The organism is Pseudomonas sp. MOIL14HWK12:I2 (assembly GCF_000510745.1).
Classification (GTDB): domain Bacteria; phylum Pseudomonadota; class Gammaproteobacteria; order Pseudomonadales; family Pseudomonadaceae; genus Chryseomonas; species Chryseomonas oryzihabitans.
The window spans coordinates 212466-437637 of sequence record NZ_KI783314.1; the positions used below are offsets into that span (position 1 = coordinate 212466).

General features: G+C 64.9%; 201 protein-coding genes, 5 tRNA genes, 2 pseudogenes and 2 riboswitches (2 of these 210 only partly in view). Of the genes and pseudogenes, 120 read left to right on the forward strand and 88 right to left on the reverse strand.

The annotated features are described in order from the left end of the window. A protein-coding gene (locus tag PSK12I2_RS0122095) for a MarR family winged helix-turn-helix transcriptional regulator (protein ID WP_027600119.1) crosses the window boundary here: on the reverse strand, positions 1 to 191 show its beginning. The gene continues 304 nt to the left of window position 1, outside the view; 191 of the gene's 495 nt are visible here — the first part of the coding sequence; the start codon lies at positions 189 to 191; its stop codon lies beyond the left edge, outside the window. Positions 192 to 269: 78 nt separating this feature from the next. Here PSK12I2_RS0122095 and PSK12I2_RS0122100 point away from each other — a divergent pair, with 78 nt between their 5' ends. Continuing rightward, positions 270 to 1484, forward strand: a complete 1215-nt coding sequence (locus tag PSK12I2_RS0122100; RefSeq protein WP_027600120.1) for an MFS transporter — start codon at positions 270 to 272, stop codon at positions 1482 to 1484. 10 nt (positions 1485 to 1494) lie between these two features. Here the strand turns inward: PSK12I2_RS0122100 and PSK12I2_RS0122105 are convergent, their stop codons facing one another. Then, entirely contained in the window at positions 1495 to 2856 is a 1362-nt protein-coding gene (locus PSK12I2_RS0122105; protein WP_027600121.1) for an ATP-binding protein, read from the reverse strand. Beyond that, the gene (locus PSK12I2_RS0122110; RefSeq protein ID WP_027600122.1) at positions 2853 to 3518 is read right to left on the reverse strand and encodes a response regulator; all 666 of its coding nucleotides are present in this window, start codon (positions 3516 to 3518) and stop codon (positions 2853 to 2855) included. Before PSK12I2_RS0122110 ends, PSK12I2_RS0122105 begins: the two co-directional genes overlap by 4 nt. Before the next feature lie 153 nt (positions 3519 to 3671). On the opposite strand from PSK12I2_RS0122110, the gene PSK12I2_RS0122115 reads away from it, so the two are divergent. After that, a complete protein-coding gene (locus tag PSK12I2_RS0122115; protein ID WP_027600123.1) occupies positions 3672 to 3938 on the forward strand; it encodes a PepSY domain-containing protein in 267 nt (88 codons plus the stop codon). After that, on the forward strand, positions 3938 to 4486 hold the full coding sequence (locus PSK12I2_RS0122120; RefSeq protein WP_027600124.1) for a cytochrome b/b6 domain-containing protein: 549 nt from the start codon (positions 3938 to 3940) through the stop codon (positions 4484 to 4486). Before PSK12I2_RS0122115 ends, PSK12I2_RS0122120 begins: the two co-directional genes overlap by 1 nt. On the opposite strand, the gene PSK12I2_RS0122125 is transcribed toward PSK12I2_RS0122120, so the two are convergent. Continuing rightward, entirely contained in the window at positions 4483 to 5469 is a 987-nt protein-coding gene (locus PSK12I2_RS0122125; protein WP_027600125.1) for a cation diffusion facilitator family transporter, read from the reverse strand. The two genes, PSK12I2_RS0122120 and PSK12I2_RS0122125, sit on opposite strands and share 4 nt — an antisense overlap. Positions 5470 to 5713: 244 nt before the next feature. Here PSK12I2_RS0122125 and PSK12I2_RS0122130 point away from each other — a divergent pair, with 244 nt between their 5' ends. Both PSK12I2_RS0122130 and PSK12I2_RS0122135 read left to right on the forward strand, forming a co-directional pair. Further along, positions 5714 to 7387 carry a phosphoethanolamine transferase gene (locus PSK12I2_RS0122130; RefSeq protein WP_027600126.1) on the forward strand — a complete coding sequence of 558 codons (1674 nt, stop codon included), beginning with the start codon at positions 5714 to 5716 and terminating at the stop codon, positions 7385 to 7387. 79 nt (positions 7388 to 7466) lie between these two features. Beyond that, entirely contained in the window at positions 7467 to 8009 is a 543-nt protein-coding gene (locus PSK12I2_RS0122135) for a cytochrome b (RefSeq protein WP_027600127.1), read from the forward strand. Here PSK12I2_RS0122135 and PSK12I2_RS0122140 read toward each other — a convergent pair. Together PSK12I2_RS0122140 and mntP are read right to left on the reverse strand one after the other, a co-directional pair. Continuing rightward, on the reverse strand, positions 8006 to 8842 hold the full coding sequence (locus tag PSK12I2_RS0122140) for a hypothetical protein (protein WP_027600128.1): 837 nt from the start codon (positions 8840 to 8842) through the stop codon (positions 8006 to 8008). The two genes, PSK12I2_RS0122135 and PSK12I2_RS0122140, sit on opposite strands and share 4 nt — an antisense overlap. Then, the gene (gene mntP, locus PSK12I2_RS0122145; RefSeq protein ID WP_007160734.1) at positions 8842 to 9414 is read right to left on the reverse strand and encodes a manganese efflux pump MntP; all 573 of its coding nucleotides are present in this window, start codon (positions 9412 to 9414) and stop codon (positions 8842 to 8844) included. The genes PSK12I2_RS0122140 and mntP overlap by 1 nt, the downstream gene beginning before the upstream one ends. Positions 9415 to 9419: 5 nt before the next feature. Then, positions 9420 to 9586, reverse strand: a riboswitch (yybP-ykoY riboswitch). 394 nt (positions 9587 to 9980) lie between these two features. On the opposite strand from mntP, the gene pstS reads away from it, so the two are divergent. From pstS to PSK12I2_RS0122170, 5 genes are all read left to right on the forward strand, one after another. After that, entirely contained in the window at positions 9981 to 10994 is a 1014-nt protein-coding gene (gene pstS / locus PSK12I2_RS0122150; protein ID WP_027600129.1) for a phosphate ABC transporter substrate-binding protein PstS, read from the forward strand. Between the two features lie 76 nt (positions 10995 to 11070). Continuing rightward, positions 11071 to 12045 (forward strand): phosphate ABC transporter permease subunit PstC, encoded by a 975-nt coding sequence (gene pstC, locus PSK12I2_RS0122155; protein ID WP_007160736.1) that lies wholly within the window; start codon positions 11071 to 11073, stop codon positions 12043 to 12045. Next, on the forward strand, positions 12045 to 12920 hold the full coding sequence (gene pstA, locus PSK12I2_RS0122160) for a phosphate ABC transporter permease PstA (protein WP_007160737.1): 876 nt from the start codon (positions 12045 to 12047) through the stop codon (positions 12918 to 12920). The genes pstC and pstA overlap by 1 nt, the downstream gene beginning before the upstream one ends. Before the next feature lie 5 nt (positions 12921 to 12925). Beyond that, the gene (gene pstB / locus PSK12I2_RS0122165; protein ID WP_017638707.1) at positions 12926 to 13690 is read left to right on the forward strand and encodes a phosphate ABC transporter ATP-binding protein PstB; all 765 of its coding nucleotides are present in this window, start codon (positions 12926 to 12928) and stop codon (positions 13688 to 13690) included. Positions 13691 to 14000: 310 nt separating this feature from the next. Next, on the forward strand, positions 14001 to 15287 hold the full coding sequence (locus tag PSK12I2_RS0122170) for a putative porin (RefSeq protein WP_027600130.1): 1287 nt from the start codon (positions 14001 to 14003) through the stop codon (positions 15285 to 15287). A gap of 306 nt (positions 15288 to 15593) precedes the next feature. On the opposite strand, the gene PSK12I2_RS0122175 is transcribed toward PSK12I2_RS0122170, so the two are convergent. Then, positions 15594 to 15884, reverse strand: a complete 291-nt coding sequence (locus PSK12I2_RS0122175; protein WP_051398785.1) for a DUF2845 domain-containing protein — start codon at positions 15882 to 15884, stop codon at positions 15594 to 15596. A gap of 174 nt (positions 15885 to 16058) precedes the next feature. Between PSK12I2_RS0122175 and PSK12I2_RS0122180 the strand changes: the two genes are divergently transcribed. After that, a complete protein-coding gene (locus PSK12I2_RS0122180) occupies positions 16059 to 17618 on the forward strand; it encodes a RimK family protein (protein ID WP_027600132.1) in 1560 nt (519 codons plus the stop codon). Between the two features lie 9 nt (positions 17619 to 17627). Next, complete coding sequence (locus PSK12I2_RS0122185) at positions 17628 to 18581, forward strand: magnesium transporter CorA family protein (RefSeq protein WP_027600133.1); 954 nt, start codon at positions 17628 to 17630, stop codon at positions 18579 to 18581. A gap of 142 nt (positions 18582 to 18723) precedes the next feature. On the opposite strand, the gene PSK12I2_RS0122195 is transcribed toward PSK12I2_RS0122185, so the two are convergent. The 7 genes from PSK12I2_RS0122195 to PSK12I2_RS0122225 form a co-directional block, all read right to left on the reverse strand. Continuing rightward, complete coding sequence (locus tag PSK12I2_RS0122195; RefSeq protein WP_027600134.1) at positions 18724 to 19281, reverse strand: DNA-3-methyladenine glycosylase; 558 nt, start codon at positions 19279 to 19281, stop codon at positions 18724 to 18726. Then, the gene (locus PSK12I2_RS0122200; RefSeq protein ID WP_027600135.1) at positions 19278 to 21077 is read right to left on the reverse strand and encodes a glycoside hydrolase family 15 protein; all 1800 of its coding nucleotides are present in this window, start codon (positions 21075 to 21077) and stop codon (positions 19278 to 19280) included. The genes PSK12I2_RS0122195 and PSK12I2_RS0122200 overlap by 4 nt, the downstream gene beginning before the upstream one ends. A gap of 5 nt (positions 21078 to 21082) precedes the next feature. After that, complete coding sequence (locus PSK12I2_RS0122205; RefSeq protein WP_027600136.1) at positions 21083 to 21976, reverse strand: SDR family oxidoreductase; 894 nt, start codon at positions 21974 to 21976, stop codon at positions 21083 to 21085. 381 nt (positions 21977 to 22357) lie between these two features. After that, positions 22358 to 22612, reverse strand: a complete 255-nt coding sequence (locus PSK12I2_RS0122210; protein ID WP_027600137.1) for a hypothetical protein — start codon at positions 22610 to 22612, stop codon at positions 22358 to 22360. Between the two features lie 165 nt (positions 22613 to 22777). Next, positions 22778 to 24418, reverse strand: coding sequence for a methyl-accepting chemotaxis protein (locus PSK12I2_RS0122215; protein WP_027600138.1), 1641 nt, complete (start codon positions 24416 to 24418; stop codon positions 22778 to 22780). A gap of 109 nt (positions 24419 to 24527) precedes the next feature. Next, positions 24528 to 25469 (reverse strand): Gfo/Idh/MocA family protein, encoded by a 942-nt coding sequence (locus tag PSK12I2_RS0122220; protein WP_027600139.1) that lies wholly within the window; start codon positions 25467 to 25469, stop codon positions 24528 to 24530. Between the two features lie 67 nt (positions 25470 to 25536). Then, positions 25537 to 26610: a saccharopine dehydrogenase family protein gene (locus PSK12I2_RS0122225; RefSeq protein ID WP_027600140.1), complete on the reverse strand. Its 1074-nt coding sequence runs from the start codon at positions 26608 to 26610 to the stop codon at positions 25537 to 25539. A gap of 276 nt (positions 26611 to 26886) precedes the next feature. On the opposite strand from PSK12I2_RS0122225, the gene PSK12I2_RS0122235 reads away from it, so the two are divergent. Beyond that, on the forward strand, positions 26887 to 28224 hold the full coding sequence (locus PSK12I2_RS0122235; protein ID WP_051398786.1) for a DUF4214 domain-containing protein: 1338 nt from the start codon (positions 26887 to 26889) through the stop codon (positions 28222 to 28224). A 33-nt stretch (positions 28225 to 28257) separates the two neighbouring features. Here the strand turns inward: PSK12I2_RS0122235 and PSK12I2_RS0122240 are convergent, their stop codons facing one another. Then, positions 28258 to 29418, reverse strand: coding sequence for a PQQ-dependent sugar dehydrogenase (locus PSK12I2_RS0122240; protein WP_256204022.1), 1161 nt, complete (start codon positions 29416 to 29418; stop codon positions 28258 to 28260). 27 nt (positions 29419 to 29445) lie between these two features. Here PSK12I2_RS0122240 and PSK12I2_RS0122245 point away from each other — a divergent pair, with 27 nt between their 5' ends. Then, positions 29446 to 29916 (forward strand): hypothetical protein, encoded by a 471-nt coding sequence (locus PSK12I2_RS0122245; protein ID WP_037008036.1) that lies wholly within the window; start codon positions 29446 to 29448, stop codon positions 29914 to 29916. Positions 29917 to 30085: 169 nt separating this feature from the next. On the opposite strand, the gene sugE is transcribed toward PSK12I2_RS0122245, so the two are convergent. The 4 genes from sugE to PSK12I2_RS0122265 form a co-directional block, all read right to left on the reverse strand. Next, a complete protein-coding gene (sugE, locus tag PSK12I2_RS0122250) occupies positions 30086 to 30403 on the reverse strand; it encodes a quaternary ammonium compound efflux SMR transporter SugE (RefSeq protein ID WP_007160753.1) in 318 nt (105 codons plus the stop codon). 177 nt (positions 30404 to 30580) lie between these two features. Then, positions 30581 to 30967: a hypothetical protein gene (locus tag PSK12I2_RS0122255; protein ID WP_027600144.1), complete on the reverse strand. Its 387-nt coding sequence runs from the start codon at positions 30965 to 30967 to the stop codon at positions 30581 to 30583. A gap of 103 nt (positions 30968 to 31070) precedes the next feature. Continuing rightward, entirely contained in the window at positions 31071 to 31301 is a 231-nt protein-coding gene (locus PSK12I2_RS0122260; RefSeq protein WP_037008038.1) for a hypothetical protein, read from the reverse strand. A gap of 253 nt (positions 31302 to 31554) precedes the next feature. Then, positions 31555 to 31631 (reverse strand) — tRNA-Arg (locus PSK12I2_RS0122265). A gap of 342 nt (positions 31632 to 31973) precedes the next feature. On the opposite strand from PSK12I2_RS0122265, the gene gabD reads away from it, so the two are divergent. From gabD to PSK12I2_RS0122280, 3 genes are all read left to right on the forward strand, one after another. After that, on the forward strand, positions 31974 to 33422 hold the full coding sequence (gene gabD, locus PSK12I2_RS0122270; protein ID WP_027600146.1) for an NADP-dependent succinate-semialdehyde dehydrogenase: 1449 nt from the start codon (positions 31974 to 31976) through the stop codon (positions 33420 to 33422). A gap of 228 nt (positions 33423 to 33650) precedes the next feature. Continuing rightward, on the forward strand, positions 33651 to 34931 hold the full coding sequence (gene gabT / locus PSK12I2_RS0122275; protein WP_027600147.1) for a 4-aminobutyrate--2-oxoglutarate transaminase: 1281 nt from the start codon (positions 33651 to 33653) through the stop codon (positions 34929 to 34931). A 113-nt stretch (positions 34932 to 35044) separates the two neighbouring features. Next, a complete protein-coding gene (locus PSK12I2_RS0122280) occupies positions 35045 to 36241 on the forward strand; it encodes an HDOD domain-containing protein (RefSeq protein WP_027600148.1) in 1197 nt (398 codons plus the stop codon). Here PSK12I2_RS0122280 and PSK12I2_RS0122285 read toward each other — a convergent pair. From PSK12I2_RS0122285 to oscA, 6 genes are all read right to left on the reverse strand, one after another. Next, complete coding sequence (locus tag PSK12I2_RS0122285; protein WP_027600149.1) at positions 36238 to 37788, reverse strand: methyl-accepting chemotaxis protein; 1551 nt, start codon at positions 37786 to 37788, stop codon at positions 36238 to 36240. The two genes, PSK12I2_RS0122280 and PSK12I2_RS0122285, sit on opposite strands and share 4 nt — an antisense overlap. A 142-nt stretch (positions 37789 to 37930) precedes the next feature. Then, positions 37931 to 38899, reverse strand: coding sequence for a sulfate/molybdate ABC transporter ATP-binding protein (locus PSK12I2_RS0122290; protein WP_027600150.1), 969 nt, complete (start codon positions 38897 to 38899; stop codon positions 37931 to 37933). Positions 38900 to 38905: 6 nt separating this feature from the next. Then, positions 38906 to 39772 (reverse strand): sulfate ABC transporter permease subunit CysW, encoded by an 867-nt coding sequence (gene cysW, locus PSK12I2_RS0122295; protein ID WP_027600151.1) that lies wholly within the window; start codon positions 39770 to 39772, stop codon positions 38906 to 38908. A 10-nt stretch (positions 39773 to 39782) separates the two neighbouring features. Next, positions 39783 to 40595 (reverse strand): sulfate ABC transporter permease subunit CysT, encoded by an 813-nt coding sequence (gene cysT / locus PSK12I2_RS0122300; RefSeq protein WP_027600152.1) that lies wholly within the window; start codon positions 40593 to 40595, stop codon positions 39783 to 39785. Between the two features lie 106 nt (positions 40596 to 40701). Further along, on the reverse strand, positions 40702 to 41703 hold the full coding sequence (locus tag PSK12I2_RS0122305; RefSeq protein ID WP_027600153.1) for a sulfate ABC transporter substrate-binding protein: 1002 nt from the start codon (positions 41701 to 41703) through the stop codon (positions 40702 to 40704). A gap of 77 nt (positions 41704 to 41780) precedes the next feature. Next, positions 41781 to 41966, reverse strand: coding sequence for a sulfur starvation response protein OscA (gene oscA / locus PSK12I2_RS0122310; RefSeq protein WP_027600154.1), 186 nt, complete (start codon positions 41964 to 41966; stop codon positions 41781 to 41783). 250 nt (positions 41967 to 42216) lie between these two features. Between oscA and desA the strand changes: the two genes are divergently transcribed. From desA to PSK12I2_RS0122325, 3 genes are all read left to right on the forward strand, one after another. Further along, positions 42217 to 43410 carry a delta-9 fatty acid desaturase DesA gene (desA, locus tag PSK12I2_RS0122315; RefSeq protein WP_027600155.1) on the forward strand — a complete coding sequence of 398 codons (1194 nt, stop codon included), beginning with the start codon at positions 42217 to 42219 and terminating at the stop codon, positions 43408 to 43410. Positions 43411 to 43523: 113 nt separating this feature from the next. Then, positions 43524 to 44501 carry a sensor domain-containing diguanylate cyclase gene (locus tag PSK12I2_RS0122320; protein WP_027600156.1) on the forward strand — a complete coding sequence of 326 codons (978 nt, stop codon included), beginning with the start codon at positions 43524 to 43526 and terminating at the stop codon, positions 44499 to 44501. A gap of 776 nt (positions 44502 to 45277) precedes the next feature. Continuing rightward, the gene (locus tag PSK12I2_RS0122325) at positions 45278 to 46651 is read left to right on the forward strand and encodes an OprD family porin (protein WP_027600157.1); all 1374 of its coding nucleotides are present in this window, start codon (positions 45278 to 45280) and stop codon (positions 46649 to 46651) included. A 60-nt stretch (positions 46652 to 46711) separates the two neighbouring features. Here the strand turns inward: PSK12I2_RS0122325 and aguA are convergent, their stop codons facing one another. Both aguA and PSK12I2_RS0122335 read right to left on the reverse strand, forming a co-directional pair. Continuing rightward, entirely contained in the window at positions 46712 to 47809 is a 1098-nt protein-coding gene (gene aguA / locus PSK12I2_RS0122330; protein ID WP_027600158.1) for an agmatine deiminase, read from the reverse strand. A gap of 140 nt (positions 47810 to 47949) precedes the next feature. Further along, complete coding sequence (locus PSK12I2_RS0122335; protein WP_007160769.1) at positions 47950 to 49326, reverse strand: glutamine synthetase family protein; 1377 nt, start codon at positions 49324 to 49326, stop codon at positions 47950 to 47952. A 406-nt stretch (positions 49327 to 49732) separates the two neighbouring features. On the opposite strand from PSK12I2_RS0122335, the gene PSK12I2_RS0122340 reads away from it, so the two are divergent. The 9 genes from PSK12I2_RS0122340 to PSK12I2_RS0122380 all read left to right on the forward strand — a co-directional run bounded on the left by PSK12I2_RS0122340 (position 49733) and on the right by PSK12I2_RS0122380 (position 59681). After that, the gene (locus tag PSK12I2_RS0122340; protein ID WP_027600159.1) at positions 49733 to 50482 is read left to right on the forward strand and encodes a gamma-glutamyl-gamma-aminobutyrate hydrolase family protein; all 750 of its coding nucleotides are present in this window, start codon (positions 49733 to 49735) and stop codon (positions 50480 to 50482) included. A 34-nt stretch (positions 50483 to 50516) separates the two neighbouring features. After that, on the forward strand, positions 50517 to 51875 hold the full coding sequence (locus PSK12I2_RS0122345) for a glutamine synthetase family protein (protein WP_027600160.1): 1359 nt from the start codon (positions 50517 to 50519) through the stop codon (positions 51873 to 51875). Between the two features lie 22 nt (positions 51876 to 51897). After that, positions 51898 to 53256, forward strand: coding sequence for an aspartate aminotransferase family protein (locus PSK12I2_RS0122350; protein WP_027600161.1), 1359 nt, complete (start codon positions 51898 to 51900; stop codon positions 53254 to 53256). Positions 53257 to 53361: 105 nt separating this feature from the next. Then, positions 53362 to 54459, forward strand: coding sequence for a polyamine ABC transporter substrate-binding protein (locus tag PSK12I2_RS0122355; protein ID WP_007160773.1), 1098 nt, complete (start codon positions 53362 to 53364; stop codon positions 54457 to 54459). 149 nt (positions 54460 to 54608) lie between these two features. Further along, positions 54609 to 55667, forward strand: coding sequence for a polyamine ABC transporter substrate-binding protein (locus PSK12I2_RS0122360; protein ID WP_169853377.1), 1059 nt, complete (start codon positions 54609 to 54611; stop codon positions 55665 to 55667). Positions 55668 to 55721: 54 nt separating this feature from the next. After that, positions 55722 to 56876: a polyamine ABC transporter ATP-binding protein gene (potA, locus tag PSK12I2_RS0122365; RefSeq protein WP_027600163.1), complete on the forward strand. Its 1155-nt coding sequence runs from the start codon at positions 55722 to 55724 to the stop codon at positions 56874 to 56876. After that, entirely contained in the window at positions 56873 to 57781 is a 909-nt protein-coding gene (locus PSK12I2_RS0122370) for an ABC transporter permease subunit (RefSeq protein ID WP_037006730.1), read from the forward strand. The genes potA and PSK12I2_RS0122370 overlap by 4 nt, the downstream gene beginning before the upstream one ends. Before the next feature lie 82 nt (positions 57782 to 57863). Continuing rightward, positions 57864 to 58760: an ABC transporter permease subunit gene (locus PSK12I2_RS0122375; RefSeq protein WP_027600164.1), complete on the forward strand. Its 897-nt coding sequence runs from the start codon at positions 57864 to 57866 to the stop codon at positions 58758 to 58760. Positions 58761 to 58886: 126 nt separating this feature from the next. Beyond that, entirely contained in the window at positions 58887 to 59681 is a 795-nt protein-coding gene (locus PSK12I2_RS0122380; protein WP_027600165.1) for a thymidylate synthase, read from the forward strand. A 17-nt stretch (positions 59682 to 59698) separates the two neighbouring features. Here the strand turns inward: PSK12I2_RS0122380 and PSK12I2_RS0122385 are convergent, their stop codons facing one another. The 3 genes from PSK12I2_RS0122385 to PSK12I2_RS0122395 all read right to left on the reverse strand — a co-directional run bounded on the left by PSK12I2_RS0122385 (position 59699) and on the right by PSK12I2_RS0122395 (position 61512). Beyond that, complete coding sequence (locus tag PSK12I2_RS0122385; protein ID WP_027600166.1) at positions 59699 to 60193, reverse strand: gluconokinase; 495 nt, start codon at positions 60191 to 60193, stop codon at positions 59699 to 59701. A 41-nt stretch (positions 60194 to 60234) separates the two neighbouring features. Beyond that, the gene (locus tag PSK12I2_RS0122390) at positions 60235 to 61098 is read right to left on the reverse strand and encodes an EamA family transporter (protein WP_027600167.1); all 864 of its coding nucleotides are present in this window, start codon (positions 61096 to 61098) and stop codon (positions 60235 to 60237) included. A 69-nt stretch (positions 61099 to 61167) separates the two neighbouring features. Beyond that, positions 61168 to 61512, reverse strand: coding sequence for a hypothetical protein (locus tag PSK12I2_RS0122395; RefSeq protein ID WP_027600168.1), 345 nt, complete (start codon positions 61510 to 61512; stop codon positions 61168 to 61170). 227 nt (positions 61513 to 61739) lie between these two features. On the opposite strand from PSK12I2_RS0122395, the gene PSK12I2_RS0122400 reads away from it, so the two are divergent. From PSK12I2_RS0122400 to PSK12I2_RS0122430, 7 genes are all read left to right on the forward strand, one after another. After that, a complete protein-coding gene (locus PSK12I2_RS0122400; RefSeq protein ID WP_027600169.1) occupies positions 61740 to 64184 on the forward strand; it encodes a Lon protease family protein in 2445 nt (814 codons plus the stop codon). A 161-nt stretch (positions 64185 to 64345) separates the two neighbouring features. After that, the gene (locus tag PSK12I2_RS0122405) at positions 64346 to 64687 is read left to right on the forward strand and encodes a hypothetical protein (RefSeq protein WP_007160783.1); all 342 of its coding nucleotides are present in this window, start codon (positions 64346 to 64348) and stop codon (positions 64685 to 64687) included. A gap of 79 nt (positions 64688 to 64766) precedes the next feature. After that, the gene (locus PSK12I2_RS0122410; RefSeq protein WP_017640865.1) at positions 64767 to 65255 is read left to right on the forward strand and encodes a TIGR00645 family protein; all 489 of its coding nucleotides are present in this window, start codon (positions 64767 to 64769) and stop codon (positions 65253 to 65255) included. A gap of 147 nt (positions 65256 to 65402) precedes the next feature. Next, a complete protein-coding gene (locus PSK12I2_RS0122415; protein ID WP_027600170.1) occupies positions 65403 to 65708 on the forward strand; it encodes a DUF6482 family protein in 306 nt (101 codons plus the stop codon). Then, on the forward strand, positions 65705 to 67255 hold the full coding sequence (locus PSK12I2_RS0122420) for a cryptochrome/photolyase family protein (protein ID WP_027600171.1): 1551 nt from the start codon (positions 65705 to 65707) through the stop codon (positions 67253 to 67255). The genes PSK12I2_RS0122415 and PSK12I2_RS0122420 overlap by 4 nt, the downstream gene beginning before the upstream one ends. After that, on the forward strand, positions 67252 to 67407 hold the full coding sequence (locus PSK12I2_RS24730) for a DUF2256 domain-containing protein (protein WP_081737463.1): 156 nt from the start codon (positions 67252 to 67254) through the stop codon (positions 67405 to 67407). Before PSK12I2_RS0122420 ends, PSK12I2_RS24730 begins: the two co-directional genes overlap by 4 nt. Before the next feature lie 42 nt (positions 67408 to 67449). Then, positions 67450 to 68067 carry an FKBP-type peptidyl-prolyl cis-trans isomerase gene (locus PSK12I2_RS0122430; RefSeq protein ID WP_017640861.1) on the forward strand — a complete coding sequence of 206 codons (618 nt, stop codon included), beginning with the start codon at positions 67450 to 67452 and terminating at the stop codon, positions 68065 to 68067. Positions 68068 to 68069: 2 nt separating this feature from the next. Here the strand turns inward: PSK12I2_RS0122430 and PSK12I2_RS0122435 are convergent, their stop codons facing one another. Then, complete coding sequence (locus PSK12I2_RS0122435) at positions 68070 to 68324, reverse strand: hypothetical protein (RefSeq protein WP_007160789.1); 255 nt, start codon at positions 68322 to 68324, stop codon at positions 68070 to 68072. Between the two features lie 135 nt (positions 68325 to 68459). Continuing rightward, on the reverse strand, positions 68460 to 69434 hold the full coding sequence (locus PSK12I2_RS0122440; protein ID WP_027600172.1) for a polyprenyl synthetase family protein: 975 nt from the start codon (positions 69432 to 69434) through the stop codon (positions 68460 to 68462). 400 nt (positions 69435 to 69834) lie between these two features. On the opposite strand from PSK12I2_RS0122440, the gene rplU reads away from it, so the two are divergent. The 4 genes from rplU to proB all read left to right on the forward strand — a co-directional run bounded on the left by rplU (position 69835) and on the right by proB (position 72884). Then, positions 69835 to 70149: a 50S ribosomal protein L21 gene (gene rplU, locus PSK12I2_RS0122445; protein WP_007160791.1), complete on the forward strand. Its 315-nt coding sequence runs from the start codon at positions 69835 to 69837 to the stop codon at positions 70147 to 70149. Between the two features lie 26 nt (positions 70150 to 70175). Continuing rightward, entirely contained in the window at positions 70176 to 70436 is a 261-nt protein-coding gene (rpmA, locus tag PSK12I2_RS0122450; RefSeq protein ID WP_007160792.1) for a 50S ribosomal protein L27, read from the forward strand. A gap of 102 nt (positions 70437 to 70538) precedes the next feature. Next, positions 70539 to 71750 carry an Obg family GTPase CgtA gene (gene cgtA, locus PSK12I2_RS0122455; protein WP_027600173.1) on the forward strand — a complete coding sequence of 404 codons (1212 nt, stop codon included), beginning with the start codon at positions 70539 to 70541 and terminating at the stop codon, positions 71748 to 71750. A 15-nt stretch (positions 71751 to 71765) separates the two neighbouring features. Beyond that, a complete protein-coding gene (gene proB / locus PSK12I2_RS0122460; RefSeq protein WP_027600174.1) occupies positions 71766 to 72884 on the forward strand; it encodes a glutamate 5-kinase in 1119 nt (372 codons plus the stop codon). A gap of 95 nt (positions 72885 to 72979) precedes the next feature. Here the strand turns inward: proB and rpsT are convergent, their stop codons facing one another. Then, a complete protein-coding gene (gene rpsT / locus PSK12I2_RS0122465; RefSeq protein WP_007160795.1) occupies positions 72980 to 73258 on the reverse strand; it encodes a 30S ribosomal protein S20 in 279 nt (92 codons plus the stop codon). 243 nt (positions 73259 to 73501) lie between these two features. Here rpsT and murJ point away from each other — a divergent pair, with 243 nt between their 5' ends. The 6 genes from murJ (at position 73502) to ispH (ending at position 80817) form a co-directional block, all read left to right on the forward strand. After that, entirely contained in the window at positions 73502 to 75040 is a 1539-nt protein-coding gene (murJ, locus tag PSK12I2_RS0122470; protein WP_027600175.1) for a murein biosynthesis integral membrane protein MurJ, read from the forward strand. Between the two features lie 79 nt (positions 75041 to 75119). Beyond that, positions 75120 to 76067: a bifunctional riboflavin kinase/FAD synthetase gene (gene ribF / locus PSK12I2_RS0122475; RefSeq protein ID WP_007160797.1), complete on the forward strand. Its 948-nt coding sequence runs from the start codon at positions 75120 to 75122 to the stop codon at positions 76065 to 76067. A gap of 1 nt (position 76068) precedes the next feature. Next, the gene (gene ileS, locus PSK12I2_RS0122480) at positions 76069 to 78903 is read left to right on the forward strand and encodes an isoleucine--tRNA ligase (protein WP_027600176.1); all 2835 of its coding nucleotides are present in this window, start codon (positions 76069 to 76071) and stop codon (positions 78901 to 78903) included. Beyond that, complete coding sequence (gene lspA / locus PSK12I2_RS0122485; protein WP_027600177.1) at positions 78896 to 79399, forward strand: signal peptidase II; 504 nt, start codon at positions 78896 to 78898, stop codon at positions 79397 to 79399. The genes ileS and lspA overlap by 8 nt, the downstream gene beginning before the upstream one ends. Then, complete coding sequence (gene fkpB / locus PSK12I2_RS0122490) at positions 79392 to 79838, forward strand: FKBP-type peptidyl-prolyl cis-trans isomerase (protein WP_027600178.1); 447 nt, start codon at positions 79392 to 79394, stop codon at positions 79836 to 79838. Before lspA ends, fkpB begins: the two co-directional genes overlap by 8 nt. A gap of 34 nt (positions 79839 to 79872) precedes the next feature. Continuing rightward, positions 79873 to 80817, forward strand: a complete 945-nt coding sequence (gene ispH, locus PSK12I2_RS0122495; RefSeq protein WP_027600179.1) for a 4-hydroxy-3-methylbut-2-enyl diphosphate reductase — start codon at positions 79873 to 79875, stop codon at positions 80815 to 80817. A 59-nt stretch (positions 80818 to 80876) separates the two neighbouring features. On the opposite strand, the gene PSK12I2_RS24735 is transcribed toward ispH, so the two are convergent. The 6 genes from PSK12I2_RS24735 to PSK12I2_RS24740 form a co-directional block, all read right to left on the reverse strand. Further along, positions 80877 to 86012 (reverse strand): PilC/PilY family type IV pilus protein, encoded by a 5136-nt coding sequence (locus PSK12I2_RS24735; RefSeq protein ID WP_037008039.1) that lies wholly within the window; start codon positions 86010 to 86012, stop codon positions 80877 to 80879. Positions 86013 to 86029: 17 nt separating this feature from the next. Next, positions 86030 to 86578, reverse strand: coding sequence for a PilX N-terminal domain-containing pilus assembly protein (locus tag PSK12I2_RS0122505; RefSeq protein ID WP_027600180.1), 549 nt, complete (start codon positions 86576 to 86578; stop codon positions 86030 to 86032). After that, complete coding sequence (locus tag PSK12I2_RS0122510) at positions 86575 to 87345, reverse strand: PilW family protein (RefSeq protein ID WP_027600181.1); 771 nt, start codon at positions 87343 to 87345, stop codon at positions 86575 to 86577. Before PSK12I2_RS0122510 ends, PSK12I2_RS0122505 begins: the two co-directional genes overlap by 4 nt. A gap of 2 nt (positions 87346 to 87347) precedes the next feature. Continuing rightward, positions 87348 to 87863, reverse strand: a complete 516-nt coding sequence (gene pilV / locus PSK12I2_RS0122515) for a type IV pilus modification protein PilV (RefSeq protein WP_037008040.1) — start codon at positions 87861 to 87863, stop codon at positions 87348 to 87350. Further along, positions 87860 to 88369: a GspH/FimT family pseudopilin gene (locus PSK12I2_RS0122520; protein ID WP_027600183.1), complete on the reverse strand. Its 510-nt coding sequence runs from the start codon at positions 88367 to 88369 to the stop codon at positions 87860 to 87862. The genes pilV (PSK12I2_RS0122515) and PSK12I2_RS0122520 overlap by 4 nt, the downstream gene beginning before the upstream one ends. A gap of 115 nt (positions 88370 to 88484) precedes the next feature. Further along, positions 88485 to 88991, reverse strand: coding sequence for a GspH/FimT family pseudopilin (locus PSK12I2_RS24740; protein ID WP_074583962.1), 507 nt, complete (start codon positions 88989 to 88991; stop codon positions 88485 to 88487). A 92-nt stretch (positions 88992 to 89083) separates the two neighbouring features. Here PSK12I2_RS24740 and thiO point away from each other — a divergent pair, with 92 nt between their 5' ends. Continuing rightward, positions 89084 to 90187 (forward strand): glycine oxidase ThiO, encoded by a 1104-nt coding sequence (gene thiO, locus PSK12I2_RS0122530; RefSeq protein WP_037008041.1) that lies wholly within the window; start codon positions 89084 to 89086, stop codon positions 90185 to 90187. On the opposite strand, the gene PSK12I2_RS0122535 is transcribed toward thiO, so the two are convergent. The 3 genes from PSK12I2_RS0122535 to PSK12I2_RS0122545 are packed head-to-tail and all read right to left on the reverse strand — an operon-like array spanning position 90188 to position 93337. Next, positions 90188 to 91528 (reverse strand): sigma-54 dependent transcriptional regulator, encoded by a 1341-nt coding sequence (locus PSK12I2_RS0122535; RefSeq protein WP_027600185.1) that lies wholly within the window; start codon positions 91526 to 91528, stop codon positions 90188 to 90190. A 2-nt stretch (positions 91529 to 91530) separates the two neighbouring features. Beyond that, positions 91531 to 93105 (reverse strand): PAS domain-containing sensor histidine kinase, encoded by a 1575-nt coding sequence (locus PSK12I2_RS0122540; protein ID WP_027600186.1) that lies wholly within the window; start codon positions 93103 to 93105, stop codon positions 91531 to 91533. Next, positions 93089 to 93337 carry a PP0621 family protein gene (locus PSK12I2_RS0122545; protein ID WP_027600187.1) on the reverse strand — a complete coding sequence of 83 codons (249 nt, stop codon included), beginning with the start codon at positions 93335 to 93337 and terminating at the stop codon, positions 93089 to 93091. Before PSK12I2_RS0122545 ends, PSK12I2_RS0122540 begins: the two co-directional genes overlap by 17 nt. A gap of 131 nt (positions 93338 to 93468) precedes the next feature. Between PSK12I2_RS0122545 and PSK12I2_RS0122550 the strand changes: the two genes are divergently transcribed. Next, the gene (locus PSK12I2_RS0122550) at positions 93469 to 95091 is read left to right on the forward strand and encodes an NAD+ synthase (RefSeq protein ID WP_027600188.1); all 1623 of its coding nucleotides are present in this window, start codon (positions 93469 to 93471) and stop codon (positions 95089 to 95091) included. Between the two features lie 110 nt (positions 95092 to 95201). Here PSK12I2_RS0122550 and PSK12I2_RS0122555 read toward each other — a convergent pair whose 3' ends face one another. Beyond that, a complete protein-coding gene (locus PSK12I2_RS0122555) occupies positions 95202 to 96227 on the reverse strand; it encodes an outer membrane protein assembly factor BamD (RefSeq protein WP_007160812.1) in 1026 nt (341 codons plus the stop codon). A 188-nt stretch (positions 96228 to 96415) separates the two neighbouring features. On the opposite strand from PSK12I2_RS0122555, the gene rluD reads away from it, so the two are divergent. From rluD to PSK12I2_RS24745, 11 genes are all read left to right on the forward strand, one after another. Continuing rightward, complete coding sequence (rluD, locus tag PSK12I2_RS0122560; protein WP_027600189.1) at positions 96416 to 97375, forward strand: 23S rRNA pseudouridine(1911/1915/1917) synthase RluD; 960 nt, start codon at positions 96416 to 96418, stop codon at positions 97373 to 97375. Then, entirely contained in the window at positions 97372 to 98103 is a 732-nt protein-coding gene (pgeF, locus tag PSK12I2_RS0122565; protein WP_156930174.1) for a peptidoglycan editing factor PgeF, read from the forward strand. Before rluD ends, pgeF begins: the two co-directional genes overlap by 4 nt. Positions 98104 to 98231: 128 nt before the next feature. Further along, positions 98232 to 100796, forward strand: a complete 2565-nt coding sequence (clpB, locus tag PSK12I2_RS0122570; protein WP_027600191.1) for an ATP-dependent chaperone ClpB — start codon at positions 98232 to 98234, stop codon at positions 100794 to 100796. 162 nt (positions 100797 to 100958) lie between these two features. Then, positions 100959 to 101034 (forward strand) — tRNA-Asn (locus PSK12I2_RS0122575). A 10-nt stretch (positions 101035 to 101044) separates the two neighbouring features. Further along, positions 101045 to 101121, forward strand: a tRNA-Pro gene (locus PSK12I2_RS0122580). A 5-nt stretch (positions 101122 to 101126) separates the two neighbouring features. Then, positions 101127 to 101202, forward strand: a tRNA-Lys gene (locus tag PSK12I2_RS0122585). 335 nt (positions 101203 to 101537) lie between these two features. Next, complete coding sequence (locus PSK12I2_RS0122590) at positions 101538 to 102071, forward strand: GspH/FimT family pseudopilin (protein ID WP_027600192.1); 534 nt, start codon at positions 101538 to 101540, stop codon at positions 102069 to 102071. Next, positions 102072 to 102668 carry a type IV pilus modification protein PilV gene (gene pilV / locus PSK12I2_RS0122595; protein WP_027600193.1) on the forward strand — a complete coding sequence of 199 codons (597 nt, stop codon included), beginning with the start codon at positions 102072 to 102074 and terminating at the stop codon, positions 102666 to 102668. Between the two features lie 3 nt (positions 102669 to 102671). Beyond that, entirely contained in the window at positions 102672 to 103460 is a 789-nt protein-coding gene (locus tag PSK12I2_RS0122600; protein ID WP_027600194.1) for a PilW family protein, read from the forward strand. Next, positions 103457 to 104071, forward strand: coding sequence for a PilX N-terminal domain-containing pilus assembly protein (locus tag PSK12I2_RS0122605; protein WP_027600195.1), 615 nt, complete (start codon positions 103457 to 103459; stop codon positions 104069 to 104071). The genes PSK12I2_RS0122600 and PSK12I2_RS0122605 overlap by 4 nt, the downstream gene beginning before the upstream one ends. Beyond that, positions 104068 to 107997, forward strand: coding sequence for a pilus assembly protein (locus PSK12I2_RS24745; RefSeq protein ID WP_244950633.1), 3930 nt, complete (start codon positions 104068 to 104070; stop codon positions 107995 to 107997). The genes PSK12I2_RS0122605 and PSK12I2_RS24745 overlap by 4 nt, the downstream gene beginning before the upstream one ends. A gap of 70 nt (positions 107998 to 108067) precedes the next feature. Here PSK12I2_RS24745 and cyoE read toward each other — a convergent pair whose 3' ends face one another. The 6 genes from cyoE to PSK12I2_RS0122640 form a co-directional block, all read right to left on the reverse strand. After that, positions 108068 to 108955 carry a heme o synthase gene (gene cyoE, locus PSK12I2_RS0122615; protein ID WP_244950634.1) on the reverse strand — a complete coding sequence of 296 codons (888 nt, stop codon included), beginning with the start codon at positions 108953 to 108955 and terminating at the stop codon, positions 108068 to 108070. A gap of 11 nt (positions 108956 to 108966) precedes the next feature. After that, complete coding sequence (gene cyoD, locus PSK12I2_RS0122620) at positions 108967 to 109305, reverse strand: cytochrome o ubiquinol oxidase subunit IV (RefSeq protein ID WP_007160921.1); 339 nt, start codon at positions 109303 to 109305, stop codon at positions 108967 to 108969. Then, complete coding sequence (locus PSK12I2_RS0122625; protein ID WP_027600197.1) at positions 109305 to 109919, reverse strand: cytochrome o ubiquinol oxidase subunit III; 615 nt, start codon at positions 109917 to 109919, stop codon at positions 109305 to 109307. The genes cyoD and PSK12I2_RS0122625 overlap by 1 nt, the downstream gene beginning before the upstream one ends. Positions 109920 to 109923: 4 nt before the next feature. Further along, positions 109924 to 111912: a cytochrome o ubiquinol oxidase subunit I gene (gene cyoB / locus PSK12I2_RS0122630; protein ID WP_007160923.1), complete on the reverse strand. Its 1989-nt coding sequence runs from the start codon at positions 111910 to 111912 to the stop codon at positions 109924 to 109926. A 3-nt stretch (positions 111913 to 111915) separates the two neighbouring features. After that, a complete protein-coding gene (gene cyoA / locus PSK12I2_RS0122635; protein WP_007160924.1) occupies positions 111916 to 112839 on the reverse strand; it encodes a ubiquinol oxidase subunit II in 924 nt (307 codons plus the stop codon). A gap of 406 nt (positions 112840 to 113245) precedes the next feature. Next, a tRNA-Thr gene (locus PSK12I2_RS0122640) sits at positions 113246 to 113321 on the reverse strand. A gap of 290 nt (positions 113322 to 113611) precedes the next feature. Between PSK12I2_RS0122640 and PSK12I2_RS0122645 the strand changes: the two genes are divergently transcribed. Continuing rightward, positions 113612 to 114610: an SDR family oxidoreductase gene (locus tag PSK12I2_RS0122645; RefSeq protein WP_027600198.1), complete on the forward strand. Its 999-nt coding sequence runs from the start codon at positions 113612 to 113614 to the stop codon at positions 114608 to 114610. A 61-nt stretch (positions 114611 to 114671) separates the two neighbouring features. Here PSK12I2_RS0122645 and PSK12I2_RS24750 read toward each other — a convergent pair whose 3' ends face one another. Genes PSK12I2_RS24750 through PSK12I2_RS24765 form a run of 4 tightly spaced genes read right to left on the reverse strand, consistent with a single transcriptional unit; the run spans position 114672 to position 118532 of the window. Further along, complete coding sequence (locus PSK12I2_RS24750; protein WP_084222132.1) at positions 114672 to 115601, reverse strand: glycosyltransferase; 930 nt, start codon at positions 115599 to 115601, stop codon at positions 114672 to 114674. Then, positions 115570 to 116463 (reverse strand): glycosyltransferase family 2 protein, encoded by an 894-nt coding sequence (locus PSK12I2_RS24755; RefSeq protein ID WP_084222133.1) that lies wholly within the window; start codon positions 116461 to 116463, stop codon positions 115570 to 115572. Before PSK12I2_RS24755 ends, PSK12I2_RS24750 begins: the two co-directional genes overlap by 32 nt. Position 116464: 1 nt before the next feature. Beyond that, positions 116465 to 118084 carry an O-antigen ligase gene (locus PSK12I2_RS24760; RefSeq protein WP_177324670.1) on the reverse strand — a complete coding sequence of 540 codons (1620 nt, stop codon included), beginning with the start codon at positions 118082 to 118084 and terminating at the stop codon, positions 116465 to 116467. After that, positions 118062 to 118532: a pilin gene (locus tag PSK12I2_RS24765; protein WP_027600199.1), complete on the reverse strand. Its 471-nt coding sequence runs from the start codon at positions 118530 to 118532 to the stop codon at positions 118062 to 118064. Before PSK12I2_RS24765 ends, PSK12I2_RS24760 begins: the two co-directional genes overlap by 23 nt. A 212-nt stretch (positions 118533 to 118744) precedes the next feature. Here PSK12I2_RS24765 and pilB point away from each other — a divergent pair, with 212 nt between their 5' ends. The 5 genes from pilB to yacG all read left to right on the forward strand — a co-directional run bounded on the left by pilB (position 118745) and on the right by yacG (position 123540). After that, on the forward strand, positions 118745 to 120439 hold the full coding sequence (gene pilB, locus PSK12I2_RS0122655) for a type IV-A pilus assembly ATPase PilB (protein ID WP_027600200.1): 1695 nt from the start codon (positions 118745 to 118747) through the stop codon (positions 120437 to 120439). Between the two features lie 209 nt (positions 120440 to 120648). After that, entirely contained in the window at positions 120649 to 121866 is a 1218-nt protein-coding gene (locus PSK12I2_RS0122660; protein WP_027600201.1) for a type II secretion system F family protein, read from the forward strand. Further along, on the forward strand, positions 121866 to 122738 hold the full coding sequence (locus PSK12I2_RS0122665; RefSeq protein WP_027600202.1) for an A24 family peptidase: 873 nt from the start codon (positions 121866 to 121868) through the stop codon (positions 122736 to 122738). Before PSK12I2_RS0122660 ends, PSK12I2_RS0122665 begins: the two co-directional genes overlap by 1 nt. Further along, positions 122735 to 123346 (forward strand): dephospho-CoA kinase, encoded by a 612-nt coding sequence (gene coaE / locus PSK12I2_RS0122670; protein ID WP_027600203.1) that lies wholly within the window; start codon positions 122735 to 122737, stop codon positions 123344 to 123346. Before PSK12I2_RS0122665 ends, coaE begins: the two co-directional genes overlap by 4 nt. Continuing rightward, a complete protein-coding gene (gene yacG / locus PSK12I2_RS0122675; RefSeq protein ID WP_007160931.1) occupies positions 123343 to 123540 on the forward strand; it encodes a DNA gyrase inhibitor YacG in 198 nt (65 codons plus the stop codon). The genes coaE and yacG overlap by 4 nt, the downstream gene beginning before the upstream one ends. 13 nt (positions 123541 to 123553) lie before the next feature. On the opposite strand, the gene PSK12I2_RS0122680 is transcribed toward yacG, so the two are convergent. Further along, a complete protein-coding gene (locus PSK12I2_RS0122680; protein WP_027600204.1) occupies positions 123554 to 124051 on the reverse strand; it encodes a hypothetical protein in 498 nt (165 codons plus the stop codon). Positions 124052 to 124232: 181 nt separating this feature from the next. On the opposite strand from PSK12I2_RS0122680, the gene recC reads away from it, so the two are divergent. From recC to rmuC, 4 genes are all read left to right on the forward strand, one after another. Then, positions 124233 to 127664 carry an exodeoxyribonuclease V subunit gamma gene (recC, locus tag PSK12I2_RS0122685; protein WP_027600205.1) on the forward strand — a complete coding sequence of 1144 codons (3432 nt, stop codon included), beginning with the start codon at positions 124233 to 124235 and terminating at the stop codon, positions 127662 to 127664. After that, complete coding sequence (recB, locus tag PSK12I2_RS0122690; RefSeq protein WP_027600206.1) at positions 127661 to 131323, forward strand: exodeoxyribonuclease V subunit beta; 3663 nt, start codon at positions 127661 to 127663, stop codon at positions 131321 to 131323. The genes recC and recB overlap by 4 nt, the downstream gene beginning before the upstream one ends. After that, a complete protein-coding gene (recD, locus tag PSK12I2_RS0122695) occupies positions 131316 to 133397 on the forward strand; it encodes an exodeoxyribonuclease V subunit alpha (protein WP_037008042.1) in 2082 nt (693 codons plus the stop codon). Before recB ends, recD begins: the two co-directional genes overlap by 8 nt. A 73-nt stretch (positions 133398 to 133470) precedes the next feature. Beyond that, positions 133471 to 135054, forward strand: a complete 1584-nt coding sequence (gene rmuC, locus PSK12I2_RS0122700) for a DNA recombination protein RmuC (protein WP_027600208.1) — start codon at positions 133471 to 133473, stop codon at positions 135052 to 135054. 75 nt (positions 135055 to 135129) lie between these two features. Here rmuC and PSK12I2_RS0122705 read toward each other — a convergent pair whose 3' ends face one another. From PSK12I2_RS0122705 to PSK12I2_RS24980, 4 genes are all read right to left on the reverse strand, one after another. Next, positions 135130 to 136713 (reverse strand): peptide chain release factor 3, encoded by a 1584-nt coding sequence (locus PSK12I2_RS0122705; protein ID WP_007160937.1) that lies wholly within the window; start codon positions 136711 to 136713, stop codon positions 135130 to 135132. Between the two features lie 95 nt (positions 136714 to 136808). Further along, positions 136809 to 137984 carry an acyltransferase gene (locus PSK12I2_RS0122710; RefSeq protein ID WP_027600209.1) on the reverse strand — a complete coding sequence of 392 codons (1176 nt, stop codon included), beginning with the start codon at positions 137982 to 137984 and terminating at the stop codon, positions 136809 to 136811. Between the two features lie 298 nt (positions 137985 to 138282). Next, positions 138283 to 139332, reverse strand: coding sequence for a glycoside hydrolase family 5 protein (locus tag PSK12I2_RS0122715; RefSeq protein ID WP_027600210.1), 1050 nt, complete (start codon positions 139330 to 139332; stop codon positions 138283 to 138285). Between the two features lie 318 nt (positions 139333 to 139650). After that, positions 139651 to 139842, reverse strand: a complete 192-nt coding sequence (locus tag PSK12I2_RS24980) for a hypothetical protein (protein ID WP_132832793.1) — start codon at positions 139840 to 139842, stop codon at positions 139651 to 139653. 720 nt (positions 139843 to 140562) lie between these two features. Between PSK12I2_RS24980 and PSK12I2_RS0122725 the strand changes: the two genes are divergently transcribed. From PSK12I2_RS0122725 to PSK12I2_RS0122740, 4 genes are read left to right on the forward strand one after another with little or no spacing between them, the layout of a single operon-like run. Beyond that, positions 140563 to 141273, forward strand: coding sequence for an ABC transporter permease (locus PSK12I2_RS0122725; protein ID WP_027600211.1), 711 nt, complete (start codon positions 140563 to 140565; stop codon positions 141271 to 141273). A gap of 9 nt (positions 141274 to 141282) precedes the next feature. After that, positions 141283 to 142185 carry a glycine betaine ABC transporter substrate-binding protein gene (locus tag PSK12I2_RS0122730; protein ID WP_027600212.1) on the forward strand — a complete coding sequence of 301 codons (903 nt, stop codon included), beginning with the start codon at positions 141283 to 141285 and terminating at the stop codon, positions 142183 to 142185. Positions 142186 to 142188: 3 nt separating this feature from the next. Continuing rightward, positions 142189 to 142848: an ABC transporter permease gene (locus tag PSK12I2_RS0122735; protein WP_007160943.1), complete on the forward strand. Its 660-nt coding sequence runs from the start codon at positions 142189 to 142191 to the stop codon at positions 142846 to 142848. A gap of 10 nt (positions 142849 to 142858) precedes the next feature. Further along, the gene (locus PSK12I2_RS0122740; RefSeq protein WP_027600213.1) at positions 142859 to 144013 is read left to right on the forward strand and encodes an ABC transporter ATP-binding protein; all 1155 of its coding nucleotides are present in this window, start codon (positions 142859 to 142861) and stop codon (positions 144011 to 144013) included. A gap of 58 nt (positions 144014 to 144071) precedes the next feature. Here the strand turns inward: PSK12I2_RS0122740 and PSK12I2_RS0122745 are convergent. Together PSK12I2_RS0122745 and PSK12I2_RS0122750 are read right to left on the reverse strand one after the other, a co-directional pair. Continuing rightward, positions 144072 to 144494: pseudogene (locus PSK12I2_RS0122745) on the reverse strand (murein L,D-transpeptidase family protein); the annotation flags it as partial. A gap of 280 nt (positions 144495 to 144774) precedes the next feature. Further along, entirely contained in the window at positions 144775 to 145329 is a 555-nt protein-coding gene (locus tag PSK12I2_RS0122750) for an NUDIX hydrolase (RefSeq protein ID WP_027600215.1), read from the reverse strand. A gap of 127 nt (positions 145330 to 145456) precedes the next feature. On the opposite strand from PSK12I2_RS0122750, the gene PSK12I2_RS0122755 reads away from it, so the two are divergent. The 3 genes from PSK12I2_RS0122755 (at position 145457) to purT (ending at position 147522) form a co-directional block, all read left to right on the forward strand. After that, positions 145457 to 146044, forward strand: a complete 588-nt coding sequence (locus tag PSK12I2_RS0122755; RefSeq protein WP_007160947.1) for a CoA pyrophosphatase — start codon at positions 145457 to 145459, stop codon at positions 146042 to 146044. Positions 146045 to 146121: 77 nt separating this feature from the next. Further along, on the forward strand, positions 146122 to 146319 hold the full coding sequence (locus PSK12I2_RS0122760) for a DUF1289 domain-containing protein (RefSeq protein ID WP_007160948.1): 198 nt from the start codon (positions 146122 to 146124) through the stop codon (positions 146317 to 146319). 21 nt (positions 146320 to 146340) lie between these two features. Next, positions 146341 to 147522, forward strand: a complete 1182-nt coding sequence (gene purT, locus PSK12I2_RS0122765; RefSeq protein WP_027600216.1) for a formate-dependent phosphoribosylglycinamide formyltransferase — start codon at positions 146341 to 146343, stop codon at positions 147520 to 147522. 60 nt (positions 147523 to 147582) lie between these two features. Here purT and PSK12I2_RS0122770 read toward each other — a convergent pair whose 3' ends face one another. Then, positions 147583 to 148887, reverse strand: a complete 1305-nt coding sequence (locus tag PSK12I2_RS0122770) for an MFS transporter (RefSeq protein ID WP_027600217.1) — start codon at positions 148885 to 148887, stop codon at positions 147583 to 147585. A gap of 188 nt (positions 148888 to 149075) precedes the next feature. Next, positions 149076 to 149876 carry an inner membrane protein YpjD gene (locus PSK12I2_RS0122775; RefSeq protein WP_007160952.1) on the reverse strand — a complete coding sequence of 267 codons (801 nt, stop codon included), beginning with the start codon at positions 149874 to 149876 and terminating at the stop codon, positions 149076 to 149078. On the opposite strand from PSK12I2_RS0122775, the gene PSK12I2_RS25135 reads away from it, so the two are divergent. The 14 genes from PSK12I2_RS25135 (at position 149875) to PSK12I2_RS0122845 (ending at position 162806) form a co-directional block, all read left to right on the forward strand. Further along, on the forward strand, positions 149875 to 150120 hold the full coding sequence (locus tag PSK12I2_RS25135; protein WP_169854828.1) for a hypothetical protein: 246 nt from the start codon (positions 149875 to 149877) through the stop codon (positions 150118 to 150120). The genes PSK12I2_RS0122775 and PSK12I2_RS25135 overlap by 2 nt on opposite strands. A 176-nt stretch (positions 150121 to 150296) precedes the next feature. After that, positions 150297 to 151676, forward strand: a complete 1380-nt coding sequence (ffh, locus tag PSK12I2_RS0122785) for a signal recognition particle protein (protein WP_007160953.1) — start codon at positions 150297 to 150299, stop codon at positions 151674 to 151676. A gap of 250 nt (positions 151677 to 151926) precedes the next feature. Continuing rightward, positions 151927 to 152175, forward strand: coding sequence for a 30S ribosomal protein S16 (gene rpsP / locus PSK12I2_RS0122790; protein ID WP_007160954.1), 249 nt, complete (start codon positions 151927 to 151929; stop codon positions 152173 to 152175). Positions 152176 to 152180: 5 nt separating this feature from the next. After that, positions 152181 to 152717 carry a ribosome maturation factor RimM gene (gene rimM, locus PSK12I2_RS0122795; protein WP_027600218.1) on the forward strand — a complete coding sequence of 179 codons (537 nt, stop codon included), beginning with the start codon at positions 152181 to 152183 and terminating at the stop codon, positions 152715 to 152717. A gap of 3 nt (positions 152718 to 152720) precedes the next feature. Continuing rightward, entirely contained in the window at positions 152721 to 153458 is a 738-nt protein-coding gene (trmD, locus tag PSK12I2_RS0122800) for a tRNA (guanosine(37)-N1)-methyltransferase TrmD (protein WP_007160956.1), read from the forward strand. Between the two features lie 42 nt (positions 153459 to 153500). Continuing rightward, the gene (gene rplS / locus PSK12I2_RS0122805) at positions 153501 to 153851 is read left to right on the forward strand and encodes a 50S ribosomal protein L19 (protein WP_007160957.1); all 351 of its coding nucleotides are present in this window, start codon (positions 153501 to 153503) and stop codon (positions 153849 to 153851) included. Between the two features lie 240 nt (positions 153852 to 154091). Beyond that, the gene (locus tag PSK12I2_RS0122810) at positions 154092 to 154505 is read left to right on the forward strand and encodes an acyl-CoA thioesterase (RefSeq protein ID WP_007160958.1); all 414 of its coding nucleotides are present in this window, start codon (positions 154092 to 154094) and stop codon (positions 154503 to 154505) included. Then, on the forward strand, positions 154502 to 155392 hold the full coding sequence (gene xerD, locus PSK12I2_RS0122815) for a site-specific tyrosine recombinase XerD (RefSeq protein WP_027600219.1): 891 nt from the start codon (positions 154502 to 154504) through the stop codon (positions 155390 to 155392). Before PSK12I2_RS0122810 ends, xerD begins: the two co-directional genes overlap by 4 nt. A 226-nt stretch (positions 155393 to 155618) precedes the next feature. Further along, the gene (locus PSK12I2_RS0122820; protein WP_007160960.1) at positions 155619 to 156344 is read left to right on the forward strand and encodes a thioredoxin fold domain-containing protein; all 726 of its coding nucleotides are present in this window, start codon (positions 155619 to 155621) and stop codon (positions 156342 to 156344) included. Positions 156345 to 156407: 63 nt separating this feature from the next. Further along, positions 156408 to 157712: a homoserine dehydrogenase gene (locus PSK12I2_RS0122825; protein WP_027600220.1), complete on the forward strand. Its 1305-nt coding sequence runs from the start codon at positions 156408 to 156410 to the stop codon at positions 157710 to 157712. Positions 157713 to 157758: 46 nt separating this feature from the next. Beyond that, positions 157759 to 159168 (forward strand): threonine synthase, encoded by a 1410-nt coding sequence (gene thrC, locus PSK12I2_RS0122830; RefSeq protein ID WP_027600221.1) that lies wholly within the window; start codon positions 157759 to 157761, stop codon positions 159166 to 159168. 205 nt (positions 159169 to 159373) lie between these two features. Beyond that, complete coding sequence (locus PSK12I2_RS0122835; protein ID WP_007160963.1) at positions 159374 to 159913, forward strand: YaeQ family protein; 540 nt, start codon at positions 159374 to 159376, stop codon at positions 159911 to 159913. Continuing rightward, positions 159913 to 161634, forward strand: a complete 1722-nt coding sequence (recJ, locus tag PSK12I2_RS0122840; protein WP_027600222.1) for a single-stranded-DNA-specific exonuclease RecJ — start codon at positions 159913 to 159915, stop codon at positions 161632 to 161634. The genes PSK12I2_RS0122835 and recJ overlap by 1 nt, the downstream gene beginning before the upstream one ends. A gap of 68 nt (positions 161635 to 161702) precedes the next feature. Next, the gene (locus tag PSK12I2_RS0122845; RefSeq protein ID WP_027600223.1) at positions 161703 to 162806 is read left to right on the forward strand and encodes an NADH:flavin oxidoreductase/NADH oxidase; all 1104 of its coding nucleotides are present in this window, start codon (positions 161703 to 161705) and stop codon (positions 162804 to 162806) included. Positions 162807 to 162843: 37 nt separating this feature from the next. On the opposite strand, the gene PSK12I2_RS0122850 is transcribed toward PSK12I2_RS0122845, so the two are convergent. Next, positions 162844 to 163314 (reverse strand): nuclear transport factor 2 family protein, encoded by a 471-nt coding sequence (locus PSK12I2_RS0122850; RefSeq protein WP_007160966.1) that lies wholly within the window; start codon positions 163312 to 163314, stop codon positions 162844 to 162846. A gap of 191 nt (positions 163315 to 163505) precedes the next feature. Between PSK12I2_RS0122850 and PSK12I2_RS0122855 the strand changes: the two genes are divergently transcribed. Beyond that, entirely contained in the window at positions 163506 to 164201 is a 696-nt protein-coding gene (locus PSK12I2_RS0122855; protein WP_007160967.1) for a tellurite resistance TerB family protein, read from the forward strand. Between the two features lie 3 nt (positions 164202 to 164204). On the opposite strand, the gene PSK12I2_RS0122860 is transcribed toward PSK12I2_RS0122855, so the two are convergent. After that, on the reverse strand, positions 164205 to 165107 hold the full coding sequence (locus PSK12I2_RS0122860; RefSeq protein WP_007160968.1) for a LysR family transcriptional regulator: 903 nt from the start codon (positions 165105 to 165107) through the stop codon (positions 164205 to 164207). A gap of 147 nt (positions 165108 to 165254) precedes the next feature. Here PSK12I2_RS0122860 and PSK12I2_RS0122865 point away from each other — a divergent pair, with 147 nt between their 5' ends. From PSK12I2_RS0122865 to PSK12I2_RS0122905, 8 genes are all read left to right on the forward strand, one after another. Beyond that, the gene (locus PSK12I2_RS0122865; RefSeq protein ID WP_027600224.1) at positions 165255 to 166928 is read left to right on the forward strand and encodes a GMC family oxidoreductase; all 1674 of its coding nucleotides are present in this window, start codon (positions 165255 to 165257) and stop codon (positions 166926 to 166928) included. Between the two features lie 109 nt (positions 166929 to 167037). Further along, complete coding sequence (locus tag PSK12I2_RS0122870; protein WP_007160970.1) at positions 167038 to 168660, forward strand: MFS transporter; 1623 nt, start codon at positions 167038 to 167040, stop codon at positions 168658 to 168660. A 100-nt stretch (positions 168661 to 168760) separates the two neighbouring features. Beyond that, positions 168761 to 169856, forward strand: a protein-coding gene (gene prfB / locus PSK12I2_RS24990) for a peptide chain release factor 2 (RefSeq protein WP_156930175.1) whose coding sequence is annotated in 2 segments (ribosomal slippage) — positions 168761 to 168832 and positions 168834 to 169856 — 1095 coding nt in all. Because the reading frame shifts where the segments join, the coding sequence is not laid out codon by codon here. Between the two features lie 121 nt (positions 169857 to 169977). Continuing rightward, complete coding sequence (gene lysS, locus PSK12I2_RS0122885; protein ID WP_027600226.1) at positions 169978 to 171480, forward strand: lysine--tRNA ligase; 1503 nt, start codon at positions 169978 to 169980, stop codon at positions 171478 to 171480. Between the two features lie 116 nt (positions 171481 to 171596). Further along, the gene (locus PSK12I2_RS0122890; RefSeq protein ID WP_027600227.1) at positions 171597 to 172604 is read left to right on the forward strand and encodes a transporter; all 1008 of its coding nucleotides are present in this window, start codon (positions 171597 to 171599) and stop codon (positions 172602 to 172604) included. A 64-nt stretch (positions 172605 to 172668) separates the two neighbouring features. Continuing rightward, positions 172669 to 173613 carry a curved DNA-binding protein gene (cbpA, locus tag PSK12I2_RS0122895; protein WP_027600228.1) on the forward strand — a complete coding sequence of 315 codons (945 nt, stop codon included), beginning with the start codon at positions 172669 to 172671 and terminating at the stop codon, positions 173611 to 173613. Further along, on the forward strand, positions 173613 to 173933 hold the full coding sequence (locus tag PSK12I2_RS24315; protein WP_037008048.1) for a chaperone modulator CbpM: 321 nt from the start codon (positions 173613 to 173615) through the stop codon (positions 173931 to 173933). The genes cbpA and PSK12I2_RS24315 overlap by 1 nt, the downstream gene beginning before the upstream one ends. A gap of 618 nt (positions 173934 to 174551) precedes the next feature. Further along, positions 174552 to 175295 (forward strand): TIGR00266 family protein, encoded by a 744-nt coding sequence (locus PSK12I2_RS0122905; RefSeq protein WP_027600229.1) that lies wholly within the window; start codon positions 174552 to 174554, stop codon positions 175293 to 175295. Between the two features lie 13 nt (positions 175296 to 175308). Here PSK12I2_RS0122905 and PSK12I2_RS0122910 read toward each other — a convergent pair whose 3' ends face one another. The 4 genes from PSK12I2_RS0122910 to PSK12I2_RS0122925 form a co-directional block, all read right to left on the reverse strand. Then, positions 175309 to 176205: a hypothetical protein gene (locus PSK12I2_RS0122910; RefSeq protein ID WP_027600230.1), complete on the reverse strand. Its 897-nt coding sequence runs from the start codon at positions 176203 to 176205 to the stop codon at positions 175309 to 175311. A 100-nt stretch (positions 176206 to 176305) separates the two neighbouring features. Then, on the reverse strand, positions 176306 to 177121 hold the full coding sequence (locus PSK12I2_RS0122915) for an aldo/keto reductase (protein WP_027600231.1): 816 nt from the start codon (positions 177119 to 177121) through the stop codon (positions 176306 to 176308). Then, positions 177118 to 178293, reverse strand: a complete 1176-nt coding sequence (locus PSK12I2_RS0122920; protein WP_027600232.1) for an FAD-binding oxidoreductase — start codon at positions 178291 to 178293, stop codon at positions 177118 to 177120. Before PSK12I2_RS0122920 ends, PSK12I2_RS0122915 begins: the two co-directional genes overlap by 4 nt. 62 nt (positions 178294 to 178355) lie before the next feature. Then, positions 178356 to 178688 (reverse strand): multidrug efflux SMR transporter, encoded by a 333-nt coding sequence (locus PSK12I2_RS0122925; protein ID WP_027600233.1) that lies wholly within the window; start codon positions 178686 to 178688, stop codon positions 178356 to 178358. Positions 178689 to 178771: 83 nt separating this feature from the next. On the opposite strand from PSK12I2_RS0122925, the gene PSK12I2_RS0122930 reads away from it, so the two are divergent. Next, positions 178772 to 179656, forward strand: a complete 885-nt coding sequence (locus PSK12I2_RS0122930) for a LysR family transcriptional regulator (protein WP_027600234.1) — start codon at positions 178772 to 178774, stop codon at positions 179654 to 179656. Between the two features lie 145 nt (positions 179657 to 179801). Further along, entirely contained in the window at positions 179802 to 181088 is a 1287-nt protein-coding gene (locus PSK12I2_RS0122935; RefSeq protein WP_027600235.1) for an MFS transporter, read from the forward strand. Between the two features lie 5 nt (positions 181089 to 181093). Here the strand turns inward: PSK12I2_RS0122935 and PSK12I2_RS0122940 are convergent, their stop codons facing one another. Together PSK12I2_RS0122940 and PSK12I2_RS0122945 are read right to left on the reverse strand one after the other, a co-directional pair. Further along, positions 181094 to 182458 (reverse strand): MFS transporter, encoded by a 1365-nt coding sequence (locus PSK12I2_RS0122940; protein WP_027600236.1) that lies wholly within the window; start codon positions 182456 to 182458, stop codon positions 181094 to 181096. Between the two features lie 166 nt (positions 182459 to 182624). Next, a complete protein-coding gene (locus tag PSK12I2_RS0122945; protein ID WP_027600237.1) occupies positions 182625 to 183572 on the reverse strand; it encodes a LysR family transcriptional regulator in 948 nt (315 codons plus the stop codon). Between the two features lie 108 nt (positions 183573 to 183680). Here PSK12I2_RS0122945 and PSK12I2_RS0122950 point away from each other — a divergent pair, with 108 nt between their 5' ends. The 3 genes from PSK12I2_RS0122950 to waaA all read left to right on the forward strand — a co-directional run bounded on the left by PSK12I2_RS0122950 (position 183681) and on the right by waaA (position 188137). Beyond that, positions 183681 to 184862: a fumarylacetoacetate hydrolase family protein gene (locus tag PSK12I2_RS0122950; RefSeq protein WP_027600238.1), complete on the forward strand. Its 1182-nt coding sequence runs from the start codon at positions 183681 to 183683 to the stop codon at positions 184860 to 184862. A 33-nt stretch (positions 184863 to 184895) separates the two neighbouring features. Then, the gene (locus PSK12I2_RS0122955) at positions 184896 to 186680 is read left to right on the forward strand and encodes an IlvD/Edd family dehydratase (RefSeq protein WP_027600239.1); all 1785 of its coding nucleotides are present in this window, start codon (positions 184896 to 184898) and stop codon (positions 186678 to 186680) included. A 191-nt stretch (positions 186681 to 186871) separates the two neighbouring features. Beyond that, positions 186872 to 188137, forward strand: a complete 1266-nt coding sequence (gene waaA, locus PSK12I2_RS0122960; protein WP_027600240.1) for a lipid IV(A) 3-deoxy-D-manno-octulosonic acid transferase — start codon at positions 186872 to 186874, stop codon at positions 188135 to 188137. Here the strand turns inward: waaA and PSK12I2_RS0122965 are convergent. Next, positions 188083 to 189579, reverse strand: coding sequence for a TolC family outer membrane protein (locus PSK12I2_RS0122965; protein ID WP_027600241.1), 1497 nt, complete (start codon positions 189577 to 189579; stop codon positions 188083 to 188085). The genes waaA and PSK12I2_RS0122965 overlap by 55 nt on opposite strands. Positions 189580 to 189688: 109 nt before the next feature. Further along, positions 189689 to 189815: riboswitch (TPP riboswitch) on the forward strand. A gap of 102 nt (positions 189816 to 189917) precedes the next feature. Here PSK12I2_RS0122965 and thiC point away from each other — a divergent pair. Continuing rightward, positions 189918 to 191795: a phosphomethylpyrimidine synthase ThiC gene (thiC, locus tag PSK12I2_RS0122970; protein ID WP_027600242.1), complete on the forward strand. Its 1878-nt coding sequence runs from the start codon at positions 189918 to 189920 to the stop codon at positions 191793 to 191795. Positions 191796 to 192011: 216 nt separating this feature from the next. Continuing rightward, a complete protein-coding gene (gene cytX / locus PSK12I2_RS0122975; RefSeq protein WP_027600243.1) occupies positions 192012 to 193274 on the forward strand; it encodes a putative hydroxymethylpyrimidine transporter CytX in 1263 nt (420 codons plus the stop codon). A 329-nt stretch (positions 193275 to 193603) separates the two neighbouring features. On the opposite strand, the gene PSK12I2_RS0122980 is transcribed toward cytX, so the two are convergent. Continuing rightward, a complete protein-coding gene (locus tag PSK12I2_RS0122980) occupies positions 193604 to 194353 on the reverse strand; it encodes an RsiV family protein (RefSeq protein WP_027600244.1) in 750 nt (249 codons plus the stop codon). 186 nt (positions 194354 to 194539) lie between these two features. Between PSK12I2_RS0122980 and PSK12I2_RS0122985 the strand changes: the two genes are divergently transcribed. The 8 genes from PSK12I2_RS0122985 to PSK12I2_RS0123020 all read left to right on the forward strand — a co-directional run bounded on the left by PSK12I2_RS0122985 (position 194540) and on the right by PSK12I2_RS0123020 (position 203039). Next, complete coding sequence (locus PSK12I2_RS0122985; protein WP_007162102.1) at positions 194540 to 195160, forward strand: NUDIX domain-containing protein; 621 nt, start codon at positions 194540 to 194542, stop codon at positions 195158 to 195160. Beyond that, complete coding sequence (locus tag PSK12I2_RS0122990; protein ID WP_007162101.1) at positions 195151 to 195606, forward strand: DUF1249 domain-containing protein; 456 nt, start codon at positions 195151 to 195153, stop codon at positions 195604 to 195606. Before PSK12I2_RS0122985 ends, PSK12I2_RS0122990 begins: the two co-directional genes overlap by 10 nt. A 139-nt stretch (positions 195607 to 195745) precedes the next feature. Beyond that, entirely contained in the window at positions 195746 to 196552 is an 807-nt protein-coding gene (gene cpdA, locus PSK12I2_RS0122995) for a 3',5'-cyclic-AMP phosphodiesterase (protein WP_037008052.1), read from the forward strand. A gap of 93 nt (positions 196553 to 196645) precedes the next feature. Beyond that, complete coding sequence (locus PSK12I2_RS0123000) at positions 196646 to 197254, forward strand: YqiA/YcfP family alpha/beta fold hydrolase (RefSeq protein WP_027600246.1); 609 nt, start codon at positions 196646 to 196648, stop codon at positions 197252 to 197254. A 7-nt stretch (positions 197255 to 197261) separates the two neighbouring features. Further along, positions 197262 to 199160, forward strand: a complete 1899-nt coding sequence (gene parE / locus PSK12I2_RS0123005) for a DNA topoisomerase IV subunit B (protein ID WP_027600247.1) — start codon at positions 197262 to 197264, stop codon at positions 199158 to 199160. Between the two features lie 154 nt (positions 199161 to 199314). Beyond that, positions 199315 to 201567, forward strand: a complete 2253-nt coding sequence (parC, locus tag PSK12I2_RS0123010; RefSeq protein ID WP_027600248.1) for a DNA topoisomerase IV subunit A — start codon at positions 199315 to 199317, stop codon at positions 201565 to 201567. Positions 201568 to 201652: 85 nt separating this feature from the next. Further along, positions 201653 to 202360 (forward strand): membrane integrity-associated transporter subunit PqiC, encoded by a 708-nt coding sequence (locus PSK12I2_RS0123015; RefSeq protein WP_027600249.1) that lies wholly within the window; start codon positions 201653 to 201655, stop codon positions 202358 to 202360. Between the two features lie 88 nt (positions 202361 to 202448). Then, on the forward strand, positions 202449 to 203039 hold the full coding sequence (locus PSK12I2_RS0123020; protein WP_007162095.1) for an LON peptidase substrate-binding domain-containing protein: 591 nt from the start codon (positions 202449 to 202451) through the stop codon (positions 203037 to 203039). Positions 203040 to 203370: 331 nt separating this feature from the next. Here the strand turns inward: PSK12I2_RS0123020 and PSK12I2_RS0123025 are convergent, their stop codons facing one another. Beyond that, positions 203371 to 203910 carry a type 1 glutamine amidotransferase domain-containing protein gene (locus tag PSK12I2_RS0123025; RefSeq protein WP_027600250.1) on the reverse strand — a complete coding sequence of 180 codons (540 nt, stop codon included), beginning with the start codon at positions 203908 to 203910 and terminating at the stop codon, positions 203371 to 203373. Between the two features lie 220 nt (positions 203911 to 204130). On the opposite strand from PSK12I2_RS0123025, the gene PSK12I2_RS0123030 reads away from it, so the two are divergent. From PSK12I2_RS0123030 to PSK12I2_RS0123040, 3 genes are read left to right on the forward strand one after another with little or no spacing between them, the layout of a single operon-like run. Further along, complete coding sequence (locus PSK12I2_RS0123030) at positions 204131 to 204955, forward strand: HDOD domain-containing protein (RefSeq protein WP_161796604.1); 825 nt, start codon at positions 204131 to 204133, stop codon at positions 204953 to 204955. 26 nt (positions 204956 to 204981) lie between these two features. Beyond that, complete coding sequence (gene mutM, locus PSK12I2_RS0123035) at positions 204982 to 205794, forward strand: bifunctional DNA-formamidopyrimidine glycosylase/DNA-(apurinic or apyrimidinic site) lyase (RefSeq protein WP_027600251.1); 813 nt, start codon at positions 204982 to 204984, stop codon at positions 205792 to 205794. Continuing rightward, the gene (locus PSK12I2_RS0123040; RefSeq protein WP_027600252.1) at positions 205791 to 206165 is read left to right on the forward strand and encodes a cytochrome c family protein; all 375 of its coding nucleotides are present in this window, start codon (positions 205791 to 205793) and stop codon (positions 206163 to 206165) included. Before mutM ends, PSK12I2_RS0123040 begins: the two co-directional genes overlap by 4 nt. Positions 206166 to 206334: 169 nt before the next feature. On the opposite strand, the gene PSK12I2_RS0123045 is transcribed toward PSK12I2_RS0123040, so the two are convergent. The 4 genes from PSK12I2_RS0123045 to PSK12I2_RS0123060 are packed head-to-tail and all read right to left on the reverse strand — an operon-like array spanning position 206335 to position 211072. Continuing rightward, the gene (locus PSK12I2_RS0123045; protein ID WP_007162090.1) at positions 206335 to 207861 is read right to left on the reverse strand and encodes a DHA2 family efflux MFS transporter permease subunit; all 1527 of its coding nucleotides are present in this window, start codon (positions 207859 to 207861) and stop codon (positions 206335 to 206337) included. 54 nt (positions 207862 to 207915) lie between these two features. Further along, complete coding sequence (locus tag PSK12I2_RS0123050) at positions 207916 to 209127, reverse strand: efflux RND transporter periplasmic adaptor subunit (RefSeq protein ID WP_007162089.1); 1212 nt, start codon at positions 209125 to 209127, stop codon at positions 207916 to 207918. Positions 209128 to 209143: 16 nt separating this feature from the next. Continuing rightward, positions 209144 to 210598, reverse strand: coding sequence for an efflux transporter outer membrane subunit (locus PSK12I2_RS0123055; protein ID WP_027600253.1), 1455 nt, complete (start codon positions 210596 to 210598; stop codon positions 209144 to 209146). A 3-nt stretch (positions 210599 to 210601) separates the two neighbouring features. Continuing rightward, positions 210602 to 211072 carry a MarR family transcriptional regulator gene (locus PSK12I2_RS0123060; RefSeq protein WP_007162087.1) on the reverse strand — a complete coding sequence of 157 codons (471 nt, stop codon included), beginning with the start codon at positions 211070 to 211072 and terminating at the stop codon, positions 210602 to 210604. A gap of 182 nt (positions 211073 to 211254) precedes the next feature. Between PSK12I2_RS0123060 and PSK12I2_RS0123065 the strand changes: the two genes are divergently transcribed. Next, positions 211255 to 212193, forward strand: coding sequence for an alpha/beta hydrolase (locus tag PSK12I2_RS0123065; protein ID WP_027600254.1), 939 nt, complete (start codon positions 211255 to 211257; stop codon positions 212191 to 212193). 6 nt (positions 212194 to 212199) lie between these two features. Here PSK12I2_RS0123065 and PSK12I2_RS0123070 read toward each other — a convergent pair whose 3' ends face one another. Next, positions 212200 to 212937: a DUF2059 domain-containing protein gene (locus PSK12I2_RS0123070; protein WP_007162085.1), complete on the reverse strand. Its 738-nt coding sequence runs from the start codon at positions 212935 to 212937 to the stop codon at positions 212200 to 212202. A gap of 179 nt (positions 212938 to 213116) precedes the next feature. On the opposite strand from PSK12I2_RS0123070, the gene PSK12I2_RS0123075 reads away from it, so the two are divergent. Together PSK12I2_RS0123075 and PSK12I2_RS0123080 are read left to right on the forward strand one after the other, a co-directional pair. Further along, the gene (locus tag PSK12I2_RS0123075) at positions 213117 to 213749 is read left to right on the forward strand and encodes a 2OG-Fe(II) oxygenase (RefSeq protein WP_027600255.1); all 633 of its coding nucleotides are present in this window, start codon (positions 213117 to 213119) and stop codon (positions 213747 to 213749) included. Between the two features lie 31 nt (positions 213750 to 213780). Next, positions 213781 to 214275, forward strand: coding sequence for a DUF523 domain-containing protein (locus PSK12I2_RS0123080; protein WP_027600256.1), 495 nt, complete (start codon positions 213781 to 213783; stop codon positions 214273 to 214275). Here PSK12I2_RS0123080 and PSK12I2_RS0123085 read toward each other — a convergent pair. The 10 genes and pseudogenes from PSK12I2_RS0123085 to PSK12I2_RS0123125 all read right to left on the reverse strand — a co-directional run. Continuing rightward, positions 214272 to 214472 (reverse strand): hypothetical protein, encoded by a 201-nt coding sequence (locus PSK12I2_RS0123085; RefSeq protein ID WP_007162082.1) that lies wholly within the window; start codon positions 214470 to 214472, stop codon positions 214272 to 214274. The two genes, PSK12I2_RS0123080 and PSK12I2_RS0123085, sit on opposite strands and share 4 nt — an antisense overlap. Positions 214473 to 214593: 121 nt before the next feature. Then, positions 214594 to 215952 carry a nucleobase:cation symporter-2 family protein gene (locus PSK12I2_RS0123090; protein ID WP_027600257.1) on the reverse strand — a complete coding sequence of 453 codons (1359 nt, stop codon included), beginning with the start codon at positions 215950 to 215952 and terminating at the stop codon, positions 214594 to 214596. Between the two features lie 114 nt (positions 215953 to 216066). Next, a complete protein-coding gene (locus PSK12I2_RS25680; protein ID WP_371100893.1) occupies positions 216067 to 216771 on the reverse strand; it encodes a methyl-accepting chemotaxis protein in 705 nt (234 codons plus the stop codon). 153 nt (positions 216772 to 216924) lie between these two features. Next, positions 216925 to 217953, reverse strand: a pseudogene (locus PSK12I2_RS25685) (cache domain-containing protein); the annotation flags it as partial. Between the two features lie 163 nt (positions 217954 to 218116). Then, on the reverse strand, positions 218117 to 218884 hold the full coding sequence (locus PSK12I2_RS0123100) for an ATP-binding cassette domain-containing protein (RefSeq protein WP_042137188.1): 768 nt from the start codon (positions 218882 to 218884) through the stop codon (positions 218117 to 218119). Continuing rightward, positions 218884 to 219966: an ABC transporter permease gene (locus PSK12I2_RS0123105; RefSeq protein WP_027600259.1), complete on the reverse strand. Its 1083-nt coding sequence runs from the start codon at positions 219964 to 219966 to the stop codon at positions 218884 to 218886. The genes PSK12I2_RS0123100 and PSK12I2_RS0123105 overlap by 1 nt, the downstream gene beginning before the upstream one ends. Positions 219967 to 220072: 106 nt before the next feature. Continuing rightward, a complete protein-coding gene (locus PSK12I2_RS0123110; protein WP_007162077.1) occupies positions 220073 to 221101 on the reverse strand; it encodes a sugar ABC transporter substrate-binding protein in 1029 nt (342 codons plus the stop codon). 63 nt (positions 221102 to 221164) lie between these two features. After that, positions 221165 to 222358 carry a carbohydrate porin gene (locus PSK12I2_RS0123115; RefSeq protein WP_037008057.1) on the reverse strand — a complete coding sequence of 398 codons (1194 nt, stop codon included), beginning with the start codon at positions 222356 to 222358 and terminating at the stop codon, positions 221165 to 221167. A gap of 464 nt (positions 222359 to 222822) precedes the next feature. Continuing rightward, complete coding sequence (gene ilvD, locus PSK12I2_RS0123120) at positions 222823 to 224658, reverse strand: dihydroxy-acid dehydratase (RefSeq protein WP_027600261.1); 1836 nt, start codon at positions 224656 to 224658, stop codon at positions 222823 to 222825. Between the two features lie 231 nt (positions 224659 to 224889). Continuing rightward, positions 224890 to 225172 carry the 3' portion of a hypothetical protein gene (locus tag PSK12I2_RS0123125; RefSeq protein ID WP_007162074.1) on the reverse strand. 239 nt of this gene lie beyond the right edge of the window, so the window shows 283 of its 522 coding nt (coding positions 240-522); its start codon lies beyond the right edge, outside the window — the gene reads right to left on this strand; it ends in the stop codon at positions 224890 to 224892.

Here is a 225172-nt window from a genome sequence, read left to right on the forward strand (position 1 = left end):
CGCCTCAGGGTGGCCAGGACGTCGAATTCGCCATAGTGCAGCCGGTGTTCGTCGAAGAAGGGCTGCAGGACATCGCGAGTGAGCACCTGGGCCATCTCGCCCAGGCGACCGACCAGGCGCATGGGCAGGGCATCCAGGTCGGGGCGCTCGCGGTGCCACTGGTCCACGGCGAATTCGGCGCGATCGGCCATTGGCTTACCTCAGGAATATATCTTGATGTTAAGATACTTCTCATCAAGAGAAATATCGCGTCACTCCGGAGATTGTCCATGCTTTCCGCGTCACCTTCATCCCCGAACACGCCGGCACCGCGCCAGGATGCCTTCCTGGCCGTCTTGCTGGTGCTGCTGGTCGGCGTCAACCTCAGACCCATCCTGGCGGCCATCGGTCCGCTGCTGGATGGCATCCAGGCGGCCACCGGCCTGGACGGCAGTGGCGCCGGGGCGCTGACCACCCTGCCCATCGCCGCCATGGGCCTCTGCGCCCTGGGCGGCGCCCGTCTGCAGGCCTGGCTCGGCGAGCGCCGTGGCATCGCCCTCGGCCTGCTGCTGCTGGCCCTGGCCAATGCCCTGCGCTGGGAAGAGCCAAGCGGCCTGGGGCTGATCCTCACCGCCGGGCTGGGCGGCGTCGGCATCGCCCTGGTCCAGGCGCTGATTCCCGCCTATATCCGCCGCTGCCATCCGCAGCGCACCAGTACCCTCATGGGCCTCTACACCACCGGCATCATGGGCGGCGCGGCCGTGGCGGCGGCCACCGCCGCGCCCCTGGCCGAGCAGTGGGGCTGGGCCCAGGGTCTGGCGCTCTGGACCCTGCCGGTGCTGCTGGCGCTCGGCACCTGGCTGGCCCTGGCCCGTCCGGATGCGCCGGCGCAGGACGCGGCACCCCGCGCGCAACCCTGGCGGCAGCGCCAGGCCTGGCTGCTGCTGGCCTTTTTCGGCATCGGGACCGCGGCCTACACCCTGGTGCTGGCCTGGCTACCGCCGTACTACACCGGCCTCGGCTGGCAACCGGCCGACAGCGGCCTGCTGCTGGGCGGGGTGAGTCTCGCCGAGGTCAGCGCCGGTCTCCTGCTGTCGGCGACCATCGCCCGCCTGCGCAATCGCCGGCCACTGGTGCTGGGGGTGCTCGGCGTGGTGCTGGTGGGGCTGCTGTGCCTGGCGCTGGCGCCGCTGCCCCTGGCGGTGCCCACCGCCATCCTGCTCGGCCTGGGCATCGGCGCGCTGTTTCCGCTGTCGCTGATCCTGGCGATGGACAAGGTGCGCGATCCCGCCGACGCCAGCGCGCTGCTCGGTTTCGTCCAGGGCGGTGGCTACCTGATCGCCAGCCTGGCGCCGCTGGCCGCCGGCATCCTGCGTGACTACCTGGACAGCCTGGCCAACGCCTGGCTGCTGATGGCGGTCGGCGTGGTGCTGCTGATGGGCCTCGGCCTGCGCCTGACCCGCCCGGAGCGCCCGGGCGTGGCGCGCGGTTACCAGCGGGCCTAGCTGTTTGAACCTAGCCGGCGCGCGGCAGGCGCAACTCCACACAGAAGCCGCCCCGGGGGCGATTGCTGAAGGTCAGGGCACCGCCCAGGCGGCGAGTGATGGTCTCGACGATGGCCAGCCCCAGCCCGGCACCCTGGGGGTTGCCGGCGCTGTAGAAGCGATCGCACAACCGCGCCAGCTCGGCCTCGTCTACCCCGGGCCCGCGATCCTCCACCCGTAGCAGGACGCCCTGGTCCTGGCTGGCCTCGATGCCGACTTCCACCGCGCTGCCGGCGGGGGCGAAGGCCAGGGCGTTGGTCACCAGATTCTGCAGGGCGATGGCGATGGCGTCCGGATCGCCGAGCACCGGCGGTCCGGCCTGGGCCGCCAGCACCAGCTCCACCTGCTGCCTGAGCGCCAGCGGCGTCAATTCCGCCAGCTCTTCGCGTACCAGGGGCTCCAGGGCCAGCGGCTGGACCAGGGTGGCACCGGGTTCCAGTCGCGCCAGGGTCAGCAACTGGCTGGCCAGGCGGGTGGCCCGGCTGACGCCCTGGCGCAGATAGCCCAGGGCTTCGTCCCGCTCGGCGGCCGTCTCGGCGCGCTGGGCGTTCTGCGCATGCAGGTCGAGGATCGCCAGGGGCGTGCGCAATTCATGGGCGGCGTCGGCGATGAAGCGCCGCTCGCGATCGAGCAGGGCGCGCAACTGGGCGAGCTGGTGATCCAGGGCGCCGCGCATGGGTTGCAACTCCGGCGGCAGCGGGCCGGTCGGCAGCGGCGCCAGGCTGTGGGGATCGCGTTCGCGCAGTCCGCGGGCGAAATCCTGTAGCGGTCGCAGGCCCCAACCCAGCAGCAGCCAGAGCACCCCGACCAGCAGCGGCAGGCCCACCAGCGTCGGCCAGAGGGTATGGCTGACGATGCGCTGGATCAGGTCCTGGCGCAGGTCCTCGCGCTCGCCGACCCAGATGCGCAGGCCGCCATCGGCGGTACGCACCAGCATCCCGCACCATTCGCGCCCGTTCTCGAACACCTCGTGCAGGCCCTCCGGCGGCACCTCGGTCAGCTGCGGCGCATTGCCGGAGCGGGCCAGCAGCCGGCCATCGGCGGTCCAGACCTGGAAGGTCAGCTGATTCTCGTAGGGGTGCGCCGGTACGCTACCGGGAACGGGTTGCATGGCCCGATCGAACACCCGGATCAGCTCCGGCCAACGATCCGCCGCCGGCGTGCCGGCCTGCAGCAGGCCTTCCAGCAGGCGCGCGCCCTGGACCAGCTGGGCGTCGTAGATGCCCTCGATCTCGCGATGGCTGTCGCGCAGCGCCAGCAGAGCCAGGGCCAGACTGCCAGCCAGCACCAGGGCCAGGGTGGGGGCGAGGATGCGGGTGCGGATGGCGATCATGGCTGACGCTCCAGCAGATAGCCCACCCCGCGCACGGTGCGGATCAGGCCGCTGTCGAGCTTCTTGCGCAGGTTGTGGATGAGCACTTCCAGGGTGTTGCCCGAGGCGGCTTCCTGCCAGCCATAGAGGGTATTGCTCAGGCGCTCGCGGGTGATGACGGCGCCCGGCCGCAACAGCAGCTGGTGCAGCAGCTGGTATTCCATGGGCGTCACCACCACCTCGGCGCCGCGGAAGCGCACTGCCTGGCTGGCCGGGTCGAGGCTGATGCCGGCGTGCTCCAGCAGTGGTTGCGCGCGGCCACAGCTGCGGCGGATCAGGGCGCGCAGGCGCGCCTTGAGTTCGTCCAGGTCGCAGGGCTTGACCAGGTAGTCGTCGGCGCCGGCATCCAGGCCCTGGATGCGATCGGCCTTGGCGTCGCGGGAGGTGAGCACCAGCACCGGCACCAGGCCGTCGGGCTGGCTGCGCAGGCGGCGCAGCAGGTCGAGGCCGTCGAGGCGCGGCAGGCTCAGGTCCAGCAGCACCAGATCGAAGCGCTCGGCGGCCAGGGCGTGCTCGGCGGCCAGGCCGTCGGCCACCCAGTCCAGGGTATAGCCCTCGCCGCGCAGGGCCATGCGGATGCCCTGGGCCAGGGCCGCGTCGTCTTCCACCAGCAGTACCCGCACGACCGCCTTCCTCTCGTTTTGATGGCTCTAGCCCGCCATCATCGCTGGCGTCCTGGCGCAGCGGCAGGGGCAACTGTTACCGGGCGTTGCATCCTAAGACTGCATTAAGCTTCGCCGTCGAGTCTGGCCACTCCCACCACGAGGAGTGTCGCCATGCGCCGCCTGTTGCTGCCGTTGCTGTTCGCAAGTCCCCTGGCCCTCGCCGCCGAACCCCAGTGCACCCAGGCGGACAAGTCCACCTGGCAGGACGCCGAGAAATTCCAGGCGCAGCTGCGTGACCAGGGCTACGAGATCAAGAAGTTCAAGATCACCAAGGGCAACTGCTACGAGATCTATGGCTTCGACAAGGACAGGCGCAAGGTCGAGATCTATCACGATCCGGTGAGCGGCAAGGCGGTCAAGAGCCAGATCGGCAGCTGATGAGCGCGGCGACCGTGCGGCTCTGGGATCCCCTGGTACGGCTGTTCCACCTGTCGGTCGCCGCCGCCTTTTTCGCCAACTACTTCTTCAACGAGAAGGGCGCCTTCTGGCACCGCTGGATCGGCTACTACGCCAGCGCCTGGCTGCTGGTGCGCCTGGTCTGGGGTTTCGTCGGCCCGTGCAGCGCGCGCTGGAGCGACTGCTGGCCGACCCGCGCGCGGCTGGGCGCCCATCTGCGCGATCTCTGGCAGGGGCGGCCCCATCATCGTCTCGGCCATTCGCCGCTGGGCGCCCTGGTGATGCTGCTGATGATGGCCGCCATCGGCGGCCTGGGCGTCACCGGCTTCCTCATGCGCGAGGTGGATGGCCTCTGGGGCGCCGACTGGCCCGAGGACCTGCACGCCTGCTTCGCCAACGGCCTGCTGGCGCTGGTCTGCCTGCATGCCGTGGCCGCCGTGGTGGAAAGTCTGAGGGTGGGCGACAACCTGCCGTTGTCGATGCTGACCGGTCGCCGTCGTCCGCTCGACGACCGGTCCACGCCCGATTAGGCGCAGTGCCCGTCGAGGGTACCGGGCGGATCCACCTGCACCGTCACGTGCTGCAGGCCGTGACGACTGCGCAGCAGCTCGCCCACCAGGGTCGGCAAGCGCAGGGGATCGCTGCCCGGCGCCGGGGTGATGTGCAGGGTGGCGATGCGGGTTTCGTCGGTCAGCGTCCAGACGTGCAGATGGCCCACCTCGGCCACCTCCGGCAGGGCGCGGACTGCCGCCGTGGCACCGGCCGTGTCGAATTCCCGCGGCGCCGCCTGCAGGAGCACCGCGCCGGCATCGCGCACCAGGGTCCAGGCCGATTTGACGATCAGCAGGGCGACCAGGATCGACAGCGCCGGATCCAGCCAGGTCCAGCCGGTCCAGAGGATGCCCAGGGCGGCGACGATGGCGCCCACCGAACCCAGCAGGTCGCCGGCCACATGGAGCAGGGCGCCGCGCAGGTTGCTGTCGTCCTTGTGCCCGCCGTTGAGCACCACGAAGCCGACGATATTGACCACCAGGCCGAGCACCGCCACCGCCAGCATGGGGCCGGACAGCACCTCGGTGGGCTCGCGCAGCCGCATGATGGCTTCCCAGCCGATCCACAGGACCAAGAGCAGCAGGGCGACGCCATTGGTCAGGGCGGCGAGGATGCGCACCCGGTGGAAGCCATAGGTGAAGCGCGCATTGGCCGCCTTGGCCGCCACCCGGTAGGCCACCAGCGCCAGGAGCAGGGCCGCGGCATCCGAGACCATGTGACCGGAGTCGGCGATCAGCGCCAGGGAGCCGGACCACCAGCCGCCCACGGCCTGGACGATGGCGTAGCCAAAGGTGAGGGCGAAGACCAGCTTGAGCTTGCGCTCGTTGTCGGCGGTCACCCGCGGGGCGTGGGAATGACCATGGCCATGGTCGTGGCCATGCTGATGATCGTGGTCGTGGTCGTGGTCGTGGTCGTGGTCGTGGTCGTGGTCATGATCGTGGTGAGAGGTGGAGCCACTCATCTACAGGTCTCCGGAGCATTGAGGAGGCAGTGGGCACGGGCCCTTCGCTGACCATCCTGAAGCCTGAAGTGACTTCAGGGTCAAGCGGATCGGGCAGTCAGCTGACCCCTTGGTCATCTGTTACCGCGCATGAGTTGCTAAGACTTCATTAAGGTTCGCCCCTCAGGGTAGCGGCTCCCTGTCGCCGGAGCCCGCTCATGATCGCCTTCCCCAGTCTCCCTTCGCGCGGGCGCCGGGCGCCCTGATGCTGCTCGCTGCCTTCTCCCGCCCCCGCGCTTCGGGCTGGCGACCCTGGCGCAATCTGCTGCTCCTGAGCAGTCTGAGTTGCCTGCTGTTGCTGGCCGACGACTTCCTGCAGCAAGGCTTCACGCCAAACAACCGCGCCGAGTTGGAAGCGGGCTATGTGGCCGCGCTCTGGGTGTTCAGCCTGGCGCTCTGGCTGAGCAATCTGCCGCGCCTAGCGGCGTTCATCCTGCTGGGGTTCGCCCTGATGCAGCTGCTGCAGCTGGGCAACCTGAGTTTCTTCGGCGAGCCGCTCAGCGCCATCGACATCCAGGCCCTGCTGGGCGACACCGCGGAGGTGCGCCAGACGCTGTGGCTCAGCCTGCCCGAACACTGGCCGGTGCTGCTGTGCGTGGGGCTGCCCTATGGACTGCTAATCGCCCTGCATCTCCAGCTGCCCGGCCGGGTGCCGCTGCCGGCCAGTCGCTGGGCGCTGATCCTGATCGCCGCGGTGCTGCTGTCCAAACCCTATCGCGCCACCTATCGCAATCTCGATGCCTTCGTGCCCAGCCCCGCGCGCAGCGGGCTGCACAACAGCCTCAACGCCTTTTCCGCCTGGGCGGTGCGCCTGGCCGGGCGTGACGACGTCGTCCTGCCGCCCACCGCCTATGCACCCTATGGACTGGCCCCGGTGCCCAGCAGCGCGCGGCACGTCTGGCTGGTGGTGGCCGATTCCCTGCGCAGCGATCGCCTGGGCGCCTTTGGCTATGCGCGCGATACCACGCCACAGCTGTCGGCCTATCTGGCGGCCAATCCCCAGACGCTGATCCGCCCCGGCGTGGCGGCGGGGGTGGCCACCGATGTGAGCCTGCCCTACCTGCTCAATCCGATCCGCGAACCGGGACAGGACGGGCGCCTGCGCAGCGGCGAGATCAACCTGTTTCGCTTCGCCCAGGCCGCCGGCTTTCGCACCCACTGGCTGTCGTCCCAGGAATCCAAGTTGCTGGCGCACCTGGGCAGTCGCTACCTGGACGTCGCCATCACCCGCGAGGACCATCCGCTGCGCTTCCTGCAACGCCAGGACCGTGCCCTGCTGGAGATCCTCGACGAACAGCGGTGGGCGCCGCGCAACTTCGTGGTGCTCAACCTGCGCACCGCGCACCTGCCCTATGCGCAGAACTATCGCCACGAGCGCACCCCGGCGCCCTGGCCGGATAGCGGGGCCGAGGGCCAGGCCAATGCCTACGATAATTCCCTGCACTATCTCGACGGCCTGCTCGCCGAGATCCTCGCCGACTTCGACCGCCTGGACGGCGAGCGCTATCTGATCATCACCGGCGACCATGGCCAGCGGCTGGGGGAGGGCGGTCACTGGGGGCACAACGACCTGGTGCCCGAGGTCAGCGACGTGCCGGTGATCGTGGTGGCGCGGGAGGCCCCGGCAGAGGCCCTGGCCGAGCTGCAGGGCGAGCGCTGGATCAGCCACTACGAGGCCGGCAGCTGGCTGGCGCAGCGGCTGGGGACCCGTATCGACAATCCCAATCGCCGCCCCGACGAGTACTTCGTCCATGGCAAGCTGCTGTTCAGCGACAATTTCGTGCAGCGTGTCTGCGAATCGCCCTCCGGCCTGGTGCACCAGCCGCCGCAGCAGCTGAGCACCTTGCTGCTGGATACCTCGTCAGCGCCCTGCGGTTAGCGCCGCGGCTGTCTTACGCTTGGCTCCGGGGCGCCGCTACACTGCCGGCGCCTCTTCATCTCAGTCGCAGGATCCCGTCATGCCTTCCGCTTCCTCTGTCTCCCGCTATGCGCGCAGCGCCCGGCTGCTGCACTGGCTCATGGCCCTGCTGGTATTGCTGGCCTATGTGCTGATCCTCAACCGCGGGCAGTTCGAGCGGGGCTCGCTGGAGCGCCAGTGGGTGACGCTCAGCCATTTCTGGGTGGGCCTGCTGGTCCTGGCGCTGGTCTTGCCGCGGCTGCTGGTGCGCCACCGCCATCCGGTACCGCCGATCACGCCGCCGCTGACGCGAAGCCTGGAGACCATCGGCCGACTGACCCACTACGCGCTCTATGCCTTTCTGCTGGCCCAGCCGCTGCTCGGGCTGTTCACCGTCTGGCTGACCATCGGCGCGGTCAAGATCCCGTCCAGCACCTGGGCGCTGCCTTCGCCCTTCCCGGTGGACCCGGCACTGGCGAAGACGCTCAAGGGCGTGCACCTCTGGCTCGGCAAGGCCTTCTACTGGGTGATCGGCCTGCACCTGCTGGCCGCGCTCTGGCATCACCTGGTGCGCAAGGACGACACCTTGAAGCGCATGCTTTAACGCGGTTCGAGGGCGATGATGCGGTCGCGACCGCCTTCGGCCAGCAGATAGCCGTCGCCCCGCGGCAGCAAGGCCTGGGGCGCGCGCAGGAAGGTCAGAATGGCGCGCGGGGCCGACTGGCGATCCCAGAGCAGCAGACGGGCGCGGTGGGTCGAGTCTTCGCTGATCCACAGGCCGCGGCGGTCGCAGAGCAGAAAGCTCGGCTCGCGCAGATCGCGCAGCGCCGGCGGATCCCGGCCATCGTCGCTCAGCTGGCGCACCAGGCCGCGGGATTTCTCGGTATAGAAGGCACTGCCGTCCGGGCAGCGGGTAAAGGACTCCGCCTCGTCCAGGTGGTCGCGCAGCACCGTCAGGCTGCCATCGGCGGCGTCGTAGCGCAGCAGGCGTCCGGCCCCCTTGCGGTCTTCCACGGCATAGAGCCGCCTGCCTTCGGCCCAGAGCCCCTGGGCGTTGATACCGGTGAAGAGATCGCGACTGCCGGCGGCGTCGAACCAGCGGATGGGATGGGTGCCGCCTTCCTGGCTGTAGGCGAAGCCGTCCTGGTAGGGCACCAGGCCGTCGGGCTTGTACAGCCCCTCGCTGAGCACGCTGCGCCGGCCCTGGGCATCGATGCGCAGCAGCCGGCCCTTGCCATCCTTGAGTTCTTCCGCGGTGAGCAGGGCATCGCCCTGCCAGGCCAGGGCGCTGGCCTTGGCGATGTCGGCATGGGCCACGTCGTAGCGCCAGCCGGGAGCGGCCTGGGCCGGCCAGAAGCGCTGCCAGGCGAGAAAGCCCAAGGCGGCCAGCAGCAGGGCGGCCAGGACGAGGAGGGCGCTACGCCAGAGGCGAGCCATCAGCTGGCAACGGCGGCCAGGTGTTCATGCAGGATGGCCGCGCCGATCACGATCAGCACCACGCCACCGAGCATTTCCGCGCGCTTGCCGACCAGATTGCCCATCACCCGGCCCAGCATCACCCCGGTGGTGACCATGATCATGGTGGCGAGGCCGATGGCCAGGGCGGCGGTGATGATGTTGACGTCGATGAAGGCCAGGCCCACGCCCACGGCGAGGGCATCGATGCTGGTGGCCACGGCGGTCAGGGCCAGCAGCATGAAGGAATGCTGGCGGGGCTTTTCTTCCTCGGCCTCGGGCGCGCCGAAGCCGGCCCAGATCATGCGCAGGCCGAGCACGGTGAGCAGGGTGAAGGCGATCCAGTGATCCCAGGGCTGGACGTACTGGGCGGCGGTAAGGCCGACGGCCCAGCCGATTACCGGGGTGATGGCTTCGATGACGCCAAAGATGGCGCCGGTGCGCAGGGCTTCGCGCAGGCAGGGCTTGTGCAGGCTGGCGCCCTTGCCGACCGCGGCGGCAAAGGCATCGGTGGACATGGCGAAGGCCAGAAACATCAGGGAAGCGGGGTTCATCGTGACAGCGCCGGCCGGGCTCGATCCACAAGACATCTCCGCACGCCCGGCGTGGCGCGGTGATGCCTCTGGTCTCGCCAACCCTGACTGGCTGTCCTGACCACGGCGGTTGCCGAGTATGTTGATCAGGACGCTTTCCACCGCGGTGGAAGCAGGCTACTCCCCAAAGAGGCCGCCACCTTACCCATCCGGATAGAGAAAGTCTATCTTGTAGATAGTTCTAATATATATAGCCTTGGCTAAATCTTCTGCCGTCGAGTCCTCCAAAAGCGCCGATGAATCCTCTGCAGGGCGCGCTGTTACTGGATTGGAGGCTCGGCACAGGATGCTGTGAGAGACGGCTAGCGGCTACCGGTGCCCTGCGCAGACGTCGCCCAGGGATGCCTGGAGGTCGCTTGCTCCCGCCGAGCAGGGCGGGAAGCGTGCCCTCACTGGTCGCGAGGCCGAGCGCCAGCCCATCGCCCATGATGGCGCTCTGCCGTCCCCGTTTCGTCATGCCGCTGACACTTAATTGTCACATTTCGGCAATAGCCTAGCGCCAGCCCTCACTAGGTAATGGAGCCACCATGAAACGCACGTTCAGCCTCTCTCTGTTGTTGTCGGCCTTTTGCCTGAGCACCGCCGCTCACGCCGTGGATGTCACGGGCGCCGGCTCGAGCTTCGTCTTCCCCGTTCTGTCGAAGTGGTCGCAAGGCTTCAGCGAGAAGACTGGCAACCGTATCAACTACCAGTCCATCGGCTCCGGCGGCGGCATCGCCCAGATCAAGGCCGGCACCGTGGACTTCGGCGCCACCGACGCCCCCATGAGCACCGACGACCTGCAGAAGGGCGGTCTGGGCCAGTTCCCGACCATCATCGGCGGCATCGTGCCGGTGATCAACGTGGATGGCATCGAGCCCGGCAAGCTGAAGCTCGACGGCCCGACCATGGCCAAGATCTTCATGGGCGAGATCAAGACCTGGAACGACCCGGCCATCGCCGCGCTGAACCCCGGCATGAAGCTGCCCGAGGGCGCCATCACCGTGGTGCGTCGTTCCGACGGCTCGGGCACCTCCTACAACTTCACCAACTACCTGGCCAAGGTCAGCCCGGAGTGGAAGGAGAAGTACAACTTCGGCACCACCGTCAACTGGCCGGTCGGTGTGGGTGGCAAGGGTAACGAGGGTATCGCCGCCTACGTGAAGCAGATCAAGGGCTCCATCGGCTACGTCGAGTACGCCTATGCGCTGACCAACAAGATGACCCATGTGCAGCTGAAGAACGCCGCCGGCAACTTCGTGCAGCCCGAAGCCAAGAGCTTCCAGGCCGCCGCCGCTACCGCCGACTGGAAGAGCGCCAAGGACTTCAACCTGCTGATGACCAACGCCCCGGGCGCCGACGCCTGGCCGATCACCGCCACCACCTGGATCGTGATGTACAAGGAACCCAAGAACGAAGAGCGCAGCAAGGTCGCCTTCGACTTCTTCAAGTGGTCCCTGGAGCATGGCCAGAAGGATGCCGCGGCCCTGGATTACGTCCCGGTCCCGGACACCCTGGTCAAGCAGATCGAAGGCTACTGGGCGTCCGACTTCAAGAAGTAAGCACGCCTGTCCCGCCGCCTGGATCCCCTGGGGTCCAGGCGGTTTCGCGCGTCCTTCCAGGTAGACGGAAAGCTCCATGACCGACCAGACCCTGCCCCTCTCCGCCGCTCAGGAACAGCGCATCCGCCGGGATACCCGCGCCGATGTCTGGTTCCGCCGGCTGCTGTTTTCCGCCGCGCTCCTGGTACTGCTGGTACTGGTCGGCGCCGCCGCGTCCACCCTCTGGGGCGGTCGCCACGCCTTCATGACCTTTGGCCTGGACTTCATCACCTCGGCCGAATGGGATGTCGGGGCCGAGAAGTTCGGCGCCCTGGTGCCCATCTACGGCACCCTGATGACCTCCTTCATCGCCCTGCTGCTGGCCGTGCCCACCGCCTTCGGCATCGCCCTGTTCCTCTCCGAGATCGCCCCGACCTGGCTGCGCGGTCCGGTTGCCACGGCGGTGGAACTGCTGGCCGGTATCCCCTCGATCATCTACGGCATGTGGGGCCTGTTCGTCTTCGGTCCCTTCATGGCCGCGCACATCTCGCCCTTCATCAACGACTACCTCGGCGCCATCCCGGTGATCGGCGTGCTGTTCCAGGGGCCGCCGCTGGGCATCGGCATGCTGACCGCCGGCATCATCCTGGCGATCATGATCCTGCCCTTCATCACCTCGGTGATGTACGAGGTGTTTCGCAGCGTGCCGGCGCAGCTCAAGGAATCGGCCTATGCGCTGGGCTCCACCACCTGGGAAGTCTGCTGGGACATCGTGCTGCCCTACACCCGCTCGGCGGTGGTCGGCGGCGCCTTCCTCGGCCTGGGCCGTGCCCTGGGCGAGACCATGGCGGTGACCTTCGTGCTGGGCAACGCCCACCAGTTCTCCCTCTCGCTGATGATGCCGAGCAGCTCCATCGCCTCGGTGATCGCCAACGAATTCAACGAGGCCTACACCGATCTGCACCGCTCGTCGCTGATCGCCCTGGGCTTTTTGCTGTTCGTGGTGACCTTCTTCGTGCTGCTGGCGGCACGGCTGATGCTGACGCAACTGTCGCGCAAGGCAGGTAACTGATGCACATCGACGCCTATCTCTATCGCAAGCGGCGGATCAAGAACGGCATCGCGCTGATCTTTGGCAGCGCCGCCGCCGTGCTCGGCCTGGGTTTCCTGGCCTGGATCCTCGGTACCACCCTGATCAAGGGCGTCAGCGCCCTGAGCCCGGCTATCTTCGTCGAGATGACGCCGCCGCCCGGCGCCGCCGACGGCGGTCTGGCCAACGCCCTGTTCGGCAGCGTGCTGATCACCCTGCTGGCCACCGCCATCGGCGCGCCCATCGGCATCCTCGCCGGACTCTGGTTGGCCGAATACGCCCGCCACTCCAAGCTGGGCCTGGTGGTGCGCTTCGTCAACGACATCCTCCTGTCGGCGCCGTCCATCGTCATCGGCCTGTTCATCTACACCGCCGTGGTGGTGACCCTGAACCAGTACTCCGGCGGCAGCCTGGGCTTCTCCGGATTCGCCGGCTCCCTGGCGCTGGCCATGCTGGTGGTGCCGGTGGTAACCCGTACCACCGACGAGATGATGCAGCTGCAGCCGCCGGCCATGCGCGAAGCGGCCCTGGCCCTGGGCATCCCCCAGTGGAAGGTGACCCTGCAGATCCTCTTGCGCGCCTCCCGCGCCGGCGTGGTGACCGGGGTGCTGCTGTCCATCGCCCGCATCACCGGCGAGACCGCACCGCTGCTGTTCACCGCCTTCGGCAACCAGTACTGGAACGCCGACGTGCTCAAGCCCATGGCCACCGTGCCGGTGACCATCTTCCAGTTCGCCATGAGTCCGTTCGAGAACTGGCAGCACCTGGCCTGGGCCGGCGCCCTGCTGCTGACGCTGTTCGTGCTGCTCCTGAACCTCTCCTCTCGCTTCTTCTTTCGTAACCGGGATTCCAAGTGACTACCATGCAGACGCAGATACCGGAACTGCAGGCGCGCGACGTCGGCTTCCGTTACAAGGGCCACCAGGCGCTCAAGTCGATCAATCTGGACATCGCGGCCAAGCAGATCACCGCCATCATCGGCCCGTCCGGATGCGGCAAGTCCACGCTGCTGCGCATCTTCAACCGCATCTACTCGGAATACCCGGGGCTGGAAGCGACCGGCGAGATCCTCATGGACGGGGAGAACATCCTCGATCCCAAGTACTCGCTGAGCCGCCTGCGCAGCACCATCGGCATGGTGTTCCAGAAGCCGGTGCCCTTCCCGATGTCGATCGCCGACAACGTCGCCTACGGCATCCGCCACCACGAGCGGCTGTCCCGGGTGGAGTTGCAGGATCGCGTAGAACAGGCCCTGCGCGGCGCGGCGCTGTGGGACGAGGTCAAGGACAAGCTCAACCAGAGCGCCCTGGGTCTCTCCGGCGGTCAGCAGCAGCGCCTGTGCATCGCCCGCACCATCGCCCTGCGTCCGCGGGTGCTGCTGCTGGACGAGCCGACCTCGGCCCTGGACCCCATCTCCACCGCGCGCATCGAACAGCTGCTGGCCGAACTCAAGCAGGAGTTCACCGTGGTCATCGTCACCCACAACATGCAGCAGGCGGCGCGTTGCTCCGACGTCACCGCCTTCATGTACCTGGGCGAGCTGATCGAAGTGGACAAGACCGACAAGATCTTCACCAAGCCGGACAAGAAGCAGACCGAGGACTACATCACCGGTCGCTTCGGCTGACGCTTTCGCCGGCTCTCGGCAAGGCCACTCCCCGGAGTGGCCTTTTTCATGGGCGAGCGGAAAGGGGCGGGGCAGGGCGGTCGCCTGGTTTCTCGGCGGAGAAAATTGTCTTCACGTCCGAGAAAGACTTTTCCCACGCTCGCAACGCATGGCGTTACCGTGAAATTTTCATTTAATTTCAAAGGCTTGTATTAAAAGTTTTACTTTATTGAAGGCAAAACGACATCTCTTCTGCCGAGACTGACCCAGCTTCGTGACGGGCTGCACTGCCAGCCACCACCCCTGGATTGTCTTGAAAGGAGATCTGCCGATGTCTGTTAACCCTTATCGATTCACGGCGCTGTTCTCGGGTGTGCTCCTGGCCACCTGCTCGGCCACCGCGAGTGCCGCTGTCGATGAGAAGCTGCTCGACATGCTCAAGGCCAACGGCTCCATCACCCCCGCCCAGTACGCCGAATTGCGCGGCGACCTGCAGCAGGAGCAGCAGGCGCGTGCCGCCCAGGTCGCCCAGCAGCAGAAGACCTCCGACTTCGAGAAGAAACTGGCCTGGGCCGCCAAGACCCAGATCAAGGGCGATGTGCGGGTGCGCCATGAGAGCATCGACATCAGCGGCGAGCCGGACAACGGTCGCGACCGCGACCGCCAGCGCATCCGGGCGCGACTGGGCGCCTACAGCGAGATCAATCCGCAGGTGGACACCGGCATCCGCATCGCCACCGGCGGCGGCGACGATGCCCGCTCCACCAACCAGGACCTCAACGGCTACTTCAACAAGAAGCAGCTCTGGCTGGATCAGGCCTATATCGACTACCACCCCACGGCGCTGCCGAATCTGCACCTGGTGGGCGGCAAGATGGGCCAGCAGTGGGTCAGCACCGGCGACGTCATCTGGGACGCCGACATCAACCCCGAAGGCCTGGCCGGCACCTACAGGTACGACCTCGGCGGCGGCGCCGAGCTGTTCGGCAGCACCGGCTACTATGTGCTCAAGGACAACGTCGACGGCGAGGGCTATGAGTTCAAGCACGACCTGCGCCTCTACGCCGGCCAGCTGGGCAGTCGCTTCAACCTGGGCGATGCCGCCAAGCTGATGGTCGGCGGCAGCGTCTACGCCTACGACAAGGACCAGGACAGCACCTGCCCGACCACCGGTTCGGTCACCTCGCCCTGCGCCCTGGCGGTGAATGGCAACACCACCGACCGCTTCCAGCTCTACGAGGGCTTCGCCCAGCTGGACCTGACCAAGCTGTGGGTGCCGCTGTCCTTCTATGGCCAGTACGTGGTCAACGACAAGGCCGACGACGGCGAGGACACCGCCTGGCTGGTGGGCGCCAAGACCAAGCTGATGCAGCGGGTCGGCCTGGAATACAACTACCGCGATGTCCAGCGCAACGCCGTGGTGGGCGCCTTCACCGACTCCGACTTCGGCAACGGCTCGACCGGCGCCCGCGGCCACAAGCTCAAGCTCGGCTACGACATCGACAAGAACTTCGGCGTCGGCCTGACCTATTTCCTCGCCGAGTCCGACACCGCCAGCCGCTTCCGCACCGATGCCGACGTGAAGACCCTGCAGCTGGACCTGGAAGCCAAGTTCTAACCACGGCCCTCAGGTCGTGCTCCGCTTGAACCGCTCTCGGGCGGTTCTTTTTTACCGGCGCGATGGAGATGCTCGCCTGGCACCTGTTGGGCTTCGCTGCGCTCAACCCAACCTACGCCTAAGCTGCTGCTTTTCCCCCTCTCCCTCCGGGAGAGGGCTGGGGTGAGGGAGGCTCTTGCCTGCTCGATGGCGAGGTTCGCCTGGCAACTGTTGGGCTTCGCTGCGCTCAACCCAACCTACGCCTAAGCTGCTGCTTTTCCCCCTCTCCCTCTGGGAGAGGGTTGGGGTGAGGGAAGCTCCCGCCCACTAACGCTCCACCCTGATCTCCACCAGCTTGCCGTCGATGAACTTGAGGTGACGCGAGGCGCCGTTCTCCGGGGCATAGGTCCAGAACTGGGTCTCGGCGGCATTGAATTTGGGCACGTTGTTGTTGCGCAGTTCCCGCGGATTGATCTTGCGCTCGGCAGGAGCGCCACAGGCGGCGAGGACCTGTTCGACGCTGTCGCCTTCCTCGACGAGACTCTGGCCACAGCGCAGGCTGGCCTGGGCGAGGAGGGGACACAGCAGGACGATCGGCAGCAGCTGACGGGGCTTCATGAGGACTCCAGGGCAGGACGTTCGCCAAGCTTAGCCAACCGCCGAACGACGTGCCCGGCGCAAAGTCTCGGTCAACTCCGCCGCCGGGGCATAAAGCCTGCGTAACGGCGCGGGACAGCCGCCGGCGGAAGGCGTATTGCTGGACACCCCTTCCGCCAGAGCCCGGTCCGCATCATGGTCGCGATTCAAGCCCGCCTGCCCGTCGCCACCCCCGTTCCCCGTCCCGAACCCGTTCTGCACCTGCCGGCCAGCAGCACCCTGCTGATCATCGTCGAGCGCAAGGAAGACTGGTCGGACTACCTGCCCAGCGAAAGCATCGTCACGGCCCAGGAGTACCTGGAAGACCGCTGTCTCACCGCGGGCGGTGGCCGCATCCAGGTGCTCAACCTCTGTCGCAACTACCGCTATCTGGGCCATGGCTACTATTGCTCGCTGCTGGCGGAGGCGCGCGGTCATCGCGTCATCCCCTCGGTGCGGACCCTGAGCGAACTCAATCGCAAGGCGCTCTACGGCCTGCTGCTGGAAGACCTCGACGCCCTGGTGGACCAGGCCCTGGCCGAGCACCCACTGGGCGCCACCGAGGGCTTCACCCTCAACCTCTATTTTGGCCGCACCGAGTTCGCGCCGCTGCAAGCGCTGGCCAGGCAGCTGTTCGACGCCTTTCCCTGTCCGATCCTGCAGGTGGAGTTGCGCCACAGTCGCCACTGGCACATCGCCGGGATCAAGAGCGGCGCCCTGCACCGCCTGCAGGACGCTCAGCAATACGCCTTCGCCGATGCCCTGGATGCCTTCAACCGACGCATCTGGCGGCAACCGGCCTCGCGGCGCCAGGCGCGCTACGACCTGGCCATCCTGCATGACCCGGAGGAGTCCTTGCCGCCCTCCAATGCCGCGGCCCTGGCCGGTTTCGTCGCCGCCGGGCGTGATCTGGGGGTGGCCGTGGAGCTGATCGAGCGCAAGGACTACGGCCGGCTGGCGGAATACGACGCCCTGTTCATCCGCGCCACCACCCGGGTCGACGACCACACCTATCGCTTCGCCCGCAAGGCCGAGAGCGAAGGCCTGGTGGTGCTGGACGATCCCGCCTCCATCCTGCGCTGCACCAACAAGGTGTTTCTCAGCGACCTGCTGGCCCAGCACGGCCTGGGCATGCCGCGTACCGAGATCCTCTATCGCGAACGACCCCAGGACCTGGAAGAGGTGGGGCGGCGCCTGGGCTATCCGCTGGTGCTGAAGATTCCCGACGGCTGCTTTTCCCGCGGCGTGCTCAAGGTGGCCGACGCCGCCGAATTGCGCCAGGCCGCGGCGGAGCTGTTCGAGCGCTCGGTGCTGCTGCTGGCCCAGGAATACCTCTACACCGAATTCGACTGGCGCATCGGCGTGCTCGCCGGCGAACCGCTCTATGCCTGTCGCTACTTCATGTCCGCCGGTCACTGGCAGATCTACAACCACAAGGCGGAATCCGGCAGTACCGGAGGGCGCTGCGAAGCGGTGGCCATCGCCGCGGTGCCTCCCGCGGTGGTGGAGCTGGCGGTGCAGGCCGCCGCCCTGATCGGCGATGGCCTCTATGGCGTCGATCTCAAGCAGGATCGGGATCGGCTGGTGGTCATCGAGGTCAACGACAACCCCAATCTGGACGCCGGTATCGAAGACGGCCTGCTGGGCGAGAGCCTCTATCGACGGGTGCTGGAGGATTTTGTCCGGCGCCTCGAGCAGCGGCGCCAGGGCTGGTAGGAGCACGCCATGATCGAAGCCTTCACCCTGCGGGAGGGTGGCCTGCTGCCGGATGGCGACCGCTCGGCGCCGGTGCTGCTGTGCAGCGATCCGGATGCCCGGGAGCGCGCCTGGCTGCAACAGGCCTTTCCCCTGGACAGCCACCGCCTGGCCTCGGCGCTCGACCCGGACGAGGTCTCGCGCCTGGAAGTGCAGGGCGACGAACTCTTCCTGATCTGGAAGCGTCCGGAACGCTATGCCGGCGGGGCGCGCTTCGCCTTCGAGGTGTCTTCCTTCGGCTTGCTCTGGCATCCCGAGCGGCTGGTGGTCATCTCCGCCGGCCCGTCGCTGCTGGCCGGCGAGGGGCCGTTGCAGCCGCTGCACGATCCGCTGGATGTGCTGGTGGAGTTGCTGTTTCGCAGCGTCCATCACTACCAGGGGCATCTCAAGGTCATCAGGCTGGTCGGCCGCGAATTGCAGCAGCGCTTCGACAGCTCCCTGGGCAACGAGCATCTGCTGCAGATGTTCAATCTCAGCGAGAGCCTGATCCATTACATCAACGCCCTGCAGGGCAACGGCGCGGTGCTCGACCGACTGCGGCAGGTCGCCGAAAGGCGCGAACTGGGCGAGGCGCTGCGGGCGCGCCTGGAAGACCTCATCATCGAGAACGACCAGTGCCGCCGCCAGGCCGACCTCTACGCCACGGTGTTCGCCCGCCTCATGGATGCCCGCGGCAACCTGGCCAACAACAGCATGAACCTGACCCTGCGCAACCTCACGCTGATCAACGTGGTGTTCCTGCCGCTCAACCTCATCGCCGGCATCGGCGGCATGTCCGAATTCAGCATGATGACCGCCGGCCATCCCTGGTGGCTGTCCTATTCGCTGCTGCTGGCGGCCATGGCCGCCCTGAGTCTCGCCCTGACCTGGATCCTGCGCCGCTCGTTGCGGCGTCGGGCCGAATCCGCCGCGCGCGCGGCCTAGCGCGCTTCATCGACAGCATCAGAGGACAATATGGAAAAGCAGCTACTCGGCCTGGGCATCGTCCTGGCGATTCTGGCCTTCGGCCTCCTGACCCTGATCGTCGATCTGTGTCGCGGCCGGCGCCAGCACCGCACGGTGGTGCTCAGCCAGGAAAGCCACGACTCAGATAGCGCGAACCGGCCAGACCGAAGCGCCAGGGCACCTCGCGCGCGCGGCTGATGCCGATGCGCGGGCCCGCGAGCACCGCCACCTCGGCAGCCGCCGGCTCCAGCAGGAAGGGCGGCTCGGTCAGCGGCAGGCCATCGTGACTGCCGTCGATGGCGAGGGCCTGGCACAGCCGGCCGGGACCGGCACAGAGCAGGCGATCGGCCAGCCCACCGCGGCGTTCGCGCATCACCTCCAGCCCCCACAAGGGTTCCAGCGCGCGGATCAGCACGCCGGCGCCATGCCCGGCTTCGCGGCAGACCAAGTTGAAGCACCAGTGGATGCCGTAGGAGCGATAGACATAGGCATGGCCGGGCGGGCCGAACATGGCGCGGTTGCGCGGAGTCGGGCCGGAAAAGCTGTGGGAGGCCGGGTCTTCGCCGTCGTAGGCTTCGGTCTCGACGATGAGGCCGCCGACGCCCGCGACCCTGAGCGTGGCGCCGATCAATTGCCGGGCGACCTCGTCCACCGGACGGCTGAAATCCAGATCGCTCACGCCTCGGGCTCCGGTTCTTCCAGAATCAGCGCCGCATGCACCATGGCCAGGTGGCTCAATCCCTGGGGAAAGTTGCCCAGGGCTGCGCCGTCATGGGGATCGCGCATCTCGGTCATCAGGCCGACGCCATTGAGACTGGCGGCCAGCACCTCGCGCATCAGTTCGCGCGCCTGATCCACCTCGCCCAGCACGGCATGCGCCTCGACCATCCAGTAGGAGCAGGCGAGAAAGGCCCCTTCCTCCCGTTCGGCGCCGCTGTAGCGATAGACCAGCGGACCGCGGGCCAGCTCGCGGCGGATGGCCGCCAGGGTACTCACCGACCGCTCACCCCCGTCGAAGCCGAAGCGGATACCGAGCAGCAGCCCGGCGTCCAGGCGTTCGGTGCCGGCATAGAAGGTATAGGCCTGCTTGCGCTCGCTCCAGCAGTGTTCGTTGACCCAGTCGCGGATGCGCTCGCGCTCGCGCTCCCAGCGGCCACACATGGCGTCGGGGATGTGCCCTTCACGGGCCAGGGTCACGGCGCGATCCAGGGCGAACCAGCAGCCCAGCTTGGACAGGGTGTAGTGGCGCTCTTCGGGCAGCTCCCACATGCCGGCATCCGGCTGGCGCCAGCCATCGGCGCAGAGATTGGCCAGGTCGGTGAGCAGGCTGGAAGTGGCGAAATCCAGCACATGGCCCTTGCTGGCATAGAGGCGAAAGGTCTCCAGCAAGTCGCCATAGAGACTCAGCTGGCACTGGGCGCTGGCCCGGTTGCCGACGCGGACCGGCTGGGAGTCGCGATAGCCCGGCACGGGAATGGTGCGCTCTGCCGGTGCCAGCTCACCCTGCAGGGTAAAGCAGGTGTGCAGGCGATTGCCGTGGCGGCGGATGACGTTCTGGATCCAGGCCAGCGCCGCCTGGGCCTCGCCGAGGGCACCCAGGCGCAGGAAGGCCTTGATGGTAAAGACCGCATCGCGCACCCAGGCATAGCGGTATTCGTAGTTCTTGTCGCCGCCGATGCGTTCCGGCAGCGAGGTGGTGGCTGCGGCGACGATGGCGCCGGTGGGGGAGTAGAGCAAGAGCTTGAGGGCCAGCGCCGAGCGCTTCACCTCGCTGAGGAATTCGCCGCGATAGGCAAAACCCTGGGCCCACTCGCGCCAGGCCTGGTCGCTGCGGTCGATGCGCTGGTCAACCTCGTCCAGCGAGGGCACCACCAGCGGTTCGTTCTCGGTCGCGGTCAGCGCCAGGACGCTGCGTTGCCCGGCTTCCAGCACCAGGCGTGCCACCAGGCGGCGGTCGTCGCACTGGAGGATCTCCAGCCGCTCGCAATACCTCAGGGTGGCCATGACCCCGTCGACGTGCATGACCTCGCCATTGGGCGTGCTGCGCATCCAGGGCGAGACGGTCTGGCCCTGGGTGCCGGGCACCAGTTCGATGCGCAGTTCGACCCGTCCGGACAGGCCTTCCACCCGGCGCCCCAGTTCGCACCAGGGCAGGCGACCGGCCGAGCCGCTGTTGAGCGATTCGGTCAGGCGCACGCTGCCATCAACGGTGTGGAAACAGGTTTCCAGCACATTGCTGTCTTCCCGGTAGGCCCGCTCGACGCGGTAGTCGGCCACCGGAGCGATCGAAAAGAAACCGCCGGCCGGGGCGTCCAGCAGGCGGTCGAACAGCGGGGCGGAATCCATGTTGGGTACGCACCACCAATCCAGCGAGCCGTCCGGCGCCACCAGGGCGACCGAACGGCCGTCGGAGAGGGCGGCATAGCCCGCCAGGGGCGCGTAGCCGTCCTGGCGGGCGGGGTCGAAGGCCGCCACGGCCGTCAGCCCATGCCTCCGGTGGCGCCATAGACCTCACCGGTCACATAGCTCGATTCCTGGGAAGCCAGCAGCACATAGATGGGTGCCAGTTCCGCCGGTTGGCCGGGACGCTTGAACACCGTCTCGCCACCAAAGGTGGGGATCTTTTCCTGGGGCTGGCCGCCGCTGGGCTGCAGCGGGGTCCAGAAGGGACCGGGGGCCACGGCGTTGACGCGGATGCCCTTGCTGGCGACCTGCTTGGCGAGGGCCTTGGTGAAGTTGGTGATGGCCGCCTTGGTCGAGGCGTAGTCGAGCAGGAATTCGGAAGGCTGGGTGGCCTGGATCGAGGTGGTGTTGATGATGGCTGCGCCGGCCGGCAGATGCGGCAGGGCGGCCTTGCACAGCCAGAACAGCGCATAGACGTTGGTCTTGAAGGTGGCGTCGAACTGCTCGGTGGTCAGCTCGGCGATGTCCTGCACCGCGGTCTGCTTGCCGGCCACGTTGACCAGGATGTCCAGACCGCCCAGGGCCTCTTTGGCCTTGCTGACCAGTTGGGTGCAGAAGGCTTCGTCCTTCAGGTCACCGGGAACGCAGACGGCCTTGCGACCCTCGGCTTCCACCAGCTTGACCACTTCCTGGGCGTCGGCCTCTTCCTCTGGCAGGTAGTTCAGCACCAGATCGGCACCCTCCCGGGCATAGGCGATGGCCGTAGCCCGACCGATCCCCGAATCCGCACCGGTGATCAGTGCCTTGCGCCCGGCCAGTCGACCGAAACCCTTGTAACTGGTCTCGCCATGATCGGGGCGCGGCTCCATGACCTGGGCCAGACCCGGAGCCTCCTGGGGCTGCTTGGGAAATTCCGGCTGGGGATACTGGGTGAGGGGGTTCTGCATGGCGTATTGGTTGTCGCTGGACATGACATCTCCTGAAGGGGGCCAAAAGGCGCCCGTTTGGCATCTTTTCGATGACGTTCAAGGAAATGGAGCCGCAACGCGCAGGAGAGGTTCCCGCCGATTCATAGGGGTTGTATCGAGCTGGACAGCTTTCTTACCCCGTTTTTACCCACGACTACGCCTTTTCCGGCCCGCCCGGGCGTCCAATGACGACGAGAAGGGAAGGGCCCTTCTGGAGTGGAGGTAAAGGTGGTGATGAAAGGCGTCAAGGTGGCCGTGCTGGCGGCCCTGTTGTCCCTGTCCGGTTGCTGGCTGTTCATGCCACCGCCTGGTGGGGGTGGTCATGGTGGCCACGGCGGGCCCGGTGGTGGCCCGGAAGAAAGGGGGCCGCGCTAGGGGTCTCGCTCAGGCGTCGAGCGGCTCCAGCCGCAGGGCGACACCGGTCCGTTGCAGGGTGAGGATATCCGCCTCGCGACAGCCGATCAGCCTGCCTTCGGCGGTGCGCAGCTGGTCGTCTTCCAGCTGGGCATAGGACTCTGGCTGCCTGCCATCCCCGGCGACCATGATGTACAGCTGCCCGCACAGCAACTGGCCTGCCAGACGGCCATCGTCCAGGCCGATCAGGCGATAGCTGCGACGGGCATCGTAGGTAAAGCGCATGGGAGCATCCATTCAGGTGTTTCAGCTCAGAGCCGCGCGGGCGCGCAATGTTCAATTGCGAACATGGGCGCGCCGGGTCAGCCGGTCCATGGCCATGCCGAAAGCCTGCCCCTCGCAGGGGCGAGGGCAGGCTGACCGCTGGTCGGAAGTTTCCTGAACGGCCGATCAATAACGGAATTGCGCCACCAGGCCCTGGAACGAGGTGGCCAGTCGCGACAGCTCCTGGCTGGAGGCGGCCGTCTGCTGGGCACCGGTGGCGGTCTGGGTGGAGAGGTCCTGGATATTGACCAGATTACGGTCCACTTCGCGGGCGACCTGGGCCTGCTCCTCGGCAGCGCTGGCGATCACCAGGTTGCGTTCCTCGATCTGGGCGACCCCGGCGGCGATGCGGTCTAGGGCTTCACCCGCCTGGTTGGCGCGCGCCTGGGTGCTGTCGGCCAGGGACTGGCTCTTGTGCATGGCGCTCACCGCTTCTTCGGCGCTGCTGCGTACGGCGCTCATCATGCGTTCGATCTCACCGGTGGAACCCTGGGTGCGATGGGCCAGGGCGCGGACCTCATCCGCCACCACGGCGAAGCCGCGGCCCTGTTCGCCGGCCCGAGCGGCCTCGATGGCGGCATTGAGCGCCAGCAGGTTGGTCTGCTCGGCGATCCCGCGGATCACCTCCAGCAACTTGCCGATCTCGCGCACCTGGCCTTCCAGGGTCTGTACCTTCTGGGTGGAATCGGTGATCTCGCCGGTCATCACCGCCATGGCCTGGGCCGCCTGCTGCACCTGCTCGCGACCCTGCTGGGCTTCGCGGCTGGTGTCCTGGGAGGCGGTGGAGGTGGAGGCCGCATTGCGCGCCACCTCTTCCACAGCCGCGGTCATCTGGTTGACGGCGGTGGCAGCCTGCTGCAGTTCATCGTGCTGGCGGACCTGACCTCGGGAAGTCTCCTCGGTCACGGCGTGCAGTTCCTCAGCGGCCGCGGCGAGCTGGCTGGAGGCACCGGCCATCTGTTGCACGGTGTCTTTCAGGCTGCGCTGCATGCCACCCAGCGCTTGCAGCAGTTGCCCGGCCTCGTCACGGCGCGAACTCTGGATCGCCTGGGTCAGGTCGCCCTGGGCGACGCGCTCGGCGCTGGTCACCGCCTGGCGGATCGGCGTGACGATCATTCGGGTGATGATGATGCCCAGCGCCAGGGCGCAGAGCACCGCCAGCAGCAGGCCGCCGGCCAGCATCCAGAAGGCGTTGCCGTAGGTGGCGATCGCCGCGGCGCCGGCTTCGTTACCCTGGCGCTTGTTGGACTCCACCATGATCTTGAAGGCGGCCATGGTCTTACGGTAGCCGGGCTGCACCTGCTCGTTCAGCAGCTGGTTGGCGCCGGCCACGTCCTTGGCGGCCAGGCGCGCCAGGACGGTGTTGATGCTGGAGATATAGGCCTTCCACTCATCCTCGAAGGCATCACCCGCGGCCTTTTCATCGGCTTGCAAAGGGGTGGCGCGGTAGTCGGCGAAAGGCTTCTCGGCATCGGCCTGGTTGGATCGCAGGGAGGCGATAACACGATCCTGCTCGGTCTGGGGCGCGTTGGCATAGACCATGGACATCAACCGGAAGATATCGCGGTTGTGGCCGATCACGTTGCTCTTGGCATCGTTGAGCCGGGTGATGGACAGCAGATTGTTGTTCAGCACCGAATCCAGCAGGCCATTCAGGCTCCTGAGCCCGCTTAGGCCAACCGCACCTATGCCCAGGGTGATGAGCGTACAGAGACCAAAGGCGATCGCGAGTTTCTTCGCCAGCGCCAGATTGTTGAACCAGACCATTGGGGAGTTCCTTTCAGCGAGGGGATACCAGCCAGACTGCACCGGATACCCTTGCTATCGGCACTTGTCAGATGACCTTTAGCACCTCTAGAGCAGGCCATCCGCTACCTCAATCCCGTCCATAGAGCGCATCCAGCAGACAATTGGCCGCCAGCGCGGCATCCAAGGTGGCCAGTTCCGGCCGCGGCTGGCCGAGCAACTGATCGAACACCGCCTGGGCGCCCTGGGGTACGCCGGGGTCCACCCCTTCGACCAGCACCTGGCGATGGCCCTTGGCGTCGTGCAGCACCAGCCGCCCCGCGGAGAGCTCCAGAGTTCCCTCGCTGCCGTCCAGTCGAATGGCCAGGCGCGGACCGCGCAGGGTGGCGCTGGCACGCAGATGAATCGGCAGAGCACCGGCCTGGAGCAGGGCCTCGCCGCCATGATCCAGTGGCCAGCGCGGATCGCGGTCCAGCCGACTGTGCGTGACGGTCAGGGCCTCACCGCTTAGCCAGGCGCTGAAATCCAGCAGGTGCACCGCCAGATCGCCAAAGGCGCCGTAACCCATGCGGCGCTCGTCCAGGTGCGCCGGCCAGTCGCTGAGCCAGCCCTCCAGCAGCCCCGGGTGGCCGGCGGTGAGCGACAGGTGACTTAGATCACCGATGGCGCCGTCCCGAGCCCGCTGGCGCAACAGCTGCAGGGCCGGATCGGTGCGCAGATAGAAGCCACTGAAGCAGGACCGTCCGGCAAGCTGTTCGGCCAGGGCGGTGGCTCGGGCGGCCGAGACGGCCAGCGGCTTTTCCACGAAGAGATGACGAGCGCGCGGGAGCAGGGCGCTCACCGCCGCCTCGTGATCCTCGATCGCGGTGGTGACGAAGGCCAGGTCCACTTCGGGCAGCCGGGTGAAGTCGTCGAATACGGGCAGACTGTGGGGCGCGGCGAGGCGCCGGGCGCGGGCGGGATCCCGTTCGCTGGCCACCGCCACCACCCGCACCCACGGATCGGCCAGGCTGGTGTCCAGGTAGTCCTGGGCGTGGATCTGTTCGCAACCGACGATGGCGACGCTGAGCATGACGAGGGGTCCTCTAACGGCAACTGTTCCGTTATGGGACCCCTGGTCTGCTGCTAAGCTTCGCCGATCAGACCGGCTGGTAGGCCTTGCCGAAACGGTTGGCCAGGAAGGCCTCCATGTCCACCTGCTCCTGGGCGATGAAGCCGCGCTGCGGCAGCTTGCCTTCGCGGAACAGATCCAGGGCGGTGCAGATGCCGGCGGCGGTGGTGATCTGGATGGCGCTGGTCAGGCGACCGTCGCGCTCGGCGGCAAAGATCTTGCGGCTGAACACCTCCTGCACCAGCTTGCCGCCGCGCATCCCGCTGACGGTGACGAACACCAGCACCACGTCCTGCATGGTGGTGGGCACGGCGCCGCGCAGGATGGTCTTGAGCTGCTCCTGGTCACTGGCCAGGCGCAGGTCTTCCAGCAGGAATTTCATCAGGTCGCGGTGACCGGGATAGCGCACGGTCTTGTAGTCCAGGGTTTCCACCTGGCCCTGCAGGGTCTCGCAGAGGGTGCCCAGGCCGCCCGAGGTGTTGAAGGCCTCGTATTCCACGCCATCCAGGGAGAAGTGCTCCAGGCCTTCCAGCGGCTGCACCAGTTGCAGCTCGCCGTTGCGCACGGCTTCGCAGGGGTGGCAGTACTCGTTGACCAGGCCGTCGACACTCCAGGTCAGGTTGTACTTGAGGGCGTTGGTGGGAAATTCCGGCAGGGCACCGACGCGCATCTTCACTTCGCGCACGCTGTCGAAGCGCTTGGCCAGGGAGTGGGCGGCGATGCCGATGAAGCCCGGCGCCAGACCGCACTGGGGCATGAAGGCATTGCTCGCGCCTTCGGCCAGCTGGCGGATGGTCTTGGTCGCCTTGACGTCTTCGGTCAGGTCGAAATAGTGGGTATTGGTGGCCTTGGCCGCCTGGGCCACGGGAATCGCCAGGTGATAGGGCAGGGCATTGAGCACCACGTCCTGGTCGTCCAGGGCCGCGGCCAGGGCGCTGGCGTCGGCGGTATCCAGGGTCCGGGTCTTGACGCCCAGGGCCGCAATGGCCGCCAGGGCGCGCTCGTCGCGATCCGCCACCGTCACCTGATAGTCGCCACTGGCGTGCAGCAATTGCGAAATGGTGTAGCCGATATGGCCGGCGCCGAGCAGGGTGACTTTCATGGCGGATCCTCCGTGGTTGAGGCTCCAGCTTAAAAAGTGGCGCTGTCAGATGTGAGCGTCAGAGCGTCGAACTGTCGTCTCTTATTTGACGAATCGTCGGGGGTTTCGACGATTCGATGGAGGTACTCGTTTCATCTGGCTTTTTGCTTATCGCCCTAGGCGAAAGGCTGTCGAGCACGCCACAGGAATCTGGATACAGGTCGGCGCCGCGTACCGCCGCCTTCTATAAGCCAGGGAATCGGCCACAGCGGGTGGCCGCTTCAAGGAGGAGAGACCATGGTCGTGGACAATGCAGCATGGGTAAACGCCTGTTACTGGGGCGTGCTGGGCCGTGCCCCGGATGCGGAAGGCTTTCGCTTCTGGGTCGCCAAGCTGGACGAGGGCTTGAGCAACGCCCAACTGGTCCGCCTGTTCCTCAATGGTGCCGAGCGCCTGCAGGCGCAACCCGCCGACGAGAGCGCCAGCGCCTTCATCGACGGCTGCTATGGCGATCTGCTTGGCCGCAGCGCCGATGCCGGTGGCAAGGCCTTCTGGCTGGGCCGGCTGGAGACGCTTGGCAGCACCCACCAGGATGCCCGCGCCGCGGTCATCGTCGAGATGATCGACTACCTCGGCCGCCCGGATGGCCAGAGCGCCGATCAGCAGCTGTTCCAGACGCGCCTCACGCAATGGGAGCCGCTCACGCCGGGCGTCGCCCTGCACGAGGACACCGGGGTGTCTCCCACCGATGGCATCACCCGCAACGGCCAGGTGGACGTGACCCTGCCGGATGAGGTGACGGCCTGGAGTTACAGCCTGGATGGCGGGCAGAGCTGGACCGCCGCGAGCGCCGGCAGCCATACCCTGCAACTGGTCGCGGGCTACTACCAGGCGGATCAGCTGCAGGTCAGCTATCGGGAAGACGGGGGCACCACGCGGACCCTTACTAATGAAACACCCTGGCAGGTCGACAATCAGGGGGCCGCGCTCTATCTGCTCAGCACTCATGGCCCTACCACCGAGAATCTGTTGCGATTCCACTTCTATATCGACAACGACGTAGAGCAATGGCGCAGTTCCAGCGATGGCGGCCAGACCTGGCAGCAGGGGGAGGGGCGCTGGCCTGCACCTAAGCTGGAGCCGGGCTTCTATGCGCAGGGCTCGATCCAGGTTGAGACCACCGATACGGCCGGAAACGTCCTGGTGACGACCCTGCCGCGTGACCTCGAGGTGCTACCTGCCGACTTCACTCCACCGCTACTGACAGGTATCGATCAGCATTCCTACTACAGCCCTGGTGCTGAAAATCACATCAACCTGTTTTTCGACAGCTCCATTTATCGCGGCACCCGGGATCTTTACTCGGAAGCCTATCCGATACCGGTGAACGTGGACCCGGCGGTACTGGAGAAAGCCTTTGTGCTCGATGTCACCACCGGCGCGAAGATCGGCTTCGAGTTGGTCACCACGGTGAGACACCTGACCAGCCAGCTGGACATTCGCCTGGCGAGTGATTTGGTAGAAGGACATCAATACAGCGTCTACCTGCCCGAAGCCTTCGTCTACGACGCCTACAACAACCCCAGCGACGAACTGACCCTGCTGGGTACCAGCAACACCTTCGTCGCGGCCTGATCAGGCCATTGGGGTCTCTCGCAGTGGCCCCTCCTACCCCGGCACCACCCGCAACAGCTGCCCGTCCTCACCATCGGTGAGCAGCCAGAGATTGCCGTCCGGTCCGCTGCGCACGTCGCGCAGACGCTGGTCCAGCTCCTGGAACAGGAGCTCCTGCTGACCGAGCTGACCGTCCACCAGCGGTATCCGCCGCACCGATTTTTCCCGCAGCGCCGCCACGAACAAGCTGCCGCGCCAGGCGGGAAAGCCCTGGCCGTCGTACCAGGTCATGCCGGCCGGGGCGATGGAGGGGGTCCACTCCAGCAGTGGTGGAGTGATGCCCGGCAATTCGCGGAAGGGCGAGATGCGCGCGCCGGTGTAGTCCACGCCGCCGGTGGTCAGCGGCCAGCCATAGTTGGCACCGCTGCGGATCAGATTGAGTTCGTCGCCGCCCTTGGAGCCGTGCTCGTGCTCGTACAGCGCCTGGCGCTCGGCCACCCAGACCAGGCCCTGGGGATTGCGATGGCCCAGGCTGTAGATCTCCGGCAGGGCGCCGGGTCGCTTGATGAAGGGATTATCCGCCGGCACCTGGCCGTCGCGGGTGATGCGCACGATCTTGCCCAGATGGGTATCCAGTCGCTGGGCGTCGGTACGTTCCACGTTGCCATCACCCAGGGCGATGGCCAGGGTGCCGTCGCCGAGCAAGGCCATCCGCGCCCCGAAGTGCTGGCCGAAGGCCTTGGCCGGTTGACTGGTGAACAACGGCTGGACGTCCTGCAGGCGTTCGCCCTCCAGTCGCGCGCGTACCACCCTCAAGTGATTGGCCTGGCGCGTACCTGTCGCATAGGAGAGATAGATCAGCTGGTTACGCGCGAAGTCCGGATCCGGCAGCACCTCGAACAGTCCGGCCTGGCCTTCGGTGTAGAGGTCCGGCAGTCCGGTGATGGCTTGCGCCTGTAGCCCGAGGCGACCTGCGCCGTCCGGGACCAGCAGCCGCAAGCGCCCGGCGCCCTCGGTCAGGAGCGCACGGCCATCGGGCAGGAAGGCCAGCGACCAGGGCCGGTCCAGTCCGGTCGCCACCGTCTCGATCCGATAGGCCGGCGCCGCCAAGGCCAGCGGAACCGCCAGCAGGGCCAGCCAGGCCAGCCAGGCCCAGCGGCCGGAAGCTTTAGGTAACGCTTGAGGTCTACTCCGGGTACCCGCTTTCGCTAGCATCTGCCTCTCTCCAAGGGATCTTCCGACATGCCTCAACCGCTCTGGCGCGCCCTGTTGCAACCGCGCACCCTGCTGGCGTTCGCCGCGGCCCTGCTGCTGGCCACCGCCTGGGGCAGCCTGGTGCAGACCCAGTACAACCTGGCGGCCCTCCAGGGGCTCGGCCAGCCGATCGACCTGCCCACGCGCTGGCGGACCTCGCTGGAGGATCTGCTGGGCTTCGGACCCGTCTATGCCGCGATCGTGCTCGCCGCTTGGTTACCAGCCTTTGCCGCGGCCCTCTGGCTCGGTCGTCACGGCGGTGCCTATCGCGCCTGCCTGCTGCCGCTGGCCAGCAGCCTCAGCCTGATCGCCGCCATCCGCCTGATCGACGCCTTCGCGCCCATGCCGGTGCTCATCTATGCGACGCGCACCCTGGAGGGGCTGCTGGCGATGGCCGTGGGTGGACTGCTCGGCGGGCTGCTGTTCATCTGGCTGGCGCGCTCGGTGATCCCGCGCTAGGGGAGGGCGCTTAGGTTCTGTACGAAAAGTCGCCGAGCGAAGGTCAGGCGAGGCGAAAAGCGCTGAGGAAGCGGAGTTTACGAGCGGTAAATGAGCATTCCGACGGGGCTGGCCAGCCAGGCGGTTTTCAACAAAGCATCACCGAGCGCAGGCAGTTTTCGTACAGAACCTAGGAGGAGGTCAGCTTCATCAGCACCAGTCCGCTGACGATCAGCGCGGCGGCCAGGATGCGCAGCGGACTCGCCGCCTCGCCCAGCACCAGAATGCCCACCATGAAGGCGCCGACCGCGCCAATACCGGTCCAGATCGTATAGGCGGTGCCCAGCGGCAGGCTGCGCATTGAGATCGACAGCAGCGCCACGCTGGCCACCATGGCGACCCCGGTGATCAGCGTGGGCGTGAGACGGGTGAAGCCCGCGGACTGCTTCATATAGAACGCCCAGACCACCTCGAGCAGTCCCGCGCACACCAGATAGAACCAAGCCAACGACGGCCTCCTGTAAAACCGGGCCGTCCCGGAACGCTGCCCACCGATCGCCGGGGTCGTCCCCGGGGGCCAAGAGAGAAGGGCGGCAGGCTGCTCTACCGCCTGATCGGCTCTACTATCCTAGCCGTTCATGGCCGCGCCGTTCGACCCGGCCTGGCAGTCGCTACCCATCACCCGCTAGCGCGGCTGGCAGATCTGCATGGCGATCCCGTCGAATTCCCGGTCGAAGCTGGCGCGTTCGGCCGCGCTGAGAAAGCCTTGCTGCCCGACCAGGGCATCGGTCTGGCTGCGCACCGCGGCAATGCGCTCGCTGAAGGCGGTCGCCTGTTCCTGACTGATCCGCTGCGCCTTGCGCGCCGTGCTCACATCCGCCAGCAGCACATTGGCGCGCATGGATACATGCGCCTGCCGCGGATCGGTGATGGCGCCGCCCAGCTCACCCGGCAATTCACGCTGCTGCTGCAGATGGCAGCTGGGCAAGCCAAGATCGTCGCGCGGTCGTTGTTCCTTGGTACAGGCGCCCAGGGCGAGCGGCAGCAGCAACAGGGGAATCAGGGATTTCATCCAGGTCTCCTCGGAGTGGCCGTGGTGGAGACCTTGAGAGCCCGGGACGGGCGCTTCGTTCAAGAATGGCTCTGCGCCGGGCCTTGGCAAACGCCTTGAAGCCCTAGTCGTCCAGCCGCGCCTGCCGTTCCAGCGCCGCCAGCTGCAGCCGCGCGCCGTCGGCCACCGGCCCTCTGCCAACCGCGCTGCTCTGCAGCAGCGACAGGTTGAGGGCGTGCGCCGCTGCCTCTATCCCCGGACGCAGGGCATGGCCGGCCTGGGCCAGGGCGGTGTCTTCGGTCAGGAGCGGAGCGGCGAGAAAGAGGGTGACCGAGCCGGTCAGGAGGTATCTCATGAGGCGTCCTTGCAGGGTGATCACCAGGGTATCGGCATCCGGCCGGCCTGTTGGAGCGGGTCTAGAGGTCAGAGCTTAGAGCAGAATCGCGTTAGCGCCAGGGATAATGGTCAGATAATTCACGCCGGTGATCTGGCGATCGCCTTTTACAGAACGTTTTGAGCGTCTCGGAACGGCTTGAGCGACAGCCATAAACAACAAAGCCCGCGCGATGGCGGGCTTTGCTGAGGTTCACGCGACGGTGAACGGGAGATGGCGCACTCGGCGGGATTCGAACCCACGACCCCTGCCTTCGGAGGGCAGTACTCTATCCAGCTGAGCTACGAGTGCAGCGATTCGGTGACGCTGAATCGGTCGCCATCATACTCACCTTGCCCTCGACCGTCCATGCCCGGATGCACGATGTTGTTGATTTTGAACGACTGTTTCGCGGGGCTTGGCAAGGGCTGCATAAACAAGGAGGAAGTCCGCGCGAAAACCGCTCCGGCGCTCTTGCGCGGGGGTTCAATATTCTCCTAGGATGCGTTCAATATTTCGAACGCCCAGGGCGGTTCGGACGTTGCTCGAGCGGGCACTGAACGGTGGCGATGCCAGCGTTTCCAGGCCTGACCCTATCGCAGGCGCAGGGGTGTCATGCCCTTGCTTCCGGCCCTTTCAGCCAAGGAGACCGTAATGCAGCTCAAAGACGCTTCCCTGTTTCGCCAGCAAGCCTATGTCGACGGCGCCTGGATCGACGCCGACAGCGGTGCCACCGTCAAAGTGGACAACCCGGCCACCGGCGAGACCCTGGGCACCATTCCCAAGCTTGGTCGCGCCGAGACCAAGCGCGCCATCGACGCCGCCAACCGCGCCCTGCCGGCCTGGCGGGCGCTGACCGCCAAGGAGCGTTCGGCCAAGCTGCGGCGCTGGTACGAGCTGATGATCGAGAACCAGGACGACCTGGGCCGGCTGATGACCCTGGAGCAGGGCAAGCCGCTGGCCGAGGCCAAGGGTGAGATCGCCTACGCCGCCTCCTTCATCGAGTGGTTCGCCGAAGAAGCCAAGCGCATCTATGGCGACACCATCCCCGGCCACCAGGCCGACAAGCGCATCCTGGTGATCAAGCAGCCCATCGGCGTCACCGCCGCCATCACGCCGTGGAACTTCCCCACCGCGATGATCACTCGCAAGGCCGGTCCGGCCCTGGCCGCCGGTTGCACCATGGTGATCAAGCCCGCCAGCCAGACCCCCTATTCGGCCTTGGCCCTGGTCGAGCTGGCCGAGCGCGCCGGCATTCCCAAGGGCGTGCTGAGCGTGGTCACCGGCTCCGCCGCCGAGATCGGCGCCGAGCTGACCGAGAGCCCCATCGTGCGCAAGATCTCCTTTACCGGCTCCACCGAGATCGGTGCCAAGCTGATGGAGCAGAGCGCGCCCACCATCAAGAAGCTATCGCTGGAGCTGGGCGGCAACGCGCCCTTCATCGTCTTCGACGACGCCGACCTGGACAAGGCCGTGGAAGGCGCCATCGCCTCCAAGTACCGCAACGCCGGCCAGACCTGCGTCTGCGTCAACCGCCTCTACATCCAGGACGGCGTCTACGACGCCTTCGCCGAGAAGTTCAAGGCCGCCGTGGCCAAGCTCAAGGTCGGCAACGGCCTGGAAGAGGGCGTGACCATCGGCCCGCTGATCGACGCCAAGGCCGCGGCCAAGGTCAAGGAACACATCGACGACGCCGTGAGCCAGGGCGCCAAGGTCATCGCCGGGGGCAAGGCCCACGCCAACGGTGGCAGCTATTTCGAACCGACCATCCTCGCCGACGTGCCCAAGAGCGCCAAGGTGTCCAAGGAAGAGACCTTCGGGCCGCTGGCGCCGCTGTTCCGCTTCAAGGACGAGGCCGAGGTCATCGAACTGGCCAACGACACCGAATTCGGCCTGGCCTCCTACTTCTATGCCCGCGACCTGTCCCGCGTGTTCCGCGTGGCCGAGGCGCTGGAGTACGGCATGGTCGGCATCAACACCGGCCTGATCTCCAACGAAGTCGCCCCCTTCGGCGGCGTCAAGGCCTCGGGCCTGGGCCGCGAAGGCTCCAAGTACGGCATCGAGGAATACCTGGAGATCAAGTACCTCTGCCTGGGCGTCTGATCGCCCTCGTTGGGCTTCGCTGCGCTCAACCCAACCCAACCTACCAGCACCCGTAGGTTGGACGAGACGGCGCCATCGTCGAAGCCCGACAGACCCTCAGCCTGACCCAAAGCTTTCCCCCGGCGCGGACGCCGGGCCGTTGGCAGTCGATCATCGTATGCTGCCCGGAATCCGGTCCGCGCCTTTCCCGTAGCCGGCCGCCACGATGAGCGGCCATCGAGGACTGCAATGAGCCACACCAATGATTCCCTGATGCACCGCCGCAGCGCCGCCGTCGCTCGTGGCGTCGGCCAGACCCACCCGATCTTCGTCGCCCGCGCGGAGAACGCCAAGGTCTGGGACGTCGAGGGCAACGAGTTCCTGGACTTCGCCGGCGGCATCGCCGTGCTCAACACCGGCCACCTGCATCCGCGCGTGGTGGCGGCCGTGCAGGAGCAGCTGACCAAGGTCTCCCACACCTGCTTCCAGGTGCTGGCCTACGAGCCCTATGTCGAGGTTTGCGAAAAGCTCAACGAACTGGTGCCGGGCAACTTCCCAAAAAAGACCGCGCTGTTCAACTCCGGCTCCGAAGCCGTGGAGAACGCCGTCAAGATCGCCCGCGCCGCCACCCAGCGTGCTGGCGTCATCGCCTTCTCCAGCGCCTACCACGGCCGCACCATGATGACCCTGTCGCTGACCGGCAAGGTCGCGCCCTACTCGGCCGGCATGGGCCTGATGCCCGGCGGCGTCTATCGCGCGCTTTACCCCTGCGAACTGCATGGCATCAGCGTCGATGACGCCATCGCCAGCGTCGAGCGCATCTTCAAGAACGATGCCGCCCCCGGCGACATCGCCGCCATCATCCTCGAGCCGGTGCAGGGCGAGGGCGGCTTCTATGCCGCGCCCAAGGAATTCATGCAGCGCCTGCGCACCCTGTGCGACACCCACGGCATCCTGCTGATCGCCGATGAAGTCCAGTCCGGTGCCGGCCGGACCGGCACCTTCTTCGCCATGGAGCAGATGGGCGTCGACGCCGACCTGGTGACCTTCGCCAAGTCCATCGCCGGCGGCTTCCCGCTGTCGGGCGTGACCGGTCGCGCCACGGTGATGGATGCCGTCACCCCCGGCGGCCTGGGTGGCACCTACGCCGGCAGCCCCATCGCCTGCGCCGCAGCCCTGGCGGTGATCGAGACCTTCAAGGAAGAGAACCTGCTGGATCGCTCCAAGGCCGTGGGCGAGCGCCTCACCGCCGGTCTGCGCGAACTGGCCGCCCAGCACGCGCAGATCTGCGACGTCCGTGGCCTGGGCGCCATGATCGCCATGGAGCTGGGCAAGGGCGGCGACATCGAGCAGCCCGATGCCGAGCTGACCAGTCAGATCGTGGTCCGGGCGCGTCAGAAGGGCCTGATCCTGCTCAGCTGCGGCAGCTACGGCAACGTGCTGCGCATCCTGGTGCCCCTGACCGCCAGCGACGAAGAGCTGGATCGCGGCTTGGCCATTATCGGCGAGTGTTTTGCCGAATTGGCCTGAGTCCTGCCTAAACCGCCCTCCCGGAGGGCGGTTTTTTTGTGACACGCTTGGCACAAACCTCGCTTTGCCGCATCATCCGCCGCTTCGCTTTCCTCAAGCAGGAGTGGGTTGGGATGCCGCCCCTGATACTCATCGTAGACGCCAATCCCTGGACCCGTGACCTGCTCAAGTCGCTGGTGCTGGCCGTGCGTGCCGATGCCCTGGTGCATGAATACGGCCATGGCTATCAGGCCCTCGCCGAACTGGATCAGCGCAAGAGATGCGCCTTGATCATCGTCGAGCGACCGGCCGATTGCGACGGCCTCGACCTGTTGCGGCGCATTCGCCAGCGCGGCGCCCAGCCGCTGCAGCCGGTGATCCTGCTGTCCGACCATTCCGATGCCGCCTATGTGCGCGCCGCCCTGCGTCTGGCACCAACGGCCTATCTGGTCAAACCCTATGCGGCGGAAGAGGTGTTGCGCCGCCTGCACAGTCTGTTGCCGCCCGCGGGAGACGCCTCTCAAACAGCCAGTGCCGCGGCCTTGGGCTCCCTGGACGATCATCTGCAGCGCATGGCCGCCGAAATCGACGCCGTGCCGCTGTTCGCCGACCTGCCCGCCATCATCCAGCGCTGCCGCGAGAGCGAGAGCTGCAGCCTGGGCGAACTGGAAACCGAATTCGGCCAGGATCCGCTGGTCACGGCGACCCTGATCGCCGCGGCCAACAGCGCCTCCCAGCGCGTCGGCCAGTCCTGCCAGACCCTCGGCCAGGCCCTGCCGCGGCTGGGCGTCGGCTTCACCCTCAATCTGGTCCTGGGCCTGAGCCTGCGGCGGGCAACCCGCCTGGCCGAGCCGCTACTGGCCGGACGTGCCGAGGGCTATCTGCACCTCGCCCAGCGCGCCGCCGATTGCGCGCGGCTGCTGGCGCTGCGCTATGTGCGCGAAGATGCCGAACGCTGCTATACCGCCGGCCTGCTGCACCGCCTGGGTGAACTGGCCGTGCTGCAAGGCGTGCAGCGCTGGTGCGACGGGGGTGGGTCCCTCGACGAGACCGCGCTGGAGCGCGCGCTGCTGAGCTACAGCCTGGAGTTCTCCGCAGAGCTGCAGCGGCACTGGCGACTGCCGCTAGAGTTGCGCGAGCTGGTGGCCGCGGTGCACAGCCTGCACGGCGTGTTGCCCAAGCCGTCGCTGATCCTGCACCTGGCGGCGCAGGCGGCGAATCCCGCCCCGGGCGAGTCCCTCGAAGCCCTGCTGGAGCACAAGGCCGGGCGCATGTTGGGGCTGGAGGCGGCGGTCTGGCAGCTGGCCGTCACCCAGCTCAAGCTAGGCTAGCGCGCCGTATCGGGGCGATAGCCCAGCCGCAGTCCACCCCAGTGGCGGCCATTCACCAGGATCGGCACCGAAAGGTCGTGCATCACCTCGCCGGTGTCTCTCATGTAGGTCTGCAACAGCAGGCGGCGCTGATGGCTGCCGCAGCGCCTGCCGGTGCGGTCGCTGAACAGGCGCTTGCTGCGACTGCGCGCGGTATCCACCGCCACGTCGCCGGTGGGCGCATGGGCGAAGGCGCGGTTGTGGGTGGGCACATAGCCTTCCGGGGTACAGGCGATGGCGAAGACCAGGCCGGGATGCTGATCCAGCAGCGGCTCCTGGATCGCCGGTAGCACGCCATCGGTATAGCTGTCGAAACGGGTGCGGTACTTGGCCGGCTGACTGCCGGGCACCGGCTGGTACTGGCGGTCGAAGAGGGCGTCCTGGGTGATGCGCCCGGCGGCCAGGTCTTCCTCGAAGCGCCGGCCGATGGCATCCGCGCCCTGGCGCGCCAGTTCGAAGATGCGCTGGTGATAGCTGTCCAGGCCGACCTCGGCCAGACGTTCGCTGCTGGCTTCGGCCATGTCCACCAGTTCGTCGGCGGCGCTGCTGAGCCGGCTGGTCTGGCGCTCGCTGTCGGCCAGATCGCTGTGCACCTGCTCCACCGCCTGGGCCAGGCTTTCCAGCTGGGCGAGATTGGCCGAGGTGCCCTGGGCGATGTCCGCGGCCTGGCGCTCGGCGGCCTGCGCCAGCTCGGCGATCTCCTGCAGGCCTTCGCCGGTACGTTCGACCTGGCGCACGCCGTCTTCCAGCGCCTGGGCCAGTTGCTGGATCTGCGCCACCACGGCGTCGGTCTGCTGGCTGATGTCGGCAACGATCAGCCCCACCTCGCCGGTCGCGCTGGAGGTCCGCGCCGCCAGGCCCCGGACCTCGTCGGCGACCACGGCGAAACCGCGCCCGTGCTCGCCGGCCCGGGCAGCCTCGATGGCGGCATTGAGCGCCAGCAGGTTGGTCTGGCTGGCGATGCCCTGGATGACCTCGGTGACCTGCTGGATCTTGTCGGTGCGGGCACTCAGGCCGGCGATGAGTTCGCGGCTCTGGCGGGCGTGCTCGCTTAGGGCACGGATAGCGGCGATCGCCGTACTCAGGGCGTCCTGACCGGCCTCGCTGCGCTGGTGCACTTGCTGCGCCACCACCAGGGCCTGGCGGGCGCTGGCGGCGCTGTCGTGCTCGGTCTGGGTGAGGGCTGAGGCGCTGCTGGAAATCTGCGCGGCCGTGCTGGCCTGGGACTGGACCCGAGCCGCCAGCTGCTGGGCGGCAAAGGCCACGCCGGCGATGGCCACGGCGTTGCGCGCCGTGCTGCGCGAGAGATCGCCGGTCAGTTCATCGAAAGACTGGGTGGAAGCGGGTGGTGCCTCGGGCTTGCGCAGCAGCGACCAGGGCCAGAGGGCGGCCATCAGGACCAGCCCCATGCCAGCAACGGTGGATAGCGCCAGCCCCTGCCAGAGCAGCAAGGCCGCCACGAGGCTGGCCAGGTGAAGCGACAACACGACGGGCCAGCGCCTGGGCATGCGACCTCCTTGTAATTTTGCTCGATCGAGGACGAAGTGTGACGGCTGTCAGCTTCGTCGATCATGGAGCCGGCTTTCCGGAGGTTGCAACCGCTGTCTGGTCCCGGCGGCTACGACTTTCGTCTTAGCCGCCTGCGGCGGGTCAGGGCGTACGCGGCAGGAAATGCAGCGGCGCACCCCGTTGCAGCCCGGCCAGCACCGGGTGGTCCTTGACCAGTTCCACCTCGATCACCTCGCTCTGCTCCGGCACCCTCAGGGTGACCCGGGTGGTGGCGCCCAGCGGCCGGATGTCGCGCACTTCGGCGGCGTGGTAACCCGGTCGCGGCTCACGCTCCAGCTCCACCTCGTGCGGACGGAACAGCACTTCCTGCTCGCCCAAGGCCAAGCGGTTGGAGTCGCCGAGGAAGTGATAGACGAAGTCGCTCGCCGGCTGCTCGTAGACCTCACCGGGCGAGCCGACCTGTTCGATCTGGCCCTTGTTCATCACCACGATGCGGTCGGCCACCTCCATGGCTTCTTCTTGGTCGTGGGTGACGAACACGGAGGTCAGGTGGATCTCCTCATGCAGCCGTGCCAGCCAGCGCCGCAGCTCCTTGCGCACCTTGGCATCCAGGGCACCGAAGGGTTCGTCGAGCAGCAGGATCTTGGGCTCCACCGCCAGGGCTCGGGCCAGGGCGATGCGCTGGCGCTGACCGCCGGAGAGTTGCTCGGGATAGCGATCGGCCAGCCAGTCGAGCTGCACCATGTTCAGCAGTTCGTGCACCTTGCTGGCGATCTGCGCCTCGCTCGGCCGCTCGCGGCGCGGCTTCATGCGCAGGCCGAAGGCCACGTTGTCGAACACCGTCATGTGGCGGAACAGCGCGTAGTGCTGGAAGACGAAGCCGACGTTGCGATCGCGCACGTCACGCCCGGAGACGTCTTCGCCATGGAAGCCGATGTTGCCGGTGTCCGGCGCTTCCAGGCCGGCGATGATGCGCAGTAGGGTGGTCTTGCCGCAGCCCGAGGGGCCGAGCAGGGCGACCAGCTCGCCACTCTCGATGTGCAGGTTGATGTCCTTGAGCGCCTGGAAGGCGCCAAACCTCTTGTTGATGCCCTGGATCTCGATACTCATGGCGCCTTATTCCTCGTCACGGTGCTGCAGTTGGCGGCTCAGGCGACTCTCGCTCCACTGCCGCAGCAGCAGGATCACCAGGGCCATCATCAGCAGCAGGATCGCCACGCTGAAGGCGGCGACGATGTTGTATTCGTTGTAGAGAATCTCGATGTGCAGCGGCAGGGTGTTGGTCAGGCCGCGGATATGGCCGGAGACCACCGACACCGCGCCGAACTCGCCCATGGCCCGGGCGGTACAGAGCACCACGCCATAGATCAGCGCCCATTTCACGTTGGGCAGGGTCACGTGCCAGAACAGTTGCCAGCCACTGGCGCCCAGCAGGCGCGCCGCCTCTTCCTCCTGGGTGCCCTGTTCCTGCATCAGCGGGATCAATTCGCGGGCCACATAGGGAAAGGTGACGAAGATGGTCGCCAGCACGATGCCCGGGACGGCAAAGACGATCTGCACATCGACGCTCTGCAGATAGGGGCCCAGCAGCCCCTGGGCGCCGAACAGCAGCACATAGATGAGACCGGCGATCACCGGCGAGACCGAGAAGGGCAGGTCGATCAGGGTGATCAGCAGACTCTTGCCGGTGAATTCGAACTTGGTGACGCACCAGGCCGCGGCCAGGCCGAAGGCCAGGTTCAGAGGTACCGAGATGGCGGTGGCGAACAGCGTCAGCTTGAGCGCCGAGATCGCATCCGGTTCGCTGATGGCGTCCCAGAAGGCCCCGATGCCGTTGGCCAGGCCCTGGCTCAGCACCATGTACAGCGGCAGCACCAGGACCAGCAGGAAGATCAGCCAGGCGCTGGCGATCAGCGCGATGGCCACCGGGGTGCGCTGCTTGTTGGCGCGCGCATCGGCCTTGGTGGAAGTCATGAGGCTCATGCGGACGTCCTTAGATGTTGGGCTGGATGCGGCGCTGCAGGATGTTGATCAGCAGCAGCATGACAAAGGACACCAGCAGCATGAACACGCCGATGCCGGTGGCGCCGGTGTAGTCGTACTGGTCCAGCTTGGAGACGATGAGCAGCGGCAGGATCTCGGTCTTGAACGGGATGTTGCCGGCGATGAACACCACCGAACCGTACTCGCCCACGCCGCGGGCGAAGGCCAGGGCGAAGCCGGTCAGCCAGGCCGGCAGCAGGGTCGGCACCAGCACGTAGCGGAACACCTGCCAGGGGCGGGCGCCCAGGCAGGTGGCGGCTTCCTCGATCTCCTTGGGGATGTCCGCCAGCACCGGCTGCAGGGTGCGCACCACGAAGGGCAGGGTGACGAAGATCAGCGCCAGGGTGATGCCGATCGGGGTATAGGCGATCTTGAAGGGAAACAGCGAACCGATCAGGCCGTTGGGCGCATAGAGGGCCGTCAGGGCGATGCCGGCCACCGCGGTGGGCAGGGCGAAGGGCAGATCGACCATGGCATCGATCAGCTTGCGCCCGGGGAATTCGTAGCGCACCAGCACCCAGGCCAGCAGGGTGCCGAGGATGCCATTGACGAAGGCGGCGAGCAGGGCCGTGCCAAAGGACAGCTGCAAGGCGGCCAGCACCTGGCGCCCGGTGATCAGCGACCAGAACTGCCCGAGGGTCAGCTGACTGGCGTGGAGGAACATGGCGCCCAGCGGGATCAGCACGATCAGCGCGAGGTAGGTCAGGGAGAATCCCAGGGTCAACCCGAAGCCGGGTATGACCGGGGAGAGACGGCGAGACATGAGACGTCCTTCTGCAAGGCGCCCCGGCGATGCATTCGCCAGGGCGCAGAGGGGTGGAACGATACCTGTTCCGGGCCGGTCAGCGTGAGCCGTCCCGGCCGGGGCGCTATTTGTTGATGTCGGCGAAGATCTTGTCGAACACCCCGCCGTCGGCGAAGTACTTGGGCTGCGCCTCTTTCCAGCCGCCGAATTCCTGGTCGATGGTCACCAGCTTGACCGGCTTGAACTGATCCTTGAATTCCGCCGCCACCTTGGCGTCGCGGGGACGATAGAAGTTCTGCGCGGCGATGCGCTGGCCCTCGGGGCTGTAGAGATACTGCAAATAGGCCTCGGCCTGCTTGCGGGTGCCCTTCTTGTCGACCACCTTGTCCACCACCGCCACCGGGGGCTCGGCCAGGATCGACAGCGACGGGGTGACGATCTCCAACTGGTCGCCGCCTTCTTCCTTGAGCGACAGATAGGCTTCGTTCTCCCAGGCGATCAGCACGTCGCCCAGCTGACGCTGCACGAAGCTGATGGTGGCGCCGCGTGCGCCGGTATCCAGCACCGGGGCGTGGCGATAGAGCTCGGTGACGAACTTGAGCGCCTCGGCATCGCTGCCGTACTTGGCCTTGGCATAGGCCCAGGCGGCGAGGAAGTTCCAGCGGGCGCCGCCGGAGGTCTTGGGATTGGGGGTGATGACCTGGACGCCCTTCTTCACCAAGTCGTCCCAGTCCTTGATGCCCTTGGAATTACCCTTGCGCACCAGGAAAACGATGGTCGAGGTGTAGGGGGTGCTGTTGTCCGCCAGACGCTTCTGCCAGTTGGGGTCGACCAGCTGCTGGCGCAGGTTGAGGGCATCGATATCGCCGGATAGCGCCAGGGTCACCACATCCGCCTGCAGGCCATCGATCACCGAGCGCGCCTGCTTGCCGGAGCCGCCATGGGAATTTTTGATGGTCACGTCTTCGCCGGTCTCGGCCTTCCAGTGCTTAGCGAAGGCGGCGTTGTACTGCTGGTAGAGCTCGCGGGTCGGATCGTAGGACACGTTGAGCAATTCAACGGCGTGGACCTGAGTGGCGAACAGGGCACCGGCCAGCGCGGCCAGGGCGAAACGGCGAATCGACATGAAAAGGCTCCTTGACGTGAGAATGCCGGACACCGTCTGGCGGGCACCTTGCCCGCTCGTCCGCTGACCTCGAGAACTCAGTGCTTGTTGGTGTGGCCGCTCTGGGGCCGGAATTTTTCCTTGCGCTCGATCTGTACCACCTGCCCGTTGTGCACGGTGATCTCGATGGCGCCGAACCTGAGTCCGCGCAAAGCCTGCTGGATATCGCGGAGCAGTGCGGTTTCGTCCTGGTTTTCCAGGCTGCGGAACGGAACGGAGCTCATGGGATGGCGTCCTCGGAGGCAGAGATGGGCGAAGAGGTGGGCCATCTTAGAATGCCGATCTTTATTTCTTAAAATTGCTAATAATGCTTTGTTTATTCACTTTTAGAATTAGCAGTCTGTGAAGGACACGTTGTGTAGCAAAAGGGAGGGCTGGATTTATCGCCCGCCCCGGCAATAATGCGCGAACGCCTGTTCACTGAACTTTCCGTGACAGTTGCACTACACAACTCGCGCGAGGTCCTCTGCGTCCATGAGCTACAACGGCCTGCTCGACCTGTCGGTCTGGCAACTGGTGGTGGTCACCCTGCTGCTGACCCACCTGACCATTGTCAGTGTCACCGTCTACCTGCATCGCTACTCCGCCCACCGCTCGCTGGAGCTGCATCCCGCGCTCAAGCACGCCTTCCGCTTCTGGCTGTGGCTGACCACGGCAATGAACACCCGCGAGTGGACCGCCATCCACCGCAAGCACCACGCCAAGTGCGAAACCGAAGAGGACCCGCACAGTCCGGTGCACAAGGGCCTGGCCACCGTGGTCCGCCGCGGCGCCGAGCTGTACAAGGCCGAGGCCAACAACGCCGATACCCTGCGCATCTATGGCAAGAACTGTCCGGACGACTGGATCGAGCGCAAGCTCTATTCCAATCCGCGCACCCGCAATATGGGCGTGGTGCTGATGCTGCTGATCGACATCGCCCTGTTCGGCGCCCTGGGTCTCACCGTCTGGGCCGTGCAGATGGTCTGGATTCCCTTCTGGGCCGCGGGTGTGGTCAATGGCCTCGGCCATGCCGTGGGCTATCGCAACTTCGAGTGCCGCGACGCCGCCACCAACCTCATCCCCTGGGGCATCGTCATCGGTGGCGAAGAGCTGCACAACAATCACCACACCTATCCCAACTCGGCCAAGCTGTCGGTCAAGCGTTGGGAATTCGACATGGGCTGGGCCTGGATCAAGCTGTTCACCTGGCTGCGCCTGGCCAAGGTCAATCGCGTCGCCCCCATCGCCCATCGCATCGAAGGCAAGGGGCAGCTGGACATGGACACCGCCATGGCCATCCTCAACAACCGCTTCCAGATCATGGCCCAGTATCGCAAGCAGGTGATCGGCCCGCTGCTGCGGCAGGAGCGGGTCAGCGCCACGCCCTCCCAGCGTCCGCTGTTCCGCCGTGCCAGGGGGCTGCTGGCCCGCGAGACCAGCCTGCTCAAGGCCCGCCATCAGGTGCGCATCGACGAGCTGCTCGAACACAGCCAGGCGCTGAAGCTGATCTACGAAAAGCGCCTGGCGCTGCAGCAGATCTGGGCCCGGACGAGTGCCAATGGCCATGACATGCTGGCCGCGACCCGGCAGTGGATCGGCGAGGCCGAAGCCAGTGGTATCCAGTCCCTGCGCGAATTCGCCGAACAGCTGAAAACCTATTCCCTGCGGCCGGCCGGAACCGCCTGAGAAAGGCTTCACAAAAGCCCACCGAAGCGGTGGGCTGCCCTATGCGGGGATTGAACCAGGCTGGTTTCAGCTGTCTCTAACTCCCTCAGGACCCCGCGTAGGCGCATTTGTATATGGATGAACAACCCCCACTGTCTGCTCTTCCCACCCCGGAAGAGAATCTTCTGGCTCTCCTGCACTCGCGGGCCGAGGCAGATCGCCTGCGTGATCGTGAGCAGCTCTTCAGCGCCCTGCTGGAAAGCGTCAACGCCGTGCTCTGGGCGCTGGACTGGCGCAACCGCCAGATCATCTATGTCAGCCCCGCCTACGCACAGATCTTTGGTCGATCCCAGTCGCTGGTACTAAGCGACTACAGCACCTGGCTCAACAACATCTATCCCGATGACCTGGAATACGCTCAGCGCACCCTGGAACAGGTGATCGAGCAGGGCGCCGTGGAGTCGCGCGAGTACCGCATCATCCGCGCCGACGGCGAGATTCGCTGGCTCAGCGACAAGTGCTTTGTCAGCCAGCGCAGCGAAGCCGGCATGCCGCTGCTGGTGGTGGGCATCGCCGAAGACATCACCGACAAGAAACGCATGGAGGAAGAGCTGCAGCGGCTCGCCACCACCGATGTGCTGACGCGCAGCAGCAACCGCAGGCATTTCTTCGAAAGCGCCCAGCGCGCCTTCGAATTCGCCCAGAACGAAGGCGAGCCCCTGGCCTTCCTGCTGCTCGACATCGACGACTTCAAGAAGATCAACGACCGCTTCGGTCACCAGATGGGTGATCAAGTGTTACAGCGTGTTGCCGAATGCGGTGCCCAGACCACGCGCCGGGGCGATCTGTTCGGCCGTATCGGGGGCGAGGAATTCGCCCTGCTGCTGCCGGGTTGCGACAGCGACCTGGCACTGCAGATCGGCGGACGCCTGCAACGGGCCGTGCGGCAACTGGCGGTGCCCACTGCCGAGGGGCCGCTGAAGGTCACCATCAGTCAGGGCGTCACCGTCCTGCGCGAGGGCGATGAGTCCCTCGACACCCTTTATGTCCGGGCTGACGAAGCCATGTACCGGGCCAAGCGCCAGGGCAAGGATCAGATCGTCCAGGGCTGAAGTCCCTCTGCCAGGCGGCCCGGCGACATCCCGGATGGCCTGGCCGCCGATTCAGCCGGCTGCGCGCGTCGCGTCTCCGCTGTCCTACCAGCCGGGCGGCTGCCCGGCCTCTCCAAAGTTCACGCGATCGTCTCCCTTCATTCGCTGATCTTTCGCTTCAGCGTGCCGCCATCGCCTGGCCTGCAGCCTGAAAAGGGTCACCGCGCCGATTGGAAAGACTTTTGTTGCAAGGCAGGTGGCGCCCAGTCAGCAACGAAAGCGCTCGACTGCTGCGGAGATCGGCTGGCAGGTCAGTCGCAAAAAATTACAAGTCCTTGAAGAAGAACGGAAATTCATTTGAATTCAGGGCTCGCGGGGCAAAAGTAGCTAGCTGGAAGGTTGCCGAATATCCCTCGAAACGCCCGCTCTAGAGCGTCACGGCGCTGGGTTGGGAGGGCTGGTTTCCCAGCAAAAGGCAAACCTTTCCCAGGGGGTGGGCAGCGCAGGTTCCCTCGGGTCATGACCGAACAGTCAGAGCGGAAGACCACAGGGCGGGTTTTCAACCAGGTATCGCTAGACGAAATGCTTTTTTGCAATTAGCTTTCGCAACGTGGAAGAGGGTGGCAGGGACCCTGTGCTGGAGGTCGCAACTTAAAAGTCGACCAGGCCCGGGATAATTCTCCAAATTGAAACAAAAGCCCTCTAGCTTTCCCTTCCGCACGGCCCGTCGGGCATACCACCAGCAGGCGCTGACACCTCTGGTGGCCGCATAACAACGATTCACCCCTGGAGCACACATGGTCAAGAAGCCACTGGTGGTCGCGGTCTCCGCGGCCTGTCTGAACCTGTCCGTCATTGCCGCTGCAAACGCTGCCGGCTTCATCGAGGACAGCAAAGCAACCCTCAGCCTGCGCAACTTCTACTACAACAGCGACAACCGTAACGAGGCTTCCTACGCTGCACGGAACCCCTCCAAGGTTGAAGAGTGGGGTCAGGGCTTCCTGCTGAACTATCAGTCGGGCTTCACTCAGGGCACCGTCGGTTTCGGCGTTGACGCCATCGGCATGCTGGGCCTGCGCCTGGATGGCAGCGGCCATGCCGGTCGTGCCACCAACTCCAACCAGCCGGGTACCATGTTCCCGCGTGAGACCGACAACAGCTCCGTTGACGAATTCTCCAGCGTTGGCGCTACCGCCAAGATGAAGATCTCCGAGACCGAACTGCGCTACGGCACCCTGATGCCCAAGCTGCCGGTCGTGGTCTTCAACGACGGTCGTTTGCTGCCGCAGACCTACCAGGGCACCCAGATCACGTCCAAGGACATCAAGGATGTGACCCTGACCGCCGGCCAGCTCGAGCGCGCCAAGAACCGTAACTCCACCGACGAAGACGATCTGTCCATCGCCGGTTCCAACGGTGCCCAGTCCGCCGCCCTGCGTCGCAACAGCGACCATTTCCGCTTCGTCGGCGCCGACTACAAGGTCACCAAAGACCTGACCCTGCAGTACTACTTCGGTCAGCTGGAAGACTTCTACAACCAGCACTTCCTGGGTCTGACCCACGCGGTCAAGCTGGGCGACGGCACCTTCAAGACCGACCTGCGCTACTTCAACAGCAAGGGCGACGGCAACAACAAGGACGCCGACACCCAGGCTGCCCTGTACGGCGCCAGCGGCTACTTCGGCGGCACCCGTACCCGTGGCGAAGTGGACAACCGTCTCTACAGCGGCCTGTTCACCTACTCCATCTATGGTCACACCCTGGGCCTGGGCTACCAGAGCACCAGCGGCGACAGCAACTTCCCGTATCTGAACGAGAACGGTGGTGCTTCGACCTATACCATCACTGATATCCAGATCAACAACTTCACCCGTTCCGGCGAAGACACCTGGCAGGCTCGCTACTCCTATGACTTCGGTCAGCTGGGTGTCAAAGGCCTGACCGCTGGCGTCATCTATCAGCGCGGCGATAACATCCGCACCTCCGCTGGTAGCGACTTCATGGAATGGGAACGCGACCTGACCGTCAGCTACGTCATCCCGGAAGGCCAGCTGAAAGGTCTGGGCTTCACCTGGCGTAACGCCATGCTGCGTACCGACCTGCCGGCCGCTACCCAGCGTGATCAGGACGAAAACCGTCTGATCGTCAGCTACACCCTGCCGCTGCTCTAAGCCGCGCTCAGGTCAAGAAAAAGCCCGTCGCGAGACGGGCTTTTTCGTTTCCGCCGGAAATCAGCGACCGGTCGGCTGCTGCTGGGTGATGCAGTGGATGTTGCCACCGCCGAGCAGGATCTCGCGGCCGGGAACCTGCACCACCTCGTGCTCCGGGAAGCAGGCCTGCAGGGTGCGAAGGGCCTCGGCATCCTCGGGGACGCCAAAGGTCGGGGCGATGATGCCTCCGTTGACGATCAGGAAGTTGACGTAGGACGCGGCCAGCCGCTCGCCGGCCCGGCGTGGCTGAGTGCCAAGGCAGGCATCCACGTCACGGCATTCCTCATCGCTGGCGAACAGCGGGCCCGGAGTAACGATCCGATGCACCTTGAAGGTGCGGCCGCGGGCATCAGTTTCGCGTTCCAGCACGGCCAGGGCCTCGCGGCAGCGGCTGTAGTTGGGATCGGCCTGGTCGTCGCACCAGCTCAGCAGTACCTCGCCCGGACGCACGTAGCAGCAGAAGTTATCCACGTGGCCATTGGTCTCGTCGTTGTAGAGACCGTGGGGCAGCCAGATGACCTTGTCCACCGCCAGGTAGTCGCTCAGGTAGCGCTCGATCTGTTGGCGATCCAGGTGCGGATTGCGGTTGGCGTTGAGCAGGCATTCCTCGGTGGTGATCAGGGTGCCTTCGCCGTCCACGTGGATGGAACCACCTTCCAGAACGAAATCGGGGGTGCGATAGCCAGGCAGGTTCTCGATCGCCAGGATCTTGCCCGCCACCTGGTCATCGCGCTGCCAGGGGAAATAGAGGCCGCCATCCAGGCCACCCCAGGCGTTGAAGCTCCAGTCCACACCGCGCACGCCGCCCTGGCCATCGCTGACGAAGGTCGGGCCGGTATCGCGACACCAGGCATCATCGTTGCTGATCTCCACTACCCGGATGTTCGGGTGCTGCAGGCGCGCGCGGGCATTCTCGTATTGGCCGGCCGAAGCGCCGATGGTGACCGGCTCGAAGCGGGCGATGGCCTGGGCGACCGCGGTGAAGGCTGCCTGGGCGGGTTTGCCGCCCAGGCGCCAGTTGTCCGGGCGCTCGGGCCAGACCATCCAGATCTGGCGCTGGTCGGCCCATTCGGCCGGCATATGGAAACCGTCGGCACGCGGCGTGGTGAGGGTGGTCATGGCGAGGCTCTCCGTCCAGAGTCGTCGTGGGCTGATAAGGGAAAGATCGAAAGGGCGCCGCCGGCGTGAACACGCGCAGGGCGCCAGAGGTACTGCAGAACAGCTGCCGACCGGTGCGGGACCGGTCGGCAGGCTGGCGCTTATACGGTGTGCAGGTACCAGTTGTACTCGAGGTCGGAGATGGAGTGCTCGAACTCCTCCAACTCGTGTTCCTTGCAGGCGACGAAGATGTCGATGTACTTCGGATCGATGTACTCCGCCATCACCGAGCTGTCGTCCAGGTAGCGCAAGGCATCGCGCAGGTTGTTCGGCAGGCTCTGCTCGTGCTGCTCGTAGGAGTTGCCCTCGGTGACCGGACCAGGCTCGATCTGCCGGGTCAGGCCATGGTGCACGCCGGCCAGGACGCCGGCCAGCAGCAGGTAGGGGTTGGCGTCGGCGCCGGCCACCCGATGCTCGATGCGGTGTGCCTCGGGCGTGCCGGTGGGGACGCGCAGGGCGGTGGTGCGGTTGTCCAGGCCCCAGCTCGGCGCATTGGGCACGAAGAACTGCGAGCCGAAGCGGCGATAGCTGTTCACGTTGGGGCAGAGAAAGGCCATGCAGGCGGGTAGGGTCTCGAGCACACCGCCGATGGCATGACGCAATGCGGCGTTCTGCTCGGGATCCTCGCCGGCAAAGATGTTGCGGCCTTCCTTGTCCAGCAGGGAGATATGCACGTGCAGGCCATTGCCCGCCTGGCCCGGATAGGGCTTGGCCATGAAGGTGGTGTCCATCTCATGGTCATAGGCGACGTTCTTGATCAGGCGCTTGAGCAGCACGGCGTAGTCGCAGGCCTTGATCGGATCGGCGACGTGGTTGAGGTTGACCTCGAATTGCGCCGGAGCTGATTCGGCGACGATGGCGTCGGCCGGAATGCCCTGGGCGCGGGCGCCGTCGATTATGTCCTGCAGGCAGTCCGCGTATTCGTCCAGATCGTCCATGGAGTAGACCTGGACCGACTGGGGGCGCTTGCCGGAAATGGGCGAACGCGGCGGTTGCGGGCGGCCGTTGATGTTCTCCTGATCGATCAGATAGAACTCCAGCTCGAAGGCGGCGCAGACCGTGAGGCCGAGCTCGTCGAAACGCTGGACGACCTGGCGCAGCACTTCGCGGGGGTCGGCGAAGAAGGGCTCGCCTTCCATCTCGTGCATGGTCATCAGCAGCTGCGCGGTGGGGCGCTTCTGCCAGGGCTCCATGGAGAGGGTGTCGGTGATGGGGAAGCAGACGCGGTCGGCGTCGCCGATGTCGAGGCCGAGACCGGTGCTTTCGACGGTGGAGCCGGTGATGTCGAGGGCGAACAGCGAAGCGGGGAGGTTGATTCCTTTCTCGAAGACTTTGGGCAGATTGTTGCGCTCGATGCGTTTGCCACGCACCACGCCATTCATATCCGCAATCAGAAGATCGACGAACTGGACCTCAGGGTGTTCCCTGAGGAAGTCGGTCGCTTCATCCAAACGAACGGCACGCGGGGGTACCGACATGATGAAACACCTTTGCTTTTGGCTGCGCTCGACAAAACGGTTAGCGCCTGATGCGCCTGTTTGCCCAGTGGGCCAACCGCAGTGAGGGCACGAGTGCCCGCTGTCGATCCGACAGCGACCTGAGAGTACGGTCTCGCCTGCGCTCCGACGCTTTGTCAGCGCCCCTGTTAAAAATATCAATCAGCGGAGTTACCACCCTGGAGTCAATCCGAAAGGCGGACCAAAGTCAACTGGAGGCAGCCCTGCTCGGAGGTGGTGCGCAGGCGCCTGTTTTTGGCGCATTTAGTCGGGCTGAAATGCCTCTGTTTAGCCGCTTCTGTGCAGAATCTCGAAACTTTTTGCCGATGGTTGTGAAAAATAACGAACAAGACTAGGCTCGGATGATTCCTGTTCAACCCGGTGCCCCATGTCCGCGCTGCCCCTCATAGGTGTCACAGCCTGTACCAGGCAACTAGGCCTGCATCCCTTTCACATCGCTGGCGACAAGTATCTGCGCGCGGTGGTGGAGGGGGCCGAGGGCATGCCGCTGGTGATCCCGGCCCTGGCCGACCTCATCGCCACCGACGCCCTGCTCGAGCGCCTGGACGGTCTGTTGTTCACCGGTTCGCCCTCCAATGTCGAGCCCCATCACTACCAGGGCGCGCCCAGCGAGCCCGGCACCCTGCACGATGCGGCCCGTGATGCCGTGACCCTGCCGCTGTTGCGTGCCGCCGTGGCGGCAGGCGTGCCGGTGCTGGGCATCTGCCGCGGCTTCCAGGAAATGAACGTGGCCTTTGGCGGCAGCCTGCACCAGAAGGTGCACGAGGTCGATTCCCTGATGGACCACCGCGAACGCGGCGAGACCCTGGAGGAACACTATGGCCTGCACCATCCCGTCGAGGTCCGGCCGGGTGGCCTGTTCGAGGCCCTCGGCCTGCCGGCGCGCTTCGAGGTGAATTCCATCCATGGCCAGGGCATCGATCGCCTGGCACCGGGATTGCGCGCCGAGGCGCTGGCCCCCGATGGCCTGATCGAGGCCGTCTCGGTCCGCGAGGCCCGCGCCTTCGCCTGTGGCGTGCAGTGGCACCCGGAATGGAAGGTGCGCAGTCACCCGGTCTATCTCGCCTTGTTCAAGGCGTTCGGCAAGGCCTGCAAGGCGCGCGCTGCCGAGCGCTGATGCTGTTCACCCCGCTCGAACCTTCGAGGTCTTTATGAGCACCCCGCTTGACCGGCTCACCGCCTGGTTGAAAGAACGCAAGATCACCGAAGTGGAATGCCTGGTCGCCGATCTGACAGGCATCGCCCGCGGCAAGATTTCCCCCACCGCCAAGTTCCTCAATGAAAAGGGCATGCGCCTGCCGGAGAGCGTGCTCCTGCAGAGCGTGACCGGCGACTACGTCGATGACGACATCTACTACGAGTTGCTCGACCCGGCCGATATCGACATGCACTGCCGGCCGGATGATCGGGCGGTATTCCTGGTGCCCTGGGCACTGGAGCCCACCGCCCTGGTGATCCACGACACCTACGACAAGCGCGGCATCCCCATCGAGCTGTCGCCGCGCAACCTGCTCAAGAAGGTGCTCAAGCTCTATGCCGAGCATGGCTGGCAACCCATCGTCGCACCGGAAATGGAGTTCTACCTGACCAAGCGCAGCGACGACCCCGACTATCCGCTGCAGCCGCCGGTAGGCCGCTCCGGGCGCCAGGAAACCGGGCGCCAGTCCTTTTCCATCGATGCCGCCAACGAATTCGATCCGCTGTTCGAAGACATGTACGACTGGTGCGAGGCCCAGGAACTGGATCTGGATACCCTGATCCACGAGGAAGGCACCGCACAGATGGAGATCAACTTCCGCCATGGCGATCCGCTGCACCTGGCCGACCAGATCTTCGTCTTCAAGCGCACCCTGCGCGAGGCGGCGCTCAAGCACAACGTCACCGCCACCTTCATGGCCAAGCCCATGACTGGCGAGCCCGGCAGTGCCATGCACCTGCACCAGAGCGTGGTGGATCTCAAGACCGGCAAGACGGTGTTTTCCAACCCCGATGGCAGCATGAGCGAACTCTTCCTGCACCACATCGGTGGTCTGCAGAAGTACATTCCCGAGGCGCTGCCGCTGTTCGCCCCAAACGTGAATTCCTTCCGCCGCTTCCTGCCCGACACCTCGGCGCCGGTCAACGTGGAGTGGGGCGAGGAGAACCGTACCGTGGGCCTGCGGGTGCCGGATTCCGATCCGCAGAATCGCCGGGTGGAGAATCGCCTGGCGGGCGCCGATGCCAACCCCTACCTGGCCCTGGCGGCCAGCCTGCTGTGCGGCTATCTGGGCATGATCGAGAACGTCTCGCCCAGCGCGCCGGTGCAGGGGCGTGGCTACGAACGTCGCAACCTGCGCCTGCCGCTGACCCTGGAAGCCGCCCTGGAGCGCATGGAGCAGTCGGCCACCCTGGAACGCTATCTGGGGAGTCGCTTCACCCGCGGCTATGTCGCGGTGAAGCGCGCCGAACACGAGAACTACAAGCGCGTGATCAGTTCCTGGGAGCGGGAATTCCTGCTGCTCAGCGTCTGACCGCGATCCGAGGAGAGGCTTCGTGAACACCTTTACCACCGCCCATTGGCAGGACCTGAGTCGCCGGCATCTGCTGGCGCCCTTCACCGACTATCGCCAGCTCAACGAAAAGGGCGCGCGCATCATCACTCGCGCCGAGGGCGTGCACCTCTGGGACAGCGAGGGTCAGCGCATCCTCGACGGCATGGCCGGACTCTGGTGCGTCAACGTCGGCTACGGCCGGGAAGAGCTGGTCGAGGCGGCTAGCCGCCAGATGCGCGAACTGCCCTACTACAACCTGTTCTTCCAGACCGCCCACCCGCCGGCGCTGGAGCTGGCCAAGACCATCGCCGAGCTGGCGCCGGAGGGCATGAACCACGTGTTCTTCACCGGTTCCGGCTCGGAGGCCAACGACACCGTGCTGCGCCTGGTGCGCCATTACTGGGCGACCAAGGGCCAGCCGGAGAAGCGCGTGGTCATCGGGCGCTGGAACGGTTACCACGGCTCGACCCTGGCCGGGGCCAGCCTGGGCGGCATGGCGGCGATGCACGAGCAGGGCGGCCTGCTGCCCGACATCGTGCACATCCCGCAGCCCTACTGGTTCGGTGAAGGCGGCGAGATGAGCCCGGAGGAATTCGGCATCTGGGCGGCCGATCAGCTGGAGCGGAAGATCCTCGAGGTCGGGGAAGAGCGCGTCGCCGCCTTTATCGCCGAGCCCATCCAGGGCGCCGGCGGGGTGATCGTGCCGCCGGAAAGCTACTGGCCGCGGGTGCGCCAGATCCTCGCCAAGTACGACATCCTCTTCATCGCCGACGAGGTCATCTGCGGCTTCGGCCGTACCGGCGAATGGTTCGGCAGCCAGTACTACGGCAACGCTCCGGACCTCATGCCCATCGCCAAGGGGCTCACCTCCGGCTACGTGCCCATGGGCGGCGTGGTGGTGCGCGACGAGGTGGTCAGGGTGCTCGACGAGGGCGGCGAGTTCTATCACGGCTTCACCTATTCCGGGCATCCGGTAGCGGCCGCCGTGGCCCTGGAAAACATCCGCATCCTGCGCGACGAAGGCATCGTCGACCGGGTTCGCAGCACCACGGCACCCTATTTGCAGAAACGCTGGGCGGAGCTGGCCGACCACCCGCTGGTGGGCGAGACCCGTGGCGTCGGCATGGTGGCGGCGCTGGAGCTGGTGCGCGACAAGAAGACGCGGTCGCGGTACGAGGGTGGGGCGGGCATGCTCTGTCGCGAGCACTGCTTCCGCAATGGCCTGGTGATGCGCGCGGTGGGCGATACCATGATCATCGCGCCGCCGCTGGTGATCACGCCCGAGTCCATCGACGAGCTGGTTACCCTGGCGCGCCTGAGTCTCGATCAGACCCATGAGCTGCTGCGCCAGCGTGGCTAATGGCCGGCAAGGCTTGAGCGCGGCGGCGGACCTTGCCAGACTGCGCGCGGGCGCTGGCCGCGCACCGAATCAAAAGACCAACGATGACTTGAGGAGCACCACCGCATGAATGTTTTTGGCAAGACTCTTCTAGCGCTGAGCCTGGCCGGCCTCTTTGCCGGTAACGCCTCGGCGGACCCCAAGGTCCTGCATGTCTACAACTGGAACGACTACATTGCCGAAGACACCATCGCCAACTTCGAGAAGGAGTCGGGGATCAAGGTGGTCTATGACGTTTACGACAGCAACGAGACCCTCGAGGCCAAGCTGCTGGCCGGCCGTTCCGGCTACGACGTGGTGGTGCCGTCCAACTCCTTCCTGGCCAAGCAGATCAAGGCCGGCGTCTACCAGCCGCTGGACAAGTCCAAGTTGCCCAACTACAGCAACCTGGACCCGCAGCTGATGAAGACCCTGGAAGTCAGCGATCCGGGCAACCAGTACGCCATCCCCTACCTGTGGGGCACCATCGGCATCGGCTACAACCCGGCCAAGGTCAAGGCTGCCCTGGGCGACAATGCCCCGGTGGATTCCTGGGACTTGATCTTCAAGCCCGAGAACCTCTCCAAGCTCAAGGGCTGTGGCGTGGCGGTGCTGGATTCGCCCACCGAGATCATTCCCGCCGGTCTGCACTACCTCGGCTACAAGCCGGATAGCCAGGATCCCAAGGAGATCAAGGCGGCCGAGGACCTGTTCCTCAAGGTGCGTCCCTACATCACCTATTTCCACAGCTCCAAGTACATCTCGGACCTGGCCAACGGCAACGTCTGCGTGGCGGTCGGCTATTCCGGCGACATCGCCCAGGCCAAGGCCCGCGCGGCCGACGCCAAGAACGGCGTGACCGTGGCCTACAACATTCCCAAGGAAGGCGCTGGCACCTTCTTCGACACCATGGCCATTCCCAAGGATGCCGAGAACCCCGAGGGGGCGCTCAAGTTCATCAACTACATCATGGAGCCCAAGGTGATCGCGGCGGTCAGCGACTACGTGCAGTATCCCAACGGCAACAAGGCGGCGACCCCGCTGGTGGCCGAAGAGATCCGCACCAACCCGGGGATCTATCCGACCCAGGAAACCATGGCCAAGCTGTACGCCTTCCCGGATCTTCCGGCCAAGACCCAGCGTCTGATGACTCGTACCTGGACCACCATCAAGTCCGGCAAGTGAGTTCTGCCGCCGCGTGCGGCTGACAGGACGGCACGCCGGAGTCACTCCGGCGTGCCGTACGTCTGTATGGACCGCTGAAAGGGTGTCGTCGCCGATGCCCACCATGAAAGGAGCCGCCCGTGCTTTCGTTGCGTAAAACCCTGCTGGCCATGACCACCCTGACCGTCATGGGAACCGCCGTCGCCGAGCCGACGGTACGCGTCTACAACTGGAGCGATTACGTCGGCGAGACCACGCTCGAGGATTTCCAGAAGGCCACCGGCATCACCCCGGTCTATGACGTCTTCGATTCCAACGAAACCCTCGAAGGCAAGCTCCTGGCCGGCCATACCGGCTATGACGTGGTGGTGCCCTCGAGCAACTTCCTGGCCAAGCAGATCAAGGCGGGCGCCTTCCAGAAACTGGACAAGAGCCAGCTGCCGAACTGGCAGAATCTCGATCCGGCATTGCTCAAGCAGCTGGAAAAGAGCGATCCGGGTAACCAATACGGCGTTCCCTACCTGTGGGGCACCAACGGCATCGGGTACAATGTCGACAAGGTCAAGGCCGCGCTGGGCACCGACAAGCTCGATTCCTGGGCCATCCTGTTCGAACCCGAGAACCTCAAGAAGCTGAGCAAGTGCGGCGTCTCCTTCATGGATTCGCCCGATGAGGTCTATCCGGCAGTACTGCAATACCTGGGACTCGATCCCAACAGCACCAACCCCGACGACTACAAGAAGGCCGAGGCGCAGCTGCTCAAGGTGCGGCCGTACATCACCTATTTCCATTCCTCCAAGTACATCTCGGATCTGGCCAACGGCAACATCTGCGTGGCCTTCGGCTATTCCGGCGATGTCTTTCAGGCGCGTTCGCGTGCCGAGGAAGCGAAGAAGGGCGTCAACATCGGCTACGCCATTCCCAAGGAGGGCGCGAACCTCTGGTTCGACCTCCTGGCCATCCCCAAGGATGCCAAGAACGTGAAGGAGGCCCATGCCTTCATCAACTATCTGCTGCAGCCCGAGGTCATCGCCAAGGTCAGTGACTATGTCGGCTACGCCAACCCCAATCCCAAGGCGGGCGAGCTGATGAATGCCGAGCTGCGGCAGGACGAGACCGTCTATCCGCCACAGGCGGTGATGGACAAGCTGTACGTCATGAAGGAGCTGCCCCCGCAACTCCTGCGCTTGGAAACCCGCAGCTGGACGCGGGTCAAGTCCGGCAAATAACCAACGCTAAGCGGACCGGCCCGGCCGGTCCCCGATTTTCCTGGGGAGATGTACATGGCGACCGCCACCAGTGCCTTCAAGAAAGCCGCCACCGGCGACAAGAAAGCCAAGGAAGTCCTGGTCAAGATCGACCGGGTCACCAAGAAGTTCGACGAAACCGTCGCTGTCGACGACGTCTCCCTGACCATCAACAAGGGCGAGATCTTCGCCCTGCTCGGCGGCTCGGGTTCGGGCAAGTCGACCCTGCTGCGCATGCTGGCCGGTTTCGAACGGCCGAGCGAAGGGCGCATCTTCCTCGATGGCGTGGACATCACCGACATGCCGCCCTACGAGCGGCCGATCAACATGATGTTCCAGTCCTATGCGCTGTTCCCGCACATGAGCGTGGAGCAGAACATCGCCTTCGGGCTCAAGCAGGACAAGCTGCCCAGGGCCGAGATCGAGGCCCGCGTGGCCGAGATGCTCAAGCTGGTGCACATGACCCAGTACGCCAAGCGCAAGCCGCACCAGCTCTCCGGTGGCCAGCGCCAGCGCGTGGCCCTGGCGCGCTCCCTGGCCAAGCGACCCAAGCTGCTGCTGCTCGACGAGCCCATGGGCGCGCTGGACAAGAAGCTGCGCTCGCAGATGCAGCTGGAGCTGGTGGAGATCATCGAGCGCGTGGGCGTGACCTGCGTGATGGTGACCCACGATCAGGAAGAGGCCATGACCATGGCCGAGCGCATCGCCATCATGCACCTGGGCTGGATCGCCCAGGTGGGCAGCCCCATGGACATCTACGAGACCCCGGCGAGCCGGCTGGTCTGCGAGTTCATCGGCAGCGTCAACGTCTTCGACGGCGAGCTGACCGACGACGGTGCCGACCACGCCATCATCCAGAGTCCGCAACTGGAACGGCCGATCTACATCGGTCACGGCATCAGTACCCGGGCTCAGGAAAAGCAGGTCACCTTCGCCCTGCGTCCCGAAAAGCTGCTGATGGGCACCAGCCTGCCGGCGGATCACGAGCATCCCGACTACAACTGGTGCAGCGGCACCGTGCAGGACATCGCCTACCTGGGCGGTCACTCGGTGTACTACGTGCGCCTGGCCTCCGGCCATCTGGTCCAGTGCTTCATCGCCAACGCCGAGCGCCTCGGCAAGCGACCCACCTGGGATGACGCCGTGGTGGTGTACTGGGAAGACGACAGCGGCGTGGTACTGCAAGCATGACCAGACCTCCCTTGCTCAAGCGCCTGCTCGATGGCCGCCGCCTGACCATCGGCGTGCCCTTCGTCTGGCTGTTCCTGTTCTTCCTGCTGCCGTTCCTGATCGTGCTCAAGATCAGCTTCTCGCTGGCGGACGTGGCCATCCCGCCCTACACCGAGCTGTTCAGCTACGCCGACCAGCAACTGGATATCGCGCTCAACTTCGGCAACTACCTGATGTTCGCCGACGATCCGCTGTATCTGGATGCCTATCTCGGTTCGCTGAAGATGGCCGGCATCAGCACCCTGATCTGCCTGCTGATCGGCTATCCCATGGCCTATGCCATCGCCCGGGCCAGTCGCGAGAAGCAGACGGTCCTGCTGCTGCTGATCATGATGCCGACCTGGACCGCCATTCTCATCCGTGTCTATGCCTGGATGGGGCTGCTGTCCACCAACGGTCTGATCAACAGCTTCCTGATGAATCTGGGGATCATCAGCAGTCCGCTGCAGATGCTCAACACCAACTTCGCGGTGTACCTGGGGATCGTCTATTCCTATCTGCCGTTCATGATCCTGCCGCTGTTCGCCAACCTGGTGAAGCATGACCTGACCCTGCTGGAAGCCGCCGGCGACCTGGGCGCCAGTCGCTTCACCAGCTTCTGGAAGATCACCGTGCCGCTGTCCAAGAACGGCATCATCGCCGGCTGCATGCTGGTGTTCATTCCGGCGGTGGGCGAGTTCGTCATTCCCGAGCTGCTGGGTGGCCCGGAGACCCTAATGATCGGTCGCGTGCTCTGGCAGGAATTCTTCAACAACCGTGACTGGCCGGTGGCGTCCGCCCTGGCGGTGGTGATGCTGCTGATCCTCATCGTGCCCATCGTGCTGTTCAACAGAAACCAAGCCAAGGAACTGGAGGGCAAGCTGTGAGCCAGAAAGCCGCTCTGTGCCCATCGTGCTGTTCAACCGGCTCTCCAATCTGGAGCCGAGCCAAGGAACTGGAGGGCAAGCTATGAGAGGCCTCAAGTTCACCAACCTGATGCTGGTGCTCGGACTGCTGTTCATCTACCTGCCGATGGTCATCCTGGTCATCTACTCCTTCAACGAGTCGCGCCTGGTGACCGTCTGGGGTGGCTGGTCGGTGAAGTGGTACGTCGGGCTGCTGGACAACAGCCAGCTGATGAGCGCGGTGTTCCGCTCCCTGGAGATCGCCTTCTACACGGCCATCTCCTCGGTGATCCTCGGAACGCTGGCGGCCTTCGTGCTGACCCGCATCCCGCGCTTCCGCGGCCGCACCGTCTTCGGCGGCATGGTCACGGCGCCGCTGGTGATGCCCGAGGTGATCACCGGTCTGTCATTGCTGCTGCTGTTCGTCTCCATGGCCCAGCTGATCGGCTGGCCGCAGGATCGCGGCGTGACCACCATCTGGATCGCCCACACCAGCTTCTGCTCGTCCTATGTGGCGGTAGTGGTGTCGGCGCGGCTGCGCGAACTGGACCTGTCCATCGAAGAGGCGGCCATGGACCTGGGCGCCCGGCCGTGGAAGGTGTTCCTGCTGATCACCATTCCCATGATCGCGCCGTCGCTGGCGGCGGGCGGCATGATGTCCTTCGCCCTGTCGCTGGACGACCTGGTGCTGGCGAGTTTCGTGTCGGGCCCCGGCTCGACCACCCTGCCGATGGAGGTGTTCTCGGCGGTGCGCCTGGGTGTGAAGCCGGAGATCAACGCCATCGCCAGCCTGATCCTCCTGGCGGTCTCGCTGTTCACCTTCTTCGCCTGGTACTTCACCCGCCGCGCCGAGAAGAAGCGCCTGCAGGGGCTGCAGGAAGCCATGGATGCCACGGCCTCGGAGATCACCCAGCGCGAGCGCGAAACGGCGACCCTCACGGCGCCGCCAGCCAGCAGCTAGGTGTCCTGGAAAAGGCGGCCTCAGGGCCGCTTTTTTATGTCCGATGAGCAAGCCTGCGACAAGCGCGACCGCTGCAACAGGGCACGATTTGGTACCATTTGCCTTTTGCCAGGTAGCGCTCCCGCCATGAAACAGTACCTCGACCTGATGCGCCACGTGCGCGAACACGGCACCTTCAAGAGCGACCGCACCGGCACCGGGACCTACAGCGTCTTCGGCTACCAGATGAGATTCGACCTGGCCGAGGGCTTTCCCCTGGTCACCACCAAGAAATGCCATCTGAGATCCATCATCCACGAACTGCTGTGGTTCCTGCAGGGCGAGACCAATATCCGCTACCTGAAGGACAATGGCGTGTCCATCTGGGACGAATGGGCCGACGAGAACGGTGAGCTGGGACCGGTCTACGGCTACCAGTGGCGCAGCTGGCCGGCACCCGATGGTCGCCATATCGACCAGATCGCCGGGGTGGTGGACATGATCCGCGCCAAGCCCGACTCGCGGCGCCTGATCGTCTCGGCCTGGAATCCGGCCCTGGTGGACGAGATGGCGCTGCCGCCGTGCCATGCGCTGTTCCAGTTCTATGTCGCCGATGGTCGCCTGAGCTGCCAGCTGTATCAGCGCTCCGCCGACATCTTCCTCGGCGTGCCCTTCAACATTGCCAGCTATGCGCTGCTGACCCTGATGGTGGCCCAGGTCACCGGATTGCAGCCGGGCGAATTCATCTGGACCGGCGGTGATTGCCATCTCTATGCCAATCACCTGGAGCAGACCGATCTGCAGCTGACCCGCGAGCCGCTGCCGCTGCCGACCATGAAGCTCAATCCGGCGGTCACCGACCTGTTCGCCTTCCGCTTCGAGGATTTCGAACTGGAAGGCTACCAGGCCCACCCGCACATCAAGGCGCCCGTCGCGGTCTGAGGCGCTGGCCGCAGCGCTCAGGCGCCGTGGCCAGACGCCAGCACCTCATCCACCAGCTGTTCCGGCGACTTGCGCACGTCCAGCACCTGGGCTTCCAGGTGATCGGGCGCCTCCAGGGTATCGAGCTGGCTCTGCAGGAGCTTTGGATCGAAGAAGTGTCCGCGGCGACTGCCGATGCGCTCGGCCAGGAGCTCCGGCGAGCCCTTGAGAAACAGCAGGCGGACCCCTTCGAGGCCGCTCAGCAGGCGGTCGCGATAGACCTTCTTCAGCGCCGAGCAGGCGAACACCCGAGTGGTGCCCTCGGCCTGCGCCTGCTGCATGGCATCGTGGATGGCGTCCAGCCAGGGCCAGCGATCCTCGTCGGTGAGGGCGATACCCTTGGCCATCTTGTCCTTGTTGGCCTGGCTGTGAAAGGTGTCGGCATCGTCGAAACGACAGCCAAGCCGGCTGGCCAGGAGTTCGCCCAGGGTGGTCTTGCCACTGCCCGAGACGCCCATTATCAGATAGATCATCGTCGGTACTCCGCGTGAGGATTCGCCTCGCTATAGAGTGCCTAGAGCGGCGTTTGCTCCGGGGTCAGGCGGCTGCTCCAGGTGGCGCCGATGGACGCGACGATGATGCAGGCGAGGGCGAACCATTGGGCGATGCCCAGGATTTCGCCGAGGAACACCCAGCCGGAGAGGGCGCCCAGCGCCGGCTCCAGACTCATCAGGGTGCCGAATGTGGACGCCGGCAGGCGGGTCAGCACCACCATCTCCAGGGCGTAGGGAATGGCCGTGGACATCAGCGCCAGGGCCAGTGCCAGCGGCCAGATTTCCGGTTGCAAGAGATTGCTGCCGCTGTGGGCGATGCCGATGGGCAGGATCACCAGGGCGCCGATGGTCGCGCCAAAGGCTACCGTGCCGGTGCCGTGCACCGCTCCCGCGCGCTTGCCCAGCACAATGTACAGCGCCCAGCAGGCACCGGCGCCCAGGGCCAGGGCGGTGCCCAGTGGATCCAGCGCCGAGGCGTTGTGGCCGAACGGCAGGAGTACCGCCAGGCCGGCCACCACCAGCACGATCCACAGCAGGTCCAGCCAGCGGCGCAGGGCGCATAGTGCCACCACCAGGGGGCCGACGAATTCCAGGCCGACGGCGATGCCGATCGGGAGCCGCTGCATGGCCAGGTAGATGGTCAGGTTCATCACGCCCATGGCGATGCCATAGCCCAGCAGACTGCCCAGCGCCTCGCGGCGAAAGTTGCGCCAGGGGCGCAGCACGAGCAGCAGGACCAGCGCGGCGAAGATCAATCGCAGGGTAGTGACGCCCACCGGGTCGAGACGCAGGAACAGGGTCTTGGCCAGGCTGGCGCTGGTCTGGATCGAGGTCATGGCGACCAGCAGCAGGGCAACGGCGAACAGCGGCGAACGGACAGACATCGGCAGGGCTCGACAAGCGGGCCCGCCAGCATAGGTCATCCTATCCGCGCCGCAAGGTTGGCTACGACCTCAACGTGTTTTGGAGCGCAGGTGCAGTTGTTCGGCGCCTTCGCGATTTTCCCGGACCTGGTCCAGGAACCGCTGCTGCTCTTCGCGCTGGGCCACCTGCACGCATTGCGCATAGCCCGCGTCCCAGCCCTGCTGATAGGGCTTTTCCGCGGCGAAGCGACGGGCGTCCTTGTGCTCGTAACCTATCCCGTTGACCGCCTGCTTGCCGGTCTGGCAGCCGTCGCTGAAGCCGTCGGCATAGGCCGGCGGATAGCCCTTGGCGATCAACTGGTCGTGATAGCTGGTGCAGGCCGCAAGCGCGGACAGCAGAAACAACAGCGGAATTAAACGACGAGAGCCAGCCATGGGGCCTCCTCACGGGATCCTACGCCTGATCCCCATGTAGAGAGCTTAGTAGGCGTCTGGTGAGAATTTCGTCAAAAAACGCGGGCGCCGGAAAATACCGACAGACGTTGCGCTAACCCCGCGCACCGCTGCGCTTAAATGCGCAGGGGTGCGCCGCTTGCCTTGCTTCGGCTGTCATCCCGGTCGCAGAATGCGGACACTGCTTGCATGCCTGACAAGGACTTACGATGCACGATCCCGTCGCGGCCGGTCTACGGCTCGCTCCCGATGAGCTGACCCGCCCCTTCGCTCCCGAACAATTCTCCTTTGCCGATACCGATCAGCTCGAACCCTTCCGCGGCATCCTCGGTCAGGAACGCGCGGTGGAAGCCCTGCAGTTCGGGGTGGCCATGCCGCGGCCCGGCTACAACGTCTTTGTCATGGGCGAGCCGGGCACCGGTCGCTTCTCCTTCGTCCAGCGCTATCTCAAGGCCGAGGCCAAGCGCCAACCGACGCCCAACGACTGGGTCTACCTGAATCACTTCGAAGAGCCCCGCGCCCCGGGCGCCCTGGAGTTGCCGCCTGGTGAAGGCGAGGCTTTCGTGGCCGACATGGCGCATTTCATCGACAACCTGCTGGCGACCTTTCCGGCGGTGTTCGAGCACCCGGCCTTCCAGCAGAAGAAGAGCGCCATCGAGCGCGCCTTCAACCAGCGCTACGACCAGGCGCTGGACGTGGTGGAAAAGCTCGCCCTGGAAAAGGAGATCGCCCTCTATCGCGATGCCAACAATGTCGCCTTCACCCCGATGAAGGAGGGCAAGGCGCTGGATGAGGCCGACTTCGCCCAGCTGCCCGAGGCCGAGCGCGAGCGTTTCCACGCCGACATCTCCAGCCTGGAAGAGCGCCTCAACGAAGAGCTGGCCAGCCTGCCGCAGTGGCGGCGCGAATCGAGCAACCAGCTGCGTGCCCTGAATGAAGACACCATCATCCAGGCCCTGCAGCCGCTGCTGGCGCCGCTGTCGGAGAAGTACAACGACAATCCCGGGGTCTGCGCCTACCTGCAGGCCATGCAGGTGGATCTGCTCAAGACGGTGGTCGAGCAGCTGGCCGACGACGCCAAGCCCGACATGCAGCGGCGCAAGGAATTGCGCGAGCAGTACGAACCCAATCTGATCATCGGTCACCACGTCACCGGCGGTGCACCGGTGGTGTTCGAGTCCCACCCGACCTACGACAACCTCTTCGGGCGCATCGAGTACCAGTCCGATCAGGGCGCGCTCTACACCAACTATCGCCAGCTGCGCCCGGGGGCGCTGCACCGCGCCAATGGCGGCTTCCTCATCGTCGAGGCGGACAAGCTGCTGACCGAGCCCTTCGTCTGGGACGCGCTCAAGCGCGCCCTGCATTCGCGTCAGCTGAAGATGGAATCGCCACTGGCCGAGCTGGGGCGGCTCACCGCCATGAGCCTGGCGCCGCAGCAGATCCCGCTGCAGCTCAAGGTCATCATCATCGGCTCGCGCAACATCTACTACACCCTGCAGGAGCTGGATTCGGACTTCCAGGAGATGTTCCGGGTGCTGGTGGACTTCGACGAAGAACTGCCGCTGCGCGACGAGAGCCTGGAGCAGTTCGCCCAGCTGCTCAAGACGCGTACCTCGGAGGAGGGCATGGCGCCCCTGACCTCGGCGGCCGTGGCCCGCCTGGCCACCTACAGCGCCCGCCTGGCCGAACACCAGGGGCGGCTGTCGGCGCGTATCGGCGATCTGTTCCAGCTGGTCAGCGAAGCCGACTTCATCCGCCACCTGGCCGGCGACGAGCGGACCGACAAGGGCCATGTGGAGCGTGCGCTCAAGGCCAAGGAGACCCGCACTGGTCGCGTCTGCGCCCGGGTGCTGGACGACATGCTCACCGGCCTCATCCTCATCGACACCCAAGGCGCGGCGGTGGGCAAGTGCAACGGCCTCACCGTACTGGAGGTCGCCGACTCTGCCTTTGGCATGCCGGCGCGCATCTCCGCCACCGTCTACCCGGGCGCCAGCGGCATCCTCGACATCGAGCGCGAAGTCAGCCTGGGTCAGCCGATCCACTCCAAGGGGGTGATGATCCTGACCGGCTACCTGGGCAGTCGCTATGCCCAGGAATTCCCGCTGTCGATCTCGGCCAGCATCGCCCTGGAGCAGTCCTATGGCTATGTCGATGGCGACAGCGCCTCCCTCGGCGAGGCCTGCACCCTGATCTCGGCGCTGTCGCGCACCCCGCTCAAGCAGTGCTTCGCCATCACCGGCTCCATCAACCAGTTCGGCGAGGTGCAGCCGGTCGGGGGCGTGAACGAGAAGATCGAAGGCTTCTTCCGTCTCTGCCAGGCCCGTGGCCTGACCGGCGAGCAGGGGGTGATCATCCCGCGTGCCAACGTCACCAACCTGATGCTCGACGAAACCGTGCTGGAAGCGGTCCGCGCGGGGCTGTTCCATGTCTATGCCGTACGTCAGGCGGACGAGGCCCTGTCGCTGCTGGTGGGCGAGCCCGCCGGGGCGCCGGATGCCAAGGGTCGCTTCCCCGACGGCAGCGTCAATGCGCGCGTGGTACAGCGTCTCAAGGAAATCGCCGAGCTCGAGCTGGAAGATGAACTGGCCGACAAACTCAGTGATAACTCCAAGGCAAAAGGGAAAAACAACCAAGCGGCGGAGAACTGAGGTCCAGGGGGCAGGTCGGATTTTGTACAAGGTGCCGCAGCCCAAGTAGCACGGCGCCCAGACCCGCTTGCCCCCTGTTGACCAACAGGGTTGTCCACAGCCTTTGTGGATACCTCTGGCCTAGGACCGGCGAGCATTGAGCGCTTCGAGAGGATGACGCCATGTCCCGCACCATTACCCTGATCCGTCCCTGCCTGGGCCTCGTCACCCGTATCGAATGCGAAATCAAGCCGCTCGGTCAGGAGCAGGGCCTGTGGACCCTGCTGTGCGCCGCCGGCCTCAACGGTCAGCAGCCCACCGCCATCAAGGCCCAGGGGCCTTTCCATGGTCCCAAAGCGGCCGAGGGCGTCATGACCGCCATCGCCGAGAACCTGGTCGAGCAGGGCTACATCCAGGTCGAAGAGACCCAGATCTGGCGCCTGCACATGCAGAGTGAACTGCGCAAGATGAACGGTGAGCGTGCCCATCAGCAGGTGCGTTTCCAGGTCGGTCCCGACGCCTGAATCAGGTACAACCTGCCGCATTGGTCCGTTCGCACCGCCCCGGTATACTCGCCCGGCCCTGTAATCCGAGCGAGTCTGCATGGAACGTCTGATCGAAAAAGCCCTTTACGCCTCCCGTTGGCTGCTGGCACCCATCTATCTGGGTCTGTCCCTGGCCCTGGTCCTGCTGGCGCTCAAGTTCTTTCAGGAAGTCTTCCACGTTCTACCGCACATCTTCGAATCCACCGAGGCCGAGCTGATCCTCCTGGTGCTGTCGCTGATCGACATGGCGCTGGTGGGTGGCCTGCTGGTGATGGTGATGATTTCCGGCTACGAGAATTTCGTCTCCCAGCTGGACATCGACGAGGGCTCGGAAAAGCTCAGCTGGCTGGGCAAGATGGATTCGGGCTCGCTGAAGAACAAGGTGGCCGCGTCCATCGTCGCCATTTCTTCGATTCACCTCTTGCGCATCTTCATGGATGCCCAGAACACCAATCCCGAGTACCTCAAGTGGTACGTGATCATCCATCTGGTGTTCGTAGTGTCGGCCTTCGCCATGGGCTATCTGGATCGCCTGACCAAGCACTGATGGGCCGGGCGGCCACTCGTCTGCCGCCGGCAGCTTTCGCTTACGCTTTGTGGATTGCACCGCTGCGCTTGCTTGTCCTAGGTTGTCGAAGGCTCACAGCTGCCTATCGACGCCATCCCCGGCGTCGATCTCGACCCGGAGGTTTCCATGCAATTGCCGGAATTGACCCAGCGCGCCCAGGCCGGTGAGGTTCGTGAACTCAATCTGCTCTCCATCGAGGGTGGTTTCTATGTGCTCGAGGTGCTCACCCAGAACGGTCGCACGCGCCTGACCGGACGGGACGGACACTTCTACCGCCTGGGCTCGGCCGCCCAGGCCCGCCGCCTGCTGGCCGATCTGCCGGCACTGCCGTGCTTTCTCATCCAGCACAGTGCCTACGACGAGATGGTCGGCATGGCGCCACGCTCGGCCGAACCCCTGAAGATCCCGCTGAACTACCGGAACGCCTCTTGAGCGAGGGCGCCGTTCGGCGCCTGCTGCCGGTCTTCGGCGATCAGCTTTCGCCTCGCCTGGCCTCCCTGCGCGACGCCGATCCCGCGCAGGACGTGCTGCTGCTCGCCGAGGTGATGAGCGAAGCCAGCTATGTCCCTCATCATCCGCGCAAGATCGCCCTGATCTTCAGCGCCATGCGCCACTTCGCCAGCGAGATGCGCGCGCGCGGCTTCCGGGTTCTCTATCGCACCCTGGACGACCCCGACAACCAGGGCTCGCTGCCGGCCGAGATCGCGTTCTGGGCAAAGACGACGGGCGCGCGTGAGATTCGGCTGACCGAGACCGGCGAGTGGCGACTGGAGCAGGCGCTGCGGGCGCTGGACCTGACGATACCGGTACGCTGGCATGGCGATGACAGATTCCTCTGCAGTCGCGCCGCCTTTGCCCGCTGGGCCGGGTCGCGCACCGAGCTGCGCATGGAGGCCTTCTACCGCGGCATGCGCAGGCGACACGGCTGGCTGATGGAGGGGCCAGACGAGCCTTGCGGTGGCGTCTGGAATCTGGACAAGGACAATCGCAAGGCGCTGCCTAAAGACCAGCCTGTTCCCGAGCCCTTCAGCTGTCCGGCCGATGCCTGTACCGGGGACGTGCTCGAGCTGGTCGGGCAGCGCTTCGCTCATCACTATGGCCGGCTGGAGGGCTTCGACTATCCGGTGACCCGGGCGGATGCCGAGCGCCTCTGGCAGCACTTCCTGGGCACGGGCTTGCGCGACTTCGGCAGCTATCAGGACGCCATGGCCCGTGGCGAGCCCTATCTGCATCACGCTCGGATCAGTGCGGCGCTCAATATCGGGCTGCTGGACCTGCGTCAGCTCTGCGCCGACGTGGATGCCGCCTATCGCGAGGGCAGGGTGCCGCTCAACAGTGCCGAGGGCTTCCTGCGTCAGCTGATCGGCTGGCGAGAGTACGTCCATGGCGTCTATTGGCTGCGCATGCCCGAATACCGTGAGCTCAATGCGTTGGGCAATACCCGGGCGCTACCAGAGTTCTACTGGACCGGCGATACCCGTATGGCTTGCATGCGCCAGGCCATCGGCCAGACCCTGGCGCTGGGCTACGCGCACCATATCCAGCGGCTGATGGTCACCGGCAACTTCGCCTTGCTGGCCGGCATCGCGCCCCAGGCCATCGGCGAGTGGTATCTGGCGGTCTATCTGGATGCTTTCGAGTGGGTCGAGCTGCCCAATACCCAGGCCATGGTGATGCATGCCGACGGCGGCTATCTGGCAAGCAAGCCCTATTGCGCCAGCGGCCAGTACATCCGTCGCCAGTCCGACTACTGCAAGGGCTGCCACTATCAGGTCATGGAAGCGCTGGGCGACAGGGCCTGTCCCTTCAATGCCCTCTACTGGCACTTCCTAATCCGCCATCGCGAGCGTTTCGCCCACTATCCGCGCATGCTCAATCTCTATCGCAATCTTGATCGCCAGGCCCCCGAGCGCCAGCAGGCCCTCTGGCAGCGTGGCGAAATCCTGCTGGCGCGTCTCGACGCGGGAGAATCCCTATGAAGAAGGGCGATCTGCCCACCAAGGTCTGTCCGGTCTGCCAGCGGCCCTTCGCCTGGCGCAAGAAATGGGAGCGCAACTGGGACGAGGTGCGCTATTGCTCCGAGCGCTGTCGCCGGCAGCGCGGCAGCCTCGGCGGCGAGCCGGGACCCTGATGTGCTAGGCTCGGCTCCTTTTTTCACGATGGAAAGGCTGCTATGAACGACATCCTGCTCGACACCGACGAAGCCCGCGTCAGCTACGGCATCGGCCGCCAGCTGGGCGATCAGCTGCGCCAGAATCCGGTCCCCGGCATGCAGCTGGCGGCCGTGCTCGCCGGCCTGACCGAGGCCTTCGACGGCCAGGATTCCCGGGTGGACGTCGAGTCGCTGAACGCCAGCTTCCGCGTCATCCGCGAGCGCATGCAGGCGGAAGCCCAGGCCAAGGCCGCTGCGGCGGCCCAGGAAGGCGTCGACTACCTCAAGGCCAATGCCGAGCGCCCTGGCGTCGTGGTGCTGCCGTCCGGTCTGCAATACGAGGTGCTCACCCAGGGGGAGGGCGCCACGCCGACCCGTGAAGACCAGGTGCGCACCCACTACCACGGCACCCTCATCGACGGCAGCGTGTTCGACAGCTCCTACCAGCGCGGCCAGCCGGCCGAGTTTCCGGTGGGCGGCGTGATCGCCGGCTGGACCGAAGCCCTGCAACTGATGCCTGCCGGCAGCAAGTGGCGCCTGCATGTGCCCAGCGAACTGGCCTATGGCGCCCAGGGCGTCGGCGGCATCCCGCCGCACAGTGTGCTGGTGTTCGACGTCGAGCTGCTCGACGTCCTCTGAGGCTAGCAGTCCAGGCGCAGCGCCTCGTTGTCCGGGCGTAGCGCCAGAGCGTAGCTGAACAGGAAGACCTGGCGGATCTGCTCCTTCACCACCCGCGGCTCGCTGGAGGTGAGGCTGTGCAGATCCAGTTCGCCCAGGTCCTTGAGTTCTTCCAGGGCCGTCTCGTCCAGCTCCGCGCAGACCTTGCCGGTTTCCCGGTTGAGGATGCGCAGATAGGGGTGCGGCCGGTCCAGCCAGGCGTCGATCAGATAAGTCATGGCAAGGGCTCCTGCTGTGCTATTTATGAGAATAATTCTTATTCAATAAATATCAAGGGATTACCTGACTTTTTTGGTCGGACATGAAAAAGCCCGCGGTCTGGCGACGGCGGGCTTGATCAGGCGGCGCAGGCGTTAGTGGGTACGGGCCACCGAGAAGCGACCCAGGTCGGCCAGGGCGTCGCGATATTCGCTGGCGGGCAGGGCGTCCAGGCAGGCGATCGCCCGCTCGGCGAATTCCTGGGCCTTGCGTGCGGTGTAGTCGAGGGCGCCAGCGGCTTCGACGGCGGCGCGCACGCCTTCCAGGTCCTGGCTGCCGCCCTGGCGGATCGCCTGGCGTACCAGGGCGGCCTGTTCGGCAGTGCCTTCGCGCATGGTCACGATCAGCGGCAGAGTCGGCTTGCCCTCGGCCAGATCGTCACCGACGTTCTTGCCCAACGCGACGGCGTCGCCCTGGTAGTCGAGCAGGTCGTCGACCAGCTGGAAGGCCACGCCCAGATGATCGCCATAGCGGCGCAGGGCGTCGGCCTGTTCGGCGCTGGCGCCGGCCAGGATCGCCGCGCTGTGGGTGGAGGCTTCGAAGAGCATGGCGGTCTTGCCGCGGATGACTTCCATGTAGATCTCTTCGGTGGTGCTGGCGTCGCGGATCTTCGACAGCTGCAGCACCTCGCCCTCGGCGATGACGCGGGTGGCCTGGGAGATGATGCGCATCACTTCCATGGAGCCGAGCGCCACCATCATCTCGAAGGAGCGGGCATAGAGGAAATCGCCCACCAGGACGCTGGGGGCGTTGCCCCAGAGGGCGTTGGCGGTGGAGCGGCCACGGCGCATTCCCGAGGCATCGACGACATCGTCGTGCAGCAGGGTAGAGGTGTGCAGGAATTCGATGGTCGCCGCCAGCAGCTGCAGATCGTGATCGGCGCGCCCGAGCGCCTTGCCGGCCAGCAGGACCAGCAGCGGACGCAGGCGCTTGCCACCCGCGGAGACGATGTAGTCGCCAATCTTCTCGACCAGCGGCACGCGCGAGGTCAGCTGCTGGCGGATGATGCCGTCTACGGCGGCGAAATCGTCCGTCACCACGCGATAGAAGGACTGGGATTGCTGCGTCATTGAGAGGTGTCCACTGGAGGTCCGGGCAATATTCAAGCGGCCGGATGGCGCATGACCGCCAGACTATGCCCTAGGGACCGGCACAAGTGCCATGCCCAGGGATTGCCATCGCGCTCCCGCGGCTCGCCGCTCATGCCGATTCGGCTGGGCACCGGCCCGGCATGGCCGCTGAACGAGGTTGCGCGGCATGCTAGGGGTGGGGTGGGGGGCTGTCAAGGCGCGGGCGGGCGGCTCTTGCCTCCCGGCCCCGGCTTGCGTAGAATCGCGGGCCCTGAACATTCCTAGGGTTAACCCCCTGTCTTACGCAATTGCGCGGTGGTCCTTCCGGTCCCGTGCAGCCATGCCGGTCGACGATTCTTCCTATAAAGCACCGGGTGAGCAGGTTTAACGGAGATTTACCATGTCCTACGCAGTTATCGTTACCGGTGGCAAGCAATACAAGGTCGCCGAAGGCGAATACCTGAAGGTCGAGAAGCTCGACATCGCCACCGGTGAAACCGTCACCTTCGACCAGGTTCTGCTGGTTGGCAACGGTGACGACGTCAAGATCGGTCTGCCGGTCGTTGATGGTGCCAAAGTGACCGCCGAAGTGACCGCCCAGGGCCGTCACGACAAGGTCACCATCATCAAATTCCGTCGTCGTAAGCATCACATGAAGCGTCAGGGCCACCGTCAGTGGTTCACCGAAATCAAGATCACTGGCATCCAGGCCTGATCTCGCCTCTAACGGAGAATTGACTCATGGCACACAAAAAAGCGGGTGGTTCTACTCGTAACGGTCGCGATTCCGAAAGCAAACGCCTTGGCGTGAAGCTGTACGGCGGCCAGGTCGTCAAGGCCGGCAACATCATCGTGCGTCAGCGCGGCACCCAGTACCATGCCGGTTACGGCGTGGGCCTCGGCAAGGATCACACCCTGTTCGCGAAAGTGGACGGCGTGATCAAGTTCGACGTGAAGGGCGCCTTCGGCCGTCGTTACGTGAGCATCGTCGCCGCCGCCTAAGGCCCGTGACGAAAGAAAAGCCCTGTCTACCCGACGGGGCTTTTTCGTTTGTAGTTAAGCTATTTCCTTGTTTGCAGCGGCCCGCGAGCGCGGGAGGTCCAGATGAAATTCGTCGATGAAGTATCCATACACGTAAAAGCGGGTGACGGCGGCAACGGCATGATGAGTTTCCGCCGGGAGAAATTCATCGAGAAGGGTGGCCCCAATGGCGGTGACGGCGGCGATGGCGGGTCGATCTGGCTCGAAGCCGACATCAACCTGAACACCCTGGTCGATTACCGTTACACCCGACGTTTCACTGCGCAGAACGGTGAGAAGGGCGGGAGCACCGAGTGCACCGGCGCCAAGGGTGAAGACCTGGTGCTGCCGGTCCCCGTGGGCACCACGGTGATCGATGCGGCGACCCAGGAGATCATCGGTGACCTGACCCAGCCCGGTCAGCGCATCCGCGTCGTCCAGGGTGGCTGGCACGGCCTGGGCAACACCCGGTTCAAGTCCAGCACCAACCGCGCACCGCGGCAGACCACCCCGGGCAAGCCCGGTGAAGAGCGCGATCTCAAGCTGGAGCTCAAGGTGCTGGCGGACATCGGTCTGCTCGGCCTGCCCAATGCCGGCAAGAGCACCTTCATCCGCGCGGTCTCGGCCGCCAAGCCCAAGGTCGCGGACTATCCCTTCACCACCCTGGTGCCCAACCTGGGCGTGGTCAGCGTGGGGCGCTTCAAGAGCTTCGTGGTCGCCGACATCCCGGGGCTGATCGAAGGAGCGTCCGAAGGCGCCGGCCTGGGAATCCGCTTCCTCAAGCATCTGGCGCGGACCCGCCTGCTGCTGCACCTCGTCGACATGGCGCCCCTGGATGAAAGCGATCCGGCCGAGGCTGCCGAGACCATCATCAACGAGCTGACCAAGTTCAGCCCGGCGCTGGGCGAGCGTGACCGCTGGCTGGTGTTGAACAAGGCCGACCAGTTGCTCGATGACGAGCGCGAAGAGCGCCTCAAGGCGGTGGTCGAGCGTCTGGACTGGCAGGGTCCGGTCTTCGTCATCTCCGCCCTGGAGCGGGAAGGCACCGAGCAGCTCTGTCAGGCCATCATGCAGTATCTCGACGAGCGGACCCTGCGTCTCGCCGAGGACCCGGCCTATGCCGAGGCGCTGGAAGAACTCGATCAGCGCATCGAGGACGAGGCGCGGGCGCGTCTGCAGGCGCTGGACGACCAGCGGGCCCTGCGCCGTTCGGGCGTCAAGGCGGTGGACGAAGACGGCGACTTCGATGATGACGAAGACGACGGCGACGGTCCGGAAATCTTCTACGTACGGTAAGAAAGGAGCTTGCCCATGCGTGATCAGGTGTCTGGCGCCCTGCGCTGGGTGGTGAAGATCGGTAGTGCCCTGCTGACCGACGACGGGCGTTGTCTGGATGGCGGGGCCATGGCTGGCTGGGTCGAGCAGATGGTGGCCCTGCACCAGGCGGGCATCGAGCTGGTGCTGGTGTCCTCGGGTGCGGTGGCGGCCGGTATGAGTCGGCTCGGCTGGGCGCAGCGTCCGACCGCCATCAACGAGTTGCAGGCGGCCGCGGCGGTAGGGCAGATGGGGCTGGTGCAGGCCTGGGAATCCAGTTTCGCCGAGCATCAGGTGCAGACCGCGCAGATCCTGCTCACCCATGACGACCTGTCCGATCGCAAGCGCTACCTCAATGCCCGCAGCACCCTGCGCACCCTGGTGAGCTTGGGTGTGGTGCCGGTGATCAACGAGAACGATACCGTCGTCACCGACGAGATCCGCTTCGGCGACAACGACACCCTGGCTGCCCTGGTGGCCAACCTGGTCGAAGCCGATCTGCTGGTCATCCTCACCGATCGCGATGGCATGTTCGATGCCGATCCGCGCAACAATCCCGACGCCAGCCTCATCAGCGAGGCGCGCGCCGACGATCCGGCCCTGGATCTGGTCGCCGGTGGTACTGGCGGTGCCCTGGGGCGTGGCGGCATGCAGACCAAGCTGCGTGCTGCGCGTCTGGCGGCGCGCTCCGGTGCCTATACCGTCATCGTCGGCGGGCGGATCCAGCAGGTGCTCAGTCGCCTGCAGCAGGGCGAACAGCTGGGTACCCTGCTGTCACCCGAGCGTGGCCTGGTGGCGGCGCGCAAGCAGTGGCTGGCGGGGCATCTGCAGGTGCGTGGCACCCTGCGCCTGGATGCCGGTGCGGTGGAGGCCCTGGTGGGCGGTCATCGCAGTCTGCTGCCGGTGGGCGTGCGAGCGCTGGAAGGCAGCTTCCGGCGCGGCGAGATGGTTGCCTGCGTCGGTCCGGACGGGCGCGAGGTGGCGCGTGGCCTGGTCAACTACAGTGCGACCGAGGCGCAGCGCATCCTGGGGCGGCCTTCGGATGCCATCGTGGTTGAGCTGGGCTATGTCTACGAGCCCGAGCTGATTCACCGGGACAACCTCGTCCTGGTCTGACGATCGTCGATCCTGGCGCCTCTCCGGAGGCGTTGGATTCCCGAATCCCAGGCAATAAAAAACCGGCCGAAGCCGGTTTTTTACTTGAACGCTTATCAGGCAGCGGCGGGGGTAGCCAGGGCCTTGATGTGCGCGTTCAGGCGGCTCTTGTGACGAGCGGCCTTGTTCTTGTCGATGATGCCCTTGTCGGCCATGCGGTCGATGACCGGAACGGCAGCAACATAAGCGGACTTGGCTTTTTCCAGGTCCTTGGCTTCGATCGCCTTGACGACGTTCTTGATGTAGGTACGCACCATGGAGCGCAGGCTCGCATTGTGGCTGCGACGCTTCTCAGCCTGTTTGGCGCGTTTTTTGGCGGAGGGGGAGTTAGCCACCGTGGAGCTCCTTCGAAAAAGACTGTATTGGGTACAGAGCGAACTCTGTAGCAAGTACAGAGCTAAATTAAGGTCGCGAATCTTGACGTCCCTGGCGGCGCCTGTCAAGGCTGTCTGGATGGATATCCGGCTGGTCGCCGATGAAGGGCCTCGTTACACTCGATCGCTTGTGCCCATCGCGCGACTGCGCTCACGCGCATCCTCTGTCACGTCCCGCTGCGTTCACCGAGTCCTCTCCCTGCCATGAATCTGCTCAAGTCCCTGGCCGCCGTCAGCTCCATGACCATGCTGTCCCGCGTGCTGGGTTTCGTGCGCGACACCATCGTCGCCCGCACCTTTGGCGCCGGCATGGCCACCGACGCCTTTTTCGTCGCCTTCAAGCTGCCCAACCTGCTGCGCCGCATCTTCGCCGAAGGGGCCTTTTCCCAGGCGTTCGTCCCTATCCTCGCCGAATACAAGGCCCAGCAGGGCGAGGAGGCCACCCGCACCTTTCTGGCCTACGTCAGTGGCCTGCTGACCCTGGTGCTGGCGGTGGTCACGCTGCTGGGCATGCTGGCTGCGCCCCTGGTGATCTGGATCACCGCGCCGGGTTTCGCCGATACCCCGGAGAAATTCGCCCTCACCTCCAGCCTGCTGCGGGTGACCTTTCCCTACATCCTGCTGATCTCCCTGGCGTCCCTGGCCGGCGCCGTGCTCAACACCTGGAACAGGTTCAGCGTGCCGGCCTTCGTGCCGACCCTGCTCAACGTCAGCATGATCATCTTCGCGCTGTTCCTGACCCCCTATTTCGATCCGCCGATCATGGCCATGGCCTGGGCGACCCTGGTGGGTGGTCTGGCGCAATTCCTCTATCAGCTGCCACATCTCAAGCGCATCGGCATGCTGGTGCTGCCGCGACTGAATCTGCGTGACAGCGGCGTCTGGCGGGTCATGAAGCAGATGGGGCCGGCGATCCTCGGGGTCTCGGTCAGCCAGATTTCGCTGATCATCAACACGATCTTCGCCTCCTTCCTGGCGGCCGGCTCGGTGTCCTGGATGTACTACGCCGATCGCCTGATGGAGCTGCCCTCGGGGGTGCTCGGCGTGGCGCTGGGGACCATCCTGCTGCCGGCGCTGTCGCGCACCTACGCCAAGGCCGATCGCCAGGAGTATTCGCGGCTGCTCGACTGGGGCCTGCGACTGTGCTTCCTGCTGGTGCTGCCCTGCTCGGCGGCCCTGGCGCTGCTATCCGAGCCCCTGACCGTCTCACTGTTCCAGTACGGCCGTTTCGATGCCCATGACGCCCTGATGACCCAGCGGGCACTGGTCGCCTATGCCGTGGGGCTGCTCGGCATCATCCTGGTCAAGGTGCTGGCACCGGGCTTCTATGCCCAGCAGAACATCAAGACCCCGGTGAAGATCGCGCTCTTCACCCTGGCGGTGACCCAGGTGCTCAACCTGATCCTGATCGGTCCGCTGCAGCATGTCGGCCTGGCCCTGGCCATAGGCGTCGCGGCCTGTCTCAACGCCGGCCTTTTATTCTGGCAACTGCGCCGCCATAACCTGTTCATCCCCCAGGCGGGCTGGACAGGCTTTCTGCTGCGACTGCTGATCGCCGTGGCGGTGATGACCGCCGTCCTGTTCGGCCTGATGCAGCTGTTGCCCAGCTGGAGCGAAGGACTGATGTGGCAGCGCCTCTTGCGTCTGGGCGGGCTGGTCGCGGCGGGGGTACTGGCCTATTTCGCCAGTCTCTTCCTGCTCGGCTTCCGCGTGCGCGACTTCAATCGGCGCGCGGTGCTGTGATTGCACAAGGCCGGGTGTGCGCCTGTCCTCGCGGCGGGCATCCGGATATAATCGATTAATTTCTGAGCAATACCTACCCATGCAGCTGTTTCGTGGTCTCCATCATCTCGACGCCTTTCCCAAGGGCTGCGTTGCCACCATTGGCAACTTCGACGGGGTTCACCTGGGGCACCAGGCCATCCTCGCGCGGCTGCGTGAGCGGGCGGCGGAGCTCGGGGTGCCCAGTTGCGTGGTGATCTTCGAGCCGCAGCCGCGGGAATTCTTCCTGCCCGATATCGCGCCGGTGCGTCTGACCCGCCTGCGCGAGAAGCTGGAATGCTTCGCGCGCCTGGGCGTCGACAACGTGCTCTGCCTGAACTTCAATCGGCGGCTGCGCGAGTTGTCTGCCGAGGCCTTCGTCCAGCAGGTGCTGGTGGAAGGCCTGGGGGTGAAACACCTGGAGATCGGTGACGACTTCCGTTTCGGCTGCGACCGCGCCGGCGACTTCACCTACCTGAACCTGGCTGCCCGCGACCACGGCTTCACCCTGGAAGCCGCCACCACCGTCGAGCTGGACGGCCTGCGGGTGAGCAGTACCCTTATCCGCCAGGCCCTGGCCGACGGCGATCTGGCCCTGGCCGCGCGCATGCTGGGCCGGCCCTACAGCCTCTCGGGACGGGTCTTGCACGGCCAGAAGCTGGCGCGTCAGCTGGGCTGGCCCACGGCCAACGTCCAGCTCAAGCGGCGTCGACCGCCGCTGCGCGGCGTCTATCTGGTCAGCAGCCTGATCGATGGGCGGGTGGTGCCGGGCGTGGCCAATATCGGCCAGCGGCCGACGGTGCAGGGCGATGGTCGTCCGCACCTGGAGATCCATCTGCTGGACTTTGCCGGCGACCTCTATGGCCGCCACCTCAGCGTGACCTTCGTGCAGAAGGTCCGCGACGAACAGAAATTCGCCTCTCTGGAGGCCCTCAAGGCGGCGATCGAAGCGGACGTCGCCACGGCCCGCGCCTACTGGCAGGGGCAACCGTCAACGAGCCTGGACTGACATGACCGATTACAAAGCGACGCTCAACCTGCCGGAAACGGCATTCCCGATGAAAGCCGGCCTGCCGCAGCGCGAGCCGGAAGCGCTCAAGCGCTGGCAGGACATCGACCTGTACGGGAAGCTGCGCGCCATCGGCAAGGGCCGTCCGACCTTCATCCTGCATGACGGTCCGCCCTATGCCAACGGCAGCATCCACATCGGTCATGCGCTGAACAAGATCCTCAAGGATATCATCACCCGGTCCAAGACCCTGGCCGGCTTCGATGCCCCCTATGTGCCGGGCTGGGACTGCCATGGCCTGCCCATCGAGCACAAGGTGGAGACCACCTTCGGCAAGAATCAGCCGGCGGATCTGACCCGCGAGCGCTGCCGCGCCTATGCCAGCGAGCAGATCGAAGAGCAGAAGGCCGGCTTCGTCCGCCTGGGCGTACTGGGTGACTGGAGCAATCCCTACCTGACCATGAACTTCGCCAACGAGGCCGGCGAGATCCGCGCCCTGGGCGAACTGGTCAAGAAGGGCTTCGTCTTCAAGGGCCTCAAGCCGGTCAACTTCTGCTTCGACTGCGGCTCGGCCCTGGCCGAGGCCGAGGTGGAGTACCAGGACAAGCGTTCCGACGCCATCGACGTGGCCTTCCCGGTCGCCGATGCCGACAAGCTGGCAGCCGCCTTCGGCCTCGAAGCGCTGGCCAAGCCCACCGCCATCGTCATCTGGACCACCACCCCCTGGACCATCCCGGCCAACCAGGCGCTCAACGTGCATCCCGAGTTCACCTATGCGCTGGTGGACGTCGGTGATCGCCTGCTGCTGCTGGCCGAAGAGCTGGTGGAAAGCTGCCTGGCGCGCTACGGCCTGCAGGGCGAGGTGATCGCCACTGCCCCGGGAACCGCCCTGGAGCTGATCAATTTCCGTCATCCGCTGTACGAGCGCCTGTCGCCCATCTACCTGGCCGAATACGTCGAGCTGGGCGCCGGTACGGGTATCGTGCACTGCTCGCCTGCCTACGGTGAGGACGACTTCCGCATCTGCAAGCAGTACGGCCTGAGCAACGACGACATCCTCAATCCGGTGCAGAGCAACGGTGTCTACGCAGAGTCACTGCCGCTGTTTGGCGGCCAGTTCATCTGGAAGGCCAACCCGGTCATCGTCGGCGCCTTGGAAGAGGCGGGCGCCCTGCTCAAGCACGAGGCGATCAACCACAGCTACATGCACTGCTGGCGCCACAAGACCCCGTTGATCTATCGCGCCACCGCCCAGTGGTTCGTCGGCATGGACAAGCAGCCCAACGAGGGCGCCACCCTGCGCGAGCGTTCCCTGGCCGCCATCGAGCAGACCCAGTTCGTCCCGGCCTGGGGCCAGGCGCGGCTGCACGGCATGATCGCCGGCCGGCCCGACTGGTGCATCTCGCGCCAGCGCAACTGGGGCGTACCGATTCCCTTCTTCACCCACAAGGAAAGCGGCGAGCTGCATCCGCGTACCGTCGAGCTGATGGAAGCCGTCGCCCAGCGCGTCGAGCGCGAGGGCATCGAAGCCTGGTTCAAACTCGATCCCGCTGAACTGCTCGGCGAAGAAGCCGGTCAGTACGACAAGAGTCGCGACACCCTCGACGTCTGGTTCGATTCCGGCACCACCCACTGGCACGTGCTGCGCGGCTCCCATGCCGAGCTGGCCCATGACCAGGGCCCGGCGGCCGATCTCTACCTGGAAGGCTCCGACCAGCACCGTGGCTGGTTCCACTCCTCGCTGCTGACCGGTTGCGCCATCGACGGCCATGCGCCCTACAAGGAACTGCTGACCCACGGTTTCACCGTTGACGAGCAGGGCCGCAAGCAATCCAAGTCGTTGGGCAACGTGGTCGCCCCGCAAAAGGTCATCGACAGCCTGGGCGCCGACATCCTGCGCCTCTGGGTCGCCTCCACCGACTACACCGGCGAGATGGCGGTTTCCGACCAGATCCTGCAGCGCAGCGCCGACTCCTATCGCCGCATCCGCAATACCGCGCGCTTCCTGCTCTCCAACCTCTCCGGCTTCGATCCGGCGGTCAACCGGGTCGCTCCCGAGGACATGATCGATCTGGATCGCTGGGCGGTGGATCGTGCGCTGCTGCTGCAACAGGAAATCGAGCAGGCCTACGCCGAGTACCGCTTCCTCAACGTCTACCAGAAGGTGCACAACTTCTGCGTGCAGGAGCTGGGCGGCTTTTACCTCGACATCATCAAGGACCGCCAGTACACCACTGGCGCCGACAGCCTGCCACGGCGTTCCTGCCAGACCGCGCTGTATCTGATCGCCGAGGCCCTGGTGCGCTGGATCGCGCCCATCCTGTCCTTTACCGCCGACGAGATCTGGCAGTACCTGCCGGGCGAGCGGGAAGAGTCGGTGATGCTGACCACCTGGTACGACGGCCTTTTCGCCCTGCCCGAGGGCGCGACCCTGGATCGTGCCTACTGGGATCAGGTGATGGCGGTCAAGGCCGCGGTCAACAAGGAGCTGGAGAACCAGCGCGCCGCCAAGACCCTGGGTGGCAGCCTGCAGGCGGAGATCACCCTCTACGCCGACAGCGCCCTGCAGACCGTGCTGGAAGCCCTGGGCAACGAACTCAGATTCGTGCTGATCTCGTCCCAGGCCGCTGTCCAGCCGCTGGAAAAGGCTCCGGAAGGCGCCGTGGCCAGCGAACTGAGCGGCCTCAAGCTGGTGGTCCGCAAGTCCGAGGCACCCAAGTGCGCCCGCTGCTGGCACCACAGCCACAGCGTCGGCCAGGATGCCGCGCATCCGGAGATCTGCGAGCGCTGCGTGACCAACGTCTACGGTGCCGGCGAGGTGCGCGAGCATGCGTGACGCCTCGCGTTTCGGTGCCTTGCCCTGGTTGGCCCTGAGTGTGCTGGTGATCCTGCTGGATCAGCTGACCAAGCTCTACTTCCAGGCCAACCTGTCGCTCTACCAGAAGGTGCCGGTGATTCCGGACATCCTCAGCTGGACCCTGGCCTACAACCCGGGCGCCGCCTTCAGCTTCCTGGCCGATCACTCCGGTTGGCAGCGTTGGTTCTTCGCCGGCATCGCCGCCGTAGTGAGCGTGGTCCTGGTGGTCTGGCTCAAGCGCCTGCGCAACGACACCTGGACCGCCATCGCCCTGGCGCTGATCCTTGGTGGTGCGCTGGGCAATCTCTATGACCGCCTGGTCCTGGGCCACGTCATCGACTTCATCCTGGTGCACTGGCGCCAGGAGTGGTACTACCCGGCCTTCAACCTGGCCGACAGCGCCATCACCGTCGGTGCCGTGATGCTGGCCCTGGACATGTTCCGCAAGAAGAAGCCCGAGGAAGCTCATGGCTGAGATCACCATCGGCCCGGATACCCGGGTCACCCTGCACTTCGCCATCAAGCTGCAGAATGGCGACGTGGTGGACAGTACCTTCGACAAGGCGCCGGCCACCTTCACTGTTGGCGACGGCAATCTGCTGCCCGGCTTCGAGCAGGCGCTGTTCGGCCTGGAGGCCGGTACCAAGACCAGCCTGACCATTCCGCCGGAGCGCGGCTTCGGCCAGCCCAACGATGGCAACCTGCAGACCATGGCGCGGGACGACTTCAGTGACATGGAGCTGTCGCCCGGTCTGCTGATCATCTTCAGCGACGCCGCCGGTGGCGAGATGCCTGGTGTGGTCAAGAGCTACGACGAGGAGCAGGTGATCATCGACTTCAACCACCCGCTGGCCGGCCGTGTGCTGACCTTCGACGTGGAAATCCTGGCCATCGAGCCTGCCGTCTCCCATTGATCCAACGCCGCCCGTGAAGCGGGCAGAGGAGCCTATGCAGATCAAGCTCGCCAATCCCCGCGGCTTCTGCGCCGGCGTGGACCGCGCCATCGACATCGTCGACCGGGCGCTGGACGTTTTCGGTCCGCCCATCTATGTGCGTCACGAAGTGGTGCACAACAAGTTCGTGGTCGACAACCTGCGCGCCCGTGGCGCCGTCTTCGTCGAAGACGTGGCCGACGTGCCGGATGACGTCATCCTCATCTTCAGCGCCCATGGTGTCTCCCAGGCGGTGCGCCGCGAGGCCTCCGAGCGTGGCCTCAAGGTGTTCGACGCCACCTGTCCGCTGGTGACCAAGGTGCACATGGAGGTCGCGCGCTACAGCCGCGATGGCCAGGAGTGCATCCTCATCGGCCACGCCGGGCACCCGGAGGTGGAGGGCACCATGGGCCAGTACGACGATCGTGCCGGCGGTGCCATCTACCTGGTGGAAGACGAGGAAGACGTGGAAAAGCTCGAGGTGCGCAACCCCGAAGCCCTGTTCTACGTCTCCCAGACCACCCTGTCGATGGATGACACCCGCAAGGTGATCGACGCCCTGCGCGCCAAGTTTCCCCGCATCAATGGCCCGCGCAAGAACGACATCTGCTACGCCACCACCAACCGCCAGGACGCGGTAAAGACCCTGGCGCTGGAAAGCGACGTGGTGCTGGTGGTGGGTAGCCCCAGCAGTTCCAACTCCAACCGCCTGCGCGAACTCGCCGAACGCCTGGGCACCCCGGCCTATCTCATCGACGGCGCCGAAGACCTGCAGCAGAGCTGGTTCGAAGGCGTGCAACGCATAGGCGTCACCGCCGGCGCCTCGGCCCCCGAGGTCCTGGTACGCGGCGTCATCGACCAGCTGCAGAGCTGGGGCGCTACGGGTGAGGTGGAGCTGGAAGGCGAGCCGGAACACATCACCTTCACCCTGCCGCGAGAGCTCAGGGTAAAGGCGGTATAACGCCTCGGCACAGGAGGTGAACAAAAAGGCCACTGCTCCCAGGAGCAGTGGCCTTTTTGTTATTGAGCGGGAAGCAGCATCCGCCAGGACTGACGCCCATTGGCTGCAGGACCTGTCGTGGCCGAAATGCAGTTGCCGCTGGAATCACAGATCAGTGTGGTGAGGTTGGTGTTGCCCGTTCGGGTTCCGGTAAGAGAGTTGTCTCCAATCGTGCCGTCCGTACCCGAGATGGAGCCGGAACTCAGGCTGTCTGCCCCATCTATTCGACCGTCATTGTTAAGGTCGAAAACGTTGTGCAAGGTTCGCCCGCCCGCTTTGGCATCGGTTGCATAGAGGATGCTATCCAGGCCCGCGGAGCAGGGATCAGCGTTGGGTGTAATGCTCGTGAATACCAGGGCGTCACCCAGGGTCCGCAGCGGAAACACTATCCTTTCGCCAGTATTGGTTGTGCTGCCAACCAATTTGAGGTCGACATACCAGCCGGATTTGTCGACATCGGCATCTGTTTCACCGCTCGCCGTGTACCAGTTGATCGAGTTGGCGGACAGGAGTCGGACGTTTCTCGTCACACCGTTGTTCGAGTAGGTAGCAGCGGTCAGGGTTTGCTGTTGCAGAGAAGAGCGGTTTCGAGTCTGCACCATGTTGGCAGTGGTGGTTTGACCTAGTGTCCAGCGATCCCAGACGCCATAAACGGTCTGGACATCGAAGGGCGAAACCTTGTCATTGACGCCCAGGTAGCGACCCGTCCCGAAGGCGACCAGATAACCGGTCAGGGTGGGGTGCTGAATCAGCACGGGCGCCACCGTGATCGCCTGCGGCTTGCCGGCGCCAGATCCTGTGGTCTGGTCATTGGTAGTGGCACGATAGAGCGGGGTACCACCAAAAGCTACCTGGAAACTTCTGGCACTGTCTGCACCATCGTTGTCTCGAGCGAAGGGGGTATCCGCTGACGTCGGCTTGAACAGATCGAATCGCCACAGGTTACCCAGCAAGTCCCCTGCGTAGGCTGCGTCAGTCACGATATCCGCGTTGTAATCCGCGGCTTGAATCGTAGAAAGGCCATTGCTGCCTCCGGTGGGACTCTTTGCTTCCAACGCCTTTATCAAGGTGCCGTCTTCGATCTTCAGGGCATAGAGGATAGCCTTGCCGCTATTGGCGTTGGCACTGTAGTAGCCGTTACCAAAAATGGCCGCCCAATTACCGTCGTGTAGGCGCTCGATAGATGGCTTGCCGAAGCTATAACCTAGGTTGCTCAGCTTGGTGGCTGCATCAAGTGTGGCTGCGCTATCGGACGTAAACTCCCAGAGCAGTTTGATTTTGGCAGGATCTGGATCCGTGATATCCAGGGCGAACAAGCCCCGCCCACCACCGCCAAGCGTCCCAACCAGGACCGTGCGCCACGTACTGTCACTCTTGAAGTAGACGTCTCTGACCGTGATAGGCCCATCTACATAGTAATGGTGGGCAAGGTTGGCCGTGCCGTAGTCCTTCGCCATCAACCGGTTGAGATTGGGTATGACCGGTGTGGGTACGAAAGCAAAGGTCTCCTTCAGGGTAGCCGCATCGAAGGCATGCAGCATGCCATCGTTGGCGCCGACATAAATCTGGGCGCGTCGCGAGGTCTGAGTCTTTTGAAATTCGGTATAGCTGGCTACCGTCCCATCGACCTTGCCGATCCGGTACGCCAGATACTGGGCGGGTCCTACCAAGACCGGTGACGAATTGACGATGTCACCCAGCAGCGAGGTTCGAGTGCGGAAATTCGGGCATCCCGAAGAAGTACATTGGCCCAGCAGGAACCTGACCCGATCGGCGCCTTGTCCATCCCTATTGCCAGAAGGCGCACTGTCGAGCGAGTCCCGAAGATTTGTACCGTCGAAGCTTCTGTCCTTGAGATTCTCATAGGAGAAATCTTGCAGGCTCTTGCCGTCGGCACTGACCATCTTGACGACACGGCCGTCGGGGAAGTTGGCTCTGATGGTTGAGTTGATCGTCTTGCCATCGCTCTTGTAGGTGTCCCTGATCAGATCTCCCGTCCAGCCATCGGCGTTGAAGGACGTCCGATAGACGACCCGATCTCCCAGCCCGGTATCGTCGGTCTGGCCGCCTTGAACCGTAACGCGGGTAACGGAAGAGTTCTTCTGGACGATGCTGTTGAAGGCCTTGGCCAACTGGTCCTTTAGCGTAAGGGCGTTGGTCACCAGAAGATAATTATCGGGTACCTGGTCACCATCTGTATCCCAGTTGCCAGTAGTGCCGTATTTGGCGGCGTACCACAGCGGGTCCTTGAGTACCCCGGCGCCTACGCCGGTCGCGCTGAATTGGCGTACCGCCGTGGGCGGCAGGCCCTTGCACTCGGGATTATCCAGGTTGGCAATGCACCAGCCAGCAGGCCGATTGGGCGGGGTATTGAGACGGTAGGCGGTCTGACTATCGCATACACTTCTTTGACCGTTATTGACGGTGCCGTCTCTTAGGTCACAGACCTCGAGATAGAGTCCGTCCTTATCGGTGCCGGAAATCGTATAACCCATGTGCTGCTGGGCGCCGCCCGCAGCGTATTCGGAGTTCAGGGTTATATTGAGCTTGAGCTTTCCACCCTCATTCGGATCGGGAGCGACCGCTAGGGTATAGAGGACGATAGCGTCCATGTCGAAGTCAGCGCCCTCTTCACTGTCCTCCCAGTTGATCCGAAACTCCGCATAGGGACGGCCACCATTGACGGTGCTGTCGGTATTTGCCGTCGTAGTGTTGGCCAGCTTCTGCACGTAGAAATCAGCGATCTGGTTGGTGGCCTGATACTGATTTTGCCCCGGATTCTGTACGGATTTGGCGAAGGGAACGAGCGTGATCTTGTTGTCGCCAACTGGAAATTCGATCTTGGGGAAAGGCGAAGCAAGGGCAACCGCATAGGTCAGCAAGGGCTTGCTGCCACCTATGTTGTGCATGGCGCCAAAGCGGGCTATCCCAGCCGAATAGTAGGTGCCTTGCTTGCCTGGCTCTTCAGGCGCGAGGCCGCGAACGCGAGAGAGTGCCGTCAGCGTTTTTTGCGTGGGTGCACTGTCGGCAGCCGATTCGGTTTCGCCGATAAACACCTTGGTATTGTTCAGGCCCTCTGCGGCGCCGATTGCATCCGTTTCGGTGCTTACGTTGAGATCGCTGATGGATTTGGGGTTACCGCTGCCGTCCGTCGTGTTGTCCCAGCGGCTGCCCGGCAGTTTCCAGTCGTAATTGGGATTGATATCACTCAGAACGGTCATGGCCGGGACAGAGCAGCGTGGATAGCCAGAACCGCCATTGCCTTTGGAATAGGGCGGTAGCCAATCCGGTTGTGAAAGTCCAAGCCTGGAATCAGGAGTGGTGGTCGTTTTGGAATAGGCAAAGCTTGGCGTCGGACCTGAGGCGCCAGCAAAGTAGCGCAGCGCCTCATACATCATTTCTGCGGTAGGTGTGCCCCACATATAGCAGGGGTCGGTTGCCAGGTTGCTGGTAGGGTTGCGGTTGTAACCACAGCCGTCCTGGTCGTACTGGAAGTTGTTCGTACCGTTGGAATTGTAGTAGGTGAAACCAACAGTCCGGAATTTGTTGATCGTGTCGACGATGCCACTGACGTCATTCCCAGCACCACAATTGCCATTGAGACAAAACTGCCCGGTGCTTAGGGTGAGCTCCCGGGCGAAGCTCTGGATGTTGGATCTCAGCACGCCACCATAGAAGTGGTTTTTGTACGACCCGGTCAGCAAGCCGAAGTACATCTTGTCGGTTTCGCCATAGTCATGAAGGATGCCGGTCGGTTTGTAGTTTCCTCTAAGATAAAGGCGGCAATTGCTCTCGCGCAGGGCGGAATTACTGGTATTGCCCGCGTCATTAGGGCATACCTCTACCTGGACGTTGTAGTCAACCCTCTTGGCGTTCTCGGGTATGCCTGCCGGTGTTTGCCAATACAATCCCCAGGAGTCACCGCCATCCACTTCCTCGTGGCGGAAAACGATATCGTAGTTGACGCCCGCTTGAAGACTGACGCTTCCCGAGTGAGCATCGCTGCCACTGTCAAGAGGACCATGGCCGCTGTACCAACCTACCGTAGTGCCTCCCAGCTTTACTTCAACGGCATCATCGCCGTCGACAGAAATTTTATAGGTGCCAGTCGTGTCGACTTTTATCGTTCCGGTGATTTCGGTTATATAGTAGTCGTTGCCGCATGTTTGCTTTCCAGGGGTCACGGCGCCATTGAAAGGATTATTATTTGAACCGGGTGCGTAGATGCCATTGCTGATGGCTTTTGATCCACACAGTCTGCTGCTTTGCCCATCGGTATTGAACAGGGTCGTCATGCCGGCGGCATTGGTGGGGTGAGTACTGTTGGACTTTGCCCAGGTCGAAATCTTTAGGTTTGTAAACGTCTCAGGCGGTATCAGCGTCCAGCCGTTCTTGGGGCCTGCATTCGTACAGATGATCCGAGCGCCGCTGGCATTGACACATTCATCGCCTCCCACGGGGCGTTCAATGGATACCCAGTTCCAAATCCGCAAGTTGACGTTGGTCAACACCCGCATTTGCGGAACGCCGGTTTCACTCAGAGATGCCACGGCTATCAAGTGCCGATAACCTACAGTCGGCGCTTTGAGCGGTGTGAACTTGCTGATGTCGTAACCATCAACTGCAACGCTGGTATATTCCTTGCCCCAGGTATGAGCGTCCTGAGGAATGTGCGCGCCTTGCAGGACTGTAGTGGTAGCGTCATCGGTACTGCGATAGCCGCCGAAAAGTACCTTGCGCAGCGCATCCATACGGGAAGTGGCTATATAGTTCAGGAAATCGCCACTCCATTGACCAGTGCATTCCTTGCCTGTGGTACCTGAGCCTACACCGGTGGGAACAAAGCGATTGCTGGTATAGGTATAGCAGAGCTTGGAGTTGAAATAGCCGTAGTAATCTATGCCCTTGTCGGCCTTGGTTTTGTAGCCTTTGTAGCCGATGTCTAGAATACCATCGCCGTTCAGGTCGGAAGCATCATTGTAGGCTTCATAGAAAAGTTTATGATCACGCCCCATTACCAGGAGATTTAGTGGCGGAACGGAGTCGGTCACAAACAGAGGACTTTGTGCCACGTTGACATCATCCGCGGCACTCGACAGCAAAGGCGATACTAGGGCGCCAACGGTTATCAGCGATCTCGCCAAGAAGGTTTTCATTATCAATTCCCTGCTGTCTAGAATTGCCTGGAGATCACCGCTCGCAAGCAAACCACGTCAACCGAGCAAGGCTTGGCATCGGCTGAACTGGCGTCTGATTTGTAAGCCTGGGCGTTGACCTCGTAATAGGACACGCAGCCCTCACCCCTGGCATTTTTCTCCGGATCGCTGCAGCTGCTATTGGCGCCCTGAGGAATATCACGCAGGTACCAATGAACGTTTCTGTCCAATTTTGTCGGATTGCTGGTATCTCCATAGGCCAGCGACTTAGCGACAAAGTCGGTTTTGTAACCATCGGCAGTGCTGGGAACGAAGCCCTGAATACAAGGCTTCTGCGTTAGAGGATTTGGACAGCCATCGGGCGCGCCGTTTTTACTGAGTCGGCGCTCAGCATCACGGAGACCGGCTTCAGCGGCGGCAAGCAGATTCTTTTCTTCAAGCAGATTGCCGGTAATCCGGGTTTGCAGCGTACTTTCCTGGATGCTCGACACTGCCAGCAGCGTGATGAGGATCAGCATGATCAGCGCGATCAGCAGCGAGGCGCCTTGTTGGGAGCGACGTTTCATGGCATCAGGTTTCTCAGGCTGATGGTGCTGCCGGCAATTTGGTAGATACGGCTATCGCCATCTTTGAAGTCTGTTTTGTAGCGGTCATTCCAGCTGGCGATGATAGGGTTGACGCCTGTATTCAGGTTCTTGCTGCTGGCAAGTAGGAGTCGATAACGAACTGCACCGATCTGTTGGCCGGCGGCTGGTTTGTCACTGTAGCTGGAAACCTTTCTTGCGGTAGTGCTCGCCCCGAAGTCGAATCGCACATCGGCTACGCCATCGATCAGCGTGCCGATACCCTTTGGGGTCTGGCAGGTGAGCCCGGGAAGGTCTTCATCCGCATTCTTCGTCAAGGTGTAGCGCTCAACGAATTCAGCAGTAGTATTGGTATAGGGTATTTTCAGGTTTGCGCTATCGGATGCACCATAGCCAAGACAGTCCAGTTCGGCTGTATCCCTGGGCTTGTATCTGATACACAGGGTCTGGCTGTCAGGGGTGTTGATGGTTTCTCCGGCTGCAAACTTGCAAAAGTTATAATCTTTCGCAGGAAATTCTGCGGTGACATCGACGAAGGGACGTCTTCTGAATCCGGCTTTGGATAGTTGCTGTTCCAGCATCAGGAGCGAATAGCGCCCATTCTCTTGGTTGATGGCCTGGCCTTGCTGGAATAGGTAGTTTTGCTTGTTGGAAATATAGAGTTGGGTTACGCCCAATATAAGAAAGCTACTGATGACCAAGGCAATCATCAGTTCGATAAGAGAAAGACCCCGTTGACGATGGGTCATAGCTAGAGCTCCGACCGCAAGCGATAACGGCAGATGCCTTTGTCCGACTCAGGGTTAGCGGCATCTTGGCTATCCATGCACTCTCCGTTTCTGACTCTCCAAGCCAGCTGAATCTCAATGGTGGTGCCACCCGCATCGCAGGTATTGGCGGCTTTCGCTTTGCACACATGAAATTCGTTTTTCAGCAAATCGGCATCCACGCCTGGGAGCAGGCGAGCGGCTTCCTTGGACCAGCAGCTCAGCTGCTTGTCTGCTTCGCTGGGCGTGCTGGTGCAGTCGTCGATTACCGGAAAGGCTTCTCCAGCCATCTTTTCAGAGACCTTGCCCTGGGCACGCATCAGTTCGAGCGCGTCCTGAGCCAGCATCGCTGCCGTATTGCGCTGCGTGGTGTCCTGGGTAAAGGCGATGGACTTGCTTTGGAGTGCGACCATGCCGAGCACGCCAATGGTGATGAGTACTAGGGTCACCAGTACTTCGATCAGGCTGAAACCGCCTGACTTGATGATTGGGATGTTCATGGTTTGCACCCGGCCAGGGCGTTGCCCGTTTCGTCTGCCTTGCCTTTGGCGTAACGCCTGGTCACACCGTTGCGTTGGATGTCGATCTTGTAGCCGTAGGCCACCTCTAGGTCATGGCAGACGAAATAACTGACGCGGGATGCGACGTCGCCGTTGGTGGTTCCGTCGGCGAAGTAGCTCAGATTCGCCTGGCTCGCCCGGACAGCCACCTGGGTCGGACTGATAGACATCGTACGCACCTGTGCGGTGGGAGCGTCACAAGAGCCGAGAACTGATATCAACTGCGTTTCAGACAGACAAAGGGAAACGGTTGCACGCCTGAGTACGGCCTCTGATCGCGCATGCATGATCAAGCCAAAGACATTATCCGCTACGCTGCTGGTCCGCGTCTGATTGATGAGACTGGTAAAGCTCGGTACAGCGATAGCTGCGAAAATGCCCAGCAGGGTCACCACTGTCAGCATCTCGAGTAATGTGAATCCCTTCTGCGCATCGGCGCGGTGCATGGTGACTTCCTATACTCAGCCAGGGGTTAGTTTCTTGCCGAGTTCTGCAGCTGTCGCCTGGGAAAGGACAGTCGGGAGGAGATCTTGGATGGCCGGTTACACGGCTGCGGAATGATCAATTTGCCGCTTGCTCAAGGCACAGGGGGCGATCCTTTGCTCTGGCGAGGCGCGCACGGCCATGATTGTTGATGGCAATTCGAGAGACTTCCTTGCCACGCGTATTGCACAGGGAAAGAGTGCCGTTTAGCCCAGCACTGGTACCGTTGTGGCGATAGGTAATGGCACTCGTCCGGTTCCATCTGATCTTCAAGTCAGGGGGCATGTCCGATTGCCGTAGCAGCACCTCATCGGTATCGATATCCCGCACCTGCCATCCGCGTGCCCAGCTGTCTCCACATCCTGATTCATCAATAGGACAGAGCACTACGGTATGGCCACGCTCAATGCTCAAGGTACGGGCCGCCTGCAAATGCCTGAGGAGGGTATTGGCCGTCGCCTGATTACGGACTCGCTCGAGCCAATCCGAGGCAATGGGCGCAGCCACAGCTACCAGGATGGCAAGTATGCTTAGCGTTAAAAGCATCTCGAACAGGCTCAGTCCGAGTTCAGAGGTTCTCTTCATTCTCATCCTTGAGAAAAAGGTAGACGCCGTCCTGGAAAGCCTTTTTGCTCATATCGGTAGAGAGTGTCAAGGCTGGATGATGAGGGTGTGACGTGATCTTTGATGTAGCAGTGGTCGGGGCGGGTGCGATAGGGCTGATGTCGGCCTATTGCCTGTCCTTGAGCGGCCGGCGGGTGGTGGTGGTCGAGCGCGGCGAGCCGGGGCGGGAGGCGTCCTGGGCCGGCGGGGGGATCGTTTCGCCGCTGTATCCGTGGCGCTATCAGCCCGCGGTGACGGCGCTGGCGCACTGGTCGCAGGATTTCTATCCGGTGCTGGGGGAACGGTTGCGGCAGGAGACGGGGGTGGACCCCGAGGTGGAAGTGACCGGGCTGTACTGGCTCGATCTGGAGGACGAAGCCGAGGCGCTGGACTGGGCGCGGCGCAATGTGCGGCCGCTGGCGTCGGTGTCGGTCGCGGCGGTGCGGCAGCGGGTACCGGTGCTGGGGCCGGGCTATGAGCGGGCGGTCTTCATGGCGGGGGTGGCCAATGTGCGTAATCCCCGGCTGGTGCGCTCCCTGCGCGAAGCCCTGCTAGGCATGCCGAATGTGACGCTGGTGAGCGAGTCGCCGGTGACCGGTTTCCTGCGCCAGGGCGAGCGGGTGGTGGGGGTGCAGACCGCGCGCGAGGCCATCCATGCCGAGTCCGTGGTGGTCTGTGCCGGGGCCTGGAGTGGTGATTTGCTGCAGAGCCTGGGGCTGGCCGTGCCGGTGCGGCCGGTGAAGGGGCAGATGCTGCTGTATCGCCAGCCAGTGGGTTATCTGACCAGCATGGTGCTGGCCAAGGGGCGCTACGCCATTCCGCGCCGCGATGGACATATCCTCATCGGCAGCACCCTGGAGCACGCCGAATTCGACAAGACGCCGACCGCCGAGGCGCTGGCCAGCTTGCAGGCCTCGGCCGCCGAGTTGCTGCCGGCGCTGGCCGGCCAGGCGCCGGTGGCGCACTGGGCGGGACTGCGGCCGGGCTCGCCGGATGGCGTGCCCTTTATCGGGCCGGTACCGGAGCTGCCCGGGCTGTGGCTCAACTGCGGGCACTATCGCAACGGCCTGGTGCTGGCGCCGGCGTCCTGCCAGTTGCTGACCGATCTGCTCACCGAACGCACGCCGATCATCGATCCGGCGCCCTATGCGCCAGGCGCTCGGTTGGCAGCGGACTGATCAGTCGATTCCGAGCTTCTTCAGTCGGTAGCGCATCGAGCGGAAGGAGAGACCCAGGCGTTCCGCGGCGGCGGTGCGATTCCAGCGGGTCTCTTCGAGCGCCTGCATGATCAGCTGGCGTTCGATGGACTCCAGGTGGTCTTCCAGATTGGCGATGTTGGCCAGGCTGGCTTCGCCGGTGGCGGTGGCTGCCGGGGCATCGGCCAGGCGCAGATCTGCCGGGCGGATGACGTCGCCCTCGCAGAGGGTGTAGGCCCGCTCCAGCATGTTTTCCAGTTCCCGCACGTTGCCGGGGAAACGGTAGCTTTTGAGCTTGGCCAGGGCATCCTCGCCCAGCGTGGCCGCGGCCAGGCCGGCGTCGCGTGCCAGGCGTTCGAGCATATGGTTGGCCAGGATGCCGATGTCTTCGCGGCGCTCGCGCAGGGCCGGCACCTGCAATTCGATGACATTGAGGCGGTAGTAGAGGTCCTGGCGGAAGGTCCCGGCGGCGACTTCGGCGGCCAGATCCCGGTGGGTGGCGCTGAGGATGCGTACGTCCAGGCTGATCTCCTGCTGGCTGCCTACCGGGCGCACGGCCTTTTCCTGGATGGCGCGCAACAGCTTGACCTGCATCGGCAGCGGCAGATCGGCCACCTCGTCGAGAAACAGGGTGCCGCCCTGGGCGGCCTGGAACAGGCCCTGCTTGTCCTCGATGGCGCCGGTGAAGCTGCCCTTGCGGTGGCCGAAGAATTCGCTTTCCACCAACTCCGAGGGGATGGCGCCGCAGTTGACCGGCACGAAGGGCCGACCGGCCCGCGGACCCTGCTCATGGATCAGTCGTGCCACCCGCTCCTTGCCGCTGCCCGATTCGCCGCTGATGTAGACCGGCGCCTGGCTGCGCGCCAGTTTGGCGATCTGGTTGCGCAGGGCGCGCATGGGCGGCGATTCGCCGAGAAGTTGGGTTTCGCTGGCGCCGGCCGCTGCCGGGGCAGGCCCGGACAGCCGCAGGGCCGTGCCTACCAGTTCACGCAGGCGCGGCAGGTCCACCGGCTTGGTGAGGTAGTCGAACGCACCGGCCTTGAGTGCCTGGACCGCGGTTTCCAGACTGCCGAAGGCGGTGATCATGGCCACCGGCAATTGCGGAAAGCGTTGCTGGATGAACTGGATCAGGTCCAGTCCCGAGCCGTCGGGCAGACGCATGTCGGTCAGGCAGAGGTCGAAGCTTTCCCGTTCGAGGATGGCCCGGGCATCGGCGATGTTCTTGGCGCTAGCGGTGTCGAGCTTCATCCGCCCCAAGGTGATCTCCAGGAGTTCGCGGATATCGGGTTCATCGTCGACGATCAGGACTTTCTGTCGGGCCATGCTCAGCTCATTGTGCGGGGATGGGCGAAGGTGATGCGAAAACAGCTGCCGTTCGCCAAGGGATGATAGCCAAGTCTGGCCTGGTTGCTCTCGCAAAGCTCACGGGAGATGTACAGGCCCAGCCCGGTCCCCTTGTTCTCGGTGGTGAAGAAGGGCTCGAACAGGTGGTCGAGTTGCTCGGCGGCGACGCCCGGTCCGTCATCGACCACTTCGAGGATGGGCAGGTCGCTTTCCGGATCGCGGTAGGTGCTGAGCCAGACCTGGCCGATGCCGTGCTTTTGGCAGCTGTAGCGCAGGCCGTTCTGCACCAAGTTGGTCAGGATCTGGCCCAGTTGGTGGGGATCCATGTGCGTCTGCAGCGTGCCCGGCTCGGTCTTGACGTGCAGCGTCTGGCCGGCGGGCAGGGTAGGGCGCAACTCCCCGGCGAAGCGGTGCGCCCAGTAGCGCAGGTCGATCAGCTGAGGGGCGGCCTGCTGGCGGCGAGACAGCTGCAGTACGTTTTCCACCACCCGGTTCATCCGCCGCGACTGGTCCTGGATGATCTGCGCCAGGCGCCGGTCCGGCGTGGCCAACTCTTCGGATTCCTGCAGCAATTGCGCAGCGTGACTGATGGCGCCCAGCGGATTGCGGATCTCGTGGGCGATGCCAGCGGTGAGACGGCCCAGGGAAGCGAGCTTGAGTTGCTGGGCCTGCTGGGCGATGCGCGAGACGTCTTCGAGAAAGGTCAGCACCCGCTCGCCTTCGCCCTGTTGCAGGCGGGCGAAGCTGGGTTGCAGCAGCGGGCCGTTGGCATAGGCGCGCCAGGGCGCCGGCCGGATACTGGGATTGCGCTCCCACTCTTCGAGGCGTTGGGCGAGACCCAGGGCCAGGGGGGCGATGGTGTCCTCGTCGTCCACCCCCAGCAGGCGCCGGGCTGCCGGATTCACCAGCAGCACCTGGTATTCGGCGTCGAACACCAGGATGCCGGTCCGCATGCGTTCGAGGATCAGGGCGTTGAGGGCCTCCAGTTCGGCCACGGCCGTGGCGCGGGTTTCGGCCAGGGCCTGGCTGTCCAACAGCCGCCGGACCAGGCCCTGCACCAGCAGCGCCGTGGCGAAGCAGAGGGTGCCCAGGCCCGCTGCCTGCACATAGCCACTGCCACTGTCGCCGCGGCGCAGGTCGAGATAGCCCGTCGCCAGCAGCAGGGCGATGGCCGCCAGGGCGGCGATCAGCAGGCCACGGCGGCCACGGATCAGGACGTTGGACACCCCGACGGTCACCACCAGCAGACTGCCCATGCCGCTGGCGATGCCGCCGGCCAGGAAGAACAGCCCGCCCAGGGCGAGGATGTCGATCAGCGCTAGGGTGAAGGCGCGGCCGCGCAGCAGCCGCTGGCCGACCGCCAGCACGGCGTTGATGGCGAGATAGGCCCAGCTGGCCTGGCGGAACAGCTGGCCGTCGACGGTGCGCAGCCAGTGCTGGTCCAGGTCGCTGGAAATCAGCACCACCAGCGCCAGGCCGATGACGATGCGATAGAGGTGATAGAGCCGCAGGACCGCGTCGGCTCTCAGGGTGCCTGGATCAGTCGCGGTGCTCATGCTGCAACCGGCGATGTTCGGCGCTGCAGTACCAGCGCTGGCCTTCGCCATCGGCCAGGGCTCTCTCCTGGGGCACGTGCACGCCGCAATGGGCGCAGCGCACCATGGGGTTGGGCGGTAGCGGACGGGCCTTGCCGGACGGCGTCTGCGTCTTGCCGCGCCACCAGCGTCTGATCATCCAGAACAGCGCGCCCAGGAGGACGAGCCACAACAGCAGGCGAAGCAGACCCATGGCGATCTCGCAGCGTGAAGGAGGGTGGAGTTTAGCAGGGCCGCTGCAGGCGGTGAGCCCTGCATGGCATCGATTGTCCCGCTTCGCTGCTTGCGGGAAAATGCGCCGATCAATCGGGCAAGGAAGAGTGCATGAGTCAGTTGCTGAACGTCGTGATGGCGCAGGTGAACCTCAAGGTCGGCGACATCCACGGCAATGTGGAACGCATCATCACCGCCGCCCGGCAGGCCCGGGATGAGCTGCAGGGCGATCTCATCGTCTTTCCGGAGCTGTCGCTGTGCGGCTATCCCCCTGAGGACCTGCTGCTGCGTTCGAGCATGCAGCGCCGGATCGAGCAGGGGCTGCAGCGGATCCGCCAGGAGATCGCCGGCATCCATGTGCTGGTGGGCTTTCCCTGGCTGGAGGAGGGGCGACGCTACAACGCCTGCGCGGTCTATCGCGATGGCGCCGAGCTGGCCTTCTATCGCAAGCAGCAATTGCCCAACTACCGGGTGTTCGACGAGAAGCGCTATTTCGAGCCGGGCGACAGCGCGGCCGTGTTCGACTACCAGGGCGTGCCCATCGGCGTCACCATCTGCGAGGACATCTGGTTCGCCGAGCCCATGGCCAGGGCACGAGCGGCCGGGGCGCGACTGATGCTCAACCTCAATGCCTCGCCCTTCCACGGCGGCAAGCAGCCGGAGCGCGAGGCCGTGGTGAGCGAGCGTGCCCGCGAGGGCGGCATGCCGGTGGTCTACGTCAACCAGGTGGGTGGCCAGGACGAGCTGGTATTCGACGGACATTCCTTCGTGGTCGATGCCCAGGGGCAGGTCAGTCAGCGCGCGCCGGCCTTCGTCGAAGGCCTCTATCCGGTGATCATCGATGCGGCCCTGCAACCGCAGCCGGCCGAGCTCGCCCCCGTCGCCTCGCTGGAGGCCAGCGTCTATGACGCCCTGGTGCTCGGGGTGCGCGACTATGTGCGCAAGAACGGCTTCAAGGGCGTGGTGCTGGGCCTGTCCGGGGGCATCGATTCGGCCCTGGTGCTGGCGGTCGCCGTGGATGCGCTGGGCGCGGAGCAGGTGGAGGCGGTGATGATGCCCTACCACTACACCGCCCAGATCAGCCTGGACGACGCCGAAGCCGAGGCGCGGACGCTGGGAGTGCGCTATAGCGTCTTGCCCATCGCACCCATGGTCGAGGCCTTCCAGGCGACCCTGGCCGGCGAATTCGCCGGACTCGGGCGGGATACCACCGAGGAGAATCTGCAGGCGCGCTGCCGCGGGACCCTGCTGATGGCCATCTCCAACAAGAAGGGCTACCTGGTGCTCACCACCGGCAACAAGAGCGAGATGGCCGTCGGTTACGCCACCCTCTATGGCGACATGGCCGGCGGCTTCGACGTGCTCAAGGATGTGCCCAAGACCCTGGTGTTCCGCCTCTGCGAATACCGCAATCGCGCGGGCGAGGTGATTCCCCAGCGCGTGATCGACCGCCCGCCATCGGCCGAACTGTCGCCGGACCAGAAGGACGAGGACTCGCTGCCGCCCTATCCGGTGCTCGACGAGATCCTGCGGCTGTATGTCGAGCAGGATCTCTCGGCCGTGGACATCGTTGCCGCCGGCTTCGACGAGGAAACGGTGCGCAGGGTGCTGCGCCTGGTGGATCTCAACGAATACAAGCGGCGCCAGGCGGCGGTGGGCGCCCGGGTCACCCAGCGCGGTTTCGGGCGTGATAGGCGCTACCCGATCACCTCGGGCTGGCGCATCGGCGACTAGCTCGTCGGGCGCCGGACCCCTGCGATCCGGCGCCAGAGGGTGGCACCAGCCATTGCGGGCAATAAAAAAGGGGAAGCCACTGGCTTCCCCTTTTCACGTCTGCTGCCGGATCAGTCGAACAGACCAAAGGTAAGGCGGCTGAACCAGGAGCGCTTGGCCGGCGCCGGCGTCGCGCCACCAGCCTTCTCGGCCTCGGCCGGGTCGACGATGCGCAACTCGGGCGCCAGGTTGTCGCGCTCTTCCTGGTACTTGCGCTGGATGTCCTGGCTGGCGCGGGTCTCGCCAGGCGGCAGCGGATCGCTCGGGCGATCGATCAGGCCCAGGGTCGCACGGGTCAGCCAGGAGCGCTGCTGATCCTTGTCGTCCGGCTCGCGCAGCTGGAATTCGCCATCCTTGAGGCTGACGTTGTCCGGGTAGTTGAGCTTGAGGGTTTCCAGGCTGGTGGCCGCCAGGTCATTGAGACCCAGGTGCTTGTAGGCTTCGGTCATGATCGCCAAGCCATCGCCCACGGACGGGGTGCCCTGGAAGTTCTCGACCACGTAGCGACCGCGGTTGGCGGCGGCCACATAGGCCTTGCGGGTCAGGTAGTAATGGCCGACGTGCACGTCGTAGGCCGCCAGCAGGTTGCGCAGGTAGACCATGCGCGCCTTGGCGTCCGGGGCGTAGCGGCTGTTGGGGAAGCGGCTGGTGAACTGGGCGAAGTCGTTGAAGGAATCGCGCGCCGCGCCCGGGTCACGCTTGGTCATGTCCAGCGGCAGGAAGCGCGCCAGCAGGCCACGGTCCTGTTCGAAGGAGGACACGCCCTTCATGTAGTAGGCATAGTCGACATTGGGGTGTTGCGGATGCAGACGGATGAAGCGATCCGCCGCCGTGCGCGCCGCCTCGGGCTCGCCATTCTTGTAGTTGGCGTAGATCAGTTCGAGCTGGGCCTGCTCGGCATAGCGACCGAAGGGATACCGCGACTCCAGCGCCTTCAGCTTGCTGATGGCGTCCGTGTAGCTGCTGTTGGAGATATCGCGCTGAGCCTGGGTGTAGAGCTCGCCTTCCGGCAGATTTTCCGGAACCTCGGGCGCTTTCGAGGAGCAGGCGGCGGTGAGGACTAGGCTGGTGACCAGCAGCAGGTGCTTCAATTGCATGGCGGCTTGGATTCCCCGAAACGGTCGGCGGTGCAGGGATGAGCGCGGAGAGCGCTCACCTAGCCTGTGACGGGGCCGGAACCGTCCTGTTATGATGATCGACCCGGAATGCCGGGGCAAAAAAGTCGCCGTATTTAACCACAGGGTCGGGCCGATTCCAAAAGCCCTGCCATTGCCCGCGCAGATCCATGTCCGAATCCATCGTTCTCAATGCCGAAGTCCCCTACGAACTCGGTGGCCAGCGCCTCGATCAGGTCGCTGCCCAGCTGTTCGCCGAACACTCCCGCTCGCGTCTCGCCGCCTGGATCAAGGACGGCAGCCTGACCGTCGACGGCGCCGTGCTGCGTCCGCGTGACACCGTCCATGGCGGCGCCCAGCTGGCGCTGCGCGCCGAGCGCGAGGCCCAGGGCGAGTGGGTGGCCCAGGACATCGAACTGGACATCGTCTACGAAGACGATCACCTGCTGGTGCTCGACAAGCCCGCCGGGCTGGTGGTGCATCCGGCCGCCGGTCATGCCGATGGCACCCTGCTCAATGCCCTGCTGCACCACGTACCCTCGCTGGACAGCGTGCCGCGTGCCGGTATCGTCCATCGCCTGGACAAGGACACCACCGGACTCATGGTGGTGGCCAAGACCCTGGAGGCCCATACCCACCTGGTCGCCCAGTTGCAGGCGCGCTCGGTGAGTCGCATCTATGAAGCCATCGTCGCCGGGGTGATCGTCGCCGGCGGCACCGTCAATGCGCCTATCGGCCGTCATTCCCAGCGCCGCCAGCAGATGGCGGTGATCGCCGGGGGCAAGCCCGCGGTCAGTCACTACCGGGTGCTGGAGCGCTTTCGTGCCTATACCCATACCCGGGTCAAGCTGGAGACCGGGCGCACCCACCAGATCCGCGTGCACATGACCCATGTCGGCTTTCCGCTGGTGGGCGATCCGGTCTATGGCGGTCGCTTCAAGATTCCGCCGGCGACCAATCCGACCCTGGTCAAGACCCTGCGCGAATTCCCGCGCCAGGCACTGCATGCGCGCTTCCTCGAACTGGATCATCCGGTGACCGGCGAACGCCTGCGCTGGGAGTCGCCACTGCCGGAAGACCTGGTCTGGCTGCTGGATCTGCTGCGCCAGGATCGGGAATCCTTCGAATGATCGGTGCCGACTGGCTGCGGCCGGACTGGCCGGCGCCGGTCGGCGTCCAGGCCTGTGTGACCACCCGCGCGGGTGGCGTCAGCCAGGCGCCTTTCGCCAGTCTCAACCTGGGTGCCCACGTCGGTGACGATCTGGCTGCGGTCGCCGAGAATCGTCGACGCCTGGGCCAGGCCCTGGGGTGCCGGCCGGCCTGGCTTGAACAGGTCCATGGCACTGCCGTCGTCGAAGCCGATCCGACCCGGGTGCTCCAGGCCGATGCCGCCTGGACGGCCACGCCCGGTATCGCGGTGACCATGATGACCGCCGATTGCCTGCCGGCCCTGTTCTGCCGGCGGGACGGCTCCCGCGTCGCGGCGGCGCACGCCGGATGGCGCGGTCTGGCGGGTGGCGTGCTGGAGGCGGCTGCGGCCAGTCTGGACGTGCCCCCCGCCGAAGTACTGGTCTGGCTGGGTCCCGCCATAGGGCCGGCCAGTTTCGAAGTGGGCGTCGAGGTGCGCGAGGCCTTTGTCGCCCAGCACGCCGAGGCCGAGCGGTGCTTCGTGGCCAGGGGCGGGGACAAGTACCTGGGCGATCTCTATGCCCTGGCCCGTCTGCGTCTTGCGGCTCGGGGCATCACGGCGGTCCATGGCGGTGGCTTCGATACCTTCGCCGACGAAGAGCGCTTCTTTTCCTACCGGCGCGGTGCCCGTACCGGTCGCTTTGCCAGCCTGATCTGGATCAACGCCTAAGTATTTTTTCGGATGTCAAGCCTCTGTGGCTTGAATCGTTAGGCATCGCCCCTATCTAAAGGTCATTCCCGCGGGTAATCGAGAGCGCCCTCTGCTGCGCCATCCCGCGTCTCAGATAGGACCTTGCCATGCGTATAGACCGTTTCACCAGCAAATTGCAGCTCGCCCTGGCGGATGCCCAGTCCCTGGCCGTCGGCCATGACCACCCGGCCATCGAGCCGCTGCACCTGTTTTCCGCGCTGCTCGACCAGCAGGGCGGTTCCATTTCTCCGCTGCTGCGCCAGGTCGGCTTCGACCTCGCCAGCCTGCGCAAGACCCTGGCCGAAGAGCTGGACAAGCTGCCCAAGATCCAGAATCCCACCGGCGACGTGAATCTGTCCCAGGATCTGGCGCGCCTGCTCAACCAGGCCGACCGCCTGGCCCAGCAGAAGGGCGACCAGTTCATCTCCAGCGAACTGGTGCTGCTCGCCGCCATGGACGAGAACACCCGCCTCGGCAAGTTGCTGCTGGGGCAGGGCGTCTCGCGCAAGGCGCTGGAGAACGCCATCAACAACCTGCGCGGGGGCGAGGCGGTCAATGACCCCAATGCCGAAGACAGCCGCAAGGCGCTGGACAAGTTCACCGTCGATCTCACCAAGCGCGCCGAAGACGGCAAGCTCGACCCGGTGATCGGGCGGGACGACGAGATCCGCCGCACCATCCAGGTCCTGCAGCGCCGCACCAAGAACAACCCGGTGCTGATCGGTGAGCCCGGCGTCGGCAAGACCGCCATCGCCGAGGGCCTGGCCCAGCGCATCATCAATGGCGAAGTGCCCGACGGCCTCAAGGACAAGCGCCTGCTGGCCCTGGACATGGGCGCGCTGATCGCCGGCGCCAAATTCCGCGGCGAATTCGAAGAGCGCCTCAAGGGTGTGCTCAACGAGCTGGCCAAGCAGGAAGGGCGCATCATTCTCTTCATCGACGAACTGCACACCATGGTCGGCGCCGGCAAGGCCGAGGGCGCCATGGATGCCGGCAACATGCTCAAGCCGGCCCTGGCCCGTGGCGAGCTGCACTGCGTGGGTGCCACCACCCTCGACGAGTACCGCCAGTACATCGAGAAGGACGCGGCCCTGGAGCGGCGCTTCCAGAAGGTGCTGGTGGACGAGCCGAGCGAGGAAGACACCATCGCCATCCTGCGTGGCCTCAAGGAGCGCTACGAGGTGCACCACAAGGTGGCCATCACCGATGGCGCCATCATCGCTGCGGCCAAGCTGTCCCATCGCTACATCACCGATCGTCAGCTGCCGGACAAGGCCATCGACCTGATCGACGAGGCCGCCAGCCGCATCCGCATGGAGATCGACTCCAAGCCGGAGGCCCTGGATCGCCTGGATCGCCGGCTGATCCAGCTCAAGGTGGAACGTCAGGCGCTGAAGAAGGAAGAGGACGAGGCCGCGCGCAAGCGACTGGAAAAACTCGACGAGGACATCGCACGGCTCGAGCAGGAATACGCCGATCTGGAAGAGGTCTGGAAGGCGGAAAAAGCCGAGGTCCAGGATTCCGCTCAGTTGCAGCAGCGCATCGAACAGGCGCGCACTGAGCTTGAGGCCGCTCGCCGCAAGGGCGACCTCAATCGCATGGCCGAGCTGCAGTACGGCACCATTCCCGATCTGGAGCGCAGCCTGCAGATGGTCGACCAGCACGAGAAGCCGGCCAACCAGCTCTTGCGCAACAAGGTCACCGAAGACGAGATCGCCGAGGTGGTCTCCAAGTGGACCGGCATTCCGGTCAGCAAGATGCTCGAAGGCGAGCGTGACAAGCTCTTGCGCATGGAAGAGGCCTTGCACAACCGGGTGATCGGCCAGGACGAGGCGGTCACCGCCGTGGCCAATGCCGTGCGCCGGTCGCGGGCGGGGCTGTCCGATCCAAATCGTCCCAGCGGTTCCTTCCTGTTCCTCGGCCCGACCGGGGTGGGCAAGACCGAATTGTGCAAGTCGCTGGCGGAGTTTCTCTTCGACACCGAAGACGCCATGGTGCGCATCGACATGTCCGAATTCATGGAGAAGCACTCCGTGGCTCGCCTGATCGGGGCACCGCCCGGCTATGTCGGCTATGAAGAGGGCGGCTACCTGACCGAGGCCGTGCGGCGCAAGCCTTACTCGGTGGTCCTGCTGGACGAGGTGGAAAAGGCTCATCCGGATGTCTTCAACATCCTCCTGCAGGTGCTCGACGACGGGCGTCTGACCGACAGCCAGGGTCGAACCGTGGATTTCCGCAATGCGGTGATCGTCATGACCTCGAACCTGGGCTCGGCGCAGATCCAGGAGCTGGTCGGCGATCCCGATGCCCAGCGCGCCGCGGTGATGGATGCGGTGGCCAGTCACTTCCGCCCCGAGTTCATCAACCGGATCGACGAGGTGGTGGTGTTCGAGCCCCTGGGGCGCGAGCAGATCGCCGGCATCGCCGAGATCCAGCTGCAGCACCTGCGGCAGCGCCTGGCCGAGCGTGACCTGCAGCTGGAGCTATCGCCCGAGGCCTTGGACAAGCTGGTGGCGGTGGGTTACGACCCGGTCTACGGCGCCCGTCCGCTCAAGCGGGCAATCCAGCGCTGGATCGAGAATCCGCTGGCCCAGCGCATCCTCTCGGGTGCCTTCGCGCCGAACAGCCGCATCGAGGGCAGGGTAGAGGGCGACGAGATCGTCTTCGCCTAGGAAATGAGCGGGCGATCCCAGGGTCGCCCGGCCTTTCGTATAAATTTGTGAAAAAACAGCAGGCTAGGTGTTGACGTCTGTTTCCACTTCCGTAAAATGGCGCACCTCACTTACGGCAAAGCCCGAAAGGCACTGACGTAAGAGGGGTTGGAAGATCGAAATTCCGCGATAGCTCAGTCGGTAGAGCAAATGACTGTTAATCATTGGGTCCCTGGTTCGAGTCCAGGTCGCGGAGCCACTTCCATTCTCGGGGTATAGCGCAGCCCGGTAGCGCGCCTGCTTTGGGAGCAGGATGTCGGGAGTTCGAATCCCCCTACCCCGACCATATTTGGGTCGTTAGCTCAGTCGGTAGAGCAGTTGGCTTTTAACCAATTGGTCGTAGGTTCGAATCCTACACGACCCACCATTTTTACCAGAAACCCTCCGCAAGGAGGGTTTTTGCGTTTCCAGGGCGCCGTTTTCTCTGTCCGAGATCTGGTCCCTCTGCCTGTGAGGCGCCGACCCTTACAAGGCTCAGGGCTAAGTTGCTCTCTCAAATTCCCCTGCTTCGAGCAGACTCTGGAACAGGCCGTGTTCTGGTCTGACGCCCTTGATTCCCTCCGCCGTGCTCTATTTCGCCCATCTCCGGCAAACGCCTTGATCCAGGTGGTTACCCGCGCCTATCGAAGCGATAGCCGGTCATAGCGGTCGCCTGAGCCCTTACTACTATCAGGTGAAGTCACGGGTTTTCAGGCGGTGGGGATGCAGTCGAAGCGCCTCTTGGGTTTTACGCTCATCGAGGTTCTGGTCGTCATAGCGCTGCTGGGTATCGTCACGGCGCTGGCGGCGCCGGGCTTCGCGAGTCTGGTACAAAGCAACCGTGTCCAGGCGGCAGCGGGGGAGTTGCAGCGTGCCCTCTATTACGCGCGTAGCGAAGCCATGAGTCGCGGTGTAAATGTCGTGGTCACCACCGATCCGGAGGATGCCAACGGCTGGATGGGCGCGCTGAGGATCACCACGGCCAAGACGGTGGTGCTGCCCACTGCCGAAGTCTTGCGGCAGTACAGCGGGGGACTGGGTAACGGCGTCAACGGAACCGGATCCATGGGAGGTACCCCCCTGACCAGTCTGACCTTCCAACCCAATGGCAGCCTGAAACTCAGCGGTGAAGCCACCATTCGCGTTTGCGCTACCAATGCGCTCACCCAGGGCAAGCAATTCACCCTCAGTCAGGGCGGGGTGTTGACTGTGACTGACTATACGCCTAGCCGTGCCAGCGCCGTGGGGTGCAGCTAGATGAAGCGCTGGCAAGGGGGGGTCAGCATGATCGAGGTGCTGGTCAGTCTGGTGATCATCTGCATCGGCGTGCTGGGCATGGTGGCCCTGCAGACCCGCAGCGTGGCGCTGTCCCAGGATTCGGTGCAGCGCAGTAATGCCATGGTATTGGCCAACGACCTGCTCGAGTTGATGCGCAGCAATCGCGATCAGGTGGTGGCGAGCGACAAGGTTAAGATCGACGGGGCCTACATCAAGCAGCCTGGTACCAACTTTCGCACCAAGGCGCTCGATGCTGGCAAGACCTGCCTGACCCGGGATCGCTCTGCAGGCGGGGAAACGGTCGCCGGGCAGGATCTGGGGTGCTGGCTGAATCAGGTAAAGGCGCTACTGCCCGTGACGGACGCCCTGATTGCCAGCAGTTTCGCGGTGTGTCCGGCGTCCGGCGTACCGAAACTGCCGTCCAGCGATCCTGCAGGCAACACGACGCCGCTGGGTGCCTGCGAGACCAATGCGGTGGCACCGGTGATGGTGGTGGTTGCCTGGCAGGACGTCAGCAACGATTCGCTGAATTGTCCCAAGGGCGTCTGCTACTACGCCTTGCGCTCGGAGCTGTAGGCCATGCTCATCATGTCGCGTAGCCAGAAGGGTTTTTCACTCATCGAGATGATGATCGCCCTGACCGTGGGTACCTTTCTGGTGTTGGGCGTCTCGCAGATCTATATCAACAACAAGCGCAGTTTTCTCTTCCAGCAAGGCCAGACCGGCAATCGCAACAACGCCCAGTTGATCTTCCAGCTACTCGATCGGCAACTCGCGCGCACCGGATTTCGTGCTGATATCCGCTATCAGAGTAGCCTGCAGGCAGCCTTTCCCAGGATTGACTCCAAGGAAGATCCAGTCGATGGCATCAAATGCCCTGTCTTTGATCCTGGCGTCACCATTGGCGCGACTACGGACAGCGTCGAGGCGCCTACCGGGGTTTGCATTCGCTATCAGGGGGCGCTGGACGGCAAGGACTTGGATTGCCTGGGTAATGTCATTCCCCGGGTGAATCTCAACACCGGCGGTAATGTCCTGATAATGCTGCGATATACGGCAAGCGATATTCCAGGCGATGGCACTCTGAGATGCACGGTCTGGAGCGAGCGAGATGGCACTCTAACCCCAAAAGGTAGCGAGGTCCTGGTGCAGGGGTTGCGGGACTTTCGCTGGTCCATTCCACCCAAGGCAGATTCGCCCGCGGTGCGTTACGTGGCGCTACTCAACACCCGTGAGGCACTGCCTAGTGAAGTGGCTAGCAACGTGGCTGCCAACTGGAAAACCCTGACAGGGCTGCAGATCGCTGAGACTAATCGACCCATGCAGATACTGCAGAGTACCGTCACCCTGAGGAATCTTGCGCTATGAGTCGGGTCAGCGTCAGTCAGCGCGGTGCGACCTTGCTGATTGCTCTTGTGATGTTATTGCTGCTGTCGCTGCTGGCCGCTTCGACCATGCGTCAGACCTTGCTGCAGGCCCGCAGCGGCGGCGCTGCCCTGGAAAATACCCAGGCCTTCAATGCCGCGGAGGCGGCGTTGCGCGAAGGTGAGCGGCGATTGGTGGCGCTCAGTCAGCAGCCATCCTTCACGGCGTTCAGTACGGGTTTCGCTAGCTGCCTGGATAGCGTGCCTAACTTGAGCAAGGCGTTCGCCAAACCCCCTAGCGGTGACCTGTGCATCCTGACCAAGGCCAGCGACCTCAATACCAGCGCCCTGACCCAGGCCTGGGCTGTCGCGGCGCTGCAGCCGAATCAGGACGATCTCCTGGCGCCCACGGCGCGTACGGTCGCCTATCGTGGCTCCGATGGCAGCGCTTCCTTCGCGCAGATACCCCGTTGGGTAGTGACCGCCATCGGCAGTAGCTCGGTCGATGTCTCGGCGCCAGCCACCAATCTATTCCGGGTGACGGCCGTCGCGCAGGACCGTGGTAGGCGCTTCCCGGTGATCTTGCAGAGCGTCGTCTTGCTGGAGGTGCCATGAGTCGAGTCGTACTGGGAGTCGTCACTCTGATAGCTCTGGTAGGTGTAGACCGCGTCCAGGCCGCGGCTCTGAATCTCAGTCAGCAGCCCCTGTTCCTGACCAACAGCGTGGGCCCCAATCTGTTCGTAACCCTGGATAACTCCACAAGCATGCAGATGGCGGTAGTGCCGGATGCGTCCAATACCGATGCCATCCGCCCGACGCGGCGTGCCAAGTCCGCAGCCTTTAACAGCCTCTACTACAACCCAGCAATCACTTATCCCGCGCCCTATGCCGTGAGCTACAGCGATACGGGTGGCTTGACCCGTACGCGCCTTACTACCAGCTTCACCAGTGCCTACGTCAATGGCTATCGACCCGGCTTGGGCAGCGTCAATCTGTCCACCGATTACCGGGTAAGCTGGAGTTACAACCCTAATTTGGTCACCACCGATCCCAATGTGGCCCGGGGCAATGCATATGGCAATCCAGGGTTGCAGAACAATAGTCCGAGCATGTTGGCCGAGAATCCTTCCCAGGATTTTTTCAGTAGCGGCACCTACCGTGGCACCAGTTCGACCTATGGCACCCTCACGCTGCTCAACATTCTGCTGGGTGCTGGCTTCACCGAGAACGTGAATGGCGCTCAGGTCAGTATCAGCGACGCCTCTTTGCTGCAGCGCTTACTGACCGGGGCGGCGCTTAATGGTGGTTGTAGCGCGAGCATCGCTAATACGCCGACCGTTACCTACAGCAACGTTACCTGTACCCGCAACGTGAACTATGGGCTGCTCGGGGTGATTTCTTCGGTCAACTATACGATCACAGCCAACACCAACGTCTCTGCTGCCATTACCGGCGTACAGGCCTATTACTATCTCTACGATACGGCGCTCAGTACCTGCCTTCCCGCCACTCTGCAGTCCGATGGCTGCTACAGGCGGGTGCTGGTTAGCCCCACCTCCGGCCCCAATGGCACGGACGAGCGACAGAATTTCGCCAACTGGTATTCCTTCTATCGTAGCCGCGCTTTGGCGGCTCAGACCGCGACCAATCTGGCTTTGGCAGATGCCTCGGAAAATATCCGGCTAGGTTGGCAGGCACTTGGCACCAGCGACAGCTGCATTCTGGTGACAGCCAATGCCAACTGCCGCGGCATAGGCAACTCGAGTCCGGCCGCCTACGACAATCGCCTGCGGCCCTTTACAGGCGCGCACCGGGCGGCTTTCTTCACCTGGCTGGGCGATGTCTACTACAACCAGAGCACGCCCCTGCTCCAGGCGGTCGCCCGGGTTGGCGAACTGCTCAAGACCACGGGCAGTGAAAGCCCCTATGCTTTTCAGCCAGGTAGTAGCGAAGCGCCGGTCTATGGGTGTCGTGCCAGCTACAGTCTGGTGGTGACCGATGGTATCTGGAACTCTGCGCTGAATTCCGGCAATGTCGACGGTACCGCCGCAACCTTCCCGGACGGCCAGCAGTACTCCCTCCAGGCGCCGTTCCAGGACGGTACCTCCAGCACTCTTGCAGACCTGGCCTTTCTCTACTGGCGTACCGATGCCCAGCCCAACCTGGACAACAAGGTGCCTCCCTACAATACGGTCAGCACCGGCGAGATCCAGGGCGCCCGAACGCTGCCCCCTTACTGGAATCCGCGTAACGATCCGGCGACCTGGCAGCATCTCACCGGCTTTTACGTCGGCATTGGGCTGAGCAGCTCCCTGGTCAATCCGGCCTGGGGTGGTGATACCTTTTCCGGTGGCTATGCGGGATTGGCGGCAGGTACCACGGCCTGGCCAGTGGCCGGGGCGGACAACTCGGTCAATCAGAACAACGTCTATGATCTCTGGCACGCCGCGATCAACTCGCGGGGTGAGTTCTTTAGCGCCGAGAACGCCAGCGACCTGATCACCTCCCTTGGCAAGGTGGTCACGCGCATTACCCAATCCACCAGTGTCGGTGCCAGCCAGACCGTTTCCCCTACCCAGGTAGGAGACACCACTGCGCTCTTTGCCTATGTCCCATCCTTCTCCAGTGCCGACTGGAGCGGGGACGTCATCAAGTACCAGCGTACCGCCACGACCCGTACGCGGATCTGGAGTGCAGCGCAGCAGCTCGATACCCGCTTCGCGACCGGCAATAGCGCTATCACCAACCGTAAGGTGTACATGGCCAAGGGAGGTGCCCTGACCGATTTCGCCTGGGCGAATCTGAACGCCGATCAACAGGCCAGTCTCAATAAGACATCGGGCGGTGCCATCGACACCTATGGCAGTCGTCGAGTGGATTATCTGCGGGGGGATCGCAGTCTGGAGGCGCCCGGGGCCGCGCCGTCACTGCGGCCGCGCAGCCATATCCTCGGTGATATCGTGAACTCCTCGCCGGTGGTGGTGGACGTTCCCAACAGCCCCATCGCCCTGATGAACGCGATGGTAGGCAACGATACCTACGCGACCTTTCGCACTAAAAATGCGTCCCGGGCACGACGCATCTATGTAGGGGCCAACGACGGCATGCTGCATGCCTTCGATGATCAGGGGCAGGAGGTCTATGCCTTCGTCCCTAGCGCCGTTATAGGCAATCTTACCCGACTGACTGAGCGTAGCTATAACGGTGGTGGTCATCAGTCTTTTGTCGATAATACACCAGTTGTGGGAGACGCCTATATCGACGGCTGGCGTACCGTTTTAGTTGGAACGCTTCGTGGAGGTGGGCAAAGTATTTTTGCTTTAGATATAACGGATCCAAACGTCCCGGTACTACTGTGGGAGAAGACGGCCGCCGATGCCGGTTATGCTGATCTGGGTTTTACTTATGGTCGCCCTGTAATAACTCGCCTGCAATCAGGGCGCTGGGCGGTGATTATTGGTAATGGCTATAATAGTACTAATACAAAAGGCATTAACGATATTGCCGCTTTGCTTCTGATTGATCTGCAAAAAGGTACTGTCAAGCAACTCACTCCTCCGGTTTCGGGGGGGCAACCAAACGGTCTGGGATCGCCATTCGTAGCAGATATCGATGGCGACTTGATAGCCGACTACGCCTACGCTGGTGACTTGCAGGGTAATTTATGGCGCTTTGATCTTTTTGGCTCCTATTCAGCTGAAACAGGCTCGGTTGACAATTCGGCAGTTTCTTTCGGTCGTCGGCCGCTATATACCGCCCAAGCCAGTAGCGTCGCGCGAGGTACCACCAACCTAGTCCAGCCGATCACGGCAAGTCCTTTAGTGATTACCCACCCAAGTGGAACGGGCCATTTGGTCCTTTTCGGCACCGGCAAATACCTCGAAGTCAATGATGCTGTTGCTAATACCAGTAAGGCCATGACTCTCTATGGCATCTGGGATCGACAAACCAATGGTTCGGCAGCTGGTAGTACTCCGCCGCTGACCACTGCCGATCTACAGCAACAAACTTTGGGCAGCGATCAGCGCATCAGCTACACCAGCTCTGTCGGATCCAGCGTCACCAGTACGGCCAATACTGTCTCCACTACTTCGGTAAGCTGGTATGACCCGGCCACCGCCCCCACCGGCAAACGGGGCTGGTTCCTTAATCTATCCCTCAACGGTGAGCTGGTGATCAACAAGCCGCAGTTACTCAGTGGCACCCTGTTGATGAGCTCTCTGATACCTAGCACCGATGCCTGCACCAGCGGGGTCACTACCTATCTCTACGCTTTGGATCCCTACACTGGCGGCAATAACAGAGGCTTGTTTAATCTAGGCTCAGATTCGGTTTATGGACGTATCCAGTTAGATGGTCTGATGGGTGGGATCGTGCCGTTTCTCTATGGGAGTAACGGCGGCAGCATAGGTGGGACCTATGCAGACCTTTCCACATATGGATCCTCCTGCGTTGGTGCGAACTGTCCGGATCCTTCTCCTCCTTTACCGCCCAATCCCAGCCGCCGCCAGACCTGGCGCGTCATCACCAACCAGGACTAACGGCAGCAGCTTTCACGCAGGCATGAAAAAGCCCGACACTGGGCCGGGCTCTTTCATGGAACGGTGCGTCTCAGCGTGCGTAGGTCAGCAGCACGTCGCCCGGGATCTGGAAGTCCACCGACATCATGACGCTCAGGGCGGTGATGGCGATGATGGAGAACCCGAACAGCTTGCGTGCCCACTGGACATCGTTCTCGGCCTGATAACCCATGAAGGCCAGACGCAGCCACCAGGCGCCGATCACGGCGGCCACTGCCAGATAGACGTAGCCGGCGTAGCCGAGCACGGTCAGCAGCAGGGTGGCGGCCATGAAGGCCACGGTGTACCAGACGATGTGACGCTTGGTCACCGAGATCCCCTTGGCCACCGGCAGGACCGGAATCGAGGCCGCGGTGTAGTCCTTGAGACGGAAGATGGCAATGGCGTAGGAGTGCGGCATCTGCCAGAGGCAGAAGATCAGCAGCAGCACCGCAGCGCCACTGTCGAACTGGCCACTGGAGGCGCAGTAGCCGATCACCGGCGGTGCGGCACCGGACAGGCTGCCGACCAGGGTGCCGTATACCGAGGTGCGCTTCAGCCAGAGGCTGTAGAGCCCTACGTACACCACGAAACCCATCACCGCGAAGGCGGTGGCGACCGCATTGGTCGCCACGTACAGCAGTCCCACCCCGGCCAGGCCGAGGAGGGTGGCATAGGCCAGCGCCACCTTCGAGGAGATCGTGCCCTGGACCAGCGCACGATTGCGGGTTCTTTCCATCTTCTGATCGATGTCCATATCGATCACGTTGTTGAACACACAGCCGGAAGCAATGACCAACGACACCCCGATAGCCGTCGCCAGCAGCAACAGCGGGTCGATGCTCCCTTTGGAAGCCAGGAAGAACCCGCCGGCAACCGAGATCAGGTTGCCGAAGATGATGCCCGGCTTCGTCACGAGAAGGTACTTCTTGATCATCACGTCGGCCCGGTTCAGTGGATCATCATGTTCTGGTGCATGTGGTACATGATCCACAGGGATCCCACGACCAAGATACCGACGATGACCACGGTGAAACCAAAGGAGATCACGTTCCAACGCTGCTCTTCGGAGGTGTTCAGGTGCAGGAAGAAGTACAGGTGCACCAGCAGCTGTACCACCGCCATGATCACCACGATCGCCAGGGTCGCGCCCTTGGAGAAGGTGGGGAACATCACCAGGCCGAAGGGAATGACCGTCAGGATGACCGACAGGATGAAGCCGACCATGTAGCTCTTGAAAGTGCCATGGCTCTCGGCGGTATGCCCGTGGGCGTTATGGTCGTGCGCCATTACAGCACCCCCATCAGATAGACGATGGTGAAGACGAAGATCCAGATGATGTCCAGGAAGTGCCAGAACAGGCTCAGGCACGACAGGCGGGTCACGTTGGTGGTGGTCAGACCCTTGGAGGAGATCTGCAGCATCAACACGATCATCCAGATCAGACCCGAGCTCACGTGCAGACCGTGGGTACCGACCAGGGCGAAGAACGCGGATAGGAAGGCACTGCGATCCGGACCATAGCCCTCATGGATCAGATGGTTGAACTCATAGAGTTCCATGCCGATGAAGCCGGCACCGAACAGCCAGGTAACCGCCAGCCAACCCAGGACGCCACCCTTGCTGCCATGATGCTGGGCAATCATGGCGAAGCCGTAGGTGATACTGGAGAACAGCAGCAGGAAGGTTTCGACCAGGACGAACGACAGTTCGAAGATGTCCTTCTGGGAGGGGCCATCGGCATGGGCCCCGCTCAGGACTGCATAGGTCGCGAACAGCGTCCCGAACAGAATGCAGTCGGTCATCAGGTAGGACCAGAAGCCGAACGTCTTCATCGATCCGGCGTCGTGGTGCCCATGCTCCTCGGCATGGGCGACTTCGTTATGCATAACTTGATTCGCCATTGGGTTAGGCCTGCTTCAATTTCGCCAGGGACTGAATGCGCGCGGTTTCAATGCGTGCCACTTCTTCCGCTGGTACGTAATAGTCGACGTCGTCGTCGTAGCTGCGGACGACCGCAGTGACGATGCAGCCCACGAAGCTGGCGATGGCCAGCCACCAGATGTGCCAGATCAGGGCGAAGCCAAGGATCAGGGCGAAGAGGCTGATCACGATACCGGCGCCCGTGTTGCGCGGCATGTGGATCTGCTTGTAGTCCGCATCCTTCTTCTCGGTGATGCCTTTCTCTTTCATGCCCCAGTAGGCGTCGATGTCGTGCACTTCCGGCACTTCAGCGAAGTTGTAGAAGGGCGGCGGCGAAGAGGTCGACCATTCCAGGGTACGGCCATCCCACGGATCGCCCGTCACGTCCACGTTCTCCGGCAGATTGCGGTCGCGGATACTGACGTAGAACATCCACAGCTGGCTCAGGATACCCAGGGCGATGATGCCGGCGCCGATGGCGGCGGTCACCAGGAAGGGGTGCCAGTCGGGGTTGTCGTAGTGGTTCAGACGACGGGTCATGCCCATGAAGCCCAGCATGTACAGCGGCATGAAGGCGACATAGAAGCCGATCAGCCAGCACCAGAAGGCCTGCTTGTTCAGCTTCTCGTTCAGCTTGAAGCCGAAGACCTTCGGGAACCAGTAGATCATGCCGGCGAAGTAGCCGAACACGGCGCCGCCGATGATCACGTTGTGGAAGTGGGCGATCAGGAACAGGCTGTTGTGCAGCACGAAGTCGGCACCCGGTACCGCCAGCAGAACGCCGGTCATGCCGCCGATGCTGAAGGTCACGATGAAGCCCAGGGTCCAGAGCATCGGCGAGGTGAACTGGATGCGGCCCTGATACATGGTGAACAGCCAGGTGAAGATCTTCACCCCTGTCGGGATCGCAATGATCATGGTCGCGATGCCGAAGAAGGCGTTGACGTTAGCGCCCGAGCCCATGGTGAAGAAGTGGTGCAGCCAGACGATGAAGGACAGCACGGTAATGGCTACCGTTGCCCAGACCATCGAGACGTAGCCGAACAGACGCTTCTTGCTGAAGGTGGAGGTCACTTCCGAGAACACGCCGAAGGCCGGCAGGATCAGGATGTATACCTCGGGGTGGCCCCAGGCCCAGATCAGGTTGGTGTACATCATCTGGTTGCCGCCGGCTTCCGCGGTGAAGAAGTGGAAGCCCAGGTAACGGTCCAGGGTCAGCAGCGCCAGGGTCACGGTCAGGATCGGGAAGGCTGCCATGATCAGAATGGCAGTACACCAGGAGGTCCAGGTGAAGATCGGCATGCGCATCAGGGTCATGCCCTTGGTACGCATCTTCAGCACGGTCACGAAGAAGTTGACGCCGGTCAGGGTTGTACCGATACCGGAGAGCTGAAGCGCCCAGATGTAGTAGTCCATCCCTACGCCTGGACTGTACTGGATGCCTGACAGCGGCGGATAGGCCACCCAGCCGGTCGCGGCGAATTCGCCCACGAACAGCGACATCATGATCAGCACGGCACCGGCCACGAACAGCCAGAAGCTCAGCGAGTTCAGGAAGGGGAAGGCCACGTCGCGGGCACCGATCTGCAGCGGGGTCACCACGTTCATCAGGCCGGCCACGAACGGCATCGCCACGAAGAAGATCATGATCACGCCGTGGGCGGTGAAGATCTGGTCGTAGTGATGGGGTGGCAGGTAGCCCTCGGCGCCGCCGGAGGCGATGGCCTGCTGGCTACGCATCAGGATGGCGTCGGAGAAGCCACGGAGCAGCATGATCAGGGCGACGATGAAGTACATCACGCCGATCTTCTTGTGGTCGACGGTGGTCAGCCACTCTTTCCAGAGGTAGCCCCACTTGCCGAAGTAGCTGATCGCTCCCACCAGTCCCAGGCCGCCCAAGGCAACCACGATGAACGTTACGAGAATGATCGGCTCGTGATACGGAATATCCGCGAGAGTTAATTTACCGAACATGACTTATTCCTCGGTACCGTGTTGACCGCCGTGCTGGCTCATGTCCATCACGTGATCGGTCTGCTTGCTGAAGTCGGACTTCATGAACTTCTTGATGACCGTTCTGAACAGATCCGGCTCGACCGTCGAGTAGTAGGCGACCGGCTGCTTCTCGCTGGGCTTGGCCAGCTCGGTGTAGCTCGCCTGGTCCAGGGTCTTGCCACCCGACTGCTTGACCTTGTTTACCCAGGCGTCGAAATCACCGGCGGTGGGTACCGCGTGCACGGCAAAGATCATGTCGGAGAAGCCGGCGCCGCTGTAGTTGGCCGAGCGACCTTCGAATTCGCCGGGATGATCGGCGATCAGGTGCAGCTGACTCTGCATGCCGGACATGGCGTAGATCATGCCGCCCAGGGCTGGGATCGACAGGGTGTTCATGACCGACTCGGAGGTGATCTTGAACTGCACCGGACGATTCACCGGGATGGCGATCTCGTTCACCGAGGCAATGCCTTGCTCGGGATAGATGAACAGCCATTTCCAGTCCATCGAGACCGCTTCGATCACCAGCGGCTGCTCGGAATGGTCGAGCGGCTTGAAGGGATCCAGCTCGTGGGAAGTCTTCCAGTTCAGGATGCTCAGGAACACCACGATGGCCAGGGGGACCAGCCAGACCACGGCTTCGATCTTGTAGGAGTGAGCCCAGTTCGGAGTGTACTTGGCTTCCTTGTTGGTAGCGCGGTACTTCCAGGCGAACAGGAAGGTCATCACGATGACCGGGATCACCACGATCAGCATGAGGCCGAACGCTGTGTAGATGAGGTTGCGTTCTTGCACGCCGATGGAGCCTTTCGGGTCCAGCAGCACGGCGTCGCACCCGCTGAGCAGCAGCGCGGCGGCACCGGCCAGAAGCCAACCGGTTGGTTTTAGATACTTCGTTAGTTTCATCTCACGACCTCAGTAGAGCGGCTCATCGTGGTTATTCTCTCAACGTGCCTGTCGCCAGCCTCATGCTCCGCAACGGACAGGCATCCGTGCGGCAGGCTGATGGATTGCAGAAATTGCGGGATTTCGCAGCGCGGTATGGTGCCACAGAGGGGCTGGATATTCGACCCTTTGGTCAGCCGCTGTTCAGGTGTTGCCGCCCGTCAAGCAAGCCGAAATCAGGCGGTGTAAGGCACTGTCATGCGCTGGGTAAGAGTAGCCGAGGGACAGGGAGTCGCCAGTTTGCTCCGGCGTTTGCGGTCGGCTCGCACGCAGGGCGCAGATCGGAAAGGGGCGCAGAAAGGCGCGATCCAAGGCGGCTAAGGCCTTGAAGGCTTTGAAAAGAGCGAGGAGGGAAGAAGCAGAAGGATGGTGCCGGAGATAGGAGTCGAACCTACGACCTTCGCATTACGAATGCGCCGCTCTACCAACTGAGCTACACCGGCACGAAGCTTTCAATGATAAGTCTTCGGTCATCTGCTGTGCAAGCCTGGTCGTCGTGCCTGTGCCAAGCCCTGTGGCGATGTGTCGCACTGCTGCCCGCCGCTGATTTCGCGATTCGTCAAGGCTTCTCGGCCTGACGTGATTGTTGCGCGCGAAGGTCAGTGGTCAGGGCGGCATTCATTCGGGAAACCTTTACGGGAGTCGTCATACCTAAACCTTCGCGGATCCAGCCTTGCCGCAGCTTCGACCCCAAGATCCTGCCACTAGATAGCTGCCCATGCGGAGAGCCTCGATGACCGATTACTCCCTTACCCGTCGTAACGTGCTCGTCGGCTCCGCCGTGGGGCTCGCCGCCGCCGCTTCGGGCGCTGCCGTCGCCCAGGAGGGCAGCAGCGCGACTCGTCCCGCCAAGCCACTGCAGGACCCGCGCACCAAGTACACCCGCGAGCCATTCAAGGAGCAGCGCCAGGAATGGCCGGCGCTCACCAGCAAGATGGAGCCGCGTCCTGACCATGGCGAGACCAGCTATCACGGCTCGGGTCGCCTGGCCGGGCGCAAGGCCCTCATCACCGGCGGCGACAGCGGCATCGGCCGCGCCGTAGCCATCGCCTTTGCCCGGGAAGGGGCGGATGTGGCCATCAACTACCATCCTTCCGAAGAGTCCGACGCCCAGGAGGTGGTCAAGCTGATCAGGGACGCTGGTCGCAAGGCCATCACCCTGCCGGCTGACATCCGTACCCAGGAAGCCTGTGAAGACGTCGTGAGCAAGGCCATCCAGCAACTCGGCGGCCTGGACCTGCTGGTGAACAATGCGGCTTACCAGCAGAGCAAGGCCGACATCCTCGAGATCACCGACGAACAATTCGACCGCACCTTCAAGACCAACGTCTATCACGTCTTCCGCTTCAGCAAGGCCGCCATCCCGCACCTGCCGCCGGGCGCTAGCATCATCAATACCGTCTCGGTAAATTCCTACGATCCCGGTGAAGAACTCATCGACTACGCCTCGACCAAGGCCGCCATTCTCAACCTCACTAAGGGCATGGCCAAGCAACTGGCCAAGAAGGGCATCCGTGTCAACGCCGTGGCGCCGGGTCCGGTGTGGACGCCGCTGCAGGTGGCGGGTGGTCAGTTGGAAGGGCAGATGAAGGAGTTTGGGCAGGACACGCCGCTGGGGAGGGCAGGGCAGCCAGCGGAGTTGGCGGGGCTCTATGTGGCGCTGGCCGAAGAAGATGCGAGTTTTAGTACGGGGACGGTGGTGGGGGCGTTTGGGGGGAAGGGGATGCCTTGACAGAATTCAGTAACCACAAGAATAAAAAGTAACCGAGATTTATAATCTGTAATTGGTTGTACTATTTTTTTAATAGTCTCGTGACGGAAAATAGAAAAAGTAAGGCTTGATCATAGGGGCTGCGTCTCATTTTTTTGACATTTTTCAACGTAAACAAGGATGTTTCGTTTGTGTTCAGTTTTTCAAAGAGATCCTTGTTGGAGTCTTTATGAAGTTCTGTAAGCAGTCGTACCTTCCTCAGATATTCTCCCGAGCTAAGCTGCTTTATTCGCCGAAAGGCTGCTAGAAGTCCGATATTTGCTCCTAGCGCATTGTTTTGATGCTGTCTGTAAAGTAAAAAACTTCTTTCGTCTATGTACCAGCTGTTTTCAGTTGCTCTTGAGTATGCGTATACGGCCCAGTCATGAGAATTGAGCTGCTCCAACAGTGATCTATGGGCCCTAAGATGTAGCAAGAATCCTTCATATAACTTTCTCGAAAATACATAAGTGCAGCCTGGGCCTCCGGCTTCGAAAAAATGGTCCCATTGCTTTTGGGGATATGATTTTATGATTTTCTTTGTTCTGCCATTTTCCCAATAAGCGGTAGCATTGCTTGAGTAGCCGGACGCTCTTTGTTTTTCTAATATGCAAATGGCTTCGTAAGTTTTTTCTTCGCTCCAGATGTCATCTTGATCTGCAAATGATATGTAAGAGTGTGATTTTTTTTTGATAAAAAGTTCTGCAGATTCCAAGAGGAAAAAGAAATTTTTTGCAGCGGTGCCAAAGTGTTGCGTATGCCTTATTATGGTTATTCTGCTGTCCGTTGCGGCATATTGCTCAGCTATTTCGCTCGTATTGTCATCAGAATGATCGATGCTTATGTACAGGCTTATGTCTACTTTTTTTTGAGCCAGAATACTCCTGATTTGTTGGGGGAGCCAGCGCGCACCGTTTTTTGCGGCGAGTAATACCGCGACACTATAGGGTTTTATTTCTTCTTTTTGCAGCATATATTATACCGTCGGCTAATCCTCTAGCGCCGTGATAAAGGTACTTGGTTCTATTTTTTTGTGTGGTCACTATTATGCTTTGATGAATGATGAATGTAATTATTTCTCTAATAACAAGCAGCTTCGGTATGTGGCTTTTTTTGATAAGTATGAGGGGGTTTCTTATTCGGTAATATCTTCTTTCTGGGGAATGGATAGGGATCTTAATGTTCGCAATGGTTATGCAATCTTCACCTATGTCGTGCAGCAGTGTCGAGTTTTTTGATTGGTATATGGAATAACCTTTGCTCAGTGCTCTTAAACACCATTCGGTGTCAACAAAGTCAATGAATAGATCTTCATCCATGGTGCCTATGTCCATCATTGCCGACATTTTTATCAGCATTCCGGAGGATATGATGATGGATACTTTTACCGGATCGAGTTGGGGCGATAGTGCTTTTTTGTGTAAAAGTCCTTTTCTAGATATTAAAATATGAGGGTATAGATATCCGTCGTTGGACTTGGACTTTAGCGTAGGGCCTATAGCCGCAATCTTAACGCTCTGCAGTGATTCGAAATCTGTAATCAGATTGTCTATCATGCTTTTGCAAATCTTACTATCTTGGTCAAAAAATATAAGAGCGTCGAATTTCTCTTGGGCGGCTATTCCTATTGCCTGGTTTTGTGCATGAGCCAAGCCGAGATTTCTATCATTTACTATTCTAGGGAGAGCTAATTTTTTTATTTCCTCTATGTTCCTGCTGTTGTTGTCTATTATTATGAGTTCTTGGTCTTTGACAGTATCAATAATGTTTTTTAGTAAACTTATATCAGGGTGGTGAGTCACAACTATAACGGCATAACTAAAATTTTTTTTCATCTCAGGGATCTCCTGAGGTAATATTTTTAAGCTTTTCTTCTTGCATCTTTGCTTCGCTCGGCAGATTGTTCTTGTTAAGAATTCTTATTAGTTTTTTCATGGTGTAATCGAAAGGGAATCGATGGCTGATGAATTCGGCTTTATCGATTTCGCTTTTATTTAGCATCTTGTCTTCTGGGCTGTTTATAAAGCTATAATAGGCTTTTAGTTCAGAAAAAAATATTCCGCTGCTCATTGCTTGAGGTTCGGCCGTTATTATCTTTGCGTGTTGCATTCTGAGCGTTAAAAAATTTTGTTCTACTTCGACATATTCTGTCCAAGCCTTAATTGTAGTGGCGATGATCAGTGCCGAGAGTAAGATTGGTACAGGTCGAGGGAGGTTTAGTATTGTTTTGCTACTTGATGAGAGCCCCCAAAAAAGACCAAAGGGTACTATAAAGTATGCATAGGCATGAGGAAACTCTAGTTGACAATGGATTCCTATAGCGGTTATGCATACTAACGAGTAGGTGTTTGTGCCTGTTTTGTTTTGCTTTATGCGGAGCGCGTATCCTATAAATATCAAGGCAATCAGTGTCAAGCCGAGGGGGATGCCGTTGTATAGTAGTAGGTCTAAAAATAAGTTATGACTGTAATTAAAAATGAAACCTGTCTTTATTTTATCTGAGTATTCTAGTTGAACAACTGGGATTTGATTCCAGCCATACCCCACTAGAGGGGAATGTAAAGTCATCTCAAATAGCGGCTTCCATATCAATAGCCTCTGAGATTGGACTGCTCTTGAGAGTATGCTCTCAGATTCGAGGAGTAAAATTTTGCTTATTGATGGAGTTAGCGTGGAGATGAATATGTAGTATATTGCCAAAAATAATGCTGTTTTTTTACTGCCATTAGCTGCTAGAAGGGTAAATAATAGCGGTAACGTAATCCAAGAGGTTCTGGACTGTGTTAGAGCTATTCCGAATATCAGGATGAGGGCTAAAAAGAAGGCGAACTCGCGTGATAGTTTGTTTTCTTTGAACAGCAGCCAGTTAGACGCTAGGCTCAAGCAGAGAAACGTTGCAAGATTGTTCGGTTGTGCAAAGTTGGCGAAGGGACGTCCTGCAGGGGGTAGGTCCACTATGTATATGTTTCCGGGAATATTAAGCCATTGCCTGATTTGTATATATGTGCAAAGTATTCCGGATGCTAGTATGTAATAGGATATTCTTTCTTGTGCAGTTTTGCAGTCAGCTTCTTTTTGCCTTAAGCTGTGTCCAATGACAATCGATATGCATAGGAGGAATATGAATAGGGATGAATTTAACGCATCTCCAAAAAGCTTTATGGTTCCAGAGAAAAATTGAGCAATAGGTATTAGTGCTACGAAAAAAACTACTAATGATTCAGTGGGTATTTGAAGTTTTGGTAGGCTCAGTAGTGCTATGGAAATCGCGAGGAATGCAGTAAGATCTTGAAGGATGCTAGATAAAGGATAGCTATGGTTTGGAAGTAGCCAAGAGGCGGATAGGGTTAAAAGTGATATATATAGTAAGCAGCTGTTAGGGTTTTTAAAAAAAATGGTTTGCCGGATGGCAAACCATTTTTTATTTCTGACTTTATTTGCAGCTTGCAGGTACATAAGTAGATGCTGCGTCAGAGGTGCACTTCCAAGAAAGAATTGGAGTATTTGTGCCAGACACATAGGTCGAACTAGTGGCTGCAGTTGCCATGCTTGCATCAGTGTAGGGGGTTAGTGTAATGACTTTGCCATTAACATCACTGCTGATGTTTTGAAGCGTTGCGCTAATGGCGCCAGCAGCGGTTGTATGCAGCGCGGAAACGTATCGAGATTTTGCGCTAGAACTTTCGCCACACCCAAAGCCATCGGCTGTAGGGGTGGACGCGAAACCAGTTTGAGATGCTTCAGTTACTGCCGTGCGGCATGCTGAGACTGCTAGAACTGCCTCAGAAACCTTTGCTCTGGTAGTGTAATTTTGATATGCCGGAAGTGCTACCGCCGCCAAAATACCAATGATCGCGACCACGATCATCAGTTCGATCAAGGTAAAGCCTTTTTGAGCTTTCATTCCAAATCTCCGAGGTTGGATCAGGCCAACGTGCCTGTTTGAGGTATAGCACAGGCCGTGCCAAAGAAAAGTGGCGACTGCAACACGTTTTCTTTGTGGTGGACGTCAATAAAAGGGCAGCACGTGACAAAAAATGTCAGCTGTCTGGCGCCATTTTGCGGGCGGTCTAGGGGGTGCTATAACGCCTGTTGTAGCCAAGGGTAGGAATGACGATGAACGAGACGGTGATGCTGTCGGGACTGGCGCGCCAGTTGGTGGATGCGCAGTTGCTAGCGGAGGCGGCAGCGCAGCAGGCAGTGGTCAAGGCCAAGCAGGCCAAGGTGCCGCTGGTGACCTATCTCGTTCAGCAGCGTCTGGTGCAAAGCCGGCCTCTGGCTGAATTGGCTGCTCAGGAGTTCGGTGTGCCCTTTCTCGACCTGTCGGCCATCGACAAGGAGCAGCTACCCAAGGACATCGTCAACGAGAAGTTGATGCAGCAGCATCATTTCCTGCCGCTGAGCAAGAGAGGCAACAAGCTTTTCATCGCGCTCTCTGACCCCACCAACCAGCAAGCCATCAATGATGTGTCCTTTGGCAGCAAGCTGGCGGTCGAAGTCGTGCTGGTTGAAGACGACAAGCTGCACCAGGCCATCGAGCGATATCTGGACACCGGCACGGGTGGATTGGACCTGGGCGATATCGATCTCGATCTGGAGACCGAGGGTGGTGATCGTCCTCAGGAAGCCGTTGCGGGTACCGACGCCGATGATGCGCCCGTGGTGAAGTTCGTCAATAAGATGCTACTGGATGCCATCAAGAAGGGTTCGTCCGACCTGCACTTCGAGCCCTATGAAAAGATGTACCGGGTACGCTTTCGTACCGACGGTGTCCTGCACGAGGCGGCGCGGCCGCCCGTGCAGCTGGTGTCGCGGATCTCGGCGCGGCTCAAGGTGATGTCCAATATGGATATCTCCGAGCGGCGCAAACCCCAGGATGGCCGGGTCAAGCTCAAGGTGTCCAAGACCAAGTCCATCGACTTCCGGGTCAATACCCTGCCCACCCTCTGGGGCGAGAAGATCGTGATGCGGATCCTGGATTCGTCCAGTGCCCAGATGGGGATCGATGCCCTGGGCTACGAGGATGTGCAGAAAGAGCTCTATCTGCAGGCACTCAAGCAGCCCCAGGGCATGATCCTGGTGACCGGGCCGACCGGTTCGGGCAAGACGGTATCTCTCTATACCGGCCTCAACATCCTCAATACCGAAGACATCAATATTTCCACGGCGGAGGATCCGGTGGAAATCAACCTGGAAGGTATCAACCAGGTCAACGTCAACCCGCGTCAGGGACTCGACTTCTCTCAGGCGTTGCGGGCCTTCCTGCGTCAGGATCCCGACGTGATCATGGTGGGTGAGATCCGGGATCTGGAAACGGCAGAGATCGCCATCAAGGCAGCCCAGACCGGCCACATGGTGATGTCGACCCTGCACACCAACAGCGCGGCGGAAACCCTGACGCGTCTGCGGAATATGGGCGTGCCGGCCTTCAACCTGGCGACCTCGGTCAATCTCATCATCGCCCAGCGCTTGGCGCGCAAGCTGTGCAGCAAGTGCAAGCGAGTCCATGAGGTGCCGCGTGAGGCGCTGCTGGCCGAAGGTTTTCGCGAGGAAGAGATCGGCAGCTTCACTCTTTACCAACCCATCGGTTGCGAAGACTGTAATGCGGGCTATCGCGGCCGAGTGGGGATCTACGAGGTAGTAAAGATCACGCCGGCGCTGCAGCAGATGATCATGGAGGAGGGCAACTCCATCGAGATCGCGACGCGGATGCGCAAAGAGGGCTTCAATGATCTGCGGCGGTCGGGGCTGGTGAAGGCGATGCAGGGGATTACCAGTCTGGAAGAGATCAATAGGGTCACCAAGGATTAACGGCTTCCCTCACCCTAGCCCTCTCCCGGAGGGAGAGGGGACTTGATCGGAGCGTTGGTCGATCATCGCTGCAAGCCTCGGATACGTCGGGGCGCGGCGACTGTCGCTGTTTGGCGCGATGCTTGCCTTTAAAGCCGCAACCGGCTCTACATAGAGCATTCTTTTGACGGGCTCGCCACCGCGGGCCGAGCCTTTGACGAGTCGAGGCCATGGCCGATAAAGCTATCAAGATGGGCAGCTTCACCTGGGAGGGGACCGATCGCAAAGGGACCAAGGTGAAAGGCGAGATGACGGGCCTGAATCCTGCCCTGATCAAGGCGCAGTTGCGCAAGCAGGGCATCAATCCGACCCGGGTGCGCAAAAAGTCAGTGTCGCTGTTCGGCAAGGGCAAGAAGATCAAGCCCATGGATATCGCCCTGTTCACCCGACAGCTGGCGACCATGATGAGCGCCGGTGTGCCCCTGCTGCAGGCCTTCGACATCATCGGCGAGGGCTTCGACAATCCCAACATGCGCAAGCTGGTCGACGACATCAAGCAGGACGTCGCCGCCGGTAATAGCCTGGCCAACTCGTTGCGCAAGCAGCCGCAGTATTTCGACGACCTCTATTGCAACCTGGTGGATGCTGGTGAGCAATCGGGTGCCTTGGAGACCTTGCTGGATCGGGTAGCCACCTACAAGGAAAAGACCGAGGCGTTGAAAAAGAAGATCAAGAAGGCCATGACCTATCCCGCGGCGGTGATCGTCGTCGCGGTCATCGTGTCTGCCATCCTACTGATCAAGGTAGTGCCTCAATTCCAATCGGTGTTCGAGGGCTTCGGGGCTCAGTTGCCGGCCTTTACCCTTATGGTCATCGCGATTTCCGAGGTTTTGCAGGAGTGGTGGTTGCTGGTACTGGGCGGGCTCTTTGTGCTGGCTTTCGTCCTTCGCCACTTCTACAAGAAATCGGAAAAATTCCGCGACGCGGTCGACCGTGCATTGCTGAAGATCCCGCTGATCGGCTCCATTCTCTACAAATCGGCCATTGCCCGTTATGCCCGGACCCTGGCAACTACCTTCGCAGCGGGTGTCCCGCTGGTGGATGCCCTGGACTCGGTGGCGGGTGCGACCGGCAACGTGGTGTTCCGCAACGCCGTGGAGAAGATCAAGGGCGATGTATCCACCGGTATGCAGCTCAACTTCTCCATGCGTACCACCGGGGTGTTCTCTTCGATGGCCATCCAGATGACGGCCATTGGTGAGGAGTCGGGCTCGCTGGACGAGATGCTGTCCAAGGTCGCGACCTTCTATGAGGACGAGGTCGACAACATGGTCGACAACCTCACCACCCTGATGGAGCCGATGATCATGGCGGTCCTGGGGATTCTGGTCGGTGGTCTGATCATTGCCATGTACCTGCCCATCTTCCAGCTCGGCAACGTCGTCTAATGGTACTTCTGGAATTCCTGGCCGGCGCTCCGCTGGCTGCCGTGCTGTGCGCGCTGGCCCTGGGGTTGCTGGTAGGCAGCTTTCTCAATGTGGTGGTCTATCGCCTGCCAATGATGCTGAGGCGGGATTGGCAGGCGGAGGCGCGTGAAGTGCTGGAGCTGCCGGCCGAGGCGGAGGGGGTCCCTTTCAACCTGGCGCGGCCTGCTTCTCGCTGCCCTCACTGCCAGCGCGCCGTGCGGCCCTGGGAAAATGTGCCGGTGCTGAGTTATCTGCTCCTGCGCGGTCGCTGCAAAGGCTGTGATGCCTCTATCAGCCTGCGCTATCCACTGGTCGAGCTGGCCTGTGGACTATTGTCCGCCTGGGTCGTCTGGCATCTGGGCGTGACCTGGCAGGGCGGCGCTTTTCTGCTGCTGACTTGGGGGCTGCTGGCGGCTAGTCTAATCGACGCCGATCACCAGCTGTTGCCGGATGTCATCGTGCTGCCGCTGTTGTGGCTGGGTCTGATCGCCAATCAGTTCGGGCTGTTCACCAACCTCGGCGATGCCGTCTGGGGCGCGGTGGTGGGGTATCTGAGTCTGTGGCTGGTATTCCAGCTGTTCCGTCTGGTGACCGGCAAGGAAGGCATGGGCTATGGCGACTTCAAGCTGCTGGCGCTGCTTGGCGCCTGGGGCGGTTGGCAGATCCTGCCGTTGACCATCCTGCTGTCATCGCTGGTGGGCGCCATTCTGGGCGTCATCACCCTGCGGCTGCGGCGGGCGGAAAGCAGCACGCCCTTGCCCTTCGGTCCCTATCTCGCCGTGGCGGGGTGGATTGCCTTGCTCTGGGGTGATCAAATAACCGGCCTGTACCTGAACTTCGCCGGATTCCGATGACTTCTGCCTGGACCCTCGGCCTGACCGGGGGCATCGGCAGTGGCAAGAGCGCCGCTGCCGAGCATTTCGCCCAGTTAGGCATCACCTGTGTCGACGCCGACCAGGCCGCCCGTTGGGTGGTGGAGCCGGGACGACCGGCGTTGGCCGAGATCGCCGGGCATTTTTCGCCCGCTGTCTTGCAGCCGGATGGCAGCCTGGATCGAGCGGCGCTGCGAGCCGCGATCTTTGCCGATCCGGCCGAGCGGCGCTGGCTGGAAGCCCTGCTGCATCCCCTCATTCGCCAGGAAATCCTGGCGGCCCTGGCTGGTGCCGAGTCGCCCTATGCCATCCTGGTATCGCCGCTGCTGTTCGAATCCGGACAGCGGGCCCTGGTCCGGCGAGGACTGGTGATAGACGCGCCGGAAGCGTTGCAGCTCGAACGAGCCACACGTCGTGACGGGGTGGACGAAGACCAGGTGCGGGCCATCCTCGCGGCGCAGTTGCCGCGCGCCGAGCGGCTGGCCAAGGCGGATGACGTCATCTGCAACGACGGCGATCTTGCTGCGCTCCACGCCGAGGTGGAGCGCCTGCATTCCTTTTATCTGACCCTTGACGGAGGCCAAGCATGAGCACTCTTACCGTGGACTGCCCCACCTGCGGCGCACCTGTGGAATGGAGCGAGAAGAGCGCCAACCGGCCCTTCTGTTCCGACCGCTGCAAACTGATCGACCTAGGTGCCTGGGCGGCGGAAGAGCACGCCATCCCCGGCAACGAGCTCGAAGACGATCTCTATTCGGAAGACCTCAATCGGCGCGGCCACTAGGGCGCGCCTTCCCCTATAGCCGCTGCGCCCAGGCCTGGGCGGTTGCCTGGGCCGCCTGGTGCAGCTTGGCCGCCAGCTCGGGTTTCTCGTATTCCAGCGGGCTGGACGCGGTCACGGTGTGGATGCGGTCGCGCTTGATGAAGAAGACTTGCGTGCCCAGCAAGGGCTTACTGCAGGCGCTGGCGCCTTCGCCCAGGCCGTCGATGGCCTTGCACTCCAGTTGTTCGCTCAAGGATTGCACCTGCCGCCGCAGCTTGGGCAGCGCTCGACCGCCATTCTCGTAACCCGCCGACAGGCCCAGCAGGTAGTTGGCCGGCTGGCCGGTGTCGCGATCGGTGAAGGCGCAGCCGCCGGCGATCTGTCGGGCATAGGCCAGGGGCAGGCCGGAGGTCTGCTGGAGCAGGGGCAGCGGCAACTGGGCCTGCAGGCTGGCGCAGTCGACGGGCTCGCCGTTGTCGGCATGGGCGAGGGCGGCGCCCAGGAGCAGGGGAAGGGCAACGAGGAAACGCATGAAAACATCCTGTCGAAGGCCGGCGGCCGATAGCGACTGAGTCTACCGGCTCGAGTCCCGCGATAGGCGGGTGGACGGAGCGGCTGTGCACTGGGTCATGCGTCGGTCATCACATTGCGGGCTGGTGTCTGGCGCGGGTGATCCTTACCCTGGCCGCAGATAGCGAACAGCGAGGCGTAGGATGTCCGAGGCGCTCACTCCCGGATTCATGGTGGTACACGGCAATCGGCTCGAAGAGCTGCGTGGTCTGGCGGTCGGCTGGATGCGGCGCTATCCCCTGGCGCCGCTGGAAAACGAACAGGTGCTGGTGCAGAGCAATGGCATCGCCCAGTGGCTCAAGCTGGCGCTGGCCGAGGATCCGCGCGGTGATGATGAGGGTGGCTGCGGGGTCGCTGCGGCCCTCGAGGTGCAGTTGCCGGCGGCCTTCCTCTGGCGGACCTATCGCCAGGTATTGGGGCGTGACCAGGTCCCGCCATCCTCGCCGCTAGACCGCGCGCCCCTGACCTGGCGCCTGATGCGGCTCCTGCCGACCCTGCTCCTGCAACCGGACTTCGCTGCGCTGCGGCGCTTTCTCGACGATGACGGCGATCTGCGCAAGCGTTATCAGCTGGCCGAGCGCCTGGCCGATCTCTATGACGGCTACCAGGTCTATCGCGCCGACTGGCTCAACGACTGGGCGGCGGGGCGCGATCTGCTGGCCAGCCTGCGCGACGGTCGGCGTCCCTTGCCGGAAAGTTGCCGCTGGCAGGCGCAGCTGTGGCGGGCGCTGCTGGACGATGTGGGCGACGGTGGTCTGGCCCGCAGTCGCGCCGGCGTGCACCGGCGCTTCCTGGAGGTCATGCAGGCGGCGACCGAGCCGCCAGCCGGGCTGCCGCGGCGGGTGGTGATCTTTGGCTTGTCGGCGATTCCGGCGCAGACCCTCGAAGCCCTGGCCGCGCTGGCGCGCTTCAGCCAGGTGCTGCTCTGCGTGCACAATCCCTGTCGCCATCACTGGTCCGACATCGTCGCCGACCAGGATCTGCTGCGGCAGAACTATCGCCGCCAGCAGCGCAAGCCGGGCATGCCACAGACCCTGGATGCCGAGGCGCTGCACCAGCACGGCCAGCCGCTGCTGGCGAGCTGGGGCAAGCAGGGCCGCGACTACATCCATCTGCTGGACGAATTCGACGAACCCGATGGCTATCGCCGCCTGTTCGAGGACCTCAATGGCGGGCGCATCGACCTCTTCGCCGAGGCCGAACCCCAGCACCTGCTCGGCCAGTTGCAGGACGACATTCTCGAATTGCGTCCGCTGAGCGAGACCCGCGAGCGCTGGCCGGCGGTCGATCCGGCGCGGGACAGGTCCATGCGCTTCCATGTGGCCCACAGTCCCCAGCGCGAGGTGGAGATCCTTCACGACCAGCTGCTGGCGCGCTTCAGCAGCGACAGCAGCCTCCGGCCGCGTGACGTCATCGTCATGGTGCCGGACATCGATGCCTATGCGCCGCACATCCGCGCGGTATTCGGCCAGCTCGAGCGCGGCGATCCGCGCTTCATCCCCTTCAGCCTGGCCGACCAGCACCAGCGCGGTTTCCAACCCTTGCTGATCGCCCTGGAGCACCTGCTGCAGCTGCCCGACAGCCGTTTCGCCCTGAGCGAGATCCTCGATCTGCTGGACGTGCCGGCGCTGCGCGCCCGCTTCGGCCTGCGCGAGGGCGATCTGCCAACCCTGCACCTCTGGCTGGAAGGCGCTGGCGTGCGCTGGGGGCTGGATGCCGAACAGCGCAGTCGCCTTGATCTGCCGGAAGGGCTGACGCAGAACACCTGGCGGTTCGGCCTGAGGCGCATGCTGCTGGGCTACGCCGTCGGCAGCGGCGCGGCCCTGGGCGATATCGAGCCCTTCGACGAGGTGGGTGGCCTGGATGCGGCCCTGGTCGGGCCGCTGGTGGATCTGCTCGACGCCCTGGACGCGGCCCAGGCGGCGCTGGCCCAGCCGGCGCGACCGGCAGAGTGGGGCGCCCGCCTGCAGGCGCTGCTGGCGCTGTTCTTCAGCGCCCAGGACGAGCACGACGAATACCTGCTGGAGCAACTGGAAAATCTGCGCGAGCGCTGGCTGGAATTGTGCGAAGACGTGGCGCTGGACGAGGAGCTGCCGCTCACCGTGGTGCGCGAGGCCTGGCTGGCGGGGCTGGACAGCGGTGGCCTGGCCCAGCGTTTTCTCGCTGGCGCGGTCAATTTCTGCACCCTGATGCCCATGCGCGCCATTCCCTTCCGCGTGGTCTGCCTGCTGGGTATGCACGATGGCGCCTATCCGCGCATCCAGTCGCCACTGGATTTCGATCTCATGGCTCAGGACTACCGTCCCGGTGATCGCTCGCGACGGGAGGACGACCGCTATCTGCTGCTGGAAGCGCTGCTCTCGGCGCGCGATCAGTTCTATGTCAGCTGGGTGGGGCGCAGCATCCGCGACAACAGCGAGCGCCCGTCGTCGGTGCTGGTCGCCCAGTTGCGCGACCATCTCCAGGCCGGTTGGCGGCTGGCCGGCCATGAAGAGGAGCCGGAGCGCCTGCTCACGGCCCTGACCCAGGAGCATCCCCTGCAACCCTTCAGTGCCCGCTACTTCCGCGGCGAGCGCGGCTATTTCAGCTTCGCGGCCGAGTGGCTGGGCGTGCATGAACGCACCACACGCGACGAGGATGCCCTGTTGCCGCCGCTGGTGCCCGAAGAGCCCCTGGGCCTCGATGATCTCGCCCGTTTTCTGCGCGGACCGGTGGACCTGTTCTTCGCCAATCGCCTCAAGGTTCATTTCGCGCCACCCGATGCGCCGGCGGAAGACGAAGAGCCTTTCGGCCTGGACGCCCTGACCCGCTACCAGTTGGGCGAAGACCTGCTGGCGGCGGCTCTGGCCGCGCCGGCCGAGGCGGATCAGGCGCTTATGGCCGCCGCGGAGCGCCTGCGCGGCAGTGGTCGGCTGCCGCTGGCGGGTTTTGGCGAGCGAGCCGGACGGGCCTTGCGCGAGCCGCTGCCCGCCGTGGTGGTCCAGGTCGAGGCCCTGACGCTGCGCTGGCCCGAACCCCTGGAAGAGGCCCTGACCCTGGATATCGAACATCGCGAGCTGCAACTGGTTGCGAACCTCGAACGGCTGCGCCGCGGTCCCGAGGGCCTGCTGGCGCTGACCGCCCAGGCCAATGGCCTGGGCAATAAGCGCACCCGCAAGTGGCACCGGCTGCTGCGCCCCTGGGTACAGCATCTGGTCGCCGCAGCCGGTGGCCTGCAGCTGACCACCGCGGTGGTGGCGACCGATCTGACCCTGTTGCTGGCGCCACTGGACGCCGAGCTGGCCCGCCGGCAGCTGAACGAATTGCTGGACGCCTGGGCCCTGGGGCAGCGGCGGCCGCTTCCCGTCGCGCCGCGCACCGCCTTCGCCTGGCTGGCCAATGACCCGGACAAGGCCCTGGCCGCGGCCGAGCAGGCCTATCAGGGCGAGTCGGCGACCCATCCGGCACTGCGCCGGCAGTATCCGGACTTCGCCGCCTTGCTGGCCGACGAGGAATTCGACGGCTGGTGCCAGACCCTCTATGCACCGGTGCACACCGCCGGCTGGCAGGTGGTGGGCGGGGAGGGGCAGGCATGAGTCAGCGTCCGCTCGCCCTGCGCTTTCCGCTGCAGGGCAATCAGCTGATCGAGGCCAGCGCCGGGACGGGCAAGACCTTCACCATCTCCGCACTCTATGTGCGTCTGGTGCTCGGCCACGGTACGCCCGAGACGGCCTTCGGCCGCGAATTGCTGCCGCCCCAGATCCTGGTGGTGACCTTTACCGAGGCCGCCACCCAGGAATTGCGCGATCGCATTCGCCATCGCCTGGCCGAAGCCGCGCGTTTCTTCCGCGACGAGATCGCCGCGCCCGATCCGCTGCTCGCCGAGTTGCGCGAGGACTTTCCGGTCGAGGCCTGGGCCGATTGCGCCCGGCGCCTGGACATCGCCGCCCAGTGGATGGACGAGGCGGCCGTCTCCACCATCCACAGCTGGTGCCAGCGCATGCTGCGCGAGCACGCCTTCGACAGCGGCAGTCTGTTCGTGCAGAACCTGGAGCAGGACCAGAGCGAATTGCTCGCCCAGGTGGTGCGCGACTACTGGCGACGCTTTTGCTATCCGCTGGAGGGCGAGGCGCTGGACTGGGTCATCGAGCACTGGGGCGAGCCCCGCGCCCTGGCCGCGCGCCTGCGACCCTTGCTGAGCGAGGCCCTGGGCGCGCCGCAGGGTGAACCCGCCGCCTTGCTGGCCACCGCCCTGACGGAGCGTCGCGAGCGGTTGGCACGCCTCAAGGCGCCCTGGGCGCGGTGGGCGGAAGAATTGTGCGACCTCTGCCAGGCCGGCTGCGACGCCAAGGTGGTCGACGGTCGCAAGCTGCAGAAGCGATTCTTCGGGCCCTGGTGCGACAAGCTGGTCGCCTGGGCGGACAACCCCACCAGCGAGGACCTGGATATCGGCACCGGCTTTACCCGGCTGACCGAGGAGGGCTTCGCCGAGGTCTGGACCAAGGCCAGTCCGCCGGATCATCCGGCCCTGGCGGCCATGGCGCGCTTGCCCGGGCAACTGGCCGAGTTGCCCAGCCCGGAGATGCCGCTGCTGGAGCATGCGGCGGCCTGGGTCCAGCAGAAATTCGAGCGCGAGAAGCTGCGTCGCGCCGAGTTGGGGTTCGACGACATCCTCACCCGTCTGGATCGGGCGCTGCAGGCCGATGGCGCCGGCGCGCGGCTGGCGGCGCTGATCCGCGAGCAATTCCCGGTGGCACTGATCGACGAATTCCAGGACACCGACCCGGTACAGTACCGCATCTTCAGCAGCGTCTATGGCGCGGGGGAGGGCACCGGGCTGTTCCTGATCGGCGATCCCAAGCAGGCCATCTATGCCTTCCGTGGCGCCGATATCCATACCTATCTGCAGGCGCGTCGCGCCAATGCCGGCCACCTGCACTCGCTGGACACCAACTTCCGTTCCACCGCCGCCATGGTCGCGGCGGTCAACCAGGTGTTTGCCCATGGCGAGGCCACGGGCCCGCGGGCGGCCTTTCTGTTCCGCCAGGACGAGGACAATCCGGTGCCCTTCGAGCCGGTCCGCCCCCGGGGGCGGCGTGAGGTCCTGGAGATCGACGGCACGCAGGGTGCGGCCCTGACCTTCTGGCAGCTGGCCGGCGACGAGCCCCTAGCCGGCACCGCCTATCGCGCCGCCCTGGCCGAGAGCACCGCCAGCGAGATCGTCCGGTTGCTGAGCCTGGCCGCCGAGGCCAAGGCCGGCTTTCGGCGCGAAGACGGCGAGTTCACGCCACTGCGGCCCGCCGACATCGCCATCCTGGTACGCGCCGGCAGCGAGGCCCAGGCGGTACGCCAGGCGCTGGTGCGGCGCGGGGTACGCAGCGTCTATCTGTCGGACAAGGATTCGGTGTTCACCGCCCAGGAGGCCCGCTGCCTGCTGGACTGGCTCAAGGCCTGCGCCGAGCCCGACGTGGATCGTCGGCTGCGCGCGGCCCTGGGCAGCCTGACCCTCGACCTGCCCTTGGCCGAACTGGATGCCCTCAACCACGACGAGCAGGCCTGGGAGGCGCGGGTGCTGCAATTCCGCGGCTATCGCCAGCTATGGCGCGGCCAGGGCGTGCTGCCCATGCTGCGCCGCCTGCTGCAGGACTTCCGCCTGCCGCAGCGGCTGATGGCCCGCGCCGATGGCGAGCGGGTGCTGACCAATCTGCTGCACCTCGCCGAACTGCTGCAGCGTGCCGCCGGCGAGCTGGATGGCGAGCAGGCGCTGATCCGCCACCTGGCCGAACAACTGGCCGCCCAGGGCGCTGCCGACGAGCAGATCCTGCGCCTGGAAAGCGACGCCGAGCTGGTCAAGGTGGTGACGGTGCACAAGTCCAAGGGCCTGGAATATCCCCTGGTGTTCCTGCCCTTCGCCTGCGCCTATCGCGCCGAAGAAGGCACGACCCTGCCGCTGCGCTATCACGATGACCAAGGCCAGCTGCGTCGCACCTTCAAGCCCTCCGCCGAGGAACTGGCCCGCGCCGACGACGAGCGCCTGGCCGAAGACCTGCGCCTGCTCTATGTCGCCCTGACCCGGGCCCGCCATGCCTGCTGGGTCGGGGTGGCCGATCTCAAGCGCGGGCGCAGCAAGGAATCCGGCTTCGCCCGCAGTGCCCTCGGCTACCTGGCCACTGGCGGCGAGCCCCTGGCGAGTTCGGCGGCCCTGGGCACCGCCCTGACCACCCTGATCGGCGCCCAGCCCGACACCCTTATCCTGCCGCTCCCCGAGGCCAGTCCGGCACGCCTGCCCGAAGCCCGCGAAGCGCCGGTGACCCTCAAGGCGCTGACGGCGCGTCGGGCGGCTCGCGAGGACTGGTGGATCGCCTCCTACAGCGCCCTGCGGATCGGTACGCGCCTGGGCGAGGCGCGGGAAGAGGGCCCGTTCAACCTGGAGCTGGACCTGGATACCCCGGCGGCCCAGAAGCTGTTCGACGACGACCGCCTCGCTCCCGACGAGGCCCGCCAGCCCGCAGCCGGTGAAGACCTGCATCGCTTTCCCCGCGGCCCCGGCCCGGGCACCTTCCTGCACAGCCTGCTGGAGTGGGTCGGCGAGGAAGGCTTCACCGCCATCCAGGCGGCGCCCGAGCGGCTGGACGACCTGATCGCCCGGCGTTGCCAGCGGCGCGGCTGGAATCACTGGATTCCCATCCTGCAGGGCTGGCTGCGCCAGTTGCTGACGCTGCCGCTGCCCCTGCCGGGGGGCAGCCAGCGCCTGGGCGAACTGGCGCGCTACCAGGTGGAGATGGAATTCTGGTTCGCCACCCATGGCGTCGATCTGGAGCGGCTGGATGACCTGGTGAGTCGTGGTACCCACCGCGGCCAGGTGCGACCGATGCTGGAGCCGGGGCAGCTCAACGGCCTGTTCAAGGGCTTCATCGATCTGGTCTTCGAACACGAGGGGCGCTATTTCGTGGTGGACTACAAGTCCAACTGGCTGGGCGCCGAAGCCGGCGCCTATACCCGCGCGGCCATGGAGGAGGCCGTCCTGGCCAAGCGCTATGACCTGCAGTACGTGCTCTACAGCCTGGCCGTGCACCGGCTGCTCAAGGCGCGGCTGCCCGACTACAGCTACGAGCGCCACTTCGGCGGCGCCGTCTACCTCTTCCTGCGCGGCTGCGATCCGGCCGGCCACGGCGTCTTCGTCGAGCGGCCCGCCCAGGCGCTGATCGAGACCCTGGATCTGTTGTTCAGCGGTGCGGAGAATGCTCATGTCTGATTTCAGCCCCGCCACCGAACGGCTGTTGCGCCTGGCGTCCCTGGCCCAGGAGCGCCCGCTTGCCCCGCTCGAACAGCGGGACGACCTCTTTCGCCTGCTGGAGCTCTGGGTGCAGCGCGGCTGGTTGCGCCAGGTGGACCGGGCCTTCACCGGCTTTCTCGGCGAACTCGAACCCCAGGGCGACTCGGCGGTGCTCTTGGCCGCGGCCCTGGCCAGCCATCAGCTCGGCCATGGCCATGTCTGCCTGGATCTCGCCGCCACCCTGCGCAATCCCGATGCCGCCCTGTCGCTGCCGCCCGAGGGCGACGAGGCGCGCGCCTCGCTTTTGCCGTCGCAACTGCTGCACGGCCAGACCCTCGAGGCCTGGCAGCGGGCGCTGCTGGCCAGCGCCCTGGTCGATGGCGACGGCAGCTGTCCGGAACGACCGCTGGTGCTGGGCGGCGAGCGCCTCTACCTGCGTCGCTACTGGAATTACGAACGCGCGGTGGCGGCCAGCCTGCGCCAGCGCCTGGCCACCCCTGAGCCGCTGCCGGCGGATCTCGCCGAGCGCCTCGACCGGCTGTTTCCGCCAGATCCCGACGCGAGTGGCGAACCCGACTGGCAGAAACTGGCCTGCGCCCTGGCGGTGCGCGGCGCCTTCAGCATCGTCACCGGTGGCCCCGGCACCGGCAAGACCACCACCGTGGTGCGCCTGCTGGCGCTGCTCCAGGCGCCCGCGGTGGCGGCCGGTCGTCCCTTGCGCATCCGCCTGGCCGCACCGACCGGCAAGGCGGCTGCGCGGCTCACCGAGTCCATCGGCGGCCAGGTCAGTCGCCTGCCGGTGGATGAGGAGTTACGCCGGCACATCCCCACCGGGGTGACCACGGTGCACCGGCTGCTCGGCAGTCGGCCCAATACCCGCCATTTCCGCCATCACCGCGGGCATCCCCTGCCGCTGGACGTGCTGGTGGTGGACGAAGCCTCGATGATCGACCTGGAAATGATGGCCAGTCTGCTGGCGGCCTTGCCGCCGCGGGCGCGCCTGGTGCTGCTGGGTGACAAGGATCAGCTGGCTTCGGTAGAGGCCGGCGCGGTGCTGGGCGATCTCTGTCGGGATGCCGAAGCCGGACGCTACAGTCCGGCCACCCGCGCCTGGCTGGAAGCCGTGAGCGGCCAGTCGCTGGCCCAGACGGCCCTGGCGGTCGGCGACGATCAGGCTGACGCCCTGGCGCAGCAGGTGGTGATGCTCAGGCGCTCACGGCGTTTCGGCGCCGGCAGCGGGATCGGCCAGCTGGCCCGCCGGGTCAATGCCCAGGACGGCCAGGGTGCTCAGCAGGTGCTGGTCGACGGCGGCTATGCCGATCTCCATCGGGTGCTGCTCAAGGGGCCGGAGGATCGCGCCCTGGAACGCCTGGTGCTGGAGGGACGCGGGCGCGCCCGGGGCTATCGTCATTATCTCGAGGTCCTGCAGGGGACGCGGCCCCAACTTGATACCGTCCTGGAGGATCCCGCCTGGACGCTCTGGGCCGGCCAGGTATTGGCCGCCTTCGACGACTTCCAGCTGCTCTGCGCCGTGCGCAAGGGCCCCTGGGGTGTGGAAGGCCTCAACCTGCGCATCGCCAGCGCCCTGCTGGCGGCGGGCCTGCTCGCGGGCGAGCACGGCTGGTACGAAGGCCGTCCGGTGCTGGTGACGCGCAACGACTACAGCCTGGGGCTGATGAACGGCGACATCGGCATCACCCTCTGCCTGCCCGATGCCAACCAGCCGGGGCGCAAGGTCCTGCGGGTCGCCTTTCCCCGCGGCGATGGCAGCGGCGGTCTGAGATTCGTCCTGCCCAGCCGGTTGGCGGCGGTGGAGACGGTGTTCGCCATGACCGTGCACAAGTCCCAGGGCTCGGAATTCGCCCACACGGCACTCCTGCTGCCTGAGCAGCTCAGTCCGGTGCTGACCAAGGAGCTGGTCTATACCGGCATCACTCGGGCGCGCGATGATTTCACCCTGATCGAGGCCCGGAGCGGCATCTTCGCCGAGGCGGTGGCCCGTCGGGTCCGCCGCGTCAGCGGCCTGGACCTGGATTTGCGAAACACTGTGTAAATGTACAGATAAACGCTGGACGCTCCCCTCGCGCCTGCCTAAGGTGAGGGGAGCCGTCCGCAATGAGAGCGCCATGACTTCCCTGCCTTTCGTTTCCCTTGTGCTTCCCCTGTTGCTGCTGGCCGGCTGGGCGGGTTCGGCCGTCTGGCTGACCGGGCGCCAGCGCTATCTGCAACAGCAACTCGACAGTGCCGCCGAGCGCTACGACATGCTGCGCGACGACCTGCAACGCGCCGAGCTGGCCAATGGTCGCCAGGTGGTGGAGCTGGGCGCCGAGCGCGAACGCACCGCCGCTCTGCAGCGCCAGCTGGAGGCCAATCGCGAGCTGGAAGCCGAGTTGCGCCAGCAGACCCGCCAGGCCCAGCTGCAGGCCGCCGAACAGCACGCCCTGGCCGAGGCCACCCGCGCCCAGCTGCAGGGCATCCAGGAGCAGCTCGCCGAGGTGCGCGAGCGCCAGCACCGCGAGCAGCAGCTGCATGCCGAGGTGCAGGAACGCCATGCGCGCCTGACCGAAGAACACGCGACGCTGAGGACCACCCTGGAGCAGAAGGAAGAGCACTTCCAGGCGCAGCAACAGCTGCTGCGCGAGAGTCGCGAGCAACTCAAGCTGGAATTCGAGCAACTGGCCGGACGCATCTTCGACGCCAAGGGCCAGGCCTTCGCCCAGCACAGCCAGCAATCCCTGGATGCGCTCCTACGGCCTTTCCGCGAGCAGATCGAGGGTTTTCGCGCCAAGGTCGAGGACATCCACCACAAGGATGTGCAGCAGCAGGCGGCCCTCGGCCAGCAACTGCTCGACCTCAAGGAGCTCAACCGCCAGATCACCCAGGAGGCCCACGACCTGGCTACCGCCCTGCGCGGCCAGAAGAAGGCCCAGGGCAACTGGGGCGAACTCATCCTGGAAAACGTGTTGGAACGCTCCGGCCTGCGCGAGGGGCGCGACTTCGTCCGCGAACGCAGCTTCACCACCGAGACCGGCCGCCGGCGACCGGACGTGCTGGTCCATCTGCCACAGAAGAAGCACCTGGTGGTGGACGCCAAGGTGTCGCTCAACGCCTATACCCGCTACGTCAACAGCGAAGACGAGGGCGAGCGGCGCCTGGCCCTGGGCGAGCACGTGCGCGCCGTGGGCGAGCGTATCCGCGAACTGGCCGATCGCGAATACTTCAGCCTGCCGGGGCTGAATTCGCCGGAGATGGTCTTCCTGTTCATTCCCATCGAATCGGCCTTCGTCGAGGCGCTCAAGGCCGACGAAAGCCTGTTCCAGCGGGCCATCGAGCAGAATGTCCTGGTGGCGACGCCGACCACCCTGCTGACCAGCCTCAACATCGTCCGCCAGCTCTGGCGCTTCGAGGACCAGAATCGCCACACTGCCGAACTGGCCGAGCGCGCGGGCAAGGTCTACGACAAGCTGCGCACCTTTCTCGGCAGCATGGACGGCATCGGCAAGAGTCTGGAGAAGGCCGGCGAAGCCTATCGCAAGGCCTGCGGCCAACTGGTGGGCGGGCCGGGCAACCTGGTCAAGCAGGTGGCCGACTTCAAGGAGCTGGGCGTGGCGGTACGCACCGAACTGGACGGCCAGTGGACCGAGCGGGCGGAACTGGAGCTGACGATGGTCGAGCTGGAAGCCGCGGCCGAGTCTTCCGACCGGGACTGATTCGCGCAGACCTGGCAGGAGAGCCGGAGCTCCGCCTGACCGGTGCGCCAGGCGCACCGGTCAGGACAGTAGGGCTTAGTGGTGCTCGCGGGTGGCGCGGAATTTGATCTCCGGCCAGCGCTCTTCCATCAGCGCCAGGTTGACCCGGGTCGGTGCCAAGTAGGTGAGGTGACCGCCGCCATCCACCGCCAGGTTCTCGAAGGCCTTGTTCTTGAAGTCTTCGAGCTTCTTCTTGTCGTCGCATTCGATCCAGCGCGCCGACCAGACGTTGATGGCCTCGTAGGCGCACTCCACCTTGTATTCTTCCTTCAGGCGGCTGGCGACCACGTCGAACTGCAGCACACCCACCGCGCCAAGCACGATGTCGTTGTTGCGCTCGGGGAAGAACACCTGGGTGGCGCCTTCCTCGGCCAGTTCCTGCAGACCCTGGCGCAGCTGCTTGGATTTCAGCGGATCCTTCAAGCGCACGCGGCGGAACAGTTCCGGGGCGAAGTGCGGAATACCGGTGAAGCCCAGGGCTTCGCCTTCGGTGAAGGTATCGCCGATCTGGATGGTGCCATGGTTGTGCAGGCCGATGATGTCGCCGGCGAATGCCTCGTCCAGGTGCTCGCGCTCGCTGGAGAAGAAGGTCAGGGCGTCGGCGATCTTCAGATCCTTCTTGATGCGCACATGGCGCAGCTTCATGCCCTTCTCGTACTTGCCCGAGCAGATGCGCATGAAGGCGATGCGGTCGCGGTGCTTGGGATCCATGTTCGCCTGGATCTTGAACACGAAGCCGGAGAACTTCTCTTCCACCGGCTCCACTACCCGCTCGTGAGCGGCGCGCGACAGCGGGCGCGGAGCCCAGTCGACCACGGCGTCGAGCACCTGGTCGACGCCGAAGTTGCCCAGGGCGGTACCAAAAAATACCGGGGTCATCTCGCCGCGCAGGAAGGCCTCGCCATCGAATTCGTGGCAGGCGCCCTGGACCAGCTCCAGCTCCTCGACGAAGCGCTCGTAGAGATCGCCCAGGTGGGCGCGGGCCTCGTCGGAGTCCAGCTTGTCGATGGTCTTGGTGGCGATACGCTCGTGGCCATGGCCGGGGGTGTAGACGTAGATGCGGTCGTCCGAGAGGTGATAGACGCCCTTGAAGTCGCGATAGCTGCCGATCGGCCAGGTGATGGGCGCGGCCTTGATCTTGAGCACCGCCTCGATCTCGTCGAGCAGCTCGATGGGATCGCGGATGTCGCGGTCGAGCTTATTGATGAAGCTGACGATGGGCGTGTCGCGCAGGCGGCAGACGTCCATCAGGGCGATGGTGCGGGGTTCGACGCCCTTGCCGCCGTCGAGCACCATCAGCGCCGAGTCCACCGCGGTCAGGGTGCGGTAGGTGTCTTCGGAGAAGTCCTCGTGGCCGGGGGTGTCGAGCAGGTTGATCATGTGCTCGCGATAGGGGAACTGCATCACCGAGGTGGTGATGGAGATGCCGCGCTGCTTTTCCATCTCCATCCAGTCGGAGGTCGCGTGCCGGTCGGATTTGCGCGACTTCACCGTGCCCGCGACGGCGATGGCCTGGCCCATCAGCAGCAGCTTCTCGGTGATGGTGGTCTTGCCCGCGTCGGGGTGGGAAATGATGGCGAAGGTACGGCGCTTGGCGACTTCGGCGGCCTGGGTGGTCATGGATGAACCTGGGCGAGAGCGAAAAAAGAGGGGGCGGAGTATAGCAGAGGGCAGCCCTACCGGCTCGAGGTCGGTAGGGCTGCACCAGACGCCGCTCAGCGCTGCGGCTGGATGTTGCCGTCGCAGCAGGGTGGGGTGCGTTTGCGGCGCACCAGACGCTTGCCCAGCGCCATGCCCGGGACCTCGATGTATCTGTGGGTCAGGCAGGCGAAGGCGAAGACCACCGCCAGTTCCACCACCACCACCAGGTTGTCCAGCACGACGCTGCCGGTGGCGATGTAGCGGATCATGAAGGGCAGCGGGGCGTCATGGGAGGGCGCCACCACCGTGAGGTCCTGGTGCAGCAACTTGCCCAGCACGATGAAAGCGCTCTTGACCACGAAGATCACTGCGGCGTGGCACAGGTAGATCGAATAGGACAGTACCCCCAGGCGCACGAAGAGGCCGTGATGCAGCACGCTGGAGACCAGGCCGCGCTCGAAGGCGAAGGTGAGGATGGTGACGCAGAACACCAGGGTCGCCAGCACGCCTTTCTTGGGCACCGGCAGATCGGAGGTCATCACCGCGGCACCGGCGATCAGGCAGGCCAGTTCCAGCAGGGTGCCACCGAATTGTCCGCCGTTGTGCTGCTTGATCCAGACATAGAGGCGATAGGTGCAGGCGCCGGCGAAAAAGCACGACAGACCGCGAAAGATCTCGGTCTTCAACGGCAGGAAGGGAAACAGCAGCTGCACGAAGGCCAGCAGGGCGATCGCCAGGAACCACTGGCGCTGATGACCCTGTCCCTTGAGCACCAGCAGGCCGAAGATCAGATAAAGGTAGAACTCGATGCTGATGCTCCAGGATGGGTAGTTGAAGGAGCCGGTGATGGCCTGGCCCAGCCAGGATTGCAACAGCAACAGATTGGGCAGGAATTGCTCGGGCGCGGTGGCGCCGCTGAACGCCGGATCGTTGAAGCCGACCCCCAGTTTTTCCGCCAGCAGGCGACCGCACTCCAGCAGCACATAGAGACCCAGCATGGCCAGATGCAGCGGCAGGATCCGCGTCGCGCGACTGATGGCGAAGTCGCGATAATCGTCCAGGGTGCGCAGCCGGCTCTCATAGGTGTGCATGAGCACGAAGCCGCTGAGCACGAAGAAGAACTCGACAAACAGGTAGGCGTTGGCGATCAGCGGATTTTCCGAGGCGGCCTGAGCGACATAGGTGTGAAACAGCACGACGGCGACGGCCAACAGACCGCGAAAGCTATCCAAAGCGACAAATCTTTCCATGGGATATCCCTGAGGGTGCGGCAAGAAGAGGCGAACGGATGCAGCGCTGCCGTTAGGGGGAAAGAGCGGAGGGGTAGTGCGGGAACGTGAAAGCTGACATGGCATCCTGGCTCTTGTGCGTCGCAAGCTTCTTAATAGTCGAACTATTACTTGCTGTTACATTTTGATCGCCAAAATCCAGCAAGTTCTTGCTAGGCCGTCCCTGGCCCGGCGTTTTGTGATTGCAGTCACCGATTTCCAGACAAGTTGTCACCTGACTGCAAGAAGGCGCCACCCGTGCTGCCTGGCGGCGCCCCGTTCAGCGGGGACCCAGGGTCTGGCAGTCGGCCGGCTTCACGTACTTTTGCAGCACCTTCCATTGTGGGCGGGGCTTGCCCTTGACCGGTTCGATCGCCAGCGGATAGTCGCCCCAGTTGGGGCCGGCTGCCCAGTACATGGCCGGGATGCATTCCTGGCGCAGCCGCGCCAGCAAGCGGTCCATGGCGGCCAGCCAGCGGGGGTCGTTGTCCGGCACGCCGAATTCGCCGATGTGGCCGCGCTTGCCGTGCTGCTTGAGCCAGGTGATGAAGGGCTCGACCCGGCGGATGCCGACATCGGGATCGAAGTCGGTCATGTCCTTCTTGAGGTACTTGCCGCCACCGTCATTGTCGAAATAGACGTGCGCCGAATAGATCAGGTTGTCGGCCGGATCCTTGAGACCGAGCAGCTTGGCGTTGTAGCGCGGCCAGAGATAGCTGCTGGACCAGCCATTGCCTTCGATCAGGAGCGGACGCACCCGATCCACCTCGCGCACCGCGTCGATACCGTGCTGGGCTGCCACCGGCCATTGCTCCACGGCATCGTGGGGCTCGTTCATGATGTCGTAGGCGGCCAGGGCGGGGTGCTCGTGCCAGCGCTGGGCGATCCGGCGTAGGACATCGGCGTAGGCCGGATAGGGCACCGCCGCGCTGCCGATGACCTGGCCGCGGTATCTCATGTAGTTGTGCAGATCCAGGATCACGCTCATGCGATAGCGCTTGGCGTTGTCCAGGGTCTGGTCGATCAGCTTGGCGTAGGCGGGATCCAGGGGTTGTCCCAGCGTGGGCTGGAGGCGCTCCCAGATGACCGGGAAGCGGATCACCCGGATGCCCTTGGCCGCCCAGCGTCGGTAATGGCCGGCGTCGGGAAAGAAGTAGTTGGTTCCCGGTTTGCCCGGCAGTACGTGGGGCGCGAAGCCGGCGCCGGAAAAATTCAGGCCCACGAGATCGGTAGGGAAGTCCCGTGTGGCGGCCTGGGCGACCGGCATGGCAGCCAGACTGCAAAGCAGGGTGAACAACAGGGTGAGCTTGGATTTCAGGCGTAGCGTCATCGGCAAGGTCCCGGACAGTGACGGAAGACGTAGGAATGTCGGGCGGTCGTGGCCCGATCCGCCATGAGGCCTGAAGAGACGCCGGGAAGTTGCAGTGCAAGGCTCAGAAGGTGCGCCAGACAACGTTAATGTCGGGCGAAAACCGCGGAAATGCGAGCTGGGTAGACTGGCGGGCAGCTTGGAGCGGGACGCCGCGGCGGCTGGATTCGGGCAGCGCGGCCCCTGGGCAGGCCAGGAAGAAGGGTAGCGCGGGTAATGAACTGCCTGTGACTGCTTTCCATCTTTATATGGCGCAGGCAGGTCATTCGAAAGCGGTCTTTAGCGACGCAGGCAGATCCCAGCCCACTGTTCGGCTTCGCGGCGGGCCGAGGCCTCGTCGCTGAATTCGGCGATCAGGCCGCCGTGCGCATACACCACCACCCAATTTTCCACCTTGGGTTGCAGCAGCATTACGGGGGCAGAGGAGAGAACAGCGGAGTCCAACGATGCACAAGCCGTCATGTCATTCATAACGTTCCCTTTGAAGTTAGCTCGGTGAATAGTCTGTTTTTATAGCGGTTCCAGAAATGGCGCTTGGTGCTATCACTGGGCCACCTATTGACCTTGGTATGGCTGAATGATCCCTCAAAGCGTCAGCCATTCGTCGGCATGATAAAGGGGTGCCAAAACCTCGTCACCGCACTGGCTCACAGAAAGATGTTTCAGTTATGACCGTACGTCAGCTGAGCTGTGTGCCGCTCCACGAAACCGCCGTGGCTTGCCCCCGCATCCGTGACAGGCGTCGCGCTGGTACTGCAAAGCAGCTAACAGTAAGCGTATTAAATTTATCGTCACACATTCGCCGAGGGCTCTAGCGCGCGACTCTCGCTTTTTGCCGGCTGTCCGGGCCTCTCGGCCGGGCCTTTCACCCTGTCAAGACGTTCCGCTATGCATGATCGGGTTGGCATTGAGCGAGTCTATTGGGTTAGCCTGAAAAGGAGCTGGCGAACTATCGACTGCGATGGACGTCAATCTCTTCGGTCGAGGCAAGGCGCCATGTCGTTCCCCAGGAGCGACACCCAAGGGCTAGGCAGATCCGAGATCCGCAGTGCCCCGTTGGTCCAGCCGGCATACCCGCCATGCCCTGCTGTGTCTCGACCCTGAACCCGGACAGCCGTCCTGCGCCTCGCCCCCGTGCGAGGTCCGCACTCGGAAGGCATGCGGCCTGTCCGCCCGTTGAAGGAGCCTGACATGGCGAAGTTCAAGACCCTCCTGCTCGGCACGGCCGTGGGAGTGGTGATCCTGGCACTGCTGGTGCACTGGATCGGTATGGATACGCTGCGTACCTATCGCGCAGACCTCTGGTTCTATCTCCAGGCTCATCTCTATCTGGTAGCCGTCTCCATGGTCCTGGCCCTGCTGGTAGGCATCCCCGCCGGGGTGCTGCTGAGTCGGCCAGCCTTCGCCCGCAGCGCCGAGCGCTTCATGCAGGTGTTCAACATCGGCAATACCGTGCCGCCGCTGGCGGTGCTGGCCATCGCCCTGGGCATCGTCGGCATCGGCGATGGGCCGGCGATCCTGGCGCTGTTCCTGGCCTCGCTGCTGCCCATCGTGCGCAACACCTACGAGGGGCTGAAGAACGTGCCGGCCTCGCTCAAGGAGGCTGCCACCGGCATCGGCATGACCCCCACCCAGGTGCTGACCAAGGTGGAGCTGCCCAATGCCGTGCCCATCATCATCGGCGGGGTGCGGGTCGCCCTGGCGATCAACGTCGGCACCACGCCGCTGGTGTTTCTCATCGGCGCCAACAGCCTGGGCAGCCTGATCTTTCCCGCCATCGCCCTGGAGAACCAGTCGCAGCTGCTGCTGGGCGCCGCCGCCACGGCGCTGCTGGCGCTGCTGCTGGACGGCCTGGTGCTGCTCGCCAGTCGCCTCTGGCTGGAACGCGGCCTGGCCCGCTAAGGAGACGAGATGAAGAAGTTGCTTATCGCCCTGGGCGCCGCCTGGTTCGGACTGACGCTGGCCAGCGCTGCCCAGGCCGATCCGATCCGCATCGGCGCCAAGGTCTTTACCGAGCAGGCCATCCTCGCCGAACTCACCGGGCAGTATCTGTCCCGCCACGGCTATCAGCCGGAGATCGTCGGCGGCCTGGGCAGCACCATCGCCTGGAATGGCGTGAAGAACGCCCAGCTCGACCTCACCTGGGAATACACCGGCACCTCCCTGGTGGCCTACAACCATGTCACCGAACGACTGGACAAGGAGGCCTCCTACCAGCGGGTCAAGCAGCTGGACGCCAAGGTCGGTCTGGCCTGGCTGGCGCCCACCCGCTTCAACAACACCTATGCCCTGGCGTTGCCGGAGAAGATCGCTCGACAGCATCCCGAGCTGAACAGCATCAGCGACCTGGCCGGACTGCTCAAGGCCGAGGCCGGCAAGCAGCACCTCACCGCGCTGGACATCGAATTCGCCAACCGCTCCGATGGCCTCGCCGGCCTGGTCAAGGCCTATGGCCTGAGCTACACCCGGGACGACATCCGCCAGATGGACCCGGGCCTGGTCTACACCGCCCTGCGCAACGGCCAGGTCTTCACCGGCCTGGTCTACACCACCGACGGCCGCCTGGATGCCTTCAGGCTCAAGGTGCTGGAAGACGACAAGGGCTATTTCCCCGACTACACCGCTGCCCCCGTGGTGAACGCCGGGTACCTGGCCAAGCACCCGGATCTCGCCGCCTTGCTCAAACCCCTGGCGGAAAGCCTGGACCAGGCCACCATGCGCCAGCTCAACGCCAAGGTGGACATCGAGCGGCAGACGCCGGCCCAGGTGGCCCGCGACTTCCTCGCCCAGCACCCCCTAGACGGAGGGCAATGACCCATGGATTTCGTCACCTCCTTCAATCACATCGACTGGCTGCAGGTCCTCGAACTGACCCGCCAGCACATCACCCTGGTGGGCATCGCCGTAACCCTGGCGATCCTGGTGGGCGTGCCCCTGGGCATCCTCATGACCCGCTATCCCTGGCTGGCCGGACCGCTGCAGGCGGTGGCCACGGTGGTCATGACGCTGCCCTCCATCGCCCTGTTCGGCCTGCTGCTGCCGTTCTATTCCAAGTTCGGCCAGGGCCTCGGCCCGCTGCCGGCCATCACCGCGGTGTTCCTCTATTCGCTGCTGCCGATCCTGAGAAACACCTACCTGGCGTTGACCAGCGTCGAGCCGGGCATCCGCGAGGCGGGTGCAGGTATCGGCATGACCTTCTGGCAGCGCCTGCGCATGGTCGAACTGCCCATCGCCCTGCCGGTGATCCTGGCCGGGGTGCGTACCGCCGTGGTCATGAACATCGGCGTCATGACCATCGCCGCCACCATCGGCGCCGGCGGCCTGGGCGTGCTCATCCTCACCTCCATCAGTCGCAGCGACATGGCCACCCTCATCGTCGGCGCGGTGCTGGTCAGCCTGCTGGCCATCGTCGCCGACCTCGTCCTGCAGTGGCTGCAACGCCGCCTCACCCCGCGCGGCCTGCGCAGCGCCCCTTAAGGAGTCCCAGATGATCGAACTCGACCGCCTGACCAAGACCTTCAAGCAGCACGGCAAGGACGTGACCGCGGTGGACGCCGTGAGCCTCACCGTGGAGGAGGGCCAGATCTGCGTCTTCCTCGGCCCCTCCGGCTGCGGCAAGACCACCACCCTGAAGATGATCAACCGCCTGATCGAGCCCACCTCGGGCCGGGTGCTGATCAATGGCGAGGACACCACCGGCATCGATGAGGTGACCCTCAGACGCCATATCGGCTACGTGATCCAGCAGATCGGTCTGTTCCCCAACATGACCATCGAGGAAAACATCACCGTGGTGCCCAAGCTCTTGGGCTGGGACAAGAAGAAGTGCCGCGAGCGCGCCACCGAGCTGATGAGCATGGTGCAGCTCGAACCCAAGCAGTACCTGTCGCGCTATCCGCGCGAACTGTCCGGTGGCCAGCAGCAGCGCATCGGCGTGATCCGCGCCCTGGCGGCCGAGGCGCCGCTGCTGCTGATGGACGAACCCTTCGGCGCGGTGGATCCGATCAACCGCGATGCCATCCAGAACGAGTTCTTCCAGATGCAGCGGGCACTGAACAAGACGGTGATCATGGTCAGCCACGACATCGACGAAGCCATCCGCCTGGGTGACAAGATCGCCGTGTTCCGCGGCGGCCGCCTGGTGCAGTTCGACCACCCTGACACCCTGCTGGCCCATCCCAAGGACGACTTCGTCAGCAACTTCGTCGGCCAGGACAGCACCTTGAAGCGTCTCCTGCTGATCCGCGCCGAGGATGCGGCCGACAATACGCCCTCGATCCAGGCCGAGACCCTGATCGGCGATGCCGTGGAGTTGATGGAGGAGCACGATCGCCGCTACCTGGTGGTGACGGATGCCGCCAACAAGGGCCTGGGCTACGTGCGCCGGCGTGACCTGCGCGGGCAGAGCGGCCCGGTGGCGCCCTTCGTCACCCCGTTCAAGGCCACCGCGGCCTTCGACGAGCACCTGCGCATCCTGCTGTCGCGCATGTACCAGTTCAACAGCTCCTGGCTGCCGGTGCTCAGCGCCGACAACGACTTCCTGGGCGAGGTCACCCAGGAATCCATCGCCGACTATCTCAGCAGTGGTCGGTCGCGCGGCAAGACCACCATCGTCTCGCCGGCGGAGCAGGTGGCGGGGTAGGGCGGGGACTCAGGCGGCGGTCGCAGGGCTACCGCCTGACGGCCTGACGGCCTGAGGCTCAGGGGCGGATTTCGATCAGGGTGCCGTCCTTGACCAGGCCCCAGACCTCGCGCATGTCGTGGTTGGTCATGGCGATGCAGCCCTCGGTCCAGTTCAGCGAGTTGAAATACCACTCCGGGTACTCCTCGTCGATGGGGGTGCCGTGCAGCATGATCATGCTGCCGGGACGCACGCCGGCCTGGCTGGCGCGGGCCAGGTCCTCGCGATTGGGATAGGAGATGTGCATGGCCAGGTTGAACTTGTCGCTGGTCTTGCGCCAGTCGATCCAGTAGAAGCCTTCCGGGGTGCGCTTGTCGCCCTCGCGCAACTTGGGGCCGCGGGGATTCTTGCCCAGCGAGATGCGATAGGACTTCATCACGGTATCGCCGCTGAGCAGTTGCAGCTGATTGCGCGACTTGATGACCAGCACCTTGTCGATCAGCGGCGCGGCCGGCTGGCGGATCAACGTGACGCTGGTACTGGCCTGGGCCAGCTGGGGAAGCAACGAACCGCACAGCACATAGCAGAGCGCCAACAACAGGTGCAACGGACGCATGTCGGGTAGATCCTCGGAAGAGCTCAGGGCCTGTTCAAGGTCTCGCGAGCTAGAGACAAACAAGGCGAAAATGGCTGAGGAAGCGGAGTTTACAGATAGTAAATGAGCATTCCGAAGGCATTTTCAACGACGTTGGGCCGACGCGCAGCAGACTTTGAACAGGCCCTTAGGCAGGCTTGGGTGCGACCACCATAGGCGCCATGCCTTCATGGCGCAGGGAAAACTCGCCGCGACGGCGGTCGGCGAAAAAGCATTCTAGTGTCCGCTTGATGGTCGGAAAAGCCAGAGACGACCAGGGGATGTCGGCTTCGTCCAGAAGGCGCACGTCGAGACTTTCCTCACCGACGCCAAAGCGGCCGTCGACCAGCTCGCCGCGGAACAGCATGTAGATCTGGTCGATGTGCGGCAGGTCGAAGAGGGTATAGAGCTCCAGGCCCTGCACGGTCGCGCCGGCTTCCTCGAAGGTCTCGCGGGCGGCGGCCTCGGTGGTGGTCTCGCCGTTTTCCATGAAGCCCGCCGGCAGCGTCCAGTAACCCTTGCGCGGTTCGATGGCGCGCTGGCAGAGCAGCACCTTGCCCTCCCAGGTCGCCAGGCAGCCGGCCACCACCCGCGGATTCTGATAATGCACTGCGCCGCACTGGCTGCAGACCAGGCGCATCCGGTTGTCACCCGCGGGAAGGCGTTCTTCCAGCAGTCCGCCACAGTGATTGCAATGCTTCATGGTTCATCCTCGTTTTGCTGCAGTGTGCCGGGGCGATCCCGGGCCTCGCAAGCGATGGCTGGGCTTGGGATTGCCCGACGGGCGTGCCATGATCCAGGGGATACGATGAGCAAGGGAGAATTCCGGCGTGGATGAGTTGCTCCAGCGCCTGCGTCACTATCAGCCGCGCACCCTGAGCGGCACCGAGAGCTACCAGGAAGCGGCGGTGCTGGTGCCCATCATCCGTGGCGAGCATCCCGAGTTGCTGCTCACCCTGAGGGCCAGCAACCTGTCCACCCACGGCGGCGAGGTGGCCCTGCCGGGCGGCCGGCGCGATCCCGAGGACGCCGATCTGGTCGCCACCGCCCTGCGCGAGGCCGAGGAAGAGGTCGGACTGCCACCGGGCCTGGTGGAGGTGATCGCCCCCCTGAGTCCGCTGGTGTCGCGCTACGGCCTGGCGGTGACCCCCATCGTCGCGCTGATCCCCGATCAGCTCGAATACGTACCCAGCGAAGCCGAGATCGCCGCGATCTTCAGCGTGCCCCTGCAGTTCTTCTGCGAGGTGCCGCCGGATTACACCCTCAGGGTCGACCACGACGGCCTGCGCTGGCAGGTGCCCAGCTATCAGTATGGCGAGCACCGCATCTGGGGGCTGACGGCGGTGATCATCGTCGAACTGGTCAATCTGCTGTACGACGCCGGTATCGTGCTCAAGGCACCGCCCAGGCGTGATTGAGCGGTATCGGCAAGGTAAAGGCACATGCCAAGTCGGGCATTAACGGGCACAATGCGCGGCCATTCGAGGGAAGCCGCATGACCACCGCCGATTCACCCGTGCGTTCGCCCTGCGTCCATGTCTGTGCCCTGGACGAACAGGACATCTGCATCGGTTGCCAGCGCAGCGCCGCCGAGATCACCCGCTGGATGTCCATGAGCGACAGCGAGCGCCGCGAGGTGCTGCTGCGCTGCAGCGAGCGGGCGCGGGCGGGCGGTGCGGCCTTCCTGACCTGACATCAGCCGGAGAGATCTGTCATGCCCCGTATCGGTACCCCCCTGTCCCCCAGCGCCACCCGCGTGCTGCTCTGCGGCTCCGGCGAACTGGGCAAGGAAGTCGTCATCGAACTGCAGCGCCTGGGCGTCGAGGTCATCGCCGTGGATCGCTACGCCGATGCCCCGGCCATGCAGGTCGCTCATCGCAGCCACGTCATCGACATGCTCGACGGGGCCGCCCTGCGCGCGGTGATCGAGCGCGAGCAGCCGCACTTCATCGTGCCGGAAATCGAAGCCATCGCCACCGCCACCCTGGTGGAGCTGGAAGGCGAGGGCTACACCGTGGTGCCCACCGCCCGCGCCGCCCAGCTCACCATGAATCGCGAAGGCATCCGTCGCCTCGCCGCCGAGGAACTGGGCCTGCCCACCTCGCCCTATCACTTCGCCGACACCTACGAAGACTATGCCGCCGCCGCCGAGGCGCTGGGCTATCCCTGCGTGGTCAAGCCGATCATGAGTTCCTCGGGCAAGGGCCAGAGCCTGCTGCGCAGCGCCGACGAGCTGCAGGCCGCCTGGCAATACGCCCAGGAAGGCGGTCGCGCCGGCAAGGGCCGGGTGATCGTCGAGGGCTTCGTCGACTTCGACTACGAGATCACCCTGCTGACCGTGCGCCACGTCGGCGGTACCTCCTTCTGCGCGCCGGTCGGGCATCGCCAGGTCAAGGGCGACTACCACGAGTCCTGGCAGCCCCAGGCCATGAGCGAGAAGGCCCTGGCCGAGTCCGAGCGGGTCGCCCGCGCGGTCACCGAGGCCCTGGGCGGTCGCGGCCTGTTCGGCGTGGAACTGTTCGTCAAGGGCGACCAGGTCTGGTTCAGCGAGGTCTCCCCGCGGCCCCACGACACCGGCCTGGTGACCCTGATCTCCCAGGATCTCTCCGAATTCGCCCTGCATGCCCGGGCCATCCTCGGCCTGCCGATCCCCACCATCCGCCAGTTCGGTCCCTCGGCCTCGGCGGTGATCCTGGTGGACGGCGATTCGCGCCAGACTGCCTTCGCCAACCTCGGCGCGGCCCTGGCCGAACCCGACACCGCGCTGCGCCTGTTCGGCAAGCCCGAGGTGAAGGGGCAGCGGCGCATGGGCGTCGCCCTGGCCCGCGACGAAAGCATCGAAGCCGCCCGGGCCAAGGCTGTGCGTGCGTCCCAGGCGGTGAAGGTCGAGCTGTAAGGCCGGCTGCGCACCACGAAAAAGGGCCCCGCGGGGCCCTTTTTCATTGGCTGGAGAGATCTACAGCGACTGGTCGCGCGTCTCGCGCATACAGAGCACCGCCACCAGGCTGATGGCCGCTGCTGCCGAGACATAGCCGCCCACCCAGCTCAGGCCACCGGCCTCCACCAGTTGCTGCGCGGCGTAGGGCGCCAGGGAGGCGCCGAGGATGCCGCCCAGGTTGTAGGCCGCCGAGGCACCGGTGTAGCGCACCCGGGTGGGGAAGATTTCCGGCAGCAGGGCGCCCATGGGACCGAAGGTCATGCCCATGAGAAACAGCTCCAGGGCCAGGAACAGGCCGACCGCCTGACTGGAGCCGTGGGTCAGCAGCGGCTCCATGGCGAAGCCCGACAGCAGGGCGGCGATGGCGCTGGCCGCCAGTACCGGCTTGCGGCCGAAGCGATCGGCCAGCCAGGCCGACAGCGGCGTGGCCAGGGCCATGAACAGCACGGCCACACAGAGCAGGCCGAGGAATTCCTGGCGGCTGTAGCCGAGATTCTTCACCCCGTAGCTCAGCGAGAACACCGTGGAGATATAGAAGAGCGCGTAGCACACCACCATGCTCAGGGCGCCCAGCAGTACCGCCTTGCCGTGCTTGCCAAAGGTCTCGACCATGGGCAGGCGCAGCTTCTCGCGCCGCGCCATGGCCTCGGCGAACACCGGCGTCTCGTGCAGCGACAGCCGCACATAGAGGCCGACCACCACCAGCAGGGCGCTGAGCAGGAAGGGGATGCGCCAGCCCCAGGCGCGGAATTGCTCGTCGTCCAGCAGCAGCGCCAGGGCCAGGAACAGACCGTTGGCCATGAGAAAGCCGATGGAAGGACCGAGCTGGGGAAACATGCCGAACCAGGCGCGCTTGCCGGGCGGGGCGTTCTCGGTGGCCAGCAGCGCCGCGCCGCCCCATTCGCCACCCAAGCCCAGGCCCTGGCCGAACCTCAGCAGGCAGAGCAGGATCGGTGCCCAGACGCCGATGCTGGCGTAGCCGGGCAGGAGGCCGATCAGGGTGGTGGAGATGCCCATCAGCAGCAGCGAGGCCACCAGGGTGGACTTGCGCCCGATGCGATCGCCGAAGTGGCCGAACAGCAGCGAACCCAGGGGGCGCGCCAGGAAGGCGATGCCAAAGGTAATGAAGGCGCTGAGGGTCTGGGCCATGCCCGCGCCCTGGGGAAAGAACACCGGGCCGATCACCAGGGCCGCGGCCGTGGCATAGACGTAGAAGTCGTAGAACTCGATGGCGGTGCCGATGAAGCTGGCGGTGGCCACGCGAGTGGGGGAGTTGCGCGGCACGGAGGTGGGCGCGTCGAAGGCGGCAGCGGTCGTGGACATGCAGGGGTACCGGGCAGTCGTTCTTGTAGGAGGCGTCTGCCGGAGCGGCCCGGTGGGGCAGCGGCTGTCCGAGGATGGGGACGGGCGGGACGACCTGTTATGACGTGCCGGGCGCGAAGCGGCTGTTGGCCGGGTCGCGCCGAACGTGGTTCGGTCGCCTGATTATGCAGGTAGTGGAACGACGACTGTCAACGATGCAGGATGAATTCCCGCACCAGCTTGCTGCCGAAATAGGCCAGCATCAGCAGGATGAAGCCCAGCAGCGTCCAGCGGATCGCCCGGTGGCCGCGCCAGCCCAGGCGATTGCGCCCCCACAGCAGGATGCCGAACACCACCCAGGCGATGCAGGAGAGCACCGTCTTGTGCACCAGGTGCTGGGCGAACATGTCCTCGACAAAGAACCAGCCGGAGATCAGCGACAGCGACAGCACCACCCAGCCGGCCCAGAGAAAGCCGAACAGCAGGCTTTCCATGGTCTGCAGCGGGGGAAAGCTGCGGATCAGCCCGGACGGGTGCTTGTTCTTGAGCTGGCGATCCTGGATCAGCAGCAGCAGCGACTGCAGCACCGCCAGGGTGAAGAGCCCGTAGGCGATGATCGACAGCAGCACGTGCACGACGATCTTGGGCGACACGTCCAGCGGCGTCACGGTGCCCGGTGGCACGAATTCGGCCAGCAGCGCGGTGATGGCACCGAGGGGATAGACCAGCACCAGCAGCGGTTGCAGCGGCATGCGCAGGCAGCCGATCAGCATCAGCGCGATGGCGGTCGCCGAGATCAGGCTGGAGGCGTCGAAGAAGTCCAGGCTCAGGGTCGGTTCGAGGATCAGCTGCAGATAGACGGCCAGGGCATGGGGCAGCAGGGCCAGGATGCCAGCGCCCAGGACCAGGGGCTTGCTCGACGGCTGTTTGCGCAGCAGGCAACTGCCCTGGTAGAGGGTCGCGAGCAGATAGAGGGCGGCGGCCAGGAGGGTGGGCAGCAGGGCGTGCATGGTCCGGTTTCAGCAGAGCGGAAAGCAGGCGAGTGTGGCACAGACAGGGCGGTACAGAAAGTCTGAGCCGCGCCTTGGCGCCGGCTGGCCAGGCTGGGCGAACCCTGGCCGCCAGCGGGTGGTCCCAAGAGGTACATATCTTGAAGAGGTCGCGACCATGCTTAAATTTCTCGGCGGTACCATGGGCATCATCTTTCTGATCGGCCTGGTGGTGGTCATCGGCATCTTCTCGCTGATCTTCTGATCCCCTCCCCGCAGGCACCGGCCCTGGCGTCGGTGCCTCGCGCTCCTGCCTCGGCGGCTCGCCGATACCGACCCTGCTGACGGTTTCACGCGGTAGCGGCCCTGGCGGCTATCCCTGCTCAGGCGCTCTTTCGTTATACTTGCCGGTCAGCCGCCGTTTCTGCCCTGGATGTCCGCATGTTCGAGAATCTCACAGACCGCCTGTCCCAAAGCCTGCGCCACATTACCGGCAAGGCCAAGCTCACCGAAGACAACATCAAGGACACCCTGCGCGAGGTGCGCATGGCGCTGCTCGAGGCGGACGTCGCCCTGCCGGTGGTCAAGGAGTTCGTCAATCGGGTCAAGGAGCGGGCGGTCGGCACCGAGGTGTCCAAGAGTCTGACCCCGGGCCAGGCCTTCGTGAAGATCGTGCGCGCCGAGCTCGAAGCCATCATGGGCGCGGCCAACGAAGACCTGGCGCTCAACGTCGCGCCGCCGGCGGTCATCCTCATGGCCGGCCTGCAGGGCGCGGGCAAGACCACCACCGCGGGCAAGCTGGCGCGCTTCCTCAAGGAGCGCAAGAAGAAGACCGTCATGGTCGTCTCCGCCGACGTCTATCGTCCGGCCGCCATCAAGCAGCTGGAAACCCTGGCCGGGGAGGTGGGCGTCACCTTCTTCCCCTCCGACATCAGCCAGAAGCCGGTGGAGATCGCCCAGGCCGCCATCCGCGAAGCCAAGCTCAAGTTCATCGACGTGGTCATCGTCGACACCGCCGGTCGCCTGCACATCGATAGCGAGATGATGGCGGAGATCCAGCAGGTCCATGCGGCTACCAAGCCGGCCGAGACCCTGTTCGTGGTCGACGCCATGACTGGTCAGGACGCCGCCAACACCGCCAAGGCCTTCAACGACGCTCTGCCGCTCACCGGCGTGATCCTGACCAAGGTCGACGGCGATGCCCGGGGCGGTGCCGCACTGTCGGTCCGCCACATCACCGGCAAGCCGATCAAGTTCATCGGCATGGGCGAGAAGAGCGAAGCCCTCGATCCCTTCCACCCGGATCGCGTCGCCTCGCGCATCCTCGGCATGGGCGACGTCCTCTCGCTGATCGAGCAGGCCGAACAGACCCTGGATCGCGAGAAGGCCGACAAGCTGGCCAAGAAGCTCAAGAAGGGCAAGGGCTTCGATCTCGAAGACTTCCGCGACCAGTTGCGCCAGATGAAGAACATGGGTGGCCTGGGTTCGCTGATGGACAAGCTGCCGACCATGATGGGTGGCATGAACATCCAGCAGATGGGCAACGCCCAGGGCGCCGCGGAAAAGCATTTCAAGCAGATGGAAGCCATCATCGACTCCATGACCCCGGCCGAGCGCCGCGATCCGGAGCTGATCAGCGGCTCGCGCAAGAAGCGCATCGCCCTGGGTTCCGGCACCCAGGTGCAGGACGTCGGCCGCCTCATCAAGCAGCACAAGCAGATGCAGAAGATGATGAAGAAGGTCACCGCCAAGGGCGGCATGGCCAAGATGATGCGCGGCATGGGCAGCATGTTCCCCGGCGGCGGCATGCCGAAGATGTGATTTCCGAGTGCCGCCCGTCGCCAGATGGCCGGCATCGGAAAGGGCTCTGCGAGAGGCGTCGGCACCAGTGCTGATGCACCTTCGCGAGCGACGGGGCTCCACCGCTGGAGTCTCCAGGCTGCCGCTATGCCGAGGGTGCCGTTGAAAGCCATTGGCAAACCGGGTAACAGCCCTTAGAATATGCGGCCTTTCGGGCCATGTGGCCCAGTGTGCCCACAGCTACAAGCACCGACTACAGGAACGAAGTTCAATGGTAACCATCCGTCTAGCCCGTGGCGGCTCCAAGAAGCGCCCCTTCTACCACCTGACCGTGACCAACAGCCGCAATGCGCGCGATGGTCGTTTCGTCGAGCGCATCGGTTTCTTCAACCCGGTGGCCAGCGGCGCCGAAATCCGTCTGTCGGTGGACCAAGAGCGCGCCAACTACTGGCTGTCGCAGGGCGCCCAGCCGTCCGAGCGCGTCGCTCAGCTGCTGAAGAGCGCTCAGGCTACCGCCTGAAGACCATGAGTACGCCGACCTCCGCCCCCGACCTGGTGGTCCTGGGCAAGATAGTTTCGGTCTTTGGCGTACGCGGTGAGCTCAAGATCTACTCCTTTACCGATCCGCTCGACAATCTGCTGGACTATCGGACCTGGACGCTGCGGCGCGAAGGCGAGACCCGGCAGGTCAAGGTGCTCGGCGGTCGGATGCACGGCAAGGTCCTGACGGTACGTCTGCAGGGCCTGGACGATCGCGAAGAAGCCCGCCTGATGGCCGGTTTCGAGATCTGCGTGCCGCGCAGTGAATTGCCCCAGCTGGGCGCCGGTGACTACTACTGGCATCAGCTGGAAGGTCTCAAGGTGATCAATCTCGAAGGCCAATGGCTGGGCGTGGTGGATCATCTGCTGGAGACCGGGGCCAACGACGTCATGGTGGTCAAGCCCTGTGCTGGCAGCCTCGATGATCGTGAGCGTCTGTTGCCTTATCTGCCCGACCAGTACGTGCTGGCGGTTGATCTGGCCAAGGGCGAGATGCAGGTCGACTGGGACGCGGATTTCTGATCCATGCGTATCGATGTCATCAGCCTCTTTCCCGAGATGTTCGAGGCCGTCAGCGCCTATGGCGTGAGCGGTCGCGCGATGAAGCAGGGGCTCCTGGAGCTGACCTGCTACAACCCGCGCAGCTATACCGAGGATCGTCACCAGACCGTGGACGACCGGCCCTTTGGCGGCGGTCCCGGCATGGTCATGAAGATCCAGCCGCTGGAGCGCGCCCTGGCCGATGCCAAGGGTGATTCGGCGGCAAAGGTGATCTACCTGTCTCCCCAGGGTCGCAAACTCGACCAGGCGGCGGTACGGGAACTGGCGCAGGAGGAGCATCTGATCCTCATCGCCGGGCGTTACGAAGGCATCGACGAGCGTTTCATCGAGACGCACGTGGATGAAGAATGGTCGATTGGCGACTATGTGCTGTCCGGCGGTGAATTGCCGGCCATGGTGCTGATCGATGGGGTCACGCGACTGCTGCCTGGAGCCTTGGGGCATGCGGATTCCGCCGAGCAGGACTCGTTTACCGATGGCCTGCTCGATTGCCCGCACTACACCCGACCCGAGGTGTATGAGGGCCGTCGCGTACCCGACGTGTTGCTCAGTGGTAACCACGAGCATATCCGGCGCTGGCGCCTGCAGCAGTCCCTGGGACGCACTGCGGAGCGACGCGCCGATCTTCTGGATGGCCGCTCGCTTTCTGGAGAAGAGCAGAACCTGTTGGCGGAATACCTCCGTCAGCGGAACGATAGTTAGGTATCGATGGCGGGCCGCGGCCTGTCTTAGGAGCAGAGTGACATGACCAACAAAATCATTGCCCAGATCGAAGCTGAGCAGATGAACAAAGAAATCCCGGCGTTCGCCCCCGGCGACACCGTGATTGTCCAGGTTAAGGTGAAGGAAGGCGACCGTCAGCGTCTGCAGGCCTTCGAAGGCGTGGTGATCGGCAAGCGTAACCGCGGCCTGAACAGCGCCTTCACCGTACGCAAGATCTCCAACGGCGTTGGCGTCGAGCGTACCTTCCAGACCTACAGCCCGCTGGTCGACAGCCTGAGCGTCAAGCGTCGCGGTGACGTGCGCAAGGCCAAGCTGTACTACCTGCGCGAACTGTCCGGCAAGGCTGCCCGCATCAAGGAAAAGCTTTCCTGATCGCGGCGTGACCAGAAAAAAGCAGCTTCGGCTGCTTTTTTCGTTTCTAAGAGCCTAGTCAAAATCTCGCGAGCTAGAGACAAACAAGGCGAAGCTGGCTGAGGAAGCGGACCGGGCTCGCGCGCGAGTTTACAACTGGTAAATGAGCATTCTGACGGGGCTGGCCTTCCAGGCCAGCTTCAACCACGTTTGGCCGACGCGCAGCAGATTTTGAGTAGGTTCTGAGGTTCGAGGTAAGACATGACGACCCGCGAAGCGGAAATCCAGCGGCGCACCGCGCTGTCGGAAACCCGGGTGGCCAAGGCGGTCTTCCCGCCCACCACCAATCATCACGACACCCTGTTCGGCGGCACCGCCCTGGCCTGGATGGACGAGGTGTCCTTCATCACCGCGACGCGCTTCTGTCGGAAGCCGCTGGTCACGGTCTCCACCGACCGCATCGATTTCAACCATCCCATTCCCGCGGGCTCCATCGTCGAGCTGATCGGCCGGGTGGTGAAGGTGGGCAACACCAGCATCAAGGTGCAGGTGGAGGTCTTCGTCGAAGGCATGCTGGCGGAAGGCCGCGAGCGCGCCATCAATGGCGCCTTCAGCTTTGTCGCCGTCGATGACGAGGGCAAGCCGACGCCGGTGCTGCCCGGATTCGCCGCGTGAACGCCGAGCGGCTGATCGAGGAATTCCTCGACGCCCTGTGGCTGGAGAAGGGGCTGTCGCCCCATACCCGCAGCGCCTACCGCACCGACCTGTTGGCCTTCGCTCGGTGGCTGGAGGGCAGGGGCCTGACCCTGGAGTCCGTCGGCCGCGACGCGGTGCTCGATCACCTCGGCTGGCGCCTGAGCGAGGGTTACCAGGCGCGCTCCACGGCGCGTTTCCTTTCCGGGCTGCGCAGCTTCTACAAGTACGCGGTGCGCGAGGCGCGGCTGGCCGAGGACCCGACGCTGCTGGTGAGCATGCCGCAGCTGGGTGCGCCGCTGCCCAAGAGCCTGTCCGAGGCGGATGTGGAAGCCCTGTTGGCCGCGCCGGATACCGAGGACACCCTGGGCCTGCGCGATCGCACCATGCTCGAGGTGCTCTATGCCACCGGCCTGCGGGTGACCGAGCTGATCAGCCTGACCCTGGACGAGATCAACCTGCGCGAGGGTTCGCTGCGGGTCTTCGGCAAGGGCAGCAAGGAGCGGCTGATCCCCCTGGGCGAAGAGGCCATCGCCTGGCTGGAAAGCTATCTGAAGACCGCACGTCCATTGCTGCTGGGCGGCCAGCCCGGCGACATCCTCTTTCCCAGCCAGCGCGGCACGCCCATGACTCGGCAGACCTTCTGGCACCGCATCAAGCTGCATGCCCAGGTGGCCGGCATCCGCACCTCGCTGTCGCCGCATACCCTGAGGCACGCCTTCGCCACCCATCTGCTCAATCACGGCGCGGACCTGCGCACGGTGCAGATGCTGCTCGGCCATACCAGCCTGTCCACCACCCAGATCTACACCCACGTCGCCCGCGTGCGGCTGCAGCAACTGCACGCCCAGCACCATCCGCGCGGCTAGGGCGGTGTTTCAGAAGTTCGCGCAAGAATTGGCGAGTGATTTTGGTTTCTGAGCCAGGCGCCGGGAAGAGTCATAGCAGGGCTATGGCGAGGAGCGGCAACACCGCTCAGGGACCAAAAGCGCCGCCAAAATTGCGTAGACACTTCTGAAGCCCCGCCCTGGGGGCGGGACCGCCGTAGCCGGCAGGTCTGTGGTAGGCTTGCCGGCGTCTCAACAGGAGTCAAACATGCGTATTTCCCAACTGTTGCTCGCCGCTTGCCTGGGGCTCGGCGTGCAACTGGCTCAGGCCGAACCTGAGCAGGCCATTCGCCAGAGCCTGACCGCGCTGCAACCCAATCTCGCCATCGAGTCCATCGCCAAGAGTCCGCTGGAGGGCCTCTACCAGGTCCAGCTCAAGGGCGGTCGCGTGCTCTATGCCAGCGGCGATGGCCAGTTCGTCATGCAGGGCTATCTGTATCAGGTCAAGGACGGCAAGGCCTCCAACCTGACCGAGAAGGCCGAGAACGTCGCGGTGGCGCGGCAGATCAATGGCCTCGATCGCAACCAGATGATCGTCTATCCCGCCCAGGGCGAGACCAAGGCGCACATCACCGTCTTCACCGACACCACCTGCCCCTATTGCCAGAAGCTGCACGCCGAGGTGCCCGAGCTGAACAAGCGCGGCATCGAGGTGCGCTACCTGGCCTTCCCGCGCCAGGGCATGGGCTCGCCGGGCTCCAAGCAACTGGAGGCGGTGTGGTGCGCCAAGGACAAGCCGGCGGCGCTGAACCAGATGTTCACCGGTCGTGAGGTCAAGTCCGAGAGCTGCCAGAATCCGGTCGCCCAGCAATTCGCGCTGGGGCAGAACATGGGTATCCAGGGCACGCCGGCGATCATTCTCGCCGATGGCCAGATGATCCCGGGCTACCAGCCGGCCGACCAGCTGGCGGAAGCGGCAATCGGCGCCCGCTAGGCGCCTCAATCAGAGTTATGAACGGGGCCGCGGAGCGGTCCCACACGACATGGGGATAAGGGTGTGAAGCCGGTCAAAGTAGGCATCTGTGGTCTGGGTACCGTGGGCAGCGGGACCTTCAACGTACTCAAGCGCAACGCCGAGGAAATCGCCCGGCGCGCCGGTCGGGGTATCGAGGTGGCGCAGATCGCCCAGCGCCGGCCCAATCCCCAATGCGACACCGGTAGCACGCCGATCACCGCCGATGTCCTGGCGGTGGCCGACAATCCCGAGATCGACGTGGTGGTGGAGCTGATCGGTGGCTACACCCTGGCCCGCGAACTGGTGCTGCGCGCCATCGCCAACGGCAAGCACGTGGTCACCGCCAACAAGGCGCTGATCGCCGTGCACGGCAACGAGATCTTCGCCAAGGCTCGCGAGCAGGGCGTGATCGTCGCCTTCGAAGCCTCGGTGGCCGGCGGCATCCCGGTGATCAAGGCGCTGCGCGAAGGCCTGGCCGCCAACCGCATCAACTGGGTGGCCGGCATCATCAACGGCACCGGCAACTTCATCCTCTCCGAGATGCGCGAGAAGGGTCGCACCTTTCCCGATGTCCTGGCCGAAGCCCAGGCGCTGGGCTATGCCGAGGCCGATCCGACCTTTGACGTGGAAGGCATCGATGCCGCCCACAAGCTGACCATCCTGGCCTCCATCGCCTTCGGCATTCCGCTGCAATTCGACAAGGCCTACACCGAGGGCATCACCCGCCTGACCACCGCCGACGTCGGCTACGCCGAGGCACTGGGCTATCGCATCAAGCACCTGGGCGTGGCGCGCAGCACCGACCAGGGCATCGAGCTGCGGGTACACCCGACGCTGATCCCGGCCGATCGCCTGATCGCCAACGTCAACGGCGTGATGAACGCGGTGATGGTCAATGGCGACGCCGTCGGCTCGACGCTGTTCTATGGCGCCGGTGCCGGCCAGGAGCCGACCGCCTCGGCGGTGGTGGCCGACCTGGTGGACGTAGTGCGCGCCATGACCTCGGATCCGGAGAATCGCGTGCCGCACCTGGCCTTCCAGCCCGATGCGCTGTCCGACCATCCGGTGCTGTCGATCGAGGCCTGCGAGAGCGCCTACTATCTGCGCATCCAGGCCAAGGACCACCCGGGCGTGCTGGCCCAGGTGGCGAGCATCCTCTCGGCGCGCGGCATCAACATCGAGTCCATCATGCAGAAGGAAGCCGAGGAACATGACGGCCTGGTGCCCATGATCCTGCTGACCCATCGCGTGACCGAGCGCCACATGGTCGAGGCCATCACCGCGCTGGAAGCCCTGGACGATGTCGTCGGCGATGTCGTCCGCATCCGCGTCGAGCACCTGAACTGAGCAGCCTGGCGGCGCCCGGCGCCGCCGTCTTTCCCGAGGTCGAGTCATGCGTTACATCAGTACCCGCGGCCAGGCGCCCGCGCTGAATTTCGAAGAAGTGCTGCTGGCGGGTCTCGCCAGCGACGGTGGTCTCTATGTGCCGGAGAACCTGCCACGCTTTTCCCTGGAGGAGATCGCCTCCTGGGCCGGTCTGCCCTACCACGAGCTGGCCTTCCGGGTGATGAAGCCCTTCGTCGCCGGCTCCATCGCCGATGCCGAATTCAAGGCCATCCTGGAAGAGACCTACGCCGGTTTCGCCCATAGCTCGATCGCGCCGCTGCGCCAGCTGGACGCCAACGAGTGGGTACTGGAGCTGTTCCACGGCCCGACCCTGGCCTTCAAGGACTTCGCCCTGCAACTCCTGGGGCGGCTGCTCGACCATGTGCTGGCCAAGCGCGGCGAGCGCGTGGTGATCATGGGCGCCACCTCCGGCGACACCGGCTCGGCGGCCATCGAAGGCTGCAAGCGCTGCGAGAACGTGGACATCTTCATCCTCCATCCGCACCAGCGGGTGTCGGAAGTGCAGCGCCGGCAGATGACCACGCTGCTGGGCGACAACATCCACAACATCGCCATCGAAGGCAACTTCGACGACTGCCAGGAGATGGTCAAGGCCAGCTTCGCCGACCAGGGTTTCCTCAAGGGCACCCCGCTGGTGGCGGTCAACTCGATCAACTGGGCGCGGATCATGGCCCAGATCGTCTACTACTTCCATGCGGCGCTGCAGCTGGGCGCCCCGGCGCGTTCCATCGCCTTCTCGGTGCCCACCGGCAACTTCGGCGACATCTTCGCCGGCTACCTGGCCCGCAACATGGGTCTGCCGGTGAGCCAGCTGGTGGTGGCCACCAACCGCAACGACATCCTGCACCGCTTCATGTCGGGCAACCGCTACGACAAGCAGCAGCTGGAAGCCACGCTGTCGCCGTCCATGGACATCATGGTCTCGTCCAATTTCGAGCGCCTGCTGTTCGACCTGCACGGTCGCGACGGCCTGGCCCTGGCCGAGCTGATGGCGAATTTCCGCAGCAGCGGCACCCTGACGGTGGCCGACGATCGCTGGACCGAAGCGCGCAAGCTGTTCGATTCCCTCGCCGTGAGCGATGAAGAGACCTGCGCCACCATCGCCGAGGTGTATGCCGCCACCGGCGAGGTGCTGGATCCGCACACCGCCATCGGCGTCCGCGCCGCTCGCGAATGCCGACGCAGCCTGGCCACGCCCATGGTGGTGCTGGGCACCGCCCACCCGGTCAAATTCCCCGAGGCGGTGGAAAAGGCCGGCATCGGCGCGACCCTCAGCCTGCCGACCCACCTGGCCGACCTGCTGCAGAGGGAAGAGCGCTGCACCGTGCTGCCCAACGACCTGGCCGCCGTCCAGGCCTTCGTCAGCCGCCACGGCAAGCGTGGTCAGCCGCTGTAGATTTTTAGCCCTTTAGATCGCGGTTATCGCGGCCATGGGCCGCTCCTACGGGAAGTCTGAGCACCTGTAGGAGCGGTCGCTACGGCGCACCGGCATGGCCGCGATACATCCTACCTCCGCTCCACCGATCCCCTGACGCTCCTCTGATCCCGAGCCTCCTGCCTTTTCCGGTACAATGCCCGGCTTTCCCTGCCGGTGACCCGCCATGGCTCTGCAAGCCACGCCCTATAAAGTCGAACTCAACCTCACCGACCTGGATCGCGGGGTCTACGAGAATCTGCGCCTGACCGTGGCGCGGCATCCCTCCGAGACCGAGGAGCGCATGGCGGTGCGGTTGCTGGCCTATGTGCTCTGGTACAACGAGCAACTGGCCTTCGGCCGCGGCCTGTCCGACGTCGACGAGCCGGCGCTGTGGGAAAAGAGCCTCGATGGCCGGGTGCTGCACTGGATCGAAGTCGGCCAGCCCGATGCCGAGCGCCTTACCTGGTGCAGCCGCCGCACCGAGCGCACCAGTCTGCTGGCCTATGGCAACCTGCGCGTCTGGCAGACCAAGGTGGTAGACGCGGTCAGGACGCTGAAGAATTTGCACATCGCCGCGGTGCCCGCCGAGCCCCTGGCCGAGCTGGCCCGCGACCTGCCGCGCAGCATTTCCTGGCAGGTAATGATCAGCGAAGGCACCCTGTTCGTCACCGACGACCGCGGTCAGCACGAATTGCAGCTGGAATGGCTGCTGGGCGAACGTTGATGCGCCTGGAGCCCCGTCCGCTGCCGGCGGTGCTGCCCGACCTGGGCGATCTGCCGCCGCTGCTCACCCGGCTCTATGCCGCGCGCGGCGTGACCTTGCCGGAAGAACTCGACAAGGGTCTGGCGCGGCTGGTGCCCTATCACCAGCTCAAGGGCATCGAGGCCGCGGTGGAGCTGCTGGCGCGGGCCTTGGAAGAGCGTCGGCGCATCCTCATCGTCGGCGACTTCGACGCCGATGGCGCCACCGCCAGTGCCGTGGGCGTGCTGGCGCTGCGGCGTCTGGGTGCGGCCTGGGTAGACTACCTGGTGCCCAATCGCTTCGAATACGGCTACGGCCTGACGCCCGAGATCGTCGCCGTGGCCCTGCAGCGCGAACCCGAGGTGCTGCTCACCGTCGACAACGGCATCTCCAGCCTGGACGGCGTGGCCGCGGCCAAGGCCGCCGGGCTGCAGGTGGTCATCACCGATCACCACCTGCCGGGCGCCGAATTGCCTGCCGCCGACGCCATCGTCAATCCCAACCAGCCGGCCTGCGCCTTTCCCAGCAAGTGCATTGCCGGGGTCGGGGTGATCTTCTATGTGATGCTCGCCCTGCGCAGTCGCCTGCGCGAGAACGGCTGGTTCACGCGTCAGGGCCTGGCCGAGCCCAATCTGGCCGAGTTGCTGGATCTGGTCGCCCTCGGCAGCGTCGCGGACGTGGTGCCGCTGGATGCCAACAACCGCATCCTGGTGCACCAGGGGCTGATGCGTATCCGCGCCGGCCGCGCACGGCCGGGACTCAAGGCGCTGCTGGAAGTGGCCGGGCGCCAGCCGGGCAAGGTGGCCTCCAGCGATCTCGGTTTCATTCTCGGCCCGCGGCTCAATGCGGCCGGCCGGCTGGACGACATGTCCATCGGCATCGAGCTGCTGCTCTGCGAAGACCCGCAGCTGGCGCAGGAATACGCTCAGCAGCTGGACGACTTCAACAAGGATCGCAAGAGCATTGAGCAGGGCATGCAGCGCGAGGCGCTCAAGCAGCTCAAGGAGCTGCCGGAAGACAATCTGCCCTTCGGTCTCTGCCTGTTCGATCCGGAGTGGCACCAGGGCGTGATCGGCATCCTCGCCTCGCGCCTCAAGGAGAAGTATCACCGCCCGGCGCTGGCCTTTGCCGACGACGGCAGTGGCAACGGCATGCTCAAGGGCTCGGCGCGCTCGGTGCCCGGGCTGCACATCCGCGATGCCCTGGACGCCGTGGCGACCCGGCATCCGGGACTGATCACCAAGTTCGGCGGTCACGCCATGGCCGCCGGCCTCAGCCTGCCCCAGGCGCACTACGAGACCTTTGCCGCGGCCTTCGACGCCGAGGTGCGCCGCCATCTGCAGGCCGACGACCTCAGTGGTCGCCTGCAGACCGATGGTTGCCTGGCTCCCACCGAGTTCCAGCTCGGCCTGGCCCAGGCCCTGCGCCAGGCCGGTCCCTGGGGGCAGCAGTTTCCCGAACCGCTGTTCCACGGCACCTTCGAGATCCTCTCCCAGCGCCTGCTCAAGGAGCGGCATCTCAAGCTGACCCTGCGCAGCGAGCAGGGCGGACCGGAGCTGGACGGCATCGCCTTCAACATCGATCGCGACACCTGGCCCGATCCCAACATCCGCTGGGCCGAGCTGGCCTATCGGCTGGACGTGAACGAATTCCGCGGCAACGAGAGCGTACAGTTGCTGGTGGTGCACCTGGCACCTCGTTAGTCGGAATAGCGACCTATTCTGTTCGGGAACACTCCAATGCCGTGAATCCCGAGAAGACGAGGTCCGCCATGAGTCTCCTGTTCCAGCCCCTGACCTTGCGTCAGCTGACCCTGCCCAATCGCGTGGTGGTCTCCCCGATGTGCCAGTACTCCAGCGAAGACGGTTTCGCCAACGACTGGCACCTGGTCCACTTGGGCAGTCGCGCCACCGGTGGTGCCGGCCTGGTGATCTTCGAGGCCACCGCGGTCACCCCCGACGGGCGCATCACGCCCCAGGACCTGGGGTTGTGGAAGGACGAGCAGATCGAGCCCCTGCGGCGCATCACCCAGTTCATCGAGGGGCAGGGCAGTGTCGCCGGTATCCAGCTGGCCCACGCCGGGCGCAAGGCCAGCACCTGGCAACCCTGGCTCGGCAAGCACGGCAGCGTGCCCATCGCCGAAGGCGGCTGGGTGCCGGTGGCGCCCTCGGCCATCGCCTTCGATCCCCAGCACACCCGGCCCACGGCGGTGGATCGCGACGACATCGCCAGCATTCGCCGGGCCTTCGTGGACACTGCCGAACGCGCCCTGGCGGCCGGCTTCAAGGTGGCCGAGATCCACGCCGCCCATGGCTATCTGCTGCACCAGTTCCTCTCGCCGCTTTCCAACCGCCGCGAAGACGACTACGGCGGAAATTTCGAGAATCGCATCCGCCTGCTGCTGGAGGTGACCGCCGACGTGCGCGCGGTCTGGCCGGAGGAGTTGCCGCTGTTCGTGCGGGTCTCGGCCACCGACTGGGTGGAAGACGGCTGGGACGTCGACGAGACGGTGGAACTGGCGCGCCGGCTCAAGACCCTGGGCGTCGACCTGATCGATGTCTCTTCCGGCGGCACCGCGGCCCAGGCCGACATTCCCACCGGCCCCGGCTACCAGACCCAGTTCGCCGAGCGGGTGCGCAAGGAAGCCGGGATTCCCAGTGGCGCAGTGGGCATGATCACCGATGCGGCCCAGGCCGAGCACGTGCTGCGCACCGGTCAGGCCGATCTGGTGCTGCTGGCCCGTGAGCTGCTGCGCGATCCCTATTGGCCGCTGAATGCCGCCGAAGCCTTGCGCGAGAAGGTCTCCTGGCCGCCGCAGTATGTCCGCGCCGCGCACCGGGATACGCCGCTGCGCAAGCCGTTCGGGGTGGAATAGGGGAGCAACGGAGCCATCCGCCCGGATGGCTCCCGGGTCAGGGCTTGACCGGTCGCAGCATCGCCTCCAGGGCGTCGCTGTCGTAGTAGTCGCCCAGGTACCAGATGCGACCGTCGCGGATCTTCATGATGCTGGCGCCGCGAATCTTCACCGGCTGCTTGCCGGTGGCGGTGGTGCGGTTGCCGGTCAGTTCCCATTCGAAGGCGATGCTGCGCGGGCCGATGACCGGCTTGTGCACCATCTTCACCTGCAGATCCGGTACCGCCTTGAGGGTGACCTTGACGATCCTGTCGCGGGCCTGGGTGCGGCTGGTCTCGGTGGTGGCGGCGCCACTGTCGAAATACTGCACCTTGGGATCGAGCAGGGCGCTGGCGGCCTCGGCGTCGTGATCGTTCCAGGCATCGAGATAGCGATTGGCGATGAGGCGGGCATCCTCGGCGGCGGCCTGGACCTGGCCGGCGGTAAGGGCGACCGAAAGCGCGAACAGCACAGCCAGACGCGAGCGCATGGGGTGTCTCCGGCAACTGCAGGGGGGAGGCGCAAGAGTAGCGCCGTGGGCGGTCCGCGGTCAGCAATATTTTGTAGCGGCTGGCCGTTGGCGACGGTGTTCCCGGCAACATCCGGTAAGCAGGTGCCGGGAGCCGGACGGTGCGGACGGCGGTCCCAAGAAGCTGAATCCCGACTCTGTGGAGGTCATCCATGAACACCCGCGGTTTGCTCGATCAATTGCTCAAGGCGGGCCAGCAGGCCCTGGCCAAGAAGACCGGCCACGCGGCCCCACGACCCGGTACCCCGTCTTCCGGCAAGGATCCCCTTGGCGGTCTGCTTTCGGGCCTGGGTAACAGCGGCCTGGCCGCCGGTGCCCTGACCGCCCTGCTGGGCAGCAAGCGCGGGCGCGCCATGGGGGGCAAGGCGGTCGGCTATGGCGGCTTGGCGGCGCTCGGCATGGTGGCCTACAAGGCCTATCAGTCCTGGCAGGCCAACCAGGCCCAGGGCGCGGCGGCCGCCGAGCCCCGCACCGTGGATCGGGTACCAGAGCACGAAGCCGAGGCCCACGGCCGGGCGGTGCTGATCGCCCTGATCGCGGCGGCCAAGGCCGATGGCCATGTCGATGACCAGGAACGCCAGGCCATCGAAGCCGAGATGGCCAAGCTGGACAACGATCCCGAACTGCGCAGCTGGCTGCAGCGCGAACTGGAACAGCCGCTCGACCCGGCCAAGGTCGCCGCCGCGGCGGAAACCCCCGAAATGGCGGCCGAGATGTACCTGGCCAGCCTGATGCTGATCGACGATCAGCAATACATGGAAAAGGCCTATCTGGACGAGCTGGCGCGCCAGTTGCGCCTGGAGCCCGGCCTGCGCGCCGAACTGGAGCGCGAGGCCGCGGCGGTCTGACGGCTAGGCGAGGGCACGTTCCTCGCCCAGCAGGACGCTCCGCTCCGCTGCGCAGAGGTGCAGCAGGAAATCCCAGACCACGCGCAGGCGCGCGGAGCGGTGCAGTTCGCGGTGGGTGGAGATCCAGTACTCCCGGGTAAAGGAGCGCTCCGGGAGCACGCCTTCCAGGGGCGTGCCTTGACCCACCAGGTAGCAGGGCAACACCGCGATGCCGATGCCGGCACAGGCGGCTTCGCGCTGGGCGATGACGCTGGTGCTGCGAAAGACGATGCGCGGCTCGGGGCAGAGTCCCTGGATGAATTGCAGTTCGCGGGTGTACAGCAGGTCGTCGACGTAGCCGATGAAGGTCTGCTCGCCGAGGTCGGCTTCGGCCCCCAGGGGCGGCGCCCGATCCAGGTAGGTGCGACTGGCGTAGAACCTCAGGCGATAGGGCGTCAGCCGCCGGCCGATCAGGCCTTCGGCGGTGGGCCTTTCCAGGGTGATGGCGATGTCCGCCTCGCGGTTGGTGACGCTGACGAAGCGCGGCACCGAGACCAGTTCCACTTCCAGCCCCGCATAGTCGCGCAGCAGCGCTCCCAGGCGCTGGGCGAGAAAGCCGGTGCCCAGGCCTTCGGTCACCCCGACCCGCACCTGGCCCAGCGGATTGAGTCTCTGGGTCACTGCCTCCTGGGCCAGCAACGCGGCTTCTTCCATTGCCTGGGCGTGCGCCAGCAGGGCCTGACCAGCCGGGGTGAGTTGATAACCGCTGGCCTGTTGCACCAGTAGCTGGCTGCCCAGGGCGCGCTCCAGGGCCTCCAGGTGGCGGGCGACGGTGGCATGACTGACGCCCAGGCTACGGGCGGCGGTCAGCAGGCGGCCATGGCGCTGGATCTCCAGAAAAACCCGCAGATCGTTCCAGTCGAACATCCCGTCTCCCTCGTCTAGGTCTGTCTGCGCGGTCGCTTGCGGGGCGCTGTTCAGAAATGCACAGCCGGTGCCCGTTTTCTGCGACTGTTGTTCGCGGATGACGACACTAGGATAGGGACCACAACAACAAAAAAGCGAGGGAACGTCATGCCCGGTCCTGCTGCGGAATATGACTTCATCATCGTCGGCGCCGGTCCGGCCGGCTGCCTGCTGGCTAATCGACTGTCCGCCGATCCGGCCTATCGCGTGCTGCTGCTGGAAGCCGGCGGGCGCGACAACCATCCCTGGATCCACATCCCCGTAGGCTATCTGTTCTGCATCGGCAATCCGCGCACCGACTGGTGCTTCAAGACCGAGGTGGAAGCGGGCCTGGGGGGCCGCGCGCTCAATTATCCACGCGGGCGGGTGCTGGGTGGCTGCTCGTCCATCAATGGCATGATCTACATGCGTGGCCAGGCCCGCGACTACGACGGCTGGGCCGCCGCTGGCAATCCCGGCTGGGGCTGGCAGGACGTGCTGCCGCTGTTCAAGCGCATGGAGGATCACTGCGACGGCAATTCAGAGTTTCATGGCGCCGGGGGCGAATGGCGGGTCGAGCGGCAGCGCCTGCACTGGACGCTGCTCGACGCCTTTCGCGCGGCCGCCGGCGAAACCGGCATCGCGCCGGTGGAGGACTTCAACACCGGTGACAACGAAGGCTGCGGCTACTTCCAGGTCAATCAGCGCAATGGCGTGCGCTGGAATGCCGCCAAGGCCTTTCTCAAGCCCATCCGCCAGCGCGCCAATCTCGAGGTGCTGACCGGCGTCCAGGTCGAGCGGGTGCTGCTGGAGGAGGGCAGGGCACGGGCGGTGCTGGCGCGCCTGCCGGGCCAGGCCGAGCCCCAGCGCCTGGTGGCACGGCGGGAGATCGTGCTCTGCGCCGGCGCCATCGGCTCGCCGACCCTGTTGCAGCGCTCCGGCATAGGGCCGCGCGGTCTGCTCGAAGGCCTGGGCATCGGCGTCCGGCACCGCCTGGAAGGGGTGGGCGGCAATCTGCAGGATCACCTGCAACTGCGGCTGATCTACCGGGTGCACGGCGTGCCGACCCTCAACGCCCTGGCCGGCAGCCTCTGGGGCAAGCTGGGGATGGGCCTGGAATACCTCTGGAAACGCAGTGGTCCCCTGGCCATGGCGCCGAGTCAGCTGGGCGCCTTCGCCCGCTCCGATCCCGGGCAGCCCTCGGCCAATCTGCAGTATCACGTGCAGCCGCTGTCGCTGGAGCGCTTCGGCGAGCCGCTGCACGGCTTTCCCGCCTTTACCGCCTCGGTGTGCAACCTGCGTCCGGCCAGTCGCGGCCAGGTGGCCATCCGCAGCGCCGACCCGCTGGCCGCGCCGCTGATCCAGCCGCGCTATCTCAGTGCGCCGGAGGATCTCAAGGTGGCCGCCGACGCCATCCGCCTGACCCGGCGCATCGTCGCCGCCCCGGCCCTGGCCGCCTATCGACCCGAGGAATACCTGCCGGGACCGGCCTACCAGAGCGAGGAGGAATTGCAGCAGGCGGCCGGCGCCATAGGCACCACCATCTTCCATCCATCCGGCACCTGTCGCATGGGCCAGGACGCCGACGCCGTGGTCGATGCGCGCCTGCGGGTGCATGGCATTCCCGGGCTGCGGGTGGCCGACGCCTCCATCATGCCGACCCTGGTCTCGGGCAACAGCTGCTCGCCAACGCTGATGATCGCCGAGCAGGCGGCCACCTTCATGCTGGCCGAGGCGCGCGAGCAGGGCAGTCACGAGCTGCCCGCCGTGGTGGCCCGGGCCAGCGCGGTCTCGGCGGCCTAGCGGCGTCCCTCCGCTTTCACCGACGGCGGGGCCTCCTGCCGTTTCCACCGTAGTAGCTGTCGCCCATAACAACAATCAGCCCGGCGATCCCGGGTCAGGAGAACGTGCGATGTCCGACTATGCCCAACCCCGGGTCCAACCCAGCGCGGCCAGCAGTCGCCGCGAAGAACGCAAGGTGATCTTCGCCTCGTCCCTGGGAACCGTCTTCGAGTGGTACGACTTCTTTCTCTATGGCGCCCTGGCGGCGGTGATCAGCAAGCAGTTCTTCGCCGGCGTCAACGACACCACCGCCTTCATCTTCGCCCTGCTGGCCTTTGCCGCCGGCTTCGTGGTGCGGCCCTTCGGCGCCCTGGTGTTCGGCCGCCTGGGCGACATGGTCGGCCGCAAGTACACCTTTCTCGCCACCATCATCCTCATGGGCATCGCCACCTTCGGCGTCGGCCTGCTGCCCACCTACGCCAGCATCGGCGTGGCCGCACCCATCATCCTGGTGGTGCTGCGCCTGCTGCAGGGCCTGGCCCTGGGCGGCGAATACGGCGGCGCCGCCACCTACATCGCCGAGCACGCGCCGCCCGGCAAGCGCGGCGCCCATACCAGCTGGCTGCAATCCACCGCGACCCTGGGGCTGTTGCTGTCGCTGGTGGTGATCCTGGTCTGCCGCTATCTGACCGGCGACCAGTTCGAGGTCTGGGGTTGGCGCCTGCCGTTCCTGCTGTCGATCTTTCTGCTGGCCATTTCCACCTGGATCCGCATGTCGATGCACGAGTCGCCCGCCTTCGTGCGCATGAAGGCCGAAGGCAAGCAGAGCAAGGCGCCGATCCGCGATTCCTTCACCAACTGGAGCAATCTCAAGGTGGTGCTGATCGCGCTGTTCAGCATCAACGGCGGCCAGGCGGTGACCTTCTACCTGTCGCAGTTCTATGTGATGTTCTTTCTCACCCAGACCCTCAAGCTGGATCCGGTGCTGGCGAACAACCTGCTGATCATCAGCGTCATCCTCGGGGCCCCCTTCTTCGTCATCGCCGGCTGGCTGTCGGACAAGGTCGGGCGCAAGCCGATCCTGATGCTCGGCCTGCTGCTGGCCACGGTGCTCTACTTCCCGCTGTTCAAGGCCCTGACCCATTACGCCAATCCACAGATCTACCAGGCCAGCCAGCAGGCGCCCATCGTGGTGACCGCCGACCCGGCCACCTGCACCTTCCAGTTCGATCCGGTGGGCAAGGCGCGTTTCGACAGTCCCTGCGATCGGGTCAAGACACTGCTGGCCAAGAGCGGTCTGCCCTACCGCAGCGTGGCCGCGGCGCCCGGCGATGCGGTGCAGGTCAGCGTCGGCGACAAGCTCATCGTCGGCTTCGACGAACCGGCCCTGCGCGCCGCGGTGCAGGCCGCCGGCTATCCGGCCAAGGCCGACTCGGCCCAGGTCAACAAGCCGATGGTGGTGGCGGTGATCTTCGCCCTGATCCTGATCGCCACCCTCTGCTACGGACCGCTGGCGGCGCTGATGGTGGAGCTGTTCCCCACGCGCATCCGCTACACCTCCATGTCGCTGCCGTACCACATCGGCAACGGCTGGTTCGGCGGCTTCCTGCCCACGGTGTCCTTTGCCCTGGTGGTCTATACCGGCGACATCTTCTACGGCCTCTGGTACCCGGTGCTGATCACCGGCGTCAGCCTGGTGGTGGGGCTGCTGTGCCTGCCGGAAACCCGCCATCGCGATCTCGACGCCGATTGAGGCGCGTGCGGGCGGCGCTGCCCGCCGCCCGCTGAGTTTCGCCGCCGATTGGGTTATACTCGCGAGCTTTTCCACAGCTTTTCTCGCGAGTGTTTCCCCCATGGAAATCAACCCGATCGTCACCAGCATCAAGGACCTCACCAGCCGTACCCAGACCATTCGGGGGTATCTTTGACTACGATCTGAAAAAGGATCGTCTGGTCGAAGTCGAGCGCGAGCTCGAGGATCCCGCTGTCTGGAACAAGCCCGAATACGCCCAGAATCTCGGTCGCGAGCGCGCCCAGCTGGCCCAGGTGGTCGGGACCCTGGACGAGCTGACCGGTGGCCTGGCCGATGCCAGCGACCTGCTGGAGATGGCCGCCGAAGAGGAAGACCAGGGCGCGGTCGATGACGTGGGGACCGAGGTGGAGCGCCTGCGCGGCATCCTCGAGAAGCTGGAATTCCGCCGCATGTTCAGCGGCGAGATGGACCCCAACAACTGCTACCTGGACATCCAGGCCGGCTCCGGCGGCACCGAGGCCCAGGACTGGGCCAACATGCTGCTGCGCATGTACCTGCGCTGGGCCGACCAGCACGGCTTCAGCGCCGAGATCGTCGAGTTGTCGGAAGGCGAGGTCGCCGGCATCAAGGGCGCCACGGTGCACATCAAGGGCGAATACGCCTTTGGTTGGCTGCGCACCGAGATCGGCGTGCACCGCCTGGTGCGCAAGAGTCCCTTCGACTCGGGCAACCGGCGCCACACCTCCTTTACCGCGGTGTTCGTCTCGCCCGAGATCGACGACAACATCGACATCGAGATTAACCCGTCCGATCTGCGCATCGACACCTACCGCTCCTCGGGTGCAGGTGGTCAGCACGTGAACACCACCGACTCCGCGGTGCGGATCACCCACGTGCCCACCAACACCGTGGTGGCCTGCCAGAACGAGCGTTCCCAGCACGCCAACAAGGACACCGCCATGAAGATGCTGCGGGCCAAGTTGTACGAGCTGGAGATGCAGAAGCGCACCGCCGCCTCCCAGGCGCTGGAGGACTCCAAGTCCGATATCGGCTGGGGCCACCAGATTCGCTCCTACGTCCTCGACGCCTCGCGGATCAAGGATCTGCGCACCGGCGTGGAACGCAGCGACTGCGACAAGGTGCTCGACGGCGATCTGGACGAATATCTCGAAGCCAGCCTCAAGCAGGGCATCTAACCAACTTATCTCTGTAGGAGCGGCCCATGGCCGCGATGGCCGCGACTCCCCCAGGCTGCGATGCCAGGATCGCGGTCATGGACCGGTCCTACAACCAGCACTCCCCAGGTAAACAGCAGACATGAGCGAACAACCCCTAGACCCCCAAGCCCAGGAACAGGAAGACAACAAGCTGATCGCCCAGCGCAAGGAAAAGCTCTCCGCGTTGCGTGCCCAGCAGGCCATTCCCTTCCCCAACGACTTCCGCCGCGACAGCCTGGCCGGTGATCTGCAGCAGCAGTACGCCGACAAGACCAAGGAAGAGCTGGAAGCCGCGGGCATCAAGGTCAAGGTGGCCGGCCGCATCATGCTCAACCGCGGCGCCTTCATGGTGCTGCAGGACACCAGCGGGCGCATCCAGGTCTACGTCGACCGCAAGACCCTGCCGGCCGAGACCCTGGAAGCGGTCAAGACCTGGGACCTGGGCGACATCATCGCCACCGAAGGCACCCTGGCCCGCTCCGGCAAGGGTGATCTCTACGTCAACATGAGCGACGTGCGCCTGCTGACCAAGTCGCTGCGACCGCTGCCCGACAAGCACCACGGCCTGACCGACACCGAGCTGCGCTATCGCCAGCGCTATGTCGACCTGATCGTCAACGAAGAGGTGCGCCAGACCTTCCGCGTACGCTCTCAGGTCATCGCCCACATCCGCCGCTTCCTCATGGAGCGGGGCTTCCTCGAAGTGGAAACCCCCATGCTGCAGACCATTCCCGGCGGTGCGGCGGCCAAGCCCTTCGAGACCCACCACAACGCCCTGGATATGGCCATGTTCCTGCGCATCGCGCCGGAGCTGTACCTCAAGCGCCTGGTTGTCGGTGGCTTCGAGAAGGTCTTCGAGATCAACCGCAACTTCCGTAACGAAGGCGTCTCGACCCGGCACAATCCCGAGTTCACCATGCTCGAGTTCTACCAGGCCTACGCCGACTACCGCGACAACATGGACCTCACCGAGGAATTGTTCCGCGAACTGGCCATGGCCGTGCTCGGCACCACCGATGTGCCCTATGGCGACAAGGTCTTCCACTTCGGCGAACCCTTCGTGCGCCTGTCGGTGTACGACTCCATCCTCAAGTACAACCCGGACATCACCGCGGAAGACCTGCAGGACGTCGAGAAGGCCCGCGCCATCGCCAAGAAGGCTGGCGCCAAGGTGCTCGGCCACGAAGGCCTGGGCAAGCTGCAGGTGATGATTTTCGAGGAGCTGGTGGAGGGCAAGCTGGAGCAGCCGCACTTCATCACCGAGTACCCCTTCGAGGTCTCGCCACTGGCGCGCCGCAACGACGACAATCCCAGCGTCACCGACCGCTTCGAGCTGTTCATCGGCGGCCGCGAGATCGCCAACGCCTACTCCGAGCTCAATGACGCCGAAGACCAGGCCGAGCGCTTCATGCTGCAGGTCCAGGAAAAGGACGCCGGTGACGACGAGGCCATGCACTACGACGCCGACTTCATCAACGCCCTGGAATACGGCATGCCGCCCACCGCCGGCGAAGGCATCGGCATCGACCGCCTGGTGATGCTGCTGACCAACTCGCCATCGATCCGCGACGTCATCCTCTTCCCGCACATGCGTCCGCAATAAGAGCGGCGCCCCGTCCGGGGCGTCGCTCCGGCGCCTGCCGACCGGGGCTCTGTCATCAAAGGTTCATTCGGACCTGCTAACAGAGCCCTGATGTCGCGTTCCCTCCGCAGGTAGCCATGACCAATACGCTGATCCCCCTGCATCCGGCCGCCGAACGGCTGGGGCTGCTCTACGCCTATCATTTCACCTCCGGCCAGCCGGGCCGGGCCCTGACCATGGCGCCGGAAGATCCCTGGGAGGCGGAAGAGGGCGGATTTCGCTGGCTGCACTTCAACCTGGCCCACGCCGCTGCCGAACGCTGGATGCGCGAGCACCTGGGGCTGCCCGAGGAATTCTTCGAATCCCTGCATGCCGGTTCCCACTCGACCCGCCTGGAGCCGGCCGATGACACCCTGCTCGGGGTGGTGAACGACGTGACCCTCGCCTACGGCCAGGTCTCGGTGGACGTCGCCACCCTCTGGGCCTGCGCCCGCCCGGGGCTGCTGGTGACCGCCCGGGCCCAGCCATTGCGTTCGGTGGATCGCCTGCGCCACGCGGTACGCCGCGGCGAGGGCTTCGGCTCGACCCTGGAACTGCTGGTGCACCTCCTGCGCGACCAGGCCGATGTGCTGACCGGCATCATCCGCGACACCACGGTCAAGGTGGATGCCATCGAGGATCGCCTGCTGTCCCAGCGGCTGTCCGCCAGTCGCGCCGAACTGGGCAGCCTGAGACGCGCCCTGGTCCGGCTGCAACGGCTGCTGGCCCTGGAGCCGGGTTCCCTGCTGCGGCTGCTCAACCGGCCGCCGGCCTGGCTGCGCCGCGACGACATCCAGACCCTGCGCGAGGCCACCGAGGAATTCGACCGGGTGCTGGACGACCTCGCCGCCCTGGTGGAGCGGCTCAAGCTGTTGCAGGAAGAGATCGCCGCCGCCTCCGCCGAGCAGACCAACCGCACCCTGTTCACCCTGACCCTGGTCACGGTGCTGGCCCTGCCGATCAACATCATCGCCGGCTTCTTCGGCATGAACGTCGGCGGTATCCCGCTGGCCGACTCGCCCCATGGTTTCTGGATCCTGGTGGCGCTGGTGGCGACCTTCACGGTGCTGGCCGGCAGCCTGGCCTTTCGCAAGCGAGGCGACTGACCGGCTGCGTGCAACCCCTGGGGGCGCTCCGCGGTCTCTAGGAGAACCGTTACTGGAGACCGCAATGGACTTCAAGGACTACTACGAGGTGCTCGGCGTCGCTCCCGACGTCGACGACAAGACCCTCAAGACCGCCTATCGCAAGCTGGCGCGCAAGTACCACCCCGATGTGAGCAAGGAGGCCGATGCCGAGGCCCGCTTCAAGGAGGTGGCCGAGGCCTATGACGTCCTGCGCGATCCGCACAAGCGCGCCGAGTACGACCAGGTACGCCTCTACCAGCAGCAGGGCGAGCGCTTCCAAGTGCCGCCGGACTGGCAGCCGGGTTCAGGCGATGACTACAGCGATCCCCATGCCGGCTTCGGCGCGGACTACTCCGACTTCTTCGAATCCCTGTTCGGTGCTGCCGGGCGTTCCCAGCACGGTGGCTTCGCCCGCCGTGGCCGCGATGTCGAGCTGGAGCTGCCGCTGTTTCTCGAAGAGAGCCAGGCGGGCAGCACCAAGCCACTGAGCTTTACGCTGCCGCAGCGCGACGAGCTGGGCCGCCGCGTCGGCGAGACCACCAAGACCCTCAACGTCAAGATTCCCGCCGGCAGCACCGACGGCGAACGTATCCGCCTGAAAGGCCAGGGCGAGCCGGGCGTCGGCGGCGCGGAGGCGGGGGATCTCTATCTGGTCATCCGCCTGGTGCCCCATCCGCTGTTCGACGTGGACGGCCAGGATCTGGTGGTCAGCGTACCGCTCGCCCCCTGGGAAGCTGCGTTGGGCGCCAAGGTGCAGGTGCCGACGCTTGATGGACAGATCATGCTCAGTATCCCGCCCGGCAGCCAGAACGGTGCGCGGCTGCGGGTGCGCGGCAAGGGCCTGGCCGGCAAGGCGGGGCAGGGCGATCTGCATGCCCTGCTCAAGGTGGTGATGCCGCCCAGGGGCGATGAAGAAACCCAGGCGCTGTGGCGCCAACTGGCCGAGCGGGCGGCCTTCGATCCCCGCCGCGACTGGAGGAAAGTCTGATGAGCAGTCTGATCGTCCTGCAGGAATTCTGCGTGCTCTGCGAGGTGAGCGAGCCGGTGGTGGTAGAGATCGTCGAGCATGGCATCCTGGCGCCCCAGCGGGGCAAGCGCCCGGCCGAGTGGCACTTCGACACCGGCGCCCTGCATCGCGCCCGCCGCGCCGTGCGCCTGAGGCACGAGCTGGAACTGGATTGGGCCGCCACCGCCCTGGCCCTGCACCTGCTGGATGAGGTGGAAGAACTGCGACGGGAAAACCAGCGCCTGCGCCAGCGCTTGGCGCGCTTCGCCGGCGAGCTGCGAGACGTGGGCGCCGATTCGTAGGGTGGAAAACCGCGCAGCGTTTTCCACGCGCCTTGCTTCGCAGGACAGTGGAAAAGGCTGCGCCGTTTTCCACGCTACGGGGCTGCAATATGTTGGGCTTCGCTGCGCTCAACCAACCTACGGGACTTGCATCCGCACCGGATATCCCCCTCTGCCCCGGGAGAGGGCTGGGGTGAGGGAATCCAGATAGCGCCGGTAATGGCAGGGATTCCCTCGCGGCCATGGCGGTGCGCCGATGCGACCGCTCCTGCAGCCGCGGATGAGCCCTGTAGGAGCGGCCCATGGCCGCGATATTGTAGGTTGGGAAACCGCGCAACGTTTTCCACGCGCCTTGCCCATACGCAGGACAGTGGAAAAGGCTGCGCCGTTTTCCACGCTACGGGCTGCAATAGGTTGGGCTTCGCTGCGCTCAACCCAACCTACGGAATGTCCATCCGCACCGGATATCCCCCTCTCCCTCCGGGAGAGGGCTGGGGTGAGGGAAGCCAGGTAGCGCCGGTAATGGCCGTGATGTTGTAGGGTGGAAAACCGCGCAGCGTTTTCCACGCGCCTTGCCCAAATGCAGGACAGTGGAAAAGGCTGCGCCGTTTTCCACGCTACACCAGGAGTCCCACAGCCATGCCCAGCCATATCCTCGATCATCGCATTCTCGGTGAATCCCTGCAGGCGGTGGAAATCGGCCTTGATCCGGGCGAGACAGTGATCGCCGAGGCCGGCGCCATGACCTACATGGAGGCCGACATCGATTTCACCGCACGCATGGGCGACGGCTCCGCCGGCCTGCTCGGCAAGCTGTGGGGCGCCGGCAAGCGGATGCTCGGCGGCGAGTCGCTGTTCATGACCCATTTCACCAACGAAGGCCGCGAGAAGCGCCACGTCGCCTTTGCCGCGCCCTATCCGGGGCAGGTGGTACCCCTGGACCTCGCCGCCCTGGGCGGCACCCTGTTCTGCCAGCGCGATTCCTTTCTCTGCGCGGCCAAGGGCACCCGCATCGGCGTGGCCTTCACCCGCCGTCTGGGCGCCGGTTTCTTTGGCGGCGAAGGCTTCATCCTGCAGCGGCTGGAGGGCGATGGCATGGCCTTCGTGCATGCCGGCGGCACGGTGATCCGCAAGGAACTCAAGGGCGAGACCCTGCGCCTGGACACCGGTTGCCTGGTAGGTTTCACCAGCGGCATCGACTACAACATCAAGCTGGCAGGTGGCCTGCGCAGCATGCTGCTCGGCGGTGAAGGCCTGGTGCTGGCAACCCTGAGCGGCCACGGCACGGTGTGGATCCAGACCTTGCCCTTTTCGCGGCTAGCCGGCCGGGTCCAGGCCGCGGCCGGCGGCGGCGTCGGTGAACGCCGCGCCGGTGGCGACTGATCTTTCGCCGACCCTAGGCCCGCTGCAGGGCGCTCTGGGGCGCCATGCGCTCCAGCCAGTCACGCCAGCGCACCCGGCTGTCGTGGACCAGCCAGCCGTCCTGGCGGGCGAAGCTTTCCGACAGCCAGAGGCCGCGGGTCGATACCGGCAGGCGCTGGCCGGCGGACAGGGTATAGAGCTCGCCGGTGGGTTTGCCGTCGTCCAGGGCGACCAGATAGAGATCCGGGCGTTGCCGGGCCAGGCGCGCCAGCAATTGGCCGTTCTCGATCTTCTCGTCGACGTGGAACAGACTCGGCGCCTTGCACTCCTTGGGCAGCTCCAGCAGCAGGTCATAGACCAGTTGCAGCGAGGCGGTGGGGGTATGCACATAGGCGCGAGGGCGCTCCAGCAGCGCCAGACTGCCGCAGCGCACTGGCCGCGCCGCGCCCGAACGTGGGGTCAGGCGAAAGGCCACGTCCTCGCGATAGGGCAGGGCCGGGGCATAGGGCGTCGGCAGCCAGGTGTCGGCGAAGCGTCCCGCCAGCCAGCCGCGCGGCGTCTCGATCAGGCACTCCTCGGCCACCTCCTGGACGGCGGTGAGCAGTGGCAGCGCCAGTTCGTGGGTCGGGATGTAACCGGAGATCAGCTTGAGCACCACGTCGCCCCGGTCGGGCCGGCGCTGGCGCACCAGCAGCCAGTGATCCTGGCCCTGCCAGTTCAGCGTCAGGCGTACCGAGACCCCCAGATTGGCGAGCCTGGCGCTGAAGTGCTGGGCATCGTCGATCTCGATGGGCTTGCGCCGCTCCAGCATCTCGGTGAAATTCAGGGGTTGGCCGAGGGCCTGGTAGGTGAGGCCGTCATGGTTGGCCTCGACCGAAAGGGGCAGGGTCTTGAACGCCTTGGGATTGTGGCGGGCGATGAGCTGGGGCATGGCCGACTCCTGTTTGTTGTATGCCGCGGACGCGCCGTCCCGGGCAAGCCGGGCAGGGCGTCAAGCGGACGAAGGCAAGGGTTCAGCGAAACGCTCTGGATCAGGGCCGAGCGGTGATCACTTCGGCCAGGGTACGGACATTATGTGACAGGTGCAGGGGATCGATAGTGCCGACTATCGCACTGCTCACCCCGGGCTCGCCGAACACCCGGGCGAAGCTGGCCCGCACCGGATCCTGGCCGGCGCCGAGCACGGCGTGACCGCTGGCCAGGGCCTTCTTGATCAGGATGCCCTTGCCCTGGGCGGCGGCGGCCTGGATCACCGGGATCTCGGCGTCTTCGTTGAGGTTGAAGGTGACCATGGCGCAATCGCCGGCTTCCAGGGCTTTCAGGCCGCCGGCGACGGTCTTGCCGGAAAAGCCGAAGGCGCGGATCAGCCCCTCGCGCTTGAGCTCGGCCAGGGTCTCGTAGCAGCCGCTGTCCTGGAGGATGGCCAGGTCGTTACCATCGGAGTGCACCAGCACCAGGTCCAGCCAGTCGGTTTCCAGGCGTTGCAGGCTGCGTTCCACCGAGCGGCGGGTGTGGGCCGGACTGAAGTCGAAGCTGGACAGGCCATCTTCGAATTCCTCCCCGACCTTGCTGGCGATCACCCAGTGCTGGCGCTGGCCACGCAAGAGCGGACCCAGGCGTTCCTCGCTGCGGCCATAGGCCGGGGCGGTGTCCAGCAGATTGATCCCCAGTTCGCGGGCAAGACTCAGCAGGTCCGCGGCGCTGCGGTCGTCGGGGATGGTGAAGCCATTGGGATACTTCACGCCCTGGTCCCGCCCGAACTTGACCGTGCCCAGACCCAGCGGGGAGATCTCGAGACCGGTGCTGCCCAGCGGACGCTGCAGACCGTGTAGGGTGCGCAGACTCATGGCAACAGCTCCTCCCAGAAGGGCGCGGCCACCGGCGGTTGCGGATGGGCGGGCAGGGCGGGGTGCTGTCCCGGCGCGATGCCATCGCGGTCGAGATTGGCCAGGACGCGGTCGGCCAGGTCGGGCGACAGGGCCAGCTTGGTCGGCCAGCCCACCAGCAGACGACCTTCCTCGGCGAGAAAGGCATTGTCCGGACGCACCAGTCCGGATTGCGCCGGCTCGGCGCGATCCACGCGCAGGGTCGCCCAGCGCGCGCCGGCGAAGTCGATCCAGGGCAGCAGGCGCTGCAACTCCTCGCGCGCCGCGGCGATCTGCGCCTGGGGTTCGCGCGCCACGCCCTCGGCTTCGGCCAGGTCGCCACCCAGGTACCACAGCCACTGGCCGTCGGCGGTGGGGTGGCTGGTGATGGTCACCCGCGGCTTGGGGCCGCCGCCTAGGCAATGGGCATAGAGGGGTTTGAGCATGGGGCCCTTGACCACCACCATGTGCAGCGGTCGGCGCTGCATGGCCGGTTGTTCGAGACCGAGGGCCTGGAGCAGATCGGCCATGCCGGCGCCGGCGGTGAGCACGATGCGGCGGGCGCGAATGGGCTGGCCGTCCACCACCAGGCCGGTCAGTTCGCCGGCTTCGCGCAGCGGTTGCAGCTCATGCCCGGCCAGCAGGCTGTCGCCGGCCAGCTCGGCCAGGCGCGCGACCAGGCTGGGCACGTCCAGCACCAGTTCGGCCAGGCGATAGACCTTGCCCTTGAAGGCGCGGTCGCGCAGGGCGGGTGGCAGTTCGTCGCCCTTGACGGCATCCACCCGGCCGCGCACCGCCTTGCTGGCAAAAAAGCTGGTGAGGTTGCCGGCCAGGCTGCCCGGCGACCAGAGGTAATGGGCTTCGGAGAGCAGGCGCACGCTGGAGAGATCCAGCTCGCCGCTGCCGGCCAGGCTCTCGCGCCAGCGCCGCGGCATGTCGGCGATGGCCTCGGAGGCACCGGTGAGCATCCCGGTCAGGGCGTACTTGGTGCCGCCATGGATGATGCCCTGGGACTTGCCGCTCTGGCCGCCGCCCAGGGCGCCGGTCTCCACCAGCACGGTGGCGTAGCCGGCGCGTCGGAGGCGGGCGTTGAGCCAGAGGCCGGCGACGCCGCCGCCGACGATGAGGATATCGGTGGACCAGGGTTGGGACATGAACGGCCTGCTCGGGTGATCGGCAAAGAGGCGATTTTACACGCTCCTCGCCGCCGCTGGTCTCAATGCCCGGTGCTGCCGGAAAACAGCTGGATCACCACCACCCCGGCGACGATCAGCCCCATGCCCAGCAGGGCCGGCAGGTCCAGCTTCTGATCGTAGAGAAAGGCCGCGGCGATGCTCACCAGCACGATGCCAAGGCCGGCCCAGATGGCGTAGGCGATGCCCACCGGGATGCTGCGCACCACCAGGGTCAGCATCCAGAAGGCCAGCCCGTAGCCACAAACGACCAGGATCAGCGGCAGCGGCTTGCTGAAGCCGCTGATGGCCTTCATGGAGGTGGTGGCGACGACTTCGGCGGCGATGGCGATGGCCAGGTAGATGTATCCGCTCATGGGGCTTCCTCCTGTAGAAGGCCCCATTGTGCCTTTCCGGGCGATGGGTGAAAGTTGATACCTATCTATCGGGGAGATGGGTCGTGCAGTGGAATCTTGAGCAGCTGGAGATCTTCGTCGGCATCGCCGAGGGCGCGAGTTTCTCGGCGATGGCGCGGCGTCTGGGCCGGGCGCAATCGGCGATCAGCTCGGCCATCGCCCTGCTGGAGACCGATCTGGGCGTGGCGCTGTTCACGCGCAGCAACGGGCGCACGCCGGTCATCACCGCGGCCGGTCTGGCTCTGCTGGAGGAGGCGCGCGAGGTGCTGCGCCAGTGTCAGCGGCTGGACAGCCGGGCCCAGGCCCTCTGCGCCGGACAGGAACCGCTGTTGCGCCTGGCCCTGGACGAGGCCATGCCCTACCAGCCGGTGCTCGATGCCCTGGACGCCCTGGCCGTGGCCTTTCCGCACCTGGAGGTCCAGCTCACCAGCGGCGCCCAGGGCGATGTGGCGCGCAAGCTGCTGACCGACCAGGCCGACCTCGGCCTGCTGTTTCGCCATGAGCACATGCCCGCGGCCCTGGAGCGCCAGGCCCTGGGCGATGTCGCCCAGGTCACCGCTTGCGGCGCCCAGCATCCCCTGGCGCGCCAGCAGGGCGTGGGCCGGCGCGAACTGGCCCGTCATCGTCAGCTGCTGATCGCGCCGCTGGAGAATCCCTATCCCGGCGGCGAGCAGATCGCCCCCCAGGTCTGGCGCGCCGACAGCTTCTACCTGCTCGCCGAATTGCTGATGCGTGGCCTGGGCTGGGGCTGGCTGCCACGGCACGTGGCGCGCTATCCCACCTACCAGGGATTGCTGGCCGAACTGGCCTGCGACTGGGTACCGCCGGCCCTGGTGGTGGAACTGGCCTGGCGCCGCAACGCCGCACCGGGACCGGCGGCGCGCTGGCTGGCGCAGCGCCTGGCGGAAGAGTTGCGTGCGATCGGTTGAATCGACGTGTTGGGCTTCCAGCACTCGCCCACAACCCTTTCCAACGAACACCCATTCTGGCCAGATCCGTGGGCCAGCTTGGCCAGCGCCAGGTCGCTCGGGCTGCAATACTCGACTCATCCCTTTCCCGCCGGTGAAGATCGCCATGACCACACCTCCCGTCCTCGGCCAGCGCTTTGTCTTCGTCGTCCTGGCGCTGATCTTTCTCGCCCTGCTGGTCTCAGCGGGCGTCAGGTCTACCCCCGGCGTCTTGCTCTTGCCGCTGCAGGACACCTTTGGCTGGAGTCGCGAGACGGTCTCGCTTGCCGCCGCCATCGGCATCTTTCTCTATGGCCTGGTAGGCCCCTTCGCCGCGGCCCTGATGCAGACCCTCGGCATCCGCCGCACCCTGCTCGGCGGCCTCACCCTGATCAGCCTGGCCACCGCCCTGAGCACCCTGATGCGCGAACCCTGGCATCTGGTCGCCACCTGGGGCGTGCTCAGCGGCCTGGGCACCGGTTGCGTGGCCATGGTGCTGGGCGCGGCCATCGTCAATCGCTGGTTCGTCGCCCGGCGGGGGCTGATGATGGGGCTGCTGGCGGCCAGCACCGCCACCGGCAATCTGGTCTTTCTGCCGCTGCTGGCCCATCTCGCCAGCCACGAAGGCTGGCAGACCGTGGTGCTCACCGTGGCCGTGGCCAGCGCCGCGCTGATCCCGCTGGTGGCCTGGCTGCTACCGGAGCGGCCGGCGGACATCGGCCTGCGGCCCCATGGCGCCCCGGCGGACTACCAGGCGCCGGCTGCTACCGCACCGGGCAACCTGTTTCGCGTGACCCTCGGCACCCTGGCCATGGCCAGTCGCCGGCGCGATTTCTGGTTGCTGTTCCTGACCTTCTTCGTCTGTGGCTTCACCACCAATGGGCTGATCGGCACCCACTTCATCGCCATGGGCCATGACCACGGGCTGTCCCAGGTGCAGGCCGCCGGGATCCTCGCGCTGATGGGCATCTTCGATCTGGTAGGCACCACCGCGTCCGGCTGGCTGACCGACAGGTACGATCCGCGCCGCCTGCTGTTCGTCTACTACAGCCTGCGCGGTCTCTCGCTGATCTATCTGCCGTTCTCCGGTTTCGCCCCCGAGCAGCTGCTGCTGTTCGGCATCTTCTACGGGCTGGACTGGATCGCCACCGTGCCGCCCACGGTCAAGCTGACCAACCAGAGCTTTGGCGAAAAGAGCGCGCCGGTGGTGTTCGGCTGGGTGTTCTGCGGCCACATGCTCGGCGCCGCCTGTGCGGCCTTTCTCGCCGGGGCCCTGCGCGAGCACTTCGGCTCCTACCAGGAGGCCCTGGTGCTGGCCGGCCTGACCGGCATCCTGGCGGCGCTGATGGCCCTCTGGATCGGCCGGCCGAGCGCCGCGGGTGCCGGGCGCTCGGCCGTGGCCGAGGCGGGCTAGGCGGGCTAGGCGGGCTTCAGGTCCAGCGGCATGGCGGTCGGCGCGCGGTGCAGCATCGAGGCCGGGATCGCCAGGATCAGCAGGCCGCTGACGAACAGGCAGGCGCCGAGCACATAGGTGCCGTTGTTGATGTCGCCGGTGAGGGTTTCCATGGTCGCGGTGATCATGGAGCCGGTGAAGCCGGAGAGGTTGCCGATGGCGTTGATCATGCCGATGCCCGCCGCGGCGGCGACGCCGGAGAGCAGGGTGCCGGGCAGCGACCAGAAGATCGGCATCAGCGCCAGCAGGCCCGAGGCGGCCACGGTGAGAAAGAAGATCGACAGCACGATGTTGTGGATGAACCAGGCGCTCAGCACCAGGCCCAGGGCGCCGACGAAGGCAGGCACCGCCGCGTGCAGCCGCTGCTCGCCGGTGCGGGCCGAGTGGCGGGCGTTGAGCAGCATGACCACCAGGGCGACGCTGTAGGGGATGGCGGTGAGCAGGCCGATCTGCAGGCTGCCGCTGACCCCGGCGTTCTTGATGATCGAGGGCATCCAGAAGGCCAGGCCATAGAAGCCGGTGTTGAAGGTCAGCAGGATGAACACCAGCAGCCAGACCCGCGGATTGAAGAACACCTCACCGAGTCGCGAGGCCTTGCCGGCGTTCTGCTGCTCCAGGTTGCGCTTGAGCAGGGCCTTTTCCCGAGCGTCCAGCCAGGGCGCCTTGTCGATGTTGTCGCTCAGGCAGCAGAACACCACCACCGCCATGATGATCGAGGGCACCCCTTCCACCAGCAGCATCCACTGCCAGCCGGCCAGACCGTGCCAGTTGTGCAGACTGCTCATCAGCCAGCCGGAGAGCACGCCGCCAAAGCTCAGGCTGAAGGGCAGGGCGATGAGGAAGCCCGACATCACCCGACTCTGTCGGCGGGTCGGAAACCAGTAGTTGAGATAGAGGATCACCCCGGGAAAGAAGCCCGCCTCGCAGACGCCCAGCAGGAAGCGCAGCACATAGAAGAGGGTGCTCGACTGCATGCCGAAGAACTGCGCCAGCGGCTGGGTGAAGGCCACCGCCATGGAGATGATCGCCCAGGTCAGCATGATGCGGGCGATCCAGAAGCGCGCGCCGTAGCGATGCAGCAACAGGTTGCTGGGGACCTCGAAGAGGAAATAGCCCCAGAAGAACATGCTGGCGCCAAGGGCATAGACGGTGTTGCTGAAGCCGAGGTCGTCGAGCATGTCCAGCTTGGCGAAGCCGACGTTGACCCGATCCAGGTAGGCGGCGATGTAGCACAGCAGCAGGATCGGCAGGATGCGCAGCACCACCTTGCGATAGGTGCGTTCTTCGAAGGCGTCGCCAGCGGCGCCCTGGGGAGCGGTGGTCTCGAACATGGGAATGACCTTCGGGGCCTTGGGGCCCGTTGTTGTTATTGAAGAGGTCGAAGGCGGCCGGGGATGCAGGGTGGCCGTCTGAATCGCCAGGCCACTCTAGGAGCGAGAGCGATTCTTTCCCAATGGCATTTGCGGATCATTCGATAACGGCGCGTTATCGAAGCCTCTAGGCCGAGGCCTCTCCGCGACCGGCATGGCTCAGCAGGATGGCGGCGAATTCCCGGGCCGCCTCGCCCAGGGGTTCGCCCTTGCGGGTGAGGATGCCGTAGTCCTGCGCCGGCAGGTGCAAGGGCAGCTCCAGGGCACTGAGCGCGCCGCTGGCGAGATAGGGCTCGACCATCGCCTCGGGCAGCATGCCGATCATGGGGCCGGCGCGCAGCACCTGGAGAAAGGTCTGCATGGAGATGGTGTCGATGGTGTTGCTCGGCACCGGCAGGCCGGCGGCGGCGAAGGCCCGCTCCATGCGCCCGCGGATGGGCGTGCCCTTGGGATAGAGGATCCAGGGCCAGGCCAGCACCTGGTCGAGGCCTACGGGGCCGCTGCCCACCAGCGGGTGATCGGCGTTGACCACGAAGCGGAAGGGCTCCGGAGCCAGCGGCTGGAAGTCGAAGCGCTGGGCCTGGGCTTCGTCGGTGAAACGCGCCACCGCCAGATGCAGCAGCTTGTCGTCGAGCATCTCCATCAGGTGATCGCTGGTCTGCTCCATCACCTCGATGGCCAGCAGCGGCCAGCGCTGCTTGATCGCGACGATGGCCTGCGGCAGGGCCACCGCGGTGGCGGCGAAGATGCCGCCGACCTTGAGCTGGCCATGACCACCGCGCCTCAGGCTGTCGATCTGCTCGGCGAAGTCGCGGGCATCGTTGAGCGCCACCCGCGCATAGCGCAGCACGTGCTCACCCAGGGCGGTGGGTGGCATGCTGCGCGGCTGGCGCTCGAACAGGGCGAAGCCCAGCAGGTGCTCGATCTCCTTGAGCATCTTGCTGATAGCCGGCTGGCTGAGATTCATCTGCTGCGCGGCCAGGTGCATGTTGCGGGTGCGCCCCAGGGTGTCGATCAGCAGCAGGTGGCGAAATTTGAGCCAGTGGCAGATCTGGCTGAACGACGGCTCGGACACGGGTGCCTCCCAGGCGATAAGCATAGGTTATCGAATGATGAAATAAGCCCATTTGAGTTTATCAGTCCGGCTGCCTAGCGTGGACCCATCAGCCCTGGAGTCCTGCCCATGTCCCTTCGTCTCTCGCCTGCCAACACCCTTCCCACCGATGGTCTGGCTGGCACCCTGGTGGGCCGCGCCTGGGTGCCCGGCCCGCTGGCCGGTCCCTCGCCCGTGGTGCTGCGCGAAGACGGCGTCTTCGATGTCTCCCAGCGGTTCGCCACCCTCAGCGCCCTGTTCGAGGAGGAAGCACCGTTGCAGGCCCTGCGCGACACTCCCGGACGTTACCTCGGCAGTGTGGAGGAACTGCTGGCCAACAGCGGCGAGCAGGCCGCTGCGGACCGCCTGCACCTGCTGCCGCCAGCCGATCTGCAGGTAATCAAGGCCGCCGGGGTGACCTTTGCCGCCAGCATGCTGGAGCGGGTGATCGAGGAACAGGCCGGTGGCGATGCCGGGCGCGCCGTAGCCATCCGCGAGCAGGTGCAGGCGGTGATCGGCGCGGACCTGCAGGGTCTGGAGCCGGGCAGTCCGCGGGCCCAGGCGCTCAAGGCGCTGCTGATCGAGAAGGGCATGTGGTCGCAGTACCTGGAGGTGGGCATCGGGCCGGACGCCGAGATCTTCACCAAGGCGCCGGTGCTGGCCGCGGTCGGCTCTGGCAGCGCCATCGGCATCCACCCGGTGTCGCAGTGGAACAATCCCGAACCCGAGGTGGTGCTGGTGGCCGATAGCCGCGGCCGCCTGCATGGCGCCACCCTGGGCAACGACGTCAACCTGCGCGACATCGAGGGCCGCAGCGCCCTGTTGCTGAGCAAGGCCAAGGACAACAACGCCTCCTGCGCCCTGGGGCCCTTCATTCGCCTGTTCGACGAGACCTTCGATCTCGACCAGGTGCGCCAGTGCGTGGTGACCCTGGAGGTCCAGGGCGAAGACGGCTTCCGACTCCAGGGCAGCAGCTCCATGGCGCAGATCAGTCGCGATCCCACCGATCTCGCCGCCCAGACCCTCAATGCCAACCACCAATACCCGGACGGCTTCGTGCTCTTTCTCGGCACCCTGTTCGCCCCGACCCAGGACCGCGACGCCCCGGGCGGTGGCTTCACCCACAAGGTGGGTGACCGGGTCAGCATCGCCAGCCCGCTGCTGGGGACCCTGCACAACCGGGTGACCACCAGCGACCAGGCCCCGGCCTGGCGCTTCGGCCTCGGCGCCCTGATGCACAACCTGGCCGCCCGTGGCCTGCTGGGCCGCTGATCCTTTCTTTCCTAATAACAACTAGAGACCATCATGACTTCCGCCAAACGCCCGCTGCGCAGCCAGCTCTGGTTCGATGATCCTGCCCACGCCGACATGACCGCGCTCTATGTCGAGCGCTACATGAACTACGGCCTGACCCGCGACGAACTCCAGTCCGGTCGGCCCATCATCGGCATCGCCCAGACCGGCAGCGACCTCACCCCCTGCAATCGCCACCACCTGGAACTGGCCCAGCGGGTCAAGGCCGGCATCCGCGATGCCGGTGGCATCCCCATGGAATTCCCCGTGCACCCCATCGCCGAGCAGAGCCGCCGGCCCACCGCGGCCCTGGATCGCAACCTGGCCTACCTCGGCCTGGTGGAGATCCTGCATGGCTTCCCGCTGGATGGCGTGGTGCTCACCACCGGCTGCGACAAGACCACCCCGGCCTGCCTGATGGCCGCGGCCACCACCGACCTGCCGGCCATCGTGCTGTCCGGCGGCCCCATGCTCGACGGGCATTTCAAGGGCGAGCTGATCGGCTCCGGCACCGTGCTCTGGCACGCACGCAACCTGCTGGCGACCGGCGAGATCGACTACGAGGGCTTCATGGCCCTGACCACCGCCGCCTCGCCCTCGGTGGGCCACTGCAACACCATGGGCACGGCCCTGTCGATGAATGCCCTGGCCGAGACCCTGGGCATGTCGCTGCCCGGCTGCGCCAGCATCCCCGCGCCTTACCGTGAGCGCGGCCAGATGGCCTATGCCACCGGCAAGCGCATCTGCCAGCTGGTGCTGGACGACGTCCGCCCCTCGCAGATCATGACCCGCGAGGCCTTCGAGAACGCCATCGTGGTGGCCTCGGCCCTGGGCGCCTCCAGCAACTGCCCGCCGCACCTGATCGCCATCGCCCGGCACATGGGCATCGAATTGTCGCTGGACGACTGGCAACGCCTGGGCGAGGACATCCCGCTGCTGGCCAACTGCATGCCGGCCGGCAAGTACCTGGGCGAAGGCTTCCACCGCGCCGGCGGGGTGCCGGCGGTGCTCCACGAACTGCTCAAGGCCGGGCGTCTGCACGGCGAGTGCCTGACCGTCTCCGGCAAGACCATCGGCACCATCGCCGAGGGCGCCGCCAGCTCGGATCCTGCGGTGATCCAGCCCTATGAGGCGCCGCTCAAGCACCGCGCCGGCTTCATCGTGCTCAGCGGCAACTTCTTCGATAGCGCCATCATAAAGATGTCGGTGGTGGGCGAGGCCTTCCGTCAGACCTACCTGGCCGAACCGGGCAAGGAAAACAGCTTCGAGGCGCGGGCCATCGTCTTCGAAGGCCCGGAGGACTATCACGCACGCATCGACGATCCGGCGCTGGACATCGACGAGCGCTGCATCCTGGTGATCCGCGGCGCCGGGCCGGTGGGTTATCCGGGCAGCGCCGAGGTGGTCAACATGGCGCCCCCGGCGGCGCTGATCAAGAAGGGCATCGATTCCCTGCCGTGCCTGGGCGACGGTCGCCAGAGCGGCACCTCGGCCAGCCCTTCGATCCTCAACATGTCGCCGGAAGCGGCGGTGGGCGGCGGCCTGGCCCTGCTCAAGACCAACGACCGGCTGCGCGTGGACCTCAATGCCCGCAGCGTCGACGTGCTGCTCGACGATGGCGAACTGGAGCGCCGCCGCGCCGAATGGACGCCCAACCTGCCGCCGGCCCAGACCCCCTGGCAGGAACTCTATCGGCAACTGGTGGGCCAGCTCTCCACCGGTGGCTGCCTGGAGCCGGCCACCCTGCACCTCAAGGTGATCGCGCGCGAGGGTGGGGTGCCGCGGCATTCGCACTGAGAGTCTGTTCAAAGGCTCGCGAGCTAGAGCCAAACAAGGCGAAAATGTTTGAGGACGCGGAGTTTACGAATAGTAAATGAGCATTTCGAAAGCATTTTCAACGCCGTTTGGCCGACGCGCAGCAGCCTTCTGGACAGGCTCGGAGGTATCGGGCTCGCACTAGCGGCCCTGCTTCATTAAGCTCTGCCGCCATGAATCGTACCCTCTATAGCCTGATCTTCACCCTGGCCTTGCCCTTCATCCTGCTGCGCCTGCTCTGGCGCGGCCGCAAGGCCCCCGCCTATCGGCAGCGCATCGGCGAACGCCTGGCGCTGGGCTTGCCTGAGGTGTCGCCCGGCGGCATCTGGGTACACGCGGTGTCGGTGGGGGAGAGCATCGCCGCCGCGCCGGTGATTCGCGCCCTGCGCCAGCGGCATCCCGACCTGCCGATCATTGTGACCTGCATGACGCCCACCGGCTCGGAGCGCATCCGCGCCCTGTTCGGTGATGACGTCCAGCATTGCTACCTGCCCTACGACCTGCCCTGGCTGGCCGGGCGTTTCCTCGACCGGCTCGGGCCCAGTCTGGGGGTGGTGATGGAGACCGAGCTCTGGCCCAACCTCATCCACCAGGCGGCGCGCCGCGATATTCCCATCGCCCTGGCCAATGGCCGGCTCTCCGAACGCTCCGCCCGGGGCTACGGAAAACTGGGTGGGGTGACCGGGCCGATGCTGGCGGAGCTGGCCTGGCTGGCGGTGCAGACGCCGGTGGAAGCCGAGCGCTTCCGGGCCCTCGGCGCTCGGGCCGAGCGGGTCACGGTGACCGGTTCCATCAAGTTCGACCTGCGCATCGACCCCGAACTGCCGGTCCGCGCCGCTGCGCTGCGCCAGGGCTGGGGCCAGCGCCGGGTATGGATCGCCGCCAGCACCCATGCCGGCGAAGACGGGATCCTGCTCCAGGCCCATCGCCAGCTGCTGGCCGCACACCCCGATGCGCTACTGATCCTGGTGCCGCGCCATCCCGAGCGTTTTCCCGAGGTGCTGGCCGAGGTGCGTCGCGAAGGTTTCAGCGTGGTACGGCGCTCGACGGGCGAGACAGTGGCGGCCGATACCCAGGTGCTGCTGGGCGACACCATGGGCGAATTGCTGTTTCTCTACGCCTTGGCCGACGTGGCCTTCGTCGGCGGCAGCCTGATCGAGCGCGGTGGCCACAATCCGCTGGAACCGGCCGCCCTCGGCCTGCCGGTGCTCAGCGGCCCGCACGTTTTCAACTTTCTCGACATCGTCGCCCAGCTGCGCGATGCCGGTGCTCTGGAAACCGTGGCAGAGGCCTCGGCCATCGCCACCGCCGTGGCCCGGCTCTGGGCCGAGCCGGCGGAAGCCGCGCGACGCCAGCAGGCGGGCCTGGCGGTACTGGCCGCCAATCAGGGCGCGCTGGAGCGACTGCTCTCCGGACTGGACAGGTTGCTCACCCCCTGAGCCGAGCGCGCCGGCAGGACGTCGGCGCGGGTCTTGGCCAGGTCCGGCGGCAGGAAGTCGCGATCCGGGTCGTAGTGGGGATCGAGATAGCCGGACAGCGCCAGCAGATCGTTGGGCGCCAGGGTGCCGGCCGCCTGCTTGAGTCTCAGAGTGTCCAGGATGTAGTTGTAGCGGGCGTCGTTGTACTGGCGAACGGCGTTGTACAGCAGCCGCTGGGCGTCGAGCACGTCGACGATGGTGCGGCTGCCCACCTGGTAGGCGATCTCGGTGGCTCTCAGGGCGCGCTGGCTGGAGGCGATGGATAGCCGCCGGGCGCGCACCTGCTCGATGTCGGTATTGATCGCCCGGTGGGCGTTACGGGTGTTCTGCACCACCTGGCGGCGCAGACTCTCCTGGCGCTGTTCGCTCTGGTCGAGCTGCTGGTAGGCCTGGCGCGCCTGGGAGCTGGTGGCCCCACCGCTGTACAGAGGTACTTCCACCTGGATGCCGATGCTGCGGCTGTTGACCGGGCTGCCGAACAGGGACAGCTGCTCGGCGTTGGGCAGATTCACCGCGTCGTTGTCGCTGTGGCTGTAGCGCGCCACCGCATCCACCGTCGGCAGGTGTCCGGCGCGGCGCTGGCGCAGGGTCTCCTGGGCGGCATTGACGCCCTGGCCGGCGGCCAGCAGCTGCAGATTCTGGCGCATGGCCGTGTCCACCCACAGCCGCGCATCGTTGGGCTGCGGCGGCAGGATCGGCAGGTCATGGCGGATGCCGGCGATGCTGCCGTAGTCGCGATCGGTCAGCCGGGTCAGGGCCTGGAAGGCGTCGGCCACCTGCTGCTCGCTCTGGGAGCGGTTGGCCTGGGCGTTGTCGAAGCTGGCCTGGGCCTGGAGCACGTCGGTGTCGTCGGTCAGGCCGACCTTGTAGCGCTCGCGGGACTGGTCCAGCTGGCGGTACAGCGCCTTTTCCTCGGCGCGGGCGGTGGCCAGCGCGTCCTGGGCGCGCAGGGCGCTGAAATAGCCCTCGGCGGTCTGCAGGATGAGTTGCTGCTGGGCGGCGGAGAATTGCAGCTCGGCCTGCTCGGTGGCGGCCTGGGCGGCCTTGAGCTGGAACCAGCGATCGGCACGGAACAGCGGCTGGCTGAGAGTCGCCTGGATCAACTGGCTGCTGCGATCGCTGCTGTAGCGACCACCCTGGACGCCCAGCGCCGCATTGTCCTTGAGTTGCAGACTGGTATGGGTGTCGTTGAACTGGGCGCCGAGCCCGATCTGCGGCAGCAGGCCGGCGCGCGCCTGGGGCACCGCCTCGCGCTGGGCGCCGAGGCCGGCGCGTTCGGCGGCGAGATCGGCGTTGTTGTCCAGCGCCTCGCGGTAGACGTCGAGCAGGCCATTGCCGGTGACCTGGGCCTGGGCCAGGCCGGCCGAGCTGCAGAGCGCCGCGAGCAGCAGGAATCTTCGCATTCTGGGAGCCTTCCTTGAGGGACCGCGCCAGTGTAGTGGCTTCGTCCGAATCCGGCATAGGAGAGGAAATAGCGGTCGAAGTTTCTGCCGCTCTGGGTTTACACTGGCCGCGTTCTTGTCGGGGTGCGCTACGAGGCGCTGAGATCGGGTAGTCCCGGATCCCGTTGAACCTGATCAGGCTAGGCGCGCCGCATGGCGGTGCGTCAACCTGCGTAGGGAACAAGAGGGCGTCCGCAGCCTTATTCCGTGGTCGCCATCCGTCCGGGCTTGCCTCTTCTCGCGTGCCCACCCTTCGTCCAGGTTCTTCCCTCGGCAACGCGCCCACCAGGAGAGCCTCGATGAACAAGCAGAACAACGTCACCGATTTCACCCGCGTCGACCGCCAGTCCACCCAACCGTTGCCCAATTCGCGCAAGGTCTACCTGACCGGCTCGCGCCCCGACATCCGCGTGCCGGTGCGGGAAATTTCCCTGGCCGACACCCCCACCGCCTTCGGCGGCGAACAGAACGCCCCGGTATTCGTCTACGACACCTCCGGTCCCTACACCGACCCGGCGGCGCGCATCGACCTGCGCAAGGGCCTGCCGGACGTGCGTTCGCGCTGGATCGAAGAGCGTGGCGACACCGAACTGCTGGCCGGGCTCTCTTCCGAGTTCGGCCAGGCGCGCCTGGCCGATCCGAGTCTCGCCGCCCTGAGATTCGACCTGGCGCGCCAGCCGCGGCGGGCCAAGGCCGGGCGCAACGTCTCCCAAATGCACTATGCCCGCCAGGGCATCGTCACCCCGGAGATGGAATACATCGCCATCCGCGAGAACATGAAGCTGCAGGAAGCCCGCGCCGCCGGTCTGCTCGGCAACCAGCACCGTGGCCAGAGTTTCGGCGCCAGCATCCCCCAGGAGATCACCCCCGAATTCGTCCGCGACGAGGTGGCCCGTGGTCGCGCCATCATCCCGGCCAATATCAACCACCTGGAGCTGGAGCCGATGATCATCGGCCGCAACTTCCTGGTGAAGATCAACGGCAACATCGGCAACAGTGCCCTGGGTTCCTCTATCGAGGAAGAGGTGGAAAAGCTGACCTGGGGCATCCGCTGGGGCGCCGACACCGTGATGGACCTGTCCACCGGCAAGCACATCCACGAGACCCGCGAGTGGATCATCCGCAACTCGCCGGTCCCCATTGGCACCGTGCCCATCTACCAGGCCCTGGAAAAGGTCGGCGGCGTCGCCGAGGAACTGACCTGGGAGCTGTTCCGCGACACCCTCATCGAACAGGCGGAGCAGGGCGTGGACTACTTCACCATCCACGCCGGGGTGCGCCTGCACTACGTGCCCCTGACCGCCAAGCGCGTCACCGGCATCGTCTCCCGCGGCGGCTCCATCATGGCCAAGTGGTGCCTGGCGCACCACAAGGAGAACTTCCTCTACACCCACTTCGAAGACATTTGCGAAATCATGCAGGCCTACGACGTGAGCTTCTCCCTGGGTGATGGCCTGCGCCCTGGCTCCATCGCCGACGCCAACGACGCCGCCCAGTTCGGCGAACTGGAAACCCTCGGCGAGCTGACCAAGATCGCCTGGAAGCACGACGTCCAGACCATGATCGAAGGCCCCGGCCACGTGCCCATGCAGCTGATCAAGGAAAACATGGACAAGCAGCTGGAGTGCTGCGACGAAGCGCCGTTCTATACCCTCGGCCCGCTGACCACCGACATCGCCCCCGGCTACGACCACATCACCAGCGGCATCGGCGCCGCCATGATCGGCTGGTTCGGTTGCGCCATGCTCTGCTACGTGACGCCCAAGGAGCACCTCGGCCTGCCCAACAAGGACGACGTCAAGACCGGCATCATCACCTACAAGATCGCCGCCCATGCCGCCGACCTGGCCAAGGGGCATCCCGGCGCCCAGATCCGCGACAACGCCCTGTCCAAGGCGCGTTTCGAATTCCGCTGGGAAGACCAGTTCAACCTGGGCCTGGACCCGGACACGGCGCGCGCCTTCCACGACGAGACCCTGCCCAAGGACTCGGCCAAGGTGGCGCACTTCTGCTCCATGTGTGGACCCAAGTTCTGCTCCATGAAGATCACCCAGGAAGTCCGCGACTACGCCAAGGAAAACGGCCTGACCGACGAGCAGAAGGCCATCGAGGCCGGCTTCCAGGAACAGGCGGCGCGCTTCAAGGACGAAGGCGGCGTGATCTACAAGCAGGTCTGAAAATCGTAGGTTGGGCTGAGCGCAGCGAAGCCCAACAATGCCCAGATCGATCCCGCACTGTTGGGCTTCGACGGTAGAGCCGTCTCAGCCCAACCTACGTCTGCTAGGCCAGCACCCTGTTTCCGTAGGTTGGCGCTGAGCCCAGCGAAGCCCAACAGTGCCCAACGCCAACCAACGACGTTGGGCGTCCTCAACCCCTTATCCACGAGACCCATCATGGCCCAGGCCCCCGGCCTCTATACCCCCACCGTCCCCGTTCCGGCGGACCGCCGCATCCTTGGCGGGCGCGACCTCTTCACCCTCTGGTTCTCCCTCGGCATCGGCCTGATGGTGGCCCAGGCCGGCGCGCTGCTGGCGCCCGGACTGGGCCTGGCCGATGGCCTGCTGGTGCTGGTGCTCGGCACCGCGGTCGGGGTGCTGCTGCTGGCCGCTGCCGGCCTGGTGGGCAGCGACACGGGCCTCGCCGGCATGACCGCCCTGGGCCAGAGTCTCGGTCAGCGCGGCGCGCTGTTGCCGGCGGTGCTCAACATCACCCAGCTGATCGGCTGGGGCGCCTTCGAACTGGTGGTGATGCGCGAGGCGGCCAGCGTGCTGCTGGGCAGCTGGGGCCTGCAGGGCTGGGCCTCGCCGGTGCTCTGGACCCTGGTCTTCGGCGCCCTGGCCACGGCCCTGGCGGTGGCCGGTCCGCTGACCTTCGTCCGCCGCTTTCTCAGTCGCTGGGGCATCTGGCTGCTGCTCGGCGCCTGCACCTGGCTGACCCTGGATCTGTTCCTGCGCGCCGACCTGGCCGCGCTCTGGCAGCGCCCGGGCGACGGCTCCCTGAGCCAGGCCCTGGGCTTCGACCTGGTGGTGGCCATGCCGCTGTCCTGGTTGCCGGTGATCGCCGACTACACCCGCTTCGCCCGCACCGGCAGCAGCGCCGGGCGCGGCGTCATGCTGGGCTATTTCTGCGGCAACCTCTGGCTCATGGGCTTGGGCTTCGCCTATACCCTGGCCTTTGCCAGCGGCGGTGAAGCCGACGCCCTGCTGCGCGCCCTGGCCGTGGCCGGCCTCGGCCTGCCGCTGTTGCTGATCCTGCTGGACGAGTCGGAAAACGCCTTCGCCGCCTATCACTCGGCGGCGGTAGCCACGGGTTTCCTGGCCCAGGTGAAGATCTGGCAGCTGACCCTGGCCATCGGCATCCTCTGCACCCTGCTGGCGCTGCTGGTACCCCTGGCCCAGTACGAACACTTCCTGCTGCTGATCGGTTCGGTGTTCGCCCCGCTATTCGGCGTGGTGCTGGTGGATCACTTCCTGCTGCGCCGCCGCAAGGCCCCGCAGCGGGTACGGGCGCTGCGCGTGGAGTCCCTGATCGCCTGGGCCCTTGGCGTGGCCGTCTACCATCTGTTGCCGACCCTGCTCCCGGCCTGGGGCGCGACCCTGCCGGCCATCGTGGTGGCGGGGACTGCGCAGGCGCTGTTGGGATTGAAACGAGTTTAGCGTCCGGCCGTTGGGCTTCGCTGCGCTCAACCCAACCTACTCCTAACTGCCCCCTCTCCCGTCCGCGGGGGAGGGTCGGGGTGGGGGCAAGTCGGCACGCGTGGATGAGGCTGCGCCGTCATCCACCCTACGACTGAGCTGGATCTGTCGGGCTTCGCTGCGCTCAACCCAGCCTACGCCTAACTGCCCCCTCTCCCGCCTGCGGGGGAGGGTTGGGGTGGGGGTATCGCGGCCATGGGCCGCTCCTACAGAAGATCGAGTCCGCTGTAGGAGCGGCCCATGGCCGCGATCAAACCCAATTACGGCAGATGATTTCTGTTGACCAGGTCCTACGGCTGCCGCGCCTTGCCCCGGCCCGGGAAGTACTCGCCCTTGAGGATGCCATTGAGCTTGGGATAGGGGATCTTCAGTTCAGGATGGCCCATGGCGTAGGGGGCGATGCTGCCGATGTCGTACTTGAGCGTCAGGGCGCCGAAGTCCAGGGCCACGTTGTTGGTTTTTAGGAAGGGCCACTGCTGGCGGAATTCGGCATCGCCGACGTTGTTGCTGAGCATCCAGGCCTCACGGGAGAGCTGCGCCAGGCGCCAGAATTCGGCTTCCTGCCCCGGCACCAGCATGTCGCCCAGGGTGATCTGCCGGTCGAGATGGCGATCCCAGGTGACGAAGTCGCGGCCGGCCAGGCCATGGGCACCGCCGTTGGCCAGGTAGCTGGAGAATTCGATGATCACCAGGCCGTCATGCTGTTCACGCACCTTGGCCTGCAGATAGCTGCTCCAGCGTGGCTGGGCCTTGGCGAGGAAATCCCGCTCGTAGCTCTCCAGCGAAGCGGGGATGGGCGCGCCCGGCTCGGCGCGGGCCAGGCCCAGCAGGTGCCGCTGCACCAGGGCGTCCAGCGCCGGGTCGCCGAATTCCACGTAGTCGATGTTGATCAGCGGGCAGTCTTCGCCCTGGCAACCGGCCGGGCGGTGCTCCCAGGCCTGGTGGCGAGGCGTGAGGGGTTTGTCGAGCTTGGGGCCGAAGACGCTTTGGCAACCACCGAGCAACAGGCCGGCGAGCAGGAGGAGCGAGCGGATACGCATGGGATTCCTTGTCATGGAAACGGAGAACGACGGCTTTCGAACCCGTCTGGCCCCATAAGTTTGCCAGGGGCGGGCGGAGGTTTCCCGGCTTGTTGTCCTTTTCGCGACTTGGCGCGTCAGGGGCTGCACGCACGCAGGCGGCACGCTAGGATGATCTGATTACCTGCAATCAGCGCTGGAGCGCCCATGACCGAAGCCAACGAATCCCAGGCGCCCGCCGTTGAAATCCTGAGCCGCGAGATCTGCTTCCAGGGCTTCTACCGCATGGCCCGCTTCCGGCTGCGCCATCGCCAGTTCTCCGGTGCCCTGGGCCCGGAACTGGAACGCGAGGTCTTCGTGCGTCCCGATGCCGTCTGCGTGCTGCCCTACGACGCCGTGCGCGACGAGGTGGTGCTGATCGAGCAGTTTCGCGTCGGCGTCATGGAAAAGACCGCTCATCCCTGGCTGCTTGAGCCGGTGGCGGGCTTGGTGGACAAGCAGGGCGAGGCCGTCGAGGCGGTCGCTCATCGGGAAGCCGAGGAAGAAGCCGGGCTGACCTTGCAATCGCTCTGGCCCATCTCCACCTACTTCCCCTCGCCTGGCGGCAGTGACGAACAGGTCTATCTCTACCTGGGTCGCTGCAGCACCGCGGACGCCGGTGGCGTCCACGGCCTGGAAGAGGAGGGCGAGGACATTCGCGTCCATGTCTGGTCGCTGGACGAGGCACTGGCAGGGGTTCGCGACGGTCGAATCAATAACGCAGCGGCAATCATCGCCCTGCAATGGTTGGCGCTCAATCGCGCCGAGGTACGGGGGTTATGGGGCTGAAACTGCGAGATCGCTATCGGGTTGACCTGCCGGGCCTGCAGGCCACGTGCGAGGCCAACTACGTGCGGCTGATGCGGCTTCTGCCCAAGATGCGCGAAGCCGTGGTATCGCGCCGCGTCATGTTGTCGCAAGGCGAGCGCCCGCTGGGGGTGCTCGCGTTGGAAGTCACCGAGGCCTGTCCCTATACGACGGCCTTGCGGGTGCGCCAGGAACTGGGACTGCCCTGGTTGCCGGTGCCCGAACTGGAAGTGCGCGTCTATCACGATGCGCGGATGGCGGAAGTGGTGTCGGCCGGGGCCTCTCGGCACCTGCTCGGGCGCTATCCCTATCCCAATCAGGCGATGCATCAGCCTGACGAAAAGAGCCAGCTCAATCTGTTCCTCGGTGAGTGGCTGAGTCACTGCCTGGCCTGTGGCCACGAAGCTGAACCTATCCTGCAGCGATGAGCACTAGGGCGCAACGCTGACAGCCGCGGCTTCCCTCACGCGGTGCAAGCTGCGAAAATGTGAAGCATGCACGCAAGTTCCCGGGAACTTTTCTGCACCCTGCCTGCGCTCGTTGTCCCCTTATGCCTAGGAGGCTTTGGTGAGTTTGCCGGATAGTGTCAACGCTCCCCTCGTCGTCCAATTGACCGACAGTCATCTGTTTGCGCGCGCCAACGGTCGGTTGTTGGGTATCGATACGGCCGCCAGCCTGCAACAGGTGGTCGCCCAGGTGGTGCGGGAGCAGCCACGCATCGATCTGCTGCTGGCCAGCGGTGACCTCTCCCAGGACGGCTCCGTGGCCTCCTACCAGCGCTTTTGCGAGCTGACCGAGCCCCTGGCCGCGCCGATGCGCTGGCTGGCCGGCAACCATGACGAGAACGCGCCCATGGCCAAGGCCTGTGGCGATCGCGATTTCCTCGAGACGGTCACCGACCTGGGCGCCTGGCGCCTCATCCTGCTCGACAGCACCGTGCGCGGTTGCGTGTTCGGCGAACTGGAGCAGGCGCAGCTGGTCGCCCTGGACGAGGCCCTGAGCACCGCGCCCGAGCGTCCGGCGCTGATCTGCCTGCACCATCATCCGGTCCCGGTCGGCTGTGGCTGGATGGAGCCCCTGGGCCTGCACCGGGCGGACGAGCTGTTTGCCGTGCTGGATCGCCATCCCCAGGTCAGGGTGGTGCTCTGGGGGCATATCCACCAGGAGTTCGATCAGCTGCGCAACGGCGTGCGCCTGCTGGCCTCGCCTTCCACCGGTCTGCAATTCGAGCCGGGCAGCGAGGACTTCAAGGCCGGCGATCAGGCCCCGGGCTATCGCTGGTTACGCCTGCTGCCCGACGGCAACCTGGAAACCGGTGTCTCGCGCCTGCAACAGCATGCCTTCACGGTGGATCACAGCGCCGCGGGCTACTAGGGCTGTCGGGGCTGACGCCGGTCGGCAGCCTTGGTCGCGAGGGTCGAAACAGGTTATTCTCTACCTGTTTATTTATCCAGTAGGAGCGGCCCGATGCCGTCGATCCTCTATATCCATGGCTTCAACAGCTCACCCGCGTCCCTGAAGGCGCGGCAGCTGACCGCCTGCATGACCCGCCTGGGCCTCGCGGACCGTCTGCGCGCCCCGGCGCTGCCCAACGATGCCGACGCCGCCTTCGCCCTCCTGGAGCGCGAACTGGCCGAGCTGGACGCCCCCTTGCTGGTCGGCAGCTCCCTGGGCGGCTACTATGCCACCGTCCTGGCCGAGCGCCACGGGCTCAAGGCCGTGCTGATCAATCCGGCAGTCCGGCCCTGGCGCTTCATGGAGCATTACCTGGGCCCCCAGCGCAATCACCATACCGGCGAGAGCTGGATCCTCACCGAGGCCCACGTCGAGGCCATGCGGGCGCAGGAAGTCGCGGCGCCGGCGGATCCCGAGCGCTTCCACGTCTGGCTGCAGACCGGCGACGAGACCCTCGACTACCGCGACGCCGAGCGCTACTACGGCGCCTGCACCCTGCGCATCGAGCAGGGCGGCGACCACGGCTTCCAGGGCTTCCATCGCCAGCTGCCTCTGTTGCTGGAGCTGGCCGGCTTCGACCCGGCGCTCTGGCGCGAGCTGGATTTCAACACCTTCGAATAGAGACCCCATGGCCACGCAGAACGCCTATAACGCCGACGCCATCGAAGTCCTCTCCGGACTCGATCCGGTGCGCAAGCGCCCTGGCATGTACACCGACACCTCCCGGCCCAACCACCTGGCCCAGGAAGTCATCGACAACAGCGTGGACGAGGCCCTGGCCGGTCATGCGCGCCAGGTGCAGGTGATCCTGCACGCCGACAACTCCCTCGAGGTGATCGACGACGGTCGCGGCATGCCGGTGGACATCCATCCGGAAGAGGGCGTCTCCGGCGTCGAGCTGATCCTGACCAAGCTGCACGCCGGCGGCAAGTTCTCCAACAAGAACTACCAGTTCTCCGGCGGCCTGCACGGCGTGGGCATCTCGGTGGTGAACGCCCTGTCGACCCGCGTCGAGGTGCGCGTCAAGCGCGACGGCAACGAATACGCCATGGCCTTCGCCGACGGCTTCAAGGCCAGCGAACTGGCCGTGGTCGGCAGCGTCGGCAAGCGCAATACCGGCACCAGCGTGCACTTCTGGCCGGACCCCAAGTACTTCGATTCGCCCAAGTTTTCCGTCAGCCGCCTCAAGCACGTGCTCAAGGCCAAGGCGGTACTCTGCCCGGGCCTGGCGGTGAGCTTCTTCGACGAAGCCAGCGGCGAGCGCAGCGAATGGCATTACGAAGACGGGCTGAGATCCTATCTGATCGACACCGTGGGCGACGCCCTGCGGCTGCCCGAGGCCCCCTTCCACGGCAGCCTGGCTTCGGCCCGGGAAGCGGTGGACTGGGCGCTGTTCTGGCTGCCCGAGGGCGGCGAGTCGGTGCAGGAAAGCTACGTCAACCTGATTCCCACCGCCCAGGGCGGCACCCATGTGAACGGCCTGCGCCAGGGCCTGCTGGACGCCATCCGTGAATTCTGCGAATTCCGCAACCTCTTGCCGCGCGGCCTCAAGCTGGCCCCGGAAGACGTCTGGGAGCGCATCGCCTTCGTCCTCTCGATGAAGATGCAGGAGCCGCAGTTCTCCGGCCAGACCAAGGAGAGACTGTCCTCCCGCGAGGCCGCGGCCTTTGTCGCCGGGGTGGTCAAGGATGCCTTCAGCCTCTGGCTCAATGCCCATCCGGAACTGGGTCAGCAGATCGCCGAGCTGGCCATCAACAACGCCGGCCGCCGCCTCAAGGCGGGCAAGAAGGTCGAGCGCAAGAAGATCACCCAGGGCCCGGCGCTGCCTGGCAAGCTGGCCGATTGCGCCGGCCAGGACCCGATGCGCTCCGAGCTGTTCCTGGTGGAGGGCGACTCCGCCGGCGGCAGTGCCAAGCAGGCGCGCAGCAAGGAATTCCAGGCCATCATGCCGCTGCGCGGCAAGATTCTGAACACCTGGGAAGTGGACGGCAGCGAGGTGCTGGGCAGCCAGGAGGTGCACGACATCGCCGTGGCCATCGGCATCGATCCGGGCAGCGCCGACCTGAGCGGCCTGAGATACGGCAAGATCTGCATCCTCGCCGATGCCGACTCCGACGGCCTGCACATCGCCACCCTGCTGTGCGCCCTGTTCGTGCAGCACTTCCGGCCGCTGGTGGATGCCGGTCACGTCTATGTGGCCATGCCGCCGCTGTACCGCATCGACCTGGGCAAGGAGGTGCACTACGCCCTCGACGAAGCCGAGCGCGATGGCATCCTCGATCGCCTGGCCGCGGAGAAGAAGCGCGGCAAGCCCCAGGTGACCCGCTTCAAGGGCCTTGGCGAGATGAATCCGCTGCAGCTGCGCGAGACCACCATGGATCCCAATACCCGCCGCCTGGTACAGCTGACCCTCGAAGACGTGCCCGGCACCCTCGAGATGATGGATATGCTGCTGGCCAAGAAGCGATCCGGCGACCGCAAGAGCTGGCTGGAATCCAAGGGCGACCGCGCTGAAGTGCTGATCTAAATATGTTGGCTGTGCTTATCGCGGCCATGGCGGTTAGCCGCAGCGACCGCTCCTACGGTCTCCATCGCCCCTGTAGGAGCGGCCGCTTCGGCGGACCGCCACGGCCGCGATGGACACGACACCCCGATCAAAGACGTAACACCAAAGGATTCCCATGAGTGCACCCCTCGACCTGAGCCTGGATGGCGTCGAACGCCGTTCGCTGGCCGACTTCACCGAGCAGGCGTACCTGAACTACTCCATGTACGTCATCATGGACCGCGCCCTGCCGCACATCGGCGACGGCCTCAAGCCGGTCCAGCGCCGCATCGTCTATGCCATGAGCGAACTGGGCCTGGACGCCGACGCCAAGCACAAGAAGTCCGCCCGTACCGTGGGCGACGTCCTCGGTAAATACCACCCCCACGGCGACTCGGCCTGCTACGAAGCCATGGTGCTCATGGCCCAGCCGTTTTCCTATCGCTATCCGCTGGTGGATGGCCAGGGCAATTGGGGCGCGCCGGACGATCCCAAATCCTTTGCCGCCATGCGCTATACCGAGGCGCGGCTGTCGCGCTATTCCGAGGTGCTGCTCAGCGAACTGGGGCAGGGCACCGTGGACTGGGTACCCAACTTCGACGGCACCCTGAACGAGCCGGCGGTGCTGCCGGCACGCCTGCCCAATCTGCTGCTCAACGGCACCACCGGCATCGCCGTGGGCATGGCCACCGACATCCCGCCGCACAACCTGCGCGAGGTGGCCGCCGCCTGCGTGCGCCTGCTGGACGACCCCATCGCCGGGATTCCCGAGCTGCTCGAACACGTGCCCGGTCCGGACTTCCCCACCGAGGCCGAGATCGTCACGCCGCGGGCCGACCTGCGCAAGATCTACGAGACCGGTCGCGGCTCGGTGCGCATGCGCGCCGTCTACCGCCGCGAGGACGGCGACGTGGTCATCACCGCGCTGCCGCACCAGGTCTCCGGTTCCAAGGTGCTGGAGCAGATCGCCGCCCAGATGCAGGCCAAGAAGCTGCCCATGGTGGCCGACCTGCGCGACGAGTCGGACCATGAGAATCCGACCCGCATCGTCATCGTGCCGCGCTCCAATCGCATCGATGCCGACGAGCTGATGCAGCACCTGTTCGCCACCACCGATCTGGAGTCCAGCTACCGGGTCAACCTCAACGTCATCGGTCTGGACGGCAAGCCCCAGGTCAAGGATCTCCGGCAGATCCTCCAGGAGTGGCTGATCTATCGCATCGGCACCGTACGCCGTCGCCTGCAGTTCCGCCTGGACAAGGTCAATCGCCGCCTGCATCTGCTGGATGGCCTGCTGGTCGCCTTCCTCAATCTGGACGAGGTGATCCACATCATCCGCACCGAGGAGCATCCCAAGCAGGCGCTGATGGCCCGCTTCGAGCTCTCCGAGGAACAGGCCGACTACATTCTGGAAACTCGGCTGCGCCAACTGGCGCGGCTGGAAGAGATGAAGATCCGTGGCGAACAGGCCGAGCTGCTCAAGGAGCAGAAGCGCCTGCAGACCCTGCTGGGCAGCGACAAGAAGCTGCGCAACCTGGTCCGCGACGAACTGATCAAGGACGCCGAGACCTATGGCGACGCGCGACGCTCGCCCATCGTCGAGCGTGCCGAAGCCAAGGCCTTGTCCGAAACCGAACTCATGCCCACCGAGCCGGTGACCGTGGTGCTGTCCGAGAAGGGCTGGGTGCGCCAGGCCAAAGGGCACGACGTCGATCCGACCGGGCTGTCCTACAAGGCCGGCGACGGCTTCAAGGCGGCGGCCCTGGGCCGCTCCAACCAGTTCGCCGTGTTCATCGATTCCACCGGGCGCAGCTATTCGGTGGCCGCCCATTCGCTGCCGTCGGCGCGTGGCCAGGGCGAGCCCCTGACCGGCCGCCTGACGCCGCCGCCGGGCGCCAGCTTCGAATGCCTGTTGCTGCCGGACGACAGCGGTCTCTATGTCATGGCCTCGGACGCCGGCTACGGCTTCGTGGTCAAGGGCGAGGACCTGCAAGCCAAGAACAAGGCCGGCAAGGCGCTGATCAGCCTGCCCAACGGTGCCAAGGTGCTGCCGCCCAAGCCGGTGGCGTCCCTGGAGGACACCTCTCTCGCGGTGGTCACCAACGAGGGACGGTTGCTGGTGTTCGCCATCAGCGAACTGCCGCAACTGGCCAAGGGCAAGGGCAACAAGCTGATCTCCATCCCTGGCGAGCGGGTCGCCAAGCGCGAGGAATACGTGGTCGATCTGGCCGTGGTGCCGGCCGGCGCCTCCCTCACGCTGCAGGCCGGCAAACGGCCCTATACCCTCAAGGGCAGCGATCTGGAGCACTACCGGGCCGAGCGCGGTCGGCGCGGCAACAAGTTGCCGCGGGGCTTCCAGCGGGTGGACTCGCTGCAGGTGGAAGCTTGAGCCGCCCGCGGTCAGCCGCTAGCATAGCCCGGATTTTTTCGACCAGGACTCGCCGGGCCGTGGCGCCCGTCGAGAGAGAGCCTCGATGAAACGGATGTGTCTCGCCAGGCTGGCGCTCGTTGGCCTGCTGGCCGGCCTGGGTGGCTGTGCCAGCCTCGGCCCCAGCCACTACTATCAGCTCGATGGCGGCAATGCGCGTACGCCCGCGAGCAGCGAGCGTGGTCTTGCCGTGTGGATCGAAAACCTGCAGCTGGCCGACTACCTGCAGCGCGATGTCCTGCTGGAACGCCAGCCCGACGGCAGTCTCAAGACCACCCGCGATCACTGGGCCGGGCCGCTCGACGCAAACGTGCGCCAGTTGCTGCAGCGCCAGCTCGCCGGTCGCCTCAACAGCGGTCGGGTGGTGGTGGGTGAACAACCCGCCGGCTTCGATCCGCAGTACCGGGTGGGACTGGTGGTGACCCGCCTCGATGCCGGTGACCAGGCGCCTGCCGCCCTCGACGCCAGCTGGCAACTGCGCGACGGCCAGGGTCGTCTGCTGGACACCGAGGTGGTCCACCTGCAGGCTCGTCATGCAGGTGATCGCGCGGCCCAGGTGCGCGCCCAGAGCGAATTGCTGCAACAGCTGTCGGCGCGGCTGGCCACCGATCTCACCAAGGTCGCCCAGCGCGGCCGGCGTGACAGCGAAGTGGCGCGCAAGGAACCGAAGAAACTCGTGGAAGAGGCCCAGGCCCGGCCGACGCTGCCGGCCGTGGTGCCCATCCGCACCGGCGCCGAGGTCTATCGCTTCTGATCCGCAAGGCTCCCGCGCGTCGCCGCGCGGGAGCCTTCGGCGGCGCGCGACGCTCTATCCAGCAGGACCCTCAAGCCCCGGAGGTTTCATGACGCTGCCCCTGTTTCCGCTCAACACCACCCTGTTTCCCGGCTGCCGCCTCGACCTGCAGCTGTTCGAAGCCCGCTACCTGGACATGCTCGGCCGCTGCCTCAAGCAGGGCAGCAGCTTTGGCGTGGTGACCATCCTCGAAGGCCGCGAGACCGGTGCCGCGCCGAATCGCCTGGGCGCCTACGGCTGCGAGGCGCTGATCCGCGACTGGCAGCAGCAGAGCAATGGCCTGCTGGGTATCCGCATCGAAGGCGGACGGCGCTTTCGCCTGCTGAGCCAGGAAGAGCAACCCGACCATCTGGTGGTGGGGGAGGTGGAGTGGCTTCCGGAGACCGAGCCCCAGCCGCTGCGCGATGGCGACGCCGATCTGATGGCGCTGCTGGTGGCCCTGGCCCAGCACCCCATGGTCGCCAGCCTGGACATGGGGGGCGAAGTCGCCGACCGCCAGGCCCTGGGTTGCCAGCTGGCCTATCTGCTGCCGTTCGAGGCGCACCTCAAGCTCGAATGGCTGGGCCTGAGCGACCAGGGTCAGCGCCTGGCCGACATCGAGCGCCATCTGGTGGATTTGCAGGGTGATTTCCAGGCCTAAGAGCCTGTTCATAATCTGCTGCGCGTCGGCCAAACCGCGTTGAAAACACCCTGGATCGCCAGCCCCGCCTGGGCGGCCCCGTCGCAATGCTCATTTACCCTATGTAAACCCGGGCGCGGGTCCGATCCGCTTCCTCAGGCGTTTTTGCGGGGCCGCCTAGGCCTTGTTTGGCTCTAGCTCGCAAGATTCTGAACAGGCTCCGGGCCAAACGCCGGGCAAAAGAAAGCCCGCCGGGCAGGGCGGGCTAAAAGTGCTTTGGGGGCACTGGATAAGACCCTGGCACTTTGCCATAAGTTCAGTCTTATGAGATCAAAGTGCCAGTCTCGATGGCTCAGCCTGCCAGCAGCTTGATGAACTCGCGATTGAAGGCCGGGATGTCGTCCGGCTTGCGGCTGCTCACCAGTTGGCCATCGACGATGACCTCCTGGTCCTGCCAGGTGGCGCCGGCATTCTTGAGGTCGTCGGTCAGCGACGGCCAACTGGTCATGGTCTTGCCCTGCACCAGGCCGGCGGAGATCAGCAGCCAGGCACCGTGGCAGATGACGGCGACCGGCTTGCCGGCGTCGGCGATCTGCTTGGTCAGCTGCTGGGCCTGTTCGTCGATGCGGATGGTGTCGGCGTTGACCACGCCGCCGGGCAGCAGCACGGCGTCATAGTCACCGGCATTGGCCGCGGCGAAGGTGAGGTCCACCGGAAAGCTGTCGGCCGGCTCGGTGCCGTCCCAGCCGCGCACTTCGCCGCTCTCGGCGGAGATGATGTGGGTCTGGGCGCCGGCCTGCTCCAGCGCCTGCTTGGGGCCGGTGAGTTCGGCCTGCTCGAAGCCGTCGGTGACCAGGATGGCGATTTTCTTGCCGTTCAGGGATGTAGCCATGGTTGCGCATACCTCTATGGACATTCGGTCGGGCTAGCCTTTTGCCAGCGCTCTCTAGTCCGTCCCGCTTTGCCTCCCCGAAGTTCCTTCGTCGCGCCCGATGGCATCGCCGGGCGGTGCGGAGTAAATTTGCGACATCCATCGCAGAGTAGTCCCCATGTCCCAAGCGTCCCCTCAGCTGACCGAGGAGCAGATCCGTCAGGCCCTGCAAGGCATCAGCATTCCCCCGCAGCCGCAGATCATGGTGGATCTGCAACTCGAACAGCTCATGCCCAGCCCCGATCTCAAGGTCATCTCGCGCCTGATCGGCCAGGACCCGGGGCTCTCGGGTGCCCTGCTCAAGCTGGTGAACTCGCCGTATTTCGGCCTCAGCAATCGCATCACCTCGATCCAGCGGGCGGTCAATCTGCTGGGCAGCCAGTCGGTCATCAACCTGATCAACGCCCAGTCGATCAAGGGCGAGCTCACCGACGAGACCATCGTCATCCTCAACCGCTTCTGGGACACCGCCCAGGACGTGGCCGAGACCTGCCTGAGCCTGGCCAAGAAGACCGGCTATCCGACCCCGGACGAGGCCTACGCCCTGGGTCTGTTCCACAACTGCGGCATCCCGCTGATGCTCAAGCGCTTCCCCAACTACATGGCGGTGCTGGAAGAGGCCTATGCCAGCGTCAACGAGCAGGTACGGGTGGTGGATGTGGAGAATCGCATCTTCAGCACCAACCACGCCGTGGTGGGCTATTTCATCTCCCGCTCCTGGCGCCTGCCGGAGCACGTCGGCCAGGCCATCGCCAACCACCACAACGCCCAGTCGGTCTTTGACGAGGAGTCGACCACCGACATCCAGATCAAGAATCTGCTGGCCCTGCTGAAGATGGCCGAACACATCTGCGGCTGCTATCGCGCCCTCGGTGGCCAGGACGAGGATCACGAGTGGCAGGCCATCGCCCCGCGGGTGCTGGATCACGTCGGCCTGTCCGAGTACGACTTCGAGTCGCTCAAGGAGACCATCCTTGAAATGGGCAGCGGTCGGATCAATTACTAAGGCACCCGCAAGCCTCCTGGATCCTCATGCCCGAATTACCTGAAGTCGAAACCACCCGCCGGGGCATCGCGCCTCATGTCGTCGGTCAGCGCGTGCGCCGGGTCATCGTCCGCGATGGCCGGCTGCGCTGGCCGGTGCCCGAGGACCTGGACGTACGCCTTTCCGGGCAGCGCATCGAGGCCGTCGAGCGGCGGGCCAAGTACCTGCTGATCCGCGCCGAGAGCGGCACCCTGATCGGCCACCTGGGCATGTCCGGCAGCCTGCGCCTGGTGCCGGCCGACCAGCCGCCGGCCAAGCACGAGCACGTCGACATCGAGCTGGAATCCGGGTTGTCGCTGCGCTACACCGATCCCCGGCGTTTCGGCGCGCTGCTCTGGACCCAGGATCCCCATGCCCATGTGCTGCTCAGCAAGCTGGGCCCCGAGCCCCTGACCGAGGCCTTCGACGGCGGTCGGCTGTACGAGCTGTCGCGCGGACGCAGCATGGCGGTCAAGCCCTTCATCATGGACAACGCCGTGGTGGTGGGGGTGGGCAACATCTACGCCGCCGAGGCGCTGTTCGCCGCCGGTATCGATCCCCGCCGCGCCGCCGGCAGCGTTTCCCGGGCGCGCTACGACCGCCTGGCCGAAGAGATCAAGAAGGTGCTGGCGCGCTCCATCGAGAGTGGCGGCACCACCCTGCGCGATTTCATCGGCGGGGACGGGGCGCCGGGCTATTTCAAGCAGGAATTGTTCGTCTACGGCCGCAAGGGCGAATTCTGCAAGGTCTGCGGGACGGGATTGCAGGAGATCCGCCTCGGCCAGCGCGCCAGCGTCTATTGCCGCAAGTGCCAGCGATGAAGACCCTGGCCGTGGTGGTCCTGCTGACGCTGCTGGGCGGGGAGGCGGCCTGGGCGGATGCCGACAACGGCCGCAACCTCTTCCTGCGCCGCTGCCACAACTGCCATTCGGTGGGGCCGGGCGCCCAGTCCGGCTTTGGCCCCCAGCTCAATGACCTCTTTGGTCGTCAGGCCGGGAGTCTGGCCGGCTACAACTACTCCGAAGCCATGCGCAATGCCGGCTTCGCCTGGGATCGCGAGGCCCTGGCGGCCTTTCTGCGCGATCCCGAACAGAAGGTGCCGGGGACCAAGATGAGATTCTGGGGCATCGGCGATGCCGAGGATCTGGGCGACATCGCCGACTACCTGCAGACCCAGCACAGCATTCCTTAGAACCTGTTCACGATCTCGCGAGCTAGAGATAAACAAGGCCTGGGCGGCCCCACGAAAACGGCTGAGGAAGCGGACCGGGCTCGCGCTCGAGTTTACGAGTGGTAAATGAGCATTCCGAAGCCGTTTTCAACGCCGTTTAGCCGACGCGCAGCAGATCGTGAACAGGTTCTTAGTGGTCGCCGCCTCCGGCGCCCGGCTTGGCCGCAAAGGGCGGCTTGGCCAGCCAGATGATCAGGAACAGCCCCATGAAGATCCAGCCGAGCAGGGTGAAGTAGTCCACCGTGGAGAGCATGTACGCCTGGCCTTCCACCACCTTGTCGAGCTGGGCATAGGCCTGCTGCGACGGCCCGCCAAGGGCGTCCAGGTAGTGCTGGGTGGCCGGGCTGTAGGCGGTCACGTCCTCGGTCAGCTGTGCATGGTGGTGGATGGCGCGCCGCTGCCACAGCCAGGTGGTCAGGGAGGAGGCGAAGCTGCCGCCCAGGACCCGCAGGAAGGTCGCCAGACCGCCGCCGTCCGCCAGCTCCGACGGCTTGAGGCTGGACAGCAGGATGCTGGTGGTGGGCATGAAGAACAGCGCCACGCCCAGACCCATGAAGGTCTGCACCTCGGCGATGTGGCGATAGTCCACCTCGTTGTTGAAGGTGGCTCTCATGAAGCAGGACGCCCCGATCACCAGGAAGGAGCCACCGGCCAGCAGGCGCAGGTCGGTCTTGTGCGCGAACTTGCCCACCAGCGGAGAAAGGATCACCGGTAGGATGCCGATGGGCGCCGCGGCGAGGCCCGCCCACACCGGGGTGTAGCCGAGCTGGGTCTGCAGCCACTGGGGCAGCAGCAGGTTGATGCCGAAGAAGCCCGAATAGCCCAGTACCAGCGCCAGGGTGCCGCAGCTGAAGTTGCGATAGCGAAACAGCCGCAGATTGACGATGGGGTGCTTGTCGGTCAGTTCCCAGATCACCAGGGCGGTCAGGGCCACGGCGGAAAAGGCGGCGCCCAGGCAGATCAGGTTGGATTCGAACCAGTCCAGGTCGTTGCCCTTGTCCAGCACCACCTGCAGCACGCCCACGCCCAGCACCAGGAGGATCAGTCCGACATAGTCGATGGGCTGGTGAACCAGCTTTTCCGGCTTCTTGCCCAGCTGGCTCCAGACCACCAGGGTGGCGAAGATGCCGATGGGGATGTTGATGAAGAAGATCCACGGCCAGCTGTAGTTGTCGGTGATCCAGCCACCGGCGATGGGGCCGATGATGGGCGCCACCACCGTCACCATGGCCAATAGCGCCAGGGCCATGCCGCGCTTGGCCGCCGGAAAGATCGCCAGCAGCAGGGTCTGGGCCATGGGATAGAGCGGGCCGGCGACGAAGCCCTGCATGGCGCGGAAGATCACCAGCTCCGGCATGGAGGTGGCGATGCCGCAGAGAAAGGAGGTGATGACGAAGAGCACCACGGCGGCCATGAACAGCTTGACCTCGCCGAAGCGGCGCGCCATCCAGCCGGTCAGCGGCAGGGCGATGGCGTTGCTCACGGCAAAGGCGGTGATGACCCAGGTGCCCTGTTCCGAACTCACCCCGAGGTTGCCGGAAATGGTGGTCAGGGCGACGTTGGCGATGGTGGTGTCGAGCACCTGCATGAAGGTGGCCAGGGACAGGCCCACCGTGGCGAGCACCAGGCTCGCCGGGCGAAAGGCGTTATCGCTCATGACGGATTACCAGAAGGGTGGACGGGGAGGCTCGCCAGGGAGCCTCCTTGGCTGTCAGCGCTTGGCGACGCCCGCGGCACGCGCCGCTGGACCGTTGTTGTGGACGATCTGCTGGATCAACTGATCGGCCTCGGCCAGCTGATGGTCGTAGACGTCGGTGCTGTAGCGCGGCTGCTGCGGGGTGGTGGTGGGCAAGCGGGCGCCATCCTGGTCGTGCAGGTCGACGTCGACCACGGTCGACAGGCCGATGCGCAGCGGGTGCTTGTCCAGGTTGTCGCCTTCCAGGCGGATCCGCACGGGCAGGCGCTGGACGATCTTGATCCAGTTGCCGGTGGCGTTCTGCGCCGGCAGCAGCGAGAAGGCGCTGCCGGTACCCACGCCCAGGCTTTCCACCACGCCGCGATAGCGCACGTCGTCGCCATAGAGGTCGGAATGGATTTCCACCGGTTGGCCGATGCGCATCTCGGCCAGCTGGGTTTCCTTGAAGTTGGCGTCGATCCAGATCTGGTCCAGGGGCACCACGGCCATCAGCGCCGCGCCGGGCTGCACGCGGCTGCCGACCTGTACCGAACGCTTGGCGACATAGCCGCTGACCGGCGCCACCAGGGTGCTGCGGGCGTGGTTCAGGTAGGCCTGGCGCAGCTGGGCGGCGGCGGCCTTGACGTCCGGGTGCGAGGCGATCTCGGTGTCGTCCACCAGCGCCTGGTTGGTATCCAGCTGCTGCTGGGCGGAGGTCAGGGAGCTCTGCGCCGCCACCAGGGTATCCCGGGCATGGGCCAGTTCTTCCTTGGAGATGGCGCCGCCCTTGGCCAGTTGCTGGCGGCGGGCGTAGTCGGCACGGGCGCGCTCGACCTCGACGCGCCGCGCGGCCACCTGGGCCTTGTAGCTGTCGACGTTGCTGAACAGGCCGCGCACCTGGCGTACGGTCTTGGCCAGGTTGGCCTCGGCGCTCTGCTGGGCCACGGCGGTGTCGCTGGGATCGAACTCCACCAGCGGCTGGCCCTGGCGGACGAAGTCGCCATCGTCCACGGCGATGCGGGTCACGGTACCGGTGACCTGGGGCGTGATCTGCACCAGGTTGCCGTTGACGTAGGCGTCGTCGGTACTGGCATGGAAGCGGCCATAGAACAGGTGGTAGCAGTAGACGCCCACGCCAGCCAGGATCACCACCAGCAGCAGGAGCAGCAGGAAGAGTTTGCGTTTGCCGGAGCGCTGCGGCTTCTGCTCCTGGGCATTGTCGTTGGGGGTTGCGGCGGAATCGGCCATGGTCGGGCTCTCGGTATCAGTGTGTGGCCGCGGCGGCGGGTGCCGGCGGCAGGTTGGACGGTTGGAAGCCGCCACCCAGGGCCTGCATCAGCAGCACGCCGCTGTCGATGCGATCGGCCCGGAGGCTGGCCAGCTGGCGCTCGGCCTGCAGCAGTTGCTGCTCGACGGTCAGGGCGTCGAGGTAGTTGCCGATGCCGGCGCCATAGCGCTGCATGGCGATGTCGAAGGAGCTCTTGGCGATGTCGCGGGCCCGTTGCTGCTCGACGATCTGCTGGTCCAGCGAACGCTGGCGGGTGATGGCGTCGGCGATGTCGCCCAGCGCCTGCACCAGGGTCTGGTTGTACTGGGCCACGGCCAGGTCGTAGTCGGCGTCCCGGCTGGCCAGATCGGCGCGGCGGCGTCCGCCGTCGAAGATCGGCAGCGACAGTGCCGGACCGACGTTGAAGAAGCGCGCCGGTGCGCCGAACAGGGCGTCGCCGAGGATGGCCTTGCTGCCGGCCGCCACCGTCAGGTTGAGATTGGGATAGAAGTTGGTCTTGCTCGCGGTGATGTCCTTGCTCGCGGCCTCCACGCGCCAGCGGGCGGCGATCAGGTCCGGACGGCGCCCGGCCAGCTCGGCGGGCAGCTGGGCCGGCAGATTCACCGCGGCGGGGGCGATCAGCTTGGGTCGCGGGATCTCGGCGCCCCGGTCGGGCCCCTTGCCCAGCAGCACGGCGAGACGGATCTGGGCGCTGCGTACCTGCTGCTCGGCGGCGGTATGGGAGGCTGCCGCGCTGGCTTCCAGACTCTGGGTCTGCTGCAGCTGGTAGTCGCTGTCGAGACCGGCGTCGACCCGCCGCTGGGCCAGGTCGAGCATGCCGCGGGTACGCTCCAGGTCCTGCTGGGCCACGTCCAGGCTGGTGTAGGCCAGACCGAGCTGGTTATAGGCACGGCTGACGTTGGCCGCCAGGGTCAGGCGTGCGGCCTGGCGATCCACCTCGCCGGCGCGGGCGCGACCGAGGGCGGCTTCCCAGGCGGCGCGCTGGCCACCCCAGAGGTCGAAGCTGTAGCTGCCGCTCACATCGAACTGGCGCAGGGTGCTGTAGCGGTCGCCCTGACCAAGAGGATCGTCCGGTCGCGCCAGGCGCGAACGGGTCACACCGCCATTGGCGTCGATCTGCGGATAGCGATCGGCGTCGGCGGCGAGCACCGCGGCATCGGCCTGGCGACTGCGCGCATCGGCTTCCTGCAGCGAGGGGTTGTCACGCAGCGCCTCGCGGATCAGGCTGTCGAGTTGCGGATCGCCCAGCCGGGTCCACCAGTCGGCGCTCGGCCACTGGGCGGGGGAGAGGCGGTCGCTGGCAAAGGTGGCTTCGCCCTTGAGCGTCGCCGGATCCACGGCGCGCCCCTGGGTGTGCAGCCCTTCGGACGACACGCAGCCGGCCAGCAGCAGGGCGGCGCAGAGGGCGGTCAATGGCAGGCGAAAGGTCATGGGTCAGAGGTCTCCAGAGGTCTCCGGCAGCAGGCCGGAGGGGCTGAGCAGGCGGCGCAGCAGGCGTTCGAGGTCATCCAGTTCCTGGCGGTCCAGGCAGTGGGTCAGGTCGTTGAGCGCGTCCACGCCGATCTGCATGAGTTCACTGCTCAGGGCCTGACCCTGTTCGGTCAGTTCCAGGCGTACCTGGCGGCGGTCGCTGAGGCTGCGTACGCGGCGCAGCAAGCCCTTGGCTTCCAGGCGATCGAGCATGCGGGTCATGGCGCCGCTGTCGAGGGACAGGCAGCGGCTGAGTTCGGCCGGGGTGTCGGTCTGGTCGCGGGCGAGCAGCAACAGCACCTTGAATTGGGCAGCGGTGATGTCGTAGGGCGCGAGGTGACTGTCCAGCACGCGATCCTTGTACTGGTTCGCGAGGTGGATCAAATGGCCTACGGAATTGCGCAGCGGAAAATTGCTACGGTCGAAATGTGACATTGCAGTATCTGCCCAGGCAATCAAGCGTATCCAGAATACTGCCTAGGCAGTGAAATATTCAGACACCTTTGCGCAGGGGAGAGTTGCGCATTTTGAAACAATTGGAAAAGTCTGCTGGCAGACGCTTGTCCCACGGCTGTCCGGACGCTGATCATGGTGGCTACTTCAGACTGAACCGAACCATGAACCCTCACTTCGATCTAGACCGACTGCGCCAGGCCTTGGTGCCCCTGCGCCACGACCTGCCGCCGGATCTCGACCACCAGGGCTATCGCGCCCATTACCGCCTCGCGGACAGCCACGCGCGGCCGCAGCTGACCGTGGCCTTGGGCGCGCTGGCCGCCGGTGCCTACCGGCTCGCCGTGCAGGGTTGGTGGCCGCGCGAGCCGCGGGGCAGCCTGCTGCTGCTGCACGGCTACTATGACCACATGGGGCTCTATGGCCACGTGGTGGATTGGGCCCTGTCGCGGCAGTTGGCGGTGCTGGCCTGCGACCTGCCCGGGCATGGCCTGTCGAGCGGGGCCCGCGCCAGCATCAACGACTTCGCCGAATACCAGACCGCCCTGACGGCCCTGATCGCCGAGGCGCGGCGCCTGGACCTGCCGCGGCCCTGGCACCTGCTCGGCCAGAGCACCGGCGGCGCCATCCTGCTGGACTATCTGCTGCGCGGTGAGCCCGCTCCCGAGCTGGGCGAGACGATCCTGCTGGCGCCCCTGGTCAGGCCCCATGCCTGGCGCCAGGGCCTGTGGACCTATCGGCTGGTGAAGCCTTTCGTGCGCGCCCTGCCGCGGCGCTTCTCGGTGAATTCCGGAGATCCGGCCTTTCTCGAATTCCTGCAGCAGGACGGCCTGCAGCCGCGCGAGCTGCCCGCGCAATGGGTCGGCGCCCTGGCGCGCTGGATTCCGCAACTGGAGGGGGCACCGGCCAGTTCCCGCCGCCCGCTGGTGATCCAGGGCGAGCAGGATTTCACCGTCGACTGGCGGCACAACCTGGGAGTGCTGGAGGCCAAGTTCGCGCGGCCCGAGGTGCTGCGCCTGCCGGAAGCGCGGCACCATCTGGTCAATGAAACTGTAGCCCTGCGCCAGCGCTATTTCCGCTGGCTGGACGACCGTCTCGCCTGAGCCGTCTTACTGACCGCCGCCGCCCAGGCCGGCGCGCAGGGCCGCCACGGCGGCGCGGTAGTAGGCGCTGCCATTGGCCGAACTGGCGAAGTCGGCGAACTGGCCGAGTTCGCTGTCGTTCAGGGTGCGATAGACATAGAGCAGGGTGTTCTCCAGGTCGCCGGCATTCATCTGCTGGATGAATCTCTGACGCTGCTGCTCGATCATGCCGCCCGACTGCTGCTGACCCATCAGACCCGGCAGCATCGAACTCAGGCTGTCGGCGGCGAGGCCTGCCAGGGCCACGCTGACCTCGGCCCCGGCTTCACGCACGGGCAGGGCGGTGGCCAGGCGCTTGGCCTGGGCGCGGCGGGCCGGGCTGGCCTGCATCTGCGGCACGCCATTGGCGTTCTTGGCCAGCTGGTCGCTGCGGGTGGCGGCGATTTCCGCGGCGACCACCTTGCGGCCCACCGGCGACTGGAAGAACTGCAGGGCCGGGCCGTCGGCCGGCAGACTCTGGCGCAGCGCGGCCAGGGCGCGCTGGTCGATGGCCGCGGCTGTGTAGCGCTTGTTGCTGTTGTCCACCAGGCTCTGATAGAGCGCCGGCGGCAGGCTGTTCTGGTAGCGCTGCTGGGCGGCCTGCAGGGCGTCGCGGAAGTGTCCGCGCTGCTCGGGCCAACCTGCGGCCTGATAGAGGCTGACCGTGTCGTCGGCCAGGACGGGCAGGCTGATGGCGAAAAGCAGGGAAGCGAACAGAACGCGCATGGACACCTCGGGCAGCGGCACGGAGCCGGAAAGTCCGCCATTGTCGGCAACCCCGGGCTAGCTGTCGAGGCGCTCATCCCGGGCATTCGTCGCCTGGTCAAGGCAGGCGCGCAGCCGTGGCCGACTTCTCTTACACTCGGCATCCCGCCGGCCTGGCCCGGTCCGCTACGGTTTTCCCGATGGCTCTGCATCCCGAGCATCCCCTGCTGCAACGTATCGTCGACGATCTCGCCGAGCACGGCTGGTCGCGGCAGAGCATCTTCCTGCCCCTGGACCTCACCGCCGAACTGGCCGCCGAATGCCGCTTGCGCCATGCCCGCGGCGAGCTGGAGCGCGCCGGTATCGGCCGTGGCGAAAGCCCGCTGATCCGCGAAGGCGTCCGCGGCGATCATATCGCCTGGCTGGAGCCGGATGATGAGCATCCCGGCGTGCAGCGCTACCTGCAGCTCATGGACACCCTGCGCGAGGCCTTCAACCGCACCCTGTTCCTGGGGCTGGAAGACTACGAAAGCCACTTCGCCCTCTATCCGCCGGGTGCCTTCTATGCCCGCCACCTGGATCGCTTCCGCGACGACGACCGCCGCATGGTCTCCCTGGTGCTCTATCTCAACGACGCCTGGTTGCCGGAGCAGGGCGGCGAGCTGCGGCTCTATCTGGACGAGCAGCGCCACCAGGATGTCCTGCCGCTGGGCGGCAGCCTGGTGTGCTTCCTGTCCGGCCAATTGCCCCACGAGGTGCTGCCGGCCACCCGCGAGCGGCTGTCGCTGACCGGCTGGTTCCGCCGCCGTGGCGACAATCCGCTGCAGGGCTAGGCGGTAGATTGGCGACGGACGCGGAGGGCGTATGGAAAAGATACTGGTGAGTCGCTGCCTGCTGGGGCATCGGGTGCGCTATGACGGCGGCGCCCATGGCCCCTTCGATCTGCTGGGCGTCTGGCAGTCGGAAGGGCGCATCGTGCCCCTCTGTCCGGAGGTGGCCGGGGGCCTGCCCACGCCACGTCCGCCCGCGGAGATTCCCGGTGGCCAGGGCGGCGCCGTGCTGGACGGCCGGGTAGCGGTGGTGACCGTGGGCGGCGAAGACGTGACCACTGCCTTTGTCGCCGGTGCCGAGGCCGCCCTCGAACTGATCGCGCGGCATGGCATCCGCCTGGCGGTGCTCAAGGCGCGCAGTCCGTCCTGCGGCAATCTGGAAAACTACGATGGCAGCTTCAGCGGCACCCGGGTGGCGGGCGAGGGGGTCACGGCGGCGGCGCTGAAACGCGCCGGCGTCACCGTCTTCAACGAGACCGAACTGGTCGCGGCGCAGCGCCTGCTCGCGGCGCTGGAAGGCAACGCCTAGAGGGTCTCCGGCTGGCGGCCCAGCAGGCTCTGGAAATGCGCCTTCTGCACGAAGCAGCCCTTGGGAAAGCGCCAGCCGACCAGCTCGCCCGGCTGCTTTTCGAGATTCTGGGCAAAGACGGTGGCGCCCATGGCACGCGCCAGGACGGCATATTCGCGCAGCGGGACCTTAACGACAGGAACATCCGGGCTGATCATGGGCGCTCTGCTGGGTGGGCGCCCACGCTCGAAACGACGATCGCGGCAAGCCCACAGGTGACTTGCCAGGCTTATCGGCACCCCTGCGCGGAACTTCAGCCCGCGGATGAAAAAGCCTGGTCTAGTCAGCGGCTTTTGGCGTCTCCGGCAGGAACCAGTTCATCAGCAGGGCGCACAGGCCGCCGGTGGCGACGCCGGATTCCAGCACCGCCCTCAGGCCGGCCGGCATATGGGCGAGAAATTCCGGTACCTGGGAGATGCCCAGGCCCAGGGCCAGGGACACGGCGATGATCAGCAGCGCGCGTCGATCCAGCTCGACGCCGGCGAGGATGTTGATCCCCGAGGCGGCGACCGCGCCGAACATCACCATGGCCGCGCCGCCGAGCACCGGCTCGGGCACCGCCTGGATCACCCCGGCCACCGCCGGGAACAGCCCCAGCAGGACCAGGATGGCGGCGATCCACAGGCCGACATGGCGACTGGCGATGCCGGTCAGCTGGATCACCCCGTTGTTCTGGGCGAACACCGAGCTGGGAAAGGTGTTGAACAGCCCGGCCAGCAGCGAGTTGGCGCCGTTGACCAGCACCCCGCCCTTGATCCGCTGCATCCACAGCGGGCCTTCCACGGGTTCGCGGGAGACCTTGCTGGTGGCGGTGATGTCGCCGATGGCCTCCAGCGAGGTGACCAGGTAGATCACCAGCAGGGGCACGAACAGCGACCAGGAAAAGCCCAGGCCGAAGTGCAGCGGCAGGGGGATCTGCACCCAGGCAGCCTCGTGCATGCCGGTGAAGTTCAACCGGCCGAGCCAGGCCGCCAGGGTATAGCCCAGCAGCAGGGCGACGACGATGGCGCTGCTGCGCAGGGCGCGCAGGGGAATGCGATTGAGCACCACGATGGTGGCCAGCACGGTGCCCGACAGCAGCAGGTTCTCGCCATTGGCGAAGGTGCCGTTGCCCAGGGCCGCGAAGCCGCCGCCCATGCTGATCAGGCCGACCTTGATCAGCGTCAGGCCGATCATCAGCACCACGATGCCGGTCACCAGCGGGGTGATGAGACGCTTGACGAAGGGCAGCACCCGCGACACTCCCATCTCGACGAAGGAACCAGCCATGACCACGCCGAAGATGGCCGCCATCACGGCCTCCACCGGGGTGCCTTGCTTGACCATCAGGGCGCCACCGGCGATCAGCGGGCCGACGAAGTTGAAGCTGGTGCCCTGGACGATCAGCAGCCCGGCGCCGAAGGGACCGAAGCGGCGACACTGGACGAAGGTGGCGATGCCGGAGATCACCAGCGACATGGATACGATCAGGTTGGTGTCGCGCGGCGAGACGCCCAGGGCCTGACAGATCAGCAGACCGGGGGTGACGATGGGCACGATGATCGCCAACAGGTGCTGGATGGCGGCCAGCAGGGAGATCAGCGGGCGCGGTCGGTCCTGGGGACCATAGAGCAGTTCGGAGCGGGAAGGCTGGGACATGGGCGGAGTCGTCGCGGAAAAAGCGCCGATCTTACCGGATGCCCGCTCCGGGGCGCAGGGTCTTCGACCGGGACACAGCCGTCGGCCTGGCGGCCGGCGGCTGTCCCTTATGGCTTAGAGGATGAAGCGGGCCACGTCGCGATTGAGGTCGGCGGCGTGATGCTGCAGCGAGCGCGACTGGCGCTCCGAGTCCTCGGCGCCGCTGGCCAGGGTGTCGCCGAGGCCCTTGATGGTGATGACGTTGCGGGTGATCTCCTCGGTGACCGAGGTCTGCTCCTCGGCCGCGGTGGCGATCTGCAGGGACATCTCGGAGATGACGCCGGCACTCTGGGCGATCTCTTCCAGGGCGCTGGAGGCGCGTTCCACGTCGGCGACGCTGCGCTCGGCGATGGCCATGCTGCTGTCCATGCGCTGCACCGCCTGGCGGGTCATCTGCTGCAGGGTGCCGATGGTCTCGTTGATCTCCCGGGTCGAGGCCTGGGTCCGTTGCGACAGTGTCCGCACCTCGTCGGCGACCACCGCGAAGCCCCGGCCATGCTCGCCGGCGCGCGCCGCCTCGATGGCCGCGTTGAGCGCCAGCAGGTTGGTCTGCTCGGCGATGCTCTGGATGCTTTCCAGCACCTTGGCGATGGCCTGGGAGTGGTGGTCCAGCTCGCCGATCACCCGGGTGGCGTCATCCACTTCCCGCGCCAGGCTGTTGATGGATTCCTTGCTGGTCTGCACCAGGGTCAGCCCCTGGGCGGTGCTGTCGGAAGACTGGCGGATGGCCTCGGCGGTCTGCTCGGCATTGCGGGCGATCTCCTGGGTGGCGGAAGACATCTCCGTCACGGCCGTGGCCACCAGGGTGATCTCCTGCTGCAGGCGCCCCAGTTCCCGGGTGGCCGCGGCGCTGCGCTGCAGGACCTTCTGCGATTCGGCGTCCACGCTCTGGGCATGCTGGCGCACGCCGCCGATCAGGCCGTGCAGGCTGGCCACGAACTGGTTGAAATGGCCGGCCAGCCCGCCGACCTCATCGGTGCTCTGCACGGCGATGCGGCGGGTCAGATCGCCCTGGCCGTCGGCAATCACCTGCAGCCCGGTCGAGACCACGCCCAGCGGCCGGAGCAGATAGCTGCACAGCAGGTTGATGAGCAGCAGCGAGCCGCCCAGCACCACGGCCAGGATGGCGAGGCTGATCCACAGCTGGCGTTGCAGCGGCGCCATGAGCACGCCACTGTCGACGATCATCACCAGGGTTTCGCCATGGTGATTCATGGGCGCGGCATAGAGCCGCTGGCCGGCCGCGGTTTCCACATAGCGCTCGCCGGGTGCCTGGGCCAGGCGCTGGAGGGTGTCCGCGTCGAGCTGGGGAAAGAGCTCGGTGATCGGCTTGGCCAGCAGGGCGGCGTCTTCGTGGCCCAGGACGATGTTCTGGCCGTTGACCAGCACGGCACTGCCGGCGCCCGGCAGTTGCACGCGCTTGAGCTGGTCGAGGATGTCGCTGATGCTGACGTCCGCGCCGAGGATCGCGGTGGTCTTGCCCGCCGACTGCAGCGCCCAGCCCAGCGACAGCACGTTCTGCTTGGTCGCCGCCGCCACGGTGGGAATGGAAAAGAACACCTTGCCGGGATTCTGCTGCGCCTGCTGGTACCACAGCCACTGGCGCGGATCGTTGTTGTCCGGCGGCAGCTGGACGCCATTGGCATTGACCTGGCTGCCATCGCCGCGGGCATAGAAGACGTTGTCGAAGGCGCCGGAGTTCTTGACCTGATTGAGGCTGGCCGGAAGCTGGGCGTCCGGGGTGTCGGCAGCCAGGGCGCCCAGCGCCGCGGCCTTGCCGTCCAGCCACTGGCGAACTCCGCCGTTGAAGACGAAACTGACGGTCTTCAGCTGCTCGACCGTAGAGGCTTCCAGCGCCGTGCGGGTATTGAAGAAGTTGATGGCGGTGAGACCCACCCCCACGACCAGGACGGCCGCGGTGGCAGACAACGAGAGTTTCTGTTTCAACGACAAGGCAGGCACGGCGGGATGACTCCGACAATTAATTGTCCGACTTTATCGGTGCCTGCCGGAGATAACTTGAGCGGCCAGTCAGGTTTTTCCTGTGGAGCCGGATCAGCGGAGCTCGGGCCGGCCGCGGGTCTCCCAGTCGGCCGTGGCCGGGGAGACCCGGGGTCAGGCCTGCCTAGGCGGCGACCGTCTGGGCGCCGGTCATCAGCGCCACGGCGTCGGCCATGGAGTGCTGACGCGGATCGATCACCGTCAGGCGGCGACCCAGGCGATGGATGTGGATGCGATCGGCGATCTCGAACACATGGGGCATGTTGTGGGAGATCAGCACGATGGCGATGCCGCGGGCGCGCACGTCGAGGATCAGCTCCAGCACCTTGCGCGATTCCTTCACCCCCAGCGCCGCCGTGGGTTCGTCGAGGATGATCACCTTGGAACCGAAGGCCGCCGCCCGCGCCACGGCCACGCCCTGGCGCTGACCACCGGACAGGGTCTCTACCGCCTGGTTGATGTTCTGGATGGTCATCAATCCCAGTTCGGACAGCTTTTCCCGGGCGATGCGCTCCATTTCCTTGCGGTCCAGGGTGCGGCAGAGGGTTCCCAGCAGCCCCGGCTTGCGCAATTCGCGACCCAGGAAGAGGTTGTCGGCGATGGACAGCGCCGGCGACAGCGCCAGGTTCTGGTAGACCGTCTCGATGCCGGCCCGCCGCGCCGCGATGGGCGAGGCGAACTGCACCGGCTGGCCCTCGAAGCGGATCTCGCCTTCATCGGGCCGCAGGGCACCGGAGATGGCCTTGATCAGCGAGGACTTGCCGGCGCCGTTGTCGCCGATCACGGCGAGGATCTCGCCGGGCAGCAGGTCGAAGTCGGCGTGGTCGAGGGCGGTGACGCGGCCATAGCGCTTCACCAGGCCACGGGCCATGAGCAGGGGTTCGGTAGTCATCAGCTGGCCGCCTTTCTGATCCATTGGTCGATAGCCACGGCCGCGATGATGAGCGTGCCGATCAGCAGATAGGTCCACTGCACGTCGGTGCCCAGCAGCCGCAGGCCGAGGGCGAAGACGCCGACGATCAGGGCGCCGAACAGCATGCCGAGGATGGAGCCGCGTCCGCCGAACAGCGAGATGCCGCCGATCACCACGGCGGTGATGGACTCGATGTTGGCGAACTGCCCGGCGGTGGGCGAGACCGAGCCGATGCGGCCGATCAGCACCCAGCCGGCAAAGGCGCAGATGAGTCCGGACAGCCCGTACACGGTGATCAGCATGCGGCGGACGTTGACCCCGGCCAGCGCCGCGGCCTCGGGATCGTCGCCCACCGCATAGAGGTGGCGCCCCCAGGCGGTGTGGTTGAGCACGTACCAGAGCAGGGCGACCAGCACCACCAGGGCGATCACGCCATAGGTGAAGACCGCGCCACCCAGGCGGAAATTGTCGCCGAACACCTGCAGCAGCGGCGCGGTCGCGCCGATTTCCTGGGCGCGGATGGTCTCGTTGCGCGAATAGAGGAAATTGGCCGCGAGCACGATCTGCCACATGCCCAGGGTGACGATGAAGGGTGGCAGCTTGATGCGGGCGATCAGCCAGCCGTTGGCCATGCCGCACAGGGTGCCCACCGCCAGGCCGCAGAGGATCGACAGCTCCACCGGCAGGCCGTAGCGAAAGGTGAACTGGCCCATGACCACCGAGGACAGCACCATGATGGCGCCCACCGAGAGATCGATGCCGGCGGTGACCACCACCAGGGTCTGGGCCGCGCCGATGATGCCGGTGATGGCGACCTGCTGCAGGATCAGGGTGAGGGCGAAGGCGGAAAAGAACTTGCCGCCCAGCAGGGCGCCAAAGATGCCCAGCGACAGCAGCAGCACCAGCAGCGAGACCGCCGAGGGGCGTGAATGCAGGAAGTGACGGAATTTGACCAGCGGGCTGCGCTCGTCACGGGCGAAGGAGGCGACCTCCGTGGCGCTGTGCTTGAGCACCTGTTCGAAGGGCTGGCCGGACGGAGAGGGTGAGGTCGGATCGCTCATGGCAATCTCCTGAAAGCGGGAAAGCGGCCGAGAGTCGATCGCCCGCACCCGGACCCGGAGGGCTCAGGCGGGGCGATCGGTCTCCTCTAGCGTAGACGAGGGGCCATCAGCCCCAGCATTTCTGCAGGGCGGTCTTGCTGTCGATGGACTGGATGCCGGGGACCGGCTTGTCCGTCACCAGCTTCACGCCGGTGTCGACGAAGCTCTTGCCCTCGGTCGGGGTCGGCTTCTTGCCGGTGTCGGCAAAGGTCTTGATCGCCTCGATGCCCAGGGCCGCCATCTGCAGCGGGTACTGCTGGGAGGTGGCGCCGATGACGCCGTCGGCGACGTTGTGCACGCCCGGGCAACCGCCGTCGATGGACACGATCAGCACGTCCTTCTCGCGACCCACGGCCTTGAGCGCCTCGTAGGCGCCGGCGGCGGCCGGCTCATTGATGGTGTGCACCACGTTGATGGTCGGATCCTTCTGCAGCAGATTCTCCATCGCGGCGCGGCCGCCTTCTTCGTTGCCGTTGGTCACGTCGTGGCCGACGATGCGCGGATCGGTCTCGTCGCCGATGCGGCTCTGATCCTTGGGGTCGATGCCGAAGCCGAGCATGAAGCCCTGGTCGCGCAGGACGTCCACCGAGGGCTGGGAGGCGTTCAGGTCGAGAAAGGCCACCCGCGCGTCCTTGGCCTTGTCACCCAGGGTTTCCCGCGCCCACTGGCCGATCAGCTTGCCGGCCAGCAGGTTGTCGGTGGCGAAGGTCATGTCGGCGGCGCTCACCGGATCCAGCGGGGTATCCAGGGCGATCACCAGCAGGCCGGCTTCGCGGGCCTTCTGCAGATTGGGCACGATGCCCTTGGTGTCGGAGGCGGTGATGAGGATGCCCTTGGCGCCATCGGCGATGCAGGTCTCGATGGCGGCCACCTGGCTTTCGCTGTCGCCGTCGATCTTGCCGGCGTAGGCCTTGAGCGTCACCCCCAGCTCCTTGGCCTTGGCGGTGGCACCTTCCTTCATCTTCACGAAGAAGGGATTGGTATCGGTCTTGGTGATGAGGCAGGCGGACACGGGGGCTGCCTGGGCGGTGCCACTGGCCAGGGCGGCGGCCAACAGGCAACCGGCGAAGGACGCAAGGGAGACGGTTCTTTTCATTGTTGTGCGCTCGGGTTCAGAGACGGGAAGGCGACCGACAGCGCGTCGGTCGCCGTGGAGCTGTTACCACCACTGCTCGATCTGGAAGCCGACGTTGGAGCCGTGCAGATCGTTGCCGAAGGTACCGGTGCTCGACAGCGCGGAGCCGGCGTCGAATTCATCGGCCGCCTGCTGGGCTGCCCGGTTCCAGGCGGCATAGGTGTAGAACAGGCGGAATTCGGGACGCGACTTGAATTCCGGACCCTTGGGCGACCAGGTGGGTGCCAGCGTCAGCTTGGTCAGCTTGCGGGTACCACCCGGGGCCTGCACCTGGTCATGACCCAGTTCGGTGGAGAACTTGAACTGGTCGCTGATGCCGTAGACCAGACGGCCACCCAGCGAGGTCCAGCGCAGGTCGTTGCCATTGGGACGCTCGTCCTTCTGGTAGACCGCGGCGATCTGGCCACCCCAGTAACGGCTGATCTGCCAGTCGAAGTAGTCGACGACGCGATAGGAGACGTCGGCGCTGCTCAGGGTGGGATCGCCGGTGCTGCCCAGGGCGGTGCCCGGACCCTGGCCGCGCTGCACGGCAAAGGTGTTCACGCCACCCCAGCCCATGAAGTTGGCCTGCTTGTGCTGCAGCGTCACCGCGACACCACTGTTGGCATTGGGCTGGTTGCTGGGCTTGTCTAGGTAGCTGACGCCGATTTCCAGCGAGCCATTGGGGTTGGTGTTGAAGCCGGCGACGTTGAAGTCGATGCGGTTCTGGAAGTCCTTCTGGTTCTGGTTGTCCTTGCGCGAGAAGGCCAGGCTGTACTTGAGGCCGCCGATGTTGACGTCCTCGATACCACCGCCGGTGGCGCTCTGGTTCCAGTAAAAGAAGTCGGAGATGTGGATATCGTTACGCTTGTAGTAACGGCGACCGGCCCAGAGGTTGCCGCCGTTCAGCGCGGCGATGTTGTTCCAGTAGGCATAGGCCTGGACCGCGCGGATCTCGCCGTTGTCGCCATTGAAGGTCGGGGTGCGATCGTACCTGTTGAAGAAGCTGCCCATGCCATAGACGCCGATTGCCGAGCCGTCGTCCAGATTGAAGACATTCTGCTTCAGCGCCAGCTCGCCGTACTGCTCGCACTCGTTGCCCAGACGGTACTTGGACTGGGCACCCTGCAGCTTGAAGCAGCGCATGGAGTCGGAACCGGAGGAATCACCGAGGCCGGTACGGAAGTAACCGGTGGTTTCCAGGGCGTTAGCCGCAGGAATCAGCAGAAGAGTGCTCATCAAGGACGCGACCGAAACCCTGGCCAAGGGCATAGCCTTTTTCTTATTCATTTATGTTCCCTATTTATTGTTGTTGTGTAACTCAGTGCCTGGCCTGCACCTGACCCGCCGTGCTCCAGCGGAAGATCGACATAGGTGTGACCATTGGAACCCAACCTGACTACAAACTTATCGCTGAATCAATTCAGCGGCAGACGGAGGGTAGCCTTTGATCACTCAACGGCCTAGCGGCTCGATTACAGCGATGTGTGAGCTGAATCACAAGCTGTGCTTCTACAAAAATAGCAAGCCAAGCAACTGTGGAACCCCTCTGGAATGGGGTCATGGCGAGGACTTCTCCTGCTGAAGAAGCGACAGGCGAAGCGCAGAGAAAGGAGCGCAAGCGGAAGGGCGGAATAGAGCGGGAGGGAAGGTGGGGCGGAGCGTCCGGGCGACGACGGATGCCGTCGCCCGGAGGGCACGAATCAGCCCAGCAGGGCTTTGTCGCGCACGCCGCCCTTGTCGGCGCTGGTGGCCAGCAGGGCATAGGCCTTGAGTGCAGTGGTCACGCGGCGGGCACGGGGTTGTGCCGGCTTCCAGCCCAGCTTGTCCTGCTCGATGCGGCGGTGGGACAGCTCTTCGTCGCTCACCAGCAGGTTGATGCTGCGCTGGGGGATGTCGATGAGCACCTTGTCGCCGTCGCGCACCAGGCCGATGGCGCCACCCGCTGCCGCTTCCGGCGAGGCATGGCCGATCGACAGGCCTGAGGTGCCGCCGGAGAAGCGGCCGTCGGTGAGCAGGGCGCACTGCTTGCCCAGGCCCTTGGACTTCAGGTAGCTGGTGGGGTAGAGCATCTCCTGCATGCCCGGGCCGCCCTTGGGCCCTTCGTAGCGGATGATGACGATGTCGCCGGCCTTGACCTCGTCGGCGAGGATGCCACGCACGGCGGCGTCCTGGCTCTCGAACACCTTGGCATTGCCTTCGAACACATGGATGGATTCATCCACGCCGGCGGTCTTCACCACGCAGCCATCCAGGGCGATGTTGCCGTAGAGCACGGCCAGACCGCCTTCCTGGGAATAGGCATGGGCGACCGAACGGATGCAGCCCTCGGTGCGGTCGGCGTCCAGGCTGTCATAGCGGGTCGCCTGGCTGAAGGCTTCCTGGGTCGGGATGCCGGCCGGACCGGCGCGGAAGAAGGTCTTCACCGCCTCGTCCTGGGTCAGGGTGATGTCCCAGTGCTCGATGGCTTCGCCCAGGGTCCGGCTGTGCACGGTGGGCAGGTCGGTATGCAGCAGTCCGCCACGGGCCAGTTCGCCCAGGATGCTGAAGATCCCCCCGGCGCGGTGCACGTCTTCCATGTGGTACTTCTGGATGTTCGGCGCCACCTTGCACAGCTGCGGCACCTTGCGCGACAGGGCATCGATGTTGCGCAGGTCGAAGTCCACCTCGGCTTCCTGGGCCGCGGCCAGCAGGTGCAGGATGGTGTTGGTCGAGCCGCCCATGGCGATGTCCAAGGTCATGGCGTTCTCGAAGGCCGCATAGGAGGCGATGTTGCGCGGCAGCGCCGACTCATCGTTCTCCTGGTAGTAGCGGCGGCACAGCTCGACGATGGTGCGGCCGGCCTGCAGGAACAGCTCCTTGCGGTCGGCGTGGGTGGCCAGGGTCGAGCCGTTGCCGGGCAGGGCCAGGCCGAGGGCCTCGACCAGGCAGTTCATGGAGTTGGCGGTGAACATGCCCGAGCAGCTGCCACAGGTGGGGCAGGCGCTGCGTTCGTATTCGGCGACCTTCTCGTCGCTGGCCGAACTGTCGGCGGCGATGACCATGGCGTCCACCAGGTCCAGGCCGTGGCTGGCCAGCTTGGTCTTGCCGGCTTCCATGGGACCGCCGGAAACGAAGACCACCGGGATGTTCAGGCGCAGGGCGGCCATCAGCATTCCGGGGGTGATCTTGTCGCAGTTGGAGATGCACACCAGGGCATCGGCGCAGTGGGCATTGACCATGTATTCCACGGCGTCGGCGATGATCTCGCGACTGGGCAGCGAATAGAGCATGCCGTCGTGGCCCATGGCGATGCCGTCGTCCACGGCGATGGTGTTGAATTCCTTGGCCACGCCGCCGGCCTTCTCGATCTCGCGGGCGACCAGCTGGCCGAGATCCTTGAGGTGGACGTGCCCCGGCACGAACTGGGTAAAGGAGTTGGCGATGGCGATGATGGGCTTCTTGAAGTCTTCGTCCTTCATCCCGGTGGCGCGCCAGAGCGCCCGGGCGCCAGCCATGTTGCGGCCCTGGGTGGAGGTTTTCGAGCGATAGTCAGGCATGAAGCGTCTCTCCGAGGCGGCTTTCTAGATCACGGTTCTGGTCATCGTGAGCGCAGACGAGGCACGGTGCAAACGCGGAGTGACGGTTGCCGGGCCGGAGGGCGGCAACGCCATGCGGGATCTCCACAGGGGGTGCCAGGGCTCACGAACCCGCCGGAGGATGCTGGCGGAGGGGAGTCTGGATCATACACCCGGGCGCCAGCACTGCACAGCAGGCCGGCGCCGGACGGATCAGGGCGCTTCCTGTTCGCCGTCGGGGGCGTCTTCCAGGTATTCGTCCATGGGCTCCTGGCCGGCCAGGGTCTTGAGACTCAGGTCCACGGCTTCGGGCAGGGTGATGTCGACGCGCTGCTGGTCGCTGCCTTCCAGCGAGGATTCGTAGCTCAGCGCATGGCGCAGGTGACCGTTCTCGAGGATGGCGCCGACGCTGGCCAGCTGGGCGGCGGCTGGCGCCAGGCGTTCGAGGGCGGCCTTGGGCCAGGTGGCCTCGACGGTCGCGTTGCAGGTATAGAAG

What these genes read in the sequence shown, in the direction of transcription:
- PSK12I2_RS0122100 (WP_027600120.1), top strand. Translation starts at nt 270, where the DNA reads ATGCTTTCCGCGTCACCTTCATCCCCGAACACGCCGGCACCGCGCCAG.
- PSK12I2_RS0122105 (WP_027600121.1), bottom strand. Translation starts at nt 2,856, where the DNA reads ATGATCGCCATCCGCACCCGCATCCTCGCCCCCACCCTGGCCCTGGTG.
- PSK12I2_RS0122115 (WP_027600123.1), top strand. Translation starts at nt 3,672, where the DNA reads ATGCGCCGCCTGTTGCTGCCGTTGCTGTTCGCAAGTCCCCTGGCCCTC.
- PSK12I2_RS0122120 (WP_027600124.1), top strand. Translation starts at nt 3,938, where the DNA reads ATGAGCGCGGCGACCGTGCGGCTCTGGGATCCCCTGGTACGGCTGTTC.
- PSK12I2_RS0122125 (WP_027600125.1), bottom strand. Translation starts at nt 5,469, where the DNA reads ATGAGTGGCTCCACCTCTCACCACGATCATGACCACGACCACGACCAC.
- PSK12I2_RS0122130 (WP_027600126.1), top strand. Translation starts at nt 5,714, where the DNA reads ATGCTGCTCGCTGCCTTCTCCCGCCCCCGCGCTTCGGGCTGGCGACCC.
- PSK12I2_RS0122135 (WP_027600127.1), top strand. Translation starts at nt 7,467, where the DNA reads ATGCCTTCCGCTTCCTCTGTCTCCCGCTATGCGCGCAGCGCCCGGCTG.
- PSK12I2_RS0122140 (WP_027600128.1), bottom strand. Translation starts at nt 8,842, where the DNA reads ATGGCTCGCCTCTGGCGTAGCGCCCTCCTCGTCCTGGCCGCCCTGCTG.
- mntP (WP_007160734.1), bottom strand. Translation starts at nt 9,414, where the DNA reads ATGAACCCCGCTTCCCTGATGTTTCTGGCCTTCGCCATGTCCACCGAT.
- pstS (WP_027600129.1), top strand. Translation starts at nt 9,981, where the DNA reads ATGAAACGCACGTTCAGCCTCTCTCTGTTGTTGTCGGCCTTTTGCCTG.
- pstC (WP_007160736.1), top strand. Translation starts at nt 11,071, where the DNA reads ATGACCGACCAGACCCTGCCCCTCTCCGCCGCTCAGGAACAGCGCATC.
- pstA (WP_007160737.1), top strand. Translation starts at nt 12,045, where the DNA reads ATGCACATCGACGCCTATCTCTATCGCAAGCGGCGGATCAAGAACGGC.
- pstB (WP_017638707.1), top strand. Translation starts at nt 12,926, where the DNA reads ATGCAGACGCAGATACCGGAACTGCAGGCGCGCGACGTCGGCTTCCGT.
- PSK12I2_RS0122170 (WP_027600130.1), top strand. Translation starts at nt 14,001, where the DNA reads ATGTCTGTTAACCCTTATCGATTCACGGCGCTGTTCTCGGGTGTGCTC.
- PSK12I2_RS0122175 (WP_051398785.1), bottom strand. Translation starts at nt 15,884, where the DNA reads ATGAAGCCCCGTCAGCTGCTGCCGATCGTCCTGCTGTGTCCCCTCCTC.
- PSK12I2_RS0122180 (WP_027600132.1), top strand. Translation starts at nt 16,059, where the DNA reads ATGGTCGCGATTCAAGCCCGCCTGCCCGTCGCCACCCCCGTTCCCCGT.
- PSK12I2_RS0122185 (WP_027600133.1), top strand. Translation starts at nt 17,628, where the DNA reads ATGATCGAAGCCTTCACCCTGCGGGAGGGTGGCCTGCTGCCGGATGGC.
- PSK12I2_RS0122205 (WP_027600136.1), bottom strand. Translation starts at nt 21,976, where the DNA reads ATGTCCAGCGACAACCAATACGCCATGCAGAACCCCCTCACCCAGTAT.
- PSK12I2_RS0122210 (WP_027600137.1), bottom strand. Translation starts at nt 22,612, where the DNA reads ATGCGCTTTACCTACGATGCCCGTCGCAGCTATCGCCTGATCGGCCTG.
- PSK12I2_RS0122215 (WP_027600138.1), bottom strand. Translation starts at nt 24,418, where the DNA reads ATGGTCTGGTTCAACAATCTGGCGCTGGCGAAGAAACTCGCGATCGCC.
- PSK12I2_RS0122220 (WP_027600139.1), bottom strand. Translation starts at nt 25,469, where the DNA reads ATGCTCAGCGTCGCCATCGTCGGTTGCGAACAGATCCACGCCCAGGAC.
- PSK12I2_RS0122225 (WP_027600140.1), bottom strand. Translation starts at nt 26,610, where the DNA reads ATGAAAGTCACCCTGCTCGGCGCCGGCCATATCGGCTACACCATTTCG.
- PSK12I2_RS0122235 (WP_051398786.1), top strand. Translation starts at nt 26,887, where the DNA reads ATGGTCGTGGACAATGCAGCATGGGTAAACGCCTGTTACTGGGGCGTG.
- PSK12I2_RS0122240 (WP_256204022.1), bottom strand. Translation starts at nt 29,418, where the DNA reads ATGCTAGCGAAAGCGGGTACCCGGAGTAGACCTCAAGCGTTACCTAAA.
- PSK12I2_RS0122245 (WP_037008036.1), top strand. Translation starts at nt 29,446, where the DNA reads ATGCCTCAACCGCTCTGGCGCGCCCTGTTGCAACCGCGCACCCTGCTG.
- PSK12I2_RS0122255 (WP_027600144.1), bottom strand. Translation starts at nt 30,967, where the DNA reads ATGAAATCCCTGATTCCCCTGTTGCTGCTGCCGCTCGCCCTGGGCGCC.
- PSK12I2_RS0122260 (WP_037008038.1), bottom strand. Translation starts at nt 31,301, where the DNA reads ATGAGATACCTCCTGACCGGCTCGGTCACCCTCTTTCTCGCCGCTCCG.
- gabD (WP_027600146.1), top strand. Translation starts at nt 31,974, where the DNA reads ATGCAGCTCAAAGACGCTTCCCTGTTTCGCCAGCAAGCCTATGTCGAC.
- gabT (WP_027600147.1), top strand. Translation starts at nt 33,651, where the DNA reads ATGAGCCACACCAATGATTCCCTGATGCACCGCCGCAGCGCCGCCGTC.
- PSK12I2_RS0122280 (WP_027600148.1), top strand. Translation starts at nt 35,045, where the DNA reads ATGCCGCCCCTGATACTCATCGTAGACGCCAATCCCTGGACCCGTGAC.
- PSK12I2_RS0122285 (WP_027600149.1), bottom strand. Translation starts at nt 37,788, where the DNA reads ATGCCCAGGCGCTGGCCCGTCGTGTTGTCGCTTCACCTGGCCAGCCTC.
- PSK12I2_RS0122290 (WP_027600150.1), bottom strand. Translation starts at nt 38,899, where the DNA reads ATGAGTATCGAGATCCAGGGCATCAACAAGAGGTTTGGCGCCTTCCAG.
- cysW (WP_027600151.1), bottom strand. Translation starts at nt 39,772, where the DNA reads ATGAGCCTCATGACTTCCACCAAGGCCGATGCGCGCGCCAACAAGCAG.
- cysT (WP_027600152.1), bottom strand. Translation starts at nt 40,595, where the DNA reads ATGTCTCGCCGTCTCTCCCCGGTCATACCCGGCTTCGGGTTGACCCTG.
- PSK12I2_RS0122305 (WP_027600153.1), bottom strand. Translation starts at nt 41,703, where the DNA reads ATGTCGATTCGCCGTTTCGCCCTGGCCGCGCTGGCCGGTGCCCTGTTC.
- oscA (WP_027600154.1), bottom strand. Translation starts at nt 41,966, where the DNA reads ATGAGCTCCGTTCCGTTCCGCAGCCTGGAAAACCAGGACGAAACCGCA.
- desA (WP_027600155.1), top strand. Translation starts at nt 42,217, where the DNA reads ATGAGCTACAACGGCCTGCTCGACCTGTCGGTCTGGCAACTGGTGGTG.
- PSK12I2_RS0122320 (WP_027600156.1), top strand. Translation starts at nt 43,524, where the DNA reads ATGGATGAACAACCCCCACTGTCTGCTCTTCCCACCCCGGAAGAGAAT.
- PSK12I2_RS0122325 (WP_027600157.1), top strand. Translation starts at nt 45,278, where the DNA reads ATGGTCAAGAAGCCACTGGTGGTCGCGGTCTCCGCGGCCTGTCTGAAC.
- aguA (WP_027600158.1), bottom strand. Translation starts at nt 47,809, where the DNA reads ATGACCACCCTCACCACGCCGCGTGCCGACGGTTTCCATATGCCGGCC.
- PSK12I2_RS0122335 (WP_007160769.1), bottom strand. Translation starts at nt 49,326, where the DNA reads ATGTCGGTACCCCCGCGTGCCGTTCGTTTGGATGAAGCGACCGACTTC.
- PSK12I2_RS0122340 (WP_027600159.1), top strand. Translation starts at nt 49,733, where the DNA reads ATGTCCGCGCTGCCCCTCATAGGTGTCACAGCCTGTACCAGGCAACTA.
- PSK12I2_RS0122345 (WP_027600160.1), top strand. Translation starts at nt 50,517, where the DNA reads ATGAGCACCCCGCTTGACCGGCTCACCGCCTGGTTGAAAGAACGCAAG.
- PSK12I2_RS0122355 (WP_007160773.1), top strand. Translation starts at nt 53,362, where the DNA reads ATGAATGTTTTTGGCAAGACTCTTCTAGCGCTGAGCCTGGCCGGCCTC.
- PSK12I2_RS0122360 (WP_169853377.1), top strand. Translation starts at nt 54,609, where the DNA reads ATGACCACCCTGACCGTCATGGGAACCGCCGTCGCCGAGCCGACGGTA.
- potA (WP_027600163.1), top strand. Translation starts at nt 55,722, where the DNA reads ATGGCGACCGCCACCAGTGCCTTCAAGAAAGCCGCCACCGGCGACAAG.
- PSK12I2_RS0122370 (WP_037006730.1), top strand. Translation starts at nt 56,873, where the DNA reads ATGACCAGACCTCCCTTGCTCAAGCGCCTGCTCGATGGCCGCCGCCTG.
- PSK12I2_RS0122375 (WP_027600164.1), top strand. Translation starts at nt 57,864, where the DNA reads ATGAGAGGCCTCAAGTTCACCAACCTGATGCTGGTGCTCGGACTGCTG.
- PSK12I2_RS0122380 (WP_027600165.1), top strand. Translation starts at nt 58,887, where the DNA reads ATGAAACAGTACCTCGACCTGATGCGCCACGTGCGCGAACACGGCACC.
- PSK12I2_RS0122385 (WP_027600166.1), bottom strand. Translation starts at nt 60,193, where the DNA reads ATGATCTATCTGATAATGGGCGTCTCGGGCAGTGGCAAGACCACCCTG.
- PSK12I2_RS0122390 (WP_027600167.1), bottom strand. Translation starts at nt 61,098, where the DNA reads ATGTCTGTCCGTTCGCCGCTGTTCGCCGTTGCCCTGCTGCTGGTCGCC.
- PSK12I2_RS0122395 (WP_027600168.1), bottom strand. Translation starts at nt 61,512, where the DNA reads ATGGCTGGCTCTCGTCGTTTAATTCCGCTGTTGTTTCTGCTGTCCGCG.
- PSK12I2_RS0122400 (WP_027600169.1), top strand. Translation starts at nt 61,740, where the DNA reads ATGCACGATCCCGTCGCGGCCGGTCTACGGCTCGCTCCCGATGAGCTG.
- PSK12I2_RS0122405 (WP_007160783.1), top strand. Translation starts at nt 64,346, where the DNA reads ATGTCCCGCACCATTACCCTGATCCGTCCCTGCCTGGGCCTCGTCACC.
- PSK12I2_RS0122410 (WP_017640865.1), top strand. Translation starts at nt 64,767, where the DNA reads ATGGAACGTCTGATCGAAAAAGCCCTTTACGCCTCCCGTTGGCTGCTG.
- PSK12I2_RS0122415 (WP_027600170.1), top strand. Translation starts at nt 65,403, where the DNA reads ATGCAATTGCCGGAATTGACCCAGCGCGCCCAGGCCGGTGAGGTTCGT.
- PSK12I2_RS24730 (WP_081737463.1), top strand. Translation starts at nt 67,252, where the DNA reads ATGAAGAAGGGCGATCTGCCCACCAAGGTCTGTCCGGTCTGCCAGCGG.
- PSK12I2_RS0122430 (WP_017640861.1), top strand. Translation starts at nt 67,450, where the DNA reads ATGAACGACATCCTGCTCGACACCGACGAAGCCCGCGTCAGCTACGGC.
- PSK12I2_RS0122435 (WP_007160789.1), bottom strand. Translation starts at nt 68,324, where the DNA reads ATGACTTATCTGATCGACGCCTGGCTGGACCGGCCGCACCCCTATCTG.
- PSK12I2_RS0122440 (WP_027600172.1), bottom strand. Translation starts at nt 69,434, where the DNA reads ATGACGCAGCAATCCCAGTCCTTCTATCGCGTGGTGACGGACGATTTC.
- rplU (WP_007160791.1), top strand. Translation starts at nt 69,835, where the DNA reads ATGTCCTACGCAGTTATCGTTACCGGTGGCAAGCAATACAAGGTCGCC.
- rpmA (WP_007160792.1), top strand. Translation starts at nt 70,176, where the DNA reads ATGGCACACAAAAAAGCGGGTGGTTCTACTCGTAACGGTCGCGATTCC.
- cgtA (WP_027600173.1), top strand. Translation starts at nt 70,539, where the DNA reads ATGAAATTCGTCGATGAAGTATCCATACACGTAAAAGCGGGTGACGGC.
- proB (WP_027600174.1), top strand. Translation starts at nt 71,766, where the DNA reads ATGCGTGATCAGGTGTCTGGCGCCCTGCGCTGGGTGGTGAAGATCGGT.
- murJ (WP_027600175.1), top strand. Translation starts at nt 73,502, where the DNA reads ATGAATCTGCTCAAGTCCCTGGCCGCCGTCAGCTCCATGACCATGCTG.
- ribF (WP_007160797.1), top strand. Translation starts at nt 75,120, where the DNA reads ATGCAGCTGTTTCGTGGTCTCCATCATCTCGACGCCTTTCCCAAGGGC.
- ileS (WP_027600176.1), top strand. Translation starts at nt 76,069, where the DNA reads ATGACCGATTACAAAGCGACGCTCAACCTGCCGGAAACGGCATTCCCG.
- lspA (WP_027600177.1), top strand. Translation starts at nt 78,896, where the DNA reads ATGCGTGACGCCTCGCGTTTCGGTGCCTTGCCCTGGTTGGCCCTGAGT.
- fkpB (WP_027600178.1), top strand. Translation starts at nt 79,392, where the DNA reads ATGGCTGAGATCACCATCGGCCCGGATACCCGGGTCACCCTGCACTTC.
- ispH (WP_027600179.1), top strand. Translation starts at nt 79,873, where the DNA reads ATGCAGATCAAGCTCGCCAATCCCCGCGGCTTCTGCGCCGGCGTGGAC.
- PSK12I2_RS24735 (WP_037008039.1), bottom strand. Translation starts at nt 86,012, where the DNA reads ATGAAAACCTTCTTGGCGAGATCGCTGATAACCGTTGGCGCCCTAGTA.
- PSK12I2_RS0122505 (WP_027600180.1), bottom strand. Translation starts at nt 86,578, where the DNA reads ATGAAACGTCGCTCCCAACAAGGCGCCTCGCTGCTGATCGCGCTGATC.
- PSK12I2_RS0122510 (WP_027600181.1), bottom strand. Translation starts at nt 87,345, where the DNA reads ATGACCCATCGTCAACGGGGTCTTTCTCTTATCGAACTGATGATTGCC.
- pilV (WP_037008040.1), bottom strand. Translation starts at nt 87,863, where the DNA reads ATGAACATCCCAATCATCAAGTCAGGCGGTTTCAGCCTGATCGAAGTA.
- PSK12I2_RS0122520 (WP_027600183.1), bottom strand. Translation starts at nt 88,369, where the DNA reads ATGCACCGCGCCGATGCGCAGAAGGGATTCACATTACTCGAGATGCTG.
- PSK12I2_RS24740 (WP_074583962.1), bottom strand. Translation starts at nt 88,991, where the DNA reads ATGAAGAGAACCTCTGAACTCGGACTGAGCCTGTTCGAGATGCTTTTA.
- PSK12I2_RS0122535 (WP_027600185.1), bottom strand. Translation starts at nt 91,528, where the DNA reads ATGGCCCGACAGAAAGTCCTGATCGTCGACGATGAACCCGATATCCGC.
- PSK12I2_RS0122540 (WP_027600186.1), bottom strand. Translation starts at nt 93,105, where the DNA reads ATGAGCACCGCGACTGATCCAGGCACCCTGAGAGCCGACGCGGTCCTG.
- PSK12I2_RS0122545 (WP_027600187.1), bottom strand. Translation starts at nt 93,337, where the DNA reads ATGGGTCTGCTTCGCCTGCTGTTGTGGCTCGTCCTCCTGGGCGCGCTG.
- PSK12I2_RS0122550 (WP_027600188.1), top strand. Translation starts at nt 93,469, where the DNA reads ATGAGTCAGTTGCTGAACGTCGTGATGGCGCAGGTGAACCTCAAGGTC.
- PSK12I2_RS0122555 (WP_007160812.1), bottom strand. Translation starts at nt 96,227, where the DNA reads ATGCAATTGAAGCACCTGCTGCTGGTCACCAGCCTAGTCCTCACCGCC.
- rluD (WP_027600189.1), top strand. Translation starts at nt 96,416, where the DNA reads ATGTCCGAATCCATCGTTCTCAATGCCGAAGTCCCCTACGAACTCGGT.
- pgeF (WP_156930174.1), top strand. Translation starts at nt 97,372, where the DNA reads ATGATCGGTGCCGACTGGCTGCGGCCGGACTGGCCGGCGCCGGTCGGC.
- clpB (WP_027600191.1), top strand. Translation starts at nt 98,232, where the DNA reads ATGCGTATAGACCGTTTCACCAGCAAATTGCAGCTCGCCCTGGCGGAT.
- PSK12I2_RS0122590 (WP_027600192.1), top strand. Translation starts at nt 101,538, where the DNA reads ATGCAGTCGAAGCGCCTCTTGGGTTTTACGCTCATCGAGGTTCTGGTC.
- pilV (WP_027600193.1), top strand. Translation starts at nt 102,072, where the DNA reads ATGAAGCGCTGGCAAGGGGGGGTCAGCATGATCGAGGTGCTGGTCAGT.
- PSK12I2_RS0122600 (WP_027600194.1), top strand. Translation starts at nt 102,672, where the DNA reads ATGCTCATCATGTCGCGTAGCCAGAAGGGTTTTTCACTCATCGAGATG.
- PSK12I2_RS0122605 (WP_027600195.1), top strand. Translation starts at nt 103,457, where the DNA reads ATGAGTCGGGTCAGCGTCAGTCAGCGCGGTGCGACCTTGCTGATTGCT.
- PSK12I2_RS24745 (WP_244950633.1), top strand. Translation starts at nt 104,068, where the DNA reads ATGAGTCGAGTCGTACTGGGAGTCGTCACTCTGATAGCTCTGGTAGGT.
- cyoD (WP_007160921.1), bottom strand. Translation starts at nt 109,305, where the DNA reads ATGGCGCACGACCATAACGCCCACGGGCATACCGCCGAGAGCCATGGC.
- PSK12I2_RS0122625 (WP_027600197.1), bottom strand. Translation starts at nt 109,919, where the DNA reads ATGGCGAATCAAGTTATGCATAACGAAGTCGCCCATGCCGAGGAGCAT.
- cyoB (WP_007160923.1), bottom strand. Translation starts at nt 111,912, where the DNA reads ATGTTCGGTAAATTAACTCTCGCGGATATTCCGTATCACGAGCCGATC.
- cyoA (WP_007160924.1), bottom strand. Translation starts at nt 112,839, where the DNA reads ATGAAACTAACGAAGTATCTAAAACCAACCGGTTGGCTTCTGGCCGGT.
- PSK12I2_RS0122645 (WP_027600198.1), top strand. Translation starts at nt 113,612, where the DNA reads ATGACCGATTACTCCCTTACCCGTCGTAACGTGCTCGTCGGCTCCGCC.
- PSK12I2_RS24750 (WP_084222132.1), bottom strand. Translation starts at nt 115,601, where the DNA reads ATGCTGCAAAAAGAAGAAATAAAACCCTATAGTGTCGCGGTATTACTC.
- PSK12I2_RS24755 (WP_084222133.1), bottom strand. Translation starts at nt 116,463, where the DNA reads ATGAAAAAAAATTTTAGTTATGCCGTTATAGTTGTGACTCACCACCCT.
- PSK12I2_RS24760 (WP_177324670.1), bottom strand. Translation starts at nt 118,084, where the DNA reads ATGTACCTGCAAGCTGCAAATAAAGTCAGAAATAAAAAATGGTTTGCC.
- PSK12I2_RS24765 (WP_027600199.1), bottom strand. Translation starts at nt 118,532, where the DNA reads ATGAAAGCTCAAAAAGGCTTTACCTTGATCGAACTGATGATCGTGGTC.
- pilB (WP_027600200.1), top strand. Translation starts at nt 118,745, where the DNA reads ATGAACGAGACGGTGATGCTGTCGGGACTGGCGCGCCAGTTGGTGGAT.
- PSK12I2_RS0122660 (WP_027600201.1), top strand. Translation starts at nt 120,649, where the DNA reads ATGGCCGATAAAGCTATCAAGATGGGCAGCTTCACCTGGGAGGGGACC.
- PSK12I2_RS0122665 (WP_027600202.1), top strand. Translation starts at nt 121,866, where the DNA reads ATGGTACTTCTGGAATTCCTGGCCGGCGCTCCGCTGGCTGCCGTGCTG.
- coaE (WP_027600203.1), top strand. Translation starts at nt 122,735, where the DNA reads ATGACTTCTGCCTGGACCCTCGGCCTGACCGGGGGCATCGGCAGTGGC.
- yacG (WP_007160931.1), top strand. Translation starts at nt 123,343, where the DNA reads ATGAGCACTCTTACCGTGGACTGCCCCACCTGCGGCGCACCTGTGGAA.
- PSK12I2_RS0122680 (WP_027600204.1), bottom strand. Translation starts at nt 124,051, where the DNA reads ATGCGTTTCCTCGTTGCCCTTCCCCTGCTCCTGGGCGCCGCCCTCGCC.
- recC (WP_027600205.1), top strand. Translation starts at nt 124,233, where the DNA reads ATGTCCGAGGCGCTCACTCCCGGATTCATGGTGGTACACGGCAATCGG.
- recB (WP_027600206.1), top strand. Translation starts at nt 127,661, where the DNA reads ATGAGTCAGCGTCCGCTCGCCCTGCGCTTTCCGCTGCAGGGCAATCAG.
- recD (WP_037008042.1), top strand. Translation starts at nt 131,316, where the DNA reads ATGTCTGATTTCAGCCCCGCCACCGAACGGCTGTTGCGCCTGGCGTCC.
- rmuC (WP_027600208.1), top strand. Translation starts at nt 133,471, where the DNA reads ATGACTTCCCTGCCTTTCGTTTCCCTTGTGCTTCCCCTGTTGCTGCTG.
- PSK12I2_RS0122705 (WP_007160937.1), bottom strand. Translation starts at nt 136,713, where the DNA reads ATGACCACCCAGGCCGCCGAAGTCGCCAAGCGCCGTACCTTCGCCATC.
- PSK12I2_RS0122710 (WP_027600209.1), bottom strand. Translation starts at nt 137,984, where the DNA reads ATGGAAAGATTTGTCGCTTTGGATAGCTTTCGCGGTCTGTTGGCCGTC.
- PSK12I2_RS0122715 (WP_027600210.1), bottom strand. Translation starts at nt 139,332, where the DNA reads ATGACGCTACGCCTGAAATCCAAGCTCACCCTGTTGTTCACCCTGCTT.
- PSK12I2_RS24980 (WP_132832793.1), bottom strand. Translation starts at nt 139,842, where the DNA reads ATGAATGACATGACGGCTTGTGCATCGTTGGACTCCGCTGTTCTCTCC.
- PSK12I2_RS0122725 (WP_027600211.1), top strand. Translation starts at nt 140,563, where the DNA reads ATGGCGAAGTTCAAGACCCTCCTGCTCGGCACGGCCGTGGGAGTGGTG.
- PSK12I2_RS0122730 (WP_027600212.1), top strand. Translation starts at nt 141,283, where the DNA reads ATGAAGAAGTTGCTTATCGCCCTGGGCGCCGCCTGGTTCGGACTGACG.
- PSK12I2_RS0122735 (WP_007160943.1), top strand. Translation starts at nt 142,189, where the DNA reads ATGGATTTCGTCACCTCCTTCAATCACATCGACTGGCTGCAGGTCCTC.
- PSK12I2_RS0122740 (WP_027600213.1), top strand. Translation starts at nt 142,859, where the DNA reads ATGATCGAACTCGACCGCCTGACCAAGACCTTCAAGCAGCACGGCAAG.
- PSK12I2_RS0122750 (WP_027600215.1), bottom strand. Translation starts at nt 145,329, where the DNA reads ATGAAGCATTGCAATCACTGTGGCGGACTGCTGGAAGAACGCCTTCCC.
- PSK12I2_RS0122760 (WP_007160948.1), top strand. Translation starts at nt 146,122, where the DNA reads ATGACCACCGCCGATTCACCCGTGCGTTCGCCCTGCGTCCATGTCTGT.
- purT (WP_027600216.1), top strand. Translation starts at nt 146,341, where the DNA reads ATGCCCCGTATCGGTACCCCCCTGTCCCCCAGCGCCACCCGCGTGCTG.
- PSK12I2_RS0122770 (WP_027600217.1), bottom strand. Translation starts at nt 148,887, where the DNA reads ATGTCCACGACCGCTGCCGCCTTCGACGCGCCCACCTCCGTGCCGCGC.
- PSK12I2_RS25135 (WP_169854828.1), top strand. Translation starts at nt 149,875, where the DNA reads ATGGTCCGGTTTCAGCAGAGCGGAAAGCAGGCGAGTGTGGCACAGACA.
- PSK12I2_RS0122775 (WP_007160952.1), bottom strand. Translation starts at nt 149,876, where the DNA reads ATGCACGCCCTGCTGCCCACCCTCCTGGCCGCCGCCCTCTATCTGCTC.
- ffh (WP_007160953.1), top strand. Translation starts at nt 150,297, where the DNA reads ATGTTCGAGAATCTCACAGACCGCCTGTCCCAAAGCCTGCGCCACATT.
- rpsP (WP_007160954.1), top strand. Translation starts at nt 151,927, where the DNA reads ATGGTAACCATCCGTCTAGCCCGTGGCGGCTCCAAGAAGCGCCCCTTC.
- rimM (WP_027600218.1), top strand. Translation starts at nt 152,181, where the DNA reads ATGAGTACGCCGACCTCCGCCCCCGACCTGGTGGTCCTGGGCAAGATA.
- trmD (WP_007160956.1), top strand. Translation starts at nt 152,721, where the DNA reads ATGCGTATCGATGTCATCAGCCTCTTTCCCGAGATGTTCGAGGCCGTC.
- rplS (WP_007160957.1), top strand. Translation starts at nt 153,501, where the DNA reads ATGACCAACAAAATCATTGCCCAGATCGAAGCTGAGCAGATGAACAAA.
- PSK12I2_RS0122810 (WP_007160958.1), top strand. Translation starts at nt 154,092, where the DNA reads ATGACGACCCGCGAAGCGGAAATCCAGCGGCGCACCGCGCTGTCGGAA.
- PSK12I2_RS0122820 (WP_007160960.1), top strand. Translation starts at nt 155,619, where the DNA reads ATGCGTATTTCCCAACTGTTGCTCGCCGCTTGCCTGGGGCTCGGCGTG.
- thrC (WP_027600221.1), top strand. Translation starts at nt 157,759, where the DNA reads ATGCGTTACATCAGTACCCGCGGCCAGGCGCCCGCGCTGAATTTCGAA.
- PSK12I2_RS0122835 (WP_007160963.1), top strand. Translation starts at nt 159,374, where the DNA reads ATGGCTCTGCAAGCCACGCCCTATAAAGTCGAACTCAACCTCACCGAC.
- recJ (WP_027600222.1), top strand. Translation starts at nt 159,913, where the DNA reads ATGCGCCTGGAGCCCCGTCCGCTGCCGGCGGTGCTGCCCGACCTGGGC.
- PSK12I2_RS0122845 (WP_027600223.1), top strand. Translation starts at nt 161,703, where the DNA reads ATGAGTCTCCTGTTCCAGCCCCTGACCTTGCGTCAGCTGACCCTGCCC.
- PSK12I2_RS0122850 (WP_007160966.1), bottom strand. Translation starts at nt 163,314, where the DNA reads ATGCGCTCGCGTCTGGCTGTGCTGTTCGCGCTTTCGGTCGCCCTTACC.
- PSK12I2_RS0122855 (WP_007160967.1), top strand. Translation starts at nt 163,506, where the DNA reads ATGAACACCCGCGGTTTGCTCGATCAATTGCTCAAGGCGGGCCAGCAG.
- PSK12I2_RS0122860 (WP_007160968.1), bottom strand. Translation starts at nt 165,107, where the DNA reads ATGTTCGACTGGAACGATCTGCGGGTTTTTCTGGAGATCCAGCGCCAT.
- PSK12I2_RS0122865 (WP_027600224.1), top strand. Translation starts at nt 165,255, where the DNA reads ATGCCCGGTCCTGCTGCGGAATATGACTTCATCATCGTCGGCGCCGGT.
- PSK12I2_RS0122870 (WP_007160970.1), top strand. Translation starts at nt 167,038, where the DNA reads ATGTCCGACTATGCCCAACCCCGGGTCCAACCCAGCGCGGCCAGCAGT.
- lysS (WP_027600226.1), top strand. Translation starts at nt 169,978, where the DNA reads ATGAGCGAACAACCCCTAGACCCCCAAGCCCAGGAACAGGAAGACAAC.
- PSK12I2_RS0122890 (WP_027600227.1), top strand. Translation starts at nt 171,597, where the DNA reads ATGACCAATACGCTGATCCCCCTGCATCCGGCCGCCGAACGGCTGGGG.
- cbpA (WP_027600228.1), top strand. Translation starts at nt 172,669, where the DNA reads ATGGACTTCAAGGACTACTACGAGGTGCTCGGCGTCGCTCCCGACGTC.
- PSK12I2_RS24315 (WP_037008048.1), top strand. Translation starts at nt 173,613, where the DNA reads ATGAGCAGTCTGATCGTCCTGCAGGAATTCTGCGTGCTCTGCGAGGTG.
- PSK12I2_RS0122905 (WP_027600229.1), top strand. Translation starts at nt 174,552, where the DNA reads ATGCCCAGCCATATCCTCGATCATCGCATTCTCGGTGAATCCCTGCAG.
- PSK12I2_RS0122910 (WP_027600230.1), bottom strand. Translation starts at nt 176,205, where the DNA reads ATGCCCCAGCTCATCGCCCGCCACAATCCCAAGGCGTTCAAGACCCTG.
- PSK12I2_RS0122915 (WP_027600231.1), bottom strand. Translation starts at nt 177,121, where the DNA reads ATGAGTCTGCGCACCCTACACGGTCTGCAGCGTCCGCTGGGCAGCACC.
- PSK12I2_RS0122920 (WP_027600232.1), bottom strand. Translation starts at nt 178,293, where the DNA reads ATGTCCCAACCCTGGTCCACCGATATCCTCATCGTCGGCGGCGGCGTC.
- PSK12I2_RS0122925 (WP_027600233.1), bottom strand. Translation starts at nt 178,688, where the DNA reads ATGAGCGGATACATCTACCTGGCCATCGCCATCGCCGCCGAAGTCGTC.
- PSK12I2_RS0122935 (WP_027600235.1), top strand. Translation starts at nt 179,802, where the DNA reads ATGACCACACCTCCCGTCCTCGGCCAGCGCTTTGTCTTCGTCGTCCTG.
- PSK12I2_RS0122940 (WP_027600236.1), bottom strand. Translation starts at nt 182,458, where the DNA reads ATGTTCGAGACCACCGCTCCCCAGGGCGCCGCTGGCGACGCCTTCGAA.
- PSK12I2_RS0122950 (WP_027600238.1), top strand. Translation starts at nt 183,681, where the DNA reads ATGTCCCTTCGTCTCTCGCCTGCCAACACCCTTCCCACCGATGGTCTG.
- PSK12I2_RS0122955 (WP_027600239.1), top strand. Translation starts at nt 184,896, where the DNA reads ATGACTTCCGCCAAACGCCCGCTGCGCAGCCAGCTCTGGTTCGATGAT.
- waaA (WP_027600240.1), top strand. Translation starts at nt 186,872, where the DNA reads ATGAATCGTACCCTCTATAGCCTGATCTTCACCCTGGCCTTGCCCTTC.
- PSK12I2_RS0122965 (WP_027600241.1), bottom strand. Translation starts at nt 189,579, where the DNA reads ATGCGAAGATTCCTGCTGCTCGCGGCGCTCTGCAGCTCGGCCGGCCTG.
- thiC (WP_027600242.1), top strand. Translation starts at nt 189,918, where the DNA reads ATGAACAAGCAGAACAACGTCACCGATTTCACCCGCGTCGACCGCCAG.
- cytX (WP_027600243.1), top strand. Translation starts at nt 192,012, where the DNA reads ATGGCCCAGGCCCCCGGCCTCTATACCCCCACCGTCCCCGTTCCGGCG.
- PSK12I2_RS0122980 (WP_027600244.1), bottom strand. Translation starts at nt 194,353, where the DNA reads ATGCGTATCCGCTCGCTCCTCCTGCTCGCCGGCCTGTTGCTCGGTGGT.
- PSK12I2_RS0122985 (WP_007162102.1), top strand. Translation starts at nt 194,540, where the DNA reads ATGACCGAAGCCAACGAATCCCAGGCGCCCGCCGTTGAAATCCTGAGC.
- PSK12I2_RS0122990 (WP_007162101.1), top strand. Translation starts at nt 195,151, where the DNA reads ATGGGGCTGAAACTGCGAGATCGCTATCGGGTTGACCTGCCGGGCCTG.
- PSK12I2_RS0123000 (WP_027600246.1), top strand. Translation starts at nt 196,646, where the DNA reads ATGCCGTCGATCCTCTATATCCATGGCTTCAACAGCTCACCCGCGTCC.
- parE (WP_027600247.1), top strand. Translation starts at nt 197,262, where the DNA reads ATGGCCACGCAGAACGCCTATAACGCCGACGCCATCGAAGTCCTCTCC.
- parC (WP_027600248.1), top strand. Translation starts at nt 199,315, where the DNA reads ATGAGTGCACCCCTCGACCTGAGCCTGGATGGCGTCGAACGCCGTTCG.
- PSK12I2_RS0123015 (WP_027600249.1), top strand. Translation starts at nt 201,653, where the DNA reads ATGAAACGGATGTGTCTCGCCAGGCTGGCGCTCGTTGGCCTGCTGGCC.
- PSK12I2_RS0123020 (WP_007162095.1), top strand. Translation starts at nt 202,449, where the DNA reads ATGACGCTGCCCCTGTTTCCGCTCAACACCACCCTGTTTCCCGGCTGC.
- PSK12I2_RS0123025 (WP_027600250.1), bottom strand. Translation starts at nt 203,910, where the DNA reads ATGGCTACATCCCTGAACGGCAAGAAAATCGCCATCCTGGTCACCGAC.
- mutM (WP_027600251.1), top strand. Translation starts at nt 204,982, where the DNA reads ATGCCCGAATTACCTGAAGTCGAAACCACCCGCCGGGGCATCGCGCCT.
- PSK12I2_RS0123040 (WP_027600252.1), top strand. Translation starts at nt 205,791, where the DNA reads ATGAAGACCCTGGCCGTGGTGGTCCTGCTGACGCTGCTGGGCGGGGAG.
- PSK12I2_RS0123045 (WP_007162090.1), bottom strand. Translation starts at nt 207,861, where the DNA reads ATGAGCGATAACGCCTTTCGCCCGGCGAGCCTGGTGCTCGCCACGGTG.
- PSK12I2_RS0123050 (WP_007162089.1), bottom strand. Translation starts at nt 209,127, where the DNA reads ATGGCCGATTCCGCCGCAACCCCCAACGACAATGCCCAGGAGCAGAAG.
- PSK12I2_RS0123055 (WP_027600253.1), bottom strand. Translation starts at nt 210,598, where the DNA reads ATGACCTTTCGCCTGCCATTGACCGCCCTCTGCGCCGCCCTGCTGCTG.
- PSK12I2_RS0123060 (WP_007162087.1), bottom strand. Translation starts at nt 211,072, where the DNA reads ATGTCACATTTCGACCGTAGCAATTTTCCGCTGCGCAATTCCGTAGGC.
- PSK12I2_RS0123065 (WP_027600254.1), top strand. Translation starts at nt 211,255, where the DNA reads ATGAACCCTCACTTCGATCTAGACCGACTGCGCCAGGCCTTGGTGCCC.
- PSK12I2_RS0123070 (WP_007162085.1), bottom strand. Translation starts at nt 212,937, where the DNA reads ATGCGCGTTCTGTTCGCTTCCCTGCTTTTCGCCATCAGCCTGCCCGTC.
- PSK12I2_RS0123075 (WP_027600255.1), top strand. Translation starts at nt 213,117, where the DNA reads ATGGCTCTGCATCCCGAGCATCCCCTGCTGCAACGTATCGTCGACGAT.
- PSK12I2_RS0123080 (WP_027600256.1), top strand. Translation starts at nt 213,781, where the DNA reads ATGGAAAAGATACTGGTGAGTCGCTGCCTGCTGGGGCATCGGGTGCGC.
- PSK12I2_RS0123085 (WP_007162082.1), bottom strand. Translation starts at nt 214,472, where the DNA reads ATGATCAGCCCGGATGTTCCTGTCGTTAAGGTCCCGCTGCGCGAATAT.
- PSK12I2_RS0123090 (WP_027600257.1), bottom strand. Translation starts at nt 215,952, where the DNA reads ATGTCCCAGCCTTCCCGCTCCGAACTGCTCTATGGTCCCCAGGACCGA.
- PSK12I2_RS25680 (WP_371100893.1), bottom strand. Translation starts at nt 216,771, where the DNA reads ATGTCTTCCGCCACCCAGGAGATCGCCCGCAATGCCGAGCAGACCGCC.
- PSK12I2_RS0123100 (WP_042137188.1), bottom strand. Translation starts at nt 218,884, where the DNA reads ATGACTACCGAACCCCTGCTCATGGCCCGTGGCCTGGTGAAGCGCTAT.
- PSK12I2_RS0123105 (WP_027600259.1), bottom strand. Translation starts at nt 219,966, where the DNA reads ATGAGCGATCCGACCTCACCCTCTCCGTCCGGCCAGCCCTTCGAACAG.
- PSK12I2_RS0123110 (WP_007162077.1), bottom strand. Translation starts at nt 221,101, where the DNA reads ATGAAAAGAACCGTCTCCCTTGCGTCCTTCGCCGGTTGCCTGTTGGCC.
- PSK12I2_RS0123115 (WP_037008057.1), bottom strand. Translation starts at nt 222,358, where the DNA reads ATGAGCACTCTTCTGCTGATTCCTGCGGCTAACGCCCTGGAAACCACC.
- ilvD (WP_027600261.1), bottom strand. Translation starts at nt 224,658, where the DNA reads ATGCCTGACTATCGCTCGAAAACCTCCACCCAGGGCCGCAACATGGCT.